The 230,686-nt window shown below is 53.3% G+C and carries 189 protein-coding genes and 1 pseudogene; 96 read left to right on the top strand and 94 right to left on the bottom strand.

What is annotated here, in order from left to right; translation table 11 throughout:
* The first annotated feature begins 45 nt into the window (after nucleotides 1-45).
* From ACFE8Q_RS16405 to ACFE8Q_RS16360, 10 genes are all read left to right on the top strand, one after another.
* Nucleotides 46-1,686, top strand: a complete 1,641-nt coding sequence (locus tag ACFE8Q_RS16405) for a TldD/PmbA family protein (RefSeq protein WP_375446493.1) — start codon at nucleotides 46-48, stop codon at nucleotides 1,684-1,686.
* A gap of 108 nt (nucleotides 1,687-1,794) precedes the next feature.
* Nucleotides 1,795-3,150, top strand: a complete 1,356-nt coding sequence (locus tag ACFE8Q_RS16400; RefSeq protein WP_375446492.1) for a TldD/PmbA family protein — start codon at nucleotides 1,795-1,797, stop codon at nucleotides 3,148-3,150.
* 397 nt (nucleotides 3,151-3,547) lie between these two features.
* Nucleotides 3,548-5,188, top strand: a complete 1,641-nt coding sequence (locus ACFE8Q_RS16395; RefSeq protein WP_375446491.1) for a TldD/PmbA family protein — start codon at nucleotides 3,548-3,550, stop codon at nucleotides 5,186-5,188.
* Nucleotides 5,189-5,348: 160 nt separating this feature from the next.
* The gene (locus ACFE8Q_RS16390) at nucleotides 5,349-6,686 is read left to right on the top strand and encodes a TldD/PmbA family protein (RefSeq protein WP_375446490.1); all 1,338 of its coding nucleotides are present in this window, start codon (nucleotides 5,349-5,351) and stop codon (nucleotides 6,684-6,686) included.
* 114 nt (nucleotides 6,687-6,800) lie between these two features.
* Nucleotides 6,801-7,475, top strand: coding sequence for a Uma2 family endonuclease (locus tag ACFE8Q_RS16385; protein ID WP_375446489.1), 675 nt, complete (start codon nucleotides 6,801-6,803; stop codon nucleotides 7,473-7,475).
* 191 nt (nucleotides 7,476-7,666) lie between these two features.
* A complete protein-coding gene (locus tag ACFE8Q_RS16380) occupies nucleotides 7,667-9,088 on the top strand; it encodes a S41 family peptidase (RefSeq protein WP_375446488.1) in 1,422 nt (473 codons plus the stop codon).
* Between the two features lie 160 nt (nucleotides 9,089-9,248).
* Nucleotides 9,249-11,660, top strand: a complete 2,412-nt coding sequence (locus ACFE8Q_RS16375; RefSeq protein WP_375446487.1) for a TonB-dependent receptor domain-containing protein — start codon at nucleotides 9,249-9,251, stop codon at nucleotides 11,658-11,660.
* A gap of 240 nt (nucleotides 11,661-11,900) precedes the next feature.
* Entirely contained in the window at nucleotides 11,901-12,269 is a 369-nt protein-coding gene (locus ACFE8Q_RS16370) for a hypothetical protein (protein WP_375446486.1), read from the top strand.
* 24 nt (nucleotides 12,270-12,293) lie between these two features.
* On the top strand, nucleotides 12,294-12,938 hold the full coding sequence (locus tag ACFE8Q_RS16365; RefSeq protein ID WP_375446485.1) for a hypothetical protein: 645 nt from the start codon (nucleotides 12,294-12,296) through the stop codon (nucleotides 12,936-12,938).
* Between the two features lie 38 nt (nucleotides 12,939-12,976).
* Nucleotides 12,977-14,170: a helix-turn-helix domain-containing protein gene (locus ACFE8Q_RS16360; protein ID WP_375446484.1), complete on the top strand. Its 1,194-nt coding sequence runs from the start codon at nucleotides 12,977-12,979 to the stop codon at nucleotides 14,168-14,170.
* A gap of 378 nt (nucleotides 14,171-14,548) precedes the next feature.
* Here the strand turns inward: ACFE8Q_RS16360 and ACFE8Q_RS16355 are convergent, their stop codons facing one another.
* A complete protein-coding gene (locus tag ACFE8Q_RS16355) occupies nucleotides 14,549-15,238 on the bottom strand; it encodes a YetF domain-containing protein (RefSeq protein ID WP_375446483.1) in 690 nt (229 codons plus the stop codon).
* Between the two features lie 431 nt (nucleotides 15,239-15,669).
* Between ACFE8Q_RS16355 and ACFE8Q_RS16350 the strand changes: the two genes are divergently transcribed.
* The 6 genes from ACFE8Q_RS16350 to ACFE8Q_RS16325 all read left to right on the top strand — a co-directional run bounded on the left by ACFE8Q_RS16350 (nucleotide 15,670) and on the right by ACFE8Q_RS16325 (nucleotide 23,526).
* Nucleotides 15,670-16,290, top strand: a complete 621-nt coding sequence (locus tag ACFE8Q_RS16350; RefSeq protein WP_375446482.1) for a DUF4159 domain-containing protein — start codon at nucleotides 15,670-15,672, stop codon at nucleotides 16,288-16,290.
* Nucleotides 16,291-16,426: 136 nt separating this feature from the next.
* Nucleotides 16,427-17,398, top strand: a complete 972-nt coding sequence (locus ACFE8Q_RS16345; protein WP_375446481.1) for an AAA family ATPase — start codon at nucleotides 16,427-16,429, stop codon at nucleotides 17,396-17,398.
* Between the two features lie 37 nt (nucleotides 17,399-17,435).
* The gene (locus tag ACFE8Q_RS16340) at nucleotides 17,436-18,290 is read left to right on the top strand and encodes a DUF58 domain-containing protein (RefSeq protein WP_375446480.1); all 855 of its coding nucleotides are present in this window, start codon (nucleotides 17,436-17,438) and stop codon (nucleotides 18,288-18,290) included.
* 18 nt (nucleotides 18,291-18,308) lie between these two features.
* Nucleotides 18,309-19,505 (top strand): BatA domain-containing protein, encoded by a 1,197-nt coding sequence (locus ACFE8Q_RS16335; protein ID WP_375446479.1) that lies wholly within the window; start codon nucleotides 18,309-18,311, stop codon nucleotides 19,503-19,505.
* 19 nt (nucleotides 19,506-19,524) lie between these two features.
* The gene (locus tag ACFE8Q_RS16330) at nucleotides 19,525-21,759 is read left to right on the top strand and encodes a hypothetical protein (protein ID WP_375446478.1); all 2,235 of its coding nucleotides are present in this window, start codon (nucleotides 19,525-19,527) and stop codon (nucleotides 21,757-21,759) included.
* Nucleotides 21,760-21,840: 81 nt separating this feature from the next.
* Nucleotides 21,841-23,526 (top strand): hypothetical protein, encoded by a 1,686-nt coding sequence (locus ACFE8Q_RS16325; protein ID WP_375446477.1) that lies wholly within the window; start codon nucleotides 21,841-21,843, stop codon nucleotides 23,524-23,526.
* Between the two features lie 89 nt (nucleotides 23,527-23,615).
* On the opposite strand, the gene ACFE8Q_RS16320 is transcribed toward ACFE8Q_RS16325, so the two are convergent.
* Nucleotides 23,616-24,701, bottom strand: a complete 1,086-nt coding sequence (locus tag ACFE8Q_RS16320; RefSeq protein ID WP_375446476.1) for a M42 family metallopeptidase — start codon at nucleotides 24,699-24,701, stop codon at nucleotides 23,616-23,618.
* A gap of 333 nt (nucleotides 24,702-25,034) precedes the next feature.
* Between ACFE8Q_RS16320 and ACFE8Q_RS16315 the strand changes: the two genes are divergently transcribed.
* Nucleotides 25,035-26,153 (top strand): glycosyltransferase family 4 protein, encoded by a 1,119-nt coding sequence (locus ACFE8Q_RS16315; RefSeq protein WP_375446475.1) that lies wholly within the window; start codon nucleotides 25,035-25,037, stop codon nucleotides 26,151-26,153.
* Nucleotides 26,154-26,168: 15 nt separating this feature from the next.
* Here the strand turns inward: ACFE8Q_RS16315 and ACFE8Q_RS16310 are convergent, their stop codons facing one another.
* The 4 genes from ACFE8Q_RS16310 to lepA all read right to left on the bottom strand — a co-directional run bounded on the left by ACFE8Q_RS16310 (nucleotide 26,169) and on the right by lepA (nucleotide 29,874).
* Nucleotides 26,169-27,176 (bottom strand): glycosyltransferase family 2 protein, encoded by a 1,008-nt coding sequence (locus ACFE8Q_RS16310; protein WP_375446474.1) that lies wholly within the window; start codon nucleotides 27,174-27,176, stop codon nucleotides 26,169-26,171.
* Between the two features lie 223 nt (nucleotides 27,177-27,399).
* A complete protein-coding gene (locus ACFE8Q_RS16305) occupies nucleotides 27,400-27,546 on the bottom strand; it encodes a hypothetical protein (RefSeq protein ID WP_375446473.1) in 147 nt (48 codons plus the stop codon).
* Nucleotides 27,547-27,607: 61 nt separating this feature from the next.
* Nucleotides 27,608-28,081 (bottom strand): DUF6932 family protein, encoded by a 474-nt coding sequence (locus ACFE8Q_RS16300; RefSeq protein ID WP_375446472.1) that lies wholly within the window; start codon nucleotides 28,079-28,081, stop codon nucleotides 27,608-27,610.
* A gap of 5 nt (nucleotides 28,082-28,086) precedes the next feature.
* Nucleotides 28,087-29,874 carry a translation elongation factor 4 gene (lepA, locus tag ACFE8Q_RS16295; protein ID WP_375446471.1) on the bottom strand — a complete coding sequence of 596 codons (1,788 nt, stop codon included), beginning with the start codon at nucleotides 29,872-29,874 and terminating at the stop codon, nucleotides 28,087-28,089.
* A gap of 293 nt (nucleotides 29,875-30,167) precedes the next feature.
* Here lepA and ACFE8Q_RS16290 point away from each other — a divergent pair, with 293 nt between their 5' ends.
* The 6 genes from ACFE8Q_RS16290 (at nucleotide 30,168) to sprA (ending at nucleotide 42,695) form a co-directional block, all read left to right on the top strand.
* Entirely contained in the window at nucleotides 30,168-30,611 is a 444-nt protein-coding gene (locus ACFE8Q_RS16290) for a YkvA family protein (protein ID WP_375446470.1), read from the top strand.
* Nucleotides 30,612-30,710: 99 nt separating this feature from the next.
* Entirely contained in the window at nucleotides 30,711-30,911 is a 201-nt protein-coding gene (gene tatA, locus ACFE8Q_RS16285) for a twin-arginine translocase TatA/TatE family subunit (RefSeq protein ID WP_085412555.1), read from the top strand.
* Between the two features lie 87 nt (nucleotides 30,912-30,998).
* Nucleotides 30,999-32,444, top strand: coding sequence for an Asp-tRNA(Asn)/Glu-tRNA(Gln) amidotransferase subunit GatA (gene gatA / locus ACFE8Q_RS16280; protein WP_375446469.1), 1,446 nt, complete (start codon nucleotides 30,999-31,001; stop codon nucleotides 32,442-32,444).
* Nucleotides 32,445-32,591: 147 nt separating this feature from the next.
* The gene (locus tag ACFE8Q_RS16275) at nucleotides 32,592-34,214 is read left to right on the top strand and encodes a LysM peptidoglycan-binding domain-containing protein (protein ID WP_375446468.1); all 1,623 of its coding nucleotides are present in this window, start codon (nucleotides 32,592-32,594) and stop codon (nucleotides 34,212-34,214) included.
* 105 nt (nucleotides 34,215-34,319) lie between these two features.
* Nucleotides 34,320-34,907, top strand: coding sequence for a Holliday junction branch migration protein RuvA (gene ruvA / locus ACFE8Q_RS16270; RefSeq protein ID WP_375446467.1), 588 nt, complete (start codon nucleotides 34,320-34,322; stop codon nucleotides 34,905-34,907).
* 264 nt (nucleotides 34,908-35,171) lie between these two features.
* Nucleotides 35,172-42,695 (top strand): cell surface protein SprA, encoded by a 7,524-nt coding sequence (gene sprA, locus ACFE8Q_RS16265; RefSeq protein ID WP_375446466.1) that lies wholly within the window; start codon nucleotides 35,172-35,174, stop codon nucleotides 42,693-42,695.
* Between the two features lie 20 nt (nucleotides 42,696-42,715).
* Here the strand turns inward: sprA and ACFE8Q_RS16260 are convergent, their stop codons facing one another.
* Nucleotides 42,716-43,909: an ATP-binding protein gene (locus tag ACFE8Q_RS16260; RefSeq protein ID WP_375446465.1), complete on the bottom strand. Its 1,194-nt coding sequence runs from the start codon at nucleotides 43,907-43,909 to the stop codon at nucleotides 42,716-42,718.
* A 296-nt stretch (nucleotides 43,910-44,205) separates the two neighbouring features.
* Between ACFE8Q_RS16260 and ACFE8Q_RS16255 the strand changes: the two genes are divergently transcribed.
* From ACFE8Q_RS16255 to ACFE8Q_RS16245, 3 genes are all read left to right on the top strand, one after another.
* A complete protein-coding gene (locus ACFE8Q_RS16255; protein ID WP_375446464.1) occupies nucleotides 44,206-44,412 on the top strand; it encodes a hypothetical protein in 207 nt (68 codons plus the stop codon).
* A gap of 84 nt (nucleotides 44,413-44,496) precedes the next feature.
* A complete protein-coding gene (locus ACFE8Q_RS16250; RefSeq protein WP_375446463.1) occupies nucleotides 44,497-44,979 on the top strand; it encodes a hypothetical protein in 483 nt (160 codons plus the stop codon).
* Between the two features lie 95 nt (nucleotides 44,980-45,074).
* Nucleotides 45,075-45,647 carry a hypothetical protein gene (locus tag ACFE8Q_RS16245; protein ID WP_375446462.1) on the top strand — a complete coding sequence of 191 codons (573 nt, stop codon included), beginning with the start codon at nucleotides 45,075-45,077 and terminating at the stop codon, nucleotides 45,645-45,647.
* 208 nt (nucleotides 45,648-45,855) lie between these two features.
* Here the strand turns inward: ACFE8Q_RS16245 and ACFE8Q_RS16240 are convergent, their stop codons facing one another.
* The 5 genes from ACFE8Q_RS16240 to cysM form a co-directional block, all read right to left on the bottom strand.
* Nucleotides 45,856-47,634, bottom strand: a complete 1,779-nt coding sequence (locus ACFE8Q_RS16240) for an ABC transporter ATP-binding protein (protein ID WP_375446461.1) — start codon at nucleotides 47,632-47,634, stop codon at nucleotides 45,856-45,858.
* Nucleotides 47,635-47,792: 158 nt separating this feature from the next.
* Entirely contained in the window at nucleotides 47,793-50,111 is a 2,319-nt protein-coding gene (locus ACFE8Q_RS16235; RefSeq protein WP_375446460.1) for a PAS domain-containing protein, read from the bottom strand.
* Nucleotides 50,112-50,271: 160 nt separating this feature from the next.
* Entirely contained in the window at nucleotides 50,272-51,231 is a 960-nt protein-coding gene (locus ACFE8Q_RS16230; protein ID WP_375446459.1) for an AAA family ATPase, read from the bottom strand.
* Nucleotides 51,232-51,272: 41 nt separating this feature from the next.
* The gene (locus tag ACFE8Q_RS16225; protein WP_375446458.1) at nucleotides 51,273-52,766 is read right to left on the bottom strand and encodes a flavin-containing monooxygenase; all 1,494 of its coding nucleotides are present in this window, start codon (nucleotides 52,764-52,766) and stop codon (nucleotides 51,273-51,275) included.
* A 184-nt stretch (nucleotides 52,767-52,950) separates the two neighbouring features.
* The gene (gene cysM, locus ACFE8Q_RS16220; protein ID WP_375446457.1) at nucleotides 52,951-53,856 is read right to left on the bottom strand and encodes a cysteine synthase CysM; all 906 of its coding nucleotides are present in this window, start codon (nucleotides 53,854-53,856) and stop codon (nucleotides 52,951-52,953) included.
* A 526-nt stretch (nucleotides 53,857-54,382) separates the two neighbouring features.
* Here cysM and ACFE8Q_RS16215 point away from each other — a divergent pair.
* Nucleotides 54,383-54,556 (top strand): hypothetical protein, encoded by a 174-nt coding sequence (locus ACFE8Q_RS16215; protein ID WP_375446456.1) that lies wholly within the window; start codon nucleotides 54,383-54,385, stop codon nucleotides 54,554-54,556.
* Between the two features lie 102 nt (nucleotides 54,557-54,658).
* Here the strand turns inward: ACFE8Q_RS16215 and ACFE8Q_RS16210 are convergent, their stop codons facing one another.
* The 9 genes from ACFE8Q_RS16210 to ACFE8Q_RS16170 form a co-directional block, all read right to left on the bottom strand.
* Nucleotides 54,659-55,777 (bottom strand): MBL fold metallo-hydrolase, encoded by a 1,119-nt coding sequence (locus ACFE8Q_RS16210; RefSeq protein ID WP_375446455.1) that lies wholly within the window; start codon nucleotides 55,775-55,777, stop codon nucleotides 54,659-54,661.
* 82 nt (nucleotides 55,778-55,859) lie between these two features.
* The gene (locus ACFE8Q_RS16205) at nucleotides 55,860-58,310 is read right to left on the bottom strand and encodes a hypothetical protein (RefSeq protein ID WP_375446454.1); all 2,451 of its coding nucleotides are present in this window, start codon (nucleotides 58,308-58,310) and stop codon (nucleotides 55,860-55,862) included.
* Nucleotides 58,276-59,166, bottom strand: coding sequence for a hypothetical protein (locus ACFE8Q_RS16200; RefSeq protein WP_375446453.1), 891 nt, complete (start codon nucleotides 59,164-59,166; stop codon nucleotides 58,276-58,278). The genes ACFE8Q_RS16205 and ACFE8Q_RS16200 overlap by 35 nt, the downstream gene beginning before the upstream one ends.
* Nucleotides 59,167-59,488: 322 nt before the next feature.
* Nucleotides 59,489-60,151 carry a DUF4230 domain-containing protein gene (locus ACFE8Q_RS16195; protein ID WP_375446452.1) on the bottom strand — a complete coding sequence of 221 codons (663 nt, stop codon included), beginning with the start codon at nucleotides 60,149-60,151 and terminating at the stop codon, nucleotides 59,489-59,491.
* A 42-nt stretch (nucleotides 60,152-60,193) separates the two neighbouring features.
* On the bottom strand, nucleotides 60,194-61,735 hold the full coding sequence (locus tag ACFE8Q_RS16190; RefSeq protein WP_375446451.1) for a gluconokinase: 1,542 nt from the start codon (nucleotides 61,733-61,735) through the stop codon (nucleotides 60,194-60,196).
* A gap of 92 nt (nucleotides 61,736-61,827) precedes the next feature.
* Nucleotides 61,828-63,540: a GMC oxidoreductase gene (locus ACFE8Q_RS16185; protein WP_375446450.1), complete on the bottom strand. Its 1,713-nt coding sequence runs from the start codon at nucleotides 63,538-63,540 to the stop codon at nucleotides 61,828-61,830.
* Nucleotides 63,541-63,660: 120 nt separating this feature from the next.
* Nucleotides 63,661-64,191 (bottom strand): gluconate 2-dehydrogenase subunit 3 family protein, encoded by a 531-nt coding sequence (locus ACFE8Q_RS16180; RefSeq protein WP_375446449.1) that lies wholly within the window; start codon nucleotides 64,189-64,191, stop codon nucleotides 63,661-63,663.
* 305 nt (nucleotides 64,192-64,496) lie between these two features.
* Nucleotides 64,497-64,898 carry a response regulator gene (locus ACFE8Q_RS16175; RefSeq protein WP_375446448.1) on the bottom strand — a complete coding sequence of 134 codons (402 nt, stop codon included), beginning with the start codon at nucleotides 64,896-64,898 and terminating at the stop codon, nucleotides 64,497-64,499.
* Between the two features lie 74 nt (nucleotides 64,899-64,972).
* The gene (locus ACFE8Q_RS16170; protein WP_375446447.1) at nucleotides 64,973-65,401 is read right to left on the bottom strand and encodes a response regulator; all 429 of its coding nucleotides are present in this window, start codon (nucleotides 65,399-65,401) and stop codon (nucleotides 64,973-64,975) included.
* A 231-nt stretch (nucleotides 65,402-65,632) separates the two neighbouring features.
* Between ACFE8Q_RS16170 and ACFE8Q_RS16165 the strand changes: the two genes are divergently transcribed.
* The 3 genes from ACFE8Q_RS16165 to ACFE8Q_RS16155 all read left to right on the top strand — a co-directional run bounded on the left by ACFE8Q_RS16165 (nucleotide 65,633) and on the right by ACFE8Q_RS16155 (nucleotide 66,900).
* Nucleotides 65,633-66,067 (top strand): hypothetical protein, encoded by a 435-nt coding sequence (locus ACFE8Q_RS16165; protein ID WP_375446446.1) that lies wholly within the window; start codon nucleotides 65,633-65,635, stop codon nucleotides 66,065-66,067.
* Between the two features lie 6 nt (nucleotides 66,068-66,073).
* On the top strand, nucleotides 66,074-66,367 hold the full coding sequence (locus ACFE8Q_RS16160) for a hypothetical protein (RefSeq protein WP_375446445.1): 294 nt from the start codon (nucleotides 66,074-66,076) through the stop codon (nucleotides 66,365-66,367).
* Nucleotides 66,368-66,564: 197 nt separating this feature from the next.
* A complete protein-coding gene (locus ACFE8Q_RS16155; protein WP_375446444.1) occupies nucleotides 66,565-66,900 on the top strand; it encodes a LytR/AlgR family response regulator transcription factor in 336 nt (111 codons plus the stop codon).
* A gap of 99 nt (nucleotides 66,901-66,999) precedes the next feature.
* Here the strand turns inward: ACFE8Q_RS16155 and pyk are convergent, their stop codons facing one another.
* The gene (pyk, locus tag ACFE8Q_RS16150) at nucleotides 67,000-68,439 is read right to left on the bottom strand and encodes a pyruvate kinase (protein WP_375446443.1); all 1,440 of its coding nucleotides are present in this window, start codon (nucleotides 68,437-68,439) and stop codon (nucleotides 67,000-67,002) included.
* A gap of 216 nt (nucleotides 68,440-68,655) precedes the next feature.
* Here pyk and rpmH point away from each other — a divergent pair, with 216 nt between their 5' ends.
* Nucleotides 68,656-68,823 (top strand): 50S ribosomal protein L34, encoded by a 168-nt coding sequence (gene rpmH / locus ACFE8Q_RS16145; RefSeq protein WP_085410512.1) that lies wholly within the window; start codon nucleotides 68,656-68,658, stop codon nucleotides 68,821-68,823.
* A gap of 97 nt (nucleotides 68,824-68,920) precedes the next feature.
* On the opposite strand, the pseudogene ACFE8Q_RS16140 reads toward rpmH, so the two are convergent.
* The 3 genes and pseudogenes from ACFE8Q_RS16140 to ACFE8Q_RS16130 form a co-directional block, all read right to left on the bottom strand.
* Nucleotides 68,921-69,259: pseudogene (locus tag ACFE8Q_RS16140) on the bottom strand (DUF5025 domain-containing protein); the annotation flags it as partial.
* 505 nt (nucleotides 69,260-69,764) lie between these two features.
* Nucleotides 69,765-70,619, bottom strand: coding sequence for a DUF4249 domain-containing protein (locus ACFE8Q_RS16135; RefSeq protein ID WP_375446442.1), 855 nt, complete (start codon nucleotides 70,617-70,619; stop codon nucleotides 69,765-69,767).
* A 5-nt stretch (nucleotides 70,620-70,624) separates the two neighbouring features.
* Nucleotides 70,625-72,970, bottom strand: a complete 2,346-nt coding sequence (locus tag ACFE8Q_RS16130) for a TonB-dependent receptor plug domain-containing protein (protein ID WP_375446441.1) — start codon at nucleotides 72,968-72,970, stop codon at nucleotides 70,625-70,627.
* A 93-nt stretch (nucleotides 72,971-73,063) separates the two neighbouring features.
* Here ACFE8Q_RS16130 and ACFE8Q_RS16125 point away from each other — a divergent pair, with 93 nt between their 5' ends.
* On the top strand, nucleotides 73,064-73,228 hold the full coding sequence (locus tag ACFE8Q_RS16125; RefSeq protein WP_375446440.1) for a hypothetical protein: 165 nt from the start codon (nucleotides 73,064-73,066) through the stop codon (nucleotides 73,226-73,228).
* 328 nt (nucleotides 73,229-73,556) lie between these two features.
* On the opposite strand, the gene ACFE8Q_RS16120 is transcribed toward ACFE8Q_RS16125, so the two are convergent.
* The 3 genes from ACFE8Q_RS16120 to ACFE8Q_RS16110 form a co-directional block, all read right to left on the bottom strand.
* Nucleotides 73,557-74,039, bottom strand: coding sequence for a hypothetical protein (locus ACFE8Q_RS16120; protein ID WP_375446439.1), 483 nt, complete (start codon nucleotides 74,037-74,039; stop codon nucleotides 73,557-73,559).
* Between the two features lie 77 nt (nucleotides 74,040-74,116).
* Nucleotides 74,117-75,412, bottom strand: coding sequence for a DUF3103 family protein (locus ACFE8Q_RS16115; RefSeq protein ID WP_375446438.1), 1,296 nt, complete (start codon nucleotides 75,410-75,412; stop codon nucleotides 74,117-74,119).
* A 177-nt stretch (nucleotides 75,413-75,589) separates the two neighbouring features.
* A complete protein-coding gene (locus ACFE8Q_RS16110) occupies nucleotides 75,590-76,186 on the bottom strand; it encodes a Crp/Fnr family transcriptional regulator (protein ID WP_375446437.1) in 597 nt (198 codons plus the stop codon).
* Between the two features lie 115 nt (nucleotides 76,187-76,301).
* Between ACFE8Q_RS16110 and ACFE8Q_RS16105 the strand changes: the two genes are divergently transcribed.
* From ACFE8Q_RS16105 to tsaB, 3 genes are all read left to right on the top strand, one after another.
* On the top strand, nucleotides 76,302-76,781 hold the full coding sequence (locus ACFE8Q_RS16105; RefSeq protein WP_375446436.1) for a ribonuclease P protein component: 480 nt from the start codon (nucleotides 76,302-76,304) through the stop codon (nucleotides 76,779-76,781).
* Nucleotides 76,782-76,885: 104 nt separating this feature from the next.
* Complete coding sequence (locus tag ACFE8Q_RS16100; RefSeq protein WP_375446435.1) at nucleotides 76,886-78,541, top strand: S41 family peptidase; 1,656 nt, start codon at nucleotides 76,886-76,888, stop codon at nucleotides 78,539-78,541.
* A 94-nt stretch (nucleotides 78,542-78,635) separates the two neighbouring features.
* Nucleotides 78,636-79,337 (top strand): tRNA (adenosine(37)-N6)-threonylcarbamoyltransferase complex dimerization subunit type 1 TsaB, encoded by a 702-nt coding sequence (gene tsaB / locus ACFE8Q_RS16095; protein ID WP_375446434.1) that lies wholly within the window; start codon nucleotides 78,636-78,638, stop codon nucleotides 79,335-79,337.
* A 36-nt stretch (nucleotides 79,338-79,373) separates the two neighbouring features.
* Here the strand turns inward: tsaB and ACFE8Q_RS16090 are convergent, their stop codons facing one another.
* The 5 genes from ACFE8Q_RS16090 to ACFE8Q_RS16070 all read right to left on the bottom strand — a co-directional run bounded on the left by ACFE8Q_RS16090 (nucleotide 79,374) and on the right by ACFE8Q_RS16070 (nucleotide 83,534).
* Complete coding sequence (locus ACFE8Q_RS16090) at nucleotides 79,374-79,685, bottom strand: DUF3817 domain-containing protein (protein WP_375446433.1); 312 nt, start codon at nucleotides 79,683-79,685, stop codon at nucleotides 79,374-79,376.
* 13 nt (nucleotides 79,686-79,698) lie between these two features.
* The gene (locus ACFE8Q_RS16085; protein WP_375446432.1) at nucleotides 79,699-80,166 is read right to left on the bottom strand and encodes a hypothetical protein; all 468 of its coding nucleotides are present in this window, start codon (nucleotides 80,164-80,166) and stop codon (nucleotides 79,699-79,701) included.
* A gap of 57 nt (nucleotides 80,167-80,223) precedes the next feature.
* Nucleotides 80,224-81,156, bottom strand: coding sequence for a helix-turn-helix domain-containing protein (locus ACFE8Q_RS16080; protein ID WP_375446431.1), 933 nt, complete (start codon nucleotides 81,154-81,156; stop codon nucleotides 80,224-80,226).
* Between the two features lie 66 nt (nucleotides 81,157-81,222).
* The gene (locus tag ACFE8Q_RS16075) at nucleotides 81,223-81,813 is read right to left on the bottom strand and encodes a gluconate 2-dehydrogenase subunit 3 family protein (RefSeq protein WP_375446430.1); all 591 of its coding nucleotides are present in this window, start codon (nucleotides 81,811-81,813) and stop codon (nucleotides 81,223-81,225) included.
* Entirely contained in the window at nucleotides 81,810-83,534 is a 1,725-nt protein-coding gene (locus ACFE8Q_RS16070; RefSeq protein WP_375446429.1) for a GMC oxidoreductase, read from the bottom strand. Before ACFE8Q_RS16070 ends, ACFE8Q_RS16075 begins: the two co-directional genes overlap by 4 nt.
* A 158-nt stretch (nucleotides 83,535-83,692) precedes the next feature.
* Between ACFE8Q_RS16070 and ACFE8Q_RS16065 the strand changes: the two genes are divergently transcribed.
* A complete protein-coding gene (locus ACFE8Q_RS16065) occupies nucleotides 83,693-84,127 on the top strand; it encodes a DUF2141 domain-containing protein (protein WP_375446428.1) in 435 nt (144 codons plus the stop codon).
* 117 nt (nucleotides 84,128-84,244) lie between these two features.
* Nucleotides 84,245-84,757 (top strand): DUF2480 family protein, encoded by a 513-nt coding sequence (locus ACFE8Q_RS16060; RefSeq protein ID WP_375446427.1) that lies wholly within the window; start codon nucleotides 84,245-84,247, stop codon nucleotides 84,755-84,757.
* 89 nt (nucleotides 84,758-84,846) lie between these two features.
* Here the strand turns inward: ACFE8Q_RS16060 and ACFE8Q_RS16055 are convergent, their stop codons facing one another.
* Entirely contained in the window at nucleotides 84,847-85,080 is a 234-nt protein-coding gene (locus ACFE8Q_RS16055; RefSeq protein WP_375446426.1) for a PspC domain-containing protein, read from the bottom strand.
* 208 nt (nucleotides 85,081-85,288) lie between these two features.
* Between ACFE8Q_RS16055 and ACFE8Q_RS16050 the strand changes: the two genes are divergently transcribed.
* Nucleotides 85,289-85,483 (top strand): cold-shock protein, encoded by a 195-nt coding sequence (locus tag ACFE8Q_RS16050; RefSeq protein ID WP_085410498.1) that lies wholly within the window; start codon nucleotides 85,289-85,291, stop codon nucleotides 85,481-85,483.
* Between the two features lie 184 nt (nucleotides 85,484-85,667).
* On the opposite strand, the gene lysS is transcribed toward ACFE8Q_RS16050, so the two are convergent.
* Both lysS and dprA read right to left on the bottom strand, forming a co-directional pair.
* On the bottom strand, nucleotides 85,668-87,452 hold the full coding sequence (lysS, locus tag ACFE8Q_RS16045) for a lysine--tRNA ligase (RefSeq protein ID WP_375446425.1): 1,785 nt from the start codon (nucleotides 87,450-87,452) through the stop codon (nucleotides 85,668-85,670).
* Between the two features lie 145 nt (nucleotides 87,453-87,597).
* Entirely contained in the window at nucleotides 87,598-88,728 is a 1,131-nt protein-coding gene (gene dprA / locus ACFE8Q_RS16040) for a DNA-processing protein DprA (RefSeq protein ID WP_375446424.1), read from the bottom strand.
* A gap of 282 nt (nucleotides 88,729-89,010) precedes the next feature.
* On the opposite strand from dprA, the gene ACFE8Q_RS16035 reads away from it, so the two are divergent.
* From ACFE8Q_RS16035 to ACFE8Q_RS16025, 3 genes are all read left to right on the top strand, one after another.
* The gene (locus ACFE8Q_RS16035; RefSeq protein ID WP_375446423.1) at nucleotides 89,011-89,604 is read left to right on the top strand and encodes a fasciclin domain-containing protein; all 594 of its coding nucleotides are present in this window, start codon (nucleotides 89,011-89,013) and stop codon (nucleotides 89,602-89,604) included.
* 248 nt (nucleotides 89,605-89,852) lie between these two features.
* Nucleotides 89,853-91,346 (top strand): hypothetical protein, encoded by a 1,494-nt coding sequence (locus ACFE8Q_RS16030; RefSeq protein WP_375446422.1) that lies wholly within the window; start codon nucleotides 89,853-89,855, stop codon nucleotides 91,344-91,346.
* 100 nt (nucleotides 91,347-91,446) lie between these two features.
* On the top strand, nucleotides 91,447-93,309 hold the full coding sequence (locus ACFE8Q_RS16025; protein ID WP_375446421.1) for a cytochrome-c peroxidase: 1,863 nt from the start codon (nucleotides 91,447-91,449) through the stop codon (nucleotides 93,307-93,309).
* Nucleotides 93,310-93,342: 33 nt separating this feature from the next.
* On the opposite strand, the gene ACFE8Q_RS16020 is transcribed toward ACFE8Q_RS16025, so the two are convergent.
* Entirely contained in the window at nucleotides 93,343-93,870 is a 528-nt protein-coding gene (locus tag ACFE8Q_RS16020) for a hypothetical protein (RefSeq protein WP_375446420.1), read from the bottom strand.
* 202 nt (nucleotides 93,871-94,072) lie between these two features.
* Here ACFE8Q_RS16020 and ACFE8Q_RS16015 point away from each other — a divergent pair, with 202 nt between their 5' ends.
* Both ACFE8Q_RS16015 and ACFE8Q_RS16010 read left to right on the top strand, forming a co-directional pair.
* Entirely contained in the window at nucleotides 94,073-94,309 is a 237-nt protein-coding gene (locus ACFE8Q_RS16015; protein ID WP_375446419.1) for a GlsB/YeaQ/YmgE family stress response membrane protein, read from the top strand.
* A gap of 237 nt (nucleotides 94,310-94,546) precedes the next feature.
* The gene (locus ACFE8Q_RS16010; RefSeq protein ID WP_375446418.1) at nucleotides 94,547-99,292 is read left to right on the top strand and encodes a GEVED domain-containing protein; all 4,746 of its coding nucleotides are present in this window, start codon (nucleotides 94,547-94,549) and stop codon (nucleotides 99,290-99,292) included.
* A 180-nt stretch (nucleotides 99,293-99,472) separates the two neighbouring features.
* Here the strand turns inward: ACFE8Q_RS16010 and ACFE8Q_RS16005 are convergent, their stop codons facing one another.
* The 4 genes from ACFE8Q_RS16005 to ribD all read right to left on the bottom strand — a co-directional run bounded on the left by ACFE8Q_RS16005 (nucleotide 99,473) and on the right by ribD (nucleotide 103,660).
* Complete coding sequence (locus ACFE8Q_RS16005) at nucleotides 99,473-100,840, bottom strand: sensor histidine kinase (RefSeq protein ID WP_375446417.1); 1,368 nt, start codon at nucleotides 100,838-100,840, stop codon at nucleotides 99,473-99,475.
* The gene (locus ACFE8Q_RS16000) at nucleotides 100,837-101,523 is read right to left on the bottom strand and encodes a response regulator transcription factor (protein ID WP_375446416.1); all 687 of its coding nucleotides are present in this window, start codon (nucleotides 101,521-101,523) and stop codon (nucleotides 100,837-100,839) included. Before ACFE8Q_RS16000 ends, ACFE8Q_RS16005 begins: the two co-directional genes overlap by 4 nt.
* 51 nt (nucleotides 101,524-101,574) lie before the next feature.
* Nucleotides 101,575-102,441, bottom strand: a complete 867-nt coding sequence (locus tag ACFE8Q_RS15995; protein ID WP_375446415.1) for a hypothetical protein — start codon at nucleotides 102,439-102,441, stop codon at nucleotides 101,575-101,577.
* A gap of 145 nt (nucleotides 102,442-102,586) precedes the next feature.
* Complete coding sequence (ribD, locus tag ACFE8Q_RS15990) at nucleotides 102,587-103,660, bottom strand: bifunctional diaminohydroxyphosphoribosylaminopyrimidine deaminase/5-amino-6-(5-phosphoribosylamino)uracil reductase RibD (RefSeq protein ID WP_375446414.1); 1,074 nt, start codon at nucleotides 103,658-103,660, stop codon at nucleotides 102,587-102,589.
* Between the two features lie 140 nt (nucleotides 103,661-103,800).
* Between ribD and ACFE8Q_RS15985 the strand changes: the two genes are divergently transcribed.
* Nucleotides 103,801-105,123, top strand: coding sequence for a PQQ-dependent sugar dehydrogenase (locus ACFE8Q_RS15985; RefSeq protein WP_375446413.1), 1,323 nt, complete (start codon nucleotides 103,801-103,803; stop codon nucleotides 105,121-105,123).
* 110 nt (nucleotides 105,124-105,233) lie between these two features.
* Here the strand turns inward: ACFE8Q_RS15985 and ACFE8Q_RS15980 are convergent, their stop codons facing one another.
* The gene (locus ACFE8Q_RS15980) at nucleotides 105,234-107,645 is read right to left on the bottom strand and encodes an outer membrane beta-barrel protein (protein ID WP_375446412.1); all 2,412 of its coding nucleotides are present in this window, start codon (nucleotides 107,643-107,645) and stop codon (nucleotides 105,234-105,236) included.
* A 329-nt stretch (nucleotides 107,646-107,974) separates the two neighbouring features.
* Between ACFE8Q_RS15980 and ACFE8Q_RS15975 the strand changes: the two genes are divergently transcribed.
* Both ACFE8Q_RS15975 and ACFE8Q_RS15970 read left to right on the top strand, forming a co-directional pair.
* Entirely contained in the window at nucleotides 107,975-108,397 is a 423-nt protein-coding gene (locus tag ACFE8Q_RS15975) for a MarR family winged helix-turn-helix transcriptional regulator (protein WP_375446411.1), read from the top strand.
* 90 nt (nucleotides 108,398-108,487) lie between these two features.
* Nucleotides 108,488-109,093: a 2,3-diphosphoglycerate-dependent phosphoglycerate mutase gene (locus tag ACFE8Q_RS15970; protein WP_375446410.1), complete on the top strand. Its 606-nt coding sequence runs from the start codon at nucleotides 108,488-108,490 to the stop codon at nucleotides 109,091-109,093.
* A 51-nt stretch (nucleotides 109,094-109,144) separates the two neighbouring features.
* Here ACFE8Q_RS15970 and ACFE8Q_RS15965 read toward each other — a convergent pair whose 3' ends face one another.
* Nucleotides 109,145-109,984, bottom strand: a complete 840-nt coding sequence (locus tag ACFE8Q_RS15965; protein ID WP_375446409.1) for a hypothetical protein — start codon at nucleotides 109,982-109,984, stop codon at nucleotides 109,145-109,147.
* Between the two features lie 155 nt (nucleotides 109,985-110,139).
* Nucleotides 110,140-112,809, bottom strand: a complete 2,670-nt coding sequence (gene alaS, locus ACFE8Q_RS15960; protein ID WP_375446408.1) for an alanine--tRNA ligase — start codon at nucleotides 112,807-112,809, stop codon at nucleotides 110,140-110,142.
* A gap of 179 nt (nucleotides 112,810-112,988) precedes the next feature.
* Here alaS and ACFE8Q_RS15955 point away from each other — a divergent pair, with 179 nt between their 5' ends.
* On the top strand, nucleotides 112,989-113,327 hold the full coding sequence (locus ACFE8Q_RS15955) for a MerR family transcriptional regulator (protein ID WP_375446407.1): 339 nt from the start codon (nucleotides 112,989-112,991) through the stop codon (nucleotides 113,325-113,327).
* A gap of 122 nt (nucleotides 113,328-113,449) precedes the next feature.
* On the top strand, nucleotides 113,450-114,403 hold the full coding sequence (locus tag ACFE8Q_RS15950) for an aldo/keto reductase (RefSeq protein WP_375446406.1): 954 nt from the start codon (nucleotides 113,450-113,452) through the stop codon (nucleotides 114,401-114,403).
* Between the two features lie 55 nt (nucleotides 114,404-114,458).
* Here the strand turns inward: ACFE8Q_RS15950 and nagA are convergent, their stop codons facing one another.
* From nagA to ACFE8Q_RS15935, 3 genes are all read right to left on the bottom strand, one after another.
* Nucleotides 114,459-115,649, bottom strand: a complete 1,191-nt coding sequence (gene nagA / locus ACFE8Q_RS15945) for an N-acetylglucosamine-6-phosphate deacetylase (RefSeq protein WP_375446405.1) — start codon at nucleotides 115,647-115,649, stop codon at nucleotides 114,459-114,461.
* Nucleotides 115,650-115,665: 16 nt separating this feature from the next.
* Nucleotides 115,666-115,950 carry a putative quinol monooxygenase gene (locus ACFE8Q_RS15940; RefSeq protein ID WP_375446404.1) on the bottom strand — a complete coding sequence of 95 codons (285 nt, stop codon included), beginning with the start codon at nucleotides 115,948-115,950 and terminating at the stop codon, nucleotides 115,666-115,668.
* A 117-nt stretch (nucleotides 115,951-116,067) separates the two neighbouring features.
* Nucleotides 116,068-116,841: a shikimate dehydrogenase family protein gene (locus tag ACFE8Q_RS15935; protein WP_375446403.1), complete on the bottom strand. Its 774-nt coding sequence runs from the start codon at nucleotides 116,839-116,841 to the stop codon at nucleotides 116,068-116,070.
* Between the two features lie 142 nt (nucleotides 116,842-116,983).
* Between ACFE8Q_RS15935 and ACFE8Q_RS15930 the strand changes: the two genes are divergently transcribed.
* The 3 genes from ACFE8Q_RS15930 to nagB all read left to right on the top strand — a co-directional run bounded on the left by ACFE8Q_RS15930 (nucleotide 116,984) and on the right by nagB (nucleotide 120,840).
* Nucleotides 116,984-117,520 carry a PolC-type DNA polymerase III gene (locus ACFE8Q_RS15930; protein WP_375446402.1) on the top strand — a complete coding sequence of 179 codons (537 nt, stop codon included), beginning with the start codon at nucleotides 116,984-116,986 and terminating at the stop codon, nucleotides 117,518-117,520.
* 120 nt (nucleotides 117,521-117,640) lie between these two features.
* Complete coding sequence (locus ACFE8Q_RS15925; protein WP_375446401.1) at nucleotides 117,641-118,777, top strand: Gfo/Idh/MocA family protein; 1,137 nt, start codon at nucleotides 117,641-117,643, stop codon at nucleotides 118,775-118,777.
* Nucleotides 118,778-118,893: 116 nt separating this feature from the next.
* Nucleotides 118,894-120,840, top strand: a complete 1,947-nt coding sequence (nagB, locus tag ACFE8Q_RS15920) for a glucosamine-6-phosphate deaminase (RefSeq protein WP_375446400.1) — start codon at nucleotides 118,894-118,896, stop codon at nucleotides 120,838-120,840.
* Between the two features lie 88 nt (nucleotides 120,841-120,928).
* Here nagB and ACFE8Q_RS15915 read toward each other — a convergent pair whose 3' ends face one another.
* From ACFE8Q_RS15915 to ACFE8Q_RS15900, 4 genes are all read right to left on the bottom strand, one after another.
* The gene (locus ACFE8Q_RS15915; RefSeq protein ID WP_375446399.1) at nucleotides 120,929-121,336 is read right to left on the bottom strand and encodes a putative toxin-antitoxin system toxin component, PIN family; all 408 of its coding nucleotides are present in this window, start codon (nucleotides 121,334-121,336) and stop codon (nucleotides 120,929-120,931) included.
* Complete coding sequence (locus ACFE8Q_RS15910; RefSeq protein ID WP_375446398.1) at nucleotides 121,333-121,563, bottom strand: hypothetical protein; 231 nt, start codon at nucleotides 121,561-121,563, stop codon at nucleotides 121,333-121,335. The genes ACFE8Q_RS15915 and ACFE8Q_RS15910 overlap by 4 nt, the downstream gene beginning before the upstream one ends.
* 81 nt (nucleotides 121,564-121,644) lie before the next feature.
* Complete coding sequence (locus ACFE8Q_RS15905; protein ID WP_375446397.1) at nucleotides 121,645-122,892, bottom strand: exo-beta-N-acetylmuramidase NamZ domain-containing protein; 1,248 nt, start codon at nucleotides 122,890-122,892, stop codon at nucleotides 121,645-121,647.
* 116 nt (nucleotides 122,893-123,008) lie between these two features.
* Nucleotides 123,009-123,758 carry a hypothetical protein gene (locus ACFE8Q_RS15900; RefSeq protein ID WP_375446396.1) on the bottom strand — a complete coding sequence of 250 codons (750 nt, stop codon included), beginning with the start codon at nucleotides 123,756-123,758 and terminating at the stop codon, nucleotides 123,009-123,011.
* Between the two features lie 77 nt (nucleotides 123,759-123,835).
* Between ACFE8Q_RS15900 and ACFE8Q_RS15895 the strand changes: the two genes are divergently transcribed.
* Nucleotides 123,836-124,099: a hypothetical protein gene (locus ACFE8Q_RS15895; protein ID WP_375446395.1), complete on the top strand. Its 264-nt coding sequence runs from the start codon at nucleotides 123,836-123,838 to the stop codon at nucleotides 124,097-124,099.
* A gap of 67 nt (nucleotides 124,100-124,166) precedes the next feature.
* Here the strand turns inward: ACFE8Q_RS15895 and glmM are convergent, their stop codons facing one another.
* From glmM to ACFE8Q_RS15870, 5 genes are all read right to left on the bottom strand, one after another.
* Nucleotides 124,167-125,582: a phosphoglucosamine mutase gene (gene glmM, locus ACFE8Q_RS15890; RefSeq protein WP_375446394.1), complete on the bottom strand. Its 1,416-nt coding sequence runs from the start codon at nucleotides 125,580-125,582 to the stop codon at nucleotides 124,167-124,169.
* A gap of 111 nt (nucleotides 125,583-125,693) precedes the next feature.
* Complete coding sequence (locus ACFE8Q_RS15885) at nucleotides 125,694-126,863, bottom strand: hypothetical protein (protein WP_375446393.1); 1,170 nt, start codon at nucleotides 126,861-126,863, stop codon at nucleotides 125,694-125,696.
* A complete protein-coding gene (locus tag ACFE8Q_RS15880; RefSeq protein ID WP_375446392.1) occupies nucleotides 126,850-127,446 on the bottom strand; it encodes a hypothetical protein in 597 nt (198 codons plus the stop codon). Before ACFE8Q_RS15880 ends, ACFE8Q_RS15885 begins: the two co-directional genes overlap by 14 nt.
* Nucleotides 127,447-127,537: 91 nt before the next feature.
* Entirely contained in the window at nucleotides 127,538-128,113 is a 576-nt protein-coding gene (locus tag ACFE8Q_RS15875) for an RNA polymerase sigma factor (protein WP_375446391.1), read from the bottom strand.
* A 227-nt stretch (nucleotides 128,114-128,340) separates the two neighbouring features.
* A complete protein-coding gene (locus ACFE8Q_RS15870) occupies nucleotides 128,341-129,651 on the bottom strand; it encodes a cryptochrome/photolyase family protein (protein ID WP_375446390.1) in 1,311 nt (436 codons plus the stop codon).
* Nucleotides 129,652-129,844: 193 nt separating this feature from the next.
* On the opposite strand from ACFE8Q_RS15870, the gene ACFE8Q_RS15865 reads away from it, so the two are divergent.
* From ACFE8Q_RS15865 to ACFE8Q_RS15800, 14 genes are all read left to right on the top strand, one after another.
* Entirely contained in the window at nucleotides 129,845-133,036 is a 3,192-nt protein-coding gene (locus tag ACFE8Q_RS15865; RefSeq protein ID WP_375446389.1) for a SusC/RagA family TonB-linked outer membrane protein, read from the top strand.
* A gap of 14 nt (nucleotides 133,037-133,050) precedes the next feature.
* Nucleotides 133,051-134,553, top strand: a complete 1,503-nt coding sequence (locus tag ACFE8Q_RS15860) for a RagB/SusD family nutrient uptake outer membrane protein (protein WP_375446388.1) — start codon at nucleotides 133,051-133,053, stop codon at nucleotides 134,551-134,553.
* A 121-nt stretch (nucleotides 134,554-134,674) separates the two neighbouring features.
* The gene (locus ACFE8Q_RS15855) at nucleotides 134,675-135,022 is read left to right on the top strand and encodes a cupin domain-containing protein (RefSeq protein WP_375446387.1); all 348 of its coding nucleotides are present in this window, start codon (nucleotides 134,675-134,677) and stop codon (nucleotides 135,020-135,022) included.
* A gap of 130 nt (nucleotides 135,023-135,152) precedes the next feature.
* The gene (locus ACFE8Q_RS15850) at nucleotides 135,153-135,866 is read left to right on the top strand and encodes an NUDIX domain-containing protein (RefSeq protein ID WP_375446386.1); all 714 of its coding nucleotides are present in this window, start codon (nucleotides 135,153-135,155) and stop codon (nucleotides 135,864-135,866) included.
* 516 nt (nucleotides 135,867-136,382) lie between these two features.
* Entirely contained in the window at nucleotides 136,383-139,601 is a 3,219-nt protein-coding gene (locus ACFE8Q_RS15845; protein ID WP_375446385.1) for a SusC/RagA family TonB-linked outer membrane protein, read from the top strand.
* Nucleotides 139,602-139,621: 20 nt separating this feature from the next.
* The gene (locus tag ACFE8Q_RS15840; protein ID WP_375446384.1) at nucleotides 139,622-141,463 is read left to right on the top strand and encodes a RagB/SusD family nutrient uptake outer membrane protein; all 1,842 of its coding nucleotides are present in this window, start codon (nucleotides 139,622-139,624) and stop codon (nucleotides 141,461-141,463) included.
* Nucleotides 141,464-141,472: 9 nt separating this feature from the next.
* The gene (locus ACFE8Q_RS15835; RefSeq protein WP_375446383.1) at nucleotides 141,473-142,144 is read left to right on the top strand and encodes a DUF3823 domain-containing protein; all 672 of its coding nucleotides are present in this window, start codon (nucleotides 141,473-141,475) and stop codon (nucleotides 142,142-142,144) included.
* 31 nt (nucleotides 142,145-142,175) lie between these two features.
* Nucleotides 142,176-142,340 carry a hypothetical protein gene (locus tag ACFE8Q_RS15830; RefSeq protein WP_375446382.1) on the top strand — a complete coding sequence of 55 codons (165 nt, stop codon included), beginning with the start codon at nucleotides 142,176-142,178 and terminating at the stop codon, nucleotides 142,338-142,340.
* On the top strand, nucleotides 142,337-144,358 hold the full coding sequence (locus tag ACFE8Q_RS15825; protein WP_375446381.1) for an alpha-L-arabinofuranosidase C-terminal domain-containing protein: 2,022 nt from the start codon (nucleotides 142,337-142,339) through the stop codon (nucleotides 144,356-144,358). Before ACFE8Q_RS15830 ends, ACFE8Q_RS15825 begins: the two co-directional genes overlap by 4 nt.
* Before the next feature lie 192 nt (nucleotides 144,359-144,550).
* Nucleotides 144,551-145,546, top strand: coding sequence for an arabinan endo-1,5-alpha-L-arabinosidase (locus ACFE8Q_RS15820; protein WP_375446380.1), 996 nt, complete (start codon nucleotides 144,551-144,553; stop codon nucleotides 145,544-145,546).
* Nucleotides 145,547-145,905: 359 nt separating this feature from the next.
* Complete coding sequence (locus tag ACFE8Q_RS15815; RefSeq protein WP_375446379.1) at nucleotides 145,906-147,573, top strand: ribulokinase; 1,668 nt, start codon at nucleotides 145,906-145,908, stop codon at nucleotides 147,571-147,573.
* A 65-nt stretch (nucleotides 147,574-147,638) separates the two neighbouring features.
* Nucleotides 147,639-149,129: an L-arabinose isomerase gene (gene araA, locus ACFE8Q_RS15810; protein ID WP_375446378.1), complete on the top strand. Its 1,491-nt coding sequence runs from the start codon at nucleotides 147,639-147,641 to the stop codon at nucleotides 149,127-149,129.
* A 74-nt stretch (nucleotides 149,130-149,203) separates the two neighbouring features.
* Nucleotides 149,204-150,745 carry an alpha-N-arabinofuranosidase gene (locus ACFE8Q_RS15805; protein WP_375446377.1) on the top strand — a complete coding sequence of 514 codons (1,542 nt, stop codon included), beginning with the start codon at nucleotides 149,204-149,206 and terminating at the stop codon, nucleotides 150,743-150,745.
* Nucleotides 150,746-150,856: 111 nt separating this feature from the next.
* Nucleotides 150,857-151,555 carry an L-ribulose-5-phosphate 4-epimerase gene (locus ACFE8Q_RS15800; protein WP_375446376.1) on the top strand — a complete coding sequence of 233 codons (699 nt, stop codon included), beginning with the start codon at nucleotides 150,857-150,859 and terminating at the stop codon, nucleotides 151,553-151,555.
* Between the two features lie 85 nt (nucleotides 151,556-151,640).
* Here ACFE8Q_RS15800 and ACFE8Q_RS15795 read toward each other — a convergent pair whose 3' ends face one another.
* Nucleotides 151,641-152,165, bottom strand: coding sequence for an SRPBCC family protein (locus ACFE8Q_RS15795; protein ID WP_375446375.1), 525 nt, complete (start codon nucleotides 152,163-152,165; stop codon nucleotides 151,641-151,643).
* 98 nt (nucleotides 152,166-152,263) lie between these two features.
* Entirely contained in the window at nucleotides 152,264-153,205 is a 942-nt protein-coding gene (locus tag ACFE8Q_RS15790) for an NAD-dependent epimerase/dehydratase family protein (RefSeq protein ID WP_375446374.1), read from the bottom strand.
* Between the two features lie 117 nt (nucleotides 153,206-153,322).
* On the opposite strand from ACFE8Q_RS15790, the gene ACFE8Q_RS15785 reads away from it, so the two are divergent.
* Nucleotides 153,323-153,610, top strand: a complete 288-nt coding sequence (locus ACFE8Q_RS15785) for a hypothetical protein (protein WP_375446373.1) — start codon at nucleotides 153,323-153,325, stop codon at nucleotides 153,608-153,610.
* Between the two features lie 79 nt (nucleotides 153,611-153,689).
* Here ACFE8Q_RS15785 and ald read toward each other — a convergent pair whose 3' ends face one another.
* Nucleotides 153,690-154,820, bottom strand: a complete 1,131-nt coding sequence (gene ald, locus ACFE8Q_RS15780) for an alanine dehydrogenase (RefSeq protein WP_375446372.1) — start codon at nucleotides 154,818-154,820, stop codon at nucleotides 153,690-153,692.
* A gap of 187 nt (nucleotides 154,821-155,007) precedes the next feature.
* Here ald and ACFE8Q_RS15775 point away from each other — a divergent pair, with 187 nt between their 5' ends.
* Nucleotides 155,008-155,466, top strand: coding sequence for an Lrp/AsnC family transcriptional regulator (locus ACFE8Q_RS15775; protein ID WP_375446371.1), 459 nt, complete (start codon nucleotides 155,008-155,010; stop codon nucleotides 155,464-155,466).
* A gap of 202 nt (nucleotides 155,467-155,668) precedes the next feature.
* Nucleotides 155,669-157,390: an IPT/TIG domain-containing protein gene (locus tag ACFE8Q_RS15770; RefSeq protein WP_375446370.1), complete on the top strand. Its 1,722-nt coding sequence runs from the start codon at nucleotides 155,669-155,671 to the stop codon at nucleotides 157,388-157,390.
* Between the two features lie 151 nt (nucleotides 157,391-157,541).
* Here ACFE8Q_RS15770 and ACFE8Q_RS15765 read toward each other — a convergent pair whose 3' ends face one another.
* From ACFE8Q_RS15765 to ACFE8Q_RS15750, 4 genes are all read right to left on the bottom strand, one after another.
* The gene (locus tag ACFE8Q_RS15765) at nucleotides 157,542-159,830 is read right to left on the bottom strand and encodes a GH92 family glycosyl hydrolase (RefSeq protein ID WP_375446369.1); all 2,289 of its coding nucleotides are present in this window, start codon (nucleotides 159,828-159,830) and stop codon (nucleotides 157,542-157,544) included.
* Nucleotides 159,831-159,882: 52 nt separating this feature from the next.
* A complete protein-coding gene (locus ACFE8Q_RS15760) occupies nucleotides 159,883-160,803 on the bottom strand; it encodes a hypothetical protein (RefSeq protein ID WP_375446368.1) in 921 nt (306 codons plus the stop codon).
* A 121-nt stretch (nucleotides 160,804-160,924) separates the two neighbouring features.
* Nucleotides 160,925-161,845, bottom strand: coding sequence for a hypothetical protein (locus tag ACFE8Q_RS15755; protein WP_375446367.1), 921 nt, complete (start codon nucleotides 161,843-161,845; stop codon nucleotides 160,925-160,927).
* Nucleotides 161,846-162,017: 172 nt separating this feature from the next.
* On the bottom strand, nucleotides 162,018-163,154 hold the full coding sequence (locus tag ACFE8Q_RS15750) for an NAD(P)/FAD-dependent oxidoreductase (protein ID WP_375446366.1): 1,137 nt from the start codon (nucleotides 163,152-163,154) through the stop codon (nucleotides 162,018-162,020).
* Between the two features lie 131 nt (nucleotides 163,155-163,285).
* Between ACFE8Q_RS15750 and ACFE8Q_RS15745 the strand changes: the two genes are divergently transcribed.
* Both ACFE8Q_RS15745 and sufB read left to right on the top strand, forming a co-directional pair.
* On the top strand, nucleotides 163,286-165,235 hold the full coding sequence (locus ACFE8Q_RS15745) for a hypothetical protein (RefSeq protein WP_375446365.1): 1,950 nt from the start codon (nucleotides 163,286-163,288) through the stop codon (nucleotides 165,233-165,235).
* Nucleotides 165,236-165,450: 215 nt separating this feature from the next.
* A complete protein-coding gene (gene sufB, locus ACFE8Q_RS15740; RefSeq protein WP_375446364.1) occupies nucleotides 165,451-166,944 on the top strand; it encodes a Fe-S cluster assembly protein SufB in 1,494 nt (497 codons plus the stop codon).
* A 227-nt stretch (nucleotides 166,945-167,171) separates the two neighbouring features.
* Here the strand turns inward: sufB and uxuA are convergent, their stop codons facing one another.
* Together uxuA and ACFE8Q_RS15730 are read right to left on the bottom strand one after the other, a co-directional pair.
* A complete protein-coding gene (uxuA, locus tag ACFE8Q_RS15735; RefSeq protein ID WP_375446363.1) occupies nucleotides 167,172-168,359 on the bottom strand; it encodes a mannonate dehydratase in 1,188 nt (395 codons plus the stop codon).
* A gap of 114 nt (nucleotides 168,360-168,473) precedes the next feature.
* A complete protein-coding gene (locus ACFE8Q_RS15730) occupies nucleotides 168,474-168,854 on the bottom strand; it encodes a DUF4260 domain-containing protein (protein ID WP_375446362.1) in 381 nt (126 codons plus the stop codon).
* A gap of 181 nt (nucleotides 168,855-169,035) precedes the next feature.
* Here ACFE8Q_RS15730 and ACFE8Q_RS15725 point away from each other — a divergent pair, with 181 nt between their 5' ends.
* Together ACFE8Q_RS15725 and ACFE8Q_RS15720 are read left to right on the top strand one after the other, a co-directional pair.
* The gene (locus ACFE8Q_RS15725; RefSeq protein WP_375446361.1) at nucleotides 169,036-169,383 is read left to right on the top strand and encodes a DMT family transporter; all 348 of its coding nucleotides are present in this window, start codon (nucleotides 169,036-169,038) and stop codon (nucleotides 169,381-169,383) included.
* A gap of 78 nt (nucleotides 169,384-169,461) precedes the next feature.
* Nucleotides 169,462-169,989: a YfiT family bacillithiol transferase gene (locus tag ACFE8Q_RS15720; protein WP_375446360.1), complete on the top strand. Its 528-nt coding sequence runs from the start codon at nucleotides 169,462-169,464 to the stop codon at nucleotides 169,987-169,989.
* A 104-nt stretch (nucleotides 169,990-170,093) separates the two neighbouring features.
* On the opposite strand, the gene ACFE8Q_RS15715 is transcribed toward ACFE8Q_RS15720, so the two are convergent.
* Together ACFE8Q_RS15715 and ACFE8Q_RS15710 are read right to left on the bottom strand one after the other, a co-directional pair.
* Entirely contained in the window at nucleotides 170,094-171,047 is a 954-nt protein-coding gene (locus tag ACFE8Q_RS15715) for an acetyl-CoA carboxylase carboxyltransferase subunit alpha (RefSeq protein WP_375446359.1), read from the bottom strand.
* 9 nt (nucleotides 171,048-171,056) lie between these two features.
* On the bottom strand, nucleotides 171,057-172,487 hold the full coding sequence (locus ACFE8Q_RS15710; protein ID WP_375446358.1) for an MBL fold metallo-hydrolase RNA specificity domain-containing protein: 1,431 nt from the start codon (nucleotides 172,485-172,487) through the stop codon (nucleotides 171,057-171,059).
* Nucleotides 172,488-172,686: 199 nt separating this feature from the next.
* On the opposite strand from ACFE8Q_RS15710, the gene dacB reads away from it, so the two are divergent.
* Entirely contained in the window at nucleotides 172,687-174,276 is a 1,590-nt protein-coding gene (dacB, locus tag ACFE8Q_RS15705; RefSeq protein WP_375446357.1) for a D-alanyl-D-alanine carboxypeptidase/D-alanyl-D-alanine-endopeptidase, read from the top strand.
* Nucleotides 174,277-174,307: 31 nt separating this feature from the next.
* Here the strand turns inward: dacB and ACFE8Q_RS15700 are convergent, their stop codons facing one another.
* Both ACFE8Q_RS15700 and hslV read right to left on the bottom strand, forming a co-directional pair.
* Nucleotides 174,308-175,744 carry a CHASE3 domain-containing protein gene (locus ACFE8Q_RS15700; protein WP_375446356.1) on the bottom strand — a complete coding sequence of 479 codons (1,437 nt, stop codon included), beginning with the start codon at nucleotides 175,742-175,744 and terminating at the stop codon, nucleotides 174,308-174,310.
* Nucleotides 175,745-175,858: 114 nt separating this feature from the next.
* Nucleotides 175,859-176,401 (bottom strand): ATP-dependent protease subunit HslV, encoded by a 543-nt coding sequence (gene hslV / locus ACFE8Q_RS15695; RefSeq protein WP_375446355.1) that lies wholly within the window; start codon nucleotides 176,399-176,401, stop codon nucleotides 175,859-175,861.
* 225 nt (nucleotides 176,402-176,626) lie between these two features.
* Here hslV and ACFE8Q_RS15690 point away from each other — a divergent pair, with 225 nt between their 5' ends.
* The gene (locus ACFE8Q_RS15690) at nucleotides 176,627-179,164 is read left to right on the top strand and encodes a glutaminase domain-containing protein (RefSeq protein ID WP_375446354.1); all 2,538 of its coding nucleotides are present in this window, start codon (nucleotides 176,627-176,629) and stop codon (nucleotides 179,162-179,164) included.
* 7 nt (nucleotides 179,165-179,171) lie between these two features.
* On the opposite strand, the gene ACFE8Q_RS15685 is transcribed toward ACFE8Q_RS15690, so the two are convergent.
* Nucleotides 179,172-180,440: a 3-deoxy-D-manno-octulosonic acid transferase gene (locus ACFE8Q_RS15685; protein ID WP_375446353.1), complete on the bottom strand. Its 1,269-nt coding sequence runs from the start codon at nucleotides 180,438-180,440 to the stop codon at nucleotides 179,172-179,174.
* 456 nt (nucleotides 180,441-180,896) lie between these two features.
* Between ACFE8Q_RS15685 and ACFE8Q_RS15680 the strand changes: the two genes are divergently transcribed.
* A complete protein-coding gene (locus tag ACFE8Q_RS15680) occupies nucleotides 180,897-183,365 on the top strand; it encodes a choice-of-anchor A family protein (RefSeq protein ID WP_375446352.1) in 2,469 nt (822 codons plus the stop codon).
* A gap of 78 nt (nucleotides 183,366-183,443) precedes the next feature.
* On the opposite strand, the gene ACFE8Q_RS15675 is transcribed toward ACFE8Q_RS15680, so the two are convergent.
* Nucleotides 183,444-184,466: a hypothetical protein gene (locus ACFE8Q_RS15675; RefSeq protein WP_375446351.1), complete on the bottom strand. Its 1,023-nt coding sequence runs from the start codon at nucleotides 184,464-184,466 to the stop codon at nucleotides 183,444-183,446.
* Nucleotides 184,467-184,583: 117 nt separating this feature from the next.
* On the opposite strand from ACFE8Q_RS15675, the gene ACFE8Q_RS15670 reads away from it, so the two are divergent.
* Nucleotides 184,584-185,090 (top strand): GNAT family N-acetyltransferase, encoded by a 507-nt coding sequence (locus ACFE8Q_RS15670; RefSeq protein ID WP_375446350.1) that lies wholly within the window; start codon nucleotides 184,584-184,586, stop codon nucleotides 185,088-185,090.
* Here ACFE8Q_RS15670 and ACFE8Q_RS15665 read toward each other — a convergent pair.
* Nucleotides 185,087-186,058 (bottom strand): T9SS type A sorting domain-containing protein, encoded by a 972-nt coding sequence (locus ACFE8Q_RS15665; RefSeq protein ID WP_375446349.1) that lies wholly within the window; start codon nucleotides 186,056-186,058, stop codon nucleotides 185,087-185,089. The genes ACFE8Q_RS15670 and ACFE8Q_RS15665 overlap by 4 nt on opposite strands.
* Nucleotides 186,059-186,398: 340 nt before the next feature.
* On the opposite strand from ACFE8Q_RS15665, the gene ACFE8Q_RS15660 reads away from it, so the two are divergent.
* The 4 genes from ACFE8Q_RS15660 (at nucleotide 186,399) to ACFE8Q_RS15645 (ending at nucleotide 190,661) form a co-directional block, all read left to right on the top strand.
* Nucleotides 186,399-186,842 carry a DMT family transporter gene (locus tag ACFE8Q_RS15660; RefSeq protein WP_375446348.1) on the top strand — a complete coding sequence of 148 codons (444 nt, stop codon included), beginning with the start codon at nucleotides 186,399-186,401 and terminating at the stop codon, nucleotides 186,840-186,842.
* 47 nt (nucleotides 186,843-186,889) lie between these two features.
* On the top strand, nucleotides 186,890-187,402 hold the full coding sequence (gene msrB, locus ACFE8Q_RS15655) for a peptide-methionine (R)-S-oxide reductase MsrB (protein WP_375446347.1): 513 nt from the start codon (nucleotides 186,890-186,892) through the stop codon (nucleotides 187,400-187,402).
* A gap of 240 nt (nucleotides 187,403-187,642) precedes the next feature.
* Nucleotides 187,643-190,195: a penicillin-binding protein 1A gene (locus ACFE8Q_RS15650; protein ID WP_375446346.1), complete on the top strand. Its 2,553-nt coding sequence runs from the start codon at nucleotides 187,643-187,645 to the stop codon at nucleotides 190,193-190,195.
* A gap of 118 nt (nucleotides 190,196-190,313) precedes the next feature.
* The gene (locus tag ACFE8Q_RS15645) at nucleotides 190,314-190,661 is read left to right on the top strand and encodes a hypothetical protein (protein ID WP_375446345.1); all 348 of its coding nucleotides are present in this window, start codon (nucleotides 190,314-190,316) and stop codon (nucleotides 190,659-190,661) included.
* Nucleotides 190,662-190,665: 4 nt separating this feature from the next.
* Here ACFE8Q_RS15645 and ACFE8Q_RS15640 read toward each other — a convergent pair whose 3' ends face one another.
* On the bottom strand, nucleotides 190,666-191,799 hold the full coding sequence (locus ACFE8Q_RS15640; protein ID WP_375446344.1) for an acyltransferase family protein: 1,134 nt from the start codon (nucleotides 191,797-191,799) through the stop codon (nucleotides 190,666-190,668).
* A 263-nt stretch (nucleotides 191,800-192,062) separates the two neighbouring features.
* Entirely contained in the window at nucleotides 192,063-193,853 is a 1,791-nt protein-coding gene (locus tag ACFE8Q_RS15635) for an ABC transporter ATP-binding protein (RefSeq protein WP_375446343.1), read from the bottom strand.
* A 93-nt stretch (nucleotides 193,854-193,946) separates the two neighbouring features.
* Between ACFE8Q_RS15635 and ACFE8Q_RS15630 the strand changes: the two genes are divergently transcribed.
* The 4 genes from ACFE8Q_RS15630 to ACFE8Q_RS15615 all read left to right on the top strand — a co-directional run bounded on the left by ACFE8Q_RS15630 (nucleotide 193,947) and on the right by ACFE8Q_RS15615 (nucleotide 198,165).
* Nucleotides 193,947-194,579 (top strand): DUF4126 domain-containing protein, encoded by a 633-nt coding sequence (locus ACFE8Q_RS15630; RefSeq protein WP_375446342.1) that lies wholly within the window; start codon nucleotides 193,947-193,949, stop codon nucleotides 194,577-194,579.
* Nucleotides 194,580-194,660: 81 nt separating this feature from the next.
* Entirely contained in the window at nucleotides 194,661-194,897 is a 237-nt protein-coding gene (locus ACFE8Q_RS15625) for a hypothetical protein (protein ID WP_375446341.1), read from the top strand.
* 272 nt (nucleotides 194,898-195,169) lie between these two features.
* On the top strand, nucleotides 195,170-196,294 hold the full coding sequence (locus ACFE8Q_RS15620; protein WP_375446340.1) for a lytic transglycosylase domain-containing protein: 1,125 nt from the start codon (nucleotides 195,170-195,172) through the stop codon (nucleotides 196,292-196,294).
* Nucleotides 196,295-196,452: 158 nt separating this feature from the next.
* Complete coding sequence (locus ACFE8Q_RS15615) at nucleotides 196,453-198,165, top strand: pyruvate dehydrogenase complex dihydrolipoamide acetyltransferase (protein ID WP_375446339.1); 1,713 nt, start codon at nucleotides 196,453-196,455, stop codon at nucleotides 198,163-198,165.
* Nucleotides 198,166-198,253: 88 nt separating this feature from the next.
* Here the strand turns inward: ACFE8Q_RS15615 and ACFE8Q_RS15610 are convergent, their stop codons facing one another.
* The 4 genes from ACFE8Q_RS15610 to ACFE8Q_RS15595 all read right to left on the bottom strand — a co-directional run bounded on the left by ACFE8Q_RS15610 (nucleotide 198,254) and on the right by ACFE8Q_RS15595 (nucleotide 201,865).
* Nucleotides 198,254-199,474, bottom strand: coding sequence for an MraY family glycosyltransferase (locus ACFE8Q_RS15610; RefSeq protein WP_375446338.1), 1,221 nt, complete (start codon nucleotides 199,472-199,474; stop codon nucleotides 198,254-198,256).
* Nucleotides 199,475-199,606: 132 nt separating this feature from the next.
* The gene (locus tag ACFE8Q_RS15605) at nucleotides 199,607-200,359 is read right to left on the bottom strand and encodes a glycosyltransferase family 2 protein (protein ID WP_375446337.1); all 753 of its coding nucleotides are present in this window, start codon (nucleotides 200,357-200,359) and stop codon (nucleotides 199,607-199,609) included.
* Entirely contained in the window at nucleotides 200,356-200,946 is a 591-nt protein-coding gene (locus tag ACFE8Q_RS15600; protein ID WP_375446336.1) for a WcaF family extracellular polysaccharide biosynthesis acetyltransferase, read from the bottom strand. Before ACFE8Q_RS15600 ends, ACFE8Q_RS15605 begins: the two co-directional genes overlap by 4 nt.
* A complete protein-coding gene (locus ACFE8Q_RS15595) occupies nucleotides 200,909-201,865 on the bottom strand; it encodes a glycosyltransferase family 2 protein (protein ID WP_375446335.1) in 957 nt (318 codons plus the stop codon). The genes ACFE8Q_RS15600 and ACFE8Q_RS15595 overlap by 38 nt, the downstream gene beginning before the upstream one ends.
* Nucleotides 201,866-202,003: 138 nt before the next feature.
* Here ACFE8Q_RS15595 and ACFE8Q_RS15590 point away from each other — a divergent pair, with 138 nt between their 5' ends.
* Nucleotides 202,004-204,259, top strand: coding sequence for a sialate O-acetylesterase (locus tag ACFE8Q_RS15590; protein ID WP_375446334.1), 2,256 nt, complete (start codon nucleotides 202,004-202,006; stop codon nucleotides 204,257-204,259).
* Between the two features lie 229 nt (nucleotides 204,260-204,488).
* Nucleotides 204,489-205,472, top strand: a complete 984-nt coding sequence (locus ACFE8Q_RS15585; protein WP_375446333.1) for a glycosyltransferase family 2 protein — start codon at nucleotides 204,489-204,491, stop codon at nucleotides 205,470-205,472.
* 71 nt (nucleotides 205,473-205,543) lie between these two features.
* Here the strand turns inward: ACFE8Q_RS15585 and ACFE8Q_RS15580 are convergent, their stop codons facing one another.
* The 4 genes from ACFE8Q_RS15580 to ACFE8Q_RS15565 form a co-directional block, all read right to left on the bottom strand.
* Nucleotides 205,544-206,971 (bottom strand): M17 family metallopeptidase, encoded by a 1,428-nt coding sequence (locus ACFE8Q_RS15580; RefSeq protein WP_375446332.1) that lies wholly within the window; start codon nucleotides 206,969-206,971, stop codon nucleotides 205,544-205,546.
* Nucleotides 206,972-207,010: 39 nt separating this feature from the next.
* On the bottom strand, nucleotides 207,011-207,763 hold the full coding sequence (locus tag ACFE8Q_RS15575) for a hypothetical protein (RefSeq protein WP_375446331.1): 753 nt from the start codon (nucleotides 207,761-207,763) through the stop codon (nucleotides 207,011-207,013).
* Nucleotides 207,764-207,774: 11 nt separating this feature from the next.
* A complete protein-coding gene (locus ACFE8Q_RS15570) occupies nucleotides 207,775-208,596 on the bottom strand; it encodes a thymidylate synthase (RefSeq protein ID WP_375446330.1) in 822 nt (273 codons plus the stop codon).
* Between the two features lie 124 nt (nucleotides 208,597-208,720).
* Nucleotides 208,721-209,473, bottom strand: a complete 753-nt coding sequence (locus ACFE8Q_RS15565; RefSeq protein WP_375446329.1) for a metallophosphoesterase — start codon at nucleotides 209,471-209,473, stop codon at nucleotides 208,721-208,723.
* A 167-nt stretch (nucleotides 209,474-209,640) separates the two neighbouring features.
* Between ACFE8Q_RS15565 and ACFE8Q_RS15560 the strand changes: the two genes are divergently transcribed.
* From ACFE8Q_RS15560 to ACFE8Q_RS15545, 4 genes are all read left to right on the top strand, one after another.
* The gene (locus ACFE8Q_RS15560; RefSeq protein WP_375446328.1) at nucleotides 209,641-211,122 is read left to right on the top strand and encodes a xylulokinase; all 1,482 of its coding nucleotides are present in this window, start codon (nucleotides 209,641-209,643) and stop codon (nucleotides 211,120-211,122) included.
* Nucleotides 211,123-211,288: 166 nt separating this feature from the next.
* Nucleotides 211,289-212,260 carry a polyprenyl synthetase family protein gene (locus ACFE8Q_RS15555; RefSeq protein WP_375446327.1) on the top strand — a complete coding sequence of 324 codons (972 nt, stop codon included), beginning with the start codon at nucleotides 211,289-211,291 and terminating at the stop codon, nucleotides 212,258-212,260.
* A 128-nt stretch (nucleotides 212,261-212,388) separates the two neighbouring features.
* Nucleotides 212,389-213,012, top strand: coding sequence for a rhomboid family intramembrane serine protease (locus tag ACFE8Q_RS15550; RefSeq protein ID WP_375446326.1), 624 nt, complete (start codon nucleotides 212,389-212,391; stop codon nucleotides 213,010-213,012).
* Nucleotides 213,013-213,029: 17 nt separating this feature from the next.
* Nucleotides 213,030-213,929 carry a LytR/AlgR family response regulator transcription factor gene (locus ACFE8Q_RS15545; protein WP_375446325.1) on the top strand — a complete coding sequence of 300 codons (900 nt, stop codon included), beginning with the start codon at nucleotides 213,030-213,032 and terminating at the stop codon, nucleotides 213,927-213,929.
* A gap of 11 nt (nucleotides 213,930-213,940) precedes the next feature.
* Here the strand turns inward: ACFE8Q_RS15545 and ACFE8Q_RS15540 are convergent, their stop codons facing one another.
* The 6 genes from ACFE8Q_RS15540 to ACFE8Q_RS15515 all read right to left on the bottom strand — a co-directional run bounded on the left by ACFE8Q_RS15540 (nucleotide 213,941) and on the right by ACFE8Q_RS15515 (nucleotide 219,723).
* Complete coding sequence (locus ACFE8Q_RS15540) at nucleotides 213,941-215,191, bottom strand: glutamate-5-semialdehyde dehydrogenase (protein ID WP_375446324.1); 1,251 nt, start codon at nucleotides 215,189-215,191, stop codon at nucleotides 213,941-213,943.
* A 17-nt stretch (nucleotides 215,192-215,208) separates the two neighbouring features.
* Nucleotides 215,209-216,243: a glutamate 5-kinase gene (gene proB / locus ACFE8Q_RS15535; protein WP_375446323.1), complete on the bottom strand. Its 1,035-nt coding sequence runs from the start codon at nucleotides 216,241-216,243 to the stop codon at nucleotides 215,209-215,211.
* 70 nt (nucleotides 216,244-216,313) lie between these two features.
* The gene (gene aat / locus ACFE8Q_RS15530) at nucleotides 216,314-216,943 is read right to left on the bottom strand and encodes a leucyl/phenylalanyl-tRNA--protein transferase (RefSeq protein WP_375446322.1); all 630 of its coding nucleotides are present in this window, start codon (nucleotides 216,941-216,943) and stop codon (nucleotides 216,314-216,316) included.
* 169 nt (nucleotides 216,944-217,112) lie between these two features.
* Nucleotides 217,113-217,283 carry a hypothetical protein gene (locus ACFE8Q_RS15525; protein WP_375446321.1) on the bottom strand — a complete coding sequence of 57 codons (171 nt, stop codon included), beginning with the start codon at nucleotides 217,281-217,283 and terminating at the stop codon, nucleotides 217,113-217,115.
* 69 nt (nucleotides 217,284-217,352) lie between these two features.
* On the bottom strand, nucleotides 217,353-219,125 hold the full coding sequence (locus ACFE8Q_RS15520) for a hypothetical protein (RefSeq protein WP_375446320.1): 1,773 nt from the start codon (nucleotides 219,123-219,125) through the stop codon (nucleotides 217,353-217,355).
* Nucleotides 219,115-219,723, bottom strand: coding sequence for an RNA polymerase sigma factor (locus ACFE8Q_RS15515; RefSeq protein WP_375446319.1), 609 nt, complete (start codon nucleotides 219,721-219,723; stop codon nucleotides 219,115-219,117). Before ACFE8Q_RS15515 ends, ACFE8Q_RS15520 begins: the two co-directional genes overlap by 11 nt.
* 231 nt (nucleotides 219,724-219,954) lie before the next feature.
* Between ACFE8Q_RS15515 and ACFE8Q_RS15510 the strand changes: the two genes are divergently transcribed.
* Nucleotides 219,955-220,563 (top strand): SGNH/GDSL hydrolase family protein, encoded by a 609-nt coding sequence (locus ACFE8Q_RS15510; protein ID WP_375446318.1) that lies wholly within the window; start codon nucleotides 219,955-219,957, stop codon nucleotides 220,561-220,563.
* Between the two features lie 85 nt (nucleotides 220,564-220,648).
* Nucleotides 220,649-221,314: a PepSY-like domain-containing protein gene (locus tag ACFE8Q_RS15505; protein WP_375446317.1), complete on the top strand. Its 666-nt coding sequence runs from the start codon at nucleotides 220,649-220,651 to the stop codon at nucleotides 221,312-221,314.
* A 121-nt stretch (nucleotides 221,315-221,435) separates the two neighbouring features.
* Here ACFE8Q_RS15505 and ACFE8Q_RS15500 read toward each other — a convergent pair whose 3' ends face one another.
* Together ACFE8Q_RS15500 and ACFE8Q_RS15495 are read right to left on the bottom strand one after the other, a co-directional pair.
* Nucleotides 221,436-222,191, bottom strand: a complete 756-nt coding sequence (locus ACFE8Q_RS15500; protein ID WP_375446316.1) for a zinc ribbon domain-containing protein — start codon at nucleotides 222,189-222,191, stop codon at nucleotides 221,436-221,438.
* Nucleotides 222,192-222,307: 116 nt separating this feature from the next.
* The gene (locus tag ACFE8Q_RS15495) at nucleotides 222,308-223,414 is read right to left on the bottom strand and encodes a Nif3-like dinuclear metal center hexameric protein (protein ID WP_375446315.1); all 1,107 of its coding nucleotides are present in this window, start codon (nucleotides 223,412-223,414) and stop codon (nucleotides 222,308-222,310) included.
* 182 nt (nucleotides 223,415-223,596) lie between these two features.
* On the opposite strand from ACFE8Q_RS15495, the gene ACFE8Q_RS15490 reads away from it, so the two are divergent.
* A complete protein-coding gene (locus ACFE8Q_RS15490) occupies nucleotides 223,597-224,016 on the top strand; it encodes a hypothetical protein (protein WP_375446314.1) in 420 nt (139 codons plus the stop codon).
* Between the two features lie 413 nt (nucleotides 224,017-224,429).
* Here the strand turns inward: ACFE8Q_RS15490 and ACFE8Q_RS15485 are convergent, their stop codons facing one another.
* From ACFE8Q_RS15485 to groES, 3 genes are all read right to left on the bottom strand, one after another.
* Complete coding sequence (locus ACFE8Q_RS15485) at nucleotides 224,430-226,220, bottom strand: ATP-binding protein (RefSeq protein WP_375446313.1); 1,791 nt, start codon at nucleotides 226,218-226,220, stop codon at nucleotides 224,430-224,432.
* 112 nt (nucleotides 226,221-226,332) lie between these two features.
* Nucleotides 226,333-227,970 carry a chaperonin GroEL gene (gene groL / locus ACFE8Q_RS15480; protein ID WP_375446312.1) on the bottom strand — a complete coding sequence of 546 codons (1,638 nt, stop codon included), beginning with the start codon at nucleotides 227,968-227,970 and terminating at the stop codon, nucleotides 226,333-226,335.
* A gap of 126 nt (nucleotides 227,971-228,096) precedes the next feature.
* Complete coding sequence (gene groES / locus ACFE8Q_RS15475; RefSeq protein WP_085410389.1) at nucleotides 228,097-228,387, bottom strand: co-chaperone GroES; 291 nt, start codon at nucleotides 228,385-228,387, stop codon at nucleotides 228,097-228,099.
* A 259-nt stretch (nucleotides 228,388-228,646) separates the two neighbouring features.
* On the opposite strand from groES, the gene ACFE8Q_RS15470 reads away from it, so the two are divergent.
* Both ACFE8Q_RS15470 and ACFE8Q_RS15465 read left to right on the top strand, forming a co-directional pair.
* On the top strand, nucleotides 228,647-229,351 hold the full coding sequence (locus tag ACFE8Q_RS15470; protein ID WP_375446311.1) for a hypothetical protein: 705 nt from the start codon (nucleotides 228,647-228,649) through the stop codon (nucleotides 229,349-229,351).
* A gap of 359 nt (nucleotides 229,352-229,710) precedes the next feature.
* Nucleotides 229,711-230,067 carry a hypothetical protein gene (locus tag ACFE8Q_RS15465; RefSeq protein WP_375446310.1) on the top strand — a complete coding sequence of 119 codons (357 nt, stop codon included), beginning with the start codon at nucleotides 229,711-229,713 and terminating at the stop codon, nucleotides 230,065-230,067.
* Between the two features lie 203 nt (nucleotides 230,068-230,270).
* Here ACFE8Q_RS15465 and ACFE8Q_RS15460 read toward each other — a convergent pair whose 3' ends face one another.
* Nucleotides 230,271-230,669, bottom strand: coding sequence for a hypothetical protein (locus ACFE8Q_RS15460; protein WP_375446309.1), 399 nt, complete (start codon nucleotides 230,667-230,669; stop codon nucleotides 230,271-230,273).
* Nucleotides 230,670-230,686 lie beyond the last annotated feature (17 nt).

Genomic DNA, 230,686 nt, shown 5'->3' with positions numbered 1-230,686 from the left:
ACTGACAACGCAGTTTAATGACGCAAAGCAAATGACTAAAATATTATGAATAGACGCAATTTTAACCAAATGCTGGGCCTTGGTGCCGTTGGCATGTTGGCACCCACGATGCCTGCTTTTGCCCGTTCGGTATCTGCCGAAGCGCTGCTTGAGCCGGGCCTCGACATTGCCGTGAAAAAGCGGCTGGCCGATGCGGCACTCAACGCCGCCAAAGCAAAAGGAGCCACCTACGCCGACGTCCGGATTGGCCGGTACCTCAACCAGTCGGTGCTCACCCGCGAGAATAAAGTGCAGGGGATCATCAACACCGAATCGTTTGGTGTGGGGGTACGTGTCATTGCCAACGGCTGCTGGGGTTTTGCATCGGTAGGCGACGCCCGCAACGAATCGGTAGTGGCAAAAGCTGCCGAAACCGCCGTAGCCATTGCCAAAGCCAATGCCCGGTTACTGACCGAGCCGGTGCAACTGGCTCCGCAGAAAGGCTTTGGTGAGGTAAGCTGGAAAGCCCCGATCAAGCAGAACGGTTTTGAGGTGCCCGTTAAAGAAAAAGTCGAATTGCTGCTGGCCTGTAATGCAGCGGCGATGAAAAACGGAGCCAACTTCGTAAACAATGTGATGTTCCTGGTCAACGAGCAGAAGTACTTCGCCTCAACTGACGGGACATACTCTGATCAGGATATTCACCGGATTGGCCCAAGCTTCACAGTGACCGCCGTTGATCCGCAGAGTGGTAAATTCTCGACGCGTAATTCGTTGAGTGCCCCGATGGGCATGGGCTATGAGTATCTACAAGTAAATCCGTCAGACAAAGTAACCGGCATTACGACCCGCTACAACAAGGGCTACGATATGCTGGAAGACATCACACTGGCGGCGAAACAGGCGAAGGAGAAACTCTCGGCCAAGTCAGTAGAAGCCGGTAAGTATGATCTCGTTCTTGACCCGTCGCACACCTGGCTGACGATCCACGAATCGGTGGGTCACCCGCTGGAACTCGACCGCGTGTTGGGCTACGAAGCCAACTACGCAGGTACGTCTTTCGCCACGCTCGATAAATGGCAGTCGAAGAATTTCCAGTATGGCAGTAAGGAGGTCAACTTCTTTGCCGACAAGGTGCAACCCGGTTCGCTGGGAGCCGTGGGCTGGGATGATGAAGGCGTGAAAACCAAGCGCTGGGATCTGGTGAAAGATGGCGTGCTGGTCAATTATCAGGCTATCCGCGATCAGGTACACATCATTGGCGAGAAAGAGTCGCAGGGCTGCTGCTACGCTGACAACTGGAGTTCAGTACAGTTCCAGCGGATGGCCAACGTGTCGCTGGCTCCGGGCAAAACACCGCTTTCTGTCGAGCAGATGATTAAAGATGTGAAGAAAGGGATCTACATCATCGGCGATGGGTCGTTCTCCATCGATCAGCAGCGGTACAACTTCCAGTTTGGTGGTCAACTGTTCTACGAGATCAAAGACGGACAGATTGCCGGTATGCTCAAAGATGTGTCTTATCAGGCCAACACCCGCGAATTCTGGAACTCCTGCGTGGCCGTTTGCGACGAAAGCGATTACCGGCTTGGCGGTGCCTTCAACGATGGCAAAGGGCAACCAAGCCAGAGCAGCGCCGTCTCCCACGGTAGTGCAACGGCCCGGTTCAGCGGTGTCAACGTTATCAATACGGCGAGGAAAATCTAAATCAATGCTGTTATTGGGTGGTCATTTGCTGCGCGTCATTTATTGTCATTAAATGACGCGCAGCAAATGACCACCCAATAACAGCATTACATCAACATAGCAATTCACATGGCCATCCTATCAAAAGAAGAAGCTAAAAAAATCATCGATAAGGTACTCGCCTATTCCAAGGCCGATGAGATGAGTGTAGGCCTGTCGGGCGGACGCCGGGGCAATATTCGGTACGCTCGTAACTCGGTGTCGACCAGTGGCGAATCCGACAGCCTGGGTCTGTCGGTAACGTCGGTGTTTGGCAAGAAGAGCGGTACGGCTACCATCAACGAGTTCGACGATGCGTCGCTGGAAAAGACGGTACGTCGGGCCGAGGAAATTGCCCGGCTGGCGCCTGAAAATCCCGAGTACATGCCGATGCTCGGGCCACAGAAGTACCTGGAAACGAATACGTTTGCCCAGAGTACGGCCAACATTACCCCGGATATTCGGGCGCAGGCCGCTTTCGACAGCATTGACCCCTGCCGCAAGAAAAACCTGACCGCCGCCGGGTACATGGAAGATACCACCGGTTTTACAGCCATCGGAAATAGTAAAGGCCTGTTCGGGTATAACAAATCGACCAGCGTTGATTTTTCGATTACTGTTCGCACCGCCGATGGTACCGGTTCGGGCTACGCCAACCCCGACGTGAACGATGTGAGCAAACTCAGCACCCGGGCATCTACGGAAATTGCCATGCAGAAAGCTATGGCTTCGGTAAACGCACGGGCACTGGAGCCGGGTAAATACACCGTGATTCTGGAACCAACCGCTTCGGTCGAACTGCTGCAAAACATGATGCGGAGCGTCGACGCCCGCTCGGCCGACGAGGGACGTTCGTTTATGAGCAAGAAAGGCGGCGGCACGCGGCTGGGCGAAAAACTCTTCGATGAGCGCGTTACCATCATCTCCGACCCGATGAATCTCGAGTTACCCCTGTCGCCTTTTGGTGGTGGAGGTGGCGGCGGCGGCCGTGGCGGCGGAGGCGGCAACGATGGACTTCCACAAGTGAAACGTACCTGGATCGAGAACGGCATTGTTAAAAACCTGGCCTACTCGCGGTATTGGGCCGACAAGAAAGGCGTAGAGCCAATTCCGGGACCGGGTGGCTTTATCATGCTCGGCGGCAATCAATCGCTGGCCGAGATGATCAAGAGCACCGACAAGGGTATTCTGGTGACGCGGTTCTGGTACATCCGCGCCGTTGACCCACAAACCCAGCTCTACACCGGCCTGACCCGCGACGGGACGTTTTATATCGAGAACGGGCAGATCAAGTTCCCGGTAAAAAACTTCCGCTTCAACGAAAGCCCGATCATCATGCTCAATAACGTCGAGGCGCTGGGTAAACCTGTTCGCGCAGGCGGCAACCTGATTCCACCGATGAAGATCCGCGATTTTACTTTCACCAGCCTGTCAGACGCTGTGTAGTAGCTACGCTTGGCTACTAATCAACTAATTGCTGACGCCTGGCCCTTCGACTCCGCTCAGGGTGACACTCCCACTCAAGTTCGTCATGAACATTCTTGAGTGAGTTGTCACCCTGAGCGGAGTCGAAGGGCCAGGCGTCAGCAATTAGTTGACTACCCTTTATATGCTGATGAGGTATTTATAAGTAATGCCTGTTGATTAGCACTACCCACACCACCGTTCATGTAAATCCCGACGTACTTTTTACCGAAATAAGTAGATATTGTGAATTGGTACGATACGCACATGGGCCTGTCAGTTATGCAACGATAGGGTCTTCGGTAGCATCTTTCGACGGGGAAAATGTGTAGCCTTCAGTCATAACGTACCCAGCCTTCATTTTTCAACCAAAACCTCAATGAACCGCCGACATTTTAATCAAATGCTGGGCCTGAGTGCCGCTGGCATTCTGTTGCCCAACGTTTCCTCCTTTGGTCGATCTGTCGACCCGAGTGTACTCCTTGACGGTGGCCTCGATGTAGCCGTGAAAAAACGCCTCGCCGATGCTGCCCTCAACGCTGCCAAAGCCAAAGGGGCGTCCTACACCGATGTACGTATTGGCCGTTACCTGCGTCAGTTCGTCATCACCCGCGAAGACAAGGTGCAGAACATTGTAAACACTGAAAGCTATGGCGTGGGTGTACGCGTGATTGCCAATGGCTGCTGGGGTTTTTCGGCCCTGGTCGATGCGAAAAACGAAGCCGACGTAGCGCGTGTTGCTGAAGAAGCCGTAGCTATTGCCAAAGCCAACTCGCGCCTGATGAAAAAGCCGGTCGAACTGGCTCCGCAAAAAGGCTACGGCGAAGTGGAATGGAAAGCGCCGATCAAGAAAAATGCCTTCGAGGTGCCCATTCAGGAAAAAGTTGACCTGCTACTGGGCGTGAATGCAGCGGCCCTGAAAAATGGAGCCAACTACGTGAACTCGGTGCTCTTTATGGTCAACGAGCAGAAATACTTTGCCTCGTCAGACGGTACGTATGCTGACCAGGATGTTCACCGGATTTGGCCGATTTTCGACGTAACGTGCATCGACCCCAAATCGGGTAAATTTGAAACACGCGACGCCCTGAGCGCCCCAATGGGCATGGGCTACGAGTACTTGCAGGTGAACCCCTCCGACAAGATTGCCGGGGTGACAACCCGCTACAATAAGGGCTACGATATGCTCGAAGATGTAACGGCGGCGGCTCAGCAGGCTAAACAGAAGCTGTCGGCCAAGTCAGTGGAGGCGGGCAAATATGATCTCGTCCTCGACCCAAGCCATCTGATGCTGACCATTCACGAGTCGGTGGGTCACCCGCTGGAGCTTGACCGGGTGCTGGGTTATGAAGCCAACTTCGCAGGTACGTCGTTTGCCACGCTCGACAAGTGGCAGTCGAAGAATTTTCAATACGGCAGCAAGCTGGTCAACTTCTTCGCCGACAAAACACAGGTCGGTTCGCTGGGTGCTGTTGGCTATGATGATGAAGGCGTGGCGACCAAAAAATGGGATCTGGTGAAAGATGGCGTGCTGGTCAATTACCAGGCTATTCGCGATCAGGTAGCCATTATTGGCGAAAAAGAGTCGCACGGCTGTTGCTACGCCGACTCATGGGGAACGGTGCAATTCCAGCGCATGCCCAACGTCTCGCTGGCACCAGGAAAAGCGCCGCTGTCAGTAGAAGAGATGATCAAAGACGTGAAGAAAGGCATTTACATTATTGGCAACGGTTCCTTTTCGATCGATCAGCAGCGGTATAACTTTCAGTTTGGGGGGCAACTATTCTACGAAATTAAAGACGGTCAGATTGCCGGTATGCTGAAAGATGTGGCCTACCAGTCGAACACGCAGGAGTTCTGGAACTCATGTGCCGCCATCTGCGATGAGCGCGATTATCGCCTTGGTGGTTCGTTCTTCGACGGTAAAGGTCAGCCCTCGCAAGTGAGTGCCGTGTCGCACGGGTCAAGCACCACGCGTTTCAACGGCGTTAATGTGATCAATACAGCTAGGAAAATATAAGAAACGTCATTAGCTGTGCGTCATGTATGGTCATTAGGTGGTCATTGATCGTCACTAGTAGTCATTTGTTGTAAGCAATCAATGACTACTAGTGACGATTAATGACGATTAATGACCATACATGACGCACAGCTAATGACCACCTAATGACTCTTTAAAGATGGCAACAATCTTAACTGAAGCGGAGGCCAAGGCTCTGCTTACCAAAGTGCTCAGCTACTCGAAGGCCGACGAGTGTGAGGTGAACCTGTCGGGCGAAAAGCGGGGAAATATCCGCTACGCCCGCAATGAAGTGTCGACCAGCGGTGCCAAAGCCAACCAGAACCTGGTGGTGCAATCGGCATTCGGCAAGAAAGTAGGCACGGCTACGGTTGATGAGTTCGATGATGCGTCACTCGAAAAAGTGGTGCGCCGGGCCGAAGAACTGGCGAAACTAGCGCCCGAAAACCCGGAATATGTGGGCATTCTGGGTCCGCAGACGTACCTGAAAAGCAGTGGCTATTTTGCCAGCACGGCCAACATTACGCCCGATGCCCGCGCCGAGGCCGTTGCCAAAAGCCTGGAACTCACCCGCGCCGCCAAACTCACCGCCGCCGGGTTCATGGAAGATTATCACGGCTATCAGGCCATGATGAACTCGAAAGGCCTTTTCGCCTACTATCCCGACACGAACGTCAACTTCTCGCTGACGGTGCGTACCGATGATGGCAAAGGCTCCGGCTACGTGATCAAAGGCTTCAGCGACGTGAAGCAGCTCGACACGGCTGCTGCCACGCGTATTGCCATGCAGAAAGCCGTTGCCTCTGCCGACGCAAAAGCACTTGAACCGGGCAAATACACCGTTATTCTGGAGCCGACAGCGGCAGCGGTACTCCTCGAAAACGTTTTCTTCGCCATGGACGCCCGCTCGGCCGACGAAGGGCGGAGTTTCCTGAGCAAGCCCGGCGGCAAAACCAAACTCGGCGAAAAAATCGTTGATCCCCGCGTAACCATCTATTCAGATCCGACCAATGCTGAGCTACCGGCTTCGCCCTGGGCCGGCGACGGACAGGCGCAGCAGAAGCTGAACTGGATTGAGAAAGGTGTGGTGAAAAATATGGCCTACTCGCGCTACTGGGCACAGAAGCAGGGCAAAGCATCCGTTCCATTTCCCAATAACGTGATCATGGCGGGCGGAACAGCCTCGCTCGAAGACATGATAAAGAGCACCCAACGAGGTATTCTGGTCACCAAACTCTGGTACATCCGCCCGGTCGACCCGCAAACGCTGCTCCTCACCGGCCTCACCCGCGACGGGACGTTCTACATCGAGAACGGCAAGATCAAGCATGCCGTGAAGAATTTCCGGTTCAACGAGAGCCCGGTGATCATGCTCAACAACCTCGAAACGCTGGGCAAACCCGAGCGCGTGGTCAGCACCGAATCGGATGCCAACTACCTGATTCCACCGATGAAGATTCGTGAGTTTACCTTCAGCAGTTTGTCCGACGCGGTGTAGAAGAAAAGTAGAAGCGAAAGCGTCTGAATTAGTAGAGCGGGTATAGGTCGAAAGGAAACGCTACATTCGACTATGCCCGCTTTTGTGCGTTCAATTAACTGTTAATTTAGTGCCATGCTAACTAATCGTATTGCTGATCTGCTTGAAGCACCTGATGCCCGGCTCGTTATTGAGCGCGTTCAGGCTATTCTGGACGATGAAACGCAACGCCGCCGGGCATTTCGTGAATGGCTGACAGATGAGGTAAAGGCCGAGTTTATCAACGGTGAAGTGATTATGCACTCGCCGGTGCGTCGTCGGCATCTGGATGCGTCGAAGTTTCTCGAAAACCTGCTTCAGAACTTTGTTTTACTCCATGACTTGGGGGCAGTAGATTCAGAAAAGGCGCTCGTAAGTCTGACACGGAATGATTACGAACCGGATATATGCTTTTGGAATAAGGAAGTGGCCAGTACATTCGATGACGAAACGATGGTGCATCCGGCGCCCGATTTGATCGTTGAAATCCTGTCAAGAAGTACAACGAGTCGGGATAGAGGCATAAAATTTGAAGATTATGCGGCGCATGGCGTTCGTGAATACTGGATCATTGACCCGGTACGTAAATCGCTGGAGCAATACCAACTCGATGAAGCGACAATGGCCTTTGCATCGGCGGCAACCCTGTTCGTTGGGGACACACTTGACGCCTTGACTGTGCCGGGCTTTCGTATTCCGATAAAGGCCATTTTCGATCAGCAACTCAATCTGGAAACGCTACAGCAACTGATGAAAACAGATCATCTGTAGGTGTCAGGAAGCGGTTTTGGTGAATGCAAACTACGTTGAAGGGCGGACTTCGGTTCGCCCTTTTTGTGGCTGAAAGGGCTAGTTAGCGTTTAGGTACAGTCAATAAATAAGCCATTCGGTAGGCAACAGTGCAACCTGTATTATGAAGAATGCATCATTGATATGGTACACACAATTAACCTGGACAACTTATGAAATCTCTCTTCCTACTAGTCTGTCTACTACTATCGGTTGCGCTTCGGGCGCAGGTGGTTCGACCCGCGACGATCACAGATACCGAAAAATTGTATGGACTATCGACGTTCTGGTCAGAAGCGAAGTACAATTTCGCTTATTTTGACAAAGCGAAGATCAACTGGGACAGTGCCTACCGGGCCTATATTCCGCAGGTATTAGCAACCAAAAACGACTTTGCGTATTACCGGACTATGGAGCGGTTTTGCGCATTGCTCAAAGATGGCCATACCAACATAAACGGCCCCTGGTCGATCTATAAATTCTCAACCTACGTACCTTTTCGCTGGACGATCATCGACCAGAAACCCTACGTCACGCGGGTGCTGAAAGGATTGTCTGACAACGTACCTGTGGGCTCTGAACTGTTGACGATCAACGGGCAACCTATCCGACAATACCTTGACCAGGAAGTGTTTCCGTATGTGTCGGCCTCTGGTGAGCATGAAAAATGGAATGCCGCCATGTTCCGACTCTGGAGCGCCACCGCCGACACCAGCACGATTTACCCGATGACATTACGGACGCCAGCCGGCAAGGTGATTACCTATAACTCGCGGCTGTTCTCTCAGCGTGAACGCGACGGGTCGGCTTGGCTCAACGGCGATGGCAGCAGCGTGACGCCATCGAAACTATCCAGCCTGACCATGCTGCCCGGCGACATTGCGCGGGTAGAATTGAACTCCTTCGGTGACGATAAAATTGTGGCTGAATTCAAGGCGATGCTGCCTCAATTACGCATGGCAAAGGGAATCATCCTCGACATCCGGCAGAATGGTGGCGGCAGCACGAGCAACGGCGCCTCTATTCTCTACTACTTCACCGACCAGAAAGAATTGATGGGCTCAGCCTGGCGAACCCGCGAACACCGCGCTGCTTACAAAGCCTGGGGAACCTACGCATTAAAGGAACCCATCGACACCGCCCGGCTGAAAAAAGATGACTGGTATGCCCGTTCGACCAAAACGGCAAAGGGCGACTTCTGGTACAAAGCCGACGTGAACACCTTCGACAACGACGCCACGGGCCCAAAACTCCTGGTGCCCACGGTGGTCCTGGCAGGAAACAATACCGGTTCGGCCGCCGAGGATATGCTCATTCTGGTGAAACAGCTCAAAACGCGCAAAATTCCAATCATTGGTGCACCATCCACGGGAAGTACGGGCCAACCACTGCCGTTCGATATGCCGGGCGGTGGGTCGGCCCGGATTTGTACCAAACGGGATACCTACGCCGATGGCAGCGATTTCGTCGGCATCGGCGTTTTGCCGGATATTGAGGTGAAGCCAACCGTAGCCGACCTCATTGGTGGAAAAGACAAGGCGCTGGAGCGTGCCGTAACGTACCTGCAAGGCCAGTTTGTGAGTCAGAAAAAATAACCAGTCAATCACGGCGCAGCGTTTTACGGCTCAATTCATGATCTGAGTCGTCTCAAATTAATGATGAGGCGCAGCCAGTAGGCATACCGGCCACCTTTGATCCATCAGACAGCGCACCGGTTGCTCAACGTCGGGCAGGGTGCCGCTGCTGATCTGACCAATGGCTCGCTTACTCTACGTGACACTTTTCTGGTTGGCTGTTAGCCCGGCTATAGCTCAAACCATCATGGGTACGGTGCAGAACGCCGGTACTACCCCAGCGTCATTTGCGGCGCTGAAACTGATTGCTTCAGCCGACTCTGCGTTTGTGAAAGGCACCGTTGCCGACCAGGATGGCCGCTTCACATTCGGCAACGTACCTGAGGGAAGTTACCGGGTACAGGCATCGTTTGTGGGTATGGCCAACGTGATAAGTGCAGCCATAACCGTGCGAATCGGGCAGGTAACGTACCTGGAACCGATCACGCTTCTGGCGTCGGAACAGACGTTGAAAACCGTGACCGCAACAGCGCGTAAACCGTATGTGGAACAGCAGGTTGATAAGACCGTGCTGAACGTAGCCGCCGATGCAACAGCGCAGGGAAAAACGGCTTACGAACTGCTGCAACAGGCACCCGGCGTAGTGATCGACCCGAACGATAATGTCAGGATGGCGGGCAAACAGGGCGTCAACGTATTCATCGACGGAAAGCCAACCAACCTCTCGGCTACTGATCTGGCAAATCTGCTTCGGGCCACGCCAGCGGCCAATATCGCCACCGTCGAGCTAATCACAAATCCATCGGCGCGCTACGATGCGCAGGGTGGGGCGGGCATTATCAACATCAAATTCCGCCGCGATAAAAGCCTCGGCCTCAACGGTAATGCGTCGGCGGGTTACGGCCAAAGTGATCACCACCGGGCCAATGCCGCCGTTGATCTGAACTACCGCGCTAAACACCTGAATCTGTTCGGTAACCTATCGGGGAGTGATAACTATCAGATAACCAATGTATTGATTGATCGGAATGCACTGGGTTCGCAGTTTCTGCAACGTGGCTACGATACCGATGGCACGCGGGCAATTGTGTACAAAGGCGGCTTCGATTACTTCATCAGCCCCCGGTCTACGGTAGGCTTGATCGTATCGGGCAATTCATCGGCCAACCGGTTCGGCACCTACACAACCACCAACATCATCAACGGTCAGGGGCGGCTCGATTCCAGCCTGGTGAACCGGGTCAACAACCCCAGTTGGAACAACCGGACCAACGCGGCACTCAACTACCGCTATGCCGACACGCTGGGCCTGGAACTGAACCTCGACGCCGACTACACACGCTTTGGCAACGAATCGCCCAGCACTATCACCAGCGACTACACGAACGCCGCCAGCCAGCCGCTGTTCCGTCGGTACTACCAGTTCGATGCGAATACCGGTATCACGATCAGGACCCTGAAAGGAGACCTGGTGAAGGAATGGAAATCGAGTCGGACTAAACTTGAAACCGGGGTCAAACATACCGACGTAGCTACCGACAATGACCTGCTGGCGTTTACCGGTGTTGAAAAGCAAGCCGACCTGAACCGTACCAATTTCTTCACTTATCGTGAAATCGTTTTAGCTGGGTACGTCTCGGTAAACCAGTCACTTGGCAAGAAATGGACGGTACAGGCTGGATTGCGCGCCGAACACGCAACGGTGAAGGGCCGGTCAACCGATCTTAATCAGCGCGCGATCAATAAGCCCGATACAACGTACCTGAATCTGTTTCCTACGGCCTATGTACAGTATCAGGCCACGGAAAAGAGCCAGTTTTCGCTCAATTACGGTCGGCGGATCGGGCGGCCCAACTACCAGGATCTGAACCCGTTCATTTACCAGATCGACCCCTACACCAGTCAGCGCGGTAATCCGTATTTGCGGCCTACCTACACGCACAACGCCGAACTGAGCTACACCTACAAATGGGCCATGACGCTGAAACTTGCCTACAGCCACACGGCCGATTATGCCACCGATGTCATTCGGCAGGAGGGGTTGATCGGTTACCAGACTACGGCCAACGTAGGAAAGGTAGATGTACTGAACCTGTCGGTCAATACGCCGCTGCCCATCACGAAGTGGTGGAACGGCTACCTCTACGCTGGTGCCACCTGGAACCATTTTCAGGGAAACCTCTCAGCCACCGAACCGTTCGACCGGCGGGCGTTTGCCTTTGATGGTTACATGCAACACTCCTTTACGCTATCGAAGGTGTGGTCAACGCAGGTATCGGGTTTCTGGAGTGCACCAACTACCCAGACCGTTTACCAGATTGGCGGTTTGGGCGCGGTGAACCTGAGCCTTCAGAAAAAGATGATGCAGGACCGTGGCAGACTTACCCTGACCATCGACGATGTATTGAACACGATGCGCTGGAGGCAGTCGGCCGATTTCAATACGCAACAGTTTGCCATCGACCGCAAATGGGAAAGCCGCCGGGTAAGTCTTCGGTTTAGCTACCGCTTTGGTAGTAACGATGTAAAAAGTGCCCGCGACCGCGAAACCGGCACCGACGCCAGCCGCATCAAAACGAAAGGGAATCAGTAACCAGGATTTGACTTGATTTTACTTGATTCTGAGGATGCATAAACTGCTGATAGCGTGACGAGTGATTAATGTATCGCCTGTTGCCAGCCGTAAACACCGTTGCATAAAACTCCTAACGTCTTCACCACTAAACGGGTCAGGAAAGCCCAAGTTATAATCTGAGCCGTCCTATATTCTTTTTGAGGCGAACTGAAGGTCACTAACCCACCACCTTTGGCTTAGTTAAACGCAAACACAATCATGAAAACTATCATCACCGCGTTGGCCCTCTCGCTATTTCTTAGCAACTGCCAGTCAATTCGTTCGTTTGTTGGGTCTGTCACCACGATTCCCCCCGCTAGGGAGTTCAATTTGGGCGGCACAAACCAGGAAGCTTTTTCAGCATTCGTAAAAAATATTGGGGCAGTCACGGTGGCCGTTAGCCAGCGAAGTGCCAGCGGGACCGTCACCACATTGGGGCAACTAAAACCGGGCGAAAAACGGCTTTTGCAGTTCGAGACCCAGACAACGGCCGTGTTCGTGAATGCATCGCCTGATAATTCGGCCACACTGTCGCTTGAACTATCGGGCGACCGGAACCTCAGCATGGGCTATGCCGGCAAAAAATAGAATCACCGCATAAACACAATCACCATGAAATCGCTCATTTTTTCGTTCGCCATCATCTTCGTTTGCCTTCTGTCTGGCTCTACCGCTTCAATGCAAGCCCAAACGCCGAGCCCGCTGCCTGTCGCACCCAATACACCCCGGGTTTCGTTCATGCTTAAAAATACGCTCGGTTATCACCGCATGTTTTTGGCGCAGGGGCCGGGTATTGCCTACGGTTTCACGATGGGCAAGCGCGAAACCACACCCAAAAGCTGGCCGGTTGGCACCAATCTCTACTTCAGTCAGGATGGCGAAACGCCCGGAGCACTGATTCTAACCATATCCGCCGACGACGAAGGTAAAATGCTGACAACCGGGACTGTTACGCCCAAAGATACCCCCAAACCCGCCAATGAAGGGGGCGTAGCGTTCAAACTGCACAACACCAGTTTATTACCCCGGAAAATTACCCTTGTCAGCTACGCCCCCGGCGAAACCGGCAACGGAACTACTGGTTTCATGCTGGCTACGAAGGGAAATAAATCGGTGTTATTCCCAGTTGGCACCAAACTCTACATCGCCAATTCCGATCAGGTCGACGTGGTCATGAGCGGTAAACGCATCGACGCAGGCAAGCCGTTTATGGTCGTAAAAAAAGAAGATGCCGGTAGAGTGATCAATCTCGATTAGTTTAGGTATTTCGTTTCCCGCCAACACCTGATACATCCATGACGTTTTACTTCTCTGCTTATTCAACCCCATTATTGTTTGGCTTCGTGCAGGGCTGGGTCTATGCTATCCTTTTGTGGGTCAGAGGATATCGGGAAGAACGATTGTCGGATAAGCTGCTGGGATTGGTGCTGGTGGCCCTTTGCTTCGAGATTTGGGTGTATATGCTTGGGTTCGGGGGCATCGAGATTCTGTGGCGGCAACTGGAGTTTGTTCCCCGTGATTTAGGCTACCTGTTGGGGCCGCTCATTTATTTCTATCTGAAGAGTCAATTCGATTCGTCGTTCCGGTTTCGGCCCGCCGACGCCTGGCACGCGCTGCCATTCGTGATTCATTCAGTCTATCACTTCGTCGTGTTTGCGCAGGGGCCAGCCTTTGTACAACAATGGGAAACCAACGTACATAACCCCCTTCAGATTGGTCTCATCGAATACGTCGTGTTGATGGTACAGCAATACCTCTACCTCTACTGGTCATTTCGATTGTATCGCGGCTATCGGCAGTGGATCAAGCACCAGTTTTCAGAAACCGACACCATTAGTTTCAAGTGGTATCGCAACTTTCTGATTGCCCTGCTAACCACAGCTACTTTTAGCCTGACCGTAGCACTTATTGACATGTGGCTCGACCTCTCGTTCTGGCAGGATTGGTGGGGGAATCTGGCCGCCGTCGTGCTAATCTATTATGTCAGCATTCAAGGCTACGCGCAGGTGCAGGCTACACGAAAACTACTATTTACTTCAGACCTGCCTGATAACGCACCCGTTATCCCTGTTCTGGAAACTGCCGAAACAGGCGCAGGCGGCCTGGCAAACGTACCTGTAGCGGAGGCACTGGTAAAGGAGCCGATTCTGCTGACCGATTTGCCCGAGCGGCTCTCTGCCCTGCTCAACTATATGAGCCGTGAAAAGCCCTATCTGGAACCCGACCTCGCCTTGCCCGATCTGGCGCGTCGGCTGTATACCAATCCGGTAATGCTTTCGCAGGTGATCAATGCCGGGGCGGGCAAGAACTTCAATGATTTTGTGAATGAGTACCGCGTCGAGGAATTCAAGCAGCAGGTACGTGACCCGGCCAATGCCCACCTGAGTTTTCTGGGCCTCGCGCTCGACTGTGGCTTCAACTCAAAAGCTACGTTCAATCGGGCGTTCAAAAAATTCACAGGTACGTCGCCCAAAGAGTTTGCGGCCTAGCCGTTCGTGTCAGGTCAGAGCGTTCAGGTCAACATAGAAAAAGCCCGTCGGCATATGTGCTGACGGGCTTTTCGTGATAGTTATGGGTAAAACCACGGTGAAGCAGGAAAAGTTGCATGGTTTGAAAATAGCCCGATTATTTTTCAGAATAATTCTGTCTGCGCTGTGCCCCCGAAAAGGAGCGCGCCATGTCTTCTGCAGACTCATCGGCGGTACGTGGTTCTCAGGCGCTGAATTAACTCCAATTTTCGGGGCATAAAAAAAGCCCGTCGGCGTGATGCTAACGGGCTCTCTGGGGTAGTTATAGGTAAAACGGTACTAGTGAGCAAAAAGTTGCGCTGATTGAAAATAGGCTGATAATTTTTCAGAATAGTTTAGTCATCGCTGTGCAAGCACCCACGCCTGCTTATGGCAGTTCGGGCAGATCGGGTCCTTGTCAGGTTGCATAGGTTGCGTATTGCCGCAATGCGTGCAGGCGTAGGTACCCGATACCACAATATGTTTTGTGAATTTGGCCAGGGCTTTTGGCAGAATAGGTAAGCCCGGTCTTACTGCTTCATCAGGCTGTTTATACAGGCTTAACTGACCATTCGGTTCCAGAATAGCCACCCGAACCTCGCCCAACTGCTCGATGCCCGCCTGCCGTAAATCAACGAAGAGTTCATCTTTGCCCAGGTCTTCGTCATTGAAGTTCTGCGTTAGAATACAACCGTTTTCAATAACGTATACGGGTATGCCCTCCAGCTTTTCGCGGATCGTTCGGTTGCGATCGCTGAGCCGGGTAATGAACTTGTAGCAAACCATAATTACGATAAACACAACTACGGCCGCGCCCAGTGGCACATCGTGATAGAACATCGGATCGCCCGCGGCTGAACCGAGGCCAATTAGTAAGACCAGCTCGTATACCGACAACTGACGTACCTCCCGCTTCCCCGAAACAGTGAGAGCCGCCAGAATAACGATAAACATAAAAAATGTGCGAAAAGCTACTTCGCCCAGGTACGTTACCGGATACTCGTGCAGCCAGATACGCTGCCAGTCGAATGGTGAAACAGGGTCTTTCATGCTGTTGGTCTAGTGGGACGCCCGACAGCCGGTAGAAGGTCAATCGGTAGAAAACCAAAAAAGCCTGTCGGCGTACTGCTGACAGGCTTTTTGCGATAGTTATGAGTAAAACGACGGTGCGGTGCAAAAAGTTGCACGTATCGAAAATAGTCCGACTATTTTTCGGAATAGTTTGCACGAACATTAAAGTCGCACACGGAGCCTGCCGTGTAGCCACATGTAGTAAATAAGTAAACAAATTTACTTGCCGATATACGTCTCCTGACTACACGGCCGGTGCCGTGCACGACTTTGATATAGCAAAAAAGCCATTATAAGGCGTAAAAACAGGAGCAACTAAATCTTGATATAATTACATTTTTTTTCGTCACAGATTTATCCCTTATCTTGGTCTATAAGAAAAGTCTAATCCGGCTTTTTTTCGCTATCTGTTGAAACCCTTCATCTTCACCCGCATCCAATACACCTCTGGCGACTGGGATACCGACCAGCGGATGCCAGCCAACATCCTGCACTCGCTGATCGAGTACACGACTATTCCGGTTGAGGAAAAAGAGCGCGTGGTGCAACTCAACAGCAACGATTTATTCCGCAGTCCGTTTTGCTACCTCAGCGGGCACAAACTGGTCGAGTTCTCGGCCGTTGAACGCGATCATTTCAAGCGGTACGTGCAAAATGGCGGCTTTGTATTTGTCGACGACTGCAATCACGACATCGACGGGCTGTTTGCCAAGTCGTTCGAGCAGGAGATGGCCCGCACTTTTGGGCCAAAAGCCTTGCAGAAGATTCCGAATAACCACCCGATTTATAAGGCGTTTTTCCAGTTTCCGGAAGGCCCACCGACTACTTCATTTGAACTGAATGGCTGGGGCGATGACCTGGTGCATGATTACCTGAAGGCGATCATGGTCAACGGCCGGATTGGGGTGCTTTACAGTAATAAAGATTATGGTTGCGAGTGGGATTATGATTTCCGCAACAAGCGTTTCCTGGCCGAAGACAACACCAAGTTCGGGGTCAATATTGTGGTACACGCCCTGACGGGGGCATGAGTCGATAATCGGGAGTCGATAGTCTGGAAAGTCATTTTAGTATTGCAGACGCGAAAGCACTATAGCGGCGTCAGCAACACTAAAATGACTTTCCAGACTATCGACTCCCGACTAGTGACTTTCCAGACTATAACATATGAATACAGAACACTACAAATCACTCGTTGCCAAACTGCCCCTGTTGAAAGCAGAAATTGGTAAGGTTATCATCGGTCAGGAAGAAGCCATCGACGAGGTACTGATCACGTTGCTGGCTGGCGGGCACTGCTTGCTGGAAGGCGTGCCGGGCCTGGCTAAAACGTTGCTGGTCAGTACGCTGGCCAAGACGTTGAGCATGTCGTTTAAGCGGATTCAGTTCACACCCGACCTAATGCCCGGTGACATTGTAGGAACCGAAGTACTGGAGGAGGATCACCATACGGGCAAGAAGTTTTTCCAGTTCAACAAAGGGCCAATCTTCGCCAATGTGGTACTGGCCGATGAAATTAACCGGACGCCACCCAAAACTCAGGCGGCCCTGCTTGAAGCCATGCAGGAGTATAAGGTTACCTATGCCGGTGCCGATTATCCGCTGCCCAAACCGTTCCTGATCATTGCCACGCAGAACCCGATTGAACAGGCCGGCACGTACCCACTGCCCGAAGCCCAGCTCGACCGGTTTTTGCTCTACATCCGCCTCGGGTATCCATCGGAACAGGAAGAACTGGCGGTGCTCCGGGCCACCACCGGCACCGATCGCCCCACGCTCTCGACTATTCTGACCGATGCCGACGTGGCCGACCTGCAAACGCTGACCCGCCAGGTATTCATCTCCGACGAACTGCTGACTTACGTCAATAAAGTGGTTCGCAGCAGCCGCCCCTCCGACAGCCCGGTGGCGTTTGTCAAGCAGTGGTGCGACTGGGGGGCCGGCCCTCGCGCCGGGCAGGCACTGATTCTTTGTGCCAAAGGCCGCGCCGTACTGAATGGTCGTTTCTCGGTCATTCCCGAAGATATTCAAACGCTGGCCTATCCCGTACTTCGCCACCGGATAGCCTTGAATTTTCGCGCTGATTCAGAAGGAATTACAACCGATAAGGTGATCGAGGCCATTGTGAAAGGTCAGTAACCAGTTGGTTGGCAACCGTTAACGTCTTATCCATAAAATGACCGCGCTCGAACTCGTTAAACTCAATAATCTTCCGCTGGTGGGCCAACTCGTCAGCGACGAAATGACGCTGGGGTTGCACCGTAGCCGCCGGTCGGGGGTAGGGGTGGAGTTTGCGCAGTACCGCGACTACCGGCCCGGCGACGATCCGAAACGGATTGACTGGAAACGGTTTGCCCAGACGGATAAGCACCTGGTGCGTGAATCGGAAACGGAAAGCAGTCATCAGGTACGTTTGCTGCTCGATCTGTCGGGGTCGATGAATTATGCTGAAGGCACCGTCAGTCGGCTCGACTACGCAAAAGTCCTGCTGGCATCGCTGGCTTACATTGCCAACCGGCAGGGTGATCAACTGAGTTTATATGGGTTGCAAAACGGTGTGATCGACCCGTTGGTGCCGCCGGGCAAACAGGCTTTCCAGAAAGTGCTGGGTACGTTGGCGGGCGTAAAAGCGTCCGGTGGCTGGGGCGATGCGGTGCCCAAACTGCCGGGGCAACGCCGGAATCAGACCGAATTGCTGGTGCTGGTATCAGACCTGCTTCAACTCAACGACGAGTGGCTGACGTTGCTCCGGGCGGCGGCTACGCCCCGGCGCGAGGTACTGCTGATTCAGCTATTGGGCCATCAGGAAGTCGATTTCAACCTGAGTGGGTTCTACCAGTTTCAGGATCTGGAAACGGGCCAAACAGTCGATGTTCAGTCGGAGGCGGTGCAGGCGCAGGTTCGTTCGGCGGCAACGGCCTATTTTCAAACGCTCGACGACCAGTTGCACCTGCCTTACCTGAGCCGGGTACGTGCCTTGCTTACCGACCCACCCGCGCTGGTATTGACGAAATTGTTGATGAAAAAATAAGCACCATAAATTAACCGTATGTTCTTCCAACATCCATCGCTGCTTTGGGGCTTACTGACCGTTACCGTGCCAATTGCGTTGCATTTCTGGCATCAGCAACAGGCGCGGCCCATGCCCTGGGCGATGTTGCGGTGGCTCGAAACGCCCAATCAACCGCCCAAACGCGGTTTTCGATTCGACAACTGGTTGTTGCTGCTGCTGCGGTGCCTGTTGCTCATTGCCTTGACCTTACTGCTGGCTCGTCCGTCGTTCACCGCCAAAGAGCAGGCTCCGGCGGGGCGTAAGGTGCATCTGGTCGAGCCCAGTTCGGCGGTGGTCGAGGCGTATAAATTTGAACTCGACCAGGCTCTGACGAAGCAAGAACGCCTTATGTGGGCCACCGTACCGCTTACGCCCGTCACCGCATTGAACGCCTTGCCAACCGTTGCCCCACCTACGTTGCTTCAGTGGCAAACGGCCATCATCGAACTGACCGAACCCGCCGTTCAACTTCATACGTACCTGAGCAACAGCCCCGACTGGGTAGATGCGCCTCACTTGCAGGTGCCGCCGGGCTTTGTGTTGCACGCCGCCGATGTGCCGTCGCCCAGGGCGACACTTCGGTCTGTTGCGCTGCCATCGGGGAAGCAGTTGACCGTGGGGGCAGACCACCGACTGACCGTTGTTGCGGCAGGCTCAACGCCAGCCAGGGCGGTGGCTACGGCGCCGTTGCGGGTACTGGTGCAATTTCGGCAGGCCGATGAACGCAATACGGTTCAGGCCGCCCTCAATGCGTTGACATCTGTATACGGACTCCCGTTCACGATCGACAATCAGCCCGTATCGGGGGTAACCTATGCCTGGGTGCTTACCGATCGGGCGGTGGCCGACCCGTTGCCAGGTACGTTATACACGCTCACCGGCCAGGCGGGGAGCGCTGATTTACTGAATGTTACCTGCGTACCTGAACCGCTGACGCCGCAAAGCAGTGAACGGGTAACCAGTGGTCAACTACCCGAGTGGCTGGCTGGCCAGTTGCTCACGCATCTTGGCGTATCGCCGGGTTCGGCCCCGTTGCCGCGTAGTCAGTTGGCGAGTCTGTTCGTTACCGATGCGTCCACCGATACCGGCCTTGCCGCCGTCCATCCTGTAAACTTTTTACAGACCGGGCTACTCACGTTATTTTTAGGATTGTTGCTCGCCGAACGCTATCTGGCCAGTCAACGACAGGCATAATATTCGGTACTTTCTGATCATGCAGCCACTTCATCAACTTATTCGTTCTGTAACGACCCAACTTCACACCAACAACTGGCTGAAGAGCCTGCTGATTGGGCTGTCGGCTGCGCTGCTGGTGGCGTTATTTCCCGTCGGTATTGGCCTGGTGCTGGGTACGTTGGTTATGACCTCGGTGCTGGCAGGCTGGTGGCTGGGTGCCTTTCGGCCCAAACGGGAAGCGGCCATCGTGCTGCTTCATAAAACGTTGGGGCAGACCGAATATAGCCTGCCGCTATTGACCAAAGCGTCGCTGAATCTGGCTGAACAGATGCAACTGGAACGCCTTGCCCAACAGGCTGCCCAAACGCCCCGCCCGGTAGTTGCCTTTCAGAATCTACGGCCTTACCTGGGTATTCTGCTGGTCTCCGGTGTCGTGTTCGGGCTGATTCGTTTCTGGCCTACTGCGGCCCACAAAGCAGCAGGAGCCGCCCAAATGGCGGATGTAGACCCGCAGAAGAAAGGGGCCGCGCCCGTGCTTCCGCCTACGTTTCAGTCGGCTGAACTTACGGTTCAGCCGCCCGCCTATACCGGATTGCCTGTGCGAACAAGCGCGGATCTGAACGTGACGGCCTATGTTGGCTCGGGCTTAACCTGGCAGGTGAAACTGAGTGAAACAGATCGGATGGCCGTGAAACTGGTCAACAGCCGGGGCGAAGAGATCCCATTTGCCCGTCAGCAGGCCCGTTTTATCCACCAGGACCGGCTGCTCAATTCGGGCTTGTACGCACTTCGGGCTTACTGGAAAACACCCGCCAATCGGGATTCGCTGGTCTACCAATCCGATTTTTACCGCCTCGACGCCCGGCCCGATGTGCCGCCGGTGATCAAGCCAACGGCCAAAGAGTTGTACCGTTTTCATCGAATAGGCGAACCAACGCAGGTACGTGTCACGGCTCAGATTTCGGATGATTTTCGGGTGCAGCAGGCGTTTATTGTAGCTACACTGGCCCGCGGATCAGGCGAAAATGTGAAGTTTCGGGAGACCCGGTTCCCGGTAAGCAGTGGCCCTTTTAAATCGGCACAGGCCAGCCATACACTCGATCTGGCCAAGCTGGGGTTTGCCCCCGGCGATGAGTTGTATTATTACTGGGCGGCTATCGACAATCGCCAGCCTGAGCCGCAACTAACCAAGTCGGACACGTATTTCGTCGTGTTTAAAGACACCGCCCGCAACGAAGAGGCTGAACTGGCAACGATGGCCGTGAACATCATGCCCGAATATTTTCGTAGCCAGCGGCAGATCATCATCGATACGGATAAGCTGATTGCCAAACGGAAGAAAATTTCTGCCAAAGCATTCAACGCGGAGTCGAATGAGATTGGTTTCGACCAGAAAGTGCTCCGGCTGCGCTATGGGCAATATATGGGCGAAGAGTTTGAAAACCAGATTGGCGGTCATACACCCCTGGCCGATAACGACGCTGATTTGCTGGAAGGCTATGTGCACAAGCATGATACGCAGGAAGACCCGAACGGCGGCCCGGCCGAAACCCATGAGAAAGCAGGCGAGCACCACGGCCATGAAGACCACGACCACGACCACGGCGGAAAGCCGGGCGAAGAAAAAGACCCGCTGGCTGCCATGATGGAGCAGTACGTGCATAACCACGACAACGGCGAAGTGAACACGTTTTACGAGCAATCGACGCGCAGCCTGTTGAAAATGGCCTTGGAACAGATGTGGCAGTCGGAGCTGCAACTGCGGTTGTATGAACCCGAAAAAGCGAGACCCTACGAAGTGAAAGCCCTTGAATACCTGAAGATTGCCCAGCAGAAAGCCCGTGCCTACGCCAAGAAAAGCGGGTACGATCCGCCGCCGTTGAAAGAGAAAGAAACACGCCTTACCGGCGAACTCGGTAAGGTGCCCGAAAAGCATTTAATGGCTCGCCAGTATGCCAGCGTACCGGTGGCCACGCTGGCCGCCGACGTACTGGGCCTGATCGATCTGCCGAAATTAACACTAGTCCAACGCCAGCAGGTCAGTCAGTTAAGCGCGGCCCTGAGTGGCCCGTTGATGCGGAGCGGCATGACCAACTGGTCGGTCCTGACAGACCTGCAACGGCTAGCCTCGGGGCAGCGTCTATCGCCATCGGCGGTAGCTCAGCTACAGACCAAACTAGCCCTGTTTGTGCCCGCGTCGACCGTGGGTGCCCGTTCCGCGCTGGTAGCCGAGAAACGCCTCGAAGATGCTTTCTGGCGCGGGTTGAAGTGAACTCGTACCACGGGCTTCAGCCCGTTTTTTGCACCACAAAAAAACGGGCTTAAGTCCGTGTTACACAAAGCAGTCCCACCAATGACCATTCCCGCCCTCGATTGGAACGTACCTGCCACCTGGTTACTCGCTGTACTAATCGGTGTGTTGCTGGTGCTGCCGATCTGGCTGATCAGTCGGCAACGCGCTGTAAGTACCACGCGAAAAGCGGTCCGTATCGCATTGCATGGGCTGTTGTGGCTGGCGGTGCTGGGCCTCTGGCTCCAACCGCGCTGGCAACAGTCGCTACCATCCGGCTCCTTGCTACTGGCCGCCGACAACGTACCTGGCGCGTACGTTCGGGAAACAGCAACGAAGCTGGCGGCAAAAACGACGCTTTCAGCGAGTGCATTTCGGGCCTTGAAAACAACGCTTCCGGTCGATACTGTCTGGCTATTGGGGCAGGTTTTTTCGGGCGGTGAACTATCTAAACTGTCGCGTCAGGTACTTAAGTGGCTGCCTTATAATGCGCCCGGTCAGCTCCAGCAACTTCGCTGGAAAGGGGTTGTCCGGCAGGGTGAACAACAAACCGTTTCGGGCAAAATGAATACGCCGGCAGGAGGGATACTCCGGCTCCGGTTCGGGCAAAGAACGGTGGATAGCACGCGGGTAGCGGCAGACAATCAGTCATTCCGGCTATCGTACGTCGCCTTTTCGCAGGGACGTACCCAGCTTACGCTCTGGCTCGATAAAACGCTGCTGGATACGCTCCGCTTCGTGGCTCGTCCCGCCGAAAAATTACGGATTCGGTTTGTGCTCGATGCGCCCGATTTTGAGACCCGCGCCCTGGCCGACTGGCTGGGTCAACAGGGTAACACCGTTGAGTTGACCAATCGCCTGTCGAAGGGCATCGGTAGCGAGCTGACAATCAATAAAACTACCGCCAGTGCCCTGCCTGATCTGGTTGTTACTGATCCGGCCAACGTGACGAACCCGTTGGTCAACAAAGCGTTGGTGGCTGGTAAGAGCGTGCTGGTGCTCAACGTAAGTCGCCCCGATATAGACGTGTCGGCCATAAATCGGGTGTTACGGACGGGATTGCAGGTACGTCGTATTCCCGGTAAAGACACGATTCGCATCAGTCCCGACCTGACAGCGCTGCCCTTCCGTTTTCAGCCGATGCCCGGCCTGCTGCTCATTCCGGGTTATCCGGTGGCGGTGCAGCCTGCTGGTGGGCGTGTTGCCGTAACGCTGCTGGCCGAAACGTTTCCGCTCCGGCTCAGTGGCGATACAACTGCCTACGCCCGGCTTTGGCAATCGGTGCTGGCGCCGCTGCGGCCGGTGGGGCAAAATAATATACAGGTCGACGCGCCCGTTCTGTCAGGACAACCAACAACAATTAACGTCAACAACGCAGGTACGTTGCCTACCCGGCTACGCGTGGGTGCCGATTCGCTGGCGCTGCAAGCCACGCCGGTAAATACACGGTCCTATGCGGCAACGGGCCGGTTTGCCAAATCGGGCTGGTTACCCGTTCAGGACACGCTGGCTTTATACGCCTACAGTAACGTACCTGACGATGCCGCTACCAAAGATGGCCTCGCCGCCGTGGTTCAACGCGAACAGGTAGCCAACTGGGTACGTGCCCACCGTCGCTACGATGCCGCCCCCAGCCAATCGGGCCCGGCCCCGGTTCGCACCATCGAAAAAGCCATCCCTGATTGGGGATGGCTCTTCGGCATTGCGTTGCTCCTGACCGCGTTGTGGGTAGAGCCGAAATTGGGGTAATTCAATGTCTAATGTTCAAAGTCTAAAGTGCTCCGCTCATATACGGACTCGTATTGAAGCAGAGCACATTGGACTTTAGACCTTGAACCTCACTTTATATACCTGAAATCTTCGTCGCCTTTCAAGCTCAGCAGCACCTCGTACATAAGGCGAATGACGGACTGAACATCTTCCTGGTGCACCGTTTCAACGGTAGTGTGCATGTATTTCAGGGGCAGCGAAATCAGGGCAGAGGCAACACCTTCGGCGGCGTAGGCGAAGGCGTCGGTATCGGTTCCCGTCGACCGGCTCACGGCCTGCCGCTGGAACGCGATTTCGTTTTTGTCGGCCACCCCGATCATGAAATCGAGCAGGTTGTTTTGCACCGCCGGGCCGTAGCACAGTACCGGGCCACTGCCACATTTCAGATCGCCCTGTTCTTTTTTGTCGTACTTCGGCGACTGCGTATCGTGGGTTACGTCGGTACAGATGGCGAGGTCCGGTTTCAGGCGGCGGGCGATCATTTCGGCCCCGCGCAGGCCAACTTCTTCCTGCACCGCATTCACGATGTAGAGCGTATATGGCAAACGGATTCCGTTCTCTTTCAACTGACGGGCCACTTCGGCGATCATGAAACCACCCATGCGGTTGTCGAGTGCGCGCCCTACGAAATAACGGCCGTTCATCTCCGTCAGGCCATCCACAAACGTGCAGACGGTGCCCACGTGAATGCCCATTTCCAGCACTTCATCTTTGGTATGCGCGCCCACATCGATAAACAGGTCAGTTACTTTTGGGGCGGTGTCTTTCGTGAGGTCGCGCACGTGAATAGCGGGCCAGCCGAATACACCCTGGACAACGCCTTTTTTCGTGTGTAGATTAACCCGCATCGATGGGGCAATCAGGGCGTCGGATCCCCCGTTGCGCCGGACATAGAGATACCCATCATCGGAAATAAAGTTGACAAACCACGAAATTTCATCGGAGTGAGCTTCAATAACGACCTTGTAGTCTTTCGTTGGTGAGTCGTCGGCACCGTGGATAACGCCTACGGCCGAGCCGTAGGTGTCTACGATGTATTCGTCGATATACGGTTTCAGGTAATCGAGCCAAAGTTGCTGACCCGACGATTCAAATCCTGTTGGTGAAGCGTTGTTAAGGTACTGATAAAGAAATGCTTTGCTGTGCTCAGTCATAGGAATGCTTTTAGATTGGTTTACAGTCACTAGTGTGGTGAAGTATACAAGATGCAAAACATACACATAAACGCCACTTCATCGTGCTTATTTCCGTTGTTTTCCTCAGTAATCGTCGTCAAGTCTGTACACTTGATTAACCGACTGAAGGTGTATCCGGTTTCAGCCGGTCTATTTTAGGAACCGTGTCAGGTAGATACGGCCAACGCCCTTGTGTCGCGCGTGTCCCTGACAAACCTAAACGTGGTACAACGTACCTTTACGGCATCTGTATCCCAGACCGGAACCAAGTACTCTACTGGCCGGACGTCGGGAAGTGGCAGGGTCGTTATCATGAAAAAACTCTTATTTTTTACTCCATATGGCGGCCGGACAGGCTCTGAAATGTTGCTTTGGAACATTATTCAGCACCTGGACCCCGCTCACTATCAGGCAGTCATGTATGCCGACCGAAACGGGTCTCTACGGAATGAGCTTCCCGCTACCGTTCCGTTTTATACGTCTCCCTACAACGAAGGTTTCGTTCGTCGTAAAGTGAGTCAGATCATGACCGCCGCCGGGCGACCGGCCTACGAACAGCGCATTCTGGCGTTACATAGCAAATACAAACCCGATTACTGGTACATCAACACCACAGCGATGGCGCACATTGCCCCGCTGGCTCAGCGGATCGGTGTGCGCACCATAGCGCACGTGTCCGAAATGCCTTATCTGCTGCTGGAAACCGTGAACCGCGATCATCTGAAGGCGATGCTTCGGGCCGATCTGGTTATCGGGCTGGCCAACGTTAGCTGCGACGCCCTGCGGATCATGGGCGTAAACGACCCTAAACTGTTGCCGCCTTCCATCGACCTCAGTAAAATCAGCGTTAATCCCAACCGGGTAGCCGCCCTGCGAACGAAACTGGGTATTCCGGCCGACGCCTTTGTATGGGGTTCGTCGGGCAGTTTGATTTACCGGAAGGGAATCGATTATTTGCCGAAACTGGCGCGACGGATGAAAGAGGCCGGGCGCGATTGCTACTTTGTCTGGATGGGCGGCGAAACCCAGAATGCCGACGAATATTACCTGCGCTGTGAACTGGCTCATGGTGGTCACACGAATGTGTTGTTTACCGGTGCGCTCTCGGATACCTACTATGAACACATGGCCCTGATTGATGCCTTTCTGATGCTGTCGCATGAAGAGACGTTCGGCATGGTCAACATTGAGGCGGCTTATCTGGGTAAGCCGATTCTGGCGTTCAACAGTGGGGGCATCAACGATATTCTGGTCGACGGCATGGGGCAGATCGTTGATAGCTGGAACGTGGACGACTACGCCGCCGCCATGATTGCGCTGATGGACGGTACCATTCCATTCAGTGTCGACATCGCCCGCCAGCGTGCGCTCGAGTTTGCTCCCGATACATTATACAAACAGTGGGATAGCTACATGAACGAGCTTCCCTGATCGGCTACACGCCCGTCACACCTTGTATAAGCCCGGTTTGTTGAGTAGTGTCTTCCAGAAAAAACGCATGAACACGCCTACTTGCCGGGCGAAGGCGCGCTGATTTTCCAGTTCGCTCATAAGTGGCTTGCCTTGCCGGCGGTTTACGCCCATTTTCCATAGATAAATGATCGGCACCAGGGTTAAGTAGTGGAGCATGAGCACCAGATACGCGCCGATTCCGTACTGCTTACGTACCCACAGGAGATTGGAAACCTGCATCTGGGTTTTAAACCGGTTGATGTACGTTACCTCACGGGCCTGATAGGTAGGGTCGCTGCCGTATTCGAGGTGCACGAAAAAGCCGTCGCGCAGCACCAGCATGCGGCCCTGTTGCCCCAGCCGCCAGCTCCATTCCACATCTTCGCCGTACATGAAAAAACGCTCGTCGAACATGCCTGCCCGCTCCACCGTCGACCGGCGGGTCATCAGAAACGCGCCAATGATCCAGTCGACCTGATTGGGGTCGTCGTAGACGGTATCCGGCAGTTGCCGGTAGAGCCAGTTCTGAACTTTCGGATGAATCGGTAAAATGTAGAAAGGCCGTCGCAGTTCGCCAAAGCGCGTGTACATCTGCGTGTGTACCTGCCCCGCCCGGTTTATCTGCATAGCGCCTACCGCTGCCACGTCGGGCTGTTCATCGAGCAGGCGTACGCATCGCCCAATCAGGTTATCGCGTAGCAGGGTGTCGGAGTTGAGTAGCAGGTAGTTAAGGCCCCTCGCCTGCTTCATGGCGTAGTTGTTGCCCCGCCCGAAACCGGCATTATAGCCCATGTCGAACCAACGTACCTGCGGGTAGTCGGCGAGCGGAAACGCGGAACGTACCTGCGCCTCGCTGTCGTCGCCCGATTGATTGTCGACTATAACAACCTCAAACGAAATGCCTGCGGTGTGTTCGAAAACGGAGTGCAGGCAATCGATAATTAACTGAGGCGTTTTGTAATTGACAATCAGAATCGACAGGTCAAACTGGCTTTCGGGCATTGGAACAAGTCTATTGGAACGCGGATTAACTGGATGCTGCGCAACGCGGATCAACCCAGCTTTTACTTTCCTCTACAGTGTAAGACCAATTAGAAACAGCGAATCCGTATTGATTTTCATTGCGTAGCATCCGGTTGATCCGCGTTCCAATAGCAATTAGTTGATTTTCAGAACGGCCATGAAGGCTTCCTGCGGAATTCCGACGTTGCCTTTTTCAAGTAAATCAGGCTGCCTGTAAATGAATGTCTGCCCGAATATTGAGCGAAGCGAGGAGTTTTTCTAATTGACGAAAGTATTGCTCTCTCAATTGTTGATACCCTTCAATGGCTAAGGAATCAGCATTAGGTTGCTTTTCATGCAGTTCAACCATATCGGTAAGCCGTTCGATCCGACTTAACGTATCTACGATTTCACTATGTAAGTCTGAGTGCCTATTCATTGTTCTGCTTCAGTTGAAGAAAACCTTTGGGGAACTTGCGCTTTGTAACTCGATCTACTCTAGTCGTTGTGAATTGAAACATCCATTCTGTGCAGTCTGAAATGTACAGAAACCGATTTGGTTCTCCTTCTTCGATTAACTTAACAAAATATACATCCAAATTGCCGAACTGGCTTCGAAGGATCCCTAACTCCTTTTCAAATAATTCGTATTCCTTGGAAGGAATTATAAACACGGCATCAAGATCATTCGGGAGGTCTTTTCGTGTTACAAAACTGCCATCGAGCCATACGGAAAAAGTCCTGATAGGTAGTTTATCAAGATCGCTCAAAAAAGTGCTAAACGAGTCAATTAAGACTTGTCGGTGACCGTTCCAGCCAAATGTTTCGACAAACGAGTCCCAGTCTGTCTCAATTAGATCATACGGAGTCAAATTGCCTTGTTGGTCAAAATTAAGCTGACCCATACTATCTAGTTGATTTTCAGAACGGCCATGAAGGCTTCCTGCGGAATCTCGACGTTACCGACCTGACGCATCCGTTTCTTACCCTTTTTCTGCTTGTCGAGCAGTTTACGTTTGCGGGAAATATCACCACCATAACACTTGGCCAGTACGTCTTTACGCAGGGCACTCAGGGTTTCACGCGCAATGATTTTCTGGCCGATAGCCGCCTGAATGGCGATCTCGAACTGCTGACGGGGAATCAACTCACGGAGTTTTTCGCACAGTTTCCGGCCCCATTCATACGATTTCGAGCGGTGAACGATGGCCGATAGCGCATCGACTTTGTCGCCATTGAGCATTACATCGAGCTTCACCATGTCTGATTCCCGGTTATCCATGAACTCATAGTCGAGGGAAGCGTAGCCACGCGAAATGGTCTTTAGCTTATCGAAGAAGTCGAAAACGACCTCGGCCAGCGGCATCTCGAATTGCAGTTCTACCCGGTCGGCGGTGAGGTATACCTGATTTTTCAGGATACTCCGCTTGTCCATACACAGCCCCATGATGCCGCCAACGTAATCGGCCTTCGTAATGATCTGGGCCTTGATAAACGGCTCTTCGATGTATTTAATGAGGTTTGGTTCCGGCATTTCGGCGGGGGCCGATACCTGAATCAGGTCACCGTTGGTTTCCATCACCTCAAACCGTACTGATGGCACAGTCGTGATCACGGTCATATCGAACTCACGTTCGAGGCGTTCCTGTACAATTTCCATATGCAGCATACCCAGGAAGCCGCAACGGAAACCGAAGCCGAGCGCCGCTGATGTTTCAGGCTCCCAAACCAGGGCGGCATCGTTAAGCTGCAGCTTTTCCATCGCTTCGCGCAGGTCTTCAAACTCAGTAGTCTCCACCGGATAAATCCCGGCAAACACCATCGGTTTTACTTCCGAGAAGCCCTGAATAGCCACGCTGGCCGGATCGTCGAAGCTCGTGATGGTATCACCAACCTTCACTTCTTTGGCTACTTTAATACCTGAGATAAGGTACCCTACGTCGCCGCACTCGATCACGTCCTTCGGTTCCTGGGTGAGGCGGAGCGTGCCAATCTCATCGGCAAAATATTCTTTACCGGTGTTCATGAACTTCACCTTTTGCCCCTTGCGAATGTTGCCATCTTTCACCCGGAAAATTACTTCGATACCCCGGTAGGAGTTGAAGTGCGAATCAAAAATCAGGGCTTGCAACGGCGCATCCGGGTTGCCTTTCGGGGGTGGAATACGCTCGACGATAGCCGCCAGAATTTCGGGAACACCGATGCCTTCTTTACCCGACGCCGGAATAATATCGTCGCGTTCGCAGGCCAGCAGGTCCACCATTTCGTCTTTAATCTCTTCGGGACGAGCGCCCGGCAGGTCGATCTTGTTCAGCACCGGAATAATGACCAGGTCATTGTTCAGGGCCAGATACAGGTTCGAGATCGTCTGGGCTTCCGTTCCCTGCGAGGCATCAACCAGGAGCAGGGCCCCTTCGCAGGCGGCAATAGACCGGGATACTTCGTAACTAAAATCGACGTGGCCGGGCGTATCGATCAGGTTTAAGGTGTATAGCTCGCCATTATAGTAGTAATCCATCTGGATGGCGTGGCTCTTGATGGTGATGCCACGTTCACGCTCCAGGTCCATATTGTCGAGCAATTGCGCCTGCATATCACGGGCACCGACGGTTTTGGTAAACTCCAGCAGGCGGTCGGCAAGGGTACTTTTACCGTGGTCGATGTGGGCGATAATGCAGAAATTGCGAATATGTTTCACGTTGAAATAACGGGGGTTGTGTCTGTCGTTTAAACCACAAAAGTACGCAAAAAAACGCTGTTAGCAGGGCGTTGAATGCATACAGGGGTCTGAAGGTTCAATGTCCAGGGGTTCAATGTCTAAAGTTAGCTGACACATCACGTATCGTGCCTTAGCAACTTTAGACAAATGAACCTTCAAACCCCTTTCATACCGGTAGCTGGAATGAAACAGACTTTTTTTAGAATAAATCTGTTATACCCATGATCTGCGTAGGTATCGCAGACGCACCAACCAAAACCAACTAGTTGTCGATGGCAAAGCGTAGTTTAATTGCCCAGGTTCTTTCGTCTATTTTCTTTCGTCGGTCAACGGCAAGCGCAGGTAAATACGCCCGCAATGGCCTGAGTATGTTGACCTTGATTAAGGAAGCACTGGGTAAAAGTGAGTCAGTGAAAGGAGAGGAAGGCATCGGTTTTCGAGAGAAGATCGGGCTGATTAGTCGCTTAGTAAAAGCATACGTATCGGGCGAGTATCGTCAGGTACCTACCAAAACGCTGATTTCAACGCTGGCTGCGCTGATCTACTTTGTGTCGCCAATTGATTTTATTCCCGATATCCTGCCGTTGGTTGGTTTCGCCGACGACATTGCGCTGATGGTGTGGCTGTTTAACTCGTTGAACGCCGATCTGGAGAACTTTCGGGAGTGGGAGCGTCAGCAGGAGCGCGTTACCGGCAAAGTTATTGACTTGAAATAAGGGTATAATCTGCCCACACATTGCCTTTTTTACCTTTAATTTAATGGCTTCTTCACGAGGCTTTTGTTACTTTTGCATACGTTCTAAACACGACATATTATGATTACAGCATCCATTTTTGCGATTATGGGTCTGGGCGGTCAGGAGATGCTGCTCATTTTCTTAGCCCTGCTCCTGTTTTTTGGCGCCAAAAAACTGCCTGAACTGGCCCGTGGCCTTGGAAAAGGTATCCGCGAGTTCAAAGACGCCACCAAAGATGTTCGTGAGAACATCGAAGATGGTCTGAAAGACATTAAATAAGGGATTTCCCTCTGTATACACAGACAACCTGATGCCCGCAAGGCGTGGGGTTGTCTGTTTTTTTGTTTAGTGCCCTACCTTCCTCCCGTGACTAGTTACCGTTCGTTTACTTCCGTACAGACCGATCTCGCCAATGGCACCGTAACCTGTCGCCAACTAGTAGAGCACTACCTGGAGCGCATCGCCGCCAATCAGCACCTCAACGCATTTACTGAAGTGTATGCCGAAGAAGCGCGCCGCCGGGCCGATGAACTGGATACCCGACGCGTTGAGCAAACAGGGCCGATTGGTCGGTTGCATGGCATGGTGATCGGCCTCAAAGACGTATTCAGCCATGCCGGGCACGACCTTCGGGCTGGAAGCCATATTCTCAACGGATTCGAGGCCAAGTTCACGGCTACGGCTGTTGAGCGCCTCCTGGCCGAAGACGCGATTATCATCGGTCGGCAAAACTGCGACGAGTTCGCCATGGGCTCATCAAATGAGAGTTCGGCATTTGGGGCGGTGTGCAATGCGGCCGACCCTGCGCGCGTTCCCGGTGGTAGCAGTGGCGGATCGGCCGTGGCGGTGCAGGCTGGATTATGCCTCGCCAGTATCGGTTCTGATACGGGCGGTTCCGTCCGCCAACCGGCGGCGTTCTGCGGTGTGGTTGGGTTGAAACCAACCTACGGCCGGGTGAGTCGCTGGGGTTTGGTTGCCTACGCTTCGTCGTTCGATTGCATCGGCCCGATCGCCAACACGCCCACCGATGCGGCCCTGTTGCTTGAGGTGATGGCTGGCCCCGACGAATTCGATAGCACCGTTTCCTCCCAGCTTGTCGATGCCTATGCCTCTCCGCAGGTACGTAGCACCCCCGCCCGAATTGCTTATTTGGTCGATAGTGTGGAAAGCGAAGGTGTTTCTCCGGCGGTGCGGGCGGCTACCCAGCGTGCTATTGACCGGCTGCGGGCGGCGGGGCATATAGTTGAACCGGTATCGCTCTCATTGCTGAAGCACCTGCTGCCCACCTATTATGTACTGACCACCGCCGAAGCCTCATCGAATTTGTCCCGCTTCGACGGGGTGCGGTATGGGCACCGGGCTACCGAAGGCGTAACGGATCTGATTTCAATGTACAAAAAGAGCCGGACCGAAGGGTTTGGCCCCGAAGTGCGGAAGCGGATTCTGCTGGGTACGTTCGCCCTGAGCGCAAGCTATTACGATGCGTATTACACCAAAGCGCAGCAGGTTCGGCGGTTGGTGCGCGACGAAACGGAGCGTGTTTTCGCCCAATATGATTTCCTGATGACGCCAACAACCCCAACGCCAGCCTTTATCTTAGGGGAGAAAAGCGCCGATCCGCTTCAAATGTACTTAGCCGACATTTTTACCGTTCAGGCTAATGTGACGGGTTATCCGGCCATCTCGATTCCCAACGGAACAGACCCGAACGGCGACGGACCGGCGTTGCCAATCGGATTGCAACTGATGGCCCCCCCTTTTCAGGAGCGGGCGCTGGTAACGATGGCAGAGACATACCTGACATTGGTTTGATGTTTGATTATGTATCGGCTTACCCCTAAATTCCCTGAAAGGGACTTGCTTCGCTAGAGAACCACTACGTCGATGAGCAACGCCAAGTTCCTTTCAGGGAATTTAGGGGTAAGCCGATACAAAGTCTAGAAAATTAACTTCGTAACGATGAGACTATTTAACCTTTTGATTGCTGGCGGAGCCACCCTGTTATGGGCCGTGACGCTGCCATCTGTAGAGGCTCAGGTAGCCAAACCTACGCCTACGGTAACGTACCCAGCGTCATCGAATCCGATGAGCAATCTGGCCGTAGCCGACACGATGGTTGTCGATACCGCCTTACTGGTCGAGACAGTACTGAATCTGCCGAGTGTGCCCGAAGCCGTCCTTCGCGAACGACTGCCCCGGCTGCAACGTCAGATTCCCCTGCCTTACAATAAGGTCGTTCACAACTTCATCGACTATTTCACCTACCGCAAACCCAGCTATACGCGCATGGTGATGGAACGGATGCCGTTCTATTTCCCGCTCTACGAAAAGACACTGGCCAAGTACAACATGCCCGACGAGTTGAAGTACCTCTCCATCGTGGAGTCGGCGCTGAATCCGAGGGCGATGTCGCGGGTTGGTGCGGGTGGGCTCTGGCAGTTCATGCCCTACACGGGTAAAGATTTCAACCTCAACATCGACGATTATGTCGATGACCGGATGGACCCAAACAAAGCCACTGAGGCGGCCTGTCGGTATCTGAAAGACCTGTACCGGATTTTTGGCGATTGGGAACTGTCGCTGGCCGCCTACAACTGCGGGCCGGGTGCGGTGAAACGGGCCATGCGCCGCACGGGCGGCACCACGTTCTGGACCTGTTACGAAGGGCTACCGAAAGAGACCCGTTCGTATGTGCCTCAGTTCATTGCCATGACGTATATGATGAACTACGGAAATGATCACGGCATCGTGGCCGAGCGGCCGGATTATCCGATTGCGTTCGACACGTTGCATATCAATTCGTACCTTAACCTACGGACCTTTGCCAGCCTAAGCGGCATTTCGTTTACTGATCTACAAAAGCTGAACCCGTCCATTACGGCCGATCAGTTGCCCGAGTACACGCGTGACCACATGCTGCGCGTGCCCAGCGAACGACATAGTTATGTACAGACCTACCGGCAGATCATCATGGATTCGGCCGCCAAGATGCCGGTCAGGATGGAAAACATGCTGCTGGCGCATAATGAGATCGTGCCCACCCGCCTGGATTCAGCCAACGACCCGGCAGGATGGCAACTGGCTGGACGACTTATGGACAACGTACCCAGCGTGCCTGCGTCGGTAGTGGCCGAAAATGACCGCCCCGAACCCGACGATCTGGAGGCCGTGGTGATGCGGAAGCCCAAAAAGGTGACGCATACCGTGCGGCGGGGCGAAACGCTATCGGAGATTGCCGAGAAGTATAACGTAGCCACGTATGACCTGAAACAGTGGAACAAAATGCGCTCGGGCATCGTCAAACTCGGCCAGAAGCTAATCATTCTGCGTGAATCGGGCGAGACGCATACCGAACGCATGGCCCATCAGGGCAGTGACGAATCGGATCGAAAAGGTCATAAGAAAGCCGAAGCGCAAGCGCACCATGAGCGCGTGAAACCCAAGTATCACCGTGTGCAGCCCGGCGATACGCTCTGGAACATCGCCCAGCGCTACGGCGGCATCTCGATTGATAAACTGAAAAAAATGAACCGTATCAAAGGCAATAGCGTCCACCCCGGACAAAAGCTGGTGGTAGGGTGATTCAATGAACAAGTAACAATGATCAATGATCAGTGCTGCCGTGCCAACATTTTGTGAAAGCGGAGCTGATCATTGATCATCGTTACTTGACAACTGATAATTGATATGATCGCCTACTTAGACGGGACATTGGCTTATAAAGAGGCTTCGTATGCTATTATAGACATACAGGGCCTTGGTTATGAAGTATTTATTTCTCTTCAAACCTACTCGACGTTGCCAGGTGGCGGCGCACCGGTGAAACTATTTATTCACCATAATTTCCGCGAGGACAATCAGACCCTGTTTGGCTTTGCTTCGGCCGACGAAAAATCGCTGTTCCGTGAACTCATTGCGGTGTCGGGCGTAGGGCCGAATACGGCGTTGGGCATGCTGTCGGCCATGTCGCCGCAGGATCTCCGACTGGCCATCATGAGCGAGAACGTCCGGGCGGTGCAGGCCATTAAAGGCATCGGTGCTAAAACGGCGCAGCGGATTATTCTGGAGTTGAAAGACAAGATGAAAAAATCCGGCTTACTGCCCGACACACCAACGTACCGTCAGCAGGCGGGTAATCCGGTACGCGAAGAGGCACTGGCGGCCCTGGTTGCGCTGGGCTTTCCGCGCCCCTCGGCCGAAAAGAGTGTCGACGATATTCTTAACGCCGACAGTAGCCTGTCTGTCGAAGACATCATTCGTAAAGCACTGCGCTAGTCGTACACGGCTGGTGCCATGTAGCTAGCTAAAGTAGATAGAAAAACGTATCTGCATACTGGCTGGCTTGATCTGACTGCACGGCTGGTGCCATGTACTACTCAGGTCGCGTTTAATTCTTCGTTCTTAACTCTTAATTAAAATACGATTGGCCCGGTTTTCGCCGTTGTGTAAACGTCCTGATTTACCGGGTTGTTTATTTTTCTGATTTTGCACCAGTGTATGGTGAAACGTTACGTCTGTCAAACCTCTTTTTTCTGCTCAATGCTGCTTACTGCCCGGCCCACATTTAGGGGTCAGAGAGGTGCATACTGGCTGCTAACGGTCGCCCTGTTGCTGGGGTCTGGCGGAACAATTGGTCAGGCGCAAACACCGGCCCGCCGTGGTCGGACAGCACCGGCCGCCCAACGTACTCCCGAGCAGATCAAAGCGGCCAACGATGCCGCCAAAGCCCGTGTCGATTCAGCTAAAACTGCCGCTCAGGAACGCCTCGATAGCTTGCGGGCTATAAAAAATGCCTCACGTCGCCCATCTGTTCACTGGACAGACCGGTACGCTACCCGCTTTTCAGACCGTAATCCCCGTTCGCCTTACCTGTTGCGTGATCCTAAATCGCTGAATACCGATTTTCGGATGTTGCCCGATCGTACGGTTACAGTCACCGAGCGGTTGCAGCCGCGCCCCGGTGTCACGGCTCCGTCGGTGGTGAATCCGGGCGTGTTCACAACACCCGGTGCTGCGCCAGGTACGTCGGCTCCCGGCGTCTCTGCACCAACCAGCCAAACGGTAACGCCGCGCACCAACAGCCTGATTTACCGGCCCGGCGAGAATCTGCCTTTTTCAGATTACAACCGACTGCAGAACGAACGCATCGAAGACCGGCTGTTTCGGGAAAACGCCGCCCGTCGCGATGGGCAAAGCGCCGTCAGCGGTCGGGGCCTGATTCCAAAGCTGGAGGTGCCGCCCGTATTTGACCGCATCTTTGGCGGCAATAACATTGATTTCAAGCCCAATGGCTTCGTTACGCTCGATCTGGGCTACCTGCATCAGTTTATCGACAATCCGGCGGTGCCTGTTCGGTTGCGGCGGCAGGGAAACCTGATCTTCAACGAACAGATCAGCATTAATTTCAACGGACAAATTGGCGAACGGCTTGGCGTGCTGGCCAATTTCGATACCAAAGCCAGTTTCAACTTTGAGAATGCGCTGAAAGTCAATTACAGGCCGCAGGGGTTGATTCCGAACATGCCGAACGTACCCGGCCTGAACGGAGGCGTACCGCAATTACCGCAGGTGCCGGGACTGCCTAATCTGCCTGCCTTCGGAAGTAAGCTGAGTAATCCACAAATGCCCTTTACGCCGCAGAATGAAAGTATTCTGCAAAATATTGAACTGGGCAACCTGACCTGGACGCTGAACAGCCAACTGATTCCGGGCGTACAGAACCTCTTCGGGGTGAAATTGCAAACGCGGTTTGGTAAGCTGAACGCCACCACCGTTCTGTCGCAGCAACGATCAAAGAAGCAGGAGATCACCTTGCGGGGTGGTACGCTCAACCGGCCGTTTGAGATCAGGGCCGATCAGTACGACGAAAACCGCCACTTTTTCCTGTCGCAGTTCTTCCGCAGCAACTACGAACGTTCGCTGAAAAGCCTGCCCGTTATTACGTCGGGCGTGACGGTGACACGTCTGGAAGTTTATGTGACCAACCGGACCAATACCACCGATCAACTTCGGAATGTAGTGGGCTTTTCTGATCTGGCTGAGCCGGTGCCGTATAACCGCGTCAATCCAAATATTCAGAGTGCCGTTGCACCCGGTTCACCGGCCGACAACGCAGCCAACACCCTGTTTTCCCGTATAAAAGCCTCGGCTCCATTGCGCAATGCCGACCAGACGCCGGATGTGCTCACAGGTACGTTCGGTCTGCAACGCGGCACCGACTTCGACATGCTGCGCGGGGCCAAACGCCTCACCGACCGCGAATACCGGTTTGAACCGCAACTGGGCTATATCTCGCTGATTACGCCGCTTCGAAACGATGAAGTACTGGCCGTCTCCTACGAATATACCTATCAGGGACGCCGCTACCAGGTGGGTGAACTGACGGAGGATTACCAGAGCCAGACCGAAGATAAGGTGCTGTATCTGAAGCTGTTGAAGTCGACGACGATCCGAAATAATCTTCAGAATCCGATGTGGAACCTGATGATGAAGAACGTGTATTCGTTGAACACCAACGCGTTGGCGCGGCAAGGTTTCCAACTGCGCATTGTGTATAAAGACGATGTGACGGGCATCGATAACCCAAACTTACAGGATAGCCGACTGGCTAATATTCCGCTGGTGCAGGTGTTCAATATCGACCAGTTGAACTCGCAGCTTGACCCGCAACCCGACGGTAATTTCGACTACATCGAAGGGATAACGATCGACAGCCGGAACGGAAAAATCATCTTCCCGGTGCTTGAGCCATTCGGGCCATTCCTGCGCAACAAACTGCAGGATCCGATCTATGAATCGAAGTATGTGTTCGACGAATTGTACCGCACTACATTGGCCGATGCCCAGCAGGTTGCCGTGAAGAATAAATTCTTCCTGAAAGGCAGTTTCCAGTCGGGGCAGGGCGGAACGCCAATTGATCTGCCGTATGGCGTAAAAGAGCAGTCGGTAACCGTGTCGGCAGGGGGCGTGCCACTGGTTCCGGGGCAGGATTATGTGGTGGAAGGGCAGCGGGTACGTATCCTGAATGAAAGCGTAGCCAACTCCGGCCGCGAAATCAAGATCAGCTTTGAAACGCCCGACCTGTTCCAAAACCAAATTCGTACCCTGATCGGTGCCCGGCTCGATTACCGCCTGTCGCCGGACATCAACCTGGGTATGACGGCCATGAACATGCGCGAAACACCGTCGGGGTTCCTGACGCGGGTAGCTATTGGCAACGAGCCGGTCAACAATACCATGATCGGGTTCGATATTAACCTGCGGAAAGACTCGCCGGGCCTCACGCGTATTCTCGACCGGTTGCCGTTCATTCAAACCAAAGAACCATCGGCTATTCAGTTTACGGGCGAGGTGGCTGAGTTGATTCCGGGTGTGTCGCCACGGGCCAACAACAACGCATTCATCGATGATTTCGAAGCCACGCGCACCATTTTTGACCTCACCCGCCAGCCAACCCGCTGGAAATTAGGGTCGACACCGCAGGAGTTTCCGCAGGGCACCAGTGCCGATGTACTGGAATATGGCTATCGCCGCGCTCGCACGTCGATCTATAGCGTAGACCAAACCCTGTACCTCAATGACGGGACCGGGGCGTCGGGGAGCAACCTCACTCAGGCTGACCTGGCCAACGTGTATGAGCGGTATTTCCTGCCCAATGTGCTGTTCCCCGGTCGGTCGCCCCGGCAGATTCAGCAGCCGGAAAACATCCTCGACTTTGCTTATTTCCCCAGCGAGCGGGGTATGTATAATTACAACCCGAACCTGAACAATGATGGCACACTGCCCAACCCACGCCAGAATTTTGGAGCCGTAACGCGGGCGATTTCGTCGGATAATGACTTCGATAACGCCAACATCGAAAACATTACCTTCTGGATGATGGACCCCTTTGTGCAGGGTGAAAACGGGAAGGTGCGGGGTAATCCCGATAATTCGCAGAACTTCCCCAACTCAACGGGGGGCGTGTTGCATTTCAACCTCGGCGACGTGTCGGAAGACGTGATCAAGGATGGCCGATATGAATTTGAGAATGGGATTCCCATCGACTCGACCAACGCACGGTTGGGTGGTCGTCTGGTTGATACACCCTGGGGGAAAGCGCCCACACAGCAATTTGTAACCAACGCGTTCACGAATCAGGAAGGTGCCCGGCAAAAGCAGGATATTGGCCTCGATGGGCTTAATAATACCGATGAACAGGCTAAGTTTAAACCGTATCTGGATGCGGTTCGGGCAAGAGTGACGGATCAGGCGGCCTTGCAGAAAATCGTAAGCGACCCTTCAAACGATGATTTCAGGTACTACTTAGGCCCACAGGCCGATTCGGCCAGGTACGTCGTAGCGCGGTACAAATCGTTTATGGGCACGGAAGGCAATTCGCCCGAAACCGCTGCCGACCTGAATAATTACACATCGCCCGCTTCGTCGATCCTGCCCGATATTGAGGATTTGAACGTCGATAACACCATCAATGAACAGGAAGCCTACTACGATTACGCCATCAATCTGCGACCCGGTCAACTGGCCGTTGGTAATGGCTATATCATCGACAAGGTAAATGCCGAAGGTGTCGACTGGTACCTGTTCCGGATTCCGGTGCGGAATTTCAATAACAAAGTAGGAAACATCAACGGCTTTAAGTCGATCCGTTTCTTCAGGATGTACCTCACCGATTTCAGTCAGCCGGTGGTGCTTCGGTTTGCCCAGTTGCAGATGGAAGCCAACCAGTATCGTCGCTACGCCGGTGACCTCACGCAGCGTGGCTTGCAAGACGTACCTGAGCCCTACGATGCCCAATTCAAAGTGTCGGCGGTGAACATCGAAGAGAATAGTCAGATTGCGGCCGACAAATACGTGTACGATGTGCCACCAGGGTTCATCCGTGACGTCGACTATACGCAGCCCAACAACAACGTGCAGTTGAATGAGCAGTCGATGGCGCTGAGCGTGACCAACCTGCGCGATGGCGATTCGCGCGGTGCATTCCGCAACACCAATTTCGACTTCGTGAATCGAGACCGGCTCAACATGTTCGTTCATATGCACAACCCGACCAACGAAGACGGTCAGGTGAGCGCGTTTGTGCGGATTGGCACCGACTACACCGAAAACTATTACGAAATTGAAATTCCGGCCCTGAAATCGACGCGTCCCGGACCCGTAACGACCGACGAAATCTGGCCATCGCAGAATGAGTTGAGTTTGGCTTTCAGTGAATTGGTCGATTTGAAAGCGGCCCGCAACAAACTGCTTACCCGCCGAACGGGCCTGCCTTTCTCGCAACAATCGACTGATCAGCGATACAAGCTGACCATTCTTGGTAACCCCGACCTGAGTTCGATACAGAGTATCATGATCGGGGTGCGAAACCCAAAATCGAGCGACGAGCAGGCGAAGACCTTTACCATCTGGGTAGACGAACTCCGGGCAACGGGTATCAACCAGCGGTCGGGTATGGCGGCGATTGGCGCGTTGAATATGCGCCTGGCCGATGTGGCCACCATTACGGCATCGGGGCGTTATTCGGGTTTTGGTTTCGGCGGAGTACAGACCAAACCCACCGAACGGTCGCGGGAAGAGGCCACCGAGTTTGGCCTGACCGCCGCCCTGTCGGTCGATAAATTTTTGCCGGTGAAATGGGGGCTGAAAATTCCCATGTACGTTAACTACGACTCCCGGCTGGTGACGCCGCAGTTTAACCCGCTCGACCCCGACACGCCGTTGGAGCAGTCGATTGCCAGTTTGCCCGAAGGCAACGTACCCGGCGTGGATTCGCCCAGCCCGGCCGATTACCGCCGACTGGTGCAGGACATGACCACGCGCCGCGGCATCAACTTCTCGAATGTGCGCAAAATTCGGGTTGATCCAAATGGCAAAGCGCATTTCTGGGATATTGAAAACTTCGGGTTCAACTACGCCTACAACGACATTCGCCGAAGCAACATCCTGACGGGTGAATACTTGCAGGAGCAATACCGGGGCGGAATTACGTACAATTTTGCGCCGCAGGCAAAGCCTTTTGAGCCCTTTCGCACGGTGAAAGGGCTGGAGCGAAAATACCTGTACTGGCTGAAAGATTTCAATATCAACCTCGTACCAACCATCGTAGCGATTCGGGCCGATATTGACCGGAGTTATATCAAAACGCAGCTTCGCAACGCCGATCTGAGTACCAACGGTATTTCGCCGCAATTCGAGAAATACTTCTACTTCAACCGGTATTACGACCTGACCTGGAACCTGACCAAAAACCTGACGGTAACGTACCACGCGGCGGCCAATGCCATCATCGATGAACCGTACGGGGAACTCGATACGCCTTACAAAAAGGATTCGGTCTGGCGTAGTCTGCAAAACCTGGGGCGGATGAAAAATTACCAGCAGGAAATTAAAACGACCTACCGCGTGCCGTTCGACAAGTTTCCGATTGTGAACTGGTTGCAGGCGGACGTGGTCTATAACATCGGCTATCAGTTCACGGCCAATTCATACGGCATCAAGGATTCGCTGTTTGTTCCGTTCGGCAACACAATCCGTAACAACCGCGAAATTGGCATTACGGGTAAGGTCGATCTGGTGCTGCTGTATAACAAGATTCGTACGTTGCGCTGGGCGAATACACCAACGCCGAGTAAGCTGAATTTCGCCCGTAACCCTGGTAGCATTCAACAGATTAACCCTGGCGGAAATCGACTGCTGAAGAGTTTCGTCCGTGCGCTGCTGACGGTGCGGGGTATCAACGTATCGTATAACGTGCAGGAAAATACCATCCTGCCGGGCTTCCTGCTCACGCCTACGCTCTTCGGAATGGCTGATTTCGGCGCACCGGGACTGGGGTTTGTACTGGGTAGTCAGGATGGCGATATTGCCCGACGGGCGGGCCGGGCCGGGTGGTTGTCGCCGAGTACGGTGCAGAACGCGCCCTTCACGCAGGCGGTAACCAAGCGATTCCTGGCCACCACCACGCTCGAACCGTTCCGCGATTTCCGCATCAACGTGACGGCCAATTACAACCGGTCAGACAACTACCAGGAGTATTACCGGCCTGCCATTACGGGGGCGGGCTTCAGCAGTCAGGCACCCATACGCAGTGGTAGCTACAGCATGTCGTATTTCTCGTTTGGCACCACCTTCGACGGGCTACGGTCTGACAATACATCGCCCACCTTCGATCGGTTTGAATCGTACCGCGACATTCTTCAGCGTCGCCTGAACGCCGACAATCCTGTTGCCCGCGATAATCCAAACGCATACAACAAGAACTCGCAGGACGTGCTGATTCCAGCGTTTTTTGCGGCCTACAGCGGGTCAAATCCGTGGTCGGTAAAGTACTCGCCGTTCTATAACCTGCCGTTCCCCAACTGGGATCTGAACTACAGTGGCCTGAATAAAGTGAAACCGTTTAGCAAAGTCTTCACCTCGTTCAACCTCGTGCATCGCTACACGTCTACCTACAGTGTGGGCAACTTCGTGTCGTCGCTGAGTTACGAGGCGCAGTTTGTGAACCTGGCCGTGAACGACTACAACATTTCGCGGCAACTGAATGAGAACGGGCAGTTTATCCCGATTTTCGTGATGAGCACCATGAGCATGAGCGAGCGGTTTGGCCCGTTTGTGGGTATCCGTTTCCAGACGAAAAACCGGCTGAGTGGTTCGCTGGAATACAACCGCTCGCGCGATGCAGCCCTGAACCTGACCAACGCGCAGGTGGCTGAGGTAACCACCAAAGATGTGACGGCATCGCTGGGCTTCACCAAGCAAAATGTGCGTCTGCCGTTCCGCGTCAATGGTGCCGTGAAACGCCTGAAAAACGACCTGACGTTCAACTGCGCCCTGACCCTGCGCGACACCCGCACCATTCAGCGCAAGCTGGAAGCCGAGCAGATCATCACGGCTGGTAACGTCAACTTCCAGGTACGTCCCCAACTGAGCTACGTGGTGAACCGCCGCCTGAACGTGAATTTCTACTTCGACCGCACCTTCAACGACCCGCTGGTGAGCAACAGCTTCATCCGGGCCACCACCTCCGGCGGCGTACAGGTACGTTTCAACCTGGCTGAGTAAGAGAGGGAGATTGCTATAATTCAGGCATAGCCTGTTCCAGTGTGTAAATTGCCAGTCAACAGACGGGCCAAGCCGGAGAGGGGGACAAAAGTGCCTGAAGATGTGCTTTGCAACGTGTTTCCTCCGTAGACCACATAACTGTTAGCGCTGGGGTTGCCACTTAACTTGTTCCAGTAGGTAAGCTGATCGAAATAATCTTTGTTGAGGGTCATGCCTGCTTTTATTTCGATAGGTAGTAGCCCCAATTCAGTTTCGATCAGCAAGTCTACTTCTCGTCCTGTTTTATCCTGCCAATAGTAGCAATTGGCTAGCTGGCCCTGATTATAGGCGTGTTTAAGCACCTCGCTGACTACTAAGTTTTCAAACAGGTTGCCCCGCATGTAGAAACTCTCCAGCAAATCGGCTCGACGCAGGCCTAGTAGCGAACAGACCAACCCGGTATCATAAAAGTAGAGTTTGGGCGATTTGATGAGCCGTTTACTGAAGTTTTCGTAGTGGGGGGGCAACAGGTACACTACGTAGCTGGCCTCAAGCACCGACATCCATGCTTTAGCTGTATTAACCGAAACCCCACAATCGTTTGCCAAGGAGGATAAGTTTAGCGCAGAGCCGATCCGGCCCGCACACAAACGCAAAAAACGGGTGAACTTACTTAAATCGGCTATATTTTTCAGCGACCGGACATCGCGTTCAAGGTAGGTTTGAATGTAACTGGGGTAGAAATCGGCTGGTGCCAGATGTCTGGTTACCAGCCGGGGATAGCTTCCCTGAACTAATAGCTCATCGGGCGTGGAGGGAAGCAAGCCGTTCTGGCTTTGCTCTTCGTAGCTTAGGGGTAGTAAGCGTAATACGGCGGTTCGGCCTGCTAAACTTTGGTTGATGCTTTCCAGCAACAGGAAATTTTGGGAGCCGGTCAGAATAAACGGTCGCTGAGCGGTTTGCCTGTCAACGATACCCTGTAGATAAGCAAATAGATCGGGAACGCGCTGAACTTCGTCGAAAATAGCCCCATTGGCGTAGTTTGCCAGAAAGCCACGCGGATCAGTTTGGGCTAGAGTACGTATATCGGGGTCTTCCAAAAGCACATAAGGCAGATCAGGAAAGGCCGATTGCACCAGTGTAGACTTACCCGACTGGCGAGGACCTGTCAATGTTATAACCGGATACTGCTGAGCTAATTGCAGGAGTTTTCGGGTAAGCTGCCGTTGAATCATAAGTCAAATCTACACCAGTTTGGACAAATTTGCATTCATAATGCAAATTTGTCCAAACTGGTGTAGATTTGGCAATCTTGTGTACGTTGTGTTGAGCAATAGCTTCATCCGGGCCACCACCTCGGGCGGCTTGCAGGTACGGTTCAACCTCTATTAGAAGCCAGAGCCCGACTGACCCCTCTATTGGCTGCCTTTCGTTTAAGGGGACTGATGGCGAAGATGACGACTAGCCAACTGGTGTACTGGCTGAAGAGGGCTTCTTTAGCAATGATCCTGTTGAGCTTTTCCTTCACTTCATGCAAGTGGTTCGTCAACCCAGTGTCTGGTTCACCCCGGATGAGCAAGCGTTGATTCGGGAGAATCCAGAGCTGGTAGCTTCGCTGGGGGACTATATTAATGAGTCCGAGACAAAACCAAGTGATCTTAATGGTTTTAAGTGGCTGTTGGATAATGGCTACCCAACGACGCCGAATACAGAAATACGGGCCAATTACCTCAAGTAAAAGCTAGCTCAAGACCCAGAAGCTTTACTAAAATTTCAACAAACGGACGACGTCGGCCCTTGGCGGTACCTAGCTCAGAAACAGGTGCCGCAATCAGTAAAGGACAGGGTTAGCCAGTTCAGATATAATATTGGTCAAGGTCATTTCGATAGCTGGATTCAGTACATTCAAAATGCGGCTGGTAGTCAAGTCAACTGCGATTATTTTCCTATCAAGATTGATCGTCTGCCAAATGGGTTTTTCAGTCCAGAACAATTCATCGAATACTTTCGCATGAGTATAAATAATTTCTCTCCAAAGAAGTTTTATCCTCACCCAAGCATATCCGGAGAAGCAAATAAGTGGCAGAATGAACCTCTTGGCTCAATTATATCCATCGAAATCGATCCCATGGATTATGGTTCTGTTACAGTTATCGACAAACAAAATATGGACTGGACTTTTGCTACAATACATGATCCATTCAAACCAAACCACTTAGCGAGTATTCACTTGATGTGCAAATGGATCTTTGGAATAATCAAGAAGGGTTTCGAATATACGATTCCAACCCAAATAATACAATGAGCGATTTTGACGAGGCGACGCATCGAGCTGTAACAAACGGACTCATGCGCTATTTCCCTTCTGGTGGTACTTCATTACTTCCAACTTTTTGATTTATGAGCAATAAGCGTGTTATTCATTTGTGTAATCTTTGGCTACTCCTTGCATGTACTGAAGGGAAGGTAGAAAAATTCCAAATTAACTTGGCAGACTATCATATTAAGTTCCCAATAACTTCAGAAGAACTTCAAGCGGCATACCCAAAAGCTAAAGAATCACACTTGGTTTTTTTAACAGATTCAAATCAGGCTGTCCGAGTTACATGGTTGTTCGAACAGTCGCTTCTCGATTCTAAAAGAGATTCCTATGGCCTAATAATGACGCTTGAAGAGAAAGGGCAGTCAATAGACTCGGTACGTTCGGCAATAGCAAGTAGATTTCACCAACAATTTGAGTCTTTGACTATCCCGAAACATTTGGGTAATGATGAATACTTTGAGCCTGATTCATCCCTAAAAGTAATGCATCTTAAGGGAGTTCAGATAGCCGTACAAAGGCGAAAGATATGGCCCACATATGGTTATAAGTACACTAATGATGTAGTCATTTCTATTTGCTATAATCGCACAATTAAGGAAGAAGAACGTTTTGTGTTCAAACAGGGAAGGATTCATGAAGATGATGACTAAGTTTTTACTGCCAATCAAAAGAGGAGATAGTTCATCACGGCTGGTAACGTCAACTTCCAGGTACGTCCCCAACTGAGCTACGTGGTGAACCGCCGCCTTCTACTTCGACCGCACCTTCAACGACCCGCTGGTGAGCAACAGCTTTATCCGGGCCACCACCTCGGACGGCGTTCAGGTACATTTCAACCTTGCTGAGTAGGGCGTGCAGTTACGCCATATCTCCGAGATATGGCATAACTGCATCGGTCCGTCGCTCACCGATTTGCTGGCGCCACATGGCGTAGTAGAGGCCTTTTTGCGCTACTAGCTCGTCGTGGCTACCAGTTTCAACGATCTTGCCTTTTTCGAGGACGAAGATGGTGTTGGCGTGCAGGATGGTGCTCAGGCGGTGGGCGATCAGAATCGTAATCTGCTCATTCAGAGCCGACACGCTACGGACGGTGTCGGTGATTTCTTCTTCGGTCAGCGAATCCAGGGCCGATGTGGCTTCGTCGAAAATGAGCAGGCGCGGCCGACGGACCAGCGCACGGGCGATGGATAACCGTTGCTTTTCACCGCCCGACATTTTCAGGCCTCCCTCGCCAATCTGCGTGTCGAGGCCTTTTTCGGAACGGGCCACCAGATTCTCGCAGGCCGCTTTGTCCAGCGCGTCGTAGAGTTCGGCGTCGGTGGCGTCGGGTTTCACGAACAGCAGGTTCTCGCGGATGGTGCCGGCAAACAGGTGGGTGTCCTGCGTAACAAAGCCGATCTGACGGCGCATGGGGTTGAACCGGAGGTCCTGCGTGGAAATATCGTTGTAGTAGATTTCACCGCCAACGGGTCGGTAAAGGCCCACCAGTAGCTTCACCATCGTTGATTTGCCGGAGCCCGACGGACCAACAAATGCGATGGTATCGCCCAGCGAGGCCTCGAACGAAACGCCGTCGATGGCGTTTTGCCCTGCGTCTTTATGGCGGAACACCACGTCCTGGAAGCGTAAATGCTCGATCGGCCCCACTTCGACCGGCGAGTCGGGGTTGCGCTCGATGGGCTTTCCCATCAGTTGAGCGAAGCTGTTCAACCCGGCTTCGGCTTCGCGGTAGGCCAGAATAATGTTGCCCAGTTCCTGCAACGGATTGAAGATGGCGACCGAAATAAACTGCATCGAAATGAGTTCGCCGGTGCTGAGTACGTTGCGGAAAATGAGCCAGAGCAGGGTGAACAACACCGATTGTTTCAGGATGTTCAGCGTGGTGCTTTGCCAGAACGACAGCATACGTACCCGGCGCACCTTCGTCATTTCCAGCTCAAAAATGCGGGCGGTCTGCGTTCTGAGCCGACGGATCTCGGAGAAAGTCAGGCCGAGGCTTTTGATCAGTTCTACGTTGCGCAGCGACTCCGTAATGACGCCCGACAGCAGGGCCGTTTCGCGGTTGATAGACCGTTGCGTGGTTTTGATCTGCTTGCTCAACAGGCCCGTGAGGCCGCCCAAAAGCAACACGCCGATCAGGAAAACGGGGACCAGCGCCCAGTGTTTGGTGACGGCGTACCAGATCAGGAAACTCATGCCCACAATGGACGAGAACAGTACGTTGACAAACGAATTGACAAACTTTTCGGTGTCGGTACGTACTTTCTGGAGGATAGACAGGGTGGCACCGCTGCTTTGATCGCCAAACTCCTGATACGACAGGCGTAGGGTCTGTTTCAGGCCATCGTTGAAGATGTCGATGCCGAATTTCTGCACCACCATCCGGGTGAAATACTCCTGAAACGCCTTCGTGATGTTCGACAGAACGGCTACGCCAACAGCCAGCCCCAGTAGCCACAAAACGCCCCTGACTTTATCCGATTCCGTTTTCTGACCGGGATTGGTGGCGTATTCGTCGATGAGCTTTCCGAAGATGATCGGGTCCACCAGTGCCAGAATTTGGGCTATTCCCGCCAGGGCAAGGGCTAACAGGGCGAGCCAGCGATAGGGATACAGGTATTTCCAGAGAATTGGCACGGGCGTGATGTCAGGTAGCGAAGTCGGCCTGATTCAAGGGCTTTAGTAGCCCCAAACGCAAGTCGATACCTGATTAACGCGGTGCAGGGCCAAGTGTTGGCTGGTGCGTGACTTCCTGCGGCCAGATTGAGTGGGTCAGGTACGTTACCGGTACGTTCTTAGCCCGGTAAATGAATCTGGAAAGTTGCGCCCTGGCCGGGTTGGCTCCGGGCGGTGAGGGTGCCGCCGTGGCTGTCGATGACGCGTTTGCAGATGGCGAGGCCAACCCCGGTACCCGCATAGGCCTGTTTGCTGTGCAATCGCTGGAAGACCTGAAAAATACGATCAACGTATTTTGGGTCGAAGCCGATCCCATTGTCGGTAATGGCAATATCGTACCACATGCGGCCGTCGATGAGTTCCTGCTGGCAGTCGATCTGAATGTGTGGTGGCTGGGTACGTTCCTCGCTGGCCGGAGGCTGGAACTTCAGGGCATTGCTGAGCAGGTTCTGGAACAATTGCCGTAACTGGGTGGGGTCACCGGCGATGACGGGCAAGGGTGTCCGGTCGATAATGGCCTGGGTTTCGCTGATACGTACCTCCAGGTCGCCAAGTACGCCGGTCAGTACCTGATCCAGGTCGACGGGCTGGAACGGTTGCCGGTTGGTGCTGATGCGGGAGTAGGCCAGCAAATCGGTGATGAGCATCGACATGCGCGTGGCGGCCGATTGCATCCGCCCAATGGCATCATGGCCAAAGTCGTCGAGCTTATCGGCATAGTGCTCATCCAGCAAATCGCCAAAAGATTGAATTTTGCGCAGGGGTTCCTGCAAGTCATGACTGGCCACGTAGGCGAACTGTTCCAGGCTGTCGTTCGACCGGAGAAGCTCCTGGTTCATGGCTTCCAGTTGCTGCCGATACAACCGGCTTTCAGTAATATCAACGAACGAGGTAATGAACCCATCATCAAACTTGACAACCGATATCTGGAACCACTGGTCGCCGTGTTGCCGCTCAAACTGAGTGGACGTACCTGTTTCGACCACCTTTACGTACTCCGCATAGACTGGCCCGTTTTTGATCGTTGGGCTGATATCGGTGAGCCGTTTTCCAATCAGTTCGTCAATCCGATACCCCAACGAATCGGCCGCAATCTGATTGGCTTCCTGCACTTCGAAATCAACTGTTTGTCTGCTACCATTATAAACCGGACGGAACAGGAGAAACATAACTGGTAGGCTGGACAGCAGACTGTTGATCAGATCAGACTGCCGCTGCTGTTCCAGTTCGGCCTGCTTGATGGGCGTAATGTCGACGTAGGATTGAATAAACCCGTCATTCAGCACAATGGCCTGCATGTCCAGCCAAAGTCCGGTTGCCTCGTGCTGATACTGAAACCGAGTTGACCCACGCGAGTTGACCAGATTCACCCACCGGTCGAAGAGGCCATTGGCGCGGCGTTCGGGGAAAATCTCCAGCATACGCCGACCAATGACGTTTTGGGCTTTTTTGCCGGTAACTTGTTCCGAAGCGCGGTTGAACGACTGGTAAACGAAGTCGATGATTGGGCCGGATTGTCCATCGGCTTGTTCTTCGCGCACAGCCGTAAAGTGCGAAATGGCCGTGAGGGCATTGTCGAGCACCTGCCTGAACTCGTCGTTCTGCCGCTCGATACGCTGCTGTGCCCGCTTTAATTCGGTGATATCGAGAAAGGATAAAACAATGCGGTCATGCTCGCGAACGCCCTGCACCTGATACCAGATATCCAGGTTATGCTGGGTATAATGGTTCTGTATCTGTAGCGTTTCGCCAGTTTCGGCAAGGTGGATGTAGGCCGGCCAGATCGGCGTTTGATCAATACCGGGAAACGCCTGCCGCATGGTGTTTCCAATCAGTTCGGCCGACACCCGCCCGACCATCCGTTCGGCCATGCGGTTCACCAGCTCATAGCGAAAGTCGACGACGGCATTCGATTTTGGGTCGCGGACAATGGCGTATAAGGCCACGGCAGTAAGCGCATTGTCGGTAACAAAACGCAGTTGGAGTGCCTGCTCCTGATTAATCTGCTCCGATAAATACCGGTCCGTAATGTCGTTGTAAGACACAACCACCAGATCGGTAATTCGGGTGAGCGACATATCAAACTGGCGTGACTCGCTGCGCTCTGTTGTGTAGGGAAAGGTGAATCGCTCAGGCTCGCCCGTGGCAAGCACCCGAACCAGGCGGTCGTAAAGTGGCGAGGCTGATAGTCTGGGTAAAGCCGTTTTTATGGATTGACCGACCAGTTGTGATAGTGGCCGTTGAATGTCGTTGGCGGCTACCCGGTTGATCATCATCAGCCGCAGGTCGGAGATGGTGCCTGCTTCACCGCCTACCCTAATGGCTCCCAAAGCGATCATGCCGTTGAGGGAGGCATCCAGCATGTGCTGCACAACAGCCAGCGATGAGGAAGCAAACCCACTAGAAAAGTCGGGTGGCAACGGAGCCAATGGATTCATAACGTGGCGCGAACGAGGCGATCTGACATCGTATAACCCGTAAATATAGCGATTTACAGATTATACGATGTCAGATGCCAGGGTCGGTGACGACTTGACACGCACCGCGGACTTTAGTCTGTATTTGAGCGAACAGATGCCGGCTAAAGTCCGCGTTACGTTAAAAATTGCCGTAGTCGACCTGTAGGCAGGTTAGGCCAAGGTCACGCCGCCACAGGGCGACAACCTGATCACGGTCGTCGAGGACTAACTCAACAAAATAATGGTTGCGGATATGGGCGTCGAAGAGTTCGCGCTTGATGATCGAATCCTTCCGATTGTCGTTCCGCTGACGCATAAATAACTCGTAGTCAGCATACTCTCGCCAGCCCAGATGGTGCCGCAACCAGGCAATGGTTGGCGTTCGGGCGGCACTGTCGCGGCCCGACAGGAAGATGACGGCGTAGCCCGCCGCCCGCATGGCCCGCACCACGTTCAGCACAGGTACGTTCGGTTTATCGCGCCCCACATTCGACCAGTCGAAGGGAGAACGGTTATGGATTTTGGCGGCGGTTCCATCAATGTCTACCAAAATGCATTTAGGCAGGGTCTGATCCTGTTCCAATGCACCAACTGTGGCGTGGGTACGTGGGTAATGCAGGTGCTGCGTGGTGTCGAACTGCTTGGTAAGCTGCCTGAACCGGTTGTGTTGCTCCCGAATGACGGCTTCACCCACTACATCGGACCGTAGCTGGTCGCGCTCAATGGCGGTCTGAAGCGGTACGTCGACCACCTGAAACGACACCTCGAAGGGGCGTTTAGGTGTAGCCTGCGCCTCCACCACGTTCAGCAGTTCATTGATCGACCGTTGCCGCAGGTGCGTGTTATCGATAACCAGGTTCCAGCCACCGTCCAGCGCTTCACATACGGCTGTTTCGAGTAACGACGTCACGATTCGCTCGATGCGGTATTTTGCTTTATCGTCCCATTTCCAGTAGTCGCCAAGCGGCACCGAAATAAGGCTCCGACGCAGGTCGTCGCGGTTGAGTCGCAGGTACGTTGGATTCTCCTGGACAAGCTGCTTCGCCACTGTCGACTTACCGCTACCGCTGATGCCGATTAGAATAAGAATATGTTGCATAGGGGAGGTCGAGTACAGTGTCGAGTGCTCAATTCGGCGGATTAAATCGCTGATGTTGTTGCTCGTTCTACGACATAATCAGCCATGTTGACGCTACGGGTAGCTTTGCGATACGTCACGGTCAGGTCTGGCCAGAGGGTTGTGTTCTTGCCCTGCTGGTTCATGTACCAGCTTTGGCAACCGGATGCCCAGACCGTACCGGCCAACTGCTGTTGAATCTGCGCGTTGTGGGTACGTTGCGCTTCCGGTTTTACGTCGAAAAAAACGTCGTCGCCAGCCTGTTCAAGCTGGCGGAGGTAATCGAGGAGGTAAGTGAGCTGCGATTCGATCATGTGTACCACCGAGTTATGGCCCAGGCCCGTGTTGGGCCCCAGCAGGAACAGCAGGTTAGGGAAACCCGATACCGTGAGGCCATACAGTGCCTGGGCGCCGGTTTGTTCCCACTCGCCAAGCAAATCGCGCCCATTGCGGCCAATGATCGACTGGTTCAGATAAATGTCGGCCACCACAAAACCGGTGCTGAAAATCAGTGCGTCGAACGGGCGATCGGTGCCGTCCTGGCTCGCCGAACTGGTACGTATGCCCACGGGAGTAACATGCTCAATTCGATCGGTAACCAGTTCTACATTGGGGCGGGTCAGGGCAGGGTAGTACTCGTCGGACACCAAAATACGCTTACAGCCGAGCTTGTAGTTGGGCCATACTTTGCGGCGCAGTTCGGGGTCTTTGATCTGGTGTTCGAGGTGCTTGCGAGCCGTAGCGGTACCCAGCTTATTAATGGTTTCATTGCCGATAAACGACAGCCCGAACAGTTCGTTAAACCAGTAAATGGCGTGGCGATGTACTTTCTGCAACGTCGGCACCAGGGCGTAGAGCCGTTGCTGCCAGAGAGCATAATCGCGGTTTCTGCGCGGCGTTACGTAGGGTGCAGTCCGTTGAAAAACAGTTAGTTGAGTCGTTATTTTCGCTAGTTCAGGAACGAGTTGAATGGCTGATGCTCCGGTGCCGATTACGGCTACCCGCTTGCCACGAAGGTCATACTCGTGATTCCAGCGCGCCGAGTGGAAGGTGGTGCCAGCGAACGTGCCCAACCCCGGCAAGTCAGGCACGCTGGGCCGATTGAGCGGACCAGTAGCCGCTACCACCACGCGGGCCGTCAGTATGCCGCCGCGCTGGTCGGTCAATTGCCAGCAGGCATCCGATTCCAGCCAGCGGGTGTCGACCACCTCCGTGTTGAACCGGATATGATCCCGCAGGCCAAACTGACCGACGCATTCCTGCAAGTAGCGGTGAATTTCGGGCTGGGGCGAGTACGCTTTCGACCAGTTGGGATTGGGCGCAAACGAGTAGGAGTAGAGGTGCGAGGGAACGTCGCAGGCACAACCCGGGTACGTGTTTTCACGCCAGGTGCCGCCTACATCGTTGGCCCGTTCATAGACGACAAACGAGGTACGGCCACTCATCTGGAGCCGGATGGCTGTACCCAACCCGGCAAAGCCAGCCCCGATAATAGCTACTTGAACGTCAGGCTTCATAGTACGCTGATTATAGATAGTATACGGATTTTTACGGATGCTGATGGGAACGCGGATTGGGCGGATTAAACGGATTTGCGCAGATTTTGGATTCAAGCGAATTGTTAACCTGAGTAGAGCCAATCGGTTTTAATCTGGAATCCGCGAAGATCCGTTTCATCCGCCCAATCCGCGAGCCCATTCATCATGCGAACAGGCCCGATGAGAGGTAACGGTCGCCCCGGTCGCAGATAATGCAAACGATGACGGCTCCATCGGCTTGTCCGTTTGCTTCAAGTTCGTCGATCAGGCGGAGGGCCGCATGCACGCCGCCGCCGCTGCTCATACCCGCAAACACACCCTCTACGCGGGCCAGCTCGCGGGTCATCTGCGTAGCTTGTTCCTGCGACACTTCCATTGTGCGGTCAACGCGCTTTGGATCGAAAATCTTCGGCAGGTATTCGGTAGGCCACTTACGAATGCCGGGAATCGATGAGCCGTCAGTAGGCTGACAGCCAATGATTTGCACATTCGGATTTTGCTCTTTCAGGAAACGGGACGTACCCATAATAGTGCCCGTGGTGCCCATCGACGCCACGAAATGGGTGATCTTTCCGGCCGTATCGCGCCAGATTTCGGGGCCGGTCGTGCGGTAATGAGCCAGGTAATTGTCGGGGTTGGCAAACTGATTCACCAGCAGAAATTCACCGGTTGCGGCCTTGGCTTCTACATAGTCTCGCCCCGCTTCGATGGTCTCCGTCAGGGTCACTGTTGCGCCAAAGGCTTCCATCGTCTGCACGCGCTCTTTGGTCGAATTGGCAGGTAAGGCGAGTTCAATTTCGATGCCGAACAGGCGGGCAATCATGGCCAGAGCAATGCCGGTGTTGCCGCTTGTGGCTTCGATCAGCTTCATGCCCGGTTGCCATTCGCCCCGGTCAATGAATCCCCGAATCATGCTGTAGGCGGCGCGGTCTTTCACGCTCCCACCGGGGTTGTTGCCTTCGAGTTTTCCGTATAATTTGACCTTGCTGTTCGTACGGTCCGCCGTTGCGGTGAGCCGATTGAGTTCAACCAACGGCGTGTTGCCAACAAGTTCGAGAAGAGTAGCCATGTACAGTTATCAGTTAACAATTAACAATTATCAGCTCCGCCAAGAATCGTGGCGTAGCAGCGCTGATAACTGTTAACTGATAATTGTTAATTGATAATTCCCCCGGTAGTGCACTATATGGAAACGGGCTGCCAGTTCGTTGCCTGTATAATTTCTGATTGCATACAAAAAGGTTAGTTTTCTAATAAAGCCACCCTATTTTCTACTGCCCGTTGTGCTACTGGTAACTGCGCCAATGGCAGTAGCACAAACCACTATTGATCAGTCTATACCTGTTGATACAGTGGACATTCCCCATCGACGAACATGGTTTACGTCCGATTATTATTCCTTTCACGCGGCCACTCGCCTATCTGGTCTGAAAGTGATAGCCTTGCTGCTACCGTGGCATTCAGCTTGCCCCTGAATTGCATCTCAAATCAGCCCTTCAATCGTTTAAAGACCCATTCATAGAAGAAGGCATGCGGCAGAACGCTATGTTACGACGGTTGGGCAACCCAATCGGTGCATTCTCAGCGTCGTTTACATGACACGCCTTCCCTTGCAGGCGGCAGGGCGGCGAGTTGGGCCAACAAACTCGCTTGTTTACTACTCACTGGGTGGGCTAGCCGCCTCATTCACTATTGGCCGAATGACCGACAAAACCACCCGACAGTTGGTGCGGCGATACAATGACCAGTTACTAGTTATTGGTTACTAGTTGTTGGTTATCAGTTATGGACGACTCTACTCCGCAGCCTACCTCATGATGCCGACCGCAGCTAACCAGAGCCACTAATAACTGACAACCAATAACCAAAAACTAATTCCCGATTCCTTCCCACCAACGGCTGTTGGGTAATTGTTGCTGCAGAATGACCGGTTCGCCAATGCGGGGCGTGGTCAGGGCAAACGAGTCGGCGGGGGTGATAGCCTGGGTTAGCTGATTGATAGGTTCGCGCCAGGGGTGTAGCGCTAGGGCAAACTTGGCCCAGTGAACGGGCAGTAGCACTTTCGTGTGCAGATCGCGGGCGGCCTGAGCTACCTCGTTCGGAAACATATGAATGCTCGGCCAGTCGCGGCCATACTGACCGCACTCCAGCATCGCCAGATCGAAAGGGCCATACTGCTCGCCGATCGCCTTGAAGTGAGGACCGTAGCCTGAATCACCTCCCAGAAAAATGCGCTGTGCGTTGATGTCGACCACATAGGCCGCCCAGAGTGAGCCGCCCCGTGCAAAGCCACGGCCCGAAAAGTGGCGGGCAGGTACGGCTGTGAACGAGAACCCTTCGCTGATAGTCACATCCTCGGTCCAGTCGAGTTCGGTAATGCGGGTAGGGTCATAGCCCCAGCGTTCGAGGTGGGCACCTACGCCCAGCGGCGCAACCACGCGCGTAACCCGGTCGCGAAGTGCCACCAGCGTTTCGTAGTCGAGGTGATCATAATGGTCATGGGTCAACACCAGCACGTCGATCCTGGGCATATCGGCGGCTGTATAAGCATTGGTGCCCGGAAACGCTTTTCCGAAGAACGATACCGGCGAGGCATACCCGCTCAACACTGGATCGATCAGCAACGTAATGCCCTCCGACTTGACCAGATACGACGAATGACCAAACCACACTACCGACGTACCTGAGCCCGGCAAGGCGGCGAGGTCCGTTTTCACGGTAGGTATCTGATAGGTAGGTGTCACATCGGCGGGCTTGCGCAGGTTATCCATCATCAAATCGATGTAGGATGCTCCGCGGCGCATGACGTCGGTGGGGTCAACATTCTGGAAAGAGCCATCGCGGTAGTTCTTCGATTTCTGAATTCGGGCCAGCCGGTTCCCCGAGGCATTGGCACCAAACACAGCCGTTTGCATAAAAAGCCAGGCCCCCAAGGCCAGCAATACAATAATCAGTAGTAAATAGAGTAGCATCTTTTTCAGGCGGTTCATGGGAGCGAAGGTAAGGGGATTGGTTGATTGGTTGGCTTCGCGTTGAAGGGACGCGCGTCAGCAATAACCAATCAACCAATAACTAATCCGCAGTCATGAAATCCCGGTAGAGGGCACAGCGGGTTTGCATCTGCCGGGCAAACTTGGTTTGGCGGTAACGGGTCTGGTACGTTTTAAGGTAGGTCTCGTATTCGGACGAAGCGATCTGGCTCATTTTTGTGTTGAAGGCCACATCATCGTCGGCAACGTATCCGCCAGTCTTCGCGGCTTCTACCGTGCGGCGGGTTTGTAGCGCATCGGCTTCGCAACGGGCGGCCATGTAGGTCGCTTTTGCAGCTAGCTCCGGGTTTTTAGCCTGCTTGGCGGCCTGAGTGAAATAGCTCTGAGCGGTCTTTGCCGAATAATACGGATCGTTCCAGAAACGATCGAGTTGAGCTACATCGGTCGATCCGTAGCGGTATGTGTATGGCTCGCCGCTGCTTCGGAAACGATGCTGTATAAACCAGGCGTTGCCATAATAAGTCAGGTTGTAGGCACCGCAACCCAGTGTATACCAGGCTTGTGCAGCCTGATCGGTGCTGCCTTGGGCGATGGCCTGCTTGAGTAATTCATTCATCCGTTGCGCAAACTGAACCGGCGTGTACGGGTTACGCGGTTTCCCTTCGTCCGGCATGTTCACACTGAACGGGTCGATAGCGAAGTTGCTCTGAATGGCCTCGCTCTGCCAAACCGCCGGTTTTACTTTCGCAAATGCATTGGCCGCAACCTGATAATTTTCCTCGGCCATTGCCCGCCGACCAACCAACTGATTGGCATAGTCCGCATCAACTCCCGCCAGTTTCACCAGCCGTTCGTCAAATTCGCTGCCGGGCGTAGCAATGTACTGGGCCAGATGCTGCGCCGTATGCAACGACGTCGAATCTTCAAGGGCCATTTGTGCGTCGAAATCGTAGAGCGAATAGCCTTCGCTGCTGTTACCCGTCGTAATCAGTCGCATCAGAAAAGCCTTCGCCTGCCGGGAACCGACGAGCGTCGATTGGTCGCCCTCGTCAGCCTTCTTCTGGCTACAACCCGACAGCCAGCCTGATGATTTTTCGCCGTTTTCGTCAGACACGTACCTGGCTGCCAACTGCTTACCTACGGTCTGAATAGCGTTGGTGAAGCGGAAGTTGGTGTTATATGGCTCCGTTGAATCGGGAACGCTCGCCTGCTTAAACTGGGTGAGGTAACTGATCAGTGCTGTTTCGGTGGTGGCGTCGGGAAGGCCGGGCTGGGCGGCCAGAAGCAGCATCTGTTGCAGGGCTATCTGTTGCTTCAGCGTCTGGTTGGCCGTAGGCTGTTGGGCGGCTTCGTCGAGCGTTGTTTTGGCCGAATTATAATCGCCGTTGAGGTATTGTAGGTAAGCGGCGGCTGTGAGGTAATATGCTGAATTGCCCAACGCCGCGTTTTTAGCTGCTTTTTCGGTGAATGACAGCAACTGACCCGCGTAATCGGCTACGTTCTTGCGGCGGCTTTCAAACGCAACCGAGTCGGCTCGGGTGTTGTCATTGTCTACGTAACCTGGAAATTGTTTGGCGGCGAAATAATATTCGTTGCGGTTGATTTCCCGCGCCAACACCAGTTCAATCAATGGGTTTCTGGGATCGAGTTCAACCATTTTTTCCAGCAACGGAAGGGCGTCCTGCCTTGGCTGAATGGCACACACGGCATACACCGCCACCCGTTCGGCGTCGGTTTTGGCAAATGCCAGCGCCGCTTCGGTAAACCGCAGACCCTGGTGGCGTAAACTGCGTTCGGCCGCCAGACGACGGGTAGGGCAATTGGCAAATACCTGAGCGAATTCAAACACCGCCCGGTCTTTCTGACCCAGCGAAAGCAAGGCACCCGCCAACCGGCAGCGCGCCCAGTCGCTGATGAACGAGCGGGTGGAAAGGGGCGCAATCAACTGCTCATAATTGTCGCGGCTCTGAGCGAAAAGATGGGCTTCATCGGCCAGTTTCACCGCCTGAAATGCGTACCGTTCTTTCAAAAAAGGATCTGTTGTCGACACTGCCCGAGTTCTTGCCTGGGCACTGAGCTGAGTCAGTTGAACGGTGTCGGGATGCGTTTCTTCCCAGGCAGCACCGATCCCTTCCGCCTGCTGTGCCGCGTAGGCAAACCGCAGGTACGTTGCCGCCTCTGGTTTCGCACCCGCCAGGCGGCTCACCAGCGCATTCTTTGCCGAGGTATCGGCCAGGGCATCGCCAACAAACTGAGGAGAATAACCGGCACCCAGGTAACGTACCCAGACTTCGGTATTCGCTTCTTCAGATAGAGAATCCGAGGCTTCGTCAACGCCGAACAAACCGGCGTTATACAGTTGCGGGGTAAAAATATAGCGGCTGTCGGTGGGCGAATAGGTAGCCGTTTCAGGTTGAAACAGGCTGAAAAATTCACCCATCTCTTCGGCACCGGGGCCACAGGCAAAACCAATGAGAATAGCAAGCAACAGCAAAACTCTACGGATGGTGGAGAAGCGTTTTAAGGTCTTCATGGCTGTATGGGTGCAAAACGATTGAGTCGAGATGGTAGGCGGTAAATGTACGTTTCTGATCGGGTAATTGCGTCAGAAGCAAGTTACTGGCGGCTTTTAAGTTAGTTACTGAGCAAAATTCTGTTCGTAGCAGATCACCCCGGCGTAGATTGATTCCCAGCGCCAGCGTATCAAGGGTCGCCACGTACCTGGATGAGTCGGTCTGTTGTTTCAATGCCGGAACGGCACGTACCTGAGCCGCATCAACATTGTTGAGCAACGTCAAGAACCGGCCATTCCGATAGACCACCGTCCAGCGGAAGAGGGGCAGGGCAATATCGAGTGGAAGCGGGTAGCCGGGCAGGTAATCCGTGTATGCCTGTAAATCGGTCAGATCAAGGATAGAGTTCCGGGTATCAACCCGTTTCCAGTCGCCCGTGTTGTACGCCATCAGCATGCCCCGCGCCACTGGTGGAATACCCGTCTGTGCCGCAAACTTCACCTGATGCAACCTGATTGTGGCCGATAACGGTGTTTTAGCTTCGCCGGAAATGGCCTTCAATAAGCCGAAATAGGTGTTGCGCGTTGTGCGTGTCCAGTCGCAGTCGATCTGGATTTCATCAATACGAATGCTCTGATTTTTAGCCAGTTGGCTGATGCGTTTTGTCAGGTTTCGTGCCAGCTCAGGTACGTTGTCAGCCGTCAGGTTAGCGACCGTTCGGTTGGTGATGTAAACTACCGGAACTATGCGTAAGCCTGCGGTGGGTCGTTGTTGAAAGACGACCGTTGCTTTGGGAATTGCCGTGTGTTTGGCGGCGTCCCAATCCACATCGAAGAAGCGGATGTAGACCGTTTTCACGCCTAGCGAATCCAGCATTGCCCTATCAGAAAGGGTAGGAGCGAAGGTCGCTTTCCAATGATAAAATGCCGGCACCTGTTCCGCCATATGCCTCGATTCCGGTTGGCATGCCGTAAGAAGGAAGATAACCCAACTGGTTGATATGTAGGGGCGGCCCACAGTGGCCGCCCGCTTTCGGACCGATAGGGCCGCCCAAACGGTAGCTGGCTTCATGAAGGTTAGGTGTGTAAAGAGTTTTCTGCGTCTAGCCGGTGCTTACAGGCAGCCCTATCGGTCCGAGAGCGGGTAGCCACGACCGATTCGGCGAGGGGCTACCCCTACATATCTACCATCTGGGGCTCTAGGGCGATGTGGGTGGGTCGAGGGAAAGGGGCTTGCCTTGTTCCAATGCTTCTATTTTGCGTTGGTCGCCTTCAGGAAGTTGCAAGGCCCAGCCCATTGAGCCGGCCAGTTGGTACATCATGTATTGAATCTGGTTGTTGGCGATGCGGGGCAGGTCGCTTTGCAGGGCGCGGGTCTGCATGGCCTGTTTGGCGTCGTCGAGAATGCTCGTGTAGGTTTCGCTGTCGAAATGGTTGAGAATGCCCGACTGAATATCGTAGAACTTATAATCCGTATCGACCGAGAGAATTTCTGGCTCGGGAAATGCCTCTACGATCAGCGTTTTGTTGCCGGGGTGCCCCTCCGCTGCGTCAGGAAGCCGAAACCGGACTTTCTGGAAGTCAAAGCCTACCAGCACCTTCGATTTGGCAATGATCATCGCCTTTTTAGGGTCGTTGAACATGTACAGAATCTTCTTCTGATCCTGGTAATTATATATTTCAGAAAAATACCCTTCCGCCATCACTACTTTAAACACCTTCTCGATCCGCTCCAGCAAGAGTGTCGATTCATGGCGTACGTCGGTAACCGGCGCGGCAGTTCGGCCTTTAAGCAGGGTGGCTAGGCCAACGCCACCCGCCAGTCCGACGGTGAGTAGAAGCAGGGTATTTAAAAAGTCCATAGTTCGATTGGGTAGGTATAGTACCGAAACTAACGCGTCAGGCTACGTTTGTTCAATCAAGGCCTGAAACGTTTTAAACGACCGCATGTAGACCCTGTGCCGTTCGGGGTCGGGTTGAAACGTGTGGCCGAAAGCTATTTGACGCGTTAAATCGCCTAAAGATACAGGTTCGCCGTGGCCAAAAGAGAGCGCCAGCCGCGCCAGTAGCACCGCGCCAATAGCGCCGCTTTCGTTACTGGCATTGAGCCGGACGGGAACGCCAAAAACGTCGGCCATCATCTGCACCCAGAATTCGGACTGAGCAAAGCCTCCGTTGGCATGAATTACCCGGGTTGGGCCTGTGTGCCGGGACAGAAGTAGTTCGATCTGCCGCAGGTTGAACATAACGCCTTCCAGCGCGGCCCGCACCATATGGGCCTGCGTATGCTGCCAGTCGAGGTAGTGGTAGCTTCCTCGGGCGGTGGCATCCCAAAGGGGCGCGCGTTCGCCCTGGAGGTAGGGGAGGAACAACAGCCCATCAGATCCAGGTGGCACCGTAGCGGCGTTGGCCAGCACGGTAGGTACGTCCTGCTTCATTAATTTTTCCGACACCCATTCCAGCACATTCGCACCATTGTTGGTTGGGCCACCCACCACATACCAGTCTGACAGATCAGACCCGGTATGCGCCGCTTTTTCGGCATCGGGCTGTTCCGCCGTCATTACCGTTTCGTGCTTATAGAGTGGATACGAAAACAGGCGGCTTTGGGCATCCCGGATGGGCCGAACGCTCGTGCGCCGAACAGCCCCGCTTGTCCCAATGGTGATCGTGGTGATGCCCGGTTGCACTGCCCCGGCTCCAAGGTTCGCCAAACAGCCATCCGACGCGCCGATAACCAGCAACGTACCTGGCTGTAAACCAACAATGGCCCGACCTGGCAAAGCGGCATAGGGCACAATGTGGGTGGTGTTGACGGGTGTGCTGACCTGCTCCAGGCTGATACCGGCCAGTTTCAGGGCCGGGCGGTGCCAGGCGGCCTTGCGGCTGTCGAAAAGACCGGTTGCGGTAGCCATCGCATAGTCGATTTCGTAGCGGCCTGTCAGTTTCCACCAGAGGTATTCTTTCAACGACAGCCAGCGGGCGGCCCGTTTCAACAGCCGTGGCTGATGCCGACCAAACCATACCAGTTTACACAGCGGCAGCATAGGATGAATGGGCACGCCGATGGTTTTATAGAGGTCGCCGTCGTCTTTCCGCAACACCGCCGCCTCCTGACTCGCCCGATTGTCAGACCAGATCAGCGCGGAAGAGAGCGGAATACCCGACTCATCAACGGCCAGCAGGCTATGCATTGCTGTGCTAAAACAGATCGCGCCAATGGTGCGGCCAGCGGTGGAAACTTCGGTCGTTAGTTCGCCCATACACGTTACCAGCAACTGCCAGATGTCTTCGGCGTTCTGCTCGGCGTAGCCCGGTTTAGGTACGTTAGTGTCGACGGGCCGGGCCGCGTGGGCCACGAGTTCCATCGTGTTGGGGTCAATGGCCAGGACTTTCAGATTCGTGGTGCCAACATCGACGCCAACAAAAAGGGGTGTAAGGGGCATGGTAATGACTAGTGAATGCGGCTTTAAACATACCAAAAAAGGGACGTACCTGCGCGCAGGTACGTCCCTTTTACACATGGGGCGCTCAGGGCTTAAATGCTTTTCTTTTTCATCTCCTTTACGGCAAAATCGGCGGCGCGGGCGGTGAGGGCCATGTAGGTCAGCGAGGGGTTTACGCACGACGCGGAGGTCATGCAGGCCCCGTCGGTGACAAACACGTTTTTCACAGCATGCAGTTGGTTATTGCCGTTCACGACCGACGTTTTCGGATCACGACCCATCCGGGCAGTACCCATCTCGTGGATCGCCATGCCCAGGTAAGAGCCTCTGTCGTAGGTAGCTACGTTCTTCACGCCCGACGTTTCCAGCATTTCCTTGGCATCGTTCATCATGTCGATCCGCATTTTGCGCTCGTTTTCCTTCAATTCGGCGTCGAACACAACCAGGGGCATACCCCACTTGTCTTTGTCGTTCTTGTCAAGGTACATGCGGTTTTCGTGGTACGGCAAGGTTTCGCCGAAGCCAAGCAGCCCCATTGTCCACGGGCCAGGCTTGGTCATTTCTTCTTTATAGTCAGCGCCGAAGCTTAGTTCAGCTACGTTGCGCTGCCAGCCCTGCCGACCGCCGCCGCCCTGATAACCAAAACCACGCAGGTAATCGCGCTTGTCGGTGCCGATGTTGCGGTAACGGGGTACGTAAATGCCATTGGCACGGCGACCCACGTAGTACTTGTCCAGATCGCCTTCCCAATCGCCCGATGCGCCGACGCGGAAGTGGTGATCCATCAGGTTATGACCCAGTTCGCCCGAATCGTTACCCATGCCGGTTGGGAAGCGGTTTGAGGTCGAGTTCAGCAGAACGGCCGTTGACCCCAGCGTACTGCCGCAGACAAACACGATACTGGCGTAATACTCTTTGCTTTGCAGCGTGACGGCATCGACGACCCGGACGCCCGTTGCCTTCTTCTTATTCTCATCGTACATGATCTCGGTCACGACCGAATCGGGACGAAGGGTGAGCAGCCCGGTTTTGGCGGCGGGGGGCAGCGTGCAGGACTGCGTGCTGAAATAAGCGCCGAACGGACAGCCCAGCGAGCATTTATTCCGGTACTGGCATTGCGCCCGACCAACGCCCGTCTGGGCCTGACCGGCCTTTGATAAGTTGGCCACACGGCCGATGGTCATGGTACGACCGGGAAAGTTTTTCTCGATCCGTTTCCGCACCTCTTTCTCCACGCAATACATCTCCATCGGGGGCAGAAACTCGCTGTCGGGGAGTTGGGGCAGGTTGAGCTTTTCGCCCGAAATGCCAACGAACTTCTCAACATACGAATACCAGGGAGCTATGTCTTTATAGCGGATTGGCCAGTCGACGGCGATGCCATCTTTTAAATTGGCACCGAAGTCGATATCGCTCAACCGATAGCTCTGACGACCCCACATGATGGATTTACCCCCAACGATATTGGGTCGATACCAGTCGAAACGCTTCTCTTCCTTGTAAAGCGAATCGGTATCCTTCATCCAATAATTCTGGGTCATCTCATTATACGGATAGTCGCGCGCCAGTTTTGGGTGCGACTCCTTCTGATCCATCGTCAGCCGACCGTTGTAGTTGGTCTGCCAGGGATCTTTCATGGCGTACTCGTAGTCGGTAACGTGTTCGAGCTGATGTCCTTTTTCGAGCATCAACACGCGTAACCCTTTTTCGGTCAGCTCTTTAGATGCCCAGCCGCCCGATATGCCCGACCCGATAACAATGGCATCGTAGGTCTGGTCTTTTATGGAATCAATATTTAAGTACATGTCTGAAGTGAGTTTACTGCATACTGTCTTCTGTTTTCAGTCTTCTGTTGCGTTGCTGAACCAAATTCAGGTACGTTAACGGAGCAACAGGAAACGGCAAACAGAAAACTGTAAACTGTTTTAGAGTGCCCAGGCTTTCTGGCCGGGTTTCAGAGGCATACAGCCATTAAACTGGCCGGGAATCGGGAGGTATTCGAGGGCTTTGGTTGCGCCGATCTCGGAGGTGAAGTACCCGGTGGTGGTCAGTTCTTTCATGCGCAGGAAAAAGGGCTTGTCCTCCGTCATTGTCTGCTTCACCATCTCAATTTTCTGTGCGCCTTCCAGCGAGGCAAACCCTTTACCAAATTTGGTTTTGCTGTCGGCATCCAGCTTGGCAAGACCAGCGTAGAATTTTTCCTGATCAGCCTGGGGGTAGCAGTCGCGCATGACGCGAACAATGAATTTTTCGGCACCGGCGGCTTTAGCGCCCGGCGTGGTCGTGGTGGGAATGATCACATCGGCGACCTCAGCCAGGAGGGCTTCCTGTTCGGCCGAGACGGCTACACCCGGCCCCGTGTTTATCACCCGACCCATGGCACCTGCCAGAGTGGGAGCCGACAGTATGCCCCCCATCATCAGGGCCGCTCGTTGAATGGCTTCTCTACGTTTCATAAAGTGATTAAGTACTGTTTGGCGCTAAAAGACTTGAAGTAGTAATATACTATTCATCAGGGTAAAAAGTAAAGTTATTAGGTGAATTATTATATTGGTTGTCAGCTAAAGAGTGCACGACCAGTATACAGCCAGCGTGATTTACCACACTGCAAAAGAAAGGTCTGCTGGTTGCGTGGAACAGGATGTTGGAAAGAAAAAACGGTGATGGTTAACTAATTGGCTACGATTGCCTCACTTAATTGAAACAGCGGTGCTGTCTGGAACGTACCTGAGCATTGCCCTGTGCATGTTGTATGGCCCGTTTACAAGAACCACTGTTGCTTGATGACGGATACCAACTGGCTCATCTGTTCGGCACTGCCCGGCTTAACCAGGTAGTCGGTGGCCTGCAGCCGTAGTGCCTGCTGCCGATCGTGCTCGTTATCGGACGTTGTTAAAATAACGATCGGAATCTCATCATACGACTGGTTGGCCCGAACGTGCCTGAGGGCCTCCAGGCCATTCATCCGGGGCATGTTGAGGTCCAGCAGCACTAACGACGGCAAGCTGGAAGCATGCTTGAGCGCCTGGATTAATTTTTCGCCATCGTCTAAAACCTCAACGGTCGACTCTGGACTGTGCTGTTTGATGACCTGCTTGACCAGGAACTGGTCGTCTTCGTCATCATCCACTAAAAAAATGTGCTTCGCTTTGATTTGAGACATAGTTAGTAGCTTGCCTGGTTAACAAGCCACTTCAAGGTTGGGTTCGGATTGGCTTATTATATACTGGTTAACAGCTAGTTCTTCTTGAATTGCTTCGGATGGCGGCAGGCTGTCCAATACGATATGATTTCCTGCAACTGGACGACCCACTCCCGGTATATAATCTTCTTCTCGAAAAGCCCCTGAATAGTCAGGTCATACGCCTGTTCAACCAGTTCCTCATGAACTGGGTACGTGATGAAAATGAAGGGAATGGATTTTTTGCGCAGTTCGGTACTTTCCTCGATTTGGGCACGAAGTTCCAGACCATTCAGACGGCGCAGCGATATTTCTGACAGAATAAGAAATGGAACCTGGTCGGTGGCTTTGAGGTAGTCTAGAGCGGACTGGCCATTATCGAAAACGAGGGGAGGGTGTGGCGATTTCAATTCGGCCAGTGCCTGCTTGAACATATCTTGGTCGTCTTCATCAGAATCGATAAAGATGATCGGTGCGTCTTCCATGTTGAGCTAGTTGTATCCGCTCTAAACTGGCATAATTGGCAAATGGTTATGAGCTACTTATATTTTTATAGGTGATCAGGCTGTCGGGAAACGCCAGAAAGCACATCCTTTCCTTACTACTTGTTGCAACGTTTCTCTTGTTCGCCGGGTCTTTTCTGCGCCTCTATTTCAGGGCTTGTTTGTGCAACACATAGCCTGAAACCACTTTCTCAACGTAAACTCAGAACCGGCATGAAACGCACTCTCTTTGCTTACCTCACCTGCCTGCTGATGCCTGTGCAGTTGCTGGCACAGTCGCTCTTGATCATCGTGCCGCTGGAGGCGGTAGATACGTACCCGGGAAAAAGCTACAGCCAGGTGGGCACCCGCCAATCAACCGATTTTACCGGTTTCAAGGGTGTACCAGCTTACCTGGTCGAGGAAGTTATTCGCTCGTCCAATACGGTGAAGGGGCAATCGCAGTTTGAGGCTTACCAGTCAGGAAAGCTTACTGCCAACGAGTGGAGAAAAGTTAAAGCATCGTATGGTCGCGATACCGTTGGGCTGAGTCCAACGCCACTTCGGCACCGAATTAATTCGCTGGTTGGCACGGATACACAGGGTCGGCGGGTAGTCATCGTTGATGCAAACAACAACCAGGATTTTAGCGATGACCGGGTTTTATAGTACCCAATGACTTTACCCGGCATTGAACGACATAAAGACGGCTATTATACAAACGCAATTCATGCTGTGGTGGATACGTTGCCGGTTGTTCAGGTGCAACTTGAAGCATTCGATGGCCAGAAAATCATTCCCCGCACGGCCTGGATCAAGCCAAATCCGTACAATACGGGTCCACTCTATACTGGCTCGCCAGAGGGCCAATTTCATCTGTTTGAACGCGTTTCAATACGCGGCGATATGCTTCAATTGACTGATGTCGGGTCGGCCGAAAATAGTATTTCAAAGCCTGCCGACAAATGAGCGCGAGACTGTAGGCGTTCGTGCCGGGCAGGCATTCCAGGTACGTTGCCGTGGTTTCTGGTACGTGTTCACTTACCTTTTACCGGGTACTTTTCTGAATTTACGGGTACGGGAGACAAGTTGCGTCAGTTTGGCATCATTTTAGAACAGGCTGTGCATAGCGTTCTATGTATAACCTGTTGTGAGCCAATAAATTGATGAAAAGAGTGCCCTACAAGCGTGGCGAACAGACTTTTGAGCCTAAAAACGTACTTTATCTCATTGGAGAGTCTAATTACTCATACGTACACCTGGCGGATGGTGACGTGATTTTATCGTGCCGAAATTTAAAATGGTTCGCTGATCAATGGCCAACGTTTGTGCGGCTACATAAGGGGGCACTCATCAATGTGAAGTACATCCAGCGTTACGAACGGTCTGACGTAGCCAATCGGGCTAACTATATCGTCATGAGCGATGATGCCTATCTGCCCATTGCCAGGCGACGCGTTCCAGAAGTACTTGGCGTATTGGCACAAATGAACCTGGTTTAATTGGTCTCAATACAGTACCAGCCGTGTAGTCGGATAAATTAAGCTGGTTGATGGACCATTTAGTTTACCCGACTACACGGCTGGTGCCGTGTTGAGACTTTAATCGACTACGCTTAGCTTCACCGTGTTGGTTTTGCGCTGCTGTGAGAGCGGCATGCTCAGCGTATTCACAAAAATGTCGCCCGATTCGAGGTCGCCACGGGCAATCAGCGTTTGCTTGATGCTTTCAACCGTCTGGTCAACCGTGAGTTCGGTTTGTGGGGTGAACGGAATCACCTGAACACCCCAGTATAGCCCCAACACATTCCGCAGCCGGGCATCGGGCGAGAATACGTAGATCGATGCCTTGGGCCGGTGATGCGATAGCCGAACGGCCGTGTAGCCCGAGGTCGTGATACCGATCACGGCTTTGGCGTTGGTATCGCGGGCCAGGCGGCAGGCGCTCATCACCACGTTGTCGTTCAATACATTTTCGCTCGGGTGATCATTTACCTGAGCGTGGTGCCGGTAATAAATCTTATCCGTATTGGCTTCGACGTTCCGAATCGTGGCCGACATGTTTTCAACGGCCAGAATGGGGTAGCTGCCCGATGCCGTTTCGGCCGACAGCATCACGGCGTCGGCTCCGTCCATGACCGAATTGGCCACGTCGTTGATTTCGGCGCGGGTTGGGCGGGGGGCGTCGATCATACTTTCGAGCATCTGTGTAGCCACGATCACCGGTTTGGCGGCGCGGTTACACTTCTCGACCAGCATTTTCTGGATCATCGGCACTTCTTCGGCAGGCAATTCAACGCCGAGGTCACCCCGGGCAACCATGATCGCATCCGTTGCTTCGATGATGGCGTCGATGTTGACGATGGCTTCCGGCTTTTCGATCTTCGCTACCACGCGGGCCAATTTGCCCTTTGAGGCGATGTAATCTTTGATCTCCAGAATTTCCTGCGCTTCCCGCACAAACGAAAGGGCGATCCACTCCACATCGTGTTCCAGGCCAAAATCGAGGTCGGCCCAGTCTTTATCCGTTACCGACGGCATCGACACTTTGGTGTTGGGCAGGTTAACGCCTTTTTTCGACTTCATCGGCCCGCCATACACCACTTCGGTCACTACGTCGGTACCGTCAACGCCAATTACTTTCACTTCCAGTTTGCCATCGTCGAGCAGGATGCGCTCCCCGGGACGAACGTCGCGGTACATACCTTTATAAGGCGTACTTACGCGGTTGGCCGTACCGATCATTTCTTCGTTGGTAAACACCAGTTGCTGACCAGCAACAATCTGAACGCCGTTTTTAGGATCTTCTACCGCGCCGATCCGAATTTTAGGGCCTTGTAAATCCTGCAGTACACACAGGTTCATGTTGTATTCGGCGTTGATTTCACGGATGCGGTTCAGGCGCAGGAGGTGATCTTCGTGGGTGCCGTGCGAAAAATTAAGCCGGAACACGTTGACACCCGCGTGGGCCAGGGCCAGCAGTTGTTCTTTGGTATCAGAAGCCGGACCAACGGTGGCAACAATCTTGGTTCTTTTGAACATGGGGTAACTGAAGAATAACTGAAGCAGGAGGTATCGGGTGCAAAAATAGCAGGTAGTTTCAGGTTTCAAGTCTCAAGTTTCAAGTAGCTTCGCTATCAGGCAGCGCCACCTGAAACCTGAGAATTGAAACTTGAAACTTCCGTTTTGCCGTTTCGATTGATTCTGTTAATTTTGCGGACTCAATTCAGGAACAGGCATTTTAGTCACAAGTATACAATGAAAAGAACCTACCAACCGTCGAACCGCAAGCGTCGGAACAAACACGGATTCCGTGAGCGGATGTCAACGCCCAACGGGCAAAACGTAATTGCCCGTCGCCGGGCCAAAGGCCGTTGGAAACTGACCGTTTCTGACGAAAAGAAAGGCGTTCGGTTTAAACTGTAATGCCTGACTCTCACCGTCATTAAAAAAGCCGCTCTGATTTCAGTAGCGGCTTTTTTAATGCTTATTGCGGGGTCAGAGATTGGTACGCCGTGGTTTATTACTGGCAGTGATCGAAGTTGCTGGTAGCTTTCAGAAAAGCGAACGTTCCCTGATTGATGACTAATGAATCGTTGTGGTTGTCTTCAGCATATAACGTACCTGAAAATGACCCCGTGAGGCTCGGAATAAAGCTAGGCGTGTCGGTAATCAGTTCGCGTACCGTTACCACAAACGGAGTACGATCAGGTGCATTAGAGAAGTGTCTGCTCTTTCCATCCGGTTGGATCACCCGGAAGGTGGCATATGACTCAAAGTTAGCTTTCCAGGTGCCGTTTAGTGGATACACACCAGCTTTTGTAACATTCATGATCTGAATTCTAAGTACATCCTGGCTTCTGGAATCGGCTCGGCCCGCCGAATCACGCTAGGCATAGACTGCATAGAATGGTGCTTGGCCAACGGAACCTGTCTGCATGGTGAAAGTGCTGTAGCACGGGGTGTTTGGTTGCTTGTATGGCGTCCATTCCCGGCCATTAATTTGCATTGACAGGGAGTTTAGCGGCATCGCTTTTGGGCTAGTTGGACTATCGGTGTGGCAACTCAACAGGCCAACTAGGCAACAACCGATGATGAAGTTGACTCTTTGCGTAGTCATGTATTTATGCTTAGGGTAACCGTCCGTTATAAAAACACTAATAACCCTTGATTGTGGCAAATTTTAAAATTAAGTTACTGTGTGATCACGTGCGCTTTGCTTTTCGGTGGAAACTGACCGTTTCTGACGAGAAAAAAGGCGTTCGGTTTAAACTGTAATTATTGGCCACTATGGCTTATAGTTAAAATGCCCTTGCTCATCAACCAATCTGGCTGATGAGCAAGGGCATTTTCTGTGGCTTCCACTGTCAACGAATCTGCACGATTTGGTCTCCTTTGCAAATCACGTTTATGCCAACGTACCCGGCGATGATACCGTAACCGCCTTTAATGTTTGAGTAAAGGTTTACCGGTTCGGCAAAAGGATTCTCTTTGGCCACGTTTTGGTCGGCCAGCGATTTGTGATAGCGGTAGTAAGCCGAATCGGTACGGCAGATAGCTACCGAATTATAAAATGTGTTGGTGCTGCCGGGTATGGTGGCTACCCGATACAACGTGGGCGAGTTGATCCGTTGATTAAGATCAGCGACCGCGTCTGTCAGCACAGTCAGGTCCTCGATGTAGTTGAGTGTAGAATCCCGCTTATAAACTATCAAACCCCTGTTCAGCATCGAATAATAATCGGTCTGGCGGGAGACGTCGGGCCAGGTTAACCTGAAGGTCGAGGCACTCAGACTTTCAACACGTACCTGGGTGGCGTCGAGGTTTTGTTCCGGGACGGTGCAGGCTCCTTCGAGTCGATCTCCCCGCGGGGTGGTCACCAGCAACTGGTAGGTTTTCCCGGCCTGAATGAACCCTGTATTTTTGGCCTGATACGTTAGATCGCGGTTGTAGGGAATGAGCAAAACGCGCCCCGTTTCGTCACGCAACTGAACAGTGGCATCGGGAATACTGAGGGCGTCCGGTTCGTATCCTTCGCCAAGGGCAGGCGTTATTTTCGATAGCATCACCTGAATGGTTGGCGCCGTAGGGCAGAGGAACACGCCAACGTAAGGCTGTGTAACGCGGGGAATGTGTATCGTTTCCGGCACTTCTTTGAGCAGCCCTTGATTGCAGCCAAACAGGCAGATGATCAGGCACAAAGCCAACCAATTGGTTTTCATAGCAATCAGAATTTCAGGCCGTAGTTTATGGAAGGAATCAGCGGGAAAAGGCCCACGCGATATAGTTGCGACACGTTACTGAACTGGTCTTGCGTGGTTGTGTAATAAAAGGGATTGGCCCGGTTGTAGGCGTTATAAACGCTTAATTCCCAGGTACGTTGCCTGTTTCGATGGGTAGTTTTCTCGAACTGAATACCCAGATCGAGCCGGTGGTATGGCGCCACCCTGAACGAGTAGCGGTCGCTGTTCAGCATGACATGCTCATAACGGACCACGCCCGACAGCGGAATGTCGCTGGCCGCGGTATATTTCCCCAGCGGAACGGTAATGTTGTTGCCGGTGCCATAGACCCAGTTGGCCGAAAGCTGAACGCGCGGCGTTAATTTATAGGAAAGCACTACGGAAGCGTCGTGACGGCGGTCGTATTTCGGGTAAAACTCCCGCCCGCCGTTGATGTCGGCAAACTGGTGAGTCGTCCACGACAGCGTATAGCCCAGCCAGCCCGTTAATCGCCCGGCCTTCCGTTGCAGTAGCATCTCGACGCCGTATGAACGCCCACGGCCCGAGGTGACGGTTGACTCCCAATTGGCCTGATACGTCTGTGCCGGATCATTTCGCCCATCCAGATCAACAGCCAGAAACGTGGCCCCGTCTTTATACCCAATCAGGTTCTGCATTTCCTTGTAGTAACCTTCTATGGTCAGCGTCAGGTTATGGCTGGGTACGTCGTGGGCTACTCCGGCCGCCAGCTGCCAGCCCTGTTGGGGTGGAATCCGGTCGGTGGCTGGTACCCATAAATCGGTCGGCAGGCCCAGACCCGAATTTGATAACAGGTTGATAAACTGGTTCATCCGGGCATACGACGCCTTCAACGCCCAGTTGTTTATGGTCGATATGGCCAGCGATGCCCGAGGCTCAGCAAACGTGTAGGTACGTCCACGCACGTTGAACAGGACGCCCCGCACCCCCAGGTTGGCCCGTACCCATGAAGCAACCCGAATATCGTCTTCGATATACAAAGCGGCCTCTGTCGATAGCGTCTGAATCTGACTGACATTACTGGTATCACGGTTCTGGGTACGTTGCACCCTCGCGTTGGGCGTAAAACGATGGTTGGTCAGTAAACCGCCTGCCCGTATAGTATGGCTGGCATTGGGTAACCAGTCTAGGTCATACTTCATAGTCAGGTCGCGAATCCCTGATGTGTAATCGAGCGATACCTGACTGGCTCCGGTGCCCTGTTCGCTGTACACCTTGAACCGGTAATAGCTGCTGACAAGCGAGGCATTGCCGAAGAGCGTGGGCGAAAACAGGTGGTTCCAGCGTAGCGTGGCGGCCGAGTTGCCCCAGTTTAAACCACTTTTGTTGCCCGAACCGCCTCCGCCAAATGCATCGCGTCCCAAATAACCACTTATGTATAGTTTGTTTCGTTGATCAAGGTCAACGTTGGCTTTGGCATTGAGGTCGTAGAAGTAAGGGGCCGCGCCTATTCCGAAAGGCAGCAAATCGAGGAAAGTACGCCGGGCGGAGATCAGAAAAGACGATGGTTTGCGGCGCGTAAGTGGCCCTTCGAGCAGGAACCGACCGGCCAGCAGGCCAATACTGGCTTCGCCACGTACCTGATTGCGGTTGCCCTCCTTCATCTGAATGTCGACAACTGACGAAATGCGCCCCCCATACCGCGCCGGAAAGCCGCCTTTGGTCAGTTCGACGCTCTTGAGGGCATCGTTGTTGAAGATAGAAAAGAACCCGAACAGATGGCTGACATTATACATCACAGCATCGTCGAGCAGAATCAGGTTCTGGTCGGGTCCACCACCCCGCACATAGAGGCCGGTCTGTCCTTCGTTGCCTTTCTGCACGCCCGGCAACAACTGCAACGCCTTCATAACGTCTTTCTCGCCCAGCAGCACCGGCATCTGCTTCACCTGTTGCAAAGGCACCGAAATCTGGCTCATCTGACTCTGTTCGCTCACACGTTCCTGCTGCCTCACAACGGCCACTTCGTTGAGCAGATTAGCCGATGGAATAAGGCTGATAGAACGGGTTTGCGATACGTAGTTGTCGATTATTTCGTAGGCAGGGTCGAAGCCGATACTGCTCGCCACTAAAGTCAGGCTATGAGGTACGTTGGCAGTTGACGGAATAGGTATCGTGAGTGTATAGTAGCCATACCGGTTGGCCGTTGTCCCCACCGACTGCCCCATTACGCGCACCGTAACGCCTTGCAGCGACTCATCGCTACCGGCCTCCCGAACGTACCCATTTATCGTAATTGCCGATTGTGCGTGAGTTAGTGAACTGATTAACAGTAAAATACATCCAATTGGTAGTTTAATATGTGATTTCATTTGAAGGTAGACGTGCTGACCGCTAGTTACTTCCGAACCAATGAGTAATAGGCCGTTTCATCCTGATAGCTTCCAACCTGGAATGGACCTTTCATGCCCATTTTATTTCCGCTGTCATCGAATGTGACAGCGTACCCACCGTTTATCTGTACCTCGCCGGGTGGAATTGTACGGGCAAAGCCCGATATATTCACCGTTTGCTACTCCACGCCAGAAGCCATGAAGTTGACTGTTGTGGGCCGACTACCGAGTATCTGATAGCTACCCGGACAGTCGGTTTGCAGGCCGTCTTTAAACGTGCAGGTATTGAACGTGATCAGTGCGCCCTGAAGAACGATTGTTGAGTCCGTGCCAGGGCGATTCTGGTTTGCGAACCGGATACGTTCAATTGCCCAGGTTCCGGCAACCTTGTTACCCAGAATCTGATTGTCTTTGTTTTCGCAGGCCAGAGTAGCTATAGACAGAGCCGCAATTGATAAAAAATACGGAGCGTTTTCATAGGTGGGAGAAAGCGATTTTAATGATAAGCTGATAGAAAATGGTTGGGAACCGAATGGTATCGCCGGAGCGGGCTTTGCCTAACTATCTACTGCTTGCGTCGTAGCGTGAAGTAGGCGGTCTCATCCTCTATAGTCTTGCTGCCAAAGAGATAATACCTGCCCTTCAACTCCATCTGGTTGTCGTTATCACCGAAATTGATAATGTAGCCACCATTGAGATCTAGATCCGCATTTTTAGGGATGTACTTGTGATATTGCTGATTAATGCTCATCGATGACTGCTTAACCCCGTCGATGTCAAAGTTGAATGGCACTGTACTACCGTTGAACACCTGATGCTGGCCGGTGCAGAGAAGCGATTCACCACGTTTATACTGGCAATTGTCGAAGATTATAGTTGCGTCCTGTAGCACAAGGGTGGTATCGGTGCCTGGTCGGGTGGGGTTGGCGTACCTGATCTGGGTCAGTGTCCATTGGCCCGCCACCCGATTGCCCAGAACCTGATCGTCGTTCGTGCAGGCTAATAGTATGCCGATAAACAGGGCTATTAGTAGTGCTGAAAGTTTCATCTTTGCAACGTGGTTTAAAGTAGGTAGGTAAGCGGGCTGAGCCCAAGCTCCATCGCTCAGCCCGCTTGATTTAGAACCTAGGTTTGAAAGAATATCCAGAAATTAGAATTTCTGCTTTGGAGTTGTTTGAAGTATTGTCCTTGATCCTGGGAGATGTTGCCGTCGCCACACCGATACAACCAGAGGTCACCAATCTCTTCATCACCAGCCCCCAGATTTATTGTGACCGAAACTGGCCCTACCGTGAGAGTTGAGCTTGCGCTTGTCCCGCCACTGTCTTCTTCCCAGAACTTAAAGGCAAGTTCATTACCATACAGGCTTGTATCCCAAATCTCTAAATTATTTACGTCGAAGGATTTGTATGGGCTGTAACCGTAGCCTCCCCAGGGGCCGGGCTGCCGATAGGCGTTATTCTGACCAAGCCATATAAATCGTCTGAATCTTCGCTCAGTGTTGTTCGAAGGCCGAATTCCATACGCCTCTAGACAAATTTCTGGTAGCCCGCGGTCCCAACTCTCGAACGGCTCAATATTGTTAACTTCGATCCGAGGAATTTTGAGAACCGTATTATCTTGGAAAAGGCAGGTTGTAGTACCCCCGCCATCGCCCCCGCCACCATTCCCATCATCGGGTGTCTCATTAACATGTAGAGCGGGCAAATTTTTAGGAATTATGTGGCGGCTGGTGGTAGCCACAGAGACTAGGTTCGCTTTTACTTTCATTTGCCCGGTCACATCCATTTGTACCCGCTCATTGAGCCCCACAACAACCACCGGTTGATCAGGAGATTTACGACCATCGAGCCAATGAATTTGGCCCTTGCTGTCGAATGCTTTAATCAACTTCACCTTGTACTCATCATTAACATTGGGTGTGATGGCCACCAGCGGCTCATATGAATCTGTCTTCCATTCATCGTTGTGTACCGGCACTGCAATGTTTAGCAATGGTTGCTGTTTAACATAGTTACTCACAGCGAATGTATTTTTGCGAGCCTTCGCATCAGTTCGATACCCATCGGCACGTTCCAGCATTTTCTCAAACGTACCTGAACTTACTGGTTGCTGAACTACTTGCTGAACAAGAATATCGTTGTCACCGTCAAACGACTTTGCTGCTTCCGTTTTCACGAACTCCCGCATACTGGCATCAGCCATGGAAGCAGCCAAGGTTCTGGCAAAGTCCTCTAATACTGGATCGTATGTCTCACCTGCCGAACCTGGAACGTATTCGGGGGGTGAGGCAGTTACTGCCGGCTGAAGAGAATCAACCCGGTCCTGACAACTAAGTAGTAAGCTAAGCGGCATAATTGCCGCAGCAATTAAAGTTTTACGCCTCTTTGCATTGAGTTTTGGTTGAACAATCAGACTCATAAGCCCCGCCTTCGGTCGCCAAACTGTAGCGGGGCTTACTTGTTGCAAAGGTTGCTGCGTCTTGCGAACGTGCGCTTCACCTAGATTAAAAAATGAATGAATCCAGATTAACTTTTACAGAATAGATTTAAGTATAAATATTTAAGTAGTTTTTGCTAAGGAGCCTTTGGCACCCAGTTAGGTACGGATATTTCTGATCTTGCTTAAGGTTTGTGGGGTCATGCTCAGAAAAGAGGCGATGTGCTTCAGGGCGGCTCGCTTGTAAACAGACGGAAAATACTGTTGAAAATAGTCGACCCGTTGCTTGGCCGTTGTCAGGCGTAAGGCCCGTAGTTGGTGTTCCATCTGAACCATATAGCGAATAATAATGGCCCGCACCACCATCCCCATCGCCGGATTGGCAGCCTGGAACTGCTGGAGTTCGGCCCGTGATACGGAGAAAGCTTCCCCCGCTTCCAGTACTTCTATACTCTCAAGCGAGGGCTCGTTGTTGAAATAACTATGTGGAATGGCCACGTACCCACCTTCTATTTCAAACCAGGAAGTTATGGTGTTATCAATATCGGTATCGATGTAATAGACGCCCCGGATCATTCCGCTGGCAATGAAGTAGAATCGATCGTTATGCTCGCCAGCCGTTACCAGTAATTGACCAGGGTGCAGTAGGTGCCGCTTTAGCAAACCGCTTAGCTGAAGGATCAAATCAGGATAGGGGGCGAATTCAGGGAAGGTGTCGGCAAATAAATGAGTGGGGGGCGTTGTAGTATCGGTCATGCCAGAATGGATTCTTACTTTGTGGTAGGTAAGACAAAGTTAAGAGTCTGCCAGTGCAATCGATGGCCTAGTTGTTGACATGGCTCGTGTCGGTCTGCTAACTTTGCAGCCTACTATGCGCCACTTTTTCCCTAAATCGGAACACCTCACCAGCCAGAAGGTCATCGACCGGCTTTTCCACCGCGATAAGCCAGGTACGCCTCCCGCTGATAAACCGGCTGGCGATGCACCACTGACGGTCTATGCGTACCCGTTTCGGGTGCTTTACTTCCGGCATGGACCGGGCAACGTACCTGAAACCGAACAGGCAGAGCCAGGTGCGTTGCCGCAACAACTACCACAGGTACTTTTTAGCGTACCGAAACGGGCGTTCAGGAAAGCCGTTGATCGAAATGCCGTGCGCCGCCGGGTGAAGGAAGCGTATCGGTTGCAAAAGCACCGGCTGGTGCAGGCGAGCGAAAAGAACGTTGACAAACAGCCTATTACCGGGCCGGTGGCGCAGATTGTGTTTCTCTATACCGCGAAGACAAAAATTTCGTTTGAAGAGATAGAAAAAGGCATGAAATTAGCCTTGAAAAGAATGTACAATGGATAGTGCACAATGTATAATGGCTTTGCAACAGAGCCTTGTAACTGTGGCAGCGAATTTCATTGGTCAACTACATTGTACATCGTTACTTATTCATCGTACATTCATTTATGAAGCTTCGGAAAAAACTGATACTTGGCACATCGGCCCTGCTCGTTGCGGGTGGGCTGACCGCCTTTACGCGCGATGATCGGTTTTTCGAGATCGCCCGGAACCTCGATATCTACGCCACCATGTTCAAAGAACTGAACATGTATTATGTGGATGAGGTGAATCCCAACCGCATGGTGAAAACGAGTATCGACGCCATGCTCAAATCGCTCGATCCGTACACAAACTTCTATGCCGAAGACGACATCGAGGATTACATGACCATGACCACCGGCCGCTACAATGGCATTGGGGCCACGGTGGGCACCCGGCAGGACAAAAGCATCGTGATGATGCTCTATGAAGGAACACCCGCCGAAAAGTCGGGCCTGCAGATTGGCGACGAAATTCTGAAAATAGACGGCGTAGACATTAAAACCCGCCGCGATGCCGATACCGGCAAATTACTACGTGGCCAAACCGGCACGGCCGTGAAGCTGACCGTAAAACGATTTGGTCAGAAAGAGCCGGTCGAGATTTCGGTGATGCGCGATGTGGTGAAAATGACCAACGTGCCCTATTACGGGATGCTCAACGACGAGGTTGGCTACATTGATCTGAAGGATTTTATGGCCGCTGCCGGTCGCGAGGTACGTGCCGCCTATCAGGAGTTGAAAGGGAAAGGCATGAAAAAGCTCGTGCTCGACCTGCGCGAAAACCCCGGTGGGCTGCTCGACCAGTCGATTGATATCTCCAATATTTTCATTCCGCGTGGCTCTGAGGTGGTAACCACCAAAGGGAAAGTGACCGAATGGAATAAGGCGTATGCCGCCCAATCGCCAGCGTTGGATACCGAGATGCCGGTGGTTGTATTGACCAATAATCATTCGGCCTCTGCCGCCGAGATTGTATCGGGCGTTATTCAGGATTATGACCGGGGCGTACTGATCGGTCAGCGTAGCTACGGTAAAGGGCTGGTGCAAACCACCCGTCCGCTCTCGTTTGGCACGCGGATGAAGATCACCACGGCCAAATACTACATTCCGAGTGGACGCTGTATTCAGGCCATTGACTACAGCCACCGCAACGCCGATGGCAGCGTGGGTAAAATTGCCGATTCACTCCGTACCGCCTTCAAAACCCGCGCCGGCCGGACGGTATATGATGGTGGCGGCGTAACGCCCGATATTCAGACCGAAGCCCAAACGCCCACGCCGATTGCACTCAGTCTGACCAACAAGGGCCTGATTTTCGATTATGCGGTGAAGTACAAACACGATCACCCGACGATCAAACCGGCGCGTGAGTTTAAGCTGACGGATGCTGAATACCAGGAGTTTGTGAAGTGGGCAGGCGATAAAGAGTATGACTACACCACGCAGGTTGAAAAAGACCTGGGCGTGCTGGAAGCGTCGGCCAAGAAAGAAAAGTATTTCGACCAGATTCAGAATCAGTTGCAGGCGCTGAAATCGAAAATGTCGCATAGCAAAGATGCCGATATGAAGACCTTCCAGACCGAAATTCGCTCGTTGCTGGAGCAGGAAATTGCGGGGCATTATTACCTCCAAAAAGGCATCAAAGAAGCCTCATTCAGTACAGACACCGACATCAAAACCGCCCTCGACCTGTTCAAAGACATGAGCAAATATGAGCGGATTTTGAAAGGAAGTAAATAGTCAATTTACAATGGGTGATAAACAATGGCGCCGCTATGGAACGTACCTGAGCGGCGTCATTGTTTATCACCCATTGTAAATTTATGGCAACGCCATGATCCTCTCTCTCGACACCTCCACTACCGTTTGTTCCGTAGCCCTGCATACACTTGATGGCGCGCTGCTGGGTTGTTACGAACTATTTACCGAACGCACCGCCTCGTCGCGGCTGACAGTTCTCTTGCGCGACGTGGTAACCCACGCCGGTTATACACTGAGCGATGTGTCTGCTATTGCGGTGGCGAAGGGGCCAGGTTCTTACACGGGACTGCGCATTGGTGTTTCCACGGCCAAAGGCTTATGTATGGCCCTCGACAAACCGCTAATTGCCATTAATACGCTGGCCGCGATGACCGGGCAAGTACGCTCTTTCTACCAACCGGGCGAATCCGCGCGGGATACGTTGTTTTGCCCCATGATCGATGCGCGGCGTATGGAGGTGTATTGCGCTGTATACGGACAAGACGGGAGCGAAATCCAGCCAACATCGGCCACGATTTTAGACGAAACGTCCTTCGGTGATCTTCTGGCGACTAACCGGATTATCTTCTTCGGCGACGGGGCCGACAAAGCCCGCCCGGTATTGACACACCTCAACGCTCATTTCCCAGATGTTCAGGTACGTCCTTCGGCGCGTACGGTGGGTACGTTGGCTGTGCAGGCCTATGCTGCCGGCGAGTTTCAGGACCTGGTCACGTTTGAGCCATACTACCTCAAAGAGTTTAGAACCACCGTGCCGAAACAGCGGGTGAACTAACGCTTTTTTAGGTGGAGATTCCGACTCGTGGCGTAGTTAGTCGGCTGTATTCCGAAGCGAGCGAAAGATCTTGTGGTCGGCATAGAAAGTACCGCCCGGAATAACGGAAGCCAGCAACGCGAGAAGCATTTTGCCTGGCGGCCAGTTATATTCCGTTTTCGCCTGAATGACCGTTAGCACATACAGTACAAAGAGCAAGCCATGAATGGGGCCAACTAGCTGAACGGCTTCGGGATGGCCACCAATTCGTTTCAGCGGTACAGCGATAAAAACAAGGATCAGAAACGAAAGGCCTTCCGCAAAACCTACCAGGCGAAGACGAATTTTTGGGGAGTTGAACAGGTTCATCAGCATTTATACGTTAAAAGGTACGGAACCAGGGGCGGGCCGCTAGCGGAGAAAATGGCCAGGGAATAGCCAGCAGAATAAGCAGAAGACCAATAGTGAAATAAACTGCGGTGGTTGTAAACTGCTGTTTGGCATCAGTCTGTCGTTTTGCTTTGCTCGATCCAACCGTCATTAGTATGACGGCCGTAAGCATCATACTGCTATGGATAAGCGCAAAAAAAGAAAGCTCCGGCGAGTCGCCGGAAGTAGCCCGATTGGGCCAGTAATACCGGATAAGTGGGCTGATGGTGTAGAGGTAGATGCCAATGAGTAATTGCGTATGAGCAATAGACGTGGCGACTACGCGCAGTAGTTGGTCGACTGGCGAGTAGGGACGTAAACGCAGTAAACCAGAATACGTGCTGGCCAGTACAGCTACCAGACTTCCCAATACAAGCCAGCGTAGTGCACTGTGAATCAATAGTATAACTGGATAGATCATGCTTGGGCACCGCCTGAATGGGAAGCCACAAAGTTCAGCATAGGTTAGCCGGATCAGTTAGGCAATACCCGGCAAAAATTGGTCAGATTCAATCATTTTTCTGAATTGGGCCGGACTTACACCGGCATACTTACGAAATAATTTACCAAAGTTCGACTGGTCTGTAAAACCCAGCTCGGCGGCAATCTGTCCGATCGTCAGCGTTGACTGGAAAAGTAACACTTTGGCCTCGAGCACGCGGCGCTCATCAATCCAGACCGATGGTGATTGCCCCGTTCGGCTTTTCACTACCTTGTTGAGGTGATTAGGACTGACGTGCAACCGGTCAGCGTAGGTAGTGACCTGGCTCTCTTGCCTGATACGTTCGTCCAGCAGTGTCATAAAGCCCTGAACAAGTCGGTCGCCTGCATCCGTTTTAACAACCGCCTGCGTACCGGCGTATGCCCGGTTTATCTCGCTCAACACCGCCAGCAGATACGGCCGGAGTATGTCCGTTCGGCTGGCTCCCGATTCGGTGTATTCAATCACCAGCCGATTCAGCAGGCTGGTAAGAAAGGCCGTTTGTTGAGTCGAGAGTTCGGTTAGCGGATTGTTGGTCAGTTTCAGGAAATCGAAGTTTGCCTCGTTGATGGCGCTCAGCAGCAAATCGTTGCTGAAAAAGCACATAAAGCCAGTCGTGTCCGCCTGAATAGCAGTTATTGAAAAAATTTGCCCGGCCGGTACCACAGCTAGCTGTTGGGCAGAAAGCCTGTAGGCCTGATGGCCCACGGTAAGCCCAACCTGCCCACCGGTGAGTAAAAACAGCGCGTGGTTGCCCGTGCGTCCCGGTGGTACAGGCAGTTTAATAACGGGACGGGCGAACTCAAAAGGAGCGATGATGAACTGGTTGAAATTGGGCCGAAACCGCTGTTCCCACGCTTCATCTTTCACCAGAAACCGTTCCCGAGCCATGCCGGGGCTAATAGAAGGGAAGCTGTCTTCACTGTCCATAACGTACCTGAGAAACAATTTTTGATTGGGGAGTTGGGCTCCCAGATTCCCAATCAAAAATCCCTGCTACTCATTCCAGGCGTTTTGCCCATTTAGCGGCATACAGGCAATGAATGGTCCCGGAATGGGGTCATAAGCCAGTATTTCTTTGCCAATCTTTTCGCTGGTGTAGTAGCCCAGTAGCGTCAGGCTTTTCAGACGGCGGAAAAAAGCGGGTGGCCCTGCTGGTTTTAGGGTGATGCCCCAAAGCGACGGAGGAAATGGGGCGGCTTCTTTATCCAACGTAAGCAATAGCGCCTCACGTTGGGCCGGGGTGCAATCGACAAATGATGTGCCGTTCTCTGTTTCGCAACGTGTCTCCAGCGCGGCCAGGCCAGCTATGAAATCGTTCTGGTCTGCTTCGCTCAGTAATTCCTTCAACATTTTATCGACGAATTGTGGCACGCCCAGTTCTTTAGCGCCCGGCGTGGCGGTCTTCGGCAGAATCGTTTCTGTGATCTCGGCGATCGTGTTAGCCTGCTTGTTGGTTAGAAAAACCGGTTTCCAATCCAGGTGAGCTTCTTTAGCGCAGGCCACGAACGTCTCTGTTAGCGCCGCTGCGGTTACGGTATAACCCATGAACAGGGCCGAGGTTTTGAGGGCGTTGCGGCGGTTCATAGCTCTTTTTTAGTCATTGATTTAGTAGCGAAGTCAACTGCACGGGCCGTCAGTGCCATGTAGGTAATCGACGGGTTCACGCAAGACGACGAGGTCATACAGGCGCCATCGGTCACGAACACGTTGGGTACGCTGTGAATCTGATTGTGTCCGTTAAGCACCGACGTTTTCGGATCGCGACCCATCCGCGCTGTGCCCATTTCGTGTACGCCTACGCCAATTCCGCCCGAATAATCGAAGGTGGTAATGTTTTTTATACCAGCCACGTCCAGCATTTCGGCGGCGTCGGCCATAATCTGTTTCCGCATGCTCAGTTCGTTCTGCTTAAACTCGGCATCGAATACCAAAATGGGCAGGCCCCACTGATCTTTCCTGTCGGGGTGGAGCGTCACCTTGTTGTCATGATAGGGTAGCACTTCGCCAAAACCCATCAGGCCCATGCCCCAGCCACCCGGTTTGAACAGCGATTCTTTAAACGCTGCCCCAACGCCCGGCTGACTGACACCGTCGCCCCAGTTGCCGCGCCCGGCACCCGCGCCCTGATAATCGTAGCCGCGCAAAAAATTCGGGTTCTTCGTTTTTTCGTCGAGGTTAACGTACCTGGGAATAAACAGGCCAGCGGGTTTACGGCCTTTGTAATACTGATCTTCGAAGCCATCGTACGAACCCATAGCCCCCACGTGGTAATGGTGGTCCATGATGTTATGGCCCAGTTCGCCGCTGTCATTACCAAATCCGTTCGGAAACCGGGTAGACGTTGAGTTCAGCAGAATTTGTGTCGTTGCCATCGACGAGGCGCAGCAGAAAATCAGACCGGCGTAGAACTCCGTCATCTCCTTGGTTTCCGAATCAACGACACGCACCCCGGTAGCACGACCGGTTTTTTCGTCATAAATGAGCGAATGCGCCACCGAATTTGGTCGTACAGCCAGGTTGTTTGTCCGGTTGGCGGCGGGCAGCGTGGCGGCGTTGCTACTGAAATAGGCACCATAGGGGCAGCCACGCGAGCAGCGATTCCGATTCTGACACTGGCCCCGTCCTAATTCAAGATGCCAGGGTTGGGGCTCGGTCAGGTGGGCCACGCGGCCGCAGGTAACGGGGCGGTTGCCATATTTCTTCATCACCTCCTGCTTAAACTGTTTTTCCAGGCAGTTCAGGTCCATTGGCGGCAGAAACTCGCCATCGGGCAGGTGGTTGAGGCCCAGTTTTTCACCGCTGATGCCCACAAACTTCTCGACATAGCTATACCAGGGGGCGATGTCTTTGTAACGAATAGGCCAGTCTACGGCGATGCCTTCGCGGGCGTTGGCCGTAAAGTCTAGATCGCTCCAGCGGTAGCAGTGTTTGCCCCAGGTCAGCGACCGACCCCCGACGTGGTTGCCCCGAATCCAGTCGAATCGTTTGGTTTCTTCATACGGATCATTGAGGTCATTGGTGAAGAAATGTTTGGTGCTTTCACCCACAAAGCCACTGCGGGTCTGGATATGGTATTTCTGCTGATCTTCATAATTCAGTCCACCGCGGTGCTCCATGTCCCAGTGGTCCTGCATCATGGTGGGGTAATCTTCCACATGGTTCACCATGCGGCCTTTTTCCAGCACAAGCGTTTTCAGCCCTTTTTCGCAGAGTTCTTTAGCCGCCCAGCCGCCACTCATGCCCGAGCCAATTACGATGGCGTCGTACCGGTGGGTTTTGTTTATGGTAGTATTTAGATTCGCCATCAGGTTAAGTTGGGATTTAAGTAAATATAGAATCTACTACGGAATCTACTCACCATGTTCCCATTCGCCCCTAAATCGTGCTGTATGTCTCACGCGTTTGTGTGTATTTTCCCGGCGGGGCTACCTTTAGCCCAATCAAAATAAACACACGTATTGCTATGAAAACGCTTGTACGCGCCGCTGCCTCTCTGCTTGCCGCCGTTTGTTTCACTGCCGCCGCGCAGGCTCAGACAAAAGCCAATAAACTAACTATAACGGTCGGTAATCTCACTGAACGAAAAGGGACCATCCGGGTAGGTCTGGTCACCAAAGCCGACAATTTTATGGGTAAGGCCGATATTGATACGGCGGTGGCAGTGCCCGCCGAAGGCCCATTGGTGATTACGTTCGCCAACCTGCCGTCAGGTACGTATGCCGTTCGGCTGCACCAGGATCTGAACGATAACAAGCAGATGGATATAGAGGGAGGACGGCCCACAGAACCGTTCGGCTTCTCGAAGATCACCATGCTCATGGGGCCACCTTCATTTGAAGATGCGTCGTTTCAGTTGGATAAAGACACGGATATGAAAATTGCTCTGATTAGTTTGTGAAATAAAGTGTCGGGTCTCGTGTGTCAAATGCGCTGCTGACTCACCCTATGATCGGTAAGCAGCGAATTTGACACACGAGACCTGAAACCTGAAACGCACGACCTCCGTTCTGTAGGCATGGAAACGGACGTTATTGTAAACCGGGTGACCAACAGTGGTCTGGTCACGCTTGACCTGGAAGCCTATTATCATCCCGGTGAGCGGGTGGTCTATGACCTGAAAGATAATCTGTTCATGGGTATGATCCTGAAAGAGAAGGACTTTCGGGCATTTCTGAAAGAGCACGACTGGAGTCAGTATGCGGGTAAGAACGTGGCGATCACCTGTAGCGAAGACGCTATTATTCCGACCTGGGCGTATATGCTGTTGACGTTGCAGTTGCAGCCGTATGCGCATACGGTCGTGTATGGTACCCTTCAGGATCTGGACGAAAAATTATATTTCGATGCTATCAAAAGCATCGAGCCGGAAGCCTATCGCGGTGCAAAAGTGGTGGTGAAAGGGTGCAGCAAGGTGCCGGTGCCTACCGCCGCCTACGTTGAACTGACGCGGGTACTGGCCCCGGTAGTACAAAGTCTGTTATTCGGTGAACCCTGCAGCACGGTACCGCTTTTTAAAAGAAAGAGTTAGCAGAGTTTACGCGCAATGCATAGTGAATGATGCCCGATGGGCTTCGCCCAGGTACGTTGCCGAGCGAAGCCCATCGGGCATTGACTTTCTCACAACTCCCAGAAGGTCGGGTTAGCGTTGCGGCGTATGTGCGTGCGCATCTCGAGCCAGAAGGCTGCGATCAGATACAGGATTATCGGTGAGCCAAGCGTCAGGCAGGAGGTGTAAATAAAATACAACCGGATGCTACTAGCCGAAATGTTCATTCGTTCGCCAAGCCGGGCACAGACGCCAAAAGCTTGTTGCTCAACGAAGTATTTCATCTTGTTTAGACTATGATCCATACGTTTGTTGTCCTGAAGAAGAGTAAACATAACGCTAATAACCGAGCTTTGTTCGCCTTTTACGAACCATTTACACAAAATTTATCGCCAACGGAGAACTTTGATGGTAATAACTATCATTCTTCTGAAACTTATTGACTTACTTTGCGCTTCATGCATGTGAGTAACCTGCAACAGGTTGTTCACATATTCAATTTATACCAAATTTATGCAAACAGGTGTGGTTAAGTTTTTCAACGAGAGCAAAGGCTTCGGCTTTATCGTTGATGACGCCAATGGTCGTGAAATTTTCGTTCATATTACCGGCTTGAACGGTGTGACGATTCGTGAGAATGACCGGGTTCAATTTGAAGTAGTTGATGGCAAGAAAGGCCTCAACGCCGTTAAGGTCAGCAAGATCTAATTCGTCAGACCGTTGGTCCGATAGAAAAAATAAAATGCCCCGGCTGAAAAGTCGGGGCATTTTATTTTATAGTTATTATGCCTTCGGCGTCATTAGGCTTTGCCGTCATTCGTAGTAAAAGGGCAATTAACGACTACCAATGACGGCAAAGCCTAATGACGCTGAAGGCATAATGACATTTAGATCAATGTCCCGTCCAGCCGTGAACGTCGGCGATGGATGGCATGGGTACGTCGTTCATCTTTAGTTTTTTCCGAACGCCGCCCAGATCGTTGAACAGTTTGTTGGGGCTGGCTGCATGCAACTGGGCGATGGTCAGATACCCCAGCTTCTGTAGCGCCGGAATCCAGGCGGCGGGAACCCCCGCTGCTATGAAATCGGCTTCGGTCGATAAGTCCTCCTTCTTCTCAGGCCGCATCTGCGGGAAAAACAGCACTTCCTGAATACTGGGCTGGTTGGTCATGATCATCGCCAGCCGATCGATACCCAGGCCAACGCCAGCCGTGGGCGGCATACCGTATTCGAGGGCGCGCAGGAAATCTTCGTCCATCACCATCGCTTCGTCGTCGCCCCGTTTGGCCAGTTCAAGCTGCTCTTCAAAACGTGCGCGCTGATCGAGCGGGTCGTTCAACTCGGAATAGGCATTGGCAATTTCTTTCCCGTTGCAGATCGCCTCGAATCGCTCGACTAAACCCGGCTTGCTGCGGTGCTTCTTCGTCAGCGGCGACATTTCGACGGGGTAATCCGTGATAAACGTGGGCTGAATCAGGTTCGGCTCGCAGGCTTCGCCAAACAGCTCGTCGATCAGCTTCGATTTGCCCATCGACTGGTCGGTTTTGATGCCCCGGCTTTCGGCGGTTTGGCGCAATGCATCTTCCTCCATCTCCGACACATCAACGCCCGTATATTCCTGAATGGCCTCAAACATGGTCAGGCGCTTCCAGGGGCGTTTGAAATCGATGATGTTATCGCCCACCGTCACTTTAGTTGTACCCGCCACGTCGATGGCTACCTTTTCCACCATCTCTTCAATGGTGTCCATCATCCAGTTATAGTCTTTGTAGGCTACGTAGAATTCCACCTGTGTAAACTCAGGGTTGTGGGTCCGGTCCATGCCTTCGTTGCGGAAGTCCTTGGCAAACTCGAATACGCCGTCGTAACCACCCACAATCAGGCGTTTCAGGTACAACTCGTTGGCAATGCGCAAATAGAGCGTCATGTCGAGCGTGTTGTGGTGCGTCTGGAAAGGCCGCGCCGTAGCTCCGCCGTGGATGGGCTGGAGAATGGGCGTTTCCACTTCCAGATAGCCTTTTCCGCTCAGATACTGCCGGATAGAATTGACCAGCTTGCTGCGTTTGATGAACACGTCACGTACCTGCGGATTCACGATCAGGTCGACGTACCGCTGGCGGTAGCGCAATTCCGGGTCGGTGAAGGCGTCGTAGGTTTCTTTTTCGCCCGTCTGCTCGTTCACCACTTCTTTCACCACCGGCAACGGCCGCAGCGATTTGGTCAGCAACTTAAACGACCGGACGTAGAGCGACAGTTCGCCCGTTTGGGTAGTAAATATGTTGCCTTCTACCCCCACGATATCACCAATGTCGAGCAATTTCTTGAACACGGTGTTGTACATCGTTTTATCCTCGCCGGGGCAGATATCGTCGCGGCGGAAATAGAGTTGCAGACGGCCGGTACTGTCCTGCATTTCGGCAAAGGAAGCCGCCCCCGAGATGCGGAAGCCCATCATGCGGCCCGCTAGACGTACCTGGCCGTAGGTGGCATCGTCGGCAAAGCTAAGGTGAGGTTCATAGCCTCCCTGCGTATCCTGCCCGGCTTTATCAGCAAAGGCATCGCGGAGGTTGGTGATGGTGTGGGTAACGTCGAACAACTCGGCAGGGTAGGGATCAATGCCCATCCGCATCAGTTCTTCGCGTTTCTGACGTCTATTTACTTCTTGTTCACTTAACATAGCTGAGCCGCAACGGCTCGCCTTGCCCAATGGGCCCGGCGATGGACCGTCGGTATTTTACAGGATTAGAAGGAGTTACAGGGATGTACTGGTCCGTGGAAACTAAGTTGCAAAAGTACGGTAGAAACGCGGATGTGCCACGCTTCTACACAACCTCATAGCGTTTCCCCGGCAGCGACCGAACGTACCCACGAAACTCAAGGCTGAGCAGGACGGAAGCCAGCGCACCCATATTGATCTGCGACTGCCAGCTTAACTCATCGATGTGAAAACCGGGATGCTGCCGTAGCATCGAAACGATCTGACTTTCCTGCGCCGTAAAATCGAGCGGCAGCGGAACAGAGGCCGATGATTTGCCCGCGGTCATGCTGTTCGGGTCCTGATCCCAGTTCATAGCCTCGATCAGGTCGTTGGGCGTTGTGTAAATCTGCGCCTTATTCTCGCGGATGAGCTTGTTGCAGCCTGCCGAAAACTGCTGTGATACCTGCCCAGGTACGGCAAATACGTCGCGATTGTAGTTGTTGGCATATTCGGCCGTGATCAGCGCACCGCCTTTGGCAGCAGCTTCCACAATTACAGTAGCGTCGCTGAGACCGGCGATGATGCGGTTACGGGCCGGGAAAAAACGGGGGTCAGGTTTGGTGCCAGGTATGTGTTCGGTAAGCAAACCGCCTAGCGCCTGCATCTCCTGCGCGGTGCGGCTATGTACCGACGGGTAAATCACGTCGAGCCCGCTAGCCATGACTCCTACCGTGGGCAGACCTGTCTGAACACTGGCGCGGTGGGCGGCAATGTCGATGCCGTAGGCCAATCCGCTGATGATCGAGACCCCATAAGGTTGCATCGCCTGCACAATCTCTTCAGTGATCCGTCGGCCGTAGTCGGTGGCTTGTCGGGTGCCAACCAGGGCTAGCGTGCGCGGCGCGTTCAGGTCGGCATTACCCAGTTTGTAGAGCAGAGCCGGGGCATCATAAAGGGTTTTGAGGCGAGCCGGGTACGTTTCGTCGGTGTAGAAGAGGGCCGTTGCACCGATTTTTTCCAACCGACGGAGTACCTGCTCGGCCGTAGCCAACAGGCCGGGCTGGCGAATGGATCGGGCCGTCACCTCACCTACGCCGGGGATTTTAAGCAACTTAGCGGTTGGGGCCGACAGTACGGCTTCGGCCGAACCGCCGTAGCTGATGAGCTGACGAATCAATACGCCGCCTACGCCCGGAACAAGCGAAAGGGCAATCTGGTGGAGTGGCGACGAGCTGGACACAGTAGGACGTTCCAACCGTAGCAAAACGAAAGTGATCTGAAAAATAACGCGGCATCCCTCGCAGATTCCTTCGCGGCTTTACGGCTGATTTTGGTAGGTAGGTGAAGCCGCAATCATATGGATTTCTAACCGGAAATGCTAGAAAAACGCCTACCAGCGTGTTCTAGGGCGTATTTAAAGGCAAGAAGCTGACTATCAGTAAAAAAGAGCTTGTTGAATTTAACAGTATAGTAACTAACAATCGGAGGGGCGGCGTAGTTAAATATACATTACCGATAGAATTTAAATACCTTTCGTATGAAAATCCAAATGACACAAACGCTGCTGCTGGCTTTACTGGCAGTAGGAGGAAGCGCCTACGCACAAGTTGACACGTCTGCCCGGCCAGCCTCGGCGGGAACAATGCCCACTACCATGGGCTCATCGTCGGTCACCCGCCCAACGGGAGGCACGTCAAAAGCAACTGATAAGGACTTGGCGGCGAATCTGGCCGGAGCAAGCGACTTTTCTACGTTACAAACCGCACTCGTTGCTTCGGGTCTGGCCGATCAGGCAAAAGGACCGGGGCCTTACACAGTTTTTGCGCCGTCTAATGCCGCGTTCAGCAAACTGCCAGCCGGTGCGTTGCAGAGCCTGACGCAGCCCGCCAACAAAAATAAATTGGCTGGTATTCTGGCATACCACGTCGTATCTGGAAACGTAATGGCGGCTGATTTAAAAGACGGCCAGACGCTGAAAACTGTGGGTGGTGGCACACTGACCGTCCGTAAACAGGGAAACGCCGTCATGCTGACCGACGCTAAGGGCGGCTCAGCGATGGTTACTACCGCCGATATTCAGGCGACCAACGGCACTGTTCACGCTATCGACAGCGTGCTGATGCCGAAGTAAACGTCTCTTTTTAAGTAGTAAAGCCGCCTGGTTGGTGCCTGTCTGAACGACGGGCCAACCGGGCGGCTTTGTTGTTTCCGGCTGTCCTTTTCGCGGTCAGGAGACGTATCGACAGGAAACACACGCTGTTATCAATCTATTAAATCACTAGTCATAACTTGATGATCTGGTAAAGCTGGATTAAAAATCGATTAATAGCCGGGGCGTTTCTTTGTGAAAATTTTAGCAAAGCAACCGAACGTACCTGCATGAACCGTATCTTTTTACCACTTTCGTCAGCTTTACTGGCGGCCTCTTTATGTAGCTGCAACAGTACTGAAAACGCCTCTGCTCCCCAGAGTGATGTCATATTAGCCAGCAAATCGGTCACGCCTGAACTGGCCAAAACCATGCCCGGCTTTGAGTCGGTCAATGTGTATTCGCTCATCAGCAGCGACGATAAACTGCCCGAATCGACCAGTTTCGTATTTGGTGGCTCTGCCGATGGGTCGGGCCTGTTGAAAAACACCGATGGCACCTACACCATGCTGGTCAACCATGAAGACAACTTCTCGGTATCGCGCCTCACCTTCGACAAAACCCTGAAGCCCATCAAAGGCGACTACATCCTGAACTCCGACGGTGGTCAGTGGCGGCTTTGTTCGGCCACGATGGCTACGCCAGCCGAACACGGCTTTGGCCCCCTCTACCTGACCTGCGGTGAAAGTGGCTCCGAGTCACGTACCCACGCCGTGAATCCATACGGTGATGCCAGCCAGAGCAGCCTTAGCCGCGAGGTAGAGGCACTGGGCCGGTGGAGCGCCGAAAACGCCGTTCCCCTCAATAAAAACGCCTATCCCGGCAAAACGGCCATCTTGATCGGGGATGACGATAGCGGTACCAACGGCGGTCAACTGGCCTTGTATCTGACCAATACCGTGGGCGATTTGCAGAACGGGTTGCTCTATATGCTGCGCCGGAAAGATGGTAACGCCCGCGAAATGGATATGAAGGTGGGTAGCAAATTTGACGTCGAGTTTGTGCAGATTCCAAATCACAAAACACTGACGGGTGCTCAGATCAATACCGCCGTTAATGATTTGAAAGGCATTAAGTTTGGCCGCGTTGAAGATATTGACTACCGCAAAGGCAGTGCCGCCAATAACCGGGAAGTGTATTTCAACGTGACGGGACAAGCCAATACGGGCGTCAACGCCGATTATTCGCGCTCGAAATACGGTCGCCTGTACCACTTGACAATGGACGCTACTGATCCGTTGAAAGGCACGCTGGAAGTAGTGCTCGATGGTGACGACAAGTCAGGCATTGCCAAAACTTTTCAGAACATCGACAACATTTACGTGGGGACCAACTACCTCTATGTGCAGGAAGACCCAAACAGTTACGGCGACGAAACGCATGATTCGTATATCTACCAGTACAACATCGCTACAGGGGCACTCAAGCCTGCCCTGGTGCTCGATCAACGCCGGGATGCTGCCGACAAAGACAAGTATAACCGCGACAACAACTTTGCCTATAAGAACGGTGCGTTTGGCTCGTGGGAATACGGGGCTATGATCGACGTGTCGGAGACAATCGGCGTGCCCGATTCGTTCATCATCTCCTTGCAACCACATACCTGGATTGATAAGAAATTTATTGGCGTAGATGGTGGTAAACTCCGCGCCACCGATAATGTAAACGACCGGTCCAATGCCCAGGCAAGCCAGTTGATTCTGGTTCGTGGGTTGCCCCGTTAATTTCTCTTTCCGCTTTCTACACAACCGGGCTAAGGCTCAGGAGCAGTTGCCAGTAAAGCCCTGTTTCTGAGCCTTAGCCCGGTTGTATTCGCTGACTTTTATGGAAACGGTTTCAGAACAGATTGTTACAAAACGAATTCAACGTACCCGGTTCTGGTGGCTTCGGCTGGGGCTTGTTGTGGCGGCTATAACCGGAATATATTACTGGACGCGCCCCCGGCCAATGCCCCTCGATCAGGTACGTACCCAGTACATTGCCGATATTGTGGTCCTCGATTCGGCCGCTACCCAGCTCTACCGGGCGCTGGCTTCCGGGCAGTCGGCAACAGTGCTCCAGTCGGCTTTCTGCCAAACGCGGCTGGCCTGGAAACGGGTCGAATTTCTGGCCGAACTGTATAACCCTGAAACATCAAAGGCCATCAATGGGCCAGCGATTGCCGAAGTGGAGGAAGACGATGGCCTGCAAAATGAAGTGCAGCCTACGGGCCTTCAGATGCTGGAAGAAGGCCTGTTTCCGTACCAACCGGCTGAACAGAACAACCTGGTTCAGCAGGCAGGCATGTTGCAATCGGCGGTGGGGCGGCTTTATAAAGTGTCGGTCAACAATCCCATGACCGACAGCCACGTGTTCGACGCTATGCGACTGGAGGTGTTCCGGCTTATTTCGCTGGGTATCACCGGGTTCGATTCGCCCATTGCCAACACATCGCTGCCCGAAACGGCCGAAGCACTGGCCAGTCTGCAACGGCATCTAGCCTTTTATTCCCTGTCTGATCTGCACGAGCCCCTTTCCCGCGACCTTGATCGTGCCTTTGCCGACGCGATAACGTACCTGAAACGGCCAGGTACGTTCAACGACTTTGACCGGCTGACGTTTATTCGGCAACATGGCAACGTGCTCAGCAGCAAGCTGTTGGATGCGCAAAAAGCGTTGATGATCCCCATTTTTCAGGAGAGCCGGTTGCTTTCGCCTGCCGCCCGTACGCTGAACGATCCCGGCGCGTTTGACCCCAACTATTTCGTCGACGCCACGGCACACCGAACCACACCTGACCGGATTGCGCTGGGGAAGAGGCTGTTTTACAATCCCATTCTGTCGGGCAATCCTGAACGTACCTGCGCTACGTGCCATCAGCCCGAGAAAGCCTTCACCGATGGCGAATCGAAGAGCCTGGCAGTAAGCAGTGAAACCGATCGGTCTGGACAACGAATTGCCCGCAATGCGCCAACGCTCTACAACGCGGCGCTCCAGGCGGCCCAGTTTGCCGATTTACGGGTTGCTTTTCTGGAAGATCAGGCGAGCGATGTCATTGAAAACGAGAACGAAATGCACGGGTCGCTGCCCAACGCGGTGGTAGCCTTAAACGCAAATTCGACCTTCCAGAAACAGTTTGCCCGAACGTACCCGGACGGTGTGACGGAAGCGAACCTGAAAAACGCCATCGCCAGCTATATCCGTTCGCTCGTCAGCCTGGATTCGCGCGTTGACCGGTCCATTCGGACCACCGATGCCAAGCCGGAAAAGACGGTGCTGTCTGACGATGAAAAGCGGGGATTCAATCTGTTTATGGGCAAGGCCAAATGCGCGACCTGCCATTTCTATCCGCTCTTCAACGGCACCGTTCCGCCAGCGTACCTGAAAACGGAAAGCGAGGTGCTGGGTACGCCAGCTACGGCCGCTAACCAGGTAGTAGACAGCGATTTAGGTCGTTTTACTCGTACGGGAATCAGGCTACATCGCCATTCGTTCAAGACGCCAACCGTTCGGTTTGTGGCCAAAACGGCACCCTACATGCATAACGGTGCGTATGCGACACTTGAGGAAGTGATCGATTTCTACGACAAAGGCGGTGGCGCCGGATTGGGTTTCGACCTGCCAAACCAGACCCTGCCCGCTGATAAACTGAACCTGACGGCTTCGGAGAAAAAATCGCTGGTAGCATTTCTGCGAGCGTTGAACTAGTCGGTCGTACACGGCACCAGCCGTGTACGGACTTTACTGCCGCACGAGTTTAAGCGTGTAGGTGGTTTTGATGGGGCGATTGCTAAAGTCCACGTTATCCTGGAAAGCGATGTTCATCGTGTTGCCAGCTACCGACTTGGTCAGGGTAAGTGCTCTCAGTTTGTCTTTGCCGTAAAGCGTCAACTGGTTGTCTGTCTCGGCAAACGTACCGCCCGGCTCAAACAGGAAGTCCAGAAAGCCCCGCGAATCGTTGGCACTTGTACAGGTAGCTGTGCTGGCAGCATTGGTGGTAGCCGATCCGTTGGTGCCAAACGTGAGTGTCACATCAGTGAGGCAGGTTTCTTTATTACCTTTCAGGTAGGGAACCCAGTCTGAAACGGGAATCGTGTTTGCGCCGGACGGTGCTGCCCAGACTGGATCAAAGGTGAGAGCGGTGATTTTCCAGTTGCCCACGGCTGATGGTAGTGCAACCGGATCAACGGTTTCCGTTTTTTTACAACCCAACAGAACGAGCAGCAGTAAGGCTGTCTGTACCGCTGGCGACCACATCTTGGTGCGCATAACTAGCTTATCGATGAAATATGTCCCGTAAACTGTACAAAAGAAGCGGGCTAACCGAGCCAAACGCCCATTATAATGACTGCTGAATCACAAACGGTCACCCGTTTTGTGGAGGCCATTCACTCAATATTCTGCGCCCTTCTTTATACCTTAGGCGTTACTACTTAAACAATTGGTCCTTTTCACTTAACTAACTGTAGTCATGGGTTTTCTGTATTCAATTATTATTGGCGGTATTGCCGGTTATTTAGCCAGCACATTCATGGGTAGCCATAACAGTGCGCTGATCAACATCATTCTCGGTATTGTGGGTGGACTAGTGGGTGGATTTATTGCCAGGCGCCTGGGCAACGACCCCGATAACGATGGGTTGGTTATGAACCTGTTAATTTCTGTTGGCGGTGCTATCGTGCTCATCTTCCTCGGCCGCCTGTTCTAATCAGAACTACGTGGTGGTTCCGGGTAGACTGTACATACGCCATAAAAAATGCCTCATGCTGGTTAGTATGAGGCATTTTTTATGGCGTATGTACAGTAAAAAAGGCTAGTTCGATTGGTTACCGAGCTACTGCCGAATAGCATATAATTGGGTGATATATGAAAATATTTAAATAGCTATTTGTACATTTCCTGCCTTTTTGCCTGCTTCATAATCCACCCTTTTTTTGCCGATACATTGATTCTCCGTATACGTTTAACAGCCGTTGTGCTGGCATGTAGTCTACTGGGCTTCCGGCCAGTTCAAAGCCAGTCACGTGTTCCTATTCAGTTGCCTCAATCTGTTCAGGAAGATTCGATTCAACGAGTAAGGGCCGCTCAGGCAGCTTATTCACGGGCTTACGAAACCATGCTTCGTCAACGCTTTAAAGGCCTGTTTGCCGATGCGCCCGTCTCGTTGTCGGTTGGTCCGGGCCTGACTGCTCCGCCACCCGATGCCCCCCTGGCCCGGCAGCAATTCGAAGTCATGCGCACAATGGACCCCAAAACCCAGTTGGTTCCGCTCGACCGGCTGGACGAGGCACGTACCCAGGTGCAGCAGCGAAGCAATGACATGTCGTTTGCGTCTACATTGCCAACCTCTGTAAACTGGGTTGAACATGGGCCTGATAATATTGGTGGCCGAACCCGAATGGTGATGTTTGACCCGAACGATGTGACCAAAAAGAAGGTATGGGCCGGAGGAGTAGCGGGCGGTCTTTGGGTTAACGCGGATATTACTTCGCAGAACGAACCGTGGCGAAAAGTGGATGACTTCTGGGAAAACATCGCCATTACGAGTATGGCTTACGCGCCCACACAACCCAATATAATGTATGTTGGCACGGGCGAAGCGTATTATAACAGCGATTCGGTGTTGGGCGGCGGTATCTGGAAAACAACCGACGGCGGACAGACATGGAGCCGGTTGTCGAGTACGATACCAAATCAGTCGGCCAGTCTGGAAACAGCAGCGGGCGCATTCCGAGCGATTTATCGGTTGGTCGTAACCTCGTCGGGGGTCATCTACGCTGCCACCCAGGGTGGTTTGTTGAAATCGACGAACGGTGGCCTCTCCTGGTCTTTTGAACTGGTTCCCAGCCGTGGCATAGGTACGTCGACGGGTTACTCATACGCGGTCGGCGATATTGACTTAGCCACTGACGGTACGTTGTATGCCGTTTCTCAGGGGAGCTTCGTATATAAACTGCCAGCGGGTTCAACTACCTGGGAAGTTAAACTCGCGCTTTCGACGGGCGGGCGAACTGAAATTGCGTTGGCCCCGTCAACATCGGGTAATACGCAGGTGGTGTATGTGGTAGCCAGCAGTGCTACATCCATCCTGCGTTCGCAAGACGGCGGCGCCAACTGGTCGTACCAACCGTTGCCGTCTACTTCCTCATCGCCGCTCAATGATCAATCGTGGTACAATCTGGTAGTTACTGTACATCCCACGAATCCAAATCAGGTTTATTTAGGTACAACAAGGCTATATCGCTCACTGAATGGCAGTGCTTCCTGGGATTATCAGGGCGATTATGGAAACGATATCCACTCCGACCAGCACCTCCTTATCTTCCGCCCCGGCTTTCCCAACGAGATGCTGGTAGGAAACGACGGAGGTGTGTATTACAGTGCTGATTTTGGTGATGCATTGGCTGCCAGGCCTTATTTCGCCCCCCGTAACATGGGGTACAACGTGACTCAGTTTTACTCGGTGGCCATGAAAAACCAGCCCAATAACTACTACATGCTGGGGGGAACGCAAGACAATGGGAGTATAAACACATATGGTAACCCAACATCGCCATCGAGCGGAAATGCGATTCAGGGGGGGGATGGTATGCTGTGTTTTATTGATCAGGATGACCCGAATATTCAGATTGCCTCTTACCAGTATAATTCGTTCAATCTGTTCGATATCAATGGCCGTTACAAGACGTCGCTGGTATACGGGAGCGGGACTTTCGTTAACCCGGCCGATTACGACTCACGAACCAATGCCCTGTATACCTATAACCAGGTGACCAATAACAATACTACGCAATTGACGCGATCCAGCGATGTGGGACGAACCAATGTGCTTTCTTACCTGAATATTCCACAGTACTTAGGCGTTTCGGTTATTAAGGTCGGTGTCCAGGCAAACACTCTGTTCCTGGGCGATTACGCGGGCGGGATCTATAAAGTGACCAACATCGACCAGCCAACACCCACGGTTACCCTAATTGATCTGCCTCTTTACAATACGAATATAGGTAGTGTAGCCTGCATTGAGCTGGGCGCTACCGACAATGAGATTCTGTTTACCACGTCTAATTACGGCGTAAAATCAGTCTGGCTTACCCGCGATGGAGGGCAGAACTGGACCTCGAAAGACGAAGCCGGTTATGGCCTGCCTGATATTCCGATCCGATACGCCCTCTTTAATCCCAAAGATCGGCGTCAGGTTATGCTGGCAACGGAGTTGGGCGTCTGGTTTACCAATAACATATACGCGCCTAACCCCGGTTGGACGATTGCTAATACGGGACTGGCCAACACGCGCTGCGATATGCTCCGCTACCGCACTGCCGACGGGCTGGTGGCCGTAGGCACACACGGACGAGGCTTTTTTACCACCGATTTCTTTACACAACCCATTCCCGATGAATTGGTGCTATCACCAGTAAACGGCCCGGTATGCGCCGGAGCTGCGCTAAGCGTCACCTTCACGGCAACAGGTATCTATCAACCCAGTAATGTATTTACAGCCTACCTGACAGATGCCTCAGGGTCGTTGAGTTCGGCGCAGGTACTTGGCACCGTACAGTCGTTTTCGGCCAATAACGTACCTGTACCGTCGACGGTGCCAATGGGCGTTTATCGGCTGCTGATCAGGTCGAGCAGCCCTGTGATCAGTAGTGCAGCCAGTGAAACGTTTGTGGTGGGTGTTGCCCCAACGTTTATATCAGCGCTACCGTCGTTGACCGACCGGACCACCGATCAGATTTACCTGCAACTGGGAAGTCAGCAGAACGCCACCGCTTATTATACGATGACGCCCCGCAGGTATGCCATCAACGCGCAACAGGTAAGGAGTGGCCTGTTGTCTGACGGGCAGCCTGCCCTGCGAAGCCGTACCTTTTCGCTACAGGCTGGCCAGCCCGTCAGTACAACAATTGGTGGGTTGATGCCCGGCACAGGCTACCGGATAAGCGTTGTTTTAGAAGAGACGATAAGCGGTTGCCTCAGCCGGGTTATGCCCCTGGATACTATTATGGCTGGTACAGCGCCCGCTTACTGCCAGCCGCTGTATAATACGAGCTGCTCATCTGGCGATGTTATTGCCGACTTTGGCCTGGAAGGCACCACCCTGAACCGTGTCAATACCGGCTGCTCATCCGGGAATTATGGCGAGTTCCTGGCGAGCGCACACCGGGTTCGGGCAACGGCGGATTACCGGTTTATCTTCCGATCGTATACGAATAATGGAGCCAGTGCCTTTTCGCAGCATATTGCCATCTGGCTCGATAGTAACCGCGATGGTGTTTATGCTGCCGACGAACTATTGTATAAAACGGCGGGGGCTGCTGCCTACCAATGGACGGGCACGGTGACTATGCCCCCCATTGTGCGGTCGGGCCTATACAGGATGCGCATTCGTTGCCGCTTTATCAATCCTGTTGACAGCCCATGTGATTCGTTTAGCTATGGCGAAGCCGAAGATTACCTGCTCGATGTAGATGGGCTGGAAACCATGTCGGATCTGAGCCTGACAATGCGGACCACTGCCCGTATAACGGCCGTCAATCAGCCGGTTGAATACCAGGTAGTTGTGCGCAATACGGGTCTACAGCCTGCCAGTGCAATTGTAGTTGGAAGCCGATTGCCACTCAACAGCCAGTTGACCAGTTCGACTAACTGGACAATGGTGAATGGGCAACTTCGGCAGGTGATTCCGGCGCTGGCGGTTGGCGAAGAAACCATGCTCACATTCGCGTCTATGCCCACGCAGGCAGGTACGTACCAGACCGCGGCGCAGGTTATGCAGACTGCCCTGGCCGACCCCGACAGTCGCCCCGGTAGCGGCACCGGCGACGGGGAAGATGATATGGCCGTTGTTGATATCCGCACTACAGCAGCTTCGTCAGATTACTTTGCCGCGCCCAATCCCGATCAGTTTCCGCTGGCGGCGGTGCGTAGCAGCCAGCCCGCCCCGAATCAGGCGGGGGCTGATTTGAGCCTTAACCTGGCCGTAAGCAGCCGAACCGTCAATGCCGGGTCAATGCTCACACTCCTGCCAACGATCTATAATGCGGGGGGGCGGTCGGTGAGTAACGTCGCCGTTCAGTTCTGGCTACCTGCTCCGCTGGTTGCTCCGGGTGGAACGGCGGTATATACGTTACCAATTGCGTCAATTCCCGCCAATACATCCGTTACGCAGGCTATATCACTGTCGGTAGGTACGGGTAACGCTGGCTATATGGTGATCAGGGGAGCCATTACCGCCGCTAGCGAGCTTGATCCCGACTCTGACCGTGTCACCTTCGGAAAAGGGCAGGACCACGAAGCGTTTATTGACCTGCGCGTTTTCGCTGCTGCCGCTGGCGGAAGACGAAAAGTTGATGAAACGGCCGCACCACCTCTGGTCGTATTCGTTAGTCCGGCCTCATCAGGAGGCGAAATGACTGCGCAAACCTACCAGGCCGACATTCGATTCGGGGAAGACGATGAACAGGAATCGGACGCGCCTCAACTAATAACGATCCAGCTTCAGCATGCAAAAGGCCGGATCGTGAAAACATGGCGGATGACCCAGCAGGAGCGTATTCAATTCTTGTTCGACACGGCGGCGTACGGCCCGGGTTCGTACCGGTTGGTTGTTCGGCATGAGGAACGTACCTACCGTAGTCAGCCATTTCAGGTAAGAAGCAGCGCCAGGCCATCGGCTGTGAAGCGATAGATCGAGTAGTAGCACCCAACGGCCGAACGGTATGTAGCCGAACTAATTTTCGCTGGCTTTTGAATAGCTTCTTATTGCCAACTAGTGGTAGTTTGGCAATAAGAAGCTATTGTTTCAATTAGAGTTGCCATACCAGCATCATAAACACGTTGGATAGCTCCAGTCATAGCAGGCGTTTCGTTAGCCAAGACCCCCGTCTGATCTGTTTGGTATGGGCATACGAAGCTCGCTGGTAAACGTGAACTGCTGCCAGCTAAGCAGTAACTGACCCCCCAGTAAGGTAGTCAGGCGGTGGCTGATCCATAGGCCCAGTCCGTGGCCTTCTTTGAGCGGGTCGGCCTGGAAATAAGGCTCCGGCAAATTGATGGTGGGACCACTTTCGCGGGTGGTTTTATTTTGAATACGAACCACACCCAACCCCGGCTGTGTGCTGTCGACGGTGATGGTGATCATGCTACCCGCAACGGCATATTTAATGGCATTTTCGAGCAGATTCAGCAGGATGTGGTCTAGTTTCACCGCATCGGTCAGTAATTCCGCATCTGAATCGCCAGTGGTCAGAAGCGATGCCGTTACCTCGTAATCAGTGGCTATAGTGGTTAACTGGTTCAGGCAGGCGGCTACCTGTTTGCCAAGTGATACGGGTGTCTGGTGCAGTTGGGGCGGGGTTTCGTCGGGGCGGCTGAGGGTCAGAAATTCGTCGATCAGCCTCGTCAGCCGACGTACCTCATCCAGTTGACCGGCCAGAAAAGGCTGTAGTCCGGCTTCAACATGGCCACTACGCAGGGTTACTTCAAGGCCGGTTTTCATTACCGCCAGCGGCGTACGTAACTCATGAGCGGCGGCACCAAAAAAATGTCGCTGGGTGTCGATCGTAGTCCGAATGCGATCCAGCATTTGGTTCAGCGCAACTGTAAGCTCATATAGTTCGTCCCGGCTTTGTGGCAGCAGCAGCGGGTCGATCCGCGTCGCTTTCCCAATCCGGGACGCCTGACCAACCAGGCTTTTGATGGGGCGCAGCAGCCAGCCCGCCGCCCCATAGCCCGCTCCTAATGCCAGCAATAAACTGAGTAGCCAGCCCAGCCCGAAAACCCACTGAAGTTGACCAATATCGTGGCGAAGGCTGCGATCGGGGACGGCCAGCGTGAGCCGAACGTGGCTGTCGGTAAGCTGGGTAGACGATTCAGCCGTGACCAGCCGGTAGCTTCCAGCCAGGGCTGGGTACGTACCTGGCCACTGCGGATTCTGTCGTCGATGGGGCGGGGGCGATCCATCGGGTTCAGGAAAGCCGGGACTGCGGAACAACTCGCGAGGTGGGCCGTAGGTCGTCACCGTTACGCGCATCTGTTCAGGAGCCGCTGGCAGCGGCAGCACAACGGGGTCGGTGCTCACCTGCGAAAGGAGCCAGTTGGCCCTGGTTTGGGTGGCCCGGTCGAAAGCCGTTTGCAGGCTGTGTTCGGCCCGGTTCAGCATCAACCAGCCCGCCCCGGCGCTGACAAGGGCAAAAACCACGGCTACCGCCAGCACAATTCGGCTCCGCAAACTCATGCCGTGCGGAGGCGGTAACCCTGCCCAATCAATGTTTCAATCAAATCCGGTCGGGGCAACTCCAGCGCCGGTGCGGCGTCCAGCTTTTTCCGCAACTGGTACATGTGCACGTCGATCACGTTGCTGCCCCGGTCGTAATCGACGGCCCAGACTTTCTCGGCAATTTCGGTACGGGTAACCACCCGGCCCGCCTGCCGCATCAGCAGTTCGAGCAGGGCAAACTCCCGGTTGGTGAGGTCCAGTTTACTGCCATTGCGCAACACTTCGCGGTTAGTGAGGCGCATCTCCAGATCAGCTACGCGCAGTACCACCGCGTCGCCGGTGGTGGTTTTTCGCTGCCACACCCGAATGCGGGCCAGTAGCTCCTCGAACTCGAACGGTTTGCGCAGGTAATCGACCGCGCCCAGATCCAGCCCCTGTACGACGGTGGGCGAATCGCTCAACGCCGACAGGATGATAACGGGTACATGCAGACCAAACGCCCGCATATTTTTCAACACCTCGAAACCTGTCTGGCCCGGCAACATCAGGTCAAGTAGCACCAGGTCATAGAGGCCCGCCGCCAGTTGATCCAGCCCTTCCGAACCGGAATAGGCCAGATCGGCTACGTGCCCGACCTGTTCCAGCCCCTGCCGAATAAATCGGGCCAGTTTACGTTCATCCTCAATGACCAGTATTTTCATAGGAAGGGATAGGTGGGAAACCCCCTCACCGACAAAGTGAGGGGGTTTAGTTTATCGAACAAGATACTGCTGGCCGTTGATTGTGAGGACAGAGGCACGCAGGATGTTTACTTTCTGCAATTGTACCTGCCCTTCGCCGGGCGTTTTTGCGTATCCCTGCACGGTAACGTCTGTACCTTTCTTGGCCAGGTTCGTCAACTGGTAAGCCACATGCGGCGGAATGCGGACAATGCTGTTGTCGCTGAGAACCAGCCCGTTGACACGTCCATCGCGGCCCACTTTATAGTCGGTGATCTTACCCGTTGTTGTTGTCAACGCTGGTGTCGGTGGCGGACTGGCGGGCATGGCAGGCGGCGCGTCGAGCACGGTTGTTTTACCGGCGGTCAGGCTGGTCATATGGAAGCGGGTTGTGCCGTCTGGTCCCATATCGGAGAACCCCGTTACGCTGACGGTGCTGCCCGCTTTCACGGCCTTCTGCACCTGCTGACCCAGATGGGCCGGAAACTGCACGGTCATGGCTGGTGCCGAATTGACCGACAGGGTGAAGCCGTTCAGGATGAAGTCGTCGTTTCCGGTTAGCTCGCCAACCGTGCCGGTTACCGTCGAGAGCGAGGTCAGGCCGTGGTCCCGGCCGCCGGGGCCACCTTTACGGCCCATTCCTCCTGGTCGGCCCGGCCCGCCCTGACCTGGACCGCCTTGTGGCCCAAAACCGTCGCGCATCCGGTCGCCTTTGTGTTTCCCGGGGGCTCTCCCATTTCCTTTGGCAAACCCGCGAGCGCCTGTTCCGGGGCCATCGGCTGCGGGTACAGCCTGCCCCGCAACGGCGGGGTTGCCGGGTGGTGTGGTGGTGGTCGTTTGTGCCTGAGCGGCAGTCAGTGCTGCCAGCAGTAGTGATGCGGCGATGAGATTCGTTTTCATTGATAGCGTTTGTTTTACTGGTTGATTATGAAACAAAGCTATCGGTGCTGGTTAAGGTCGGTCTGAAGCCCGAATTAATTTTTCTTCATGCCCGCACTGTGTCTTAACGCGTGCCAGGCCCGGCAACCGTATGTGACCAACCCATTTATGCGAAGGTCCGATAAACCAACAACGTATCATCGCCGATGGCCTGCTGATCAACCAGATGACCACGTACCTGCGGAGCGGCTACGCCAGCTTGCAGAGAGGCCGTGCTGCGAAACAGCCGGATTTCATCCCATAAGCCAGCCTCCAGAAAGGCCGTCAGCGTCTGGGCACCGCCTTCTACCAATACGGATTGAATCCGTTGCTGGTGCAGGTCAGTCAGCATGGCGGCCAGCGAATGGGCAGGTACGTAGCTGAGGTTGGGCCGGTCACCCGGCGACGTGACACTCGGGTTATGGTACACGCGCGTTGGCTGCGAACCGTCGAACAGGTGGAGGTCGCGGGGTAAGGTGAGTGCCCGATCGAAGACAACCCGGATGGGCGACCCCGCCATGCCGGGGCGGGCCGTATCAGGCCAGTGCCGGACGTTCAGGCGTGGGTTGTCGTTTCGGGCGGTGGTGGTGCCAACCAGAATAGCATCCTCTTCACCGCGCCAGCGATGCACCAGCCGACCAGCCAGAGGCCCACTAATGGCAACCGGTGTGGCTCCAACTCCACCAATAAAACCATCGGCGGTTTCGGCCCACTTCAGGAGGATGTATGGCCGTTTCTGCTCGAAAAACGTAAAGAATCTGGCATTCAGCGCACGTCCTTCTTCGGCAAGTAACCCGGTAACCACCTCAATGCCCGCCGCACGGAGTTTGGCAAATCCTTGCCCCGACACCAGCGGATTTGGGTCATCGTTGCAGCAAATAACCCGACCTATTTTTTTTGCAATGAGCAGGTCTGCACATGGGGGCGTTTTTCCGTAGTGGGAGCAGGGTTCCAGCGTCACGTAGGCGGTCGACTCGGGCAATAGTGCTTCATCAGCAGGCGATACGGCCCGGATCGCGTTTACTTCGGCATGAGGACCACCGTACTGCCGGTGCCAGCCCTCACCCAGAATGCGCTCGGTAGGCGAGTGGCCAAGGTCATGCACGATTACGCAACCGACCATCGGGTTGGGGCTGACGCTGCCCCGACCGTGCTGGGCCAATTCGAGCGCCCGGCGCATGAAAAGAGAATTTATTGTCATACTGGTTTGCAGGACCGCTATTCATCCTGCCAAAAAACGGGTGGTATTGCCTGATCGTGTCACTAACCAAATTGCCGATCAGACAGTTATAAATACGAGTAGACCAGCTATTGGTTTACTCTATAATCGCTCAACGAACCATGTTTTTACGAATTTCCAGCCTGGCACTGGCCAGTAGTTTGCTCCTGGCTAGCTGCGCCGAGAAAAAAGCATCCGAAGGTAAAGCCGCACAGGTTGAAACGGCCATAGGGCCACTCGATTTACCCGCGCCTTACGCCAGCAAATCGGCCACCAAATTTAGCAAAGTCATTGGCTGGCCCGACGGCCAAACGCCTACTGCTCCCGACGGTTTTGTTGTCACCGAATATGCCCGCGATCTGATCAATCCGCGCTGGGTTTACATTGCTCCCAATGGCGATGTGTTTGTTTCTGAGGCCAATACGGAGAAAAAAGGCGTAAAGAAGACGGTAGCCTCGGTAAGCGGTCAGGCCGATTCGCAGCGGTTCGATGAAAGTGCCAACCGTGTTACGCTCCTGCGCGATACCAACGGCGACGGTAAACCCGATCAGCGGTCGGTGTTTTTGACTGGCCTGAATCAGCCGTTCGGTATGCTGGTGCTGGGCAATTATTTTTACGTGGCCAACACCGATGCCTTACTGCGCTTTCCCTATAAAGCCGGTGAGACGAAGCTGACCGTTTCGGCCAGTAGCAAACCCGACACCATCCTGAAATTACCTGCTGGTGGCTATAACAACCATTGGACGCGTAATCTGCTGGCTGGCCCCGACGGTAAGAAAATTTACATATCTGTTGGGTCGGGCAGCAACGTAGCCGAACACGGTATCGACAATGAAGTCCGCCGGGCTAATATTCTGGAAATCAACCCCGATGGTACGGGTGAGCGGGTGTATGCCAGCGGGCTGCGTAACCCGGTCGGTATTGATTGGCAACCCGGTACAAACAAATTGTATGCGGCTGTCAATGAGCGCGATGAACTGGGCGACGGGCTGGTGCCCGATTATATGACCAGCGTGCAGGAAGGTGGCTTTTATGGCTGGCCCTTCAGCTATTATGGTCAAGTCGAAGACCCACGCCGCGCGGGCGAAAACCCCGAATTAGTGAAAAAAGCGATTGTACCCGATGTGCCGTTAGGAGCGCATACTGCTTCACTTGGCCTTACATTTTACGACCAGAAGGCTTTCCCTGCCAAATATCAGAACGGCGCCTTTATTGGCCAGCATGGCTCGTGGAACCGCTCCGAACTGTCGGGGTACAAGGTCGTTTTTGTTCCCTTTACAAATGGCAAACCGGGTAAGCCCGAAGATTTTCTGACGGGCTTCATCGCTAAAAACGACGGTCAGGACGTACACGGCCGCCCCGTAGGTACGTTCACCATGCCCGATGGATCGCTGCTCGTCACCGACGATTCAGGTAATCGAATCTGGCGTGTCGCGGCAAAATAGCAACGTCATTTCTTATCATTCGCTACGCTGTCATGAAATGGTCATCGCGTTGAAAACAACCAATGACTACTTCATGACAGCGTAGCGAATGACAAGAAATGACATTCCCTTTACCCCGCCCGGCGCTTTTCATCTTCGGCACCGCCGGTGCGTCGGCGCGTTGGCGCTACTTTATCGTTGCCGAACCGGTACGAAAACGAAAGCGTGGCCACCCGTGAGTCCTGGCGCTGGTAGAAACGCTCTACGTAGTTATCGTACGACGACACTGCGGTTACCGTCCGGGTATAAAAAAGATCGGATACGTTCAATCTAAACGTTCCTTTGCGTTCCCAGACAGCTTTCTGTAAACCAATAGTCACCTGGCCGTTGGGTTGCACGCGCAGAAAGCCGTATTGCTCACCCGATTGCAACGTGCCGTTTAGCTCGCCCGACCAGCCTTTGCCAAAAGTAAACGTGTGGTTGCTGCTGATATTCAGCGCTGGTCGGCCCTTGTTTAGGGCTGTTCCCGCCAGATTACCCACAAAACGGGCGTAATAAATCACCACGTTATTGTACACCTGCCACCATTTGGCGGGCTGGACCGGAGCCGTCAGGGTCAGGGCGAAATAATCCTGACGATCCAGATTAACAGTAGTCGACACAACCGTCGAGTCGGTTTCGGGTTGTACTACGCCAATCATGGGCAACGACGTGCGGCTGTAGCTGAGGCCCGTGCTAAAGGTGCCTTTAAAGGTATGGGTCAGTTCAAGGTTGTAGCTGGTTTCGGGCCGCAGGCTGGGATTGCCAGCGCCCGACGTGGTGGGGTCGATGATGATGCGGAACGGATTGAGCTGGTTATACGATGGCCGGTTGATCCGGCGGCTCAGGGTCAGGTTCAACTCATGGTTTTTGCTCAGCGTCTGTTTGATGGCGGCACTTGGGAAAAGCTGCGCATACTGCCGGGTGAAGCTGTTATCACCCACCGACTGCACCCCCCGCGCCAGTGTTTGCTCGGCCCGCAGGCCCAGTTGCAGGTTCGTTTTCGCAAACGTCCGGTTCCAGTTAACGTACCCGGCCAGAATCGTTTCGTCGTATTTGAAGCGGTTCGTCCGGTTCGGGTCGATCGTCGTTAAGGAACCCTCGGTCATGCGAAACACCACGTCATTGTCCGACGATACCCGGCTGAACTTGGCTCCCGCTTCCAGCCGCGCCTTGTTGGCCAGTGGTTGCAGATAATCCGCCTTGGCCGACAGGATACTTAAATCGCCCTGCTGATCGCCCGTGAGCAACGTACCTGAACGGCCACTCAACGTATAATCAGTACTTAGTTCCTGCAACCGACTGGTCCGGTAGCGGGCGTAGTCGGCATCGGCGGTTAATTCGGGACTGTCGCTTGCTTCGCCAAAGGTGTGCTTCAGATTGAGGTTGACGGCCCCGTTGGGTGCCACAGCGTTGCGGATGTTGCGGGCATCATACGTATCGCTAATCTGCCCACTGGCATTGTAAAGGTTCGTCTGATTCAGCCCCAGTTGGTTGGGCGTGCGGCTCTGCTGGCCACTCACCACCAGGCCCAGCACCGTCTGTTTCGACAGGGCATAATCCAGACCGGCTCTGGCCGTATGCGCCGTCGATTGAACCAGCACCCGATTGGTCTGGTCGCTGCTACCCGTAAACTGCTGTTGGCGATTAGCCCCGAGCGAAAAGAAATCGCGATGAATATCCAGCAGCGCAATACCGTCGCGATTGGCATACGTATAGGAGCCGAACAGGTTGATCGAAGAAACGGACGATAGCTTGCGCCGGTTATTCAATGTAATACCAGCCGTGTACTTATCGTACTGGCTACGCCCATAACTGGCTTGTAACGTGCCGTTTGTACCTAGCCGCTGGTCTTTCCGAAGATTGATCGAGATGATGCCGGCTGTTCCCTGCGCGTCGTATTTGGCGGGTGGATTGGTGATTAGTTCGATGCTTTTTAGCTGATCGGCGGGCAGATTGCGCAGGTAGTCAGCCAGTTCGGTGCCGCTCATCGGCTGGCGACGGCCATCGATAAGCACCAGCACGTTTTGCCGGCCGCGCAGCGCCAGGTTATCGTTATTGTCGATGGTAACGCCCGGCGAACGGGATAAAATGTCGAGCGACGTATTCCCCGCCGCCAGTGCGCTGCCTTCCACGTTCACCACCGTTCGGTCGGCCAGGCGTTCGTAGAGTGGCTTTTGCCCAACCACTTTCACCTCGTTCAGCGTCGTCTCCTGGCGGGGTTTCAGGACCAGTATCGGCAGCGATACGCCATCGGTTGCCACCGTAACGACGTCTGACCAGGTACGTTCGTAGCCAACCTGCGAGGCCGACACCCGGTAACGCCCCGCCGCTGGCAGTGAAAACTGAAAGGTCCCCGCCGCATCGGAGAACTCAGCTTTGACCACCACCGAGTCGGCCGCCCGGTGTAGGGTTACGGTGGCTACCTCGACGGGCTGACCAGTTTCTCCCTTGACAGTACCCTGAATGTGAGTCGATTGCCCGTAGCTGAGCAAGTCCAGCAAGCACAGAGCGATTAACCAGAATAGGAGAAGGATAGGCTTTTTCGTAGCGCGATAAAATCAGGAAGTGATGCGTAATCGGTTTAAAAGTCGGTCGCTTGTTAGTCGTTTAGCTAAAGAGTAATCAGAAAACGTGTCTGTTGCTTCGTTGATCAAAATTATATGATATATCATTGAATAGGGTCATGCATATAGCTGAATTGCCCTTTTTATGGGATGAACGGTGTACGAACGTACCTGAAATGAGTGTCAACACAGCAAAAAGTAATACAGCGCAGGCAATCCCCATTTCCTGTTAAACTTGTGGTATTATTCACACCCGCCAATACGCCATGCTGAACAGGGTTATTTTTTACACACTTGAGAAGACGATTAAGCGGTATCGGCAGTTTGCCCAGAATAACATCGATCAGGCAGGCGTAGACATCACCATCGATCAATGGCTGGTGCTGAACGTGATTCAGGAGTCGCCGACGCTGGGCCAGCAGGAGATTGGCGAACTTGTTTTCAAAGATCAGGCATCAATTGCCCGGATCATCAACTTGCTGGTTAAGAAGGAGTTGCTGATTCAGTCGGCCAGTAAGCAGGACCGTCGCCGAGTTGATCGGCAGATTACGCCCAAAGGCGAACAGCTCATTCAGGCCGTTTCTCCAATCATCGCGCAAAACCGCCGAACGGCCCTGGCTGGCATTTCCGACGAAGCCATTGAGCAACTGCGGCAAACGTTACTGCTCATCGATAGCAATTGCGACTGAGTTTTGGCATCTCAAATGAGCGACAACGTACCTGCAAACTGAACACTTCGCCCGTTTGCCGGGTAGTATAGCCAGCATCATTCATCGTCTATGTCGCTCTTTGTTATCGTCCGCCACGGACAGTCGCAGTGGAATCTGGAAAACCGCTTTACGGGCAACGTCGATACACCGCTGACCGACCTTGGCCGACATGAGGCGCGGCAGGCGGGGGCGCTGTTGAAGCAGGATCGCTTTGCCATCGGGTTTACATCGGTGCTCAGGCGAGCCATGGAAACGATGGACATTATTTTGCAGGAAATCAGCCAGACGGATTTGCCGCTGGAGCGCAACGCAGCGCTGAACGAACGGATGTATGGCCAGTTGCAGGGCATGAATAAAACGGAGGTCGAAGCGCAGTTTGGGGCCGAACAACTGTTTCACTGGCGGCGCGGTTATGCCGATCAGCCACCCGGCGGCGAAAGCCTGGCCGACACCTACAATCGGGTCGTTCCTTACTTCGAGTCAACGATTCTGCCGCACCTGCACGCCAATGAGAACGTACTGGTCGTTGCCCACGGGAATAGCCTGCGTGCCTTAATGATGCGGCTGGACGGCATCACGCCCAAAGGAATCGAACAGGTTGAACTGGCCACGGGTGTCCCCCGTCAATACACATTTGATAGCCAGTCGGGTACGTTCCAACTGTTGGAGAAGTAAGTTCAGTCAGGCTACAGATATACCAGCAACCGGCCGGTTAATTACCCGTCTTCAGTACGATTCGTAGTCGTATTGGGCTGAACACCCATTGCCGTCGAGCATTGTAATGGGATACCCTTTCTCGTTGTACGTATACTGAATCGTGTTGACGTACAGTCTAGGGTCATTGCCAGACTTGGTGGTAATGCTGACCACGTTATTGCGGCCATTCAGGTAGCTTGGCACCGGTAGTCCACGTCCGTTGAACGGATTGGGGTTGGTGTCATACGTGTACGTGAACTCAGTTGCTTTTTCCGTGCCGTTTTTCGTGAAAACGGTCATGCTGGTCAGATTACCGTTGGCATAGGTATAGGTGTACAACTGCTTCGTCAGACGGCCATTCTGTTCGTTGTATTCTTCAGTGGCGGCTACTGTATTGCCATTATCGGTTGTGTATCGGGTAAGCGGCAAATTGTAATTGGTGTTGTCGACTTTCCCACCCCGAATAACATCTGTACGTACCTCGGTAGTAGCCCCACTATAGTTATAGGCCGTTGCATAGGCAGAAACTCCGTCGGCGGCTGGTACTGGCAACTGGTCGGTACTGGTGGCTAACCGCCCGTTGGCATCATAGGTATAGAGCGTAATCGGCGGGCCGGCACCTTTATCTGAACCCGTTACCACTGCCCGGGCAACTAGCTGGTCTTTAATGTATTCGTAGTCCGTCGATTTATTCGTGTAGCAATTACCCGTCGTCGTTTTTCGTTTAATCCGATAATTTACTGTTGTCACGGGTACGTCCAACACGTCTGGAATCGTTGACTTTACCGCGACAAAATCGGGCTGGCAGGCGGCTAGCCCCATCAGAAGAAGGCAGCCCGCTACTTGTTTGATACGTATTCCAGTCGTCATCGTCGTAAGTTGAGTTTAGTGCTATAAATATATAGGTAACAACTAGTTACTCCACTATGCTTATGGACTATGGGATAATTATTGAAAGGGAATGAAACAAAAAAACCTGCAAGGTCTCCGAAGACCTTGCAGGTTTAAGAATGGAATTAAACGCTTTACCCCAGTAACGCGCGGCCTTGCGCCAGGGCGGCGTCGAGGCCGGCGGCGTCGGAGCCACCGGCGGTGGCGAAGAACGGCTGCCCGCCGCCGCCGCCTTTGATGTTCTTGGCGAGGTCTTTGATTACCTGTCCGGCATTGAGGCCGCGACCGCTGATGAGGCTGTCGGGCAGCATCACGGCGAGTTGCGGTTTGCCGTTAATGTCGGCACCGAGCACTACGGCCAGGTTGTCTACTTTCGCTTTCAGGTCGTAGGCCAGTTGCTTCAGCGCGTCGGCGTTGGGTACGTTCACGCGTTCAACAATAACGCTGTGCCCATTAACCGTCAGTACCTTACCCAGTAGATCTTCCTTGATCTGCTGTACTTTTTCGTTTTCCAACGCCTCCACTTTTTTCAACAGGGCGTTGCGTTCATCCAGAATCGACTGCACGGCTTTCACCACCGCACCGGCGGACCGGTCTTTCGGCGCTTTCAGCAGTTCCCTCAACTCATTGATGGTCGCTTCCTGCTCATTCAGCAAGGCCAGTGCCCCTTCTGATGTTTTGGCCTCAATCCGGCGGATACCGGTTGATACCGAGCCTTCCGACGTTAGTTTGAACAGGCCGATCTGACCCGTGGCCGGTACATGGGTACCGCCGCAGAGTTCAACCGAATAGTTGGGGTCGAAGGTGATGACGCGAACGAAATCGCCATATTTCTCGCCGAACAGGGCCGTGGCACCAAGTGCCTTCGCCTGCTCGATGGGTACGTTCCGTTTTTCGTCGAGCGGAATATTCTGGCGGATCTTCTCGTTGACGATCGTTTCCACGCGGCTGATTTCCTCGTCGGTTAATTTGCCGAAGTGGCTGAAGTCGAAGCGGAGCGCATCGGGACCAACATAGGAGCCTTTCTGCGCCACGTGCGTACCCAACACCTCGCGTAGGGCCGAGTGCAGCAGGTGCGTAGCCGAGTGGTTGTCTTCGGTCAGTTCGCGGCGGTGCGTATCGATTTTGGCGAATACCAGATCAGCCGATTGCAACAGGTCATCCATGTCGGGGCGATCGGCCACGAGGTGAATGCTTAGGTCGTTCTCCTTGCGGGTATCCAGTACACGCAATGTGGCCTTGGGTACGTTGGCCTGAAACAGTTCCAGCGTACCGGTGTCGCCAATCTGCCCGCCCGATTCGGCATAGAATGGTGTGCGATCGAGTACGATCTGCACCTGCGTTCCCTGCTTGTTCTGCACGCGGCGGTATTTCACCACCTGGGCGTAGGCCTCGGTTTCGTCGTAGCCAACGAACTCGATCTTGTCAACATCCTGCAGTTCAATCCAGTCGCCGGTTAATGACGAGGCATCTTTGCGGGAGCGTTGTTTCTGCTCCTGCAACGCTTTCTGGAAACCAGCTTCGTCGATCTCCAACCCTTTTTCGCGAGCGATCAGGGCGGTAAGGTCAGCGGGGAAACCGAACGTATCGTTCAGTTCAAAAACGATTTCGCCAGCGATCGTTTTAGCGTCGCCAAGCTGGTCGATGATCTGATCGAGGCGCGTCAGGCCGGTGCCCAGCGTGCGCAGGAACGATACTTCCTCTTCCCGAATAACCGTAGCCACGAAATCCTGCTGGGCTTTCAGTTCGGGGAACACGTCGGCAAACTGATCGGCCAGAAGGGGCACTAGCTTGGTCATGAACGGCTCGGTGAAACCCAGGTACGAATAGCCGTAGCGGATGGCGCGGCGCAGAATACGGCGGATAACGTACCCAGCTTTGGCGTTGCTTGGCACCAGCCCGTCGCCAATGGCAAACGATACGGCCCGGATGTGGTCGGCAATCACGCGCATCGCCACATCGCTCTTTTCCATCTTGCCCGTGTAGGTACGTCCCGACAGTTGCTCGATCAGGTTGATCGTGCCCGAGAACACATCGGTATCGTAGTTCGACTGTTTGCCCTGAATGGCCATGCACAACCGCTCGAAACCCATGCCGGTATCGACGTGGCGGGCGGGCAGTTCTTCCAGTGAGCCGTCGGCTTTCCGGTTGAACTGCATGAATACGTTATTCCAGATCTCAACAACCTGCGGATGATCAGCGTTGACCAGTTCTTTACCCGATTTCAGGGCTACTTCGTCCGGTGAGCGCAGGTCGATGTGAATTTCCGAGCAGGGACCGCACGGGCCGGTTTCGCCCATTTCCCAGAAGTTATCCTTCTTGTTGCCCAGAATGATGCGGTTCTCATCGCCGATGATACCTTTCCAGAGGTCCCACGATTCCTGATCAAAGGGTACGCCGTCTGTCGAGTCGCCCTGAAAAACGGATACGTAGATGCGATCTTTCGGTAGTTTGTAGACCTGTGTCAATAACTCCCACGACCATTCGAGCGCGTCCTTTTTGAAGTAATCGCCGAACGACCAGTTGCCCAGCATCTCGAACATCGTGTGGTGATACGTGTCGAAGCCAACATCCTCAAGGTCATTGTGTTTTCCCGACACGCGCAGGCATTTCTGCGTATCGGCTACACGTTTGGCGGGGGGCGTACCGTTTCCGAGAAAGAAATCTTTAAACTGAGCCATGCCCGAGTTGTTAAACATCAGGGTAGGGTCGTTTTTGGCAACGAGCGGCGCTGAAGCCACAATCAAATGTTGCTTTGAGCGGAAGAAATCCAGAAACTGGCGGCGTATTTCGGGGGAAGTCATGTTGTTGTTGTTTCCATCACCGAGACGTCGGACCGCCCTGGCCCCCCCTCTTTGTGAAGAAGATGGGATGGGGCGGTCCGACGTCTCGGTGAGGTTAAGGCCACAAATTTACGTTATTTTCGCCGTTGGGTTGGCACTTTCGGTACACATCAGTCTTTACATCACAGCGTAACACCAGTATGGAATCGGGCGAAAAGCGGTATTACAGCATTCGGGAAGTGGCCGATCTGTTCAATGTGAACATATCGAAGCTACGGTATTACGAGAAGGAATTCCCTACGCTCAGCCCCAAAAAAAACCGGTCCGGCGATCGGGTATACACCAAAGCCGAGGTCGACCATCTGCGGGAAATCCTTGATTTAGTCGAGAATAAAGGGTTTAAGCTACAGGGAGCCCGCGAGTACCTGAATAAAAAACAAACCGCCCAGACCGATACGGCGAAGATGATCGAGAAGCTCCGCGAAATCCGGCAGTTTATGGTAGAACTGCGGGATAAAATAGAGGCCGACAGCGATTAAGGTAAACGGCATGGTCCAGCCTGTTAGACTGGTCGTAATCCATTTTCTCTAAACTGTTCGCTTGTCCAGGCGTTTTGACAACGGACAGCCTATTCGTTGTGCTGTCGGTGAACAACATCGTTATGGAAAAACGCACCATTGGCAGTTCATCGCTGTCGGTAGCTCCGCTCGCTTTTGGCGGTAATGTATTCGGCTGGACCGCCGACGAACCAACCTCCTTTCACTTGCTGGATGCCTTTGTGGCTGCTGGCTTCAACCTTATCGACACAGCCGATGTGTATTCGCGCTGGGTGCCGGGCAATAAGGGTGGCGAGTCGGAAACAATAATTGGCAACTGGCTGAAAAAGAGCGGAAAACGCGAGGCGGTCGTACTTGCCACAAAATTGGGGGCCGAAATGGCACCGGATAAGAAAGGGCTGTCGAAAGGGTATATCGAGCGGGCCGTCGATGAGTCGCTCCGGCGGTTGCAAACCGATTATATTGACTTGTATCAATCGCATTACGACGACCCGGCTACGCCTATTGAGGAAACACTGGACGCATTTGGTCACCTGATAAAAGCGGGTAAAGTGCGGTTTATCGGTGCGTCGAATTTCACGCCAGAGCGGCTGAAAGAGTCGATGGAGATCAGCGCCAAACAAGGCTACCCGGCCTACCAGAGCCTACAACCTGAGTATAACCTGTATGACCGCCAGACATACGAGCAAGGTTACGAACCGCTTGTGGTGCAGTATGGGCTTGGCGTTCTGAACTATTATTCGCTCGCCAGCGGATTTCTGACGGGCAAATACCGGTCGGAAGCGGATTTGTCGAAGAGCCCTCGTGGACAGGGAATCAGGAAATACCTGACTGACCGGGGTTTCCGTATCCTGAACGCACTCGACGAAGTGGCGGAACAGTATGGAGCAACACCAGCGCAAATTTCGCTGGCCTGGCTCATGGCCCATCGGGGCATTACGGCCCCTATTGCCAGTGCAACCAGCGTTGAGCAGTTGCACGATCTGGCCAAAGCGGCTGAACTGACCCTAGACGAGTCGGCCATCAGCAAACTGACTACGGTCAGTGCCGACGAATAAGCCAGTTACTCGCTGACGCCAGTTACGGCGTCAGCGAGTAACTAATGCTAAAGAGTTAATTCAACACGTTGCCAGCTACCCAAACGGTTTTTTTCTGCAGCCGCTGATCCAGGTGGACCAGATTGGCAACGTACCCGGGAGCAATGTGGCCGATCTGGTCGGCCAGGCCAACAACGGTGGCGGGGGTAACGGTAGCCATGCGCAGCGCATCGACCAGCGGTAGCCCAACTTCCTGCACGCAGAACCGGACGCAATCCAGCACGGTAATGGCCGTTCCGGCAAGTGTGCCCTGCTCATTGACGTACCTGCCATGAAGTGGTGAGCCGGGTTCGCCAGTGCCGGGCTCGAAATGCACCACGAAGGTTTCGAGCGTAAAACTGGCGCGTGGCGGATTGGCAAACAGGGCGTCGGAAATCAGGAAGAGCCGGTCAGGACCGAGCAGGCGGTGGGCGAGCCGGATGGCAGCGGGCGCGCAGTGGTAGCCGTCGGTGACGATGCTGCTGATCACCGTTGGGTGATCGAAAATGGCCCCTACTGTGCCCGGTTCGCGGCTTTCGAATCCACGCATGGCGTTGTACAGATGCGTTGCCAGGAGGCATCGATCTGTTTCGGAACCAGTGCCAAACGCCGCCATCGCCTGCTGGTAGGTAGCGTTGCTATGCCCCAGCGACAGCAACGTACCTGATGCCCTGGCCAGTCCGTACAGCATGCTCAGTTGGTCGGGCGCCAGTATTTCGGGGGCCAGCGTCAGGATGCTGACCGCATCGGCGTGGTGGCTGAACAACGTTTCCAGCTCACCTTCGGCCGGCACCCGTACGTAGTTGGCACGGTGGGCACCGCGCTTTACGGGATTGAAATACGGTCCTTCGAGGTGAATGCCGGGTACGTTCAGCGGCATCTCGTCGCGCACAATGCGCACCGCCGACACGGCCTGTTGCATCTCGGCCAGGTGCGTTGAATGCAGCGTTGGCAGCAGGGTTGTGGTGCCATTCAGGGCGTGACTTTTCCAGATATGCCGAACTGTGTCGGGCGAAGGCGCGGCGTTCAGAAATTCCGTGGCCCCGCCGTAGAGTTGTAGGTCGATCAGGCCCGGCACCAGGTAATCGTCCTGTAGGTCAATTACCTCCGATTCGCCGCTGACCGTCAGATCGGGGCCAATTTCGTTGATGAGGCCGTTCTCGACCCGCACGCTGGTGTGCGGCAGCAGCGTATCGCCGGTGAAAACGGTGGCGTTGATGAATAGCATGTAGCGTTGAGAAAACTTACTGGTGTACGCTGGTTAATTCGGCCGGACCAGCCATCAGGCCGCCAAACTCCTGCTTGAAAGCGTCCATATGGGGCATGCTGGCGTGTGCGGCCAGGCCGGCTTCATCGTCCCAGCGTTCGTGCATGATAAACTGGTCGGGGTGTTCCGTGCTTTCATACAATTCGTAGAGCTGGCAGGCCGCTTCGGCACGTACCTGTGGAATGAGGCCAAGAAAAGCGGCTTTAAGGTCGGCACCCAAACCAGGTTTGGCGGTAATGGTAGCAAATACGAGAAGAGACATATTTTTGAGTTTACAGTTTTCTGTTTACTGTCTTCTGTTGCGCCGATTTGTCGGACCGTGCTCAGGTACGTTGCCGGTGGTCAGCAGCGCAACAGAAAACGGCAAACTTCTTTTTTTCTACCCCTGCCAGATCTCCCAGGCTTTTTCGGCCTGAAGAACCAGCATCTGGTAGCCGTTCATGACGGCCGCCCCCTGCTGCCTGCCCCGGCGCATAAATTCGGTTTCGGCGGGATTATAAACCAGATCATAGAGCCAGTGCTGCGAGGTCAACTGCGCATAAGGCAGGTCGGGTGCGGCGTCTGCTTTGGGGTACGTACCTACCGGCGAGCAGTTGACAATGAGTTGATAGTCAGCAATCACGCTGGGTACGTCGGCGTAGGTAAGGCCGTGGACCGATTTGGTCCGGGACACCAGTTTGTAGGCGATTCCCAGGTCATGCAAGGCGGCAATGACCGCTTTCGATGCGCCGCCCGTACCCAGAATAAGGGCATTGGCCGGTAGGATCGATAACACATCCGGGTCGTCGGACTGTTCGCGGACGGTTCCGCCCACCCAATCGGTGAGTGACTGCCGGAAGCCGTAATAGTCTGAATTGAAACCGGTTTTGGTGCCGTCGTCTTCCAGCCGGATCACATTGACGGCCCCCACTTTTTGGGCAGAGGCATCGAGCCGGTCGAGGAATGGGAGGACGTTGGTCTTGTGGGGAATCGTCACGTTTAGGCCACGCAGGCCGGAAAGACGCAATAAATCCGGCAATTCGGTCTGAACATCAGGCATATCGAACAAATCGTAGCGGGCATTTGTAATACCTTCGCGGGCAAACTTCTCGGTGAAGTAGGTCTGGGAGAACGAATGAGTGAGCGGATGCCCGATGAGTCCGTAGCGTGTCATAGCCGCAAAGGTAATGGCAATGATGATTAGCGGTGGTGAATGACCGTTCCGTCATCAGAGTTTGTTAGATTGCCCCCGTACATCTATCTTTAATAAACCATTCGGCCTGCTGGTGGCCTGTTACCAACCACGCCTCTTTTACGTGTATTGTATCGTCGACGTTGAAACGACCGGGGGTGTAAAAGGCCCCTCCCGCCTAACCGAAATAGCCCTGATTCGTCACGACGGGCATCGAATCGTCGACGAGTTCCAGACGTTGCTCAATCCGGGCCATGCTATTCCGCCATTTATCAGCCAGTTAACCCGCATCACCGACGACATGGTGGCCAACGCCCCCACGTTCGATATGGTGGCCGACCGGGTCCACGAGATTACCGAAGGGGCTATTTTTGTGGCCCATAACGTATCGTTCGATTTCGGTTTTCTGCAAAAAGAGATGAACTGGCTTGACCGTGAATTCCTGCGTCGTACGCTCTGCACGGTGCGGCTGAGTCGAAAGCTCATTCCCGGTCAGCCATCGTACAGCCTCGGCAAACTGTGCCGGTCGCTCGATATTCCGCTTCAGGGTCGTCACCGGGCGTATGGTGATGCCGCCGCGACCGTGAAATTATTCGAGATGCTCCTCCGCAACGACCGCTACGGCCATATTCCCCGGCCCAAACCGGCGATGATCGTTTAGTGTCTTCTGTTGCGCTGCTCTTGCACGATACGTACCTGAGCAGCGCAACAGAAGACTAAGGACAAAAGACTAAACAGCCCCCCGCCGTTTCGGGTTAGATAGACATACAACCTGTCTGTTATGAAACAACTTGGAATCGGCGTGATTGGCATGGGCGGATTTGGCCTGTTTGCCGTTCAGCAATTTTTACAGCACCCCAACACCCGGCTGGTCGCCATTGCCGGGTCGAAGCGCGAAGAGGCCATCCGAACCGCCGAACGGTTTGGTGCCGAACAACTCGCTACGCTAGAGGAACTGGTACAGCACCCCGACGTTGATATTGTCTACATCGCCACGCCCCCATTTCTTCATTTCGAACAGGCCATGCTGGCGCTCGACGCCGGTAAACACGTTATCTGCGAAAAACCGCTGGCGATGAACCCCGACGAAGGGCGGCAGATGCTGGCTAAAGCAAAGGAGAAAGGGCTGTTGATGGTTACAAACCTCATGCAACGGTACAACCCCTTGTTTGCACGGGTAAAAAAACTGATCGATGACAAGTTACTGGGCGACTTTCTGCACGGGTATTTTGAAAATTACGCTGGTGATGAGGGACTTAGTCCGCAGCACTGGTTCTGGGATCGCACCAAATCGGGGGGCATTTTCATCGAGCACGCCGTTCACTTTTTCGACCTGTTTGCGGGTTGGTTAGGCGAAGGCGAAGTGGTAGCAGCTCAACTCTCGAAACGGCCTGATAGCGATGAGATAGAAGATCAGGTGCAGGCTACAGTGAAATATGGTACCCAGGAAACGGGTTATCAATTCGTTAATTTTTACCACGGTTTTACCCAAACGGGGCGTATGGACCGGCAGGAGATGCGGCTCGTTTTTGAGCGGGGTGATATTACACTTTACGAGTGGGTGCCTACGCGAATGGTGCTCCGCTGCGTAGCCAGCGAAGTCACTACAAAGGCCCTGACAGACCTGTTTCCGGCTGCTCAACTCAACGTCACGGCCAATATCGACCCTACCAAACCCATCGGTGGCCGACACAAAACCTTCAACGCCTACCAGCAAATTGAACTCAGATTCGGCTTTGAGGTCGAGAAACAACACCGCTACAGCGAACTGCTCCGCCTCATGTTCCGCGACCAGCTAGCGGCCCTGCTTGACCCTGGCGTACACCGGATCATCGCTGAAGAAAACGGCCTGTCAAGCCTGGAAACAGCTTTCGTGGCCGACCAGATGGCGCGGAAACAGTTGTCAATTAACAATTAACAATAATCGATGGTACCGCGCAGGTACGTTTCGTGGCGGTATCATTGTTAATTGTTAATTGATAACTGTTTACTGATTTCTACCTTTGCTGCTCCATCCTAATTGCTGGTCAACGTATGCTTGCAGAACCTGTCTCACCTGACGCCGCGTTTAGTGGCCCTGTTCAGTCAGCCATTACTTACGAGAAAATTCCAACTCACATTTATGCCGATGCGAAGGCTGCTTCTCGGGCCGTAGCGCATGAAATTGCTGACCTGATTCGTCAGAAACAAAGCGAAGGGCAACCCTGTATTCTGGGGCTGGCCACCGGATCGTCGCCCAAGACGGTCTACGCCGAATTGATTCGGATGCATCGGGAAGAGGGGCTGAGTTTCCGAAACGTCGTATCGTTCAACCTCGACGAATACTTTCCCATGGAACCCGACTCGTTGCAGAGCTACTGGCGGTTCATGCGCGAGCAGTTGTTCGATCACGTCGACATTCCGCAAGGCAACTACTACGTACCTGACGGCACATTACGCGCCGACAAAGTAGCCGAGTTTGCCAAGCAGTATGATCAGCAGATTGCCGAAGCTGGCGGGCTGGATTTTCAACTGCTGGGCATCGGTGGCAACGGCCATATCGGTTTCAACGAACCCGGTTCGCTCATCAACTCGCACACCCGCCTGATGATGCTCGACCACTCGACGCGGGCGGCGGCTTCGGTTGATTTTGGTGGTTTGTCGCGCACGCCGCGCAAGGCCATCACGATGGGCATTGCCAGTATTCTGGGCGCTAAACGGGTGGTGTTGCTGGCCTGGGGCGAACGCAAAGCGCCCGTTATTCGCGGAGCTGTAGAAGGCACTGTAACGGAGACTAACCCGGCGTCGTACCTGCAAACGCACCCCAATGCGCTGTTCGTCATCGACACGGCAGCGGCGTCGGAGCTAACGCGGATGAAAACGCCCTGGCTTGTCGACTCGGTGTTGTGGGACAATCCAATGAAGAAGAAGGCAGTAACGTACCTGTCGTTACTGCTGCAAAAACCCATATTGAAACTGACCGACCGCGATTACAACGATAACGGCGTGAGTGATCTGCTGGCCCAATACGGGCAGGCGTATGATATTAACATCGACGTATTCAACCAGTTACAGCATACTATTACGGGCTGGCCCGGTGGCAAGCCTAACGCCGACGATACCAACCGGCCCGAACGTGCACTGCCAGCCCAGAAACGCTGTCTGCTGTTCAGCCCGCACCCCGACGATGATATTATCTCGATGGGCGGCACGTTCCAGCGGTTGGTCGATCAGGGTCACGAAGTACATGTAGGTTATCAAACGTCCGGTAACATTGCCGTAGCCGACGACGAAGCCCTGCGTTTTGCCGATTACGTGGTCGACTTCAACACCCGTTTTGGCATAAAAAGCCCCGACGCTACCCGAATTTTCCAGGATGCCGCGGCTTCTTTGCGCAGCAAGAAAGATTCGGAAATGGACACCGACGAAGTTCGTCAAGTGAAGGGACTCATCCGCATGGGCGAGGCGAAGTCGACCTGCCGGTTTGTGGGTATTCCCGTCGAAAACGCGCACTTTATGAACCTGCCGTTCTACGAAACGGGTAAAGTGGAAAAAAAACCGCTCAGCGAAGCCGATGTGAAAATCACGATGGACCTGATCGAGAAGATCAAGCCGCATCAGATCTACGCCGCCGGTGACCTGGCCGATCCGCACGGAACGCACAAGGTCTGCCTGGACGCCATCCTGGAGGCCGTTCGGCGGATGAGCCATAAAAATTTCATGAAAGATTGCTGGGTGTGGCTCTACCGTGGTGCCTGGGCCGAGTGGGATATTCACGAAATCGAAATGGCCGTACCCATGTCGCCCGACCAGGTAACGAAGAAGCGGCTTGGTATCTTCAAACACCAGTCGCAGAAAGACGGTGTGGTGTATCAGGGCACCGATTCGCGGGAGTTCTGGCAACGGGCCGAAGAGCGTAACCGTGCCACCGCCGCCCTCTACAACCGCCTCGGCCTTGCCGAATACGAAGCCATGGAAGCGTTCGTTCGCTGGAAAGGGTAATCCGAAGCAACTCATTTAAAACTAAGGCACTACTAAAATGCTATATGGTATTTAGGCAGTGCCTTAGTTTTAAATGAGTTGCTTCGGATTACAATAGTAAGAGAGTAACAAACACGTCGGGGTTAACAACTGCAATTTTGGGAAATGGATGATGTTTAACTACATCAAAATGTCCATCATAAGTGACAATGTAGTCCGCTCCAGCGATTAATCCGGCATCAACAAATTTGTTGTCATCTAAATCATCTTTAATTATTTCCCACGTGAAAGATGGGTCAACGTGTACGACACCGGGCATGGTGACAAGAAATTCTAAGAAATTGGTTGCGATACTAGCGTTGGTTTTCTGAGTCAGAATTTCCTGATACTCCAGCAAAATGGGTGTACTAACGACCAGATTCAACCTGCCAGATACTAACGCATTTATAATAGCCCGAAAGCGGGATGCTTTAGGTAAGGCTGCTAATAGAACGTTTGTGTCAACGACTATTCTCATGGTTGCGATGAAGAAGACACTCGGTCATGTCCCTTCGCCCACTTCTCAATGATGTTGTCATCCCATCCTTTTTCCTGCCAGAGACGATCCATTTCCGCATCTGCCTTATCTAAAAAATACGTTGCCAAAAGCTGACGTACCTCGATCAACTGTTCATCGGGTAGTGTATAGGAAAATGTTTGCAACAATTCTAATTGCAGATTGGTCAATTTTGGAAGAGTAACCATATTTCTATCTCTTTTATGCGAAACCAACATTATGCTGATCTATATAATTCGTTTGTTGTTAGTTAACGAATTCAGTCCGTGTTACGGATACAGCAAATACTGCTTCCGCATCTTTTTGTAGGTTGATAGGCCCGGTTCCCAGCTTTTGCGGATGTCGGCTTCGGACGTACCGGCGATGATTTGCTGCCTGAATTTTTCGGTGCCGGCCAATTTGTTGATATCGCCCATTTGCTTGCTCTGGCTGCGGTCGAAGAAGCGTTCTTTGTCGGGGTAGGCTTTATACATCTCGATCATCCAGCCAAGATTAAGCTGCTTCGATTTGCGTAGCTTGTCGGTGTCGTATTTCCGCAGGTCGAGACCGTAGCACTCCATATCCTGATGCAGCGGTGTTTCGCTCATGCCTTTCAGGCTCACCGGCTTAAACGAAAACGCATATTTTCCTTTGAGAGCGGGCGCGCCCAGCACCGTAAATGGCATATACGTACCCCGCCCCTGACTGACAATGGTGCCTTCAAATAAACAGATACTGGGGTAGAGCAGTATAGACTGCTGGGTGTTGAGGTTTGGTGAAGGCAGTATGGGCAGCGTATACGACTTGTCATGGTCGTAGTTGGCCACTTTCACAATGCGCAACCTGCATTTGGCTTTGTTGGGGAGCCAGCCTTCGCCGTTGGCCATTTGCGCAAATTCACCCATTGTCATACCGTGGGTGATGGGAATCGGGTGCATGCCGATGCCCGAATGCAAATGATCCTCCAGCATCGGTCCGTCAACAACGTACCCATTGGGGTTGGGGCGGTCCAGAATCAGCAACTCTTTATTGCTTGCTGCGCACGACTCCATCACGTGGGTCAGCGTGTTGATGTACGTGTAAAAGCGGCAGCCAACGTCCTGAATATCGAAAATCAGCACGTCGATGTCGGCGAGTTGCTCGGCGGTTGGCTTATTGTTTTTGCCATACAGCGAGATAACGGAAACGCCGGTCTTCGCATCTACCTCGTCGGCTACTCTAGCGCCATTGCTGGCATTCCCCCGAAATCCGTGTTCAGGACCGAAGATGCGCACGACCTTGATGCCACGACTCAACAGACTGTCGACGCTGGGTTTACTGCCAATGATGGATGTCTGGTTAACGACCATGCCCACACGTTTGCCCGCCAGATAGGGCACATACAGGTTTGTCTGGTCGGCCCCCGTCACGATTGGAGCGGCTGGTTTACCGCTCGTCTGAATGGGAGGCACTATGCAACGAAAAGCCGCTAAAAAAATGCCGACAAGAAGTAAAAAAGTAAGTGGAAGAAATGGCAGGCTGTCGAAACGGCGTTTCATAGAAGTAGTCAGGTACGTTCAGACAGCAAATTAGCTTGACGAATCAAGAATTAATAATGGCTCCGCTGAGTAACGTACCCAGGCAGAGCCATTCTTAACGCTCAATGCTCGATTAATCAGGAAAGCGGTCCGGCGAAGCTGATCAGGGCGGTGGCTAAATTGGTCAGGTGCTTGCTGAACGGGCCGTCCGGATTGCTGTTGGCGTATTCCTGTGTGGTGCCCGCCAGGTCGCGGAGCAGGCGCTCGGTGCTACGCATATCGCCCGTGGTGAGGGCATCGCGAAGCTGGGTCAACGGGGCTTCGATCCACTGGGTGCTTACGTCGGAGCGAACAACCGTAATCCAGTCGCCGATCAGCGTCGATCCTTTTTCGGGCGTTGCCACGGCCAGGCCACCAGCCAGCGTGTCGAGGGTATTGACAAACATCTTCGATGCCCGGTCGCCGGGGTTCTGAAGATCGTAGATCGTAGTGTCGTCGTCCTGATTTTCGGCAAGCTGACTATCATCGCCAATCGGGTTCAGATTGGCCGCAAATGCCTGGAGCGAGTCGGCCAGTTGATTCAGGTTGTCGCGAATGTCGGCGTTGGCGTTCCGGGCGAGCAGTTGGGTATGCGCCGCCAGGTTGTTGAGTAACTGCTGTACCCGCTGCGTGTTGGGAGCAGGATTTAGCAGTTCGTCATAGAGATCGGTCAGTTGCTGGTGGACTTCCTCCGCGCCATCCGTATTTTTGAGGGCTGATTGCCAGTCCTTAATCAGGCCGACACCGTTTACTGGTTGTACTTCAGTGTTGGAAAATGCTTGCAGCGTGTTTTGCAGAATCGTCTGCGGATATGCCTGAGCCATGATGTATTGGTTCGTTGAGTACATGATTGTGTACTCAACGAACCAATACAGGCCCCGAATGTTCGGCCAACTAATTCTATTGATTCAGTAGTTTACTTACTATGCCGAAACATATCAGAAAATGGCTGATCAGCATTGGGCTGAATTTGGCCGGTTTACTTCTTTCACTCGGTCTACTCTACGTGGCTGCCGTTGTGGTGGTGCTTCAGGTGAGTGTACGGGCTGCAACGGAGGACCCACTATTTGGTATTATCAACTTCGAATCATTGCTGGTTCTGGTGGTTAGCCTCGTGGCAATTGGGCTGGTCTTTCGATGTAGTGGTAAAATCTACGCGTTACTGATTTCGCCGCCTAAACCCGACTAAAGCATAAAAAAAGGGCTGGAACGTCAGGTACGTTCCAGCCCTTTTCCTTAAACCTATAAGGTCTGGATTACAGCGTATCGGCGATCACTTCGCGAATGTCGGAAATGATCTTATTGGCCAGATAATCGGCCGTGGAGAGCGTGTCTGACTCGGAATAGATACGGATAATCGGCTCGGTGTTCGATTTGCGGAGGTGAACCCATTCTTTATCGAATTCGATCTTCACCCCATCGATCGTGTTGACCGGATTCTTGGCGTACTTGGCCCGAATGCGCTCCAGCACGGCATCGACGTCGATATCGGGCGTGAGTTCGATCTTATTCTTGGAAATGTAGTAGCTTGGGTACGTTCGGCGGAGCATCGACGCTGACTTACCAAACCGGGCTAAATGGCTCAAAAACAGGGCGATGCCTACCAGCGCGTCGCGGCCATAATGGAGTTCTGGGAAGATGATTCCGCCATTACCTTCGCCACCGATCAGCGCACCCTGCGCCTTCATCATCTCCACAACGTTTACTTCGCCCACGGCCGAAGCAAAATGCTGCCCGCCGTGTTTCTGCGTTACGTCGCGCAGGGCTACCGTGCTCGACAGGTTAGACACCGTATTTTTAGAGGCTCCCTCCGCACCGTTCTTCAGCACATAATCGGCCACGGCCACCAGCGTGTATTCTTCGCCAAAAGGCGAACCATCCTCGCAGATCAGCGCGAGGCGATCGACATCGGGGTCAACCACGATGCCCAGGTCCTGGTTATCCCGTTTGGCAATATTGATAATGTCGGTCAGGTTTTCGGGTAGTGGCTCCGGGTTGTGCGCAAAATGGCCGGTTGGTTCGCAATGGATTTTGGTGATGTGTTCAACGCCCAGGGCTTCCAGCAGCATCGGTACCACCAGCCCGCCTGTGGAGTTCACGGCGTCGACTACGACGCGGAAATTACGTTTGGCGATGGCTTCCCGGTCAACCAGTGGCAGGGCCAATACAGCGTCTACGTGTTTCTGAAGCCAGGTATTGTCTGTGCGGTATTGCCCCAGTTTCTTTACTTCAGCGAAGGTAAACGCCTCACTGTCGGCTAGTTCGAGCACCGCGTTGCCGTCGTCGCCGGAGATAAACTCACCGGTTTCGTTTAGTAGTTTGAGGGCATTCCACTGGGCGGGATTATGGCTGGCGGTGAGAATGATGCCGCCAATGGCGTTCGAGCCCGGAACAGCCAGTTCAACCGTCGGTGTTGTCGACAGGCCAAGGTCCAGCACGTCGATGCCCAGACCCTGTAGAGTGGCCGCCACCAGTTGCGAAACCATCGAGCCCGACAGGCGTCCGTCGCGGCCGATAACTACGGTATGCGGCCCTTTTTTGTCGGTTTGCTGCGACAGGAGCCACTGCCCGAAAGCCGCCGTAAATTTCACTACATCGAGGGGGGTGAGGCCTTCGCCTGAACGCCCGCCAATGGTTCCCCGGATGCCCGAGATCGATTTAATTAAAGCCACGTGATTGGGTCTGGTAAACAGTTTGAAGGTTGTTTACGTAAACAACCTTCGTCTGCTACAAAGATAAATTGACCCGGCACGAAACCCTATCCGTTCATCCGTAAAGGCAAACTATTTATTGAATCGAACGTCGCCGTAAGTGGCCACTACTTTAATGCTCGGCCCTTCGCCGGTACCCACTTTTCCGACATACTGCCGAACACGGCCCGACCGGGCGGGCGACGTTATCGAGACGCCCGTAAGCGGGGGCGGCGGGGGCGGACCCGGCTGAGCCAGTAGTTGCAGGTTGGGCAGGGTAGGGTAGGTGAAGCCACCATGCGTGACGGTCACGTCGAAATCACAGTTGGGCGTCGATTGCATCGGCAGAGCTACGGTTGAATAGCTGGCTTCTACGTCGATCTTTTCGGCCGACGCGCCAATTCGCTCCACGCGGAACTGCTTGGCGTAGTTCATCTTGAATTTCCCCGACTGCCGTACCGATCCGATCAGTGCATCGGTATAGCTGGTGCGCGCATCGACCTTGTTTGTTTCGCCGATATTGAGTTTGCCATACGTCTGCTGAATAGACAGCACATTGCCGGAGTTTATGTCGACGTCGCCGAATGACATAACCACGTTGCCATGCTGCACATCACGAATAGATACGTTGCCAAACGAGGCTTTGATCTTGGTGGTCAGGTTGTTGAGTGTTGCTCCGTACACGTTGCCGAAACTGGATTCGACCGAAAGCGGTGCCCAGAAATCGGGGATGATAGTGTTGCCAAAGCTATTTTTGATGGCCAGTTTATTATTCTTGGGCATCGAGATCCGGTAGTCGACCCGCAGGAAATTACGCCGGTCCCCTTTCTTCCAACCGCCCTCGAAACCCGCCGCAATTACGGTTTTGAACAGGTACGTCTCGCCATCGCGCCGCTCGTCGAGGCTCACGGCGTTGAGTGCCTGCCGGGCCCGATCGGCACTTTGTGACGAAGACGTAATGGCGATCTCGACGCGCATTTCGTTGCGGTCCCAGAGCGATACGTTCACGTCGCCGAAGCGGTTATCGATCGATAGGGCATCTTTAGCATCGACCGTAAATGATTTCACGATGGTGCGATGCATTTCCGTCCGGTCGTCGGTTTCTTCCTGTAACTCGAAGAGGGCCTGCGGGGCCATTACGCGGGCTGGTTGGGGCGCGGTTTGTGCTACGGTGGCCGGCTGCTCGTCGGGCGATTGGGCGACGGCACTGGCCGCCCAGAGGCAGGCAGCGACGAGCACGATGTATGGATTAAACAGGTTCATTTGTGGTTTGTTGTTTAATGCGTTGAATAACACGCAATTGTTCGTTCAGGAGATCGATCTGAAGTTGCAGATTCTGAATCATTGCCTGAATCAGTACTTCCTGGTTGGGCGTATTGGGTAGCTCTTTTTTCAAACCTTTATAGCTGGCTTCCAGCCGGTTAAGGTCCTGTGCAAAATCGCCGTACAACGCCGGGTTACTTTCAGTCAACTGCTTTAATTCCGACCGTTTGGCGTCGATCAGGCTGGCATACTGGGCTACTTCTTTGGCATAAGTCGGGCTGAAGGCTACCACATCGGCCTGGCGGGTTGGGGCGTAGCGGTCGTTGATCCACCACAGGCTACCGGCCAGCAGGAGCAGGGCAATAGAGGCTGCCCAGGTCCAGTAGGAGCGGGTCCAGGTACGTCCATACCGGGTATCTTCAGACCGGGTAGGTTGCCGGTGAACAGCCTTGAACGGCGTAGTCGTTTTTTCAGAAACGGGCTGGTCGGGCAGTTGGTCAGCAATTCGCTCCCACAACCCAGCCGAGGGACCGTCTTGCTCAAAGGCGTCGCGGTTATCGCGGATGAATTTTTCGAGGGACATGTGTTAATGAGTGAAAGAGACAGAGAGTGAAAGAGTGAAAGGGCTACGCTGCCTGAGCACACTGATTTGAGTAGGGACCACTTTCACTTTTTCACTCATTAGCTCTTTCACTCTTTATTAAGTGTTCAATTAGTTTTCGTTTAGCCCGGAGATACTGCGACCGGGAGGTTGATTCCCCGATGCATAACACCTGACCGATTTCTTCATGGTCATAGCCTTCAAACAGATGCAGCGTCAGCACCACGCGGTATCCTTCGGGCAGTTTCTGGATGGCGCGACGTACCCGCTCCACATCCCAGTTCAGGCTTTCCTCATCAATTCCCCCGCCGGTATCGTCGGGAGCGTCGAATCCGTCGCCCAGTTCATCGGTGCTGACCAGCGCCAGCCGCCGACTGCGCAAATGACCGATGGCCCGGTTTACCACAATCTGCTTGAGCCACGCGCCGAAGGTGCTTTCGGCGCGGAACTTGTTCAGGTTGCTGAAGGCATCGAGGAACGCTTCCTGCAACACATCTTCGGCTTCGGCGTCGTGCCCTACAATCCGCAAACAGACGTTATACATCGCCTTGGCGTAGCGATTATACAGGTCATACTGCGCCCGTCGGTCGCCCGATTTGGAGCGATCAACCAGATCAGTGATCAGGGCGGGGTTTGGGTACGTCGCCAACAGGTAAAGGCCGCCGGTGCGTGAGCAACCGGGTTTAGGTCATCAATCAGGGTAAAGACGGAGGAAGATTTGCGAACGTTGCATGGAGAGAGTTAATAATTAAGAATAGGCTTTGCGTTCGGTTTACTCCCAACCCCCTGAAGGGGGCTAAAGCTTCGCGGCACTGAAAATCAGCGCAGTAGCCCCCTTCAGGGGGTTGGGGGTAAACCGAACGCAAAAACCAATTCTTAATTTTTCAATCCTTCCTTATACACCGCCACAACGCGCTGCCGGGCGAAGGCGTGGTCGATCATGGGGGCCGGGTACGTAAGACTATTGTATTCGGGCACCCAGCGGCGGATGTAGACGCCTTTGGGGTCGAATTTTTCGGCCTGGGCGGTGGGGTTGAACACGCGGAAGTAGGGCGCGGCGTCGGTGCCGGAGCCAGCGGCCCACTGCCAGCCGCCGTTGTTGGCCGAGAGGTCGAAGTCGCGGAGTTTTCGGGCGAAATACGCCTCGCCAATCCGCCAGTCGATGAGCAGGTGTTTGATGCAGAAACTGGCCACCACCATCCTGACCCGGTTGTGCATCCAGCCGGTTTCGTTCAACTGCCGCATGCCCGCATCCACCAGCGGGTAGCCGGTTGTTCCGGTCTGCCAGCGTTCAATATCTTCCGGCCGGTTCAGGAATTTGATGTTGTCGTATTCGCGGCGGAAGGCGTGGTGTTCTACGTGCGGAAAATGGTCGAGCACCTGAAAATAGAAGTCGCGCCAGCAGAGTTCGCTCAGGAAGGTAGGGCTACTTTCCTGCGCCTGCCGGGCCAGATCGCGGATACTGATGGTGCCAAACCGCAGGTGAATGCCCAGTTCGCTGGTGCCCCGTTCGGCCGGGTAATCCCGCATTTTCTGGTAATTGGCCAGTAGCTCGGCCGAAACGGTTGGCTTGGGGTAGTTCTCGCCCAACGGTTCAAACCCCATATCGTCGAGCGTGACCGTGCCAGTTGGGGGCGTTTTAAAAAGGCGGTCGAAATAGGTTTCGGTAGGGTATGCTTTCAGGTAAAACGGATCGGCCAGTTTGCCCAGCCAGTTGCGGCTGTACGGACCAAACACGGTGTAGGGCTTCCCTGTGCCGGTTAGTACCTCGTCGCGGTCGAGCAGAGCCTGGTCTTTGTAGCTGTGAAAACCCGCGTTTACCGACGTCAGGTACGTTGCCACTTCGGCGTCGCGGCCTTTGGCATAGGTCTCGTAATCGTAGTTGGTAAATACGTTGGCAATGGTGTATTCGGTGGCCAGTTGTTGGAAAATTTCCAGCGGATGACCGTACCGCACCAGCAGGGTAGACCCCATCTTTTGCAATGCCTCCTGTAGTTTCAGCACTTCTTTATAAATGAACTCTACGCGCCGGTCGCGCTTATCGTCGAGGTGATCCAGAATGTCTTTGTCGAAAATGAAGAGCGGCAACACGGGCCGACCAGCTTTCAGGGCGTAATACAGGGCCGCGTTGTCGTGGAGCCGTAAGTCGCGGCGATGCCACATAATGGCGATAGGAGAGAGGCTCATAAAGTGAGGTTTGACTGAAAACCTAAAAGTAACCAATTCTGTTACTGCCAGTTTTCAAATCGCCACTTCAGGCTATTTATTCGCTGTTTGCGCGTCTATAGAATCAGGAGAGTACAGGATGGACGATGAGATAGGGTTAAGCACATTTGTTGTACGTATTGCTTAAATACAATCTTATGTTGCTTAAATACCTATGTCAAAGCCAATCTATACGCCTTTAGCCAGGCTGCTTTTGGTCGTCAGCACGTTCCTGATGAGCCTGAGTGTACTGGCTCAAACGGTCACCGGTGTAGTGACCTCCGCCGAAAATAACGAAGCACTGCCCGGCGTAAACGTCGTTCAGAAAGGAACGATCAACGGCTCGGTTACCGACGCAAAAGGCGAGTACAGCCTGCGAATCAACGGCTCGACGCCCGTTACCCTGACCTTCTCATCAATTGGTTTTATCACGAAAGAAATTCAGGTAGCGGGTCAGACCACGATCTCGATTAAACTGGAGGTCGATAATCGGTCGCTGAACGAGGTGGTTGTCATCGGCTACGGAACGGCCAAAAAAGCCGACGTGACCGGTGCGGTGGCTTCGTTTGATGTGAAAACCATTGATCAACGGCCCATTCTGCGCGTTGACCAGGCACTGGTGGGGCAGATGGCGGGCGTGCAGGTGAAGCAGACCAGCGGTGCGCTGGGCAAGGGCTTCAGCGTTCAGGTACGTGGTAGCGGGTCGATCACGGCCGGTAACGAACCCCTCTACGTGATCGACGGTTTTCCGCTGGCGACGGCGGCCCCAAACGGGTCGGGTAACTTCGGCTCAGGCAACCCGCTCGACAACATTAACCCCAACGATATTGAGTCGATCCAGGTCCTGAAAGATGCGGCTTCGGCGGCAATCTACGGATCGCGGGCGGCCAACGGCGTAGTGCTGATCACCACCAAACGGGGCAAATCGGGCCGGGCCAACATCACGCTCAACACCTACGCGGGCTTTATGGAACGTACCCGTAAACTCGACATGCTCAGTGCCGACGAGTGGGTTGACCGCGCCACCGAAATGATCAACGCCGCCTGGGTGGCGTCGGCACCGGGCCGGACGGCCGCGCAGACCAACGAGCAACGCCGGGTAATACTGGGCTTGCCGGTCGGCCAGGTCAACACGGCGTTGATGACCGACGACCGCTGGTTTCAGCCCGGCCATCCCGGCTTGAATTACATCGACTGGCAGGAGCAGGCTTTCCGGAAAGGACTGGTGCAGAACCATCAGATTTCGGCCAGCGGCGGTACCGACCGCGTAAAATACTACATGTCGGGCAACTACGTCAATCAGCAGGGGATGGTCATCAACACCAACTACACAGCTTATTCGGCGAGGGCCAACGTGGAAGTGAACGCCAGCAACAAGCTCAAACTGGGCCTGAATCTTGCCCCGACCTACTCGGTCAATAATGACCCTGGTGTGGAAGGGAAAGACAACATTCTGCATCAACTGGTGAGCATGACGCCGGTGCAGGAGGATACGATGGGCGTGTACCCGAACGTGGGCAATAACGGCCAGTATCGGTGGAGTGTGTCCACAAACAGCCCCATTGGGAAACTTCAGAATGTGATTGGCGAAACCAAACGGTTTCGGACGCTGGGTTCTGTTTTTGCCGAGTACCAGATTCTGCCGGGCTTATCGTTCCGAACGTCTCTTAATCTCGATAATACCGACAACAGTTCGAAAACCTACAACCCGTACATCATCGCCAGCACGCTCGCTACCCGTCAGGCGCAACTCACTACGCTGACCAGTGGCACGTACAACAGCTACCGTCGGCGGACGTTCGTGAACGAGAACACGCTGTCGTACGCCACTACGATTCAGAACAAGCATAATCTCTCGCTGCTGGGCGGCTATTCCTATAATTCCGGCAAGCTGGAATCAACTTCGCTCAGCTCGAACGGCGGGTTCAGCAGCAACGTCATCGCCACGCTCAACGCCGCCAATGGCGTAACCGGCAGCACGTCTGAAGCGCAGAACGTGTTGATCTCGTACTTTGGCCGGGCGCAGTACAATTATGCTGAAAAGTACCTGTTCTCGGCCAGTATCCGGCGCGACGGCTCGTCGCGGTTTGGGTCCAACACGCGGTGGGGCCTGTTTCCATCCGCTTCGGTTGGCTGGCGCATTTCAGAAGAGTCGTTCATGAAGGGAATCAAGCCAATCAGCGACCTGAAACTACGGGCCAGTTTCGGTACGGCGGGCAACTACAATATCGGGGATTATAGCACCCTGCCTACGCTGACAACGGCCAATTATACCTTCAACGGGGCTAATGCCATCGGCCAGGCTCCGAGCGGGGTAACCAACCCTGATCTGACCTGGGAAACCTCCGAAACAGTTGACTTTGGATTTGATGCCAGCCTGCTGAATAACCGCCTGTCGCTGACCTTCGATATCTACAATAAACTGAATAAAGGGCTGTTGCTAAACGTACCTATCCCCACCGCAACCGGCTTTGGCTCGTACCTCAGCAATGCCGGCAGTGTTCGCAACCAGGGGTGGGAAGTGGAGGTGACCAGCCGCAACTTCACCGGTGCCTTTAGCTGGAATACATCGCTGAATCTGAGCCACTACGACAACAAAGTAGTGGCCCTGGCCGAAGGACAAAATCAACTGCTGATTCCGTCATTGTTCGATATTTCACACTCGCTGTTGCGGATTGGCGAACCGCTCTACAGCATCTACGTGGTGAAGCAGATCGGCATTCTGTCGCAGGCTGATATTGACGGTAAAGCGGCGTTGAACGGCACCGAAACGGTGGGTGACCCCAAATATTTCGATGCCAACAACGACGGCGTTATCGACGCCAACGACCGGGTGATCGTGGGCCATCCCAACCCCGATTTTGTGTGGGGCATCACCAACAATTTCCGCTACAAAGGATTCGACCTGACGGTGCTGGTACAGGGCCAGAACGGGGGTTCTATCTACTCGCTGCTGGGCCGGGCACTGGGCCGTACCGGACAGGGATTCACCGACAATGCCCTGGGTACGTATCGTGATCGCTGGCGGTCGGCTGCCGATCCGGGCGCGGGCGTGGTGAGTAAAGCCTACTCGACGTTTGGCCGGATCAAAAACACCGACTGGCTCTATTCGTCTGATTACGTGCGTGTTCGGAACATTACGCTGGGGTATGACCTGAAGACGCTCGTGAAGGGGCCGCAACTTCAGGGTGCCCGTATCTACGTGACGGCCGAGAATTTCTTTGGCTTCGACAAGTACAAAGGCGGCTTCAACCCCGAAGCGTCGAATACCGACCTGAGTGGTAACGGTTCGTATCCCGAAGCGGGCGACTACGGCGGTTTACCGCTGCCCCGCTCCATTGTTGTTGGCTTGAATGTTACGTTTTAATCAGCCCTGAAATCATGAAAAATAGCTCATTCGCCCTGGTGGCACTTTCCATACTGGTGCTGTTTTCCTGCACCGATGACCTGAATCAGATTCCGATTTCGGCGGCTACAACGTCTACGTTCTATTCGCAGACCAACGATTTTCTTCAGGCCAGCAACGCCGTTTATAGCGACCTGCGCGCCTATCCCGACCGGCAGTTGAACCTCTCGGAAACGCGCTCTGATAACCTGTACGCCGTATCGGACGGGGGCGTTCGTGACTGGGAGGGCATCAACAGTTTCCAGAAAAGTATTGCGGCCAACGTGTATGTGTCGGAGGCCTGGACGGTTAATTTCAATGGTATTTTTCGGGCCAATACGCTGCTGGATCAATTGCAGAAAAATGGTAAAGTAATCACCGATGCCAGTCTGCGCACCCGACTGGAAGCCGAAGCCAAATTCCTGCGCGCCTTTTTCTACTTCGATCTGGTTCGTTTCTTCGGAAAAGTGCCCATCATTGAGCGACCGGTGACGGCCAACGAAGCCATTGCCATTCCGCGCAGCCCGGTGAAAGATGTGTACGCACTGATTCTGTCGGACCTGACCTTTGCGGCAACTAACCTGCCCGAAACGTATGCTGTTGCCGATAAAGGCCGGGCCACGCGCTACGCCGCCAAAGCCGCCCTGGCGCTGGTGTACATGACCCGGTCGGGGCCAACCTACGATATTGAAGGGCCGGGCCTCGGCTTGAACGAATGGCCGCAAGCCCTGTCGACGCTGAACGAGATCATCGCCAGCGGTAAATATTCGTCGGTGTCGTCGTATACCAGTATTTTTTCCTACACGAATGAAAACAATCCGGAGGTGATTTTCGACGTGCAGTATGCCAACGGACTCAGCCCGGTTGTGGGAGCCACATTCCCCTGGGTGCTGGTGCCCGATACCTGGTTTCAGGCAAACGGAAAAGGAACCCAGGGTGGTTTAACCATCCGCCCGGCGGCTCTTGATCTGGTAAATTCGTACACTGCAACCGACAATCGGAAGGCGTTTAACATTCAGAGCGGCTATACATACAATGGCGTGGCCGAAACGCGGCCGTTCATCAAGAAATACGTCGACCTGACCAAAGTGCCGACCAACAATCGCCTCGACTGGCCCATCAACTTCATTGTCTACCGGTATACCGATATTTTGCTGCTCAAGGCGGAATGCATTCTGCGCGGAGCCAGTGGCGGTACGCAGGCGGAAGTAGATGCCATTGTGAATCAGGTACGTACCCGCGCCGGGCTGCCTGCTATATCCGGTGTAACGTTCCCGCAACTGTTGCAGGAACGCCGCAAGGAGCTGGTTGGCGAAGGCTCGCGCTGGCACGATCTGGTCAGAAGTGGCCAGATTGAATTGATCATGACCAACTGGATTGCCACCGAAGATGTACAGAAGCAGATGCAGCCGTTCAGGAAAGACTATATTTTGTATCCGGTACCACAAGCCGAGCTAGATGCCAAACCCGGTTTGTATACGCAGAATTCGGGCTACTAAATTATAGTCATTAGGTTGTCATTAAGTGGTCATTCACTGTAAATCGCTTAGTATTGCGCTTTTACAGTGAATGACCACTTAATGACAACCTAATGACTTTTTTATCAATCGTATCTAACGAATGACCGCACTACCATTTGAACAGCAGTTTGTGGATGCCGAAGCCATTGCCTGGGAAACGGTGGGCGAGGGCGTGCGCCGGAAAATACTGACCTACGATGCTAACCTGATGATGGTCGTCGTCGACTTTGAAACGGGTGGCGTTGGGGCGATGCACCAGCATTACCACACGCAGATGAGCTATGTACAGAGTGGGGTTTTCGCCATTACCATCGCTGATGAAGAACGGGTCTTAAAAACGGGTGATGCCTATTACATTCCGCCGAACGTACTGCACGGTGCCGTATGCCGCGAAGCAGGTATGCTCGTGGATGTATTCACGCCCATGCGGGAAGATTTCGTGTCATAAGCCAGGTACGTTGCCAACCATAAATAGTCTATTATCTGAATCTGCTTAGGTGTTACCCCCACTCCCCTTCAGGAGGGTAGGGGTAACACCTAAGCAGATTACATTTTTCCCAACACCACACTATTTCCCAATGAAATCAGCGTATCTGCACAACACCCGGGTTCTCGTTGCCCTCGATTGCATCATCTTTGGATTCGATGGCGAGAAGCTGAAACTGCTGCTGATCAAGCGGAATTTCGAGCCGGCAATGGGCAGGTGGTCACTGATGGGCGGCTTTCTCAATGAGGGTGAAGATCTGGAAGAAGCCGCCAGCCGAATCCTGTATAATCTGACGGGGCTGCACAACAATTACCTGGAGCAGCTACAAACGTTTGGTACGGTTGGGCGCGACCCGGTGGAACGAACAATCTCGGTCGTGTACTACTCGCTGGTCAATATTGACGATCAGGATGTAACGGCAATCCAAGCCCATAATGCCGCCTGGATCAGCCTGGAAAACAAACCTTCCCTCATTTTCGACCACGATCAGATGGTCGTCGCCGCGCTGCAACGGTTGCGCTACAAGGCCGCCCTTCACCCGATCGGGTTTGAACTGCTGCCGCAAAAATTTACCCTGCCCCAGTTACAAAAGCTCTACGAAGCCATCTACGATACGCAACTGGATCGCCGCAATTTCAGCCGTAAGATCATGGCAACTGACCTGCTACTCAGCACTGGTGAGAAAGACACGAATTCGGTGACCAAGAAGGCGCAGCTCTACAGCCTTAACGCCGAGAAATACCAGAAATACCTCGACGGCTACTACACGTTCCTGCCCGAACTGGCCGAACTAACAGCCCGGTAAGTAGCATCCCTGTCACGTTCCTGCCCTACCCGCTCTTTTAGCGGGGCGAATAGCCGTGTAGGTACGTTGGGGGTTTGCGTTCCTACGCGCCTCTCGTTATCACTCGCCAGAGGCAAGCGACAACTAGAAGGTTTTTGCTCCGCGACATCGCCAGGCAGCGCAGTAGCCCCCTTCAGGGGGTTGGGGCCAAGGTACCTCCAAGGCTATTGAGCAGTTTTACTGAACTGTTCAGGTTAAAACTGTCTAAAAGAAGGAGCTAAAGAGATGCGCAATAAAAAAGAGCTATTTGGTAAAATACAGTCATTGTACAAAGTAAATCACTAGTTGACATCCGAATAGTTCTAAAAATACGCTAGCTATTTACCAATAATGACTGTTTTTTGCCATTAATTAGTTTTTAATGATATAGCATTTTAGGTTTGAATTGTAGAACTTAATTCATAGCCTCTATAGGGGTACAGACGATGTCATTCTGTTGAATCTGTTCCTTTCATCCCAATAAAATCACTCAGAACTATGAAAAGACAAGTACAGACTGAGCGGGTGTGTGCGGTAATCAGGCATGCATTGATACCCATAGCGCTCAGCGTTACCCTCGACGTTTCCGCCGCCTTACCCGGTTCGGATCGACCACGTTCGGCATGGGCTGTACCCCTGACGATACATGCAGGTGGTATACAAAAAGATGTCCTTGTTTCGGGTAGTGTAACTGACGACAAAGGCGAAGGATTACCCGGTGTAAACGTGGTTATCAAGGGTACCACAAAAGGAGCGACCACTGACGCGCAGGGGCAGTTTTCGATCAACGCCCCTGATCAAAATACAGTGCTGGTGTTTTCATTTGTGGGCTACAAATCGCAGGAAATAACGGTGGGTAGCCAAACGCGGCTGTCAGTTAAGTTGCTGGCCGATGACCAGTCGCTGGATGAGGTTGTGGTGGTTGGTTACGGCACGCAGTCGCGGGGAACGGTGACGGGTTCGGTGGCGGCCGTTAAATCGGAAGATATTTTGCGGACACCGGCTGTGGCAACCTCCAGCGCGTTGGTTGGCCGTGTTCCGGGTATCACGGCCCGTCAGGGCGATGCCCGCCCCGGTAACGGCACGAGCCTTCAGATCCGTAACATGGGTACGCCTCTGTTCGTAATCGATGGGATCGTGGCCGATGAAACGCAGTTCAATAACCTTGGCATCAACGATGTTGAGAATATTTCGATTCTGAAAGATGGGTCGGCGGCGATTTACGGTCTGCGGGCGGCCAACGGCGTTGTACTGGTGACCACCAAAAAAGGGAAAGCCGGGCAGAAGCCGGTTATCAGTTTATCCGGCTATCATGGCCTCCAGAACTTCACACGCTACCCTAAACCGGCCAACGCCTACCAGCACGTGCGGGGTCTGGCTGAGTCGGATCAGAACCGGGGAATCACCTCGACGATCACACCGGCTGAACTGGAAAAATGGCGCGTAGGTACTGAGAAAGGCTACCAGAGTTTCGACTATTACAGAATGGTCATGCGGCCCAACGTACCCCAGTCGTATCTGAACGGCAGCGTATCGGGTGGGTCAGAGAGTGTATCCTATTACGTGTCGGCCAGTCACCTGAATCAGGATGCGCTGATTGAGGATTACAACTTCAAGCGGAGCAATTTTCAGGCAAACGTTGAAGCGGGGCTTAGCAAAAAACTGCGTATTGGTGCCCAGATCAGCGGCCGCATCGAGGATCGGTTCCAGACGGGTGTTCCGGGGCTTGACGACTATTTCAACCCGTTCCTGAGTATCTTCTCGATGTGGCCAACCGAGCGGCCCTACGCCAACGATAATCCGGCGTATATCAACCAGACGCACAACGTAAACGTAAACCCGGCGACCTACAAAAAGGAAATCACCGGTACGATCAGCGAAATCACGCGGGCGGTTAAAGCCAACTTTACGGCGCAGTATGACTTCGATTTTGGACTGGCCCTGAAAGGAACGTACTCGTATAACTTCACCAACTTCGACTTCGACGGGTTCGAGTACACCTACGACGCCTACACCTACGATGCTAAAACCGACACCTATAATGTAGTGCCGGGTGGTGGTAATCAGAACCCCTGGCGCGAACGCCGCAAGCGGAACGTGGCTGACCGGTTCATGCAGGTGCAGGCTACCTACAACAAGCAGTTTGGTGATCACGGCCTGTCGGGCGTATTGGCCTACGAACGCTACGATACCGATAACAAGTATCTGGTGGTGCACACCGTTCCGCCCAACAACTATATTCCGCTTCAGTCGTTTGCCAACCAGGATGTGCTGATCGACGAGTGGAACGTGACGGCGCGGGCGGGTTATATTGGCCGGGTCAACTACAACTACAAGCAGCGGTATCTGGTCGAAGCGCTGGGTCGGTACGACGGTTCGTTCCTGTTTGCACCGGGTCGTCGGTACGGTTTTTTCCCTGGCGCATCGGTTGGCTGGCGGGCTTCTGAAGAGGATTTCTTCAAGAATAGCGGCGTAGGCAAGGTCGTCAGCGAACTGAAACTGCGGGCCAGCTATGGCCGCACGGGTAGTGACCTGATCAACAATAACTTCATTGTGCCCCCCTACAGCTACCTGCCGGGTTATGACTTCCTGCAAGGCAGTGCGATCTTCAACGGTGGGTACGTTATCGGCGTTCGGCCACGGGGCCTGCCCATTACCACGCTTTCATGGGTCAATAACGTATCGACCAACGTGGGCATCGATTTTGGCCTGTTCAACGGACGGCTGTCAGGTACGTTCGACGTGTTTGAGCGGAAACGGACGGGGCTGCCCGCGTCGCAGTATGACGTGCTGCTTCCCAGCGAAGTGGGCTATACGCTGCCTAATGCCAACCTGAACTCGGATGTGATTCGGGGTCTGGAAGGAGCCGTAAACTATAGCGGCAAAGTGGGTGAGGTAAGCTATACCGTTGGTGTCAACGCCACATTGGCCCGCCTGCGCAGCCTGGATATTTACAAACCGCGCTTCGGTAACTCGTGGGACGAATACCGTAACTCGGCCGTTGACCGCTGGGCCAACATCAACTGGGGCTATCAGGTTGAAGGCCGCTTCCAGTCGCAGCAGCAGATCGACGACTACAAGGTTGATAATGACGGTCAGGGCAACCGGACCCAACTGCCCGGCGATTTTATCTACAAAGATGTCAACGGCGATGGGCTGATCACCAGCCTCGACGAACGCCCGATCGGCTACGCCGAAGGAGCCACGCCCTACGTCAATTACGCGTTCAATGGTACGTTGGGTTACAAGGGCTTCTCGCTTCGTATGGATATAGTGGGTGCCAGCCTGCAAACGTTCCGGCGCGAGGTGGAGCAGAAAATTCCGTTCCAGAACAACGGTACGTCGCCCGCCTACATCCTCGAAGATCGCTGGCACCACGCTGACCCGTTCAACGCCGATAGCCCCTGGGTTCCAGGTACGTACCCAGCCGTTCGGAAAGATCAGCCCAGCCATGTGAACTACAGCCGCCGCTCTGATTTCTGGGTAACCAACGTGCAGTATCTGCGCCTGCGTAACCTTGAAATAGGCTATAACATCCCGAAAACGTTCCTGGGTAAGCTGGGCGTATCGGCCATGCGGGTGTACGTAAACGGAACCAACCTGATCTCGTTCGACAACCTGAAATCGATCGAAGTAGACCCCGAAATCTCGTCAAACGGTGCGCTCGTTTATCCGCCACAACGGTTGTATAACGCTGGTTTCGCACTCAGTTTTTAACCGACAAAAGAGCATCAACGATGAATCGTCTTCATAAATTTCTAACAATCGGTTTACTGGCGCTTAGTTCAACAGCCTGCAAAGAGGACTTCCTGGAACGTCAGCCACCGAATATTATTCTTGAAAGCCAGGTCTGGAATGACCCCAAGCTGATCACGAGTTTGCTGGCAAACTATTATGACCGGCTGCCTGCTCACACCCAAATCGACCTTGGCTGGGATCAGTTCGCGGCCTACGATGAGGCCATGTGGTCGGGAAACAATGACGGCCCAAACAACATTGTCAACTACAGCTTCGACCGCTGGCGGCTGTGGGATTATGGCCTGATCCGCGACATCAACCTGGCGCTGGAGAATATTGAGGCGAAGAGTACGGCCCTCACTACGGCACAGAAAACACAGTTTTCGGCCGAGTTCCGGTTTCTGCGGGCCTACATGTATTTCGAGATGGTGAAGCGGATGGGCGGCGTACCGATCATCACCAAGCAGCTCATCTACGATTTCAGCGGTAACCCGACATCGCTTCAGTTTCCTCGCAACAAAGAATCGGAAGTATACGATTTTGTGGCCAGCGAACTCGACGCGATCAAGAACGACCTGGGCAATGCGGGCAGCAATACCCGCGCCAACCGGTATACGGCGATGGCGCTGAAAAGCCGGGCAATGCTCTATGCGGGTTCCATTGCGAAGTACAACAACCTGCTGGGCGCGCCGATTCAAACGGCGGGCGGCGAAGTGGGTATTCCGGCCAACCGTGCTGTTGAATACTACACCAAAGCGCTGGAAGCATCGAAAGAAGTGATTGCCGGGCCGTATTCGCTCTACCGGGCCAATGCCAACCTGGGCGAGAATTTCTACGAGGCGATCACCAAGAAGTTGAATAACAATGAGGTGATCATGGCGAAAGACTTCCTGGTCACCAAAGACAAGCGGCACAGTTTCAGCTACGACAACATTGCCCGTAACATTCGCGAAGACAACCTGTCGTCGTCGAACATTACGCCAACGCTAAACCTGGTTGAAGATTACGAATACCTGGATGGCACATCGGGTGAACTGAGAACGCGGACGGCCAATGATCAGGATTACATCTACTACGATAACCTGAGCGGTCCGTTTGCTAATAAAGATGCCCGCCTGTACGGAACGGTCATCTATCCAGGTACGTCGTTCAAAGGGCTGGACGTACAGATTCAGGCGGGTGTGGCGGTCTGGAACGGCAGCAGCTATCAGCTTGTCGAAGGCAACACGCTGGGTTCGACGTATACTGACGGGAAGTTGCTGACGGGTAGTTCGGGTCCACAACGGTCGCAAACGGAAGTGTCGAACTCCGGTTTTTACCTGCGCAAGTATATTGATCCGGCTCCGCTGTCGAGCACCCGTGGTATTCGCAGCGATATGTGGTGGGTACGTTTCCGGTTGGGCGAAGTATTGCTCAATGCCTCGGAGGCAGCGTTCGAACTGGGTAACACGGCCGAGGCCCTGACCTACGTGAATCAGGTACGTGCCCGGGCTGGTTTCCCCGCCAACAGCCTGACGTCGCTGACGCTGGCGCGGTTGCAGAACGAACGGCGGGTAGAACTGGCCTTTGAAGATCACCGCGTGTGGGATCTGAAACGCTGGCGCATTGCGCACCAGGTGTGGGACGGTAATACGGCCAATCCCGACGCCATGCTGACGGCACTGTACCCGTATCGCGTGGTACGCCCCGGCAGCGCTCAGGATGGCAAATACATCTTTGTCAAGATGGTAGCGCCCCGGTTCCGGGCACCACGGCTGTTTCAGTTCGGTAACTACTACTCATCTATTGATCAGGCTGTTATCAATAATAATCCGAAGATTGTTCGCAATCCTTTCCAGTAAGCATCAACCATGAAAGCAATCCTTTTCAGTCTGCTGGCGGGCACCGTTCTGCTGGCCAGTTGCGCAAAAGATAACTACGAACCACCCAAGTCGACCCTGACCGGGCGGGTCATTTACGACAACCAGCCGGTGGGTGTTCGCACCAACGGCGTTCAGCTTGAACTCTGGCAACGGGGCTATCAGCTCTTCACCAAGATTCCGGTTCAGGTATCGCAGGAAGGCACCTTCTCGGCCGCCCTGTTCGATGGCGACTATAAGCTGGTTCGCCTGCGGGGCAACGGCCCCTGGGTCGATAATACCGATACGATCAACGTGTCGGTGCGGGGTGCCGCCACAATCGACGTACCTGTGCAGCCTTATTTCGTGATTCGCAACCCAACCATTCAACGGAACGGTACCAGCCTGACAGGCTCCCTAACGGTTGGGCAGGTCGTGACTGGGCGGGCTGTTGAACGGGTAACGATGTATGTGGGCACCACGCAATTTGTCGATGTGACAAACAACGTTGGTTCTACCAATGTGGCCACTGCCGCGCTGGCAGACCTCAGTAAGTCACTGCCTCTGTCACTTACGTTGCCTGCTGCTGTATCGACCCGGCCATATTTCTACGCCCGAATTGGTGTTAAAACCGTGGGTGTTGCCGAACTGATCTACTCGCCGGTGCAGAAAATCACGCTGTAGAAAGTGATGCATGCGAACCGGGCAACAGAGTATGACCACTCCGTTGCCCGGTTTATTTATGGGTGTTGCTTTTGGGCGTGCGTTGCTGTGTGTTGCTTTTGGCGTGGCGCCCAGCCTGTCGAAGGGTCTGGCTCGCGAAGCAACACACAGCAACGCACGCCCCGCCCCAAACCAAACTCACCAACTAATCCTATGAGATCATTTACCAAAACGGCCAGTTTACTTCTTCTCACAGCCAGCCTTACGCAGGCTCAGCCCGCGCCGGTTGTGCCAACTCACGTTGTTCGGGTCAATGTGGCCCAGCCCGTGGCCGATATTCAGCCGACGATGTGGGGCGTTTTTTTTGAAGATATCAACTTCGGTGCCGACGGGGGTATTTATGCCGAAATGGTCAAAAACCGCTCGTTCGAGTTTTTTAAGCCGTTGATGGGCTGGAACGTTCGGGGTAAAAAGCGCACGGAGGGTGATGTTCAGGTGCAGAATCGGGCTGAGTCAGGTACGTCGTCGGAGATGCAAAGTAGTAATCCGCGCTACATTCGGGTGAGTGTCAACGGAGCTAACAGCGGTGATCTGGAAATGATCAACGAAGGGTTCCGGGGCATGGGTATCAAAAGCGGCCTGCGCTATGATTTCGCCCTGATGTACCGCGTTCAGTCAGGGAACGTAAAAATCCATGCCGATTTGCTTGATGCTCAGGGTCAGCCGGTTGGCTCAGGTACGTTGACGCCCGAAAAAACGGACGGGCAGTGGCACAAGCAACAGATTAGCTTCAAGTCGATCGCTACCGAGCCGAAGGGTAAGCTTAAGGTCTGGTTTGACGGCACCGGTGTAGTTGACCTCGACATGATTTCGCTGTTTCCCGAAGATACCTGGAAAGGGCGCCCTGGCGGTATGCGTGCCGATATGATCCAGATGCTGGCCGACATGAAACCCGGATTTGTGCGCTTCCCCGGCGGCTGCATTGTAGAAGGACACGACCTGACGCAACGCTACCAGTGGAAGAAAACGCTTGGCCCGACCGAAGACCGGCAACTGGTGATCAACCGCTGGAATTTCGAGTTTGGTCATCGCCCTGCGCCCGATTATTTTCAGACGTTTGGCCTGGGTTTTCTTGAATACTTCCAGCTTTGCCAAGACATCGGTGCCGAGCCACTGCCCATCCTGAACTGCGGCATGGCTTGCCAGTTCAACACGGCGGAACTGGTGCCGATGAATCAACTCGATCCGTATGTACAGGATGCCATCGACCTGATCGAGTTTGCCAACGCCGATGTAAATACAAAGTGGGGCAAGGTGCGGGCTGATCTGGGGCACCCGGCTCCGTTCAACCTGAAAATGATGGGCGTGGGTAACGAAAACTGGGGACCGCAGTATATTGAGCGGCTGGCCGTTTTTCAGAAAGCAATCAAAGCGAAATACCCCAATATCCGGCTGGTGTGTAGCTCAGGCACCGACCCCGACGGCGAACGGTTCGATTTCCTGAACGGTAAACTCCGCGCCATGAATGCCGACCTGATCGACGAACATTACTACCGTCGGCCCGAGTGGTTTTTGCAAAACGCGAAGCGATACGACACGTACCCACGTACTGGCGCGAAGATTTTTGCCGGCGAATGGGCGGCGCAAAGCGACAAAACTGTCAGCGTCAATAACAAAAACAACTGGCTCTGCGCCCTGAACGAAGCCGCTTTCATGACGGGCCTGGAACGCAACGCCGCCGTGGTGCAAATGGCTTCTTATGCCCCACTCTTCGCCAATGCCGACGCCTGGCAGTGGACTCCCGACCTGATCTGGGTAGATAATCTGCGGGTATATGGCACGCCCAACTATTTTGTGCAAAAGCTGTATTCACTCAACAAAGGCACGCACGTGCTGAGCATGACGCAGAATAACGAAGCGCTGGCCGGGCAGGATAGCCTGTATGCGTCGGCCGCCTGGGACAAGGCAGCGGGCGAGATCATTCTGAAAGTGGCCAACGTATCCGACAAAGCTCAGGTACGTCAGATCCAATTGGACGGCGCGAAAAAGCTGGAGGCAACCGGCAAACTTTTCCTGCTGAAAAACGACAACCTGAACGCCGTGAACTCGTTTGAAAACGCTACCAACGTCAGTCCGGTCGAGCAGACGATTGCCGTTGACGTGAAGAAGAGAAACGTAACCATGACGCTCGGACCGAAGTCATTTTCGGTGGTGCGGATCAAGGCGATGATGTAGTGTATTGCTTTCGCATGGCCCTTCGACCGGCTCAGGGTGACAACTCACATCTAAATGTTCATGACGGACTTGGGTGGGAGTGGGACGTCACCCCGGTGTCACCCTGAGCCGGTCGAAGGGCCATGCAAAAGCAACCTAATTCGCGAAGCAACCACAAACCTCGAACAACAAACTACAAACACTTAAGCCCTCATGCTCAACAAAAAAGCCATCATTGCCCTGCTACTATTACTCGTAGCCCTGGCCACCAGCGTACCTGGTCTGGCACAGGGGCAAGGCCCAACGTCGGGAACCGGCATTACCACCCATGACCCAAGTACGATCCAGAAAGAGAACGGCCGGTACTGGTATTTCGCTACCGGAAACGGGGTTCAGGCTGTTAGCTCACCCGATCTTAAAACATGGAACATAGAGAAACCAATTTTTGAGCGGGGCACCTGGCCGAAATGGATTGACACCACGGTCACGAATTTCAAAGGCCATTTCTGGGCGCCCGACTGCATCCGAATGAATGGGAAATACTACCTCTATTATTCCTGTTCGTCGTTTGGGGCGCCCACATCAGCCATCGGCGTAGCTACATCGCCCACGCTCGATCCGCAGGCGCCGAACTACAAATGGGAGGATCAGGGAATGGTGGTAAAATCAAAAGTCAGGACCGATTTTAACGCCATCGACCCCGGCCTGATGCGCGACACCGATGGGCGCGTTTACTTCGTCTACGGCTCTTTCCACGGTGGAATTGGTGCGGCGGAGGTCGATACAAGTACCGGAAAACTCAAAACAGACGTCAAGCGCGTGGCGGGTGGCCGTGAGTCAGACTGGGAAGCGGCTGCGCTGGTAAAAGAAGATCAATATTATTACCTGTTTGTGAATAACGGGCTGTGTTGCAAAGGGTTGAATAGCACGTACTACATCGTCGTTGGCCGTTCACAGAACCCGTTAGGACCGTTTCTGGACCAAACTGGCCGGGATTTAACCGCTGGTGGCGGCACAATCGTGCTACGCACCGATGGGAAATACATTGGGCCGGGGCACGTCGGTTTACTTCGGGAAGGTAAGAAGAACATAGTGTCGATCCATTACTACGATGCCGAAGATAGAGGCCGGTCGAAGCTGGCATTCAGAACACTTTCATTCCGTAAGGGATGGCCTGTCCTGGAAGAAAAAGTAGACCAGCCCCGATGAAGTTATAGCGAATACAGGTAATATTGTGTCAAATTGACACTTTTAATTCCCTGCTTCGTCAATCAAGTTCGTGTGCCGTAAATTGTGTAGTAAATACACGTTATGGTTAGAAGGGTTGATTGGCGTTCTTTGACGTGTATTGCCTGGTGCTGTATGTTGCCGACGCCTAGCCCTTCGACAGGCTCGCGCCCCCGGCTCAGGGTGACCGCAACCTGTCTAGTGAAGCAACTAAAAACCTCGTCAGCAAGTGAATAACACAACGCGAGGCAATGCATATTGCGAAGCATTGTTCAACGTATCAATAGCTTGTAATTGCCACAGATTACTCCCTTAACTCGTTTAGAACGACTAAATTAACTATGAAAAGTCAGTATGTCATTGGCGTCGATTTCGGCACCGACTCTGTGCGGGCGTTGCTGGTCGATGCGCATACCGGGCAGGCCGTTGGTACGCACGTGCACGAATACGTCCGCTGGAAGCAGGGGTTGTACTGCAATCCAGCTCAGTCACAGTTCCGGCAGCATCCGCTCGACTACCTCGAAGGGCTGGAAGCGAGTATCAAAGGAGCCCTCGCCAATGCGCCCGCCGAGGTACGTTCGCAGGTAGTTGGTATCTCGATTGACACGACTGGCTCTACGCCTGTTGCCGTTGACAGAACCGGACTTCCACTAGCCCTGCGCCCCGACTTTGAGGGAAATCCCAACGGCATGTTCATTCTCTGGAAAGACCATACGGCCAACGCCGAAGCGGAGGAAATCAATAACCTGGCTCATCACTGGGATACAGACTACACCAAGTACGTTGGGGGAATTTACTCGTCGGAATGGTACTGGGCCAAACTGCTCCGCACGCTGCGGGTCGATGAGCAGGTACGTGAGCACGCCTTCTCGTGGGTCGAACATTGCGATTGGGTGTCGGCCGTGCTGACGGGCAATACCGACCCGCTGACATTGCGCCGGTCGCGTTGCGCGGCGGGACACAAGGCGCTGTGGCATAGCGAGTTCGATGGATTGCCCTCTGATGAGTTTCTGACCAAACTTGATCCCCTTCTAGCCGGTTTGCGTGATCGGCTGTTCGTCGACACTTACACTGCCGACGAGCCGATGGGCAACCTATCGGCCGAATGGGCTGAAAAACTTGGCCTCTCGACCGACGTCGTCATTGGCGTGGGTGCATTCGATGCGCACATGGGCGCCGTTGGGGCCGAAATTGAGCCATACACGTTCGTCCGCATCATGGGTACGTCGACCTGCGATATTTTGATGGCTCCAAACGACGAAATCGGGCACCGCCTTATCCGGGGAATCTGCGGACAGGTAGATGGGTCAGTAGCGCCGGGTATGCTGGGTATGGAAGCTGGGCAGTCGGCTTTCGGTGACCTCTACGCCTGGTTTGCCCGCCTGCTGACTGGTCCGGTTCGCGACCTGCTGGGCGACGAAGCGGCCGATACGATGATGAGCAAACTGATTCCGCACCTGTCGGATCAGGCCGCTCAATTGCCCGTCACCCCAACCGATATTATCGCCCTCGACTGGATCAATGGCCGCCGTACGCCCGATGCGAACCACACGCTGAAAGCCGCCATTTCGGGTCTGAACCTCGGCACCGACGCCGCCCAGGTGTTCAAAGCACTGGTTGAGGCCACGGCGTTTGGTTCGCGCAGTATCGTCGACCGGTTTTTGCACGAAGGTGTTCAGATCAAAAAAGTAATCGCTATTGGCGGCGTGGCTAAAAAATCGCCGTTCGTAATGCAAACCCTGGCCGATGTGCTTAACAAACCCATTCAGGTGGCGCAGTCTGATCAGGCCTGTGCACTCGGCGCGGCCATGTGTGCAGCCGTGGCGGCAGGCGTTCACCCAACCTTATCTGACGCCCAACAGGCGATGGGTTCCGGCTTCGACGCGTCCTACTCGCCCCGCCCCGACAACGTAGCGATCTACGAAACGCTCTACCAGAAATACCTGACCCTCGGCGCGTTCGTAGAGAACGTACCCAGCGCGAAGGCGGTGGCTGAGGCGGTAGTGTAACGCAGGCTGAAGCCTGTTTACGTACCCACAACACATAAAATTTTCATTCTACAATACATTGATCAATGCTTAATCTGAAGCAGTTAGAAATTTGGTTCGTCACTGGTAGCCAGCATTTATACGGGGAAGAAACCCTGCGGCAGGTGGATGCCCATTCGCAGGTCATCGCCGAATTCCTCGACAAAGCCGCCGCCATGCCGGTGCGGGTCGTGTTCAAACCCGTAGTGAAAACGCCCGACGAGATTTACGCCATCTGTCAGGAAGCCAACGTAGCGCCAAACTGCGTAGGCATCGTCACGTGGATGCATACATTTTCACCCGCTAAAATGTGGATTCGGGGCCTGACGGTGCTGAAAAAGCCGTTGTTGCACCTGCACACGCAGTTCAACCGGGATATTCCCTGGGGCGATATCGATATGGATTTCATGAACCTCAACCAGTCGGCGCATGGCGACCGGGAGTTTGGGTTCATTATGTCGCGGATGCGGTTGAACCGCAAGATCGTGGTTGGTTTCTGGCAGGAAGAGGCCGTGGTTCAGAAGATCGGATCATGGGCGCGGGTGGCTGTAGGCGCTCATGAACTGAAGATGCTAAAGGTGGTTCGTTTTGGCGACAACATGCGGCAGGTGGCTGTGACGGATGGCGATAAAGTAGCTGCCGAAATGACCTTCGGCATGTCGGTCAACACGCACGGCATTGGCGATTTAGTAGCGGTGATCAATCAGGTGACCGACGCTGCTATTGACCAACTAGTGGCGGAGTACGCCGATAGCTACACGCTGATGAACTCGCTGCTGAAAGGTGGCGACCAGCATGCCTCATTGCGCGATGCCGCTAAAATTGAGCTTGGCATGCGTGCCTTTATGCAGGATGGTGGTTTCGGCGCGTTCAGCGATACGTTTGAAGACCTGCACGGTATGGCGCAATTGCCTGGTATTGCTGCGCAACGGCTCATGGCCGACGGCTACGGCTTTGCGGGCGAAGGCGACTGGAAAACGGCGGCAATGGTACGCGTGATGAAAGTGATGGCGGCTGGATTGCCGGGCGGTAACTCGTTCATGGAAGATTACACCTACCATTTCGACCCGTCGAATCCGCTCGTGCTGGGCTCGCATATGCTCGAAATCTGCCCAAGCATTGCGGTAGGCAAACCAACCTGCGAGATTCACCCGCTGGGCATTGGTGGCAAAGCAGACCCGGTACGACTGGTGTTTAACGCCCCGGCTGGCCCCGCCATCAACGTGTCGCTGATCGACATGGGCAACCGGTTCCGGCTGCTGGTCAACGAAGTAGACGCCGTGGAGGTAACCGAGGCTTTACCCAAACTGCCCGTTGCCCGCGCCCTCTGGAAACCAAAGCCTGATATGGCTACCGGTTGCGCCGCCTGGATTCTGGCTGGTGGCGCGCACCATACCGTTTTCAGCCAAAACCTCAACACCGAGCATATCGAAGACTTCGCCGACATCTTTGGCGTGGAACTCGTGGTCATCGACGGCGATACGAACCTGCGTCAACTGAAAAATGAACTCCGCTGGAGCGAAGGCTACTATAAATAAAAACGTAACACGGACTTCAGTCCGTTCTTGTACTGCCAAAAACGGACTGAAGTCCGTGTTACAAAACCCTTCTCATGAAAAAACAACTCCTGACTATTCCTTTAGCCTGTCTGTCATTGCTGTCGGCGGCGCAGAATAAGGTGACGATCAATGCGGGTGACGGCAAGACGATCATCAATAAGCATATCTACGGCCATTTTGCCGAGCACCTGGGCCGGTGTATTTACGATGGCTTCTATGTGGGCGAGAATAACAAGACAATTCCCAATAAAAACGGGGTACGTCTCGATGTAGTCGATGCGCTGAAGAAGATGAAAATCCCGAATCTGCGCTGGCCGGGCGGTTGCTTTGCCGATACGTATCACTGGAAAGATGGCATCGGGCCGAAAGCCAAACGCCCGTCGATTGTGAATACCTGGTGGGGTGGCGTGACCGAGAATAACAGCTTCGGTACGCACGACTTCCTGAACATGTGCGAGCTGCTGGGCACCGAGCCGTATCTGGCGGGTAACGTGGGTAGCGGCACTGTGCAGGATTTGACCGAGTGGGTACAATACGTCAACTTCGAGAAGAACAGCCCGATGTCGAATCTGCGGCAGCAGAACGGCCGGGCTACGCCCTGGAATGTGAAGTACTGGGGTGTTGGCAACGAAGCCTGGGGCTGCGGCGGCAACATGAAACCGGAGTATTACGCCAACATTTACCGGCAATACAGCACGTTTATGAACCCGCAGGTGGGTAAGGAAAAAATCTTCCGCATTGCGTCGGGGGCAAGCTCGGATGATTTCAACTGGACGGAAACGTTGATGAAAAACATTCCGGTCAACATGGTAGAAGGGCTGGCCATGCACCACTACTCAACATTTGGCTGGGATCCGGGCGTAAAAGGGTCGGCTACAGATTTCACCGAAGCGCAGTACTTCCGTACCATGCAGCAGGCGCTGAAAATGGATGAATACATCCAGAAACACTCGGCCATCATGGACAAGTATGACCCCCAGAAAAAAGTAGCGCTGGTGGTCGACGAGTGGGGGGCGTGGTACGAAGTAGAGAAGGGTACCAATCCGGGGTTCCTGTATCAGCAGAACACCATGCGCGACGCCATTCTGGCCGGGGCCACGCTCAATATTTTTCATAACCACGCTGACCGGGTACGTATGGCAAACCTGGCGCAGGCCATCAACGTACTGCAGGCCGTGATTCTGACGAAAGGGACACAGCTTATTCTGACACCGACCTACCACGTACTGGAAATGTATAACGTACACCAGGACGCCACACTGCTGCCGATCGATATAAAGTCGGATGACTATGAAGTAGGCAAAGATAAACTGCCTGCCGTGTCGGCCTCAGCCTCACGCGATAAGGCGGGTAAGGTCCACATATCGCTCGTAAACCTGAATCCGAACAAGCCACAGGAGGTGACGGTGAACCTGAAAGGCTTGACCGCCAAAGCCGTAACGGGCCGCGTGCTGACATCAGCTAAGGTACAGGATCATAACACGTTCGACAGCCCGGCCAACGTGAAGCCAGCCGTTTTTAACGGGGCCAAGCTAAACGGCGACGACCTGACCGTAACGTTGCCGCCCATAGCTGTAGTCGTGCTTGAAATGTAAAAAATACGCTACGCTGTCACTAAGTGGCCATTAATTGTCATTCGTTGTAAAACAATCGATGACTACTTAATGACGGCGAAGCATAATGACTACTTAATGACGTTTCAAATCATGTATAAGACCTTACAGGAGGAATGTTACGAGGCCAACATGCAGTTGCCGAAGCTGGGGTTGGTGTTGTTCACCTTCGGCAACGTGAGTGCGGTCGATCGTGACCGGGCCGTGTTTGCCATCAAGCCAAGCGGCGTCGATTATGCCAAACTGACCCCCGCCGACATCGTGATCTGTGATTACGATGCCAAAGTGGTGGCAGGTACGTTCCGCCCCTCGTCGGATACGAAAACGCACGCGTTGCTCTACAAAACCTGGGACGATATCGGCGGTATTGTGCACACGCACAGCACCCATGCCGTAGCCTGGGCACAGGCCGGGATGGATATTCCCATCTTCGGAACCACCCACGCCGACCACACGCACCAGGATATTCCCTGCGCCCCCGCCCTGACCGATGAGATGATTCTGGGGGATTATGAACACGAAACAGGCAACCAGATTTTTGGCGTGTTTGCCGATAGGGGGTTGAACCACAAGGAGATGGAAATGGTGCTGTTGCAAAACCACGGTCCATTCACCTGGGGCAAAACCGCCGAGAAAGCCGTGTACAACGCCGCTGTGCTGGAAGAGCTAGCCCGCATGGCGTACATGACGCTCCAGATAAACCCCAACACGCCCCGCCTGAAAGATACCCTGCGCATGAAGCACTACGAGCGCAAGCATGGCGTGAATGCGTATTACGGACAAGGGTGTTGATTTCTCAAAAAGCCAATGGCTGCTCAGGTACGTTGTTGCTAACGTACCTGAGCAGCCATTGGCCTTCTCATTAGCTTGACATCCCTTACTTCTCCGCTTCTGCTTTCAGCAGTTCCAGCCAGTGCTGCATGCCGGTTGCCAGATTTTTGTTGAAGGATTTTTTGAACAGGCTGGCCAGTAGACCCTGCATGGTTTCATCGACAGAAACCTGCGTGCCGCCCGGTACTTCGGTGAGCGTCCAGTTGTGAATGGCGTACATGCCGAATGTTTTGCCTGTCCAGCCAAAGCTGTGGTTGGGCGCTACGGTGTGGAGCGTAGAGCGAATGCCCGCCCCGCCGGTCTTCCAGTCGAACGTAGTGCCGGGTTGGAGTGGCCCACTAAGAACGGGTTTGCTGATGTCGGTTTGCCAGTCAGCCCACGCATTGATGTTTGTTAGCACGGCCCACACCTTATCGGGACGGGCATTGATGATAATTTGCTTACTACAGGCTACAGGAGCGGCGGGGTTGGTCGATACGTTCATGGGCACGCTGCCGGTTTGGGTGAGTGCGGCAAATCCTGATACGCCGACCAGGGCAGCCACTGCGATTGTGTTGGTGATTGTGTTCATCTTACTGTTTGTTTGATGACACAAAATTGCCGCCACAGCCTCACCCGGAACGATAACAAAAGATAAGGAAATGCGCCGCTAGCCGTATGCAGCAGGCACTAAGCGGCTGCGGCTAGCGTGGCTACTGTTTCTTTCACGGCTTCGGCGTTGGTTGTAGGTACGTAACCAAACGCAGTGTTGAACTTGGCCGAATCGAAGAAATAGTCGCGATCATACTGGTAACGCATCTCGTACATTTCTTTCAGGATAGGGACGAACAGACCCAGTGCCCGCATACCCCAACCCGGCAGCACCTGAACCCCCGCTGGCGCTTTCGATGTGGGCATCTCCTGCGCAAACAGGGAAACCCATTCCCTGCCGGTTGGTGCGTGGCTGTCGACAGGGAGGTTCCAGATTTGGTTGTAGGCCGTTGGGGTGTTGCCCAGCATGGCCGTGCCGATACCCAGGTCGGGTGTGTAGCCGGTGGAGTGAATCCGGTCGGCGTTGCAGAACCACTGGGCTTTTTTACCTTTCAGCAGGTTATCGTAGATCAGGTTCATCGTCAGGCTGGTTTGCTTGACAGGTCCCATGAAATCAGGTGCCCGCGCAATGATGGCGTCGAGTCTACCCGCCTCTACAGCTTCCAGAATGTACCGGTCAACCGCAGCGCGAACGTCGCCTTTTTTGCTGCACGGACTCATGGGCGAGCTCTCGGTGATATGCATTACATTGTCGCCGCCGATGGCGTAGATATTATCGAAAAAGACCAGCTTGCATTGATGCTGAATGCAGGCATCGACCACGTTTTTGATGAGCACAGGCCATTTTTCCTGCCATAGTTTTGTGTTGTAGTCGTAGCCAACCGTAACGTAGGCAATCTGGCTACCGGCAACGGCTTTCATCACCTGAGCCGGGTCATCGAGGTTGGTCGGGAACAAAAGATCCCCCTCATTGACTTTCTTAGGCGTACGACTCACAAGCCGGATTGTATCGGTATAGCTGGTGAGGGCTTTGGCTACTTCGATACCGATAGCACCACCCGAGCCGAGAATTGTTTGCATATAGCTGCTGATTATGACCACATACCTGATTGATAGGTACGTACAGGAAATGCAAGCTATGAAAAATCACGTAGTACCCGACATCGTATGTAGTACCAGTCCAGTCTTTTTTTATTCATGAACATAGATCAGTTTACCGCCTCGTTGCACGACAAAACCCCGCCTGCTGGCCTAAATCCAATTTTGGAAGCGCTCTGGCATGACGCACGCGGCGAATGGGTGGCGGCGCACAATATTGCTCAATTGAAAGAAGGTACGCCTTCGTATGATCATCTTCACGCGTATCTGCACCGAAAAGAAGGCGATACATTCAACGCCGGCTACTGGTACCGCCGCGCCGGCAAACCTACGTTCAAAGGCAGTTTGCAAGATGAGTGGAAAGAACTGGTAGCTACGTACCTGTAACCGGGTAACGTACCCAGCCACAAAAAAAGGCCGCTCCCAAAAGGGAGCGGCCTGCGTTCGTCGATGAATTAGTAATATCTTAGTTCAGAACTCCTTCTGTCAGCAAATCGTCTACAGAAACCAGCGGCAGGCCCCACGCATCGGCCACACCTTTATACACCACTTTACCTTCTACCACGTTGAGGCCTACTTTCAGTTCGGCGTTGTCGCGGCAGGCCTTCAGCCAGCCTTTGTTGGCCAGTTGCAAAGCGTAAGGCAGCGTGGCATTGGTGAGGGCAAGGGTACTGGTATACGGTACCGCACCGGGCATGTTGGCTACGCAATAATGCACCACGTCGTCGATGATGAACGTCGGATCTTCGTGGGTGGTGGGGCGGCAGGTTTCAATGCAACCGCCCTGGTCAACGGCCACGTCGACCAGCACCGTACCGGGACGCATCAGTTTCAGCATGTCGCGGGTGATCAGGTGCGGCGCTTTAGCTCCAGGAATCAAGACGGCGCCAATGATGAGGTCGGATGTTTTGATCTCTTCCCGGATGCTGTATTCGTTCGACATCATGGTGTCGACGTTGGCGGGCATCACATCGGCGAGGTAGCGCAGGCGTGGGAGGCTAACATCCATGATGGTGACATGGGCACCCAGACCAGCCGCCATACGGGCCGCCTGTGTACCAACAATACCACCACCCAGCACAAGCACTTTAGCAGGTTTTACGCCCGGTACACCGCCGAGCAGAATACCACGGCCTCTTTGTGGTTTTTCCAGGTATTTGGCTCCTTCCTGAATGGCCATCCGACCGGCTACTTCCGACATTGGAACCAGCAGCGGCAGGCTCCGGTCGGTTTTTTCAACCGTTTCATAGGCTAAACAAACGGCTCCCTTTTCAATCATCGCATGCGTCAGTTCTTCCGACGAGGCGAAGTGGAAATAAGTGAACAACAGTTGGTTTTCCTTGATAAGCGGATATTCCTGGGCAATTGGCTCCTTCACCTTGATGATCATCTCGGCAATGCCGTACACGTCTTCAATGGTAGGTAGCATAGTAGCACCGGCTCCGATGTATTCATCATCGTTGAAACCGCTGCCAACCCCGGCGTTGACCTGTACATAGACTGTGTGCCCGTGCTTGCGAAGTTCGGCCACACCCGCTGGCGTTAAAGCCACCCGGTTCTCGTTGTTCTTGATCTCTTTGGGGACGCCAATTACCATACTATTCTGGAGTTGAGAGTGCTTTGTGTTGATACGTACAAAAGTAAAAAACCAATTACTGTTTTCTAGCTTATGGTATATATTTGGGAAATTGTGTGGGATATAAGGCGTCTGGCAGGATAAAATTCTTTATGTTACCGTTTTTACTACTGCTGTCTGTCCATTTTTCCGCTAGACTCTGTTGATCATGGAACTCGATAAAATTGACCGGGCCATACTCACCCTGCTACAGGCCAATGCCCACCTGACTATTCAGGAGATTGGCCAGCAGATCAGTTTGTCGAAGACGCCCGTTCATGAACGGATAAAACGGCTGGAACGCGAAGGGGTCATTGCCAGGTACGTTACCGTGCTGGATAAAAAGAAAATTGGTAACCCGTTGGCTGTTTTCTGCCAGATTACGCTCGATAAGCAGACCGCCGACACGTTTGAGGGGTTCGACCGGGCGGTGCTGGACTTGCCGGAAGTGCTTAGCTGTCACCTCGTTTCGGGTACGTTCGATTACCTCATCCATGTCATCGTATCGGACATGGACGCCTACAACCGGTTCTACCGCGAACGCCTGTCGGTTATTTCCGGTATTGTGCACATCAGCAGTTTCTTCGTTATGGCTGAAGTGAAAAATACCACTGCTGTGCCCGTGTAAACAACAGAACTGATGCGAAGCAGACCGCTGCGAAACTGGCAGGAATAGGCTAATTCAGAGAAAGGATATTACCCTATGGGAAAAATGGGGCGTTAGATAACATTATGAAGAAGGTGACATACTAGAACCAGCCGTTTGCCGTAACTTGAATCGACAGGTCTCCCGAAAGTTGGCCGGGTCATTCACGTTATGCTTCTTTGTTATGAGAACTTCTCCACGACGGCTTCATGCCTTCTGGCTGTTTTTTGGGCTGCTTGCCTGCTTCGCCGCCTGTAAAAACCCAACACCCGACCCAACGCCTCCTCCGCCTGTTGTGCCGACTATTGTCAGCATCGATCCGGCCACAGCACCTGTGGGTAGCACCATCGCCATCAACGGGACCAACTTCAGCACCACACCGGGCAGTAACACCATCACCATTGGTGGCGTAACGGCCACGATCGTGTCAGCATCGGCCACCCGCCTTGTGGTGACCATACCCGCTGGCGCGCAAAGTGGCCCCATTTCCGTAACCGTAAGCGGATCCGCTGCTATTCAGAGTCCTACCTCATTTACGGTTGCTCCTAAACCACTGAAGCCCGTCGTTGAGCTACAGGGGACATTTTTCCGAAACCGTACTTTGTCGAAAGATACCATTTACCTGTTGCGGGGCTTCGTGTACGTAGCGGCCAACTATACCATGACCATCCAGGCTGGTACGGTCATCAAGGGGGCCGGTGCCGATCTTGATCCGACTGGACAAAGCAACGCAGGTACGTTGGTGGTTGAGCGGGTGGGCAAGCTGATCGCCAATGGCACCGCCAGTGAACCAATCGTATTTACGTCGAATAAAGCGGCTGGTCAGCGTTTCCCCGGCGACTGGGGCGGCATAGTGCTTATTGGGAAATCGCCTACAAACCGACCAGGCAGCACCACCTATTTTGGGGGTGTTCGGGGCAACGCCGAGACCTATAATGAGCCGGAAGATAATAGCGGCTCTCTCCAGTATGTTCGGATCGAGTATGCCGGAACGGGGCAGCGCGGCACGCCCAACGGCAAACTTGGAGGCCTTACCCTGATTGGCGTTGGTAACGGCACGGTCATAAACCATGTGCAGGTAACCCAGAGCAGCGGCGATGCCTACGCCTGGTTTGGCGGCACGGCTCAGGCTAAATACCTGGTAGCCAACCGCGCTACCGACGACGACTGGAGCACCGATTGGGGCTACACGGGCCAGGTTCAGTTTGGCGTTGCTCTGCGCGATGCGGCCGTGGCCGATCCGTCGGGAAGCAATGGCTTTGAATCACAGAACTACGATCCGGGTGAAAATGCCGACGGAACGCCGTTGACCCGCCAGAATGGCCTTCCACAAACGGCCCCGGTGTTTGCGAATATGAGCAACTTTGGCACCAGCACAACGCCCGTTGCCATCACGGCGGCTTCGGCCATTTTAGGCTACTACCAATCGGGCATTTACCTGCGCCGCAACACGGGTATCAGCATCTACAATTCGCTGATCTACGGCTACCCGGAAGGCGTTCGGTTTGAAGGCAGCGTAACCGGAATCGGGGCCAGCCTGACCAGTACGGCCGGTATTATTGACTTGCGCGGCAACGTGTTTGCCAACACACTGTCGCCGGTTGTGGGTGGCCTGGCCGTTACCGATGCCGCCGCCAACACGTACCTGACCACGGCTACGCGGCAGAATCAGCTCGTTGGCTCGGGTGATATTGGTGCCTTGATGCTCAACTCGGCCAACTTCAGCACATCGGCACCGAACTTCCTGCCACAAACAGGATCAACGTTGCTGGGCGGTGCTGTCACTGGTGGTAAACTCACCAGTTCGTTCTTCACTCAAACGACCTACCGGGGCGCTTTCGGCACGGAAAACTGGATTTCAGGCTGGACAAATTTCAACCCGCAGACTACCGATTACGACCGGTAAGCGTTTTTAAGCCTCCAGGGTTTTCGGATGCCTTAGAGGATCGGGTGCTAACACAAAAAAGGCCTTCTACGTAAGTGGAGGGCCTTTTTTGTGCCAGCTTGGCTTCGCGCTTATCGAAGGGCCACAAGCGCGAAGCCAACGGAAAAATCACCTACTTTTTCGTTGGCTTCGCGCTCATGTAGAACGTGAGTTTTCCGCCTTTTAGCAGGTCTTCGTGGGTGATAACTGGTTGTGAAAGCGTGGTACCATTGAACGTTACCTTCGAGACGTACACGTTTGTATCGCTCTGATTCACCGCGTCGATGGTCAATGTCTGGCCATTCTCCATCGACAGGCGGGCGCTCTTCACCTGCGGGCTGCCCAGTGAATAATCGGACGAGCCGGGGGCTACGGGGTAAAAACCCAGGGATGAAAACAGATACCAGGCGCTCATCTGGCCGCAGTCGTCGTTGCCGCCCAGGCCATCGGGTGTCGGTTTGTACTGCATGCGAAGAATCTGCCGAATGCGTTCCTGTGTGCGCCAGGGTTGCCCCGCCCAGTTGTAGAGATACGCGATGTGGTGGGCCGGTTCGTTGCCGTGGATGTAGCCGCCGATGATGCCTTCGCGGGTGATGTCTTCCGTTTCGGCAAAAAACCTGTCGGGCAGGTGCATGGCGAACAGCGTGTCGAGCCGGGCGGCGAATTTTTTGGGGCCACCCATTGTGGTGACCAGCGCTGCGGGGTTTTGCGGAACAAAGAAGCTGAAGTTCCAGGAGTTACCTTCAATGAAACCCTGACCATCCGTTGCGAACACATCGAACGACGGCTTGAACGAACCGTCGGCCAGGCGCGGCCGCATGAAGCCGATCGACGCGTCGTAGACGTTTTTCCAGTTTTCCGAGCGTTTCAGGTACGTTGCATACACGTCGGGCCGGTTCAGTTTTTTGGCCAGTTGGGCAATGCACCAGTCGTCGTAGGCGTATTCCAGCGTGTTCGATACCGACGTGCCGTTGGCTGTGGCCGGAATGTAACCCCGGTCGATGTAGTCGCCGATGCCTTCATAGCTGCGATGATTCGAGGTAGCGATGCAGGCGTCGAGCACCTGGTTTGCGTCGCCTTTAAATACGCCTTTGATCACGGCGTCGGCCAGAACCGATACGCTGTGGTAGCCACTCATGCACCAGTTATCGTTGGCATAGTGCGACCATACCGGCAGCATTTTCAATGTGCTCTGGTCGTAATGTTTCAGCATCGACTGCACCATGTCGTTGTTGCGGGCGGGCTGCATGAGATTGAAAAACGGGTGCAGCGCCCGGTACGTATCCCAGAGCGAAAACGTAGTGTAGTTCGTAAATCCGCTGGCCTGATGCACGCCCTGATCCAGCCCTTTATACTGCCCGTTAACGTCCATGTAGGTGGTCGGGTTGATGAAGGCGTGGTACATGGCGGTGTAGAAATTTACCTTATCATCGTCGGCCGCGTCGATCTGAATTTTGTTTAGTTCCTGATTCCAGGCGGTCTGCGCTTTGGTTTTTGCCTGTTCGAAATTCCAGTGCGGAATTTCGGCCCGCATGTTGGCCAGTGCGTTTTCCTGACTGACCGGCGAGAGGGCCATCTTCAGTTTTACCTGTTCGCCCTCGCTGGTATCGAAGTCGAAATACATACGGATGCGCTTACCGGCGATGTCGGGAAAGTTATGCGCCTGATCGAATTTGCGCCAGAAACCCCGGTATACCTGTGCCTTGTCGAGGTTTTTCTGCCCGTACGATTTAAATGGTTTCGAGAAAGAAAGGGCAAAATAGACCGTCCGGGTACGTGCCCAGCCGTTGGTTTGCCGGTAGCCCGTCACGAGGGTATCGTTCACCACCCGCACAAATGTCCAGACGGTTTTGTCGTCGTAATTGTAGATACCAGCGGCCAGATCCAGGATAATGTGCGACTGGTCGGATTTGGGAAAGGTGTACTGGTGAAAGCCCACCCGTTGAGACGCGGTCAGCTCGGCCGTGATGGCATGATCGTCGAGTTTGACTTTGTAATAACCCGCCTGAGCCACTTCGTTGGCATGTGAAAACGCCGATCGGTAGCCACTTTTCGGGTCTGTTGCCACCCCCGGATTGAGCTGTAACGCGCCCTGTGTAGGCATGATCAGGAAATCGCCCAGGTCTGAGTGGCCCGTACCGCTGAAGTGCGTGTGGCTGAAACCAACAATCGTTTTGTCTTCGTACTTATAACCCGCGCAATACCGGTACACGTCGCCGTTGTATTTTCCATTGAAATCGTAGGAAAGCGTATCACTGTCGGGGCTTAACTGAACGGAACCGAAGGGAACGGTAGCGCCTGGGTACGTATGCCCCATCTTCTCGGTGCCAATCAGCGGACGGACGTAGGGGACCAGATTTTGTTGAGCGAAGGAAAGCAGGCAGACGCCCTGCAAAAGAAGAGTAAAGCATAACTTGATCATGATTCAAGTTATGTCCATTTGCCGAAAATACGGCTTCAGGGGCAGGAAAAGCTTAGTTAGGCTGATAAATAAAGCGGTACCTGATGCCCCTTGAACGATTGTAAACTTCACTGATTAATCCATCTGGACCGTCATACACATAGTCGTACCAGTCAGTGCCGGCTTTGTGTGGGTATAGATTAGCATCCTGAAGACTGTTGGTCAGGAAGACCGGCAGATAACCTTCAGGAGCAATGGGAAATCGCTGTTCTTCAAACAGAATAGTACCCCGTTCATCAAGTTTCGCGTCGATAATAACTGCTCTGCCATTGTCTGCAATGGTCAGGCTTCGGCCATCTGCCGAGTAGCTGTAGGTACGTTGGAGCGTAAATTGTGTCGCTGCCGATACATATGGATACTGCGGGGAAACGAAGCTTTTTATAACCGCCGAATTGTACCGGCCATTCAGGTACGTATATGTGACATCGACGGCGGGAACGAGCGTCCCGGTAGGTGATACTGTGTAACGAATGGCACGCTTCACAGCATTGCCCTCGTAGGTATATTCGGTACGGGCATTACCATACGTACCCGTCTGGCTGGAGATTGAGGTAACGGCTGCTTCATCGGTAATCAGTTGGTTATCCGGGTTGAACGTTAGCCGCCGGGGTAGGTCAACCAGTGCAGTGGAGCCAACCGGCCGTAGCTTTTTATCAATCAACTGCTTGCCTTGATATACAAACTTCAGTGCACTGCTGTCGGCCTTCGGATTGCCTATAATAGACGCGCTGATTGCCGCTAACCGGTAGTTGGCCGATGCCTGATAGGTGGCATAAAAGGGCGAGAAAAGAATAGTTGCGGCTGGTAAGTCTCCAGAAACAAACGCTGCCGGGCTCGGCTCTATATGAAGCGGAACCGGTACGTTGCCGGGCTCGCAAGAGTACAAAAAACTGACCAGCAATAAGTTAACATAGAGTAAGGATGACTTCTTCATAAAGTGCGCACTTAAATCGAGGGATGGAACAAGTTTACCGGCTCCTGAATATATAAAAAAGCACCTTATGTTGACTAAGCACTGCTCCTTCTTTGCTCTAAGAATAGGCAACGAAAGTCAGTTACTTCGATTCATAGACAAACGCGTAGCGTAGGCCCAGAGTTTGATTGGTAGAGCCACTGATTAGCCCATTTGGCCCTTCGTACTGATGCGTGTAGGTGTACTTTGCAACTGGCTGATTGTTGGCATTGGTCTGAATCAGTACGGCGTTTCCTTTGGCGTCCCGTTCTGTTTGCGTGGTGATCTGGCGGCTAAACTGGCTTGAACACGCGGCGGTTGGCGGGCAGACGAGCCAGACGGAATCAATGCGTGTTGCCTGTTTGGTGTTGTCCGAAAAAAGTTGCCTGGTCGAATCGGTCGGATACGTTGTATTGCAGGAACAGAGGGTGTTGTAATAGTTAATTGACGTGGCTCTCGTCAGCGTCTTACCCGTGTAGCGGTAGGTAATCCGGCCGCTTAGGTTGAGCGGATAAAACGAAACCCGCGATTTTCGGGAAACAGAGGTCAATAAGCCTTCGGCGTAGTCGTATTCGGTAATACTGGTGGGTGCTTCGGTTGGTAACCCGTTGCTTTCCAGGTTCGTAACTGTCTCTCGAACCAGCCGCGCACCCGTATCATATGTGTAGGAAACAACCCGGCTAATTACACCGTTTACCCGACCTTCGGTAAACGTACGTGAGGTCAGTAAGCCCGCCTGGTCGTAGCGAAAGGCCGATTTGGCAATGAGGAGGGTGTCTTTATATACATTGATTTCCCGAATACGCTGCGTGGCCGATGTCGGCAGGGGCGTAGCAAACTGAGCGTATAGATCAGATACCGCCGACAGGATCGTTGTGCTGCCCACCGGGGCCGTGGTACTGGCGGGCGTCGTGCTTTGCGGAACGGCAGGCACCATCGCCACTGTTGGATCAACTGATTTTTGACAGGCCCATGTACCTGTTAACAGGAGCAGGACGGGCAGTTGGAATAGTCTCAAGATCATAGTCGGGACAGCGTTGAACTACTACTTCAACGTAGTTATTCGCCGGATATGATTGACTTAGTGGCTTTTTGAGCAAATGGGATACCGGATGCCGAACGTTGGACATGATGAATTAACCAGCGTACTCACTAGTCAGATCTTTCAGGCCAATATCCAGCAGTCAACATCCGGCTCAAACCGGAATGATCTGGCCGTGCGTCTGTTTCATCACCGTGCGTAATGCCGGTTTGACAGTGCCAAACGCGGCCACGGCTGCTTCGCTCAGCCACGACTGGCCGAAGAGTTTCTGCACAGTACGACCCACCCAAAGCCGTCGGCTAAACAAGGCCGACCAGCCCGTTTGGTAGGTACGTTCCAGCTCGGGTCGGGTGAGTTCATGGCGCAGAAACCGAGTCGCCAGTCCGCTGGCGAGTTTGGCTCCGTGAATAGCCATTGCCATGCCGTTGCCGCAAAGGGGAGTGATCAGGCCCGCCGCATCACCCGCCATCAGTATGTGGTTGTCGACAGCCTCTTTGGGCGCAAACGATATTTCGTTGATCACTTCGGGGCGGTCGTAGAGGAACGTGCTTTCCTCAAAAACAGCCCGTAGATGTGGGTTTCGGTGCAGCACGGCTTTCTCCATCGCCGCGATGCTGCCATGTTGCCGCACGTTGGCGCGGGTGGTCAGGTAGCAGAGGCAGTACTTGTCTGCTTCAATGGCCGACATGCCGCAGTAGCCGTCCGGGAAGTTGTGCAGGGCAATGACGTCTTTCGGGAAATCGATGCCGGTGATGTGGTATTTCACGCCAACGTAGGGCGACCGGGATGCCGAACCGTGGGTTTGCATAAACGCCCGGTTCAAGGCCTTATCCAGCGTTGACCGTTTGCCGAACGTACCCAGCACGAGCCGAGCCGACAGGGTATCGCCGTTGGCCATGCCAACGCTGAATTGATCATCAGCAAAGTGAACGCTGGCAACGCTTTGGCCAAGCCGGAAATCGACGCCCGCCGCCTGGCCAAGCTGGTACAACCGGTCGTCGAGGACGTACCTGGAAATGCCAAAACCGCCCAGATCGAGCGGGGCCGTGAGCAGCTTTCCCGATGGTGATGATAACCAGAAGCTCGTGATTCGGGCGGCATCGAGGCTATCCAGATCAACGCCCAGCGATTCGATATACGGCCGTACTTCGTTGGAAACATATTCGCCGCAGACCTTGTGAAACGGGTAGGTCTTCCGTTCCACAAGTGTAACACCAAATCCGGCCCGCGCCAGTTCGAGCGCGCTGACCAGCCCGGCCAGCCCACCGCCAATGATAATTACATCCTGCATACTACATAAACCGGTTTTGGGGCCACAGAGTTACGCCGAGAAAACGGCGAGTGATACAGATTACCCTATTTTCTCCGTGTACCCCACTGTTTTCTCAGCGTAACTCTGTGGCGAAAACTTACATTTGCTTTATGCCGACCTCTATTCAAACACTTCACGCCGACTGGCAACGCCAGTATCCAACGTACCTGAGTGACTATCAGTCGGGTAAGAAAAGTTACGTATCTAATCTACTGCCCCAGACAGCCGTGCAGTTTTCGGTGTATCAAACGCTGGACATTCTGCAAAAACGATTGGGCACCGACCTGATGCGCAAGGCACTGGACCCGCAACAAAGCGTGGCCTCGCCGGTGCTGGGTCGGGATAACGGGCAGTGGCTGACCCACAGCCGGATGGTGGGCATCAATGTGCGGACCATTGGCTCGTTCTGGAACGTGATCAATTACATACTCACGCTGCCTGCCTGCTACGATAGTATTCACTTGCTGCCCATCTGGGAGCCGGGCGTGGTGGGTAGCCTCTACGGCATGGTGAGCTGGCAGATCAACCCCGAATTTTACAGCGTCGATCTGGCCAGGTTCATTCCTACGCTCGATACGGTCGACAAGCAGTTGAAGGTCGTGGTAAACCTGATTCACGCAATGGGCCGGACGGTGGGCATGGACGTGATTCCGCATACCGATCGATTTTCTGAAATGGCGCTGGTTCATCCCGCCCTGTTTGAATGGGTTCATCGCGACGGCCACCGGCTGATCGATCACTCCTCAACCGTATATCGGCCTGTAGAAGAGGTGATCTGGCAGTTTCTGCACCAGCACGGCACTGCCGATGAGAGCCCGATCACGTATTCGAAAAGCGTCTTCTTCTCCACCCAGATTCCGCTGCTCACCGACGAGCAACGCCACCTGATTCTATTCGGGCGGCCCGGCGATTACGGCGGGCGTCTGCAACGGCGCCTCGATCTTATTAAACACCTCACGGCGCAGGGATTTGAAACCCTGCCCATGACCATGGCACCGCCCTACCGTGGCCTACACATCGTGCCCGACGATTTTGTAACGGATGAATTCGGACAAATCTGGTATCAGTACAGCTTCAACCAGCCGCAGCAATTTTCGCGCGTTTTTGGCCCACTGGCGCGTTACAAATTCTACCATAGCCTGAACGACAACCGCGACTGGCAGCTTGATTTCGACCGCCCGAACCAGCCCGCCTGGGAGTATATCTGCCAGAACGTGAACGCCTGTCAGCAACGGTTCGGCTTCGATTTCATGCGGGGCGATATGGCTCATGTGCAACTACGCCCGGAAGGTGTACCCGCCACGCCTGATGCGTATTATGACCCGCTGCGCACGATCAAACACTACGTACAAAAGGGTACGCCGCACTTTGCCTTCTTCGCTGAAACGTTTCTGGCCCCGCCCGACACGATGGCGTATGGCAACGAAGTAGATCACCTCGAAGCCATCGACGCCGATAGTACGCTGGGTGATCTACAGTCGATGGTGGTGGGGTTGGGTACGTTCAACAAGCAGTTATGCACGTACCTGGAACTGGCCGAAACGCGGAAATTTGCGCCAAATTTTACCGTCATGACCGCCGACAAAGACGACCCGCGCTTCGATGAATTTTACCGCACCGGCAACCTGTTCCGGTATTTCGTCAGCCTGTTTCTGCCCGCATTGCCCAGCTACGTGTCGTTGGGTTTCGAAGTCCGTAACCAGCACGACGAGCGGGGAGCCAACGAAGAATACACCAAACTCTACGTATTCCGGGTAGCCGATGACGCCCAACCCGACAAGGTGACGCATGGCCCGTTTGTGTGGGGCCAAAACGCGGATCAATTCGCCGCGATTGGCCGGATGCGCGCCTTTGCCGAACAAATCTGGAATGAGGTGGTAGATAAGCCCGTTACATGGCTACAGAAACCGGATAGCGAATCTACTACTGGCACGTCGCTGGCTTGGCGAGTAGGAGAGACGTACCTGTTCACCGCCGCCGTTGGTGACGTACCTGCCCTATTGGGTACGGGTATGCTGGTTTTCGAAGAAAGCAATTGTCGTGTATACAGGATTTCTTGAAATGGTTGATGTGGGTACGGTTGGTTGACGCATGGCGGGCGGCCCATCGTGCTGCCCGCCATGCGTCAACCAACCGTACCCACATCAACCAACCTTATTTCAACGCACAGGAACAGAGCCTTGCGCGATTTTGTTAATTTTGTACGATACGTTCTTAAACAGGAGCGAACGGATTTCACGTTTCGCTCGCTTTTACCGGCAATCGCCAACCAATCATGAGCAAAGAAGTTGAACTCTTAGAGAGCATTACCAACGCCGAGTACAAGTACGGGTTTGAAACCCTGATTGAAGCGGACGAAGCTCCCAAAGGGCTGAACGATGATATTATTCGCTTCATATCTGCCAAGAAAAATGAACCGGCATGGCTACTCGACTGGCGGATGAAGGCGTTCCATATGTGGCAGGAGATGGAAGAGCCGCATTGGCCAAACGTCAAATACCCCAAGATTGATTATCAGGATATTATCTATTACTCAGCACCGAAGCAGCAGAAAACGGTTGGCTCACTCGATGAGATCGACCCTGAACTGCGCCGCACCTTCGAGCGGCTTGGTATTTCGCTGTCTGAGCAAAAGCGGTTGTCGGGTGTAGTCGATGAGCCGGTCGATGCCAATGGTAACCCCATCGAGCGGCCGCGCGTGGCCGTTGATGCCGTCATGGATTCGGTTTCGGTAGCCACGACTTTCAAGAAAGAACTGGCTGAGAAAGGCATCATTTTCTCGTCGATCTCCGAAGCCGTTCACGATCACCCCGAACTGATTCAGAAATACCTGGGATCGGTTATTCCGGCGAAAGACAATTACTTCGCCGCCCTGAATGCCGCCGTTTTCACCGACGGTTCGTTCTGCTATATTCCGAAAGGCGTTCGTTGCCCCATGGAGCTGTCGACGTATTTCCGTATCAACGCGGCCGGTACCGGTCAGTTTGAACGGACATTGATCGTGGCCGACGAAGGTTCGTACGTGAGCTATCTGGAAGGCTGTACGGCCCCCATGCGCGATGAAAATCAGTTGCATGCTGCCTGTGTGGAATTGATCGCCCACGACAATGCCGAAATCAAATACTCGACCGTTCAGAACTGGTATCCTGGTGATAAAAACGGGCTGGGTGGGGTATATAACTTCGTGACCAAACGGGGTATCTGCCACACCAACGCCAAAATATCGTGGACGCAGGTTGAAACCGGTTCATCGATCACCTGGAAATACCCATCGGTTATTCTGAAAGGAGATAACTCGATCGGCGAGTTTTATTCAGTGGCGGTGACCAACAACATGCAGCAGGCCGATACGGGTACCAAAATGGTGCACATCGGTAAGAATACGAAGAGCCGGATTGTATCGAAAGGTATTTCGGCGGGCCGAAGCCAGAACTCGTATCGCGGGCTGGTCGAGGTTATGAAACGGGCTGATAATGCCCGGAATTTCTCGCAGTGCGATTCGCTGCTGCTGGGCGATAAGTGCGGTGCGCATACGTTCCCGTACATCGAGGTAAAGAACCAGTCGGCCACGGTTGAGCACGAAGCCACCACATCGAAGATTGGTGAAGATCAGTTGTTCTACTGCAACCAACGCGGTATTCCAACCGAGCAGGCCGTTGCCCTGATTATTAACGGATACGCCAAGGAAGTTTTGAACCAACTCCCGATGGAGTTTGCCGTTGAGGCCCAGAAGTTACTGGAAATCAGCCTGGAGGGTTCAGTAGGGTAAGTTTATAAACTAGTACATAAAAAAGGGCAGACACGAGTTCAACTCAATGTCTGCCCTTTTTTATGTTCATGGTGTGTTGCTTTCGCGTGGCCCTTCGACTCCGCTCAGGGTGATAATACACAGCCAACAGGTGCATGATGACCTTGAGTAGGACTGTCACCCTGAGCCTGTCGAAGGGCCCAGCGAAAGCAACAATACATCAACACCAAACAAGAAAAAATTCATGCCTACAACCCCCGCTCGATACCCATTTCCAGGCCGCGTAGTTCGGCCAGGCCACGAAGGCGACCAATAGCGGTGTAGCCGGGGTTTGTTCGCTTGGTTGGGTTCAGGTCATCGAGCATGCGGTGGCCGTGGTCGGGGCGGAAAGGCATACGCAGGTCCTGCCGACCTTCGCCAATCCGGCGTTTCTGTTCCAGCAACAGGGCTTTCATCACACCATACATATCTACGTCGCCCGCCAGGTGGTCAGCTTCGTGGAAATTGCCGTCTGCGTCGCGCTGGGTGGCCCGCAGGTGGACAAAATTGATGCGGTTACCCAGCCGCTCAACCATGCCGGGTAGGTCATTGTCGGCGCGAACGCCGTAGCTACCCGTGCAGAAACACAAACCGTTATGGTGGCTTTCGTAGGCCGCCAGCAGTTGACGGGCATCCGATTCGGTGCTCACTACGCGGGGCAAGCCAAGAATCGGGAAAGGCGGGTCGTCGGGGTGAATGGCCAGCAGGATACCGGCCTCTTCGGCAACGGGCGTAATTTCTTTCAGGAACGAATACAGATTAGCGCGTAAAGCCGCTTCGTCAACGGTATCGTAGGTGGTCAGTACGTCGGCGAACGCTTCCAGGGTGAAACTCTCTTCACTGCCGGGCAGCCCGGCGATGATGTTGCGGGTTAGCTTCTGCACGGCCCCGTCGTCGGCTCCGTCGAGCCAGCTTTTGGCCCGGCTCAGTTGCTGGGCTGTGTAGCTTTTTTCGGCACCCGGCCGTTTCAGGATATAGACCTCGAAGGCGCAAAATTCGGTGGTGTCGAACCGAAGCGCGCGCGAGCCGTCGGGCAGTTGATAGTCGAGGTCGGTGCGGGTCCAGTCGAGCACGGGCATGAAATTGTAGCAGACCGTATCGATGCCACATTGCGCCAGGTTCACCAGACATTCTTTATACGTCTCGATATACTGTTTGTAATTTCCCGACGCCTTTTTGATGTCTTCGTGGATAGGTACGCTCTCCACCACCGACCAGGTTAAGCCCGCCCGTTCGATCTCTGCTTTACGGTGCTCAATGTCAGCTACCGTCCAGACCTGGCCGTTTGGAATGTGGTGTAATGCGGATACGATACCGGTTGCGCCTGCCTGACGTACATCGGCCAGACTAACAGGGTCTTGTGGGCCAAACCATCGCCAGGTCTGTTCTAATGCCATACTAAAAATAGGTTTGATGGGTCAATCGACTATGTCCATTAAACACTGGAGGGGCACAATCATACTGGTAAAGGGCTGAATTAAGCAGGCTACCCGGCTGGTTTTCGGGAGTGGTTACCCCGCCGCCTGCATCTTATTCTGACGCTGAGGATCAAGCTGCCCCAGGTGTGTGAACTTGAATCCTTTGTTGTATTTCAGGCCATAGCCCATCATCCGATCCATCGACGAATGTCCGAAAAGGATGATGCCGGTGAGCAGCAGGTAGTTATTGGCCAGCAGCAATCCGGCTACTGCAATCAGTATAGCTGTGGCTTTGTGGTGGAAAAGATTGTAGGTAAAAGCTCCAACCGTATTGTTCACGGCGTAGCCGATCATGGCGATATCAGGAGCGAGCAGCAGCGCCGGGTAGATCCACCACACAAAAGGTAACTTGGCGAACAGGAAAATAGACAGTGCGAACTGAGCCGCTTCTTCAAGGTTTACGAGCGTTTTCATGTGATAGATGACCTTGTCGGCCACGTTTTGATTACGCTACAAAGGTGTGGCCCCGGGCAGACTCAACTCGTTAACAAAAGCTAACAAATTGCTTTACTGGAAGAAATCAACTGTTGCGTTTAACGATTTCATAACGTACCCAGGCAACAGGCTTCCCGTTCAAACTCCGTACTTTGGCGCTATGGCCTGGATCGCTCTTTTACTGGCTGCTGGCTGCCAGACAGCCTGGACGTATTCGCTGAAATACGCCGATTTCAACGCGCTTATCGCATTGCGTTTCAGCCCGGCGGTGCTTGGCCCGATACTAATCAACCTCGTATCGGGGCTGGCAAACGTCTTCTTCCTGAATATAGCCTTCAAACAGGTTCCGCTCACGACCGCTTTCGGCATCTGGACCGCAGGTACGTTGGTGTTTATTAAACTGGCCGACGTACTGTTTTTAAAAGCCTCCTGGTCATTCACCGAGCTATTTTTCGTTTTCCTATTAGCCGTAGCTATCATTGGTCTGAAACTAGTAGCGAAAGAGTGAAAGAGATAAAGAGTGAAAGTGTGCGCTGCTGCTGAGTGAGTCCGTAAGTTTGCAACGCACACTTTCACCCTCTGACACATGCAACCTGATGAATCCCGCCAATTTCCAATTGGCCGCTGGTCGGGCCAGACCGATTTTACGGCCGACGAACTGAAAACCCGCATTCAGCAACTTCGCGAACTACCAACTCAATACCGTACACGTACCGAATCACTTTCTGAGGAAGAACTACAACGTACCTACAGGCCGGGAGCCTGGACGGTTCGGCAACTGGTGCATCACGTTGCTGATACGCATCAGTGGCATTATTTCCGCATCAAACACGCGCTGACTTTGACCGAGATTGCACCGGGCATGTTTAGCAACGTAAACAACTGGGCACAGCAACCCGACGGGCATGAGCTGACGATTATTCCGTCACTAGCTATGTTGGAAGGGCTGCACGAACGGCTGGCTTATTTCTACGAACACGTACCTGAGACCGATCTACAAAAAGCCTATTATCACCCATTTCGACAGATCAACGTGTCGCTGGCGCAGGCAATCGACATGGTTGTCTGGCATGCACAACACCACCTGGCGCATATCAGGCTGGCGTTGAAATGAGTCTTCCGTCCTCCGTCTTCTGTTGCGCTGCTGATAATCGGCAACGTACCTGAGCACGGTCCGACGAATTGGCGCAACAGAAGACGGAGGACGAAAGACTCACTTTATTCCACCACCACACCCATCGCGCAGAACTTGTCGATGCGGCTGTCGATGCGTTGTTCGGGCGTCATGGCGTTCAGTTCGGCCAGCGTGTCGAGAATGGTTCTCTTCATGGTGTCGGCCATGGCAGCATGGTCGTGATGAGCCCCGCCCAGTGGCTCATTGATGATGCCGTCGACCAGCTTAAACGCGCTCATGTCTGCGGCGGTAAGTTTCATGGCTTCGGCCGCCTGCTCTTTGTAATTCCAGCTACGCCACAGGATAGTCGAGCAGTTTTCGGGCGAAATAACGGAGTACCAGGTGTTTTCGAGCATCAGCACACGGTCACCGATGGCAATGCCCAATGCCCCGCCCGATGCTCCTTCGCCAATGACGATACAGATGACCGGCACCTTCAGCATGAACATCTCTTTCAGGTTGCGGGCAATGGCTTCGCCCTGCCCACGCTCTTCAGCTTCCAGACCAGGGAAAGCACCCGGTGTATCGATCAGGGTGATGATGGGCTTATTGAACTTCTCGGCTATTTTCATCAGCCGCAGTGCCTTGCGATATCCTTCCGGGTTAGGCATCCCGAAGTTGCGGTGTTGCCGCTGCTTGGTATTGCGTCCTTTCTGCTGCCCGATGATCATAACGGTTTGCCCATCAATTTCACCAAAACCGCCCACCATCGCCGGATCGTCGCGAACGGTTCGGTCGCCGTGGAGTTCGATGAACTGATCGCACATCCGCTCGATGTAGTCGAGTGTGTAGGGGCGGTCCGGATGGCGCGAAAGCTGTACTCGCTGCCAGCGCGTCAAATTCCGGAACAGATCGTGCCGAAGCCGGTCGATGCTTTCTTCCAGCGTGCGAACAGCTTCTGAAACGTCTATTTTGCTGGTCTCGGCCAGCCGTTTCATTTCGTCCAACCGGCCTTCCAGGTCGGCAATCGGCTTTTCAAAGTCGAGGTAGGTTTTCATTGATGAAGTTTAAAGTTCATACGACTGTCCTTTGGCAGGAATCTGCACATTGGGGTAACCCGCTTCAGCTAATGTTTCTTTAAATGATTCCATGCTACCAGCGTCGCCATGTACCAGGAAAATAGTCTTCAACGTTTCCGGTGATTGCATCTGCACGAAGTTCAGCAAATCGTTCCGGTCACCGTGGCCGCTGAACACGTCGATTTTCTCGATGTTGGCCAGTACCTGTTTTTCTTCACCCTTGATGGTCAGCGTAGGTTGTCCGTTCAGCAACCGCCAGCCCAGCGTACCTTCGGCGCAATAGCCGATCAGCAGAATCGTGCAATACGGGTTACCAATATTGGCCGCCACGTGGTATTCAACACGACCGCCCTGCACCATGCCCGACGACGAGATGATGATGCATGGTTCGTTATAATCAGACACCGCTTTGCTGGCTTTGCTCGATTCGAGGAACTCGAAGTTTTCGAAGTCGAACAGGGTTTCGTTTTCGTCGAAGAAATCGCGGGCCTCTTTGCTCAGTTGCCGTATATTCTTGGCATACACCTTGGTGCTTTCAAAGCCCATCGGGCTATCCGAGAACACTTTAATCGGTTGAAAACCGCGTTGGGTATACAGCCGGTTGAGCGTGTAGAGCAGCGACTGGGTACGTCCCACGGAGAACGTTGGAATGATCAGCCGACCGGGAATGTCGATACAGGTACGTTGGATCACGTCGGCCAGCGCATCCTCGGGCGATTCGGTATCTACGTGAAGCCGGTTGCCGTAGGTCGATTCACACACCAGGTAGTCGACATGCGGTACGGTGGCGGGGTCGACCAGGAGCGGGTAGTTTTTCCGGCCAATATCGCCTGAGAAACAGATACTTTTCTTCTGGCCGTTCTCAAACACATCGACCACAATATGCGCGGCTCCGAGCAGGTGACCCGCCGGAAAAAACGTAACACTGCATGAATCGGTGAGGCGGAATTTGCGGCCAAACTGTATGGCGACTACACTTTCCATGCTTTCGCGCACCTGCTTTTCGAGGAAAAGATCCTTCTGAAGTTTTACCTGCTTATCGAGGACTTTCTTTTTTCTACTGCCGTTCAGGTCGTTGATTTTCCGCTGGTTAAGCGATGCGGCGTCCTTCAGCAGAATATCGGTGAGGGCGAAGGTGGGCTCGGTACAGAGAATTTGACCTTCGTATCCTTCGCGGTACAGATTGGGCAGGTTGCCCGAATGGTCGATGTGGGCGTGTGTGAGCAGCACAACATTGATACTGGAGGCTTCGAAAGGGAAGAAACCAGTAGTGACGGGTTGTTCTACGGGGGGAGTTTGTCCGTTCGAGCGCTCCAGATCAGAACCGCAATCGATCAGAATGCGGTAATCATCCTCTAATTCCAGCAGGTACATACTGCCCGTTACCTGCTGGGCGGCTCCCCAAAATGTTAATTTCATGCGTGGTGTTTACCGTATTTATATGTCATCGCCGACGCATTCAGGCAGTACGTACCCTCAGGAGAGGCCGTGTGCCGGGTCGGCTCGATTAGTCATCGGGCGGTTAAAAAGGGCTTTTCTATAACGCAGATACGGTATGCTGAATTCCCTTAGCTTTGCAAAGCTACAAAAAAGGCCTGAACAGCCTAACCCCCGCGTCGTGCTCATCCTCCCTGCTTTATCCTCTGTAAGTCGGTCTGCTTTACGTCTTTTCATCGCTTGTGTCTGGGTAATCAACGGAATACCAGCCATTGGCCAGGTAACGCTTTCACCTGATTCAGCGGCATTAGAACGATTACGTACCTGGGCCGTTTCGTTGCAGAGCGGCCCGTTGGGCAGCAACGGTATTGTGGCGCTCTCGGTGCGGCGGGTCAACGATGGGAGAATTATTTTCGGGCAGAACGACGGTATCAGCCTGTCTACCGCCTCGACGCTCAAACTGGTGTCAACGGCAACTGCCTTAGCCACACTGGGCAGCACCTATTCCTACACCACTACGCTGGAATATGATGGTGTCATCAGAGACAGCACGTTGCAGGGAAACTTATACCTGCGCGGCACCGGCGACCCCTCGCTGGGCAGTGGCCGATTTGCGGGTTACCCGGCCTGGGTGGCGCTGCTGAAAGATATATCGTCGCGGGTGCGGCAGGCGGGTATCCGGCGCATCGACGGGGCGGTGATTGGCGACGCCAGTTTCTACGATGACCAGCCTATTCCCGATAGCTGGCCCTTCAGCGATCTGGGAAATTATTACGGTGCGGGCCTGTTTGGCCTGAATTTTAACGAGAACCTCTACCGGATCTACTTCAAGTCCGGTCCGGCCCTGGGGTCACCCGCGCCTGTTCTGCGCACCGATCCGGCCATGCCTTTCCTCACATTTACTAATCGGGTGACTGTAGGGCCAGCCAATTCCGGTGATGAGGTGAACATTTACGGCACACCGTTTCAAAACACGGCTACCCTCGACGGCACCATTCCGGCCAATAGTACTGAATTCGCCGTGAAAGGGGCCATGCCCGACCCGGCCTATTTCACGGCCTACGCCATTACCGAACAACTCCGCCGCGACAGCGTCCGTATTGCGGGGCCGGCTACCTCCTACCGGCCTGGGGCACCAGTGCCAGGTACGTTGTCAGCCAGCCTGGACGTGGCCAGTACGCAGAACGATATGCCGGGGGGCAGTAGGCCAGCGGTACGCACGGAGATTGCCAGGTACGTATCGCCACCCCTGAGCGACCTTGTTCGGGAAACGAATTTTCAAAGTATCAACCTGTATGCAGAAGCACTGATGCGTTCGGCGGCCCGCCAGATCAGGCAGGCACCCACCAACTGGCCAGAATCTATCTCGGCGGTTACGGGTTTCTGGAAAGGCAAGGGCATTGATCTGGCTGGTTTCCGGCCCCGTGATGGGAGTGGCCTCTCCACGTCGGGTGCGCTGACCGCCAATAACCTGACGAGTATTCTGTCGGCGATGACCCGCGAAGGAGCCTATCCTGCTTTCTACGCCAGTATTCCGGTGGTGGGGCAAACGGGCACCGTACGCGGACTGGCAAAGGGCACCAAAGCGGCGGGCAACGTGCGGGCCAAGAGCGGCACTATTGAGGGCGTACGCGCCTACGCGGGTTATTTCACCGCCGCCGACGGCACGCTGATGTCCTTTTCGTTTATGATTAACAAATACGCTGAAGGCAAATACGCCGCCCTGACGCCCCAGATCGAACGGCTGTTTGTGCTACTGGTAGGCTTATAATTCAGGCGCTCTGACGGGGTCGGGGTACGCTCTACAGCGAGGCCTTGCTGTTCCTCGTTTCTACTGTGTCTGTAACGGCGGCTGACGTCATTACCTGATTTTCGGGCAGAATAATGATAAACGTAGTACCAAGGCCTTCCCGACTGCGGGCGGTAATGTAGCCCTGATGGTAGGCGACCACCCGTTTGCAAATGGCCAGTCCAATACCGGTGCCTTCATACTCGGCTTTGGCGTGCAGCCGTTGAAACACATCAAAAATCCGGTCGAGGTATTTTTCGTCGAACCCAATGCCGTTGTCAGTAATCGACAGTTCGTAATAGGCTTGATCGACGTGTAGGCCGGGATAGGCAGCACCGTAAACGCGCTTGGCACTAATGGTAATAATGGGTGAAACACCCGATTTGGTATATTTCAGCGCGTTGCTAATCAGATTACACAGTAACTGCTCAAGTTGCGACGGCACGGCATCGAGAACAGGCATGACCCCGACGTTGATAGTGGCACTGTTTTTTTTGATGGGTACTTCCAGGTCCATCAATACCCGGTCAAGAACGTCGCCGAGCGAAATGCGCTGGAAGGCGTCGGGCTCATTTTTCAGGCGTGAAAAGCTCAATAAATCACGGATCAGCTTCGACATACGGTCGGCAGAGGTCAGCATCTTGTTCAGATAGAGCCGTCCATTGCTATCGACCTGGGAGGGGTAGTTCTGGTTCAGCAGGTCGCCAAACGTCTGAATTTTGCGCAACGGTTCCTGCATGTCGTGGCTGGCCACAAAGGCAAACCGTTCCAGTTCCTGGTTTGATACTTCTAACTGCTGAATCTTACCCTGGAGTTCATGCTCGTACTGGCGGAGTTGCGTTTCGTTTTCAGCGCGCCGCCGGAGTTCACGATCCAGCAGGTTGTAGGAGATCAGCAGAACGGCGAAGGTTAACAGCGAGAGCGCAAAAATAAGTACCAGCGTATTTTGAAAGGATCGGTGTGCATCGGCCCTGCGTTGTTGCATCAAGTCCTGTTCTACAGCAATCATCCGGGCGGCGTGTGCCCGGATATCGTCCATCCGTATTTTGCCAATAAGCAGGTAAGCCTGCCGTATTGAATCGGGTGCTCGCCGACTCAACCGAACCTGCCGGGTAGAAATGGCGATCTTAGCGTTGATCAGGCGTGTTAGTGTATCCGTTGATCGCTGTTGAGCCGGGTTGTCATCCAGCAAAGCGCGCAGTGTTCGTAACTCAGGATGAACCCTGGAGGCAGCACTTGTGCAGGGTTCCAGAAAAATGGTTTTATGGGTGATGAGGTAGCCTCGTGTTCCCGTTTCTATATCCTTAGCCAATGACAGAACATCTTCCAGCGTATTGATAACCCGGAAGGTGTGGGCTATACGTTCACTGTCTTTTTGCGACCGGATGTAGCTGTAGGCTGATAACGCAAACCCTATACTGATCAGTAAAATGGCCAAAACAAAGCTCATCGCAATTCTGCGGTTAACTCTCTCTGGCGATAAATTGGGAAAAAAGCGCATCCAGCAGACGTATATAGGTATCTGTATAACGCTCGAATTGCCCGTTTGTTGAACAGGCGTTACTTACACAGCATCGATACGTTCAATCATTAAATTATGGTTCGTATAAATGCATACGTCGGCGGCAATGTGCAGACTCTCGGTGACCATATCTGCTGCCGAGAGTTGGGAAGCGTGCTTTTTGAGCGCCAACGCAGCCGATTGCGCATACACGCCACCCGAACCAATAGCCGCCACATCCATATCCGGTTCCAACACGTCGCCAGTACCCGAAATGACAAGCAGATCGTCCTGCGAAGCAACGATCATCATAGCTTCCAGTTTACGCAGATACCGATCGGTGCGCCAGTCTTTGGCCAACTCGATGGCGGCCCGGCGCAGGTTGTTGTTGTAGTTACTGAGTTTTTCCTCGAATCGCTCGATCAGCGTAAACGCATCGGCGGTAGAACCGGCAAATCCGGCCAGTACTTTACCACCCGCCAGGCGACGTATCTTTTTAACATTACTCTTGGCAACGGTATTGCCCATGGTAGCCTGCCCGTCGGCACCGAGAGCAACCTGTCCGTTGTGGCGAATGCCAACAACGGTAGTAGCATGAATGGTCATTGACTCTGTTTCGTGTTTGTTGAGTTACAGTTTTAGCCGGGGCTTGGTTCATTCGGCCCTCTTTCAGTTATGCCAGATCTCCAAGATCTGGCATAACTGAAAGAGGGCGCAGAGCAAATGCTCTCTTTTATTAAAATAGTTAAAAAATAAAGTCCATAGGTGATATAGTTTTCTTCAGTTGTATACATTTGCACCAGTACTCGTACCTACTGTATAACCGTAACTATGGATCTTCATAAAGGGCTTTTACAGCCCGAAAGCCGACTGGCCGACAGGCTGGAACGGCCCCTTGTTGGCGCAGCCAGTGCGGCGCTGAATCCGCCTGCTACACCCCTTATCACGGTTGATCCGTACACCAGTATCTGGTCGTTTGGCGATCAGCTTCACCAGCAACCCACCCGCCACTGGACAGGCCGACCCCACGCCCTGAATGGTCTTTTACGCGTAGATGGGCAGGTGTATCGGTTTATGGGCAATCCAACATTCGTGGGAAACACCGTTGTTCAGGCTGGCAGGCGCACGCCCTATGAAGCGCGCTACCGGACCGATGCACCGGGAACCAACGCCTGGATGCAACCCGGATTTGACGATAGCCAGTGGCAAACCGGCCAGGCACCGTTTGGGTCGCGCCCGACCGACCGAACGCCCTGGACGAGCCAGCATATCTGGGTACGTCGCGAGGTTATGCTCGATCGGGTGCCGAAAGGACGGTTGCTGGTCAGCGCTGCCTACACGGATAACTACGAGCTGTTTATCAACGGCGAACGTGTAGCCGGAGCCAGTGGCGTTGCCCCAAACTATGACCTCACCACCGTTGATCGCCCTATTGCCGAGTTGCTCCGGCCGGGCCGTAATGTCATTGCGTTTCACAGCCAGAATCTTGCTGGCCCCGGTTTTGTAGACCTCAGCCTGTTGCAGGAACGGACGATGGATTTTAAAACCGCCACACAAACGGGAAAGCAGCTATCGGCTACCCAGTCGGCCTATTCGTTTGACGCGGGTGGCGTTGAACTGACGGTAACGTTTATGGCTCCGTTGTTGCTCAACAACCTCGATGTGCTGTCGCGGCCGGTGCAGTACATCACCTACCGGGTGCGCTCGAAAGACGGACAGCCGCACACGGTCGAGCTGTATCAGGATGCCGCCTCCGACATTGCCGTCGACCACCCGGGGCAACCGGTAACCTGGCGGCGGGGACGTACCGAAAGTGGCCGTTCGGGCCAGCGGCCGGTGCTGAACTGGATGCGGGTGGGTACGGCCGGGCAGCCGGTTCTGGGCACTAAAGGCGATAACGTACGCATCGACTGGGGGTATCTGTACGTGGCAGCTCCGGTTAGCGACGAAGCTGCACAACACGCTACCAGCCACCGTATTGGCACATTGGCTGGCTCCGTGAACCAGTTCGAGCGCGAAGGCATGGTCTCCGACATTCGGGTTGGTGGCCGACCCAACATGATCACCGACAGCGCGGTGGTGCTGGCTACCTCGTTCAACTTTGGCACCGTGACGAAAAAGGCCACAGAGCGGCACCTGCTTATTGGGTACGACGATGTGAAGTCCATCGAATATGTTGGCAAACCGTTGAATGCCTGGTGGCGTCGATACGGCAACACGACCATTGAACAGGCCCTGCAAGACGCCGAAACCGACTACCCAACGCTACGGACAACCTGCGACGCGTTTGACAAGGAACTGTATGGCGACGCCGTTAAAGCAGGCGGGAGTACCTATGCCGATCTGTGTGTGCTGGCCTACCGGCAAGCTATTTCGGCCCATAAACTGGTGGCCGGTTCCGCGAGTGGGGGAGGAGCAGCCCAGCCGTTGTTCTTCTCGAAAGAGAATTTTTCCAACGGGTCCATCGGCACCGTCGATGTAACGTACCCGTCGGCGCCGCTCTTTCTGAAATACAACCCTACGCTGCTGAAGGGCATGATGGAGCCTATCTTCGAGTACTCGGAAAGTGGACGATGGACAAAGCCCTTTGCCGCCCACGACGTGGGGACGTACCCCATTGCCAACGGCCAGACGTATCATGAAGATATGCCCGTCGAAGAATGCGGTAATATGCTGATCCTGAGCGCGGCGCTGGCCCATGTAGAAGGTAACGCCAACTACGCCCGCCGCCACTGGTCGGTGCTGACAACCTGGGTAACGTACCTGCGGGAGCACGGTTTCGACCCAACCAACCAGCTTTGTACCGACGATTTTGCCGGGCATCTGGCCCGCAATGCAAACCTGAGCATCAAGGCGATTATGGGCATTGCTAGCTATGGGTATCTGGCGGGTAAACTGGGAGATCGGTTCACCGAAGCAACGTACCTGACCCTGGCCCGTGACCTGGCTGGCCGATGGATGGCACTGGCAAAAGACCCCGCCGACGATCACTACATGCTGGCTTTTGAGGCCCCCGGCACCTGGAGCCAGAAATACAACCTGGTTTGGGATAAACTGCTTGGGCTGAACATCTTTCCGAAGCAAGTGGCCGAGCAGGAACTGGCGTTTTACCTGACAAAGCAACAACCGTTTGGCCTGCCGCTGGATAGCCGACGTACCTACACCAAATCGGACTGGATTGTCTGGACCGCCACCCTGGCCGACAAGCCCGAAGACTTCGAGGCATTGATCAGGCCCATTCTGCGGTTTGCCACCGAAAGTCCCGACCGTGTGCCGCTCAACGACTGGCACGAAACCACCAACGGCTATAAAGTCGGCTTTCAGGCCCGGTCAGTGGTGGGTGGTTACTTTATCAAAATGCTTGAATAACCCGTTTTCAGCGCGGGAGTAACGCACTTACCTGTTTCATTACCAATTCGGTAGCTCCAATGTTTTCCGCCACGTAGCTACGACAAACGGCCCCGGCGCGCTCGCGTTCCGGGGCGTTGTCGTATAAGTGAGTAAGGGTTGACGATAGTTCATCCGAGGAACGTACCCGGAATGCGCCGCCCTGCTGAATAAGGTCAACGGCCTCCTGAAATTTGAGATGGTTAGGGCCGAATAGCAACGGCAGGCCGAAGGTGGCGGCTTCGAGGCAGTTGTGTAAGCCTTTGCCAAACGCCCCGCCAATGTAGGCCATCGTTCCATACTGATATAGTGAGGTTAACATGCCGATGTTATCAATAAATAGGTAGCGGGCATCTGCAGGAACGGGGGCGGTATGTAACGTTGAAAACCGTACTGATGAGGCCGTTAACCGGGTGCGCCACCCTTCAATTTCGGCCTCGTTGATCTCGTGAGGCGCAATAATAACACGTAGTGGCTGGGTGAACGCGTTTAGCACCGGAATGAGAACGGCCATGTCGGCGGCCCACGCGCTACCCACGATCAGGGTGGGCAGGCTACCGACAAACGCGGCGGCTTCGGGTATATCGCGTTTGGTGGTGGCAACCTGCGCTACCCGGTCAAAACGGGTGTCGCCCGCAAGGGTTGTATGGGTGATGCCAATGCGGGTCAGGAGGTCTACCGACTCTTGATTTTGCACCAGAATGTGATCAAAATAAGTCAGCAGATTGCGATAAAAACCACCGTAGGATTTAAAGAAAAGCTGATCGGGCCGGAAAATGGCCGAGAACGAGATCGTCGGTACAGCTTGTCCCGCTTCGGCGGGATTGCCCGACTGAAGGGCCTGGAGGTAGTAATACCAGAATTCGTACTTGATAAAAAAAGCAATCTGCGGATGTACCTGCTGCATCCAGTCGCGGGCGTTGGCGGCGGTGTCGGCGGGCAGGTACGTTATCAGGTCGGCGCCAGCGTATGTCTTTCTAACTTCATAACCCGACGGTGAAAAGAACGATAGCACAATCTGCCAGGCCGGGTACGTTGCCCTGAATGCCTCGATCACTGGTCGGCCCTGTTCAAATTCACCCAGTGAGGCGGCATGGAACCAGGCTACCGGCCGGGTTGGGTCGAGCGGTTTATCGCTGAATGGCTGTCGCCAGGTTTTGCGTCCGTTCACCAGCAATCGTGCTTTCTGGTTGAACGGAGCCGCCAGTTTGATGAGCAGCGAATAAAGAAATATAGAAAGATTATAGAGCAGGTGCATTAAGGAAACGTATTTAATGATCGGTCGTGGGCGAGGCTGTCAATGACGTCATGCAGTAACAAACAAGCAACAAATATGTCCAGACAGTTCTATATACCCGACTGCCGACAGCCTGCAAGTTTGCCTTGCATCAGGCTCAAACATAAAAGCCGCCCGATTATCCTGAACTGTAGTAGACTGACGGGCAAGCATTTGACTTTGTTACGCAAGCCTGATGGCAGCCGACTCCTCGTCAGGTAAGCTCGATTTAAAATATGGCACAAAAAATGAGCAAGATGATTATTTGTGCATTCATTTGCACTTTTTTTCTTTGTTGTAACTATTGATTTATTACCAGAAAGCAGTATTTTACTAAAATACGTATATTAGGTTTATGTAGCCATATGGCATGTATTCTGTTTACAAACGGGTTGTTCGCCAAGTATTATTTACTGAGTATCAACGACAACTCTTTTTATGCTAAAATATGCAAGTATGCTATTTCTCTACGGAGGATTAGTAGTTGCCACTTCACTACCTGTAACAGGTGATAATTCAGTTAGTACATCTCCGGCAAAGCAGGCAGACCGGTTCAGGCGATCCCATGTCGGGGCTGACCCCCCTGCCATACAGCGTCTTAAGCGGCTGGTCGTTAAGCCACCAGTTACTTTAACCGGTACTGGAAGCTTCCCGTCTGGGGCTATTCCGCGTTCGGCTCTGTTGTTCGCCGTTTCGCAGTGTGCCCCATTCGACGGTTGCTCTGGCCCCGATTGTCCAGGTACATATTCGGGCACCATTTTTCCGATGGGTCCCCCTGGTGCTGGCTACGCGGGTGTCGACAATAACTTCAATGTAATCGTAAAGGGAAACTTTACTGTGCCCGATATGGGGGGATCAGAAACAGAGGGGCGCATTGCGGTGGGCGGTAACTTCATCCTGGAACGCGATTATTATGGGGTAGGTACGTCGGGCGGAGGTACGTTTGTGGTTGGCCCGGACAGAGCTGATAACCTCATTGTACGGGGGAGTATTCAGCGAACTGCAAGTGCTACCGGCTATCTTGGCAATGCGCAGTCGGCCCCATCCCCGCTTGTAGGCAAGGTGCGGGTTGGGGGCACCGTACCGGCAACGGTCGACGTCAGCAGCGGTGGTTTTAACGATATTCAGGCCAATCAGGGAACAGCCGCCATTGATGCCCTGATTAATATCAATTCGGTATTTGCGAACCTGGCTACCAAAAGTGCCTGTTACACGGCCTTACCGGCAACGGGGTCTTTCCTGGCGGCCAACAACACATTGCGGGGTGATAATACCTCGCCTATTCAGGTTTTCAACCTAACTACGGCTAACATCAGTGGGTTGGCTAACCAGAACCTGCTATTCAGCGGCATACCGGCGGGGGCTACCATCATCATCAACGTGTTGGGCACCGTCGTCAACTGGGATGTATCGAATGTGGCGGCCAGTATCGCCAACGACCCGAATTATTCGTTCTTTGGTACAACCGATCCAGATGTGGATGTCAGACGGGTACTGTTCAACTTTGGAACGGCGAGTTCGGTAACATTCAATGCCGCCATTAGTGGGTCAGTACTGGTGCCTATTGGAAATGTGGTGCTGAACGGAAACCTGAACGGTCGGCTGGCCGTTGGCGGAAATCTAACTCATAGCGCCGAGGCAACGGAAATTCACAACTACCCGTTTGAGGGAAGCTGCACGTGTGCTGCCTGCGCCCTAACGGCTACTGTTACGCCGGGGGCCTGTAATACCGCCACCAACACCTATTCGGCTACCGTGGTAGTGGGTGTAACCAATGCTTCGGCAGGTACGCTTACCCTTAGCCTGCCCGGCACAACGCCTGTTACCCAGCCCATTGCTGCCACCACCACGTCAGTCACGAAGGTCTTCACTGGTTTAGTCTCCGATGGGGTTGGCCATACCCTGACGGTCAGCCTGCCCGGTTGCAGCACAATCACAACAGCCTACACCGCCCCCGCCTCCTGTACGCAGCCCGCCGCTGTTCCACGGTTGATGATTGATCAGTTGGTCAGTGCGTCGAAGGCCAGGGTTGGTAATTTGCTCACGTATACGCTGGTGCTTACCAATACCGGTACGGCCCCGGCCACCAGTGTGGTTGTGCGCGATTCGGTCAGTACGGGGCTACGTTACGTGAGCGGTTCGGCCACGCCACCGGCAGGTACGTCTTTCGTGCAGGGAATGCCCGTCAGCACCTGGACGGTGGGCACCATTTCGCCCGGCCAAAGCGTGACGATGACGTTCCGGGCCATCGCCGACAGTTCGGGCGTTCTCTATAGCAAAGCCACCATTCCCGGCGATGTGGCCACGGTTTGCACGTCTATTCCTGTACTGGTCTGTGTGGGCAACCAGTATAGCTTCTCACTAACCGCCATTGCCGGTCGCACTTCCTACCGCTGGTATCGCACCTATCAGGGGGTTACAACCCAGCTAACCAGTTTCACGGCCAATACCCTGACGGTCAGTCAGCCCGGTGCTTATAGCTTAGCAACAAACCCCGCTGCTGTCCAGTGTGCCGACTATAGTTGCTGCCCCTATATCGTGGAGGAAGACACGCTGCCGACGTTTCAGGCCGTTGCTATTGCGGCTACCTGTGTAGGCAATACCCCGCAGCCTACCGGGCGGCTGATACTGAGCCAGTTCCGGGTGGGCTACACCTATCAGTACTCGGCTGGTGCCAGTTTCAACCCGGTTGCTTCCCTGTCGGGGTCAGCTCAGGCGATTCCCGCAAATGGGGTGATTGTCAGTAACCTGGCTAACCCTGCGGTGGCCAAAACGTATACCATACGTGTTTATAATAGCGCAGGGTGCCACAAAGATGTATCAGTAACGCTGATGCCGGCAGTCTGTCCCTGCCCGGCCAATGTGTGTATACCCTTCATGAGCCGGAAGGTCATACGGGCCAGGTAAAAAACTGTTTCCAGGTACGTTGGCATAGCAACAACGTACCTGGAAACAACCCGAAGCGGGCGGGAAACGGCTGTCCGTTTAGTGGATGGTGACCAGTTCCAGACTGCGCCATACAATATCACCCATCGTGCGGCAGCCGTCGAAACGGCTAACGCCATAGTGCCGGTTGAGCGAGTCGATCAATGAGGTTACGTTCTCTTCCGGCGCAATCAGGTCGAAGCGCATGGCGGCCATCAGATCCCCAATTCGGGCCTGTTCAACGCGCAGCCGCCCAGCCATCAGCGACCGTTCTTCGATCTGGTACTGCCGTACACTTTCCGGGGTGAGCACACTGGTTCCCAGGTCGATAATGGGCTGATTCTGCCGGTAATACTGCGGCATATACACGGATTTACGCCCTTCGTATGACTGCTGATCGAAATCGATCGCCCGAATCCGGTAATACACTTCATCGAAATCGGGTGTTACGTCGATGACGAAATTACTGGAATGCATATCGCCCAACAGCCGGACAAAGCAGCGTTCGTTGAATTTGACAAACTCTTTGCACAAGCGTACGGGGTTTAGTCCTTCTTCATTGATCCGCTGTTCGAAGAACATATCGCCCGGAATACCGGCAATATGTTCTTCGATCAACGTCTGGTTGCTGGTCAGGTAGCTGATGCGATTGGGCGAGAGAATATGCTCTAATTCAAGTCCGTAAATACGCGACGCATCGGCGTTTTTGATGTAGAAATAATCGAAGTTGTCGTTCACCAGATTGCGCACCCGCACCCGAAACGGCGATGTATTCCCATAACAGCACAGGTCAACCCGGTCGATGGTGAGGTGGCCGGTGACCGACATATCGCCGTCGGCTTTCAGGATGGCGTAGATCTGTTTCAGCGCCGAGAGCATTTCATTCGCCTCCGAAGCCGGATAATACACTGTTTCCCAAAGCGTATCGCGGTTCCGCTTATCAAACAAGGCCGCCGAGTTATCGTAGCGCAGCAGATCCGTGTACTGAATAGGCAGGTTGTGTTCGCGGTTGTACTGGGTCAGGTACGTTCGCAGGGTTGAGCGGATGGGATAAACCAGCTTCTTCCGGGTGATGATGGGCATACTTGACGTCTTGGATAAAAGGTGTTCCGTGGTAAAACCAGCAACCGAAGGTAAAGTAAATTGGCAGGACAGCCGATTACCTTTATTTTTGAACAACTGCCAGTTCTGCTTTTACCAATGATTGCTACGCCCCGACTTACGCTTATTCCCCTGACAGTTGACCAGGTACGTCTGCATATTGCGGGCGGAACACGTTTGGAAGATGAACTTGGTGTGCGGTCTGGACACCGTGAAGTAGCAGAACCGTTACTGAGTATCATTAAAGCATTTACCATTCCCTTCCTGCAAAGCCCTGACCGCCAGCCTATCTACGACACCATCTGGGTAGCACTCGACCGGGAACTGAATCAGTTTGTGGCCGATGCCAAGTTTAAAGGGGCACCAGATGAGGAGCAGACGGTTGAGATCGGCTATGGAACGTACCCAGCCTTTCAACGGCGTGGCTACATGACCGAAATCGTCGGCGGGTTAACGGCCTGGGCGCTCTCGCAACCGGGTGTCGATCGGGTAACTGCCGAAACAGCCCTAAACAATACCGCTTCACAGGCGGTATTGCTTAATAATCAGTTTATGCCCTTCGAGCAGGACGAATACGTTCGCTGGTGGGAGAAAAGAAGGCCTTAATCGATCAGAATTTTACGCACAAGCCGAGCCGAGCCGGTCTGTGCGGTTAGCAGGTATAAGCCCGGTGCTGGCCGATTGACAAGTGTTACGGCTACATCGCCATTGGTTTGAGCCGCCGTTTTCGTCTCCACCATCTGCCCGCTTAACGACATAAGCTGATAGGTAGCATTGGCTAAGTTCTGGGTCGATAAATAAATGGTTCCTATTCGTACAGGGTTGCCCAGCACCAGTAATCCCGGCTCAAATTCATTGACCTGAACCGACACCGTTTTGCTGTATGTCGTAGTGCCGTCGAAATCAACTTGCCGGAGCCGGTAGTAGTTAATGCCCGGCAGCGGTTGCTCATCGATCAGCCCATAATTCTGCCGGATGCTGGTTGTTCCTGTAGCCTGTACGATACCGATCGTTACGAACTCGCCCACGTTATGGCTGCGCTCGATACTAAACTGACTGGCTCCGTCTTCGCTGGCAGTAGCCCAGGCAATTGATACCCGTTTGCCTTGAGGCGATGCGCTGAACAACACCAGGGTAACAGGAAGAGCCTGCCCCGAATTGGTTAAGACAATTGGCCCGCTAATGGCATTGCCACTGCCATTGCTCTTGTAGGTAGTGGTGGGCGATGTGCCAACAATAATGACCGAGTTTGCGTTTTGCCCGCTTACAGTCGAACCAGTGTTGAGGGTAACTTTAGAGGCGTTGTTGCTCAGTGTCAGGGCATTATTGCCTGCTACGTTCAGCGTACTGTTATTGGTTATAACAACAGTAGCCAGACCGGATATGGTGACGTTACTGGTTATGGAAACATTGTTCTGAATAATAATAGTACCGGAGAACGTACCTGTCGGGGCTGTTCCACAACTCCAGATGGCGTTGTTCGTCCAGTCGCCCGAGGCAATGGTTGAACAGACTGTTTGTGCGTTGGCAAAAAAAGAAAGCGCACACAGAAGGCAGGTGTAGAAATAATTCATAAGCGTGTGTGAAAATTTAGTGAGTGTGTATAATCAGTACAATGTTCTCTGGTAATCGAAAGCGGGTCTAAGTAGTGTACTTGTTTACACTAAAAAGAATGAGAATAAAATAGCGTTACTGTTCCCTGAAATAGTAAATTCTTAAGGTAACTATTGCCCTAAAGTCTTACAGTAATAAGCCGAAAATAGTATTATTACGGATACTAAAAAACAAGTAACTTACTTATAGGATATCACATACGGTATATTATGAATTCTAGATCATTAGCAGACGGCATTTACGCGTTAATAACTGGCCTTTCGACTGATATAGTAAATTGCACGCTAGCCAACCTCAACTATGTATTACCTCTTCCTGATCCTGGCATTTCTGACTGGTATTGCCATTTCTATTCAAGCTGGCGTGAACTCCAATCTGCGGCTGGCACTCAACAATCCGCTGCTAGCTTCTCTTATTTCATTTGGCACCGGTTTTTTCACCCTTCTGATTGTACACCTGAGTACGGGCGGGTTGGTGCCACAGATGGCCACGCTCCGTTCGTTATCCTGGTGGAAATGGACAGGTGGTATAATCGGGGCCGTTTATGTAACTACCGTTATTTTGTCGGTTCCGCGCATCGGTACGGCCAATCTGGTGAGTCTGAGTGTAGCCGGCCAACTGCTGGCGGCGGTCGTACTCGATCATTACGGCCTGCTTGGGTTCACTCAGCACTCGGCCAACGGCTGGCGTTTATTGGGCATTGGTTTAATCCTGCTGGGCGTTTTGCTGGTGGTGAAAAACTGATAAACAGAATTTCACGTTTATATAAAGACATACTTCACAAGAGATCAATGAAATTCATCCTCGGTAGCCTAACGGCAATTGCTATATTTATTTCGCTGGCTTGCCAGACCAATTCATCCGCCAAACAAACTGGTGCTCTCTATGAGCAGGGTCAAACGCCACCGGGCGGAAAGCGGGTGGTGAAAACGAATGCTGAATGGAAGAAAATACTGACGCCCGACCAGTACGCTGTGTTGCGCGAACACGGCACCGAACGCGCTGGTACCAGCCCGCTGCTGAATGTACACGAAGAAGGAACGTTCTACTGCGCGGCCTGTAAGAACCCGTTGTTTGCAGAAAAGGCGAAATTCGAGTCGGGTACGGGTTGGCCGAGCTTCTTCGAGCCCATCTCGAAAAATGCCGTGAAAGTGGCGAAAGACAATAGCTACGGCATGGAGCGCGACGAAGTGGTCTGCTCGGTATGCGACGGTCACCTGGGTCACGTATTCAACGACGGCCCTAAGCCAACTGGTCTTCGTTACTGCATGAACGGTGTGGCCATGACGTTCCAGAAAAAATAAGTTTACCGTTTGCTGTCTACTGTTTGCCGTTGCTTTGCTCAGGTACGTGATGCAACAGGGCGGAGTAACGGCAAACAGTAGACAGCAAACGGTAAACTATAAAAATGCCCCTCACTTCATCCCGGATGGGATTGAGTGAGGGGCATTTTTACTAAAATAGGCCTTGTTTACGTTATCTTTGCTCATGCCTGGCGGCCTGGTAGGTCGCCAATAAGCCCTGATAGTACCAATCGTTACTGTATGAGTGAAGAGATAAACCGGCTTCGGTCGGTGCGGCACGCGTTTGGCGAATTTCGGCAACGGATACGGAGCCGGAGGAAGCAGTTAGGAAGCCACGTTGTTCGCATCGTGGGCGAAGAACGTGTAGAGACCTGGAGAGATAAAGTAAGCGCCCGCCGTAACCAGTTCCGGGCTTTCGTTCATCAATACATAGACCCCCATAGCTGGTACTATCCGTACCTGCGGGGCCTGGCCAAATACAGCCTGTACCTCCTGTTTTTCCTGCTTGGGTACGTGTTTGTGCTACAAACAAACTTTCTGTACCTGACGGGCGCTATGCCTACTGTTGAGGAGATTCGGAACCCCAAACTGAATCAGGCATCGGAGATTTATTCGCTGGACGGGCAGATGATTGCCAAGTTCTATGCGGAGAATCGGACGCCCATTGAGCATAAAAACATTCCCAAACACCTTATCCAGGCCCTTGTTGCTACTGAAGATGCCCGTTTCTACGAGCATGGCGGCATTGACCCACGCGCCATTGGCCGGGCAATTTTTGGCTTCGGACGTGACGGCGGCGGGTCGACGATCACGCAGCAATTGGCCAAAAACCTGTTTAAAACCCGCCGCCGCACCCGCGATGGCCTCCTGAACCGGGTGCCGTTTGTACGTAAGGTGATTTATAAGTCGAAGGAATGGCTGATGGCAATGACCCTCGAACGGAATTTTACGAAAGATGAGATCCTGACCTATTATTTCAATACGGTCGATTTTGGTCAAAATTCGTTCGGCCTTAAAACGGCGGCCCGCACCTTCTTCAATAAAGCGCCCGACAGCCTGAACATCCAGGAAGGAGCCGTGCTGGTCGGTTTGCAGAAAGCTACCACGTATTATAATCCGCTCAAGAACCCCAAAAACTCACTGACCCGCCGCAACATCGTGTTGGGCCAGATGGCTAAATACAAATACCTGACTAAATCCCAGGCCGATTCGGTGAGTGAATTGCCGTTGAAAACCGACTACACGCCCGAAAATCCGTATGCGGGACCGGCCAGCTACCTCAAAAATGCGGTGGTCGAGTTCGTGACGGAATGGGGAGAGCGCAACGAACGGAATCTGTATACCGACGGGCTGAAGATTTACACCACAATCGACTCCCGCATGCAGAAGTACGCCGAAGATGCGGTGCAGGAACGGATGAAGAAATTGCAAAGAACCTTCAATAATCACTGGCGTGACCGTAACCCCTGGACCGACGAAAACGGTGAAGAACTACCCGGCTTCATCGACTCGGTAGCCCGCCGTACAGAACGGTATAAAGGGCTGGTGAAACGATTCCAGCTTTATCCCGATTCGGTCGACTATTACATGAAAGTCAAAAAGCAGCGCATGAAAGTCTTCGACTGGGAAGGCTCACGCTGGACCAACATGACGCCGTACGATTCGATTGCTTACTACAAGAAATTTCTACAGGCGGGTATGGTTGCTATGGACCCGCATAGTGGCTTTATTCGGGCCTGGGTGGGTGGTCTTGATTATGATTACTTCAAATATGACCACGTAAAACAAGGCAAACGCCAGCCGGGGTCAACGTTTAAGCCCTTCGTTTATGCGACCGCGATCGACGATACGGCCTTCAACATGACCCCCTGCGACCGAATCCGGGATCAGCCCTTCCGGAAACCGTACCGGGAAAACGGCGAGGAGAAAGTGTGGGAGCCCAAAAATTCCGGTGGTGGGTTCACCTATTCCAACATGACCCTCCGTCGGGCATTGGCGCGGTCGGTCAACTCAATCACTGCTCAACTAACCGATATGGTTGGCCCCGAACGGGTAGTGGAATACGCGCATAAACTGGGAATCACCAGCAAACTGGCGGCAGTGCCATCAGTTGGCCTGGGCTCGTCGGATGTATCCTTGTATGAACTGGTGGCGTCTTACTGCACATTTGTCAATGAAGGCCAATATACCAAACCGATGATCGTTCAGCGCATCGAAGACCGGGATGGTAACGAGATCGAATCGTTTAAGCAGGAGCGACGCCCGGCCATTAGCCCCGAATCGGCTTACCTGATGCTCTATATGCTTCAGGGCGGCTTGCAGGAGCGGGGTGGCACATCGCAGAATCTATGGTCGTTCGACCTCTTTAAGCACAATCACCAGATGGGCGGCAAAACGGGCACCACGTCCAACAACTCCGATGGCTGGTTTGTGGGCGTTTCCGACAAACTTGTAGTTGGCGCGTGGGTCGGTGGCGATGATCGAAGCATCCATTTCCGGTCTACAGACATGGGCGAAGGAGCAAAAACGGCCTTGCCGCTGGTTGGTGGGTTCCTCGAAAAGGTGTACGCAGACCCCCGATTCCGAAACTTGCAGGGGCCTTTCCCTAAGGCAACCGTGGATATTCAGAAACAGTATGACAACTGCGCCAACGAGTATGATGATTATGAAGGTACTGGCGAGGAGTCATCTGATTCAACGGCTGGCGGTGCTGGCGGTACCGATTCGCTGTTTGTTCCGCCACCGGTAATTGTTCCTGAACCGGCCGATACAACCAATCGCCAGAGACCGTAGGCTAGGCCTTTTAGTGCATAAAAAGAGTTTGGCGTTTACGTATAAAGACCATCGTCGTGTTGCCTGCCAGCAATAGTGATGTTGGGTCTTGAACCGTAAAACGTCGAACTCTTTTTTTATGGAAAACGGACCAGGCAATAACAAAGACCTGAGCAACGTACCTACGGGCATGGAAAATGACCCGGGGGCCGATGAGCAGGTGATTGATCAGACGAGTCAGTATACCGGCAACGTACCTGACGATGTAAACCCGTCTGGCCTTGAGAAACCTACGGCCGAAGAGGGAACAAGTCCGGGCGATGACCTGGCCAACGCACTCGCCTACGCACTGGATGGCAGCGGCGTTGGCATGGCAGGTGCTCCTCCGGCTGCGCCTCCCGTTGGCGATCCGCAGAAGCTAACCAGCGAAGGCGTTACCGGAGCCGGACTCGACGATGAGGAAGACGATCTGGACGACGATCGGTAAGCTATTAAGCCAGCGACGGCCGAACAAGGGTGTTTCGCTCAAAAACACGCTGCCTGACCCGTTCAACCCGTTCCCCAATCAGTCGGTTCAAGGCATATGCCAGACCCAACGACACAACCAGCGTGTATAAATTGATGTACTCCCCGCCAACATGCCAGGCCGCGAGTATTTCGCTAACCAGAAAATGGCTGATATAGAGCGGGTAAGATAGCTCCCCTATTTTTCCGTCCAGGCGGCTATGACTGGTGTATAAAAAGACAAAGGGTAACGAAAAGAAGATCGTTAGTCGATAGAGAGCCGATGCCACGCCCCCAGACATGCCCAGTTGCGTAAGCTCCTGATGAATGATGCCGAAGAAACAGGTGTAAATCAGCGTGAGGCCAATGGCCAATGGGCAAAGCCAGTTTGGCAAGCGTTTAGCTTTAAGCTGCCGGTAGGCTTTATACGCCAGCGCCCCAGACAGAAAGTAAAGCAGTTCGGAAGGGAAAAAGCGGTAACTCCAGGCCATGCTGTCGAGGTGAATGTAATGACGCAGTCCCCAACGGATGGCGATCGACAGAAGCATGATTCCCGCCACCACCCAACTGCGACGGCGTACCAGCAGGGGCGCCACTACATAAAACGTCAATTCCAGACTGACCGTCCAGGCGGGTTGAATGAGCAAAAAACTATTCAGATTAACCGGTGCCCGGCTGAAGTCAGACGCGAATTGTAACGTACCTGCGGTTGGATCTATGGTCAGAAAACTGAGCCAGTCCTGCCCGATTAGCGTTAAATTGCTGAACGTCAGGAACGCCAGAGTCGTAGGAGCCATCCGATCATAATTGTCGCGCAGGGCCTTGAATGATTCCAGTTCAGGATAGCCCAGTGTCAGGCTCATCAGGATGGCTGTCAACAGCGTGAGGCTGAGCACCACATAGTAGATAGGCAGCAATCGCAAGATACGATTGGTCAGAAACAGGCGGTATGCGTGGGGTTGGGCAACGTATTTTTCATTCAGGATCAGGGCCATGTAAAACCCCGAGATCATGTAGAAAGTTTGCACGGCCAAACTACCGCCCATAGTAGGGAACCCGGGCAGTGGACCTGCATGTACAAATACGACTAGTGCGGCCAGTAACAATCGGAGCAGTCCCATAACGTACCCTTTATCTCAATGCTGTATCGCTAATATATTGAATTTAGCGATTCCTACCCTTTTGTTACGTGCAGGTTTCAGAATTTCTTATTCAAACGGTATCACTGGTAAAAGTCTATCTTTAAATAACGCCTAAGTGACTGCTTTTAAGTTGACGGTATGGGATATGCGTTGCCATCGAGTAGCTGATTTTATAAATGAGGTAAACGGTCTGCCCAGATTCTATTGGAATACGCAGGCAGGCTAGTAGCCCTGTACTAAATTTAAACCACTTCTTTATACTGCATTCGGTAGAGGTTTGCGTAGAAGCCCTCGATTTGCAGCAATTGCTCGTGAGTGCCCTGTTCTTTGATCTCGCCTTTATCGACAACGATGATTTGATTGGCTTTCTGAATAGTGCTTAAGCGGTGGGCAATAACAATGGCCGTCCGGCCACGCATCAACTTGCTGATTGCTTCCTGAATCATCTCTTCCGTCTCCGTATCTACCGACGAAGTAGCCTCGTCGAGCACGATAATGCGGGGGTTCTGCACCATCGCCCGCACAAACGAAATGAGCTGCCGTTGCCCTACCGACAGAGTTGCGCCCCGTTCCTGCACATTATAATTGTAATCGCCGGGAAGCCGCATAATAAACTCATGGACGCCGACCAATTTGGCGGCCTCAACAATCTGTTCACGGCTGATGGCGGGGTCGCCCAGCGTGATGTTGTTCTCGATCGTGTCTGAAAATAGAAAAACGTCCTGCAAAACCACGCCTATCTGCCTGCGTAAAGCGGCCAGTTCATACTCGTGAACGTCGTGCCCATCAATGGTGATCTGGCCCCGGTTAATATCGTAAAACCGACTCAACAGGTTGATAATCGACGATTTGCCGGCACCGGTAGCGCCAACAAACGCAATGGTCTCGCCGGAACGTACCTGGAACGATACGTCCTTTAGAACGTAGTTGTCATCATTGTACGCAAACCATACATGCTCGAAGTTCACGTCGCCTTTCAGCTTGACGGGTGCGTAGCTGCCTTCATTGGCTGTGTAGTCGTCGCTATCGAGAAGGGTCAGAATCCGGTCGGCGCTAACAATGCCCATCTGCAACGTGTTGAAGCGGTCGGCAAGCATCCGAATGGGACGGAAGAACAGGTTAATGAACATCACGAAAGCGGTGACCGTGCCGAACGTGACCTGCTCGTTCAGAATCTCCCGCGCACCATACCACACAACCAGGCCCGTACCAGCCGCCGCCAGAATATCAGCCACGGGAAAATAAATGGAGTAATACCAGATCGACCGGATATTGGCTTTCCGGTGTACATCGTTGATCCCCCGAAACTTCTGGGCCTCGATTCGTTCACTATTGAAAATCTGCACGATGTTCATGCCTGTAATATGCTCTTGCACAAACGCATTCAGGTTAGCCACCGCAGTGCGAACCTCGTTGAACGAAGCCTTGATTTTCTCTTTGAAGATATAGGTGCTGAGCAACATCAGCGGCACCATCGACAGACTGATACTGGCCAGCCGCCAGTCGGTGTAAAACATGACGCCGATGATCAGAATGAGTTGCAGAATATCGCCCGCAATAGCAGCCATACCTTCAGTGAAGACATCGGCCAGCGTTTCAATATCGGAGATCGTGCGGGTAACAAGCCGACCGATGGGTGTGTTATCGAAAAATTTCAGACGAAGGCCAAGTATCTTACTGTAGAGCTGCACCCGAATATCGCGAATCACATGCTGCCCCATCCAGCCGGAGAGGTACGCATTGGCAAACTGAATAAACGCCTGGATCACCAGTACGCCAACCATCAGGCTAAGCATAACGGTCAGGCCCCAATAGTCAGAACTGGCAATCTGGGTATCGATGGTGCGCCGAATGAGCAACGGCGTCACCGGAGCCAGTACGGCCCCGAGCAAAATAACCCCAACCAGCAGGTAAAAACGGCCCTGATAGGGCCGCACAAAGGCATAGAGTCGTTTCAGGATCGCTACATCAAACAATCGGCCAGCCGGTTGCCCGGTAGCCGGCGCTCCGGCACTTTTCTTATCGTCGCTCACTGGAAAAAAATTTCGGCTGAACAGTTCGTTCGTCTCACCACTAACAGCAATATTGAGTTATCAAGTTCAGGAAACCAACTCTCCTACGTGATCATGATCGATTGGATATTAAGTGCCTGTGTAGGCCTCGGCCTGGCGGCCTGTTGTGGATTTCGCGTATTCGTGCCCATGCTGGTGGCTGCGTTAGGCACAAAACTGGGCCTGATTGGTACCATGCCTGGCTACGAATTTATCGCTAGCTGGCCAGCTATTATTGGCTTATCCATTGCTACATCGTTCGAGTTAGGCGCTTACTACATTCCCTGGCTCGACAATGTGCTGGATACCGTAGCCATGCCCGTGGCCATTGTGGCAGGTACGTTGCTGTCGACCTCGTTTCTGCACGTCAACGATGAGATGGTCCGCTGGGCGTTGAGCCTGATGCTCGGCGGTGGTGCGGCCGGTTTAGTACAGGCCGGTACCAGCCTGTTGCGCCTGGGCTCGGTTGCCACCACCGGTGGCCTGGCCAACCCGGTGGTGGCAACGGGCGAAAACGCCGCCTCGCTGATTCTGTCAATCCTGACCGTTTTCCTGCCCCTGTTTGCGTTCGCCCTAATCGCTTGCTTATTAATTTTTGTGGTGGTCCGTTTGCTGGGTCGCCGAAAATTGCGCTTCACCAAAGCCACTCCCAAACAGCCCGGTAATCCACTTGACCAGTTTCCACGGAGTAGCAACGGTCGGCACTAGTTCTGACGCACCGGCAATAAGTTTCAGTAACCTTTGAACGTACCTGGGGTTAGGGTCATGTATTAAGAAACGCGACATACGATGGAAAGTGAACCAACTAACTACGAGCCCGGAATCGATCAAAACCAGGGTGTGGTGGGCACAATGGCCCGTAATCAGCAACATGATGATACCGAAACCGAGGGCACTCAGGAGCCTGAACTGGACCCGAATCTGGTGATTAACAAGGCCGAAAACCCGGCAGAGAATAGCGAAAAGAAACCCACTGCCGACACGATCGGCGAGCAGGAATACGTCAACGATGAGGGTGTTGACTGAAGTGCTGAATTGTAATTTTTCCTGATCCACTCAATCAATATAATCTTACTGTTAATTTGACTGATTGGAGGTATAAATGGCTATATGGTCAGCCTGAAGCCTATGAAATTGGGTTTTTCTCAGATCGACTTACTAGTCCATTGGATAATTCGCAGAGCAAGGAGTAGGAGGGACGGTCTAAATTAGGTATTTTTGCAGTCTGTTGTTTTTGCACTATCTCAGTTAATTGATGTTGCAAAGACGCTTTAGGTTGTCAACAAATACGTAACATTTTGATAAAAACCGTAGGATTTTCTGCTCTGATGACATTGGCTAAACCAGCCCTTGTCCCTGTGCTGGCCGAATCGGGCATGCCCGCCGACACCAGCCAACAGTTCGATAACCCGGTGGCGATTTCCAGTCGATTGAATACGCCCCTCATGCTGAACGCCGACACCAATCGTCGGTTCGTTCCCATCTATTTTTGCGGGGAGGCTGTCCCTATTGATAACTCGTACGTGTCGCGGCAGTGGATGCGCACGTTGATGCAGTGTCAGTCGCAGCGCGAGGAATTGTACATTATCCGGAAACGGGCTGCTGTATTTTTTCCCGTTATTGATCCGATTCTGCGGAAATTCGATATTCCAGCCGATTTTCGGTACATCCCTCTGGCAGAAAGTGCGCTGGTCAACGATTGTGTTTCGCCTAAAGGTGCATCGGGTTACTGGCAGATGATGCCTCAGACAGCCCGCGATTTAGGCCTTGTTGTGAATGGCGATATCGACGAACGCTATGATCTGGCTAAATCAACCGCCGCTGTTTGCCGGTTACTGCGCGACCTGCACCATGAGTTAGGCTCCTGGGCACTGGTGGCGGCCGCTTACAACTCTGGACTTGGTCATGTGCAACGCAGCATGATTCAGCAGCGGGAGAACAATTACTTCAGCCTGAAACTATACCGGGAAACGAGCACGTACCTGTACCGGGTATTGGCATACAAAGAGTTGCTGACGAATCCACAGCAGTACAAGATGCTGCTCTCAAGTGATGTAATCAGCTACCTGACGCGCCCCTTACCGAGTCATCTGAAAGCGCTGCCTGGTACTAAAAATTCATCCGTAGTTGCCATTGGCGAGGATAACGAACTGGCCGATATCGATAAGATCGATCCGGCCTGGGGCCCCCGCGTTGGTGAATCATTCCTCGAGGCACCATCGCTGGCCGATATCCTGCTGGCAGCGGCCAGCTACGCGAGTGCTGACCCCATCACCGGCTCAACTGATTTGACGCGTGAGCAAAAAGGCCAGCCAGTCCCAAAACTGCTGGGTCTGATGGTACTTCGGTTCCGTCGCCCGCGTTTTCTGCGCCAGACACCAGGTACAGGGCGTCGTCCCCGTCATCGCTGGGAGTGGGTATAGAACGGGTCAAGGTTCACCGTTTAAAGTCTAAAGGGCTGCGCTAAATCACGTTTTGTGAATAAGCGCAGCCCTTTGGACTTTAAACGGTGAACCTCGAACCTTTTTTTAAGCTAATTTTGGTGCTTCGTTGTTGATACGTTGAATCTCCCCGATTGTATATGGCAGAATTAATCCGAATGCCCAAAATGAGCGACACCATGACTGAAGGTGTAATCGCAGAATGGCATAAAAAAGTAGGCGATACCGTAAAGTCGGGCGATGTACTTGCTGAGGTCGAAACTGACAAGGCCACCATGGACCTTGAGGCTTATGACGAGGGTACGTTACTCTTTATCGGAGTAGAAAAAGGCCAGGCTGTTCCGATAGATGGCATCATTGCCGTGATCGGCAAGCAGGGTGAAGACTTCCAGGCGTTGTTATCCGGCAACTCAGGTGGTAGTGTTGAGGCGGCTCCGGCCCCCAAAGCAGAGGAAACGATCAAGCCAGCCAACAACCCGGCTCCCAAAGAAGCTGACCCTGCTCAGGTAAACACCAACATGGCCGATCCCAAGGCGCTGTCAGCGGCACCTGCCGAAGCCGTTAATGCCACGGTCATTCGGATGCCGAAGATGAGTGATACCATGACGGAAGGTACTATTGTTGCCTGGCATAAAAAGGAAGGCGATACCGTAAAATCGGGTGATGTGCTGGCCGAAGTGGAAACCGACAAGGCCACTATGGACCTTGAGGCCTATGAAGAAGGCACATTGCTATACATCGGCGTTAAAGAAGGCGATTCAGTTGCTGTTGACGCCGTTATTGCCGTTGTGGGTGAAAAAGGAGCCAACTTTAAAGTACTGATCGACGGTTCAGGCAACGGTGCCGCTCCCGCTCCGCAGGCCCCTGCCGAAGCGTCTGCTCCCGCTGCAGCCCCTGCGCAACCTGTTGCTTCAACTGAAAATGGGCATGACAGCAATGGTCGGGTGAAGGCATCGCCGCTGGCCAAAGCTATTGCCGAACAGAAAGGAATCAATCTACAGCAGGTTCACGGTACCGGCCCGGAAGGACGGATCATTAAAGCCGATGTAGAGTCGTTCAACCCACAGGCGGCACCGGCTGCCAAACCGGTTGCACAGCCGCAGGCTGCTCCCGCCGCACAACCCGCCCCAACACCGGTAGCTCCGGCACCTCAGCCCGTTGCTACTCCCGCTGGTGAGTACGAGGACGTACCTGTGAGCCAGATGCGCAAAACGATTGCGCGTCGGTTGAGCGAAAGCCTGTTTACTGCCCCGCATTTTTACCTGACCATGGAAATTAACATGGACAAGGCGATGGCGCTACGCGGACAGGTTAATGCTGTAGCTACCGCGAAAGTATCATTCAACGATTTTGTTATTAAAGCGTCGGCGCTGGCGTTGAAACAGCACCCAGCCGTAAACTCATCGTGGTTGGGCGACAAGATTCGGAAGTACAGCTACGTGAATATCGGTGTAGCCGTGGCTGTCGATGAAGGTCTTCTTGTGCCGGTAGTCCGCAATGCCGATCAGAAAACACTGTCGACCATCGCCGGTGAGGTGAAAGTGCTGGCGGGCAAAGCGAAAGAGAAAAAACTTCAGCCCAAAGACTGGGAGGGAAGCACCTTCTCCATCTCCAATCTCGGCATGTTTGGCATCGACGAGTTTACCGCGATCATTAACCCGCCCGATTCGTGTATCCTGGCCGTTGGTGCTATCAAACAGACGGTTGCTTTCGACGGTGACATACCGAAGCCTGTCAACGTAATGAAAGTTACGCTCTCCTGCGACCACCGCGTCGTCGATGGCGCAACGGGCGCGGCATTCCTGCAAACGTTGAAAGGATTCCTCGAAGATCCAATGAAGATGCTTGTGTAAATCCTGGTTTTATTTGACCTAAAAGGGCCGCCTCCCATGCTGGGAGGCGGCCCTTTTAGGTCAAATAAAACCAGAAGAAGGATGAAATTTAGAGCAAATCGGTGATGCGGCGACCGTCGCGGCCTGTAATTGCACTTTGAAATTCACGACGCAGTGCAGCCATCCGGCGACGGGGATGCGTTGATACGTAGACGGCCCGCATTTTCAGGAGTGACCCAATGAATAAGTACACAAAAAATGACGCAATCAGAATGATCAGCGACAGCGTGTTGGAAATGTTCTGATGCAGGAATAAAAACAGCAGTGTGTTCAATAACGATGCGCCACATAGAACCATCGTTGCTCCGGCATGCGTGAGGCCGTTGTCGAGCAGAATGTGGTGCATGTGATTCCGGTCGGCCGAGAAGGGCGATTTGCCGTTGAGCAGCCGCACCATGAATACCCGCAACGTGTCGAAGATGGGCACAATCAGGACTACGATGGCGATAATGGGCGCATTGAAAAAAGCGCGCGGTTCGAACCGGTAGGCGGCATTCAGGTTTACAAAACGAACGGCGAAGAAAGCCAGGAAAAAACCGATCAGTAACGAACCGGTATTGCCCATAAAAATCTTGCTGGTCTTCGAGAAGTTGAACCGCAAAAAGCCAACCAGCCCGCCCGACAGCGCGAAGGCCATAGTAGCCATTGCATAGTGTTCAGATAACAGGAACCAACTGCCAAAGGTGAGCGAAGCAATCGTGGCAATTCCCCCGGCCAGTCCGTCGATTCCGTCGATCAGATTAATGGCGTTGGTAAGGGCGATAAACACAAAGCAGGTGAGTGCAATACTAACAACGCCCGCAATGTGGTGAAAACCCATAATGCCGTAGAGATAGTCCAGCTTCAGATCGCCCAGAAAGATCAGGCTACAGGCGCTCAGTAACTGGAAAAGGATTTTCTTGTTGGGGTCAATGCCAACCAGGTCGTCCTTCATGCCAATAAAAAACAGGATGGCCGCGCCAACGATGGATAAGTTGGTACGGTATAAATCCTGCGGGTCATCGATTGGCCAGACAAAATAACTGATCAGCACGGCGGCGAAAATGGCTACACCACCAAACGTCGGCGTAGGCACTTTATGAGCGCGCCGGGCATCGTCGGGGCTCTCCATCAGCGACTTCATCTCGGTGATTTTGATGATCACCGGAATCGATACTACCGCCACAAAGCTAGCCACCAGAAAGGCCATTATAGCGTGATAGAGGCCCTGTTGAAAGGCTGCTTCTGCCAGCTTCTGCTGTATGTAGGCAAGTAGTAGATCCGGATTCATAAGACTAGTTAAGGCTGATGGGAGGTTGGTCACTGACTACTCGACTAGTACTCAGTTTGCAAAAATTGTACTTTTTATGTTAATGACAAGCTTATGCAAGTAATGTTCAGTCAAGGCTTATCGTACGGTCGGCTACTTTCGTTGCCAGAACTGGCCAATTTTCCGCAGTGGTTTTAGCCAGAGTGTGAACCAGTTAGGCCTAATCTCGTTCATTTGCCAGGCTACCCGGTCTTCCTGGTTGGCTCGTAGCCGATTTAATAAACTACTGTTGCTAACGCCACCCAGCCGCATAACCACCACCACTTCGTTGAGATAGGCCACCTGAATGTTGTGTTTATGCACAAAGCGTAACATCAATTCGTAATCAGCAGCAGACCGTAGGCTGGTGGTAAAATAACCATGCTGCCGATACACCTTTGAGCGGACAAAAAAGGTAGGGTGTGGCGGCATCCAGCCGCGCAAAAATGCACCTGGCTTATACGTACCTGCCTGCCAGTAGCGTGTAACCTGGTCGGGCGCATGACGCTGGGCGTATACCAGATCGCCATACACGGCATCGGCCTGGTGCTGAGTAAACGTATCGACAATGCGGCTGATGACGTCGGTATGACGGTACAGATCATCGGCATTCAGAATACCGATAATATCGCCTGTTGCCCGCTGTATCCCTTTGTTCATGGCATCATATAAACCCCGGTCAGGTTCAGACACAAACTGGCTGATCTGGGCACCATACCGGGTAATAATGGCTTGCGTTCCATCTGTCGAAGCACCATCGATGATGATATATTCGATATGTGGGTACGTTTGCCCCAGTACCGAGTCAATTGCTTCGGCAATTGTCTCGGCACCGTTATAAACCACCGTTATAATTGAAACGGTCATGAGTTGATCGTGCGTTTGCGGATGGCCACTGCCGGGTTACCCTGGTAGATTGTGTAAGCCGCCAATGATCGGTTCGCCACTGAGCCAACAGAGAGGATAGCATGTGATTCCACCCGCACGCCCGGGCAAACCGTTGCTTTAGCCCCAATCCAGGCACCGTCTTCGAGCTGAATCGCCGCTACTTTCAAATCGAACGTGGCTGATCGATAATCATGATTTCCTGTTAGCAACATGGCTCCCTGCGACAGGCACACATGGTTGCCAAGGGTTACCTGAGTAAGGTTATCGATCCACACACCTTCACCAATCCAGACGTAATTGCCAATGGAAAGTAACCACGGATATTTGATGTTAACGGCCGGTTTTATCATGACACCAACGCCGACCTTACCGCCAAAGGCACGCAACAGGCTGACTTTTACGCGCGATGGCAGCGGGGCGTATGAATTGAAAAACAGAGCGTTTGTGAAGTGCCAGAGTAGCATCTTCCAGCGAGGGCCCGGCTTAAACCAGTCGTTGTTGTAGCGCGACAGGTCAGTTTGCCCTGCACTAGCGGACACCGGTTGTGAGGTCTCTTCCGTACTCATCTTTAAAGTAGGCAATAATGGCGCTTTTATCGTGACCAGCCCGGTTGTAAACCTCCATCAGTTTGGCATCGACCAGAAAGCGGTACCAAAGGCCCTGTAGAAAATGCCAGACAAATCCCTTTCGTCCATCCAGAAAACCGAACTGGACAACGTACCTGAAAAGGAAATAGATGATAGGCCGCGTAAACAGGGGTAAGGTGGCGTACTTCTCTTTCAGGTAGCGTTTTCGCTCTTCCTGAGTGCCAAACAGGCGGGGAGCTACCCGTACCGTTTCATCAAAATTATAGCGAATATTCAACAGGTCGATAACCTCACGGGTAGCGTAGTTATTGTGCTTTTGTGTCCACCAGGTCAGGTTATTGAGGTTGTGGTCTACCAGATCATGGACAAACTGAATCGTTTTGGCGGCTGTCTCACGTCCGGGTACGTTCTGCCCGGAAACGGGTTGGCTATCGAGCTTTATATGTTCGTCCATCCAGGTTTGCTCGCAGATGCCCCGGCCTTGTCGCCATAGCCGCAACAGCCAGATCGGATAATAGCCTCCGTGCCTGATCCAGCGGTTCATAAACATCACGCGCCGTTTCACATACACGCCGCTGACATCGTTGGGTATGGTTGCCAGCCGTTGATTGATTTCAGTAGCCAGTTCGGGTAAGATGTATTCGTCGGCATCCATCCGCATCAGCCAGTCGGTTCGAAAGGGTGTGTGCGCAATGCCATAGTTGAACTGTACCGCGTAGGTAGACCAGGTGTTTTGCACCACTACAGCGCCCATAGACTGGGCAATGGATACGGTCTGGTCAGTTGAAAAAGAGTCGACAATAAAGACCTGATTTGTAACAGCTTGTAGGCTGGTCAGGCAGCGGGCAATGTGTTTTTCCTCGTTGTGAGTGAGAATAATTACGGACAAGCCGCTCATAAAAAACCGTTTAAGAAAAGCAGTTATGTTCCTGCAGTTTGAAACGTATATTACCACGTCATTTTATTGACTTGATAGGTAACAAATTGCGTTTCCAACGAAAACAAGTTTGCAATTTTAGCTGAAAAACCTCACTTTATGAAGTATAGCTACGCGTTCCTGTTGGTAATGAGTAGTTGGCTGTCGGCCTGGGGTCAGTCAGGCGTTGTATTTCAGACACTCCCGCGCAATTTTCAATTGTTCCCGCGTAACCCGTCCAATCAGGCAGTCGTATTAGTTGAGGGAACAGTCACAGATGCATCGGTCCGGCGCCTAACCATGCAACTGGACCGGGCCGGTACGATCAATCAAAGCCAGCAGGTTAACCTCACTGCCAGTCGTACATTTCGATTTGACCCTATCATTCGGGCTGAACTGGCCGAATATACCCTTCGTATCTACCTTCATCGGTTGCCGGGCGACTCAACGCTGGTAGCGGAACGGAAACGGCTTGTGTGTGGTGATGTATTTTTAATTTATGGCCAGTCGAACGCAATTGGAGGCGCTGGTCTGGATAAGATTGCGGTGAACGACCAGTTTCTGCGCCAGTGTGGCTACGTATACGGTGCAGATATTGTAGCGTCGATGCAGTGGACACCGGCGTTGCAGCCCTACGCCGCCGTTGGGGCCTTTGGGTTATATCTGGGAGAAGCAATTCAAAAAAGAGCACAAATCCCGATTGGCTTGCTTACGGGGGCTGAAGGAGGGGCAAATATTGGTCAGCTTGCGGACCGCAATACCAATAACCCCGCTGATCTGACCACATTCTACGGACGCCTGCTATACCGGACCCAATGGGCAGGTGTACAAAATCAGATCAAGGCCATTATCTATAAGCAGGGGGAAGCCGAAGCGGGCTCATCGACGGCAAACTATCCGGCTAATTTTGAGCGGCTTTACCGGATGCTTAGGCAGGATTATGGCCCTAATCCGCGCCTGTATGTTAGCCAGATAAACGTGCTCTCGGACGGGTCGCCGGACGCAGGTGCCTTGCGTGACTTTCAGCGTCGGCTGCCCGAAATTTACCCTGAGGGTGTGAGCAATATTGCCACCGTTGGTACGGCCGAATACGATGGGTTGCATTATGGGCTAGGAGGTAGCAGGCAGATCGGCTATGAGCAGGCAGACCAGATTCTACGCGACCTATACGCCAGTGGGGCCAGTGAGCAAGTGAACTCGCCCAACGTGCGGCAGGTCTTTCAGAATAGCCGCAACGATACGCTGACGATCGTGTTCGAGCCGGCCATGCAGATGCGTTGGTCCGTCGACTCGCTACTGACGAAAAACGGGCAAACCTACACCCGACGATTGATCGATCTTTTTCTGGCTGATGGGCAAAAAGGGCAATTCACGGGCGGTAGCGCGGAAGCGAACCGGGTGTATCTGGCTTTGCGGCAACCGGGAATTGTACAGGCATTGTCTTATTTTCCGTCTTTTTATGGCGAAGCGCCCCGCGGTTTTTATGATGGCCCGACGTTGCGAAACCAGTTGGGCATACGGGCCTTTACGTTCGACCGCTACCCGGTGGCCCGCGCATTGCCTTCGACAACGAATCTGGTTGTAACCCGTACAACCAGGCAGGAAATTTCACTGTCCTGGACGGCAGGTACCACCGAAGCAACGGCGGTCCTGGTGGAGCGGTCTGATGGTAACCGCTCGTCGTTCAGCCAGATTGCCCGACTGGCTGGTACAGCAACCACGTATACCGACATGCCCACGGGCAGCGGCGTGGGGCCTTATGCATATCGCGTCCGACTGGCGAGCCAGCGTGCCGAATCGGGCGCGAGCAATGTGGCCGAAGGCCGGTTGTTGCCTCCGTGCGCCCTATCTGCTATAGTAACGGGTGATAAAGTGGTTTCTTACGGCGGCACGCTAACGCTGTCGGTAGGGGTTTTCGGCACCGAAACAGGCAATCCGGTCACGTACCTCTGGAATGGTCCTGGCGGGCTCGTCACGGCCTCCCGTGATTTGATACAATATGGGCTCACGCCTGGCTTGAGTGGCCTCTATAGCGTTACGGTGACGCAGGGAATCTGTTCAGTTTCTACGTCTGTGTCGATAACCATACAAGCCCCGCTGGCTACCGAGCCCATCAATAGCGAACCAGCCCTGTGGCCAAACCCTGTCAGGACTGGCCAATCCGTTCAGGTCAACGTACCTGACGCCCGTTTGAACGAAACAATTGAGGTGATCGTAGCAGATGCATTTGGCCGGGTTATTCTCCAGCAGGCGCACCGTAAACAGGGGGTAAGTCCACTCCCTATTGCGCTGCCGACTTTATCGGCTGGCATTTATATTATTGAACTGAAGCCAGCCTTCGCGGCCAGCCAAACCTACCGACTACGCGTGGAGTAAGAACACTTACGGCAGCGATTTCGGCGTGGAAAAATGGGTCAGTTGTTGCACATAGCTAGTAAACCTGCTGTGACAAGATACGAGCGTGAAGTGGTGTATAGTAATAAAACGGCCATTAAATCGCTTTTTTTAGTCATTCCGACAAAGTATAGCAGAACGGCGTTTTTGTAGGACCAATTCGGCATGCCTATTGCCTATGCCGAATAGATCCTATGACTATTCAACTACTATGAATCCCTATTTTACTGTGGTGGTGCCCACCAGCAATGCCCCCACTCGCCTGCAAAACTGCTTACAGGCTATTAGCCAGCAGCAATTAGCCCGGGATCAGTTCGAAATTGTGGTTGTCGACGACACCAACCAACCAGAAACGGCAGCACTGGTCATCGAGTTTGCGCGCCATAGCCATATTGAGGTTCGGTATTTGGCGCAACCTCGCTCAATGGGGCTGGCTGCCGCCCGGAATAGGGGCTGGCGGGCGGCCCGAGGTCAGCATATTGCGTTTACCGACGATGATTGTCTACCCCAACCGGGCTGGTTACTGGCTGCCCAGCGTATGTTTATGCGTGGCGCGCAGGTTGTTACGGGTACGGTTCGTACCACGTATCCAGCTCGGGTAACAGGTGCCCAGCGAAGTATTGATCGTGTGGTAGAAATCAGCGATTTTCTAACGGCCAACTGCTTTTGCCAAACGATTGCCTTACAGCGGGCGGGCGGTTTTGAGGAATCGTTTGACCTGGCCTGGCGCGTTGATGCCGACCTCCAGTTCAAATTGCTTGAGATCGGTATTCCCATCCTGAAATGCCCTGAAGCTACTGTAGTCCGTCCGTTTCGCGTGGCCAACCGCTATGCCGTGCTGACCAACGAACGGCAGAATCGCTACGACGCACTGCTCTACAAACGGCACCCTGATTTGTTTCGGCAACGTATGCCCCGGCATGAAGTTATGGTACTGCGTTATTACACAACCATCATCAGCCTCGTTGTGGCCCTCATATCGGCGGGTTTTGGGTACGTTCCACTGGTGTTGATCAGTCTGCTGACATACGTTGGCCTCACGGTCTGGCTCGCCATTGAGCGCTGGCCTGCCGGGGCCGGTTCAGGTACGTGGGAGGTAGCCAAGGAGGCGATGTTTACAGCCGTGGCTACTCCGTTCCTGTCTGTTTTCTGGCGGCTCTACGGCTCGGTTAAATACCGGGTGCTGTATTTGTAAAGTATAATCTGGTAAGTCGTGTACCTGAATCGCTACGACGCACTACTGCCACACAACTTACCAGCCTATTATTAGCCACTCACCAACAAAAAGTCGATCAGGAGCCGTATACCGAAAGCGGTGGCGTTTTTCTGCTGGCCAAATTCCGTGTCGGCAAACGCCATCCCGGCGATGTCGAGGTGAGCCCAGGCGGGGTGTTTCTCCGTGAATACTTCCAGGAATTTAGCCGCCGCAATGGCCCCATTGATGGGTTTGCCACTGAAGTTCTTTACGTCGGCCACATCAGAAGTCAGGTCGTCTTTATACGAATCCCACAGTGGTAAACGCCATAGCCGTTCGCCGGTACGTTCGCCCGCTGCCTGTAACTGCGTCGATAATTCATCGTTCTGCGTAAATAAACCACCAGCCTGATACCCCAGCGCGGCAATCACATTACCCGTCAGGGTAGCCAGATCGATCAGCACATCGGGCTGAATATGCCGCACCATATGACCCAGGCCGTCGGCCAGAATGACGCGGCCTTCGGCATCGGTGTCAATGATCTCGATGGTTTTCCCGATGTAGGACGTGATGACGTCGCCGGGTTTGATAGACATGCCGTCGACTACATTTTCTGTGGTAGGAATCACCCCCACAACGCGCCGGGGAATGTTGAGGCGGGCGGCGGCTTCCAACGTACCCAGCACAGCGGCGGCCCCACCCATGTCGCTTTTCATCAGGTGCATGTTGGTCGACGGCTTGATCGACAAACCACCGGTATCGAAGGTTACGCCTTTGCCCACCAGCCCAACGGTGGTGCCCGTCGCGTTGGCCGGGTTGTAATCCAGAATCAGCAGCATCGGTGGATTCTCGCTTCCCTGCCCCACGCTGAGCAGCGCGTTGTAGCCTTGCCGGGCCAGTTCATCATGATCCAGAACCGTTACGCTATAGCCATATTCACGGCCGGAAGCTACTGCCCAGTCGGCTAGTACCTGCGGCGTTTTGTAGTTCGAGGGCGCGTTCATCAGATCGAGCATGGCCCGTTGCGCGTCCCAGATGATGGTAGCCCGCTCAATGGCTCGCTGAGCGACGTCATAATCAACTTCAGCCACCGTCAAGTGAAGCTCACCCAGTTGGCTGTAGAAAGGACCCGGTTCTGGCTGATTGGTGTGGTATAATTTCAGGTTGTAGCCGCCGCCCAACGTACCCAGCACCACCGCCTCCACAACCGGCATGGGCAACCCCGTCAGGTCAATAGCCACCGAGGCGGGGAGCTTGCTTTTCTGCGTATAGGTCAATTTCCGAACGGCGCGTAGGTAATCGTGGCTTGTGGGTGTATCGCCTAAGCCGAGTAGCCATATTTTCTGACCTTCGGCGGTGTACAGCAACTGTGCTTCGTGGAGGTCGCCTTTAAAATCGGCTTGCGCTACCTGGGCTATTGTAGGTAACGGCTGGCCTTTTACCAATGGCCAGATTGTGGCCGCAGCAGCAGGCGCCGTAGTATGAAGATGAATGTGCATGAGGTTGATATGAATAAACGACCTGACCGGCGCTGCCGGTCAGGCTACTTTGCTGACAACAAGATTGATGGCGCCGTTGATGAGTAAGGCTAGAAAAAAAGACTGGGCCACCGAAAATTCAGGCAGCAGGAAGGCCTGAAGAAACAGGAACGTGGTGAAGCCCAGCAAGCCCATCACAATGCCCCGCAGGGTAACAATGGCCGCACTGCTGCCTTGTATATGCTGCGTAAACACCGCCAGAATAGACGTAATGATGGGAAATGGAGTTAAAATGCCGCTCCAGGTTGGCCCCAACAAAGCCGCCAGCCCGGTGATGCCGATTACAAACAGAGTGGCGACGATCATCCGAATTGGTACGTCATAAGGCAATCGCCTGACTGCTGGTGAGGTTACTGCTGGCGTTGGAAAAAAACGTAACGCCAACACGACACTAACCATGACTATCCCGTAGCTTGTCAGTAAATCCAGGTTGATAGCCGTGAAAAGCAGGGCAATCAGCACGAAGACGAGGTAGGAGAGAAGCAGCGCCCACAGACCGGCCAGATAAGGGGCCAGCCGGGCGTAACAGTAGCAGAAACCGATCAGCGACAGGATGCCGGTCAGGATGCCGGGAACCGCCTGAATGCCAAAGTTTTTACCGTGTTCAAGAATCAGAAACAGCAGGATTGGACCGGCTATCCACGGCATGCTGGCAATAAGGCCCCCCGCTTTGTTTCCCCACCGGCGACTGACCAGCGTTACCAGGCCAATCACAACCGGCATCAGCGTAACCTTAACGAGCAGTATGTTCATGGACACTACGGCTAAACGGCGACGGGAGCCTTGATGGCAGGCCAGGGGTCGTAGTTTTCGAGCGTGAAATCGGTGTACGTGAAATCAAAAATCGACCGAACATCGGGGTTCAGGCGCATGGTTGGCAACGGCCGGAACGACCGGGATAACTGGGTCTCGACCTGCTCCAGGTGGTTGCTGTACAGATGCGTATCGCCGCCCGTCCAGATAAACTCGTGGGCGTCGTATCCGCATTCCTGGGCCACCATCATGGTAAGCAGCGCGTATGACGCAATATTGAACGGTACACCCAGAAAAACGTCGGCACTACGCTGGTAAAGCTGGCAGGATAGCTTGCTGCGGGTTTCGCCTTTTTCCGGATCGGGTGGGGCCACGTAGAACTGAAAAAGGGCATGGCAAGCGGGCAACGCCATGTTCGGAATATCGGCCGGATTCCAGGCCGTAACGATCATCCGCCGCGAATCGGGCGAATTTTTTAGTTGCCGCAATACATCCGACAACTGGTCGATGCTACCGCCGTTGGGGTCAGGCCAGCTACGCCACTGCTTGCCATACACAGGGCCGAGGTTACCGTTCTCGTCGGCCCACTCGTCCCAGATACTGACACCGTTGGCTTTCAAATAGTTAATGTTGGTGTCACCTTTTATGAACCACAGCAACTCATGGATGATCGACCTGGTATGGACTTTTTTGGTGGTCAGCAACGGGAACCCGTCTTGCAGGTTGAAGCGCATCTGGTAGCCGAAAACGCTGAGCGTGCCCGTACCGGTACGGTCGGTTTTGCGGGCACCATTGGCCAAAATATGACGAAGCAGGTCGTGGTATTGCTGCATAACTAAGTCTGAATTGAAGCGGCAAAAGTACAAAACGAATTGTCTTCGCTAACCGGTTGAGTGTAACGCGGACTTCAGTCCGCATCTGTGGTAGTCAACAGGCGGACTGAAGTCCGCGTTACACTCAATCTGCTTTGTCGTAAAGCAGGATGAAAGGCTGGGTGATAGCGGCTTCGCCTAAGTCGTTGAATGTGAGCCATTCACCACCAGTAGCGTGGGTCTGCGTATACCGCCCGCCCGGTTGTGGAGTGTGGCCTACTGCCTGATTGAAACCCGTCAGCGGATCGGCCTGAAGCTCGCGCTGATCGCACCAGATTGGGCCACCAGACGGCGACAGGCCGCCTCGTTTTACGCCTACGGTTGCAATCAGGTTGGTAAACGTATCCGGCGAAACGGTTTTCAGGCAATTGTTCAGGACCGGAACGAGGTTATCCAGTTCGAGTGGCTGACGGACTTTTCGTTCATAAGCCTCCTGAAATTCCTTAACCCACCAGTTGGTAAAGCCGGCATGACTGGCGAAGGTCTGGTCGAAGCGGGACGCCAGCCGAAACAGATCGACGTTCTTCTTTATCAACTCATGCCATTCCTGAGCCGCCTCTTCGTGGTAGCCCGACCCAATGAACATGGGATTGTTGTAGAAATAATAAAAGTCATGATTGCCGAGATGAAGCCTAATTTTGTCGGGATGGGTACGTTTCAGCTTGATGATCTCCTTGAAATTGGCTTCTATCCGATCGGTGGTCATGTGCTGGTCGTGCGTATCCAGGTAATCGCCCAGAAAAACGATCTGATCGGCATGATCGAGCCAGGTTTTTACAACGCTCTGCCAATGATGGCGACCGTGGACATCTCCAATAAAAACTGCTTGTTTGTGCATTGAAACGGTATAATTAGCCGAAAATAACATTTTAATTTTACAGTCATATTACGCTACGCTGTCATTAAGTGGTCATTGGGCTTCGCTGTCATTCATCGTCTTTGCAACTAATGACAATCAATGACAGCGAAGCCCGATGACCACTTAATGACAATTAACCCCACTCTATGTTTCTCCTTGGACTTGATCTCGGTAGTTCATCCGTTAAAGCCTGTTTAGTCGACGCCGCTACAAACAAGGCGGTTGCCTCTGCCTTTTTTCCCGAAACCGAAATGGCGATCGATGCCCCGCAGCCGGGTTTCGCTGAGCAACAACCCGATCTGTGGTGGCACAATACCACCCAGGCCATTCGCGCAGTAATGGACGCCGCCGGTGTTCAAGCTGCTGACATTAAGGCTATTGGTATCTCGTACCAGATGCACGGCCTGGTGGTGACGGATGCCCAGCTTAACGTATTGCGGCCTTCGATCATCTGGTGCGATAGCCGGGCTGTTCCATACGGGCAACGAGCGTTTGAGGCGCTGGGGCAGGATCGGGTATTGCGCCATTTGCTGAATTCGCCGGGCAATTTCACGGCCGCCAAACTGGCCTGGGTGAAAGAAAACCAGCCCGATGTATACGCCAACGTAGCGCACTTTATGCTGCCCGGCGATTACCTGGCGGCCCGCCTTACGGGCGAAATTGTTACCACCGCGTCGGGTTTGTCGGAAGGTATTCTGTGGGATTTCCTGGAAAACCGCCCGGCCGATTTCCTGATGCAGTATTATGGGTTTGATGCGTCGCTGATGCCGCCGCTACGGCCTACTTTCGGTGATCAGGGTCGGCTCACGGCGACCGCTGCCGCTGAAACCGGGCTGGCCGAGGGCACGCCGGTAACGTATCGGGCGGGTGACCAACCCAATAATGCTATGTCGCTGAATGTGCTGGAGCCGGGCGAAATAGCCGCCACCGCAGGTACGTCGGGCGTGGTCTACGGCGTGAGCGATAAAGCGCAGTATGATCCGCAGTCGCGGGTGAACACGTTTCTGCACGTGAACCATACGCCCGAGGCACCGCGCTATGGCGTGTTGCTGTGCGTGAACGGCACGGGTAGCCTGAATAGCTGGCTGCGTAACACGCTGTTCCAGAAGAGTATCAGCTACAACAGCATGAATGAACTGGCTCAAAAAGCACCTGTCGGGGCCGATGGACTGGTCTGTTTGCCGTTTGGGAATGGGGCCGAGCGGGTACTGGAAAACCGGGATCTGGGCGCTACGTTCCAGGGCCTGAACCTCACCCGGCACGGCTTGCCGCAGGTGGTACGAGCGGCGCAGGAAGGTATCGTTTTCGCACTGTACTACGGCATACAAGTGATGGAGCAGGTAGGTGTAGGGCTGAAAACCGTTCGGGCGGGCGAGGCCAATATGTTCCTGAGCCCGTTATTTGGCAACACGTTCGCCAACCTGTCGGGTGCGGCGGTTGAACTATACAATACCGACGGGGCGCAGGGGGCTGCCCGTGGTGCCGGGCTTGGCCTGGGTTACTACGCCAACCGCGACGAAGCCTTTAGCGGCTTGACCCTGGTACGGACCCTCGATCCTGATCCACGCGTACATGAGGCCTACCAGGAAGCATATGCCAATTGGTTGGCGGTTCTGGAAAAACAGTAGTAGTAACTGGCAGTAGCCGTCGGTACGTTCTACAACGGCTACTGCCACCTAATTTACTGGCTGTTGTTGCTTACTTTTGGGCAAACAAGCCTTGAGTCAGCTTTCGTGTTTGACGTTGAATACGCCGGAAACGCAAACCTTACGCACGAAGCGGACCTTTTACTCAATGACCCCCAATCAGTTAGCCGACGCGCTACTTAGCCAATTCGAGCAAACCCCATACGGTCAGTCACCGGCCGAACTTTACGATCCAATTCGGTATATTATGAGCCTGGGCGGCAAGCGCATGCGCCCGCTGATGACGTTACTGACCGCGTCGCTCTTTACCGACAACTGGCAGAAAGCCCTTAAACCCGCCGTGGCCGTTGAGGTATTCCACAATTTCACCCTCCTGCACGACGATATTATGGACCAGGCCCCGTTGCGACGCGGACAGCCAACGGTTCATGAAAAGTGGAACACCAATATTGCCATTCTTTCCGGCGATGTGATGCTGGTGAAAGCCTATGAGCAACTGCTCGACGTGGAACCAACGTACCTGCGGCAGGTGCTGTCGCGGTTTAGCCAGACGGCCGCCGAGGTGTGTGAAGGCCAGCAGATGGACATGAACTTCGAGAGCCGCGATACCGTGTCGGAGGCGGAGTACATCGACATGATCCGGCTCAAAACGTCGGTGTTACTGGGGTTTGCTATGGAAGTGGGCGGCATCGTAGCCGGAGCCGACGCCAGCAGCACCCAGCGCCTGTACGATGCCGGGGTGAATATTGGTATTGGCTTTCAACTGAAAGATGATCTGCTCGATGTATACGGCGACCCCGCCAAGTTTGGTAAGCAGGTCGGCGGCGATATCATTGCCAACAAAAAAACCTTCCTGCTGATCGAAGCGCTCGAACGCGCTGAAGGCCAGGTACGTCTCGAACTCACCGACTGGATGAATCGGGACGTATTCGATAAGTCGGATAAGGTCGATGCGGTGACTACCATTTATAACGAGTTAGGCATTCGTGAATTAGCAGAAGCCCGTATCGCCGACTATTTTGCCAAAGGATTCACCAATTTAGAACAGATTACCGCCGACCCTGCCCGAAAGGACGTTTTACTCTCCTTCGCCCATCAACTGGTGGAGCGGGAAAGCTAACTAAAATGTCATTTATGGTCATTAAGTGGTCATTACACCGCGCTGTCATTCGTTGGCTAACTCGATCAATGACAGCGTAGCGAATGACCACTTAATGACCATAAATGACATTTCTCTAACCCTTTATTATGTCAATAACCCTGCTTCTTATTGCCGTTACCGTCGCTATCAGCCTGTGGGGGTGGAATAGCCCAGCCGTGATGGATCGGTGGATCATGAACCCGTATGCCGTGGCGAAACGGGGCGAATACCACCGCCTGGTCACGTCCGGTTTTCTGCATGCCGATATGAGCCATCTGTTTTTCAATATGCTCAGTTTTTACTTTTTCGGGCAGGGAATAGAGCGTATTTTCGGAGAGCTGTTTGGCAACCTGGGTGGGGCTGTGCTCGTCGGTTTTTACCTGATTGCCATTGTTATCTCGGACATTCCAACACTGATGAAATACAAAAACAGTCCAGGCTATAATTCGCTGGGGGCATCGGGTGGCGTATCGGCCATTATTTTCGCCACCATCCTGATCCTGCCGCTCACGCCCATTTACTTTTTCTTTATTCCAGTGCCTATTCCGGGCTTTATTTTTGCGTTCATTTATCTGGCTTATTCATACTACGCTGCTCGCCGGGGCGATTCGGGCGTCAACCATGACGCTCACTTGTATGGTGGGCTGTTTGGTATTGTGTTTATGGCCATTGCCTATCCACCCGCCATTCCCGGATTTGTTGAACAAGTGTTGCAGTGGAGACCATTCTGACTTACTAGTCAACCGTTATGAACCTGGGCAAACTGTTTCGTCAGCCGTATCCTGTTCCTGAATCAGCGGGAAACGAGTGGGTTATCGGGGCGTTTGTGGGCGGGTTCCTGCTGCTTTTTCAACCCTTCGGCATTTCGGACTGGCATACATCCGACAAAATGTTTAAGGTGCTGGGATTTGGGGCGGTCACCACGGGCGTGATGATCCTTTTTGATCGGGGAACCCGGCTGCTGCCGCGTTATTTTGCCGAAGAGCACTGGACGGTAGGCCGTGAAATTGCTAAAATCCTGACGCTGATTCTCTGCATTGCTATAGCCAATAGGTTATACATGAGTTGGTTAGCTGGCTTGTCGACGCAAGGCGGCTGGCTTTGGACTATCGGTATAACGTTCTTGCTGGGCATTTTTCCGGCTGTAGGCGTTGTGCTGACCAACTACATTGTTCAGCTACGGAAGTACGAGCAGCAGGCCGCTCATTTTATACTGCATAAAACCGCGCCCGAACCGCCCGTTGATACTGAACGCGTACCAGTTGCCATGCCGGTTCCGGCGCAGCAACCCATTGGCAGTCAACAGGTTTTGTTTGTCGCCGAAAACGAAAAAGATACACTGCAACTAAACCGCGATGACTTGCTGGCCATCGAATCGAGTGATAATTACTGCACCATTTTTTACCTGAAAAACGGCCGGCTCGCTAAAGAGTTGATGCGAAGCAGCCTGACCCGCCTCGAAACCCAACTCGGCGAAGGCGCGCCATTTGTGCGCTGCCACCGGTCGTACGTCGTCAATCTCGATCAGGTTGAGCGCGTGTCGGGCAATGCGCAGGGCTACAAACTGCACCTGCTTGATGGGCAACTAACGGTGCCGGTAGCCCGCAAATACAACGACACGCTGGTGGCGCAGTTGAAAGGGCAGTAGCCAATCTGACCTTACCCCCGAATTTGCCCTGTTCCGGTCACGACCCACTTCTCGGTGACGAGTTTTTCGAGCGCAAATGGTCCGCGGGCGTGCAGTTTTTGCGTGGAAATGCCAATCTCGGCACCTAATCCAAAACAGCCGCCGTCGGTAAATCGGGTCGAGGCATTGGCGTAGACCGCCGCGGCATCCACTTCGGTCAGAAACCGATCAATCAGCGCCTGATTCGTTGAAATGACCGCTTCTGAATGCTTTGATGAATACGCCTGAATATGCGACAGGGCCTCATCGGGACCCGAAACAACCTTCACGGCGCATTTATAGTCCAGAAACTCGCGGCCAAAATCAGCCGGTTGCGCGTGTTGCAGGTAGGGGTAGCCCGCCTGCTCCAGAATAGCATAGCTGGTTTCGTCGGCAAAAATTTCGACCTGATACGCCAGAAAACCCTCAATCAGACGCGGCAGGAACGTACCTGCAACGGCTTCGTCGACCAGCACGCCATCGAGCGAATTACAGACGGATGGGCGCGACACCTTGGCGTTGACGACAATTCGGGCGGCCATGTCCAGATCGGCCGATTGCTCAACGTAGGTATGGCAAACGCCCGCGCCCGTCTCGATGGTCGGAATCTTTGAATGCGTTCGAACGTATTGAATCAACGATTCGGAGCCACGCGGAATGATGATATCAACGTACCTGGTGGCGGTTAGTAACTCATTTACCACGGCCCGGTCGGGCGGCAGGAGCAACACCGCTTCTTTAGGTACGTTAAATTCGGCGAGCACGCCCTGAATGAGGCTCACCAGTATCCGGTTTGAAAAATCGGCTTCTTTTCCCCCTTTCAGCACACAGGCATTGCCCGACCGCAGACAAAGGGACGCCACATCGACCGTGACGTTGGGCCGCGATTCGTAAATAACGCCCACCACACCCAGCGGAACCGCCAGTTTCTTCAGTGTCAGTCCTGGCTCCAGTTCACGCTCCAGTTGCACCACACCAGCCGGATCGGGCAGCACCGCTACCTGCCGTAAGCTATCGGCAAGGTCTTTAACGCGGGCTTCGGTGAGGCGCAGGCGATCTTTCTTGCTATCGGTGTCGGGCATACGATCCAGATCACGTTGATTCTCGGCCAGAATAGACGCCGTATTGGTCAACAGCACGTCGGCCAGGCGGTTGAGCAAGCGTGTTTTTTCGTCGCTACTCAGCCGTCGTATCGCCGAAGCGGCCTGTTGCGTTGCCTGAAGAAGGGGAGTGATCGGTGTCATAAATGCACTACTGATTTCTACAAAAGTACGATGTCGTTGGCATTGGCCACGTCTATATTCTGTCGGGAAGTTAGATTGGCCAGGTCGAAGGAGGAGATACGGGCCTGGGCTACTGCCAGCGCATTACCGGTTTCGTCGACAATCTCGATGACCTCACCGGCCGAGAATTCCCCCAAAATCTCGGCTACACCAACCGCCAGCAGGCTATTCCTGCGTTGCAGGGCCGCCGCCGCGCCCGCATCGACCCGAACGCGGCCTACTACCAGGCTGCCGCTACCCAGCCAGCGGCTTCGGGCCGACAGGGTCATTGGCTGGGGTTCAATCTGTGTGCCAATGCTGCCGTCCAGTGCTTTGCGAATGCTGTCGGGCTCGGTCAATCCGAAAATGACCACCCGGATACCCATGCGGGTAGCCAGTTTGGCAAACGTCAGTTTGGAGGCCATCCCGCCCAGGCCCATCGATGATTTATCGGTTCGCACTACGCCAAAGACTGCTTCAGTGAGGCGGGGTACGTGCCGGATCAGGTTGCCATCGGGGTCGAGCAGGCCGCCAACCGACGTACACAGCATGAGCACATCGGCACCAAAGCCAACGGCCAGCAGGGTGGCCAGTTCATCGTTATCCGAAAATTTCAGTTCCCGGTTGCTCACCACGTCGTTTTCGTTCACAATCGGCACAATGCCGTTGCTCCACAACTCTTCGTAGGTATCTTTCAATTGCAGGAACTGGTCGCGGTTGGCGAAGTGATGCCGTTCGCAAAGGCTCTGTGCTACGGTGATACCGTACACATCGAAGAAACGGCTGTACAGGTTAAGAAGCCGGAGATTGCCCACGGCCGCCGCGGCTTTCCGCTGGCTGATTTCGCCTTTGTAGTTGCTGATACTACCACGGCCAGCCCCCACCGCCCCCGATGAGACGAGCACAATATGGTACTGAGTATGGAGTGCTGCTACCTGCCGGGCGATATCGACCATAGCGGGTTTATTCAATTCACCGCCGGGCAACGTAATGGAGGCGGTACCAAATTTAATGACAAGAACGGGAAGGGACATGGGGCAAAAGTACGTCCAAAGTTCAAGGGTGCCATGTCGTACACGGCACCAGCCGTGTACGACTTACATGTCAATCACCGGCGTGGCTTTTGAACAGGTGCTCGATGGCGGGTTCTGTAAAACGAGCCTTGTGGCGGAGCGCTTTTTTTAGTAGATCGGTATAGTCGCGCTTGCTGATGTCGATGGCACCGTAGCGTTTTACGTTATCGTTGATAAACTGGGTATCGAGCAACTGGAATTGCTGCTCACGCAGGATCATGATCAGGTGATGAAACGCTACTTTCGAGGCGTTGGGTACGTGGTGAAACATGGATTCGCCGAAGAAAACTGAGCCAATCGCTACGCCATACAAGCCGCCTACCAACTGGTTGTCGATGTAGGTTTCTACGCTATGAGCCAGGCCCATCCGGTGTAGTTCGGTATAGGCGTCAATAATTTCGTCCGAAATCCAGGTGCTGTCATCTTCCGAGCGGGGCACGGCACAATGGCGCATAACCTGTTCAAAATCAGCATTGATGCGAATGTCGAACAGGCGTTTGTTTAGAATTGGTCGCAGCGATTTGGCCGGTTTGTAGGTATCGAGTGGAATAATGGCGCGGGGGTCTGGCGAGTACCAGTAGAGCGTACCGTCGGCGTCGGCCATCGGAAAGATGCCGTTGATATAACCGTAGATGAGATCGTCGGCGGTTAGCTTGTTCATGAAATCCGAAAGGGACACCCTGTTTTAACAAAGTTATAGAAAACTCCGGCTAACCAACAAGCTGACAGGTCGTTAAGTTTTGTCTGGAACGACTAATCTGGCCTGACCCTGATGTTGGCCAGGGCAAAAAAAAACTACACCGATTCTGGTCAGTGTAGTTCCGTAATGTTCATTTTGATTTTCGCCGCTGCCGGGCAAAATAGACAGACATGACACCGGCTGTTACGCCGCTTGTTAACATTGGAGGCGCTTCATACCCAACAAAATAACGGAGGGCAGTGAACAGAAGCTGAATAACCAGCACAAAGCTGAGCAACTTTAATAGGTCGGTACGGTTCATATGTAGGTTAGTAAAAGAGAAAGTCTACTAAACTACAGGGTTTTGTCTAAAATGGCAAGTACGGTGGGTTCAAAACCGGTAAAAAAGCCGTCCACGCAGGCCAACAGAGAGCGAGTTCAGACAGGCGTCGACATCAGCCAGAGGAACCATGACTACCGGGCTTACCTGCCCCGTAAACCGGCCCCACTGCCGCTCCATACCAGCGCCTATGGCTCCGCTACTATACCATAACGCCGGGCGTCTTACTGTCAGGTTTTCCCTGACTTCATCGCGGGGGTTAAAGAAATCAAAGGCATACGTAACTGTTTCGCGTGGATTCAGGCTCAGATTCAAGCCTACGAATGGAGTAAGGACATAGTTTTTGCCCAGGCTGATCCGGTAGCCAACTTGCAGCGGAATCACCAGCGATTGCCCCACCCGGCTAATGTCCATCACTTTACGGGGCAAACCGGGTCCGATTAGTACAGGCTGCGTGCTTCCGGGATAGTCTTTCCGAAAATCACGTTTCGTTTTAGCCATGAATACCTGTTCCGTTGCGTAGGCGTCGCCAGCCCAGTTGATGTGGCTCAGGCCAGTGCCTATTGTCCAGCGGTCAGCCACGATTGCTTCGCCATAGACACCTATTCCCGATTGCGCCGTGCCGATCTCGCCGCCTGCGCCTAGCCGGAAGGTGATGGGTAGCGGAGTGGTGTGCTGGGCCGGCGAGGCGGGCTCTACGGCGGCTACCGTAGCCCCCATCGTGGTTGTATAGGGCGACCGGTAACGTACCCGGCGGAGGTGCCGTTGCCAGCTTTCGGCAAGTGCCTCAGATGGGCCCGACAAAGCCAGGGGCGTCAACGGTTGCACACTGGCCAGTGAACCAAGCGCAGTAATAGCTGGATCGACCGTTTCTGTTTTGGTGGTACGTACCTGATTGGTTACTGAAGTAGTGTAAAGAGTTGGGTCATTCGATCGGGATGAAGTACTGGTTGAATTCGATGATTGGTACTCAGAAAGTCGGCTGTTGTTTCGTACAATATCCGGGCGGCCTGTCCGGCGTGTACCTATCCTGGCTGATTCAGGAGGAATCGGGATTGAGCTGACGGGAGCGGTTGTGTAGCGGGATTGATCGGGCGTTGCAGGAGTCGACGTTGGGTTGGCCCGACCTGTTACCAACCGATCAGAAGCTGACTGGGGTTGCTCCGTTGCTGGCTGGTCACTGGTTGATTCAGATTGACCCGGAACCATCTGATTGGCCGGGTTGGCTTGGCCTGTTCCCAGTTGCCTTGTATCGCCCAACCGCTGAATCCGGCTGGCTATCCGGTCAGATGACTGTGGCTGGGTACGTTGCCGGTCGGCGCGGGTTAGTGGTGCCGGATAGGCAGGTTCGCCAGCCACCGAAAGGGTTGCTTCGGCTGCCCGCTGGCGGCTTGTGCGAGGCGAATAGACTGTGTAGGGTTCGTCATAGGCATTGATACCCCGCATGACAGACGAACCAGGGCGGGCCGACTGCGTCAGATACACGGTATCAACGCGGGGGTGTTCGGTGGCCATTGCGGTCAATGACTGTTGCAGGCGTGTCTGCACATGTTCCATCCGTTCAACCGTTTTGGTCAGCGTCTGCACATGTTCAGTCAGCGACTGCGTAGTGCGGTACTGCCAGATGGTTGTGATGACCATGCCTGCTACGGCGGCGGCCATGAGGGCGGGTTGCAGCCAGCGCGTAGGCGTTTGCCACAGCGAGGGGGGAAATCCCTGGCTACCCATGAACCGCTGAAACTGGGTCCAGTTTTTTTCCTGGAACGGCGGGTTGACCCCTTCTAGTTTCCGGCGGATGGCGTCGTCAAACGGATCAGTTTTCATAGAATTGTGACGGACGTTTTGAAGATGAAGAGGCGGTGGTGACTAGCTCCTGCAGGCGAACGCGGGCCCGCAAAAAATGAGATCGTATGGTTGCCTCGTTGGCGTTGAGATTGTCGGCTACTTCGCGCAGGCTGTAGCCATCAACTACGTGCATGAGAAAAACAGTTCGGTGAATGGGCGGCAACTGCTGCACCAGGGCCAGAATTTCTTCGGCTGCCAGTTGGTCAACGGCCGTTTCATGAACGGGTATGTCTGGCGGCGGGCTGCTGCCGGTTGCCGGTGATAAAGAAACCGTGTCGAGCTTATGATGCTTGCGGTGATAACTGATCGTTGTGTTTACCACAATTGTTCGCAGCCAGGCTTTGAAAGGCAACGAGGTATCGTAGGAGCCCAGATGCTGAAAAACTTTCAGGAAGCTTTCGTTCAGCACATCGTCGGCCTCATCGACGTTGGCCATATACCGCAGACAAACGCTCTTGGCGTAACTATAGTACTGCCGGAACAGCGTTCGCTGGGCCCGAACGTCGTTTGTTCGGCAAGCTTCGATAACACTCAGCAGGTCGTTATCGGTGAAAGAAGAACGGCGTCGAAAAAACACGAGCGTTGGCAGATTAAATGAAACACACTTCGTACTATACCGTACGCAGGAGACGCGAGCCCTGTTGCACCGATGGCCTCACTATAACAACTTTTTACACAGCTACTAAACTAAAAAAATACCTACGGTCCTGCAACGGTCAGCAGAAGGCTTACGTAATGTTTCATAGTGGGCAGCTCACCGCATTGACTGCTTCCTCCTGCTCTATAATAGACAACACTCACCAACACGATGAACATACTTATTCTGGGCAGTACACAGGCTTGCGGGCCGGGTTTGCCCACCGGTAAAAGCTACGTGGCGCAGTTTGCTCGTCGGCTTCGATCAAGCAGACACCCGGTCGAAATTGATTACCGCCCGGTCAGTATGGCAGAAGCCAGTCGGCTGCTGCCTAAACTGCGCCTGTCTGCTTACGATCTGATTTTGCTTCAATTCGATTCGCCACTTGACTGGCTTCCTGATAAGCCCGTTGGCCGGTTGATGATGCGGGCCAGACTCTGGCTGGGAAGCCACCGCTTTGCCCAATTGAAAACGCTTCGCGAGCAACTGGTAAAGGTGCTATTGCAGGTACGTGTCTGCAACCGTCAGGTTGTGTTGGTGTCTCCTTTGCCACATAGAAAAGAACTTGAACAACAACTGGTGCAGTTGATGCGCGCCGTTTATGTGCAGGAAAGCCGGGAGTGGCAGGTGCCGTTCTTCGATGTAAGCCAGCACTTGTCGGGTGGCGACGAGTTATTCCAGGCAGGTTCTGCGGATAGGCTCAGCACTGTTGCGCATGAGCTGATGGGCAGCGAACTGCATACGTTTATCACTGAACCTACCTATACCCTATGGCCGTAACCTTTACTGCCCTGTCTGGTCATTAATCGACTGGGTGCCTGCGCTTACCTTAATCTCTTTTCACTTTTCAAAATAACCATTTAGTATGCTACACAAATTGATGTTTGGTCTGGCCCTGCTAGTAGCGGTGGCCGCCTGCACCCAACAAAGTAATTCCGTTAGCCCTCAGGACGACGAAGCCACAATCATTGCCTCGCTGGCTCGCGTAGGCAACCCCAACAATGCTACGGCGGTAACCGGCAAGCCTTGCAGCGAAACGGTAGTTGACAAAGCAACGGTGCCTGCGGCCGTTTTTACTTATTTGACCAGTACGTACGGATCGTATACGTTTGTGCAGGCCGAGAAGGGAATTGATCGTGACGGTGCTACCTATTACGAAATTCAGTTTACGCTGGATGGTAAAATGCGTCAACTCCATTTCGATAGTGCAGGTACGTTGCTGCAGGGTCCTGGTAATGGCCCCAAAGGCGGCGGTCCGGGCGGGCCCGGTGGCCCGAAAGGCGACCGCACACCGCCGATTCGCACGGTGCTCGCCGATGCTAAACTATTACCGGCTCCCGTTACTGCATACATGACCGCCACCTTTGCGGGCTATACACTCGTGCGGGCCGAAGTTGTGACCGATGCCACTACCGGTGCTGTACTGTTTTATGATGTTCGGTATACGCTGAACGGCAAAACGAGCGAGGTGCACTTTGATGTCAATGGCAACCTACAGGCACCACCCAAAGGCCATAAAGGGCCGGGTTGATTGAATCAGCCTAACCGTATAAGGTCTGAAAAAGAGACCTTACAGGTTTTTGTTGTAGAACCAAAAATGGCCCGGAGGATATCCTCCGGGCCATTTTTGGTTCTACAACAAAAACCGTTTCTTACCGACCGCGGCCAACGGCTACGGGCTCAACGATGGCGTCAACATCGGCTAGTATTCGGCCGCAGTGTTCGCAGACGATGATTTTCTTCTTGTCTTTAATATCGGCCTGCCGCTGTGGAGGAACCACGTTGAAGCAACCACCACAGGCACCCCGGCGAACCGTTACAACGGCTAATCCATTGATGGCGTTGTTCCGAATCTTGTCGTAGGATAATAGCAGGCGAGCTTCTACGTTTTTGGCTTGCTCGTCGCGTTCCAGCGAAAGGGTCCGCTCGTCGGCTTCGCTTTCAGCCACCAGTTGATCAAGCTCCTGCTTTTTCATCTTCAGGTCTTCTTTCCGAAGATTGAGCGATTCCTGCGTGGTGTTGATCTCTTCCTGCTTGCCCTGCATCCGAAACTGCGACTCGGCAATCTTTTTGTCCGACAATTCCATTTCCAGCGACTGCAATTCAATCTCTTTCGTGATGGCGTCGAATTCGCGGTTGTTGCGCACGTTCATCTGCTGCTCTTTATAGCGGGCAATGAGCTTGTCGGCGTCTTTTTTAATACCCTTGTGGCGGTCTACTTCATCCTGAAGGGAGCTTACTTCGCTGTTGAATTTGCCAATGCGCGTTTCGAAACCGGCAATTTCGTCTTCCAGGTCGCGAACTTCCTCGGGTAGATCGCCCCGCATTTTGCGAATATCATTTAACTGAGAATCAATGGCCTGCAGTTTAAGAAGTGCGTCTAACTTTTGCGCTACCGTTAGTTCCATTCGGAGGAGTGATGTTTTAAAATGTATACTGAGAGAAGTGAGAAATAAGATAGGAGAACGAGACGACTAACTACTGCCTACATCTGGTCTCTTAATTTCCTGCTTCTTTGCTCTATCTAAAAGAAGTACCGAACCGGATTGGTGTCAGTAACCGCTAAAATTACCGCAAAGGTAGTGAATTTATCCCTCAAATGCTGGGCAATCAGGTCTTTGGTAAATACCTCACTCTCATAATGCCCAATATCGCAGATGACGATACGGCTATCGGCGTCAAAGAATTCGTGGTACTTGTAGTCAGCCGTGACAAATACGTCGGCACCTGCCCGAATAGCGTCGGGTAGCAAAAAACTACCCGCACCGCCACAGACTGCTACGCGTTGCACGGGCTTGTTGCGCAAGGGTGTGTACCGGACCACCGTCGCGTTCATCGTCGTTTTCAAATGCGCCAGCCAGGTACGTTCGTCCATTGGCTCCGGCAGGTCACCAACAGCACCTGAGCCCACGGTCTGGTTCACGTTACTCAGGGTGTACAGATCATAGGCGGGCACTTCGTAGGAGTGGGCCTGCTGCATGGCGCGAACAACAGCACTTTCCAGGTACGTTGACAATACCACTTCAAGGCGTTGTTCGGTCACTGTTTCATCTTTGGCTATTTCGCCAACCACCGGGTTTGCGCCGTCGAGTGGCCGGAACGTACCTATGCCGCCCACCCGGAATGAGCAATGGTCATAATTGGCAATCTGCCCCGCACCAGCTTCATACATAGCTGACAAAACAGCGGGAAGATCGGCATCGGGTACGTAAACAACCAGTTTGCTCAGGGTCTGGGCTTTTGGAGCCAGAATCTGGACATTCTGTAAACCAAGTCGACTGGCAATGTGGTAATTGACGCCCCCCGCTACGCTGTCGAGGTTGGTGTGAGCGGCAAAAATGGCGATGTCATTTTTGATGGCTTTGATCACCGTTCGCTCCACGTAATTCTTGCCGTTCAGTTTTTTCAGGCCCTTAAACACGATCGGGTGGTGCGCCACAATGACGTTACAATTCATTGCAATGGCTTCATCAACAATGGCTTCGGTGGCATCGAGCGAGACCAGTACGCCCGTCACAGGTACGTTCGGGTCGCCCACAATCAGCCCGGCGTTGTCGTACGATTCCTGATAAGCGGGCGGTGCCCAGGCGTCGAGGTAGCGCGTCAAGTCACGAATCAATGGCGTTGTCATAGTCGCAAAGGTAGGAGCGGAGGCTTTTGTAGGGCAACTACCGGTCGATTCGTTGTGCCGGTGAGTCTGAATCATATGGTAGGATTTGGCAATCGGGGCACTGTGATGCGTAAATAGAATAACCACATCCTGTTATGCCTTGTTAGTAAACAGTAGGGCCTTATCAGCCTGATAACTAACGTATGAATCGCATGAAAACAAGCAATTTAATCGCCGCCATACTTGCCATAGCATTGCTCCTCAGCGCTTGTGGCAAGAAGCTGAATTTTGTCAATTCGTCTGTCGTGCCAGGTGCTACCGGAAATGTGGACGTGAAAAAGGACAAAAACCAAAACTACGTGATCACCGTGAATGTGCTGAATCTGGCAGAATCGAAGAGGTTGAGCCCACCCAAGGATGTGTACGTCGTCTGGATGGAAACGCGCGACGAAACAGCGAAGAAGTTAGGGCAGATTACTCCATCGACAGGGCTTTTGTCTAAAGCGCTGAAAGCCACTATGAGCGCTACAGCCATTACAGAACCCAAGCGGGTATTTATCACCGCCGAAGACAACATCGATGTCTCCTACCCAGGTGGCCAAACAGTTTTGTCGACCCAGTAACTCGGCGAAATCAGGTTGTAGTAAAAAGCGAAACGCCCCTGACTGTGTAGCCAGGGGCGTTTCGCGTATAAGCGAAGGGGGCAGATTACATCATGCCGCCCATACCGCCACCGCCGTGGGCGTGACCGCCACCGGCTGGCGCTTCTTCTGGCTCGTCAGAGATCAGGCACTCGGTCGTCAGCAAGAGGCTGCGTTCTCAGTCTTACCATTGTTTATGAAGAGGCTTTGTTGCATAGCTTCATAAGGTGATGTTTTGACTTGGTACAAGTCTGATGAAAAGCGATTTCGGTAATCTGTTCTATTAAAAATACCTTAACAAATGTCGACTAGTTCATCCGTCAATCGTACTGAATTTAAGCTTTTTCTGGAAGGTTGAGAGCCATGGAAAAAAGCCCTATTAAGAGACTAAATATTCAATTGTGTAGAGACTGCAAAAGATCTAAAATGTCTATGGATATAAAATCAGGCAAATCATCTATAACCTTCTTCACAACTTCTTCTTTCAGTTTTTGAAATTTGCCCAATTCCTGATAGGTAGCTTTTATAACCTTCTCTAAATCATGTCCCTGATATTGTAGATACCAGATAGGCAGGTTAAATGACATCCCATTGCAATAATACATTGACAACTTATCTTGGGGTAGTTCAGAATGATTTTCTAATTTTGATATAATATCACTAATTACGATATCTATTATTCCCTGAAGTTTAGCGACAGAAAATTTTGGAAAGTCTAAAAAACTTTCGTCATCACTTAGTCCAAAATAAGATCTATCGCGTAGCTTTTCTCTTAATAAAAAATTTGATAATAGTAAAGGGTCAAAAATATAATTTTCGATACTGTAACGTTTGTTTTGACCTAACACTATTATTCGTTCATTGCCTTGATTCCTTTTATCCCAATCAATTATACCGTACACAGTTTGGTTTCCTGTCCGTGTGAGAGTATTAACAATATCTTTAACTTGATCACAATTACCCGAATTGCCTCTAGTAGATCCAGATGATATAAAATATAGAGATTTATCACTTTGTATTTTTTTCTTTAGTTTTCCATAAATCCTTGTATAAAAATCAGCGTCAATTTCACTTTCCACAAATACTTGCCTTCTATTATCCGCATATATACTGAAAGAAGGAATACCGTCAGTTAATAGCTTCATCAATTGCTCTTTAGACCTTTTTTGAATTCTTGGTGAGTCTTTTTGCATGACATATAAAGATTCATCAGGGGCCATTGCTATGGTGGATGGAGAATGTGTTGTCAATATTACCTTCACCCCCTTTTCTTTGACAAATACATTTTCTATTACTTGTAGAAGTTGCTTTGCCATCGATGGGTGCAAAGGTGCATCTGGCTCATCCAGTAGCAGCAGTTTGGGAAATGATATGTTCGTCTTCGAGTTGTAAAGTGATAATGTCAAAGACATTAGCACTTTTTCTCCAGATGACAAGTCACTAAAATTTACCGTTGCTCCATTTAATTTGTTAATCAATTTGAACGTAAAGGGAAGATCTCTATCACTCCCCAAGGGATTATTTATTGTGTAATCAATACCTGCTTCATCAAATATTCTATTTACAAAATCCCAGGGAGGTGATCCGTACTTACTTATAAACCTGTCTTCTGTTAAAAATTTAACTTTCTTTCCTTTAACATTTGTTAAATATTCATTGAAAAAATTATCTTCATACCTATCATAATACCTTTTAAATATAGCAGAAAAGTTCTGATAAAAAACGTCAGACACGTAGCCATAAGTTAAGGGGTAATTATCTTTAATGTCTTCTATACTTATTTCAGAAATGTCCTTATTAGTATCTTTAACTATTTTGTCGATTATGCCAAACTGGTACTGATTATGCGTATTTATAAGGTGCTGTTCTAAAGTTAAATCCGACTTTTTCTTTAACTCACTTTGGAAATTTTGTAGAATATAGCTTATATTGTTAGCGTCATTAATGAGATTAGTTCTTTCAACTTGATAAGAGTCATTGGGTGACAATGTATTAGAATTGACGTACTTTTTCGTGGATATCTCAACGCCATCCTCGAAGACTCTTGCTTGACCCTGCTCTATAGCAGTTAGAAAATGGCTTTTACCAGCTCCGTTGACGCCAGATATTACTGTAAAATCTGGTAGTTTCACCTCAAAAGGTTGCAGAAGTGATTTGTATTTGCCATTAAATAAGATATAAATCATTATTTTAAATTTTATGGGTTTATGCAAAAGTAGCACGTAAAAGTTCGTAGAAAGCAAAACGCCCCTGACTGTGTAGCCAGGGGCGTTTTGTATGAAAAGCGAAGGGGGCAGATTACATCATGCCGCCCATGCCGCCACCACCGTGGGCGTGACCGCCACCGGCTGGTGCTTCTTCTGGCTCGTCAGAAATCAGGCACTCGGTTGTCAGCAACAGGCCGGCAATAGAGGCTGCGTTCTCAAGGGCAAGACGCGTTACTTTCTTCGGATCAATTACACCAGCGGCGAACAGGTCTTCGAAGGTGTCGTTTTTGGCGTTGTAGCCATATCCGCCTGTGCCTTCTTTCACTTTGTTTACCACTACTGAACCTTCGCCACCGGCGTTGGCAACGATCGTACGCAGGGGTGATTCCAACGCTACGCGGATGATGTTCACACCCGTTTTTTCGTCTTCGTTGATAGTTTCAATGGCATCCAGTGATTGAATAGCGCGGATCAGCGCAATACCACCACCGGTTACGATACCTTCTTCAACGGCAGCGCGGGTAGCGTGCAGGGCATCGTCAACGCGGTCTTTCTTCTCTTTCATCTCTACTTCGGTAGCGGCACCGATGTAAAGAATGGCAACACCACCCGACAACTTGGCCAGACGCTCTTGCAGCTTCTCGCGGTCGTAATCAGACGTTGTGTTTTCGATTTGTGCTTTGATCTGGTTAACCCGGCCAGCAATATCATCTTTACCACCAACACCGTTTACGATGGTCGTGTTGTCTTTGTCGATGATGATTTTCTCCGCCTGACCCAGGTATTCGGCCGTTGCGCTTTCCAGTTTATAACCACGCTCTTCAGCGATAACCGTACCACCGGTCAGGATGGCGATATCTTCCAGCATAGCTTTCCGACGATCACCAAAACCAGGTGCTTTAACGGCAGCCACTTTCAGGGCACCGCGGATTTTGTTTACGACCAGTGTAGCCAGGGCTTCACCGTCAACGTCTTCGGCGATGATCAGCAGCGGACGACCCGTTTGGGCCACCTGCTCCAGAACTGGCAACAGTTCTTTCATCGACGATACTTTCTTCTCAGAGATCAGGATGAACGGACGCTCCAGTTCAACTTCCATTTTCTCGGTGTTGGTCACGAAGTAAGGCGACAGGTAACCGCGGTCGAACTGCATACCTTCTACGGTTTTAACTTCCGTTTCAGTACCACGAGCTTCTTCAACCGTAATTACACCTTCTTTACCTACTTTCTCCATTGCTTCGGCAATCATTTTGCCGATGGTGTCGTCGTAGTTAGCAGAAATGGTAGCAACCTGCTTGATTTTGTCGAAGTTGTCTCCTACAGTCTGTGCCTGCTCTGACAGATTGGCTGTTACCGCCAGTACTGCCTTGTCGATACCGCGCTTCAGGTCCATTGGATTGGCTCCGGCTGCTACGTTCTTTACACCGATCGAATAGATCGCCTGAGCCAGTACAGTAGCTGTAGTAGTACCGTCACCTGCCGAATCGGCGGTTTTCGACGCTACTTCTTTCACCAACTGGGCGCCCATGTTCTCCATGGCGTCTTTCAGTTCGATTTCTTTAGCTACCGTTACACCATCTTTGGTGATGGCTGGTGAGCCAAATTTTTTGTCGATAATGACGTTCCGGCCTTTGGGGCCCAGGGTTACCTTAACGGCATCGGCCAGTGTATCAACGCCCTTCTTTATCTTATCGCGGGCTTCGGTATCAAAAAGAATTTTCTTAGACATGGTTTTTGTAGGTTTAAAGTGCAAGATTCAACGTTTAGAGGGGTGTACGGTCTGTTTGCACAGTGGCCGTAAACCAAACATTGGACTCGCGGCGGCGGACCGCTTAAACTTTAGACGTTAAATTGTTTAAACGATAGCGAAGATGTCAGACTCACGCATGATGAGATACTCTTTGCCTTCGATGGTGATTTCAGTACCGGCATATTTACCGTAAAGGACTGTGTCACCTACCTGAACGGTCAGGGGTTCGTCTTTTTTGCCTGTACCGATGGCGACGATAGTGCCACGCTGGGGTTTTTCTTTGGCCGTGTCGGGAATGATAATTCCAAAAGCGGTCTTTTCTTCAGCCGGGGCCGGTTCAACCACCACGCGGTCGGCGAGGGGCTTTACTTTCACGTCTTCCATTGCTGTGGTCATAGCGATAAGAGATGATTAAGGTTGTTAAAAAAGTAGTTTGATTAGGTTTAATCAGACAATGGGCAGGTGGTCAACCTCTATGCCAAACCGTAAAACCTGACAAAATTTCAGGACAGTGCTGTCAGGGTAGGTGTTTGTTATAGTTAAGTAAGATAATTTGGCAAAATACCTGTTTAAGCTATTTTTATACGGCAAAAATTTGTAATTGCCATATCTTGTAAAAAAGAACAGTACTTCACTCTTTCCGTACTATTTGCATATGACTACGTTACCGTACGATTGGCTGACACAAAACCGGATTGATGCCGAATATAAACAGTATGTCGTTTTGGCGTATTTACAAGGGGTTGGGCGCCGGTTTGCCGACTGTCAACTGCATCCCGACCTGCCCGAGTTAAAACGTCATTACGAGGCTACCCTTCATTTTCGGAGGGGCAAAGGTACACTTATGGCAGCCTTTCCCAAGCGAGTGGCTGGAATCAGCGGGCCGCCACCCCGAATCGACTATGAATCTGAGTTACCGGCCGATCCACTGCTCGACGAAGTAGATGAAATCATTGATTTTGCGCTTCCCCGCTTCAACGCAACCCTCACTGAAGGTCGCCAACGGTGGGCCGACCTTGCCGCCACTCTCACGCTCGAGCCCGTGGGACTAATGCCGCTTCGCCCCGACGAAGGCTACCTCTTTGTGCACTATACCACCTCCACTGACCTATCTATTTATCAATACCGGCTTACACTCTACGATGATCAGGCACCGGGCGGGCGACTGGTACACTGGCAACTGCGCGAACGTACCCAGCGTACCATAGGCACAACGTTCGAGCGGCTTAAACTCGATCTAATTCGCCGCTACAACCTGCCTAATCCAGCCGCATTCAGGCTGGAAAGTCAGCGACTTATGCCAGAGCAGGAAACGCTGCTTCCAATTGCCCAACAGCTACTGAACAAAGCGATCTGCTAAAAGCCCAACCGCCTTTCAGTGCCTGTTTTCAGGTACGTTACCCTCACGATTTAATAACACAGGTCTATCCAATGTTAAGAAATTGTTAAGTTTATTAACATTGGATAGACCTGTGTTATTAAAGTTAAATACATGAATATCAATTAGTTATAGAAAAATAAATCAATAAAATTTATAGAATTTTGCTGACTGAGCTGATTGAATACTTAACATAGAGATAACATTAAGGTAACAAAAGAGTAATATTACATATCAGTCAGCCAGCAGTAGTCAATACGATAGCGCACAGTGTGCTTATACGAGCGAGTGCCACGACAGACTGGGTTTGGTCTATTTTCTCATTTTAAAAGCCTTATATCATGAAAACACTAGTTTGCTCATGGATTATCCTCGGTGTTGCCACCGTTGGGGCTTTTGCCAACCCTGGAACTAAAAAAATCAGCAAGGCAAAGCCACAAGTCAGTATAGAACAACAACTGGCCAGTCAACTTACGTACCCCGCTGCGCTGCAAAAGGCAACCGGTAACGGAGTGGTGGTCATTCAATTTCGTCTTGCCGACGATCATAAACTGGTAAATCCAACCGTATTCTCGGCTGATAAGCAGTTGAATGACGAACTGACGAAGCAACTGCTGAGCGCTAAACTGTCGTTGCCAGAATCTGGTGATGCAGATCAGGTACATACGGCCCGCCTACGTTTCAAGGCCGCTGAATAAGCGCCAGGTAGATACAAAAAAAATCGGGGTTTTGTCTGGTCAACCTAATCAACTGTTGGCCAGACAAAACCCCGAACTGTATACAGGCTATTTGCCCGATCGTATAAATGACTTGTGTGCTATGCCACAGATCGTTTTATCCGTTGAGTTGGCACTGTCGTCCAGGTACGTTCCCGCAAACCGGCCGTGAACGTAGTGATACTCTACGCTTCTACGTATTCCGGGTAACCTTCCTGCGTGTATGTGCCGGTGAATTTTATCTTACCAGATACCAGGCAGGTGAGAATACGCTTGGCTTCGTCGCGTGCTTTCGGGTAGATCACCGCCAGCATATTTTCGTGTCCTTCTTTCAACTTGGGTTCAGGCCCGTAGGCGTTCAGCACGGCAAGGCCATATTCATTACCCAGTACATTCAGGAAGCGGAGGCCATGCTTGAAGTGCTCGTGCGCCCGAACCAGGGCGGCCAGCGCATCTTCTTTCCAGATGATATCCATAAGCAATTCGGCCAGTTCCTCTTTTTCATGCTGTGCCCAATCGATATAGCCGCGCAAAAGTTTATTGAGCAGTGATGGGGCAGTGGCTTCCTGGAAATCGATAGACATAAGTTCGGCGTAATCAG

Source organism: uncultured Fibrella sp. (assembly GCF_964250085.1).
Lineage (GTDB): Bacteria > Bacteroidota > Bacteroidia > Cytophagales > Spirosomataceae > Fibrella.
The sequence above is the reverse complement of the archived record's forward strand: the minus strand, read 5'-3'. Positions and strand labels throughout refer to the sequence as shown.

What these genes read in the sequence shown, in the direction of transcription:
- ACFE8Q_RS16030 (WP_375446422.1), top strand. Translation starts at nt 89,853, where the DNA reads ATGAACCGTATCTTTTTACCACTTTCGTCAGCTTTACTGGCGGCCTCT.
- ACFE8Q_RS15520 (WP_375446320.1), bottom strand. Translation starts at nt 219,125, where the DNA reads ATGAAAACTGATCCGTTTGACGACGCCATCCGCCGGAAACTAGAAGGG.
- ACFE8Q_RS15835 (WP_375446383.1), top strand. Translation starts at nt 141,473, where the DNA reads ATGAAAGCAATCCTTTTCAGTCTGCTGGCGGGCACCGTTCTGCTGGCC.
- ACFE8Q_RS16050 (WP_085410498.1), top strand. Translation starts at nt 85,289, where the DNA reads ATGCAAACAGGTGTGGTTAAGTTTTTCAACGAGAGCAAAGGCTTCGGC.
- ACFE8Q_RS15915 (WP_375446399.1), bottom strand. Translation starts at nt 121,336, where the DNA reads ATGAGAATAGTCGTTGACACAAACGTTCTATTAGCAGCCTTACCTAAA.
- ACFE8Q_RS15940 (WP_375446404.1), bottom strand. Translation starts at nt 115,950, where the DNA reads ATGTCTCTTCTCGTATTTGCTACCATTACCGCCAAACCTGGTTTGGGT.
- ACFE8Q_RS16130 (WP_375446441.1), bottom strand. Translation starts at nt 72,970, where the DNA reads ATGAAATCACATATTAAACTACCAATTGGATGTATTTTACTGTTAATC.
- ACFE8Q_RS16215 (WP_375446456.1), top strand. Translation starts at nt 54,383, where the DNA reads ATGACACGCCTTCCCTTGCAGGCGGCAGGGCGGCGAGTTGGGCCAACA.
- ACFE8Q_RS15630 (WP_375446342.1), top strand. Translation starts at nt 193,947, where the DNA reads ATGATCGATTGGATATTAAGTGCCTGTGTAGGCCTCGGCCTGGCGGCC.
- ACFE8Q_RS16175 (WP_375446448.1), bottom strand. Translation starts at nt 64,898, where the DNA reads ATGTCTCAAATCAAAGCGAAGCACATTTTTTTAGTGGATGATGACGAA.
- ACFE8Q_RS15830 (WP_375446382.1), top strand. Translation starts at nt 142,176, where the DNA reads ATGACCACTCCGTTGCCCGGTTTATTTATGGGTGTTGCTTTTGGGCGT.
- ACFE8Q_RS16155 (WP_375446444.1), top strand. Translation starts at nt 66,565, where the DNA reads ATGAAAAGAGTGCCCTACAAGCGTGGCGAACAGACTTTTGAGCCTAAA.
- ACFE8Q_RS16310 (WP_375446474.1), bottom strand. Translation starts at nt 27,176, where the DNA reads ATGCCCGAAAGCCAGTTTGACCTGTCGATTCTGATTGTCAATTACAAA.
- ACFE8Q_RS15710 (WP_375446358.1), bottom strand. Translation starts at nt 172,487, where the DNA reads ATGAAATTAACATTTTGGGGAGCCGCCCAGCAGGTAACGGGCAGTATG.
- ACFE8Q_RS15640 (WP_375446344.1), bottom strand. Translation starts at nt 191,799, where the DNA reads ATGGGACTGCTCCGATTGTTACTGGCCGCACTAGTCGTATTTGTACAT.
- ACFE8Q_RS16180 (WP_375446449.1), bottom strand. Translation starts at nt 64,191, where the DNA reads ATGAAACGTAGAGAAGCCATTCAACGAGCGGCCCTGATGATGGGGGGC.
- ACFE8Q_RS15765 (WP_375446369.1), bottom strand. Translation starts at nt 159,830, where the DNA reads ATGATCAAGTTATGCTTTACTCTTCTTTTGCAGGGCGTCTGCCTGCTT.
- ACFE8Q_RS16320 (WP_375446476.1), bottom strand. Translation starts at nt 24,701, where the DNA reads ATGACTGAGCACAGCAAAGCATTTCTTTATCAGTACCTTAACAACGCT.
- nagB (WP_375446400.1), top strand. Translation starts at nt 118,894, where the DNA reads ATGCTTGCAGAACCTGTCTCACCTGACGCCGCGTTTAGTGGCCCTGTT.
- uxuA (WP_375446363.1), bottom strand. Translation starts at nt 168,359, where the DNA reads ATGGCATTAGAACAGACCTGGCGATGGTTTGGCCCACAAGACCCTGTT.
- aat (WP_375446322.1), bottom strand. Translation starts at nt 216,943, where the DNA reads ATGAACAAGCTAACCGCCGACGATCTCATCTACGGTTATATCAACGGC.
- ACFE8Q_RS15660 (WP_375446348.1), top strand. Translation starts at nt 186,399, where the DNA reads ATGTATTACCTCTTCCTGATCCTGGCATTTCTGACTGGTATTGCCATT.
- ACFE8Q_RS16290 (WP_375446470.1), top strand. Translation starts at nt 30,168, where the DNA reads ATGGCAAAGCGTAGTTTAATTGCCCAGGTTCTTTCGTCTATTTTCTTT.
- ACFE8Q_RS15825 (WP_375446381.1), top strand. Translation starts at nt 142,337, where the DNA reads ATGAGATCATTTACCAAAACGGCCAGTTTACTTCTTCTCACAGCCAGC.
- ACFE8Q_RS16345 (WP_375446481.1), top strand. Translation starts at nt 16,427, where the DNA reads ATGAATACAGAACACTACAAATCACTCGTTGCCAAACTGCCCCTGTTG.
- ACFE8Q_RS15750 (WP_375446366.1), bottom strand. Translation starts at nt 163,154, where the DNA reads ATGCAGGATGTAATTATCATTGGCGGTGGGCTGGCCGGGCTGGTCAGC.
- ACFE8Q_RS15645 (WP_375446345.1), top strand. Translation starts at nt 190,314, where the DNA reads ATGGAAAACGGACCAGGCAATAACAAAGACCTGAGCAACGTACCTACG.
- ACFE8Q_RS15910 (WP_375446398.1), bottom strand. Translation starts at nt 121,563, where the DNA reads ATGGTTACTCTTCCAAAATTGACCAATCTGCAATTAGAATTGTTGCAA.
- ACFE8Q_RS15665 (WP_375446349.1), bottom strand. Translation starts at nt 186,058, where the DNA reads ATGAATTATTTCTACACCTGCCTTCTGTGTGCGCTTTCTTTTTTTGCC.
- ACFE8Q_RS15715 (WP_375446359.1), bottom strand. Translation starts at nt 171,047, where the DNA reads ATGAAAACCTACCTCGACTTTGAAAAGCCGATTGCCGACCTGGAAGGC.
- ACFE8Q_RS15745 (WP_375446365.1), top strand. Translation starts at nt 163,286, where the DNA reads ATGCCGACCTCTATTCAAACACTTCACGCCGACTGGCAACGCCAGTAT.
- ACFE8Q_RS15670 (WP_375446350.1), top strand. Translation starts at nt 184,584, where the DNA reads ATGATTGCTACGCCCCGACTTACGCTTATTCCCCTGACAGTTGACCAG.
- ACFE8Q_RS15850 (WP_375446386.1), top strand. Translation starts at nt 135,153, where the DNA reads ATGAAATCAGCGTATCTGCACAACACCCGGGTTCTCGTTGCCCTCGAT.
- ACFE8Q_RS16170 (WP_375446447.1), bottom strand. Translation starts at nt 65,401, where the DNA reads ATGGAAGACGCACCGATCATCTTTATCGATTCTGATGAAGACGACCAA.
- ACFE8Q_RS16370 (WP_375446486.1), top strand. Translation starts at nt 11,901, where the DNA reads ATGAAAACTATCATCACCGCGTTGGCCCTCTCGCTATTTCTTAGCAAC.
- ACFE8Q_RS15805 (WP_375446377.1), top strand. Translation starts at nt 149,204, where the DNA reads ATGAAAAAACAACTCCTGACTATTCCTTTAGCCTGTCTGTCATTGCTG.
- ACFE8Q_RS16080 (WP_375446431.1), bottom strand. Translation starts at nt 81,156, where the DNA reads ATGGACAGTGAAGACAGCTTCCCTTCTATTAGCCCCGGCATGGCTCGG.
- ACFE8Q_RS15540 (WP_375446324.1), bottom strand. Translation starts at nt 215,191, where the DNA reads ATGACACCGATCACTCCCCTTCTTCAGGCAACGCAACAGGCCGCTTCG.
- ACFE8Q_RS15600 (WP_375446336.1), bottom strand. Translation starts at nt 200,946, where the DNA reads ATGAGTACGGAAGAGACCTCACAACCGGTGTCCGCTAGTGCAGGGCAA.
- ACFE8Q_RS15880 (WP_375446392.1), bottom strand. Translation starts at nt 127,446, where the DNA reads ATGTCCCTCGAAAAATTCATCCGCGATAACCGCGACGCCTTTGAGCAA.
- ACFE8Q_RS15615 (WP_375446339.1), top strand. Translation starts at nt 196,453, where the DNA reads ATGGCAGAATTAATCCGAATGCCCAAAATGAGCGACACCATGACTGAA.
- ACFE8Q_RS16330 (WP_375446478.1), top strand. Translation starts at nt 19,525, where the DNA reads ATGCAGCCACTTCATCAACTTATTCGTTCTGTAACGACCCAACTTCAC.
- ACFE8Q_RS16120 (WP_375446439.1), bottom strand. Translation starts at nt 74,039, where the DNA reads ATGAAACTTTCAGCACTACTAATAGCCCTGTTTATCGGCATACTATTA.
- ACFE8Q_RS15595 (WP_375446335.1), bottom strand. Translation starts at nt 201,865, where the DNA reads ATGAGCGGCTTGTCCGTAATTATTCTCACTCACAACGAGGAAAAACAC.
- ACFE8Q_RS15775 (WP_375446371.1), top strand. Translation starts at nt 155,008, where the DNA reads ATGGAACTCGATAAAATTGACCGGGCCATACTCACCCTGCTACAGGCC.
- ACFE8Q_RS16195 (WP_375446452.1), bottom strand. Translation starts at nt 60,151, where the DNA reads ATGGACTTTTTAAATACCCTGCTTCTACTCACCGTCGGACTGGCGGGT.
- ACFE8Q_RS15985 (WP_375446413.1), top strand. Translation starts at nt 103,801, where the DNA reads ATGTTTTTACGAATTTCCAGCCTGGCACTGGCCAGTAGTTTGCTCCTG.
- ACFE8Q_RS15885 (WP_375446393.1), bottom strand. Translation starts at nt 126,863, where the DNA reads ATGAACCTGTTTAATCCATACATCGTGCTCGTCGCTGCCTGCCTCTGG.
- ACFE8Q_RS15855 (WP_375446387.1), top strand. Translation starts at nt 134,675, where the DNA reads ATGACCGCACTACCATTTGAACAGCAGTTTGTGGATGCCGAAGCCATT.
- ACFE8Q_RS15955 (WP_375446407.1), top strand. Translation starts at nt 112,989, where the DNA reads ATGGAATCGGGCGAAAAGCGGTATTACAGCATTCGGGAAGTGGCCGAT.
- ACFE8Q_RS15510 (WP_375446318.1), top strand. Translation starts at nt 219,955, where the DNA reads ATGAACATACTTATTCTGGGCAGTACACAGGCTTGCGGGCCGGGTTTG.
- ACFE8Q_RS15860 (WP_375446388.1), top strand. Translation starts at nt 133,051, where the DNA reads ATGAAAAATAGCTCATTCGCCCTGGTGGCACTTTCCATACTGGTGCTG.
- groES (WP_085410389.1), bottom strand. Translation starts at nt 228,387, where the DNA reads ATGACCACAGCAATGGAAGACGTGAAAGTAAAGCCCCTCGCCGACCGC.
- ACFE8Q_RS15820 (WP_375446380.1), top strand. Translation starts at nt 144,551, where the DNA reads ATGCTCAACAAAAAAGCCATCATTGCCCTGCTACTATTACTCGTAGCC.
- hslV (WP_375446355.1), bottom strand. Translation starts at nt 176,401, where the DNA reads ATGACCATTCATGCTACTACCGTTGTTGGCATTCGCCACAACGGACAG.
- ACFE8Q_RS16385 (WP_375446489.1), top strand. Translation starts at nt 6,801, where the DNA reads ATGCTAACTAATCGTATTGCTGATCTGCTTGAAGCACCTGATGCCCGG.
- ACFE8Q_RS16275 (WP_375446468.1), top strand. Translation starts at nt 32,592, where the DNA reads ATGAGACTATTTAACCTTTTGATTGCTGGCGGAGCCACCCTGTTATGG.
- nagA (WP_375446405.1), bottom strand. Translation starts at nt 115,649, where the DNA reads ATGCTATTCATCAACGCCACCGTTTTCACCGGCGATACGCTGCTGCCG.
- ACFE8Q_RS16300 (WP_375446472.1), bottom strand. Translation starts at nt 28,081, where the DNA reads ATGGGTCAGCTTAATTTTGACCAACAAGGCAATTTGACTCCGTATGAT.
- groL (WP_375446312.1), bottom strand. Translation starts at nt 227,970, where the DNA reads ATGTCTAAGAAAATTCTTTTTGATACCGAAGCCCGCGATAAGATAAAG.
- ACFE8Q_RS15785 (WP_375446373.1), top strand. Translation starts at nt 153,323, where the DNA reads ATGAACATAGATCAGTTTACCGCCTCGTTGCACGACAAAACCCCGCCT.
- ACFE8Q_RS16255 (WP_375446464.1), top strand. Translation starts at nt 44,206, where the DNA reads ATGCAAGTGGTTCGTCAACCCAGTGTCTGGTTCACCCCGGATGAGCAA.
- ACFE8Q_RS16395 (WP_375446491.1), top strand. Translation starts at nt 3,548, where the DNA reads ATGAACCGCCGACATTTTAATCAAATGCTGGGCCTGAGTGCCGCTGGC.
- ACFE8Q_RS16075 (WP_375446430.1), bottom strand. Translation starts at nt 81,813, where the DNA reads ATGAACCGCCGCAACGCCCTCAAAACCTCGGCCCTGTTCATGGGTTAT.
- ACFE8Q_RS16190 (WP_375446451.1), bottom strand. Translation starts at nt 61,735, where the DNA reads ATGCCCCTTACACCCCTTTTTGTTGGCGTCGATGTTGGCACCACGAAT.
- ACFE8Q_RS16405 (WP_375446493.1), top strand. Translation starts at nt 46, where the DNA reads ATGAATAGACGCAATTTTAACCAAATGCTGGGCCTTGGTGCCGTTGGC.
- ACFE8Q_RS16340 (WP_375446480.1), top strand. Translation starts at nt 17,436, where the DNA reads ATGACCGCGCTCGAACTCGTTAAACTCAATAATCTTCCGCTGGTGGGC.
- ACFE8Q_RS16105 (WP_375446436.1), top strand. Translation starts at nt 76,302, where the DNA reads ATGCGCCACTTTTTCCCTAAATCGGAACACCTCACCAGCCAGAAGGTC.
- ACFE8Q_RS15570 (WP_375446330.1), bottom strand. Translation starts at nt 208,596, where the DNA reads ATGCAGCAATACCACGACCTGCTTCGTCATATTTTGGCCAATGGTGCC.
- cysM (WP_375446457.1), bottom strand. Translation starts at nt 53,856, where the DNA reads ATGGCTACTCTTCTCGAACTTGTTGGCAACACGCCGTTGGTTGAACTC.
- ACFE8Q_RS15995 (WP_375446415.1), bottom strand. Translation starts at nt 102,441, where the DNA reads ATGAAAACGAATCTCATCGCCGCATCACTACTGCTGGCAGCACTGACT.
- ACFE8Q_RS16400 (WP_375446492.1), top strand. Translation starts at nt 1,795, where the DNA reads ATGGCCATCCTATCAAAAGAAGAAGCTAAAAAAATCATCGATAAGGTA.
- ACFE8Q_RS15650 (WP_375446346.1), top strand. Translation starts at nt 187,643, where the DNA reads ATGAGTGAAGAGATAAACCGGCTTCGGTCGGTGCGGCACGCGTTTGGC.
- ACFE8Q_RS15690 (WP_375446354.1), top strand. Translation starts at nt 176,627, where the DNA reads ATGGATCTTCATAAAGGGCTTTTACAGCCCGAAAGCCGACTGGCCGAC.
- ACFE8Q_RS15720 (WP_375446360.1), top strand. Translation starts at nt 169,462, where the DNA reads ATGCAACCTGATGAATCCCGCCAATTTCCAATTGGCCGCTGGTCGGGC.
- ACFE8Q_RS15900 (WP_375446396.1), bottom strand. Translation starts at nt 123,758, where the DNA reads ATGTACTCAACGAACCAATACATCATGGCTCAGGCATATCCGCAGACG.
- ACFE8Q_RS15580 (WP_375446332.1), bottom strand. Translation starts at nt 206,971, where the DNA reads ATGCACATTCATCTTCATACTACGGCGCCTGCTGCTGCGGCCACAATC.
- araA (WP_375446378.1), top strand. Translation starts at nt 147,639, where the DNA reads ATGCTTAATCTGAAGCAGTTAGAAATTTGGTTCGTCACTGGTAGCCAG.
- ACFE8Q_RS16090 (WP_375446433.1), bottom strand. Translation starts at nt 79,685, where the DNA reads ATGAACCTGTTCAACTCCCCAAAAATTCGTCTTCGCCTGGTAGGTTTT.
- ACFE8Q_RS15610 (WP_375446338.1), bottom strand. Translation starts at nt 199,474, where the DNA reads ATGAATCCGGATCTACTACTTGCCTACATACAGCAGAAGCTGGCAGAA.
- ACFE8Q_RS16065 (WP_375446428.1), top strand. Translation starts at nt 83,693, where the DNA reads ATGAAAACGCTTGTACGCGCCGCTGCCTCTCTGCTTGCCGCCGTTTGT.
- ACFE8Q_RS16060 (WP_375446427.1), top strand. Translation starts at nt 84,245, where the DNA reads ATGGAAACGGACGTTATTGTAAACCGGGTGACCAACAGTGGTCTGGTC.
- ACFE8Q_RS15680 (WP_375446352.1), top strand. Translation starts at nt 180,897, where the DNA reads ATGCTAAAATATGCAAGTATGCTATTTCTCTACGGAGGATTAGTAGTT.
- ACFE8Q_RS16085 (WP_375446432.1), bottom strand. Translation starts at nt 80,166, where the DNA reads ATGATCTATCCAGTTATACTATTGATTCACAGTGCACTACGCTGGCTT.
- ACFE8Q_RS16390 (WP_375446490.1), top strand. Translation starts at nt 5,349, where the DNA reads ATGGCAACAATCTTAACTGAAGCGGAGGCCAAGGCTCTGCTTACCAAA.
- ACFE8Q_RS16005 (WP_375446417.1), bottom strand. Translation starts at nt 100,840, where the DNA reads ATGAGTTTGCGGAGCCGAATTGTGCTGGCGGTAGCCGTGGTTTTTGCC.
- ACFE8Q_RS15935 (WP_375446403.1), bottom strand. Translation starts at nt 116,841, where the DNA reads ATGACACGCTACGGACTCATCGGGCATCCGCTCACTCATTCGTTCTCC.
- rpmH (WP_085410512.1), top strand. Translation starts at nt 68,656, where the DNA reads ATGAAAAGAACCTACCAACCGTCGAACCGCAAGCGTCGGAACAAACAC.
- msrB (WP_375446347.1), top strand. Translation starts at nt 186,890, where the DNA reads ATGAAATTCATCCTCGGTAGCCTAACGGCAATTGCTATATTTATTTCG.
- ACFE8Q_RS16325 (WP_375446477.1), top strand. Translation starts at nt 21,841, where the DNA reads ATGACCATTCCCGCCCTCGATTGGAACGTACCTGCCACCTGGTTACTC.
- ACFE8Q_RS16375 (WP_375446487.1), top strand. Translation starts at nt 9,249, where the DNA reads ATGGCTCGCTTACTCTACGTGACACTTTTCTGGTTGGCTGTTAGCCCG.
- ACFE8Q_RS16200 (WP_375446453.1), bottom strand. Translation starts at nt 59,166, where the DNA reads ATGCTGGATTCGCTAGGCGTGAAAACGGTCTACATCCGCTTCTTCGAT.
- ACFE8Q_RS16185 (WP_375446450.1), bottom strand. Translation starts at nt 63,540, where the DNA reads ATGTACTTAAATATTGATTCCATAAAAGACCAGACCTACGATGCCATT.
- lysS (WP_375446425.1), bottom strand. Translation starts at nt 87,452, where the DNA reads ATGTTAAGTGAACAAGAAGTAAATAGACGTCAGAAACGCGAAGAACTG.
- ACFE8Q_RS15505 (WP_375446317.1), top strand. Translation starts at nt 220,649, where the DNA reads ATGCTACACAAATTGATGTTTGGTCTGGCCCTGCTAGTAGCGGTGGCC.
- ACFE8Q_RS16100 (WP_375446435.1), top strand. Translation starts at nt 76,886, where the DNA reads ATGAAGCTTCGGAAAAAACTGATACTTGGCACATCGGCCCTGCTCGTT.
- ACFE8Q_RS15675 (WP_375446351.1), bottom strand. Translation starts at nt 184,466, where the DNA reads ATGCCCATCATCACCCGGAAGAAGCTGGTTTATCCCATCCGCTCAACC.
- ACFE8Q_RS15470 (WP_375446311.1), top strand. Translation starts at nt 228,647, where the DNA reads ATGACTACGTTACCGTACGATTGGCTGACACAAAACCGGATTGATGCC.
- ACFE8Q_RS15485 (WP_375446313.1), bottom strand. Translation starts at nt 226,220, where the DNA reads ATGATTTATATCTTATTTAATGGCAAATACAAATCACTTCTGCAACCT.
- ACFE8Q_RS15560 (WP_375446328.1), top strand. Translation starts at nt 209,641, where the DNA reads ATGTTTCTCCTTGGACTTGATCTCGGTAGTTCATCCGTTAAAGCCTGT.
- ACFE8Q_RS16110 (WP_375446437.1), bottom strand. Translation starts at nt 76,186, where the DNA reads ATGACCGATACTACAACGCCCCCCACTCATTTATTTGCCGACACCTTC.
- ACFE8Q_RS15755 (WP_375446367.1), bottom strand. Translation starts at nt 161,845, where the DNA reads ATGATCTTGAGACTATTCCAACTGCCCGTCCTGCTCCTGTTAACAGGT.
- ACFE8Q_RS16000 (WP_375446416.1), bottom strand. Translation starts at nt 101,523, where the DNA reads ATGAAAATACTGGTCATTGAGGATGAACGTAAACTGGCCCGATTTATT.
- ACFE8Q_RS15730 (WP_375446362.1), bottom strand. Translation starts at nt 168,854, where the DNA reads ATGAAAACGCTCGTAAACCTTGAAGAAGCGGCTCAGTTCGCACTGTCT.
- ACFE8Q_RS16360 (WP_375446484.1), top strand. Translation starts at nt 12,977, where the DNA reads ATGACGTTTTACTTCTCTGCTTATTCAACCCCATTATTGTTTGGCTTC.
- ACFE8Q_RS16135 (WP_375446442.1), bottom strand. Translation starts at nt 70,619, where the DNA reads ATGAAAACCAATTGGTTGGCTTTGTGCCTGATCATCTGCCTGTTTGGC.
- ACFE8Q_RS16210 (WP_375446455.1), bottom strand. Translation starts at nt 55,777, where the DNA reads ATGAACCGCCTGAAAAAGATGCTACTCTATTTACTACTGATTATTGTA.
- ACFE8Q_RS15950 (WP_375446406.1), top strand. Translation starts at nt 113,450, where the DNA reads ATGGAAAAACGCACCATTGGCAGTTCATCGCTGTCGGTAGCTCCGCTC.
- ACFE8Q_RS15770 (WP_375446370.1), top strand. Translation starts at nt 155,669, where the DNA reads ATGAGAACTTCTCCACGACGGCTTCATGCCTTCTGGCTGTTTTTTGGG.
- ACFE8Q_RS16165 (WP_375446446.1), top strand. Translation starts at nt 65,633, where the DNA reads ATGAAACGCACTCTCTTTGCTTACCTCACCTGCCTGCTGATGCCTGTG.
- ACFE8Q_RS16260 (WP_375446465.1), bottom strand. Translation starts at nt 43,909, where the DNA reads ATGATTCAACGGCAGCTTACCCGAAAACTCCTGCAATTAGCTCAGCAG.
- ACFE8Q_RS16355 (WP_375446483.1), bottom strand. Translation starts at nt 15,238, where the DNA reads ATGAAAGACCCTGTTTCACCATTCGACTGGCAGCGTATCTGGCTGCAC.
- ACFE8Q_RS16015 (WP_375446419.1), top strand. Translation starts at nt 94,073, where the DNA reads ATGGGTTTTCTGTATTCAATTATTATTGGCGGTATTGCCGGTTATTTA.
- ACFE8Q_RS15965 (WP_375446409.1), bottom strand. Translation starts at nt 109,984, where the DNA reads ATGACGACTGGAATACGTATCAAACAAGTAGCGGGCTGCCTTCTTCTG.
- ACFE8Q_RS16205 (WP_375446454.1), bottom strand. Translation starts at nt 58,310, where the DNA reads ATGAAGACCTTAAAACGCTTCTCCACCATCCGTAGAGTTTTGCTGTTG.
- ACFE8Q_RS15495 (WP_375446315.1), bottom strand. Translation starts at nt 223,414, where the DNA reads ATGACAACGCCATTGATTCGTGACTTGACGCGCTACCTCGACGCCTGG.
- ACFE8Q_RS16025 (WP_375446421.1), top strand. Translation starts at nt 91,447, where the DNA reads ATGGAAACGGTTTCAGAACAGATTGTTACAAAACGAATTCAACGTACC.
- ACFE8Q_RS15685 (WP_375446353.1), bottom strand. Translation starts at nt 180,440, where the DNA reads ATGCACCTGCTCTATAATCTTTCTATATTTCTTTATTCGCTGCTCATC.
- ACFE8Q_RS16245 (WP_375446462.1), top strand. Translation starts at nt 45,075, where the DNA reads ATGAGCAATAAGCGTGTTATTCATTTGTGTAATCTTTGGCTACTCCTT.
- ACFE8Q_RS15795 (WP_375446375.1), bottom strand. Translation starts at nt 152,165, where the DNA reads ATGAACACAATCACCAACACAATCGCAGTGGCTGCCCTGGTCGGCGTA.
- ACFE8Q_RS16055 (WP_375446426.1), bottom strand. Translation starts at nt 85,080, where the DNA reads ATGGATCATAGTCTAAACAAGATGAAATACTTCGTTGAGCAACAAGCT.
- ACFE8Q_RS15460 (WP_375446309.1), bottom strand. Translation starts at nt 230,669, where the DNA reads ATGTCTATCGATTTCCAGGAAGCCACTGCCCCATCACTGCTCAATAAA.
- ACFE8Q_RS16160 (WP_375446445.1), top strand. Translation starts at nt 66,074, where the DNA reads ATGACTTTACCCGGCATTGAACGACATAAAGACGGCTATTATACAAAC.
- ACFE8Q_RS15585 (WP_375446333.1), top strand. Translation starts at nt 204,489, where the DNA reads ATGAATCCCTATTTTACTGTGGTGGTGCCCACCAGCAATGCCCCCACT.
- ACFE8Q_RS16125 (WP_375446440.1), top strand. Translation starts at nt 73,064, where the DNA reads ATGCCCATTTTATTTCCGCTGTCATCGAATGTGACAGCGTACCCACCG.
- ACFE8Q_RS15525 (WP_375446321.1), bottom strand. Translation starts at nt 217,283, where the DNA reads ATGAACCGTACCGACCTATTAAAGTTGCTCAGCTTTGTGCTGGTTATT.
- tsaB (WP_375446434.1), top strand. Translation starts at nt 78,636, where the DNA reads ATGATCCTCTCTCTCGACACCTCCACTACCGTTTGTTCCGTAGCCCTG.
- ald (WP_375446372.1), bottom strand. Translation starts at nt 154,820, where the DNA reads ATGGTAATTGGCGTCCCCAAAGAGATCAAGAACAACGAGAACCGGGTG.
- ACFE8Q_RS16335 (WP_375446479.1), top strand. Translation starts at nt 18,309, where the DNA reads ATGTTCTTCCAACATCCATCGCTGCTTTGGGGCTTACTGACCGTTACC.
- ACFE8Q_RS16115 (WP_375446438.1), bottom strand. Translation starts at nt 75,412, where the DNA reads ATGAGTCTGATTGTTCAACCAAAACTCAATGCAAAGAGGCGTAAAACT.
- ACFE8Q_RS16035 (WP_375446423.1), top strand. Translation starts at nt 89,011, where the DNA reads ATGAAAATCCAAATGACACAAACGCTGCTGCTGGCTTTACTGGCAGTA.
- ACFE8Q_RS15975 (WP_375446411.1), top strand. Translation starts at nt 107,975, where the DNA reads ATGCTGAACAGGGTTATTTTTTACACACTTGAGAAGACGATTAAGCGG.
- ruvA (WP_375446467.1), top strand. Translation starts at nt 34,320, where the DNA reads ATGATCGCCTACTTAGACGGGACATTGGCTTATAAAGAGGCTTCGTAT.
- ACFE8Q_RS15865 (WP_375446389.1), top strand. Translation starts at nt 129,845, where the DNA reads ATGTCAAAGCCAATCTATACGCCTTTAGCCAGGCTGCTTTTGGTCGTC.
- ACFE8Q_RS15790 (WP_375446374.1), bottom strand. Translation starts at nt 153,205, where the DNA reads ATGCAAACAATTCTCGGCTCGGGTGGTGCTATCGGTATCGAAGTAGCC.
- ACFE8Q_RS15725 (WP_375446361.1), top strand. Translation starts at nt 169,036, where the DNA reads ATGGCCTGGATCGCTCTTTTACTGGCTGCTGGCTGCCAGACAGCCTGG.
- ACFE8Q_RS16305 (WP_375446473.1), bottom strand. Translation starts at nt 27,546, where the DNA reads ATGGTTGAACTGCATGAAAAGCAACCTAATGCTGATTCCTTAGCCATT.
- ACFE8Q_RS15465 (WP_375446310.1), top strand. Translation starts at nt 229,711, where the DNA reads ATGAAAACACTAGTTTGCTCATGGATTATCCTCGGTGTTGCCACCGTT.
- sufB (WP_375446364.1), top strand. Translation starts at nt 165,451, where the DNA reads ATGAGCAAAGAAGTTGAACTCTTAGAGAGCATTACCAACGCCGAGTAC.
- ACFE8Q_RS16365 (WP_375446485.1), top strand. Translation starts at nt 12,294, where the DNA reads ATGAAATCGCTCATTTTTTCGTTCGCCATCATCTTCGTTTGCCTTCTG.
- ACFE8Q_RS15815 (WP_375446379.1), top strand. Translation starts at nt 145,906, where the DNA reads ATGAAAAGTCAGTATGTCATTGGCGTCGATTTCGGCACCGACTCTGTG.
- ACFE8Q_RS15970 (WP_375446410.1), top strand. Translation starts at nt 108,488, where the DNA reads ATGTCGCTCTTTGTTATCGTCCGCCACGGACAGTCGCAGTGGAATCTG.
- ACFE8Q_RS15895 (WP_375446395.1), top strand. Translation starts at nt 123,836, where the DNA reads ATGCCGAAACATATCAGAAAATGGCTGATCAGCATTGGGCTGAATTTG.
- ACFE8Q_RS15760 (WP_375446368.1), bottom strand. Translation starts at nt 160,803, where the DNA reads ATGAAGAAGTCATCCTTACTCTATGTTAACTTATTGCTGGTCAGTTTT.
- sprA (WP_375446466.1), top strand. Translation starts at nt 35,172, where the DNA reads ATGCTGCTTACTGCCCGGCCCACATTTAGGGGTCAGAGAGGTGCATAC.
- ACFE8Q_RS15565 (WP_375446329.1), bottom strand. Translation starts at nt 209,473, where the DNA reads ATGCACAAACAAGCAGTTTTTATTGGAGATGTCCACGGTCGCCATCAT.
- pyk (WP_375446443.1), bottom strand. Translation starts at nt 68,439, where the DNA reads ATGTTCAAAAGAACCAAGATTGTTGCCACCGTTGGTCCGGCTTCTGAT.
- ACFE8Q_RS15490 (WP_375446314.1), top strand. Translation starts at nt 223,597, where the DNA reads ATGAATCGCATGAAAACAAGCAATTTAATCGCCGCCATACTTGCCATA.
- ACFE8Q_RS15605 (WP_375446337.1), bottom strand. Translation starts at nt 200,359, where the DNA reads ATGACCGTTTCAATTATAACGGTGGTTTATAACGGTGCCGAGACAATT.
- ACFE8Q_RS16230 (WP_375446459.1), bottom strand. Translation starts at nt 51,231, where the DNA reads ATGCAACATATTCTTATTCTAATCGGCATCAGCGGTAGCGGTAAGTCG.
- ACFE8Q_RS15845 (WP_375446385.1), top strand. Translation starts at nt 136,383, where the DNA reads ATGAAAAGACAAGTACAGACTGAGCGGGTGTGTGCGGTAATCAGGCAT.
- ACFE8Q_RS16225 (WP_375446458.1), bottom strand. Translation starts at nt 52,766, where the DNA reads ATGAAGCCTGACGTTCAAGTAGCTATTATCGGGGCTGGCTTTGCCGGG.
- ACFE8Q_RS16380 (WP_375446488.1), top strand. Translation starts at nt 7,667, where the DNA reads ATGAAATCTCTCTTCCTACTAGTCTGTCTACTACTATCGGTTGCGCTT.
- ACFE8Q_RS15905 (WP_375446397.1), bottom strand. Translation starts at nt 122,892, where the DNA reads ATGAAACGCCGTTTCGACAGCCTGCCATTTCTTCCACTTACTTTTTTA.
- ACFE8Q_RS15840 (WP_375446384.1), top strand. Translation starts at nt 139,622, where the DNA reads ATGAATCGTCTTCATAAATTTCTAACAATCGGTTTACTGGCGCTTAGT.
- ACFE8Q_RS16020 (WP_375446420.1), bottom strand. Translation starts at nt 93,870, where the DNA reads ATGCGCACCAAGATGTGGTCGCCAGCGGTACAGACAGCCTTACTGCTG.
- ACFE8Q_RS15870 (WP_375446390.1), bottom strand. Translation starts at nt 129,651, where the DNA reads ATGAGCCTCTCTCCTATCGCCATTATGTGGCATCGCCGCGACTTACGG.
- ACFE8Q_RS15800 (WP_375446376.1), top strand. Translation starts at nt 150,857, where the DNA reads ATGTATAAGACCTTACAGGAGGAATGTTACGAGGCCAACATGCAGTTG.
- ribD (WP_375446414.1), bottom strand. Translation starts at nt 103,660, where the DNA reads ATGACAATAAATTCTCTTTTCATGCGCCGGGCGCTCGAATTGGCCCAG.
- ACFE8Q_RS16235 (WP_375446460.1), bottom strand. Translation starts at nt 50,111, where the DNA reads ATGAATCCATTGGCTCCGTTGCCACCCGACTTTTCTAGTGGGTTTGCT.
- ACFE8Q_RS16070 (WP_375446429.1), bottom strand. Translation starts at nt 83,534, where the DNA reads ATGGCGAATCTAAATACTACCATAAACAAAACCCACCGGTACGACGCC.
- ACFE8Q_RS15700 (WP_375446356.1), bottom strand. Translation starts at nt 175,744, where the DNA reads ATGAGCTTTGTTTTGGCCATTTTACTGATCAGTATAGGGTTTGCGTTA.
- ACFE8Q_RS15575 (WP_375446331.1), bottom strand. Translation starts at nt 207,763, where the DNA reads ATGAACATACTGCTCGTTAAGGTTACGCTGATGCCGGTTGTGATTGGC.
- ACFE8Q_RS15555 (WP_375446327.1), top strand. Translation starts at nt 211,289, where the DNA reads ATGACCCCCAATCAGTTAGCCGACGCGCTACTTAGCCAATTCGAGCAA.
- tatA (WP_085412555.1), top strand. Translation starts at nt 30,711, where the DNA reads ATGATTACAGCATCCATTTTTGCGATTATGGGTCTGGGCGGTCAGGAG.
- proB (WP_375446323.1), bottom strand. Translation starts at nt 216,243, where the DNA reads ATGTCCCTTCCCGTTCTTGTCATTAAATTTGGTACCGCCTCCATTACG.
- ACFE8Q_RS15925 (WP_375446401.1), top strand. Translation starts at nt 117,641, where the DNA reads ATGAAACAACTTGGAATCGGCGTGATTGGCATGGGCGGATTTGGCCTG.
- ACFE8Q_RS15625 (WP_375446341.1), top strand. Translation starts at nt 194,661, where the DNA reads ATGGAAAGTGAACCAACTAACTACGAGCCCGGAATCGATCAAAACCAG.
- alaS (WP_375446408.1), bottom strand. Translation starts at nt 112,809, where the DNA reads ATGACTTCCCCCGAAATACGCCGCCAGTTTCTGGATTTCTTCCGCTCA.
- ACFE8Q_RS15545 (WP_375446325.1), top strand. Translation starts at nt 213,030, where the DNA reads ATGAACCTGGGCAAACTGTTTCGTCAGCCGTATCCTGTTCCTGAATCA.
- ACFE8Q_RS15500 (WP_375446316.1), bottom strand. Translation starts at nt 222,191, where the DNA reads ATGGAACTAACGGTAGCGCAAAAGTTAGACGCACTTCTTAAACTGCAG.
- ACFE8Q_RS15550 (WP_375446326.1), top strand. Translation starts at nt 212,389, where the DNA reads ATGTCAATAACCCTGCTTCTTATTGCCGTTACCGTCGCTATCAGCCTG.
- ACFE8Q_RS16315 (WP_375446475.1), top strand. Translation starts at nt 25,035, where the DNA reads ATGAAAAAACTCTTATTTTTTACTCCATATGGCGGCCGGACAGGCTCT.
- ACFE8Q_RS15590 (WP_375446334.1), top strand. Translation starts at nt 202,004, where the DNA reads ATGAAGTATAGCTACGCGTTCCTGTTGGTAATGAGTAGTTGGCTGTCG.